At 39.1% G+C, this 192,210-nt stretch carries 173 protein-coding genes; 54 read left to right on the forward strand and 119 right to left on the reverse strand.

Annotated features, from left to right (window positions below; genetic code table 11):
* Window positions 1-330 precede the first annotated feature (330 nt).
* The 16 genes from MWU84_RS09875 to MWU84_RS09950 form a co-directional block, all read right to left on the reverse strand.
* Complete coding sequence (locus tag MWU84_RS09875) at window positions 331-1,044, reverse strand: AraC family transcriptional regulator (RefSeq protein WP_246901175.1); 714 nt, start codon at window positions 1,042-1,044, stop codon at window positions 331-333.
* Between the two features lie 5 nt (window positions 1,045-1,049).
* Complete coding sequence (locus tag MWU84_RS09880; protein WP_246901177.1) at window positions 1,050-1,865, reverse strand: oxidoreductase; 816 nt, start codon at window positions 1,863-1,865, stop codon at window positions 1,050-1,052.
* A 110-nt stretch (window positions 1,866-1,975) separates the two neighbouring features.
* On the reverse strand, window positions 1,976-2,518 hold the full coding sequence (locus MWU84_RS09885) for a DoxX family protein (RefSeq protein WP_246901178.1): 543 nt from the start codon (window positions 2,516-2,518) through the stop codon (window positions 1,976-1,978).
* A 22-nt stretch (window positions 2,519-2,540) separates the two neighbouring features.
* On the reverse strand, window positions 2,541-3,035 hold the full coding sequence (locus MWU84_RS09890) for a nuclear transport factor 2 family protein (RefSeq protein WP_246901179.1): 495 nt from the start codon (window positions 3,033-3,035) through the stop codon (window positions 2,541-2,543).
* 6 nt (window positions 3,036-3,041) lie between these two features.
* The gene (locus MWU84_RS09895; protein ID WP_246901180.1) at window positions 3,042-3,674 is read right to left on the reverse strand and encodes an NAD(P)H-dependent oxidoreductase; all 633 of its coding nucleotides are present in this window, start codon (window positions 3,672-3,674) and stop codon (window positions 3,042-3,044) included.
* 60 nt (window positions 3,675-3,734) lie between these two features.
* Window positions 3,735-4,592: an SDR family oxidoreductase gene (locus tag MWU84_RS09900; protein ID WP_246901182.1), complete on the reverse strand. Its 858-nt coding sequence runs from the start codon at window positions 4,590-4,592 to the stop codon at window positions 3,735-3,737.
* A gap of 102 nt (window positions 4,593-4,694) precedes the next feature.
* Complete coding sequence (locus tag MWU84_RS09905) at window positions 4,695-5,273, reverse strand: Crp/Fnr family transcriptional regulator (RefSeq protein ID WP_246901183.1); 579 nt, start codon at window positions 5,271-5,273, stop codon at window positions 4,695-4,697.
* Window positions 5,274-5,393: 120 nt separating this feature from the next.
* Entirely contained in the window at window positions 5,394-5,990 is a 597-nt protein-coding gene (locus MWU84_RS09910) for an NAD(P)-binding domain-containing protein (RefSeq protein ID WP_246901185.1), read from the reverse strand.
* A 79-nt stretch (window positions 5,991-6,069) separates the two neighbouring features.
* Window positions 6,070-6,564, reverse strand: coding sequence for a VOC family protein (locus tag MWU84_RS09915; RefSeq protein ID WP_348647864.1), 495 nt, complete (start codon window positions 6,562-6,564; stop codon window positions 6,070-6,072).
* A 16-nt stretch (window positions 6,565-6,580) separates the two neighbouring features.
* Entirely contained in the window at window positions 6,581-7,045 is a 465-nt protein-coding gene (locus MWU84_RS09920; protein ID WP_246901189.1) for a VOC family protein, read from the reverse strand.
* A gap of 89 nt (window positions 7,046-7,134) precedes the next feature.
* Entirely contained in the window at window positions 7,135-7,659 is a 525-nt protein-coding gene (locus MWU84_RS09925; protein ID WP_246901191.1) for a YceI family protein, read from the reverse strand.
* A 56-nt stretch (window positions 7,660-7,715) separates the two neighbouring features.
* Entirely contained in the window at window positions 7,716-8,735 is a 1,020-nt protein-coding gene (locus MWU84_RS09930) for an alpha/beta hydrolase (protein ID WP_246901194.1), read from the reverse strand.
* Window positions 8,736-8,840: 105 nt separating this feature from the next.
* Complete coding sequence (locus MWU84_RS09935; protein WP_246901196.1) at window positions 8,841-9,431, reverse strand: Crp/Fnr family transcriptional regulator; 591 nt, start codon at window positions 9,429-9,431, stop codon at window positions 8,841-8,843.
* Window positions 9,432-9,492: 61 nt separating this feature from the next.
* A complete protein-coding gene (locus MWU84_RS09940; protein ID WP_246901199.1) occupies window positions 9,493-10,269 on the reverse strand; it encodes an AraC family transcriptional regulator in 777 nt (258 codons plus the stop codon).
* 5 nt (window positions 10,270-10,274) lie between these two features.
* The gene (locus MWU84_RS09945; RefSeq protein WP_246901202.1) at window positions 10,275-11,324 is read right to left on the reverse strand and encodes an aldehyde reductase; all 1,050 of its coding nucleotides are present in this window, start codon (window positions 11,322-11,324) and stop codon (window positions 10,275-10,277) included.
* Window positions 11,302-12,540, reverse strand: coding sequence for an SDR family NAD(P)-dependent oxidoreductase (locus tag MWU84_RS09950; protein ID WP_246901204.1), 1,239 nt, complete (start codon window positions 12,538-12,540; stop codon window positions 11,302-11,304). Before MWU84_RS09950 ends, MWU84_RS09945 begins: the two co-directional genes overlap by 23 nt.
* Window positions 12,541-12,925: 385 nt before the next feature.
* Between MWU84_RS09950 and MWU84_RS09955 the strand changes: the two genes are divergently transcribed.
* Window positions 12,926-13,177, forward strand: a complete 252-nt coding sequence (locus tag MWU84_RS09955; RefSeq protein WP_348647863.1) for a histidine kinase dimerization/phospho-acceptor domain-containing protein — start codon at window positions 12,926-12,928, stop codon at window positions 13,175-13,177.
* Between the two features lie 216 nt (window positions 13,178-13,393).
* On the opposite strand, the gene rsgA is transcribed toward MWU84_RS09955, so the two are convergent.
* The 6 genes from rsgA to MWU84_RS09985 form a co-directional block, all read right to left on the reverse strand.
* The gene (gene rsgA, locus MWU84_RS09960; protein ID WP_246901209.1) at window positions 13,394-14,509 is read right to left on the reverse strand and encodes a ribosome small subunit-dependent GTPase A; all 1,116 of its coding nucleotides are present in this window, start codon (window positions 14,507-14,509) and stop codon (window positions 13,394-13,396) included.
* A 245-nt stretch (window positions 14,510-14,754) separates the two neighbouring features.
* The gene (locus MWU84_RS09965) at window positions 14,755-15,483 is read right to left on the reverse strand and encodes an SDR family NAD(P)-dependent oxidoreductase (protein ID WP_246901212.1); all 729 of its coding nucleotides are present in this window, start codon (window positions 15,481-15,483) and stop codon (window positions 14,755-14,757) included.
* 12 nt (window positions 15,484-15,495) lie between these two features.
* Window positions 15,496-15,783 (reverse strand): hypothetical protein, encoded by a 288-nt coding sequence (locus MWU84_RS09970; RefSeq protein WP_246901215.1) that lies wholly within the window; start codon window positions 15,781-15,783, stop codon window positions 15,496-15,498.
* A 78-nt stretch (window positions 15,784-15,861) separates the two neighbouring features.
* Window positions 15,862-16,443, reverse strand: a complete 582-nt coding sequence (locus tag MWU84_RS09975; protein ID WP_246901216.1) for a Crp/Fnr family transcriptional regulator — start codon at window positions 16,441-16,443, stop codon at window positions 15,862-15,864.
* Window positions 16,444-16,659: 216 nt separating this feature from the next.
* The gene (locus MWU84_RS09980) at window positions 16,660-18,084 is read right to left on the reverse strand and encodes a DUF1593 domain-containing protein (RefSeq protein ID WP_246901219.1); all 1,425 of its coding nucleotides are present in this window, start codon (window positions 18,082-18,084) and stop codon (window positions 16,660-16,662) included.
* Window positions 18,085-18,090: 6 nt separating this feature from the next.
* Window positions 18,091-19,887 (reverse strand): nucleoside hydrolase-like domain-containing protein, encoded by a 1,797-nt coding sequence (locus MWU84_RS09985; RefSeq protein ID WP_246901221.1) that lies wholly within the window; start codon window positions 19,885-19,887, stop codon window positions 18,091-18,093.
* Between the two features lie 548 nt (window positions 19,888-20,435).
* Between MWU84_RS09985 and MWU84_RS09990 the strand changes: the two genes are divergently transcribed.
* The gene (locus MWU84_RS09990; RefSeq protein ID WP_246901223.1) at window positions 20,436-20,792 is read left to right on the forward strand and encodes a hypothetical protein; all 357 of its coding nucleotides are present in this window, start codon (window positions 20,436-20,438) and stop codon (window positions 20,790-20,792) included.
* A 162-nt stretch (window positions 20,793-20,954) separates the two neighbouring features.
* Here the strand turns inward: MWU84_RS09990 and MWU84_RS09995 are convergent, their stop codons facing one another.
* The 4 genes from MWU84_RS09995 to MWU84_RS10010 form a co-directional block, all read right to left on the reverse strand.
* Window positions 20,955-22,112 (reverse strand): permease, encoded by a 1,158-nt coding sequence (locus tag MWU84_RS09995; protein WP_246901225.1) that lies wholly within the window; start codon window positions 22,110-22,112, stop codon window positions 20,955-20,957.
* Window positions 22,113-22,239: 127 nt separating this feature from the next.
* The gene (locus tag MWU84_RS10000; RefSeq protein WP_246901229.1) at window positions 22,240-23,433 is read right to left on the reverse strand and encodes a histidinol-phosphate transaminase; all 1,194 of its coding nucleotides are present in this window, start codon (window positions 23,431-23,433) and stop codon (window positions 22,240-22,242) included.
* A 34-nt stretch (window positions 23,434-23,467) separates the two neighbouring features.
* On the reverse strand, window positions 23,468-23,968 hold the full coding sequence (locus tag MWU84_RS10005; RefSeq protein WP_246901233.1) for a hypothetical protein: 501 nt from the start codon (window positions 23,966-23,968) through the stop codon (window positions 23,468-23,470).
* 26 nt (window positions 23,969-23,994) lie between these two features.
* On the reverse strand, window positions 23,995-26,931 hold the full coding sequence (locus MWU84_RS10010; RefSeq protein WP_246901236.1) for a TonB-dependent receptor: 2,937 nt from the start codon (window positions 26,929-26,931) through the stop codon (window positions 23,995-23,997).
* A 1,632-nt stretch (window positions 26,932-28,563) separates the two neighbouring features.
* Here MWU84_RS10010 and MWU84_RS10015 point away from each other — a divergent pair.
* Window positions 28,564-29,022 carry an Lrp/AsnC family transcriptional regulator gene (locus MWU84_RS10015; protein WP_246901239.1) on the forward strand — a complete coding sequence of 153 codons (459 nt, stop codon included), beginning with the start codon at window positions 28,564-28,566 and terminating at the stop codon, window positions 29,020-29,022.
* 258 nt (window positions 29,023-29,280) lie between these two features.
* Here MWU84_RS10015 and MWU84_RS10020 read toward each other — a convergent pair whose 3' ends face one another.
* The 9 genes from MWU84_RS10020 to MWU84_RS10060 all read right to left on the reverse strand — a co-directional run bounded on the left by MWU84_RS10020 (window position 29,281) and on the right by MWU84_RS10060 (window position 40,280).
* Window positions 29,281-30,660, reverse strand: a complete 1,380-nt coding sequence (locus MWU84_RS10020; RefSeq protein WP_246901241.1) for an NAD(P)(+) transhydrogenase (Re/Si-specific) subunit beta — start codon at window positions 30,658-30,660, stop codon at window positions 29,281-29,283.
* Entirely contained in the window at window positions 30,660-30,968 is a 309-nt protein-coding gene (locus MWU84_RS10025; RefSeq protein WP_246901243.1) for an NAD(P) transhydrogenase subunit alpha, read from the reverse strand. The genes MWU84_RS10020 and MWU84_RS10025 overlap by 1 nt, the downstream gene beginning before the upstream one ends.
* A gap of 10 nt (window positions 30,969-30,978) precedes the next feature.
* Complete coding sequence (locus MWU84_RS10030) at window positions 30,979-32,079, reverse strand: Re/Si-specific NAD(P)(+) transhydrogenase subunit alpha (RefSeq protein WP_246901245.1); 1,101 nt, start codon at window positions 32,077-32,079, stop codon at window positions 30,979-30,981.
* Between the two features lie 686 nt (window positions 32,080-32,765).
* Window positions 32,766-34,652, reverse strand: coding sequence for a monovalent cation:proton antiporter-2 (CPA2) family protein (locus tag MWU84_RS10035; protein WP_246901247.1), 1,887 nt, complete (start codon window positions 34,650-34,652; stop codon window positions 32,766-32,768).
* Window positions 34,649-35,254, reverse strand: coding sequence for an NAD(P)H-dependent oxidoreductase (locus MWU84_RS10040; RefSeq protein ID WP_246901248.1), 606 nt, complete (start codon window positions 35,252-35,254; stop codon window positions 34,649-34,651). The genes MWU84_RS10035 and MWU84_RS10040 overlap by 4 nt, the downstream gene beginning before the upstream one ends.
* 53 nt (window positions 35,255-35,307) lie before the next feature.
* Window positions 35,308-36,591 (reverse strand): mechanosensitive ion channel domain-containing protein, encoded by a 1,284-nt coding sequence (locus MWU84_RS10045; RefSeq protein ID WP_246901249.1) that lies wholly within the window; start codon window positions 36,589-36,591, stop codon window positions 35,308-35,310.
* Between the two features lie 293 nt (window positions 36,592-36,884).
* Window positions 36,885-37,778, reverse strand: coding sequence for a TIM barrel protein (locus MWU84_RS10050; RefSeq protein ID WP_246901250.1), 894 nt, complete (start codon window positions 37,776-37,778; stop codon window positions 36,885-36,887).
* A gap of 39 nt (window positions 37,779-37,817) precedes the next feature.
* A complete protein-coding gene (locus MWU84_RS10055) occupies window positions 37,818-39,230 on the reverse strand; it encodes an alkaline phosphatase D family protein (RefSeq protein ID WP_246901253.1) in 1,413 nt (470 codons plus the stop codon).
* Between the two features lie 138 nt (window positions 39,231-39,368).
* The gene (locus MWU84_RS10060; RefSeq protein ID WP_246901255.1) at window positions 39,369-40,280 is read right to left on the reverse strand and encodes a LysR family transcriptional regulator; all 912 of its coding nucleotides are present in this window, start codon (window positions 40,278-40,280) and stop codon (window positions 39,369-39,371) included.
* A gap of 93 nt (window positions 40,281-40,373) precedes the next feature.
* Between MWU84_RS10060 and MWU84_RS10065 the strand changes: the two genes are divergently transcribed.
* The 4 genes from MWU84_RS10065 (at window position 40,374) to cls (ending at window position 44,262) form a co-directional block, all read left to right on the forward strand.
* Complete coding sequence (locus tag MWU84_RS10065) at window positions 40,374-41,009, forward strand: NAD(P)H-dependent oxidoreductase (RefSeq protein WP_246901258.1); 636 nt, start codon at window positions 40,374-40,376, stop codon at window positions 41,007-41,009.
* 246 nt (window positions 41,010-41,255) lie between these two features.
* Window positions 41,256-41,801: a hypothetical protein gene (locus MWU84_RS10070; protein WP_246901262.1), complete on the forward strand. Its 546-nt coding sequence runs from the start codon at window positions 41,256-41,258 to the stop codon at window positions 41,799-41,801.
* A gap of 285 nt (window positions 41,802-42,086) precedes the next feature.
* Window positions 42,087-42,638: a hypothetical protein gene (locus MWU84_RS10075; protein WP_246901265.1), complete on the forward strand. Its 552-nt coding sequence runs from the start codon at window positions 42,087-42,089 to the stop codon at window positions 42,636-42,638.
* A gap of 211 nt (window positions 42,639-42,849) precedes the next feature.
* The gene (gene cls / locus MWU84_RS10080; RefSeq protein ID WP_246901267.1) at window positions 42,850-44,262 is read left to right on the forward strand and encodes a cardiolipin synthase; all 1,413 of its coding nucleotides are present in this window, start codon (window positions 42,850-42,852) and stop codon (window positions 44,260-44,262) included.
* Here cls and MWU84_RS10085 read toward each other — a convergent pair.
* The 10 genes from MWU84_RS10085 to MWU84_RS10130 form a co-directional block, all read right to left on the reverse strand.
* Window positions 44,257-45,264, reverse strand: coding sequence for a 2-hydroxyacid dehydrogenase (locus MWU84_RS10085; RefSeq protein WP_246901269.1), 1,008 nt, complete (start codon window positions 45,262-45,264; stop codon window positions 44,257-44,259). The two genes, cls and MWU84_RS10085, sit on opposite strands and share 6 nt — an antisense overlap.
* Window positions 45,245-45,901: a hypothetical protein gene (locus MWU84_RS10090; RefSeq protein WP_246901270.1), complete on the reverse strand. Its 657-nt coding sequence runs from the start codon at window positions 45,899-45,901 to the stop codon at window positions 45,245-45,247. The genes MWU84_RS10085 and MWU84_RS10090 overlap by 20 nt, the downstream gene beginning before the upstream one ends.
* Before the next feature lie 200 nt (window positions 45,902-46,101).
* Window positions 46,102-46,530 (reverse strand): hypothetical protein, encoded by a 429-nt coding sequence (locus MWU84_RS10095; RefSeq protein ID WP_246901272.1) that lies wholly within the window; start codon window positions 46,528-46,530, stop codon window positions 46,102-46,104.
* 63 nt (window positions 46,531-46,593) lie between these two features.
* Window positions 46,594-47,970, reverse strand: coding sequence for an MBL fold metallo-hydrolase (locus MWU84_RS10100; protein WP_246901273.1), 1,377 nt, complete (start codon window positions 47,968-47,970; stop codon window positions 46,594-46,596).
* A gap of 3 nt (window positions 47,971-47,973) precedes the next feature.
* Window positions 47,974-48,819: an ATP cone domain-containing protein gene (locus MWU84_RS10105; RefSeq protein ID WP_246901274.1), complete on the reverse strand. Its 846-nt coding sequence runs from the start codon at window positions 48,817-48,819 to the stop codon at window positions 47,974-47,976.
* Window position 48,820: 1 nt separating this feature from the next.
* On the reverse strand, window positions 48,821-49,720 hold the full coding sequence (locus MWU84_RS10110; protein ID WP_246901275.1) for a mechanosensitive ion channel family protein: 900 nt from the start codon (window positions 49,718-49,720) through the stop codon (window positions 48,821-48,823).
* A 70-nt stretch (window positions 49,721-49,790) separates the two neighbouring features.
* Window positions 49,791-50,204 carry a hypothetical protein gene (locus MWU84_RS10115; RefSeq protein ID WP_246901276.1) on the reverse strand — a complete coding sequence of 138 codons (414 nt, stop codon included), beginning with the start codon at window positions 50,202-50,204 and terminating at the stop codon, window positions 49,791-49,793.
* 12 nt (window positions 50,205-50,216) lie between these two features.
* A complete protein-coding gene (locus tag MWU84_RS10120; protein WP_246901277.1) occupies window positions 50,217-51,062 on the reverse strand; it encodes a universal stress protein in 846 nt (281 codons plus the stop codon).
* Window positions 51,063-51,127: 65 nt separating this feature from the next.
* Window positions 51,128-51,976 carry a universal stress protein gene (locus MWU84_RS10125; RefSeq protein WP_246901279.1) on the reverse strand — a complete coding sequence of 283 codons (849 nt, stop codon included), beginning with the start codon at window positions 51,974-51,976 and terminating at the stop codon, window positions 51,128-51,130.
* Window positions 51,977-51,986: 10 nt separating this feature from the next.
* Complete coding sequence (locus MWU84_RS10130) at window positions 51,987-52,823, reverse strand: universal stress protein (protein ID WP_246901281.1); 837 nt, start codon at window positions 52,821-52,823, stop codon at window positions 51,987-51,989.
* Between the two features lie 254 nt (window positions 52,824-53,077).
* On the opposite strand from MWU84_RS10130, the gene trxA reads away from it, so the two are divergent.
* Window positions 53,078-53,377, forward strand: coding sequence for a thioredoxin (gene trxA, locus MWU84_RS10135; protein WP_246901283.1), 300 nt, complete (start codon window positions 53,078-53,080; stop codon window positions 53,375-53,377).
* A 44-nt stretch (window positions 53,378-53,421) separates the two neighbouring features.
* Here trxA and MWU84_RS10140 read toward each other — a convergent pair whose 3' ends face one another.
* The 8 genes from MWU84_RS10140 to MWU84_RS10175 all read right to left on the reverse strand — a co-directional run bounded on the left by MWU84_RS10140 (window position 53,422) and on the right by MWU84_RS10175 (window position 61,603).
* Complete coding sequence (locus tag MWU84_RS10140; RefSeq protein WP_246901286.1) at window positions 53,422-54,261, reverse strand: universal stress protein; 840 nt, start codon at window positions 54,259-54,261, stop codon at window positions 53,422-53,424.
* A gap of 134 nt (window positions 54,262-54,395) precedes the next feature.
* A complete protein-coding gene (locus MWU84_RS10145; protein WP_246901289.1) occupies window positions 54,396-55,256 on the reverse strand; it encodes a universal stress protein in 861 nt (286 codons plus the stop codon).
* 160 nt (window positions 55,257-55,416) lie between these two features.
* Complete coding sequence (locus MWU84_RS10150) at window positions 55,417-56,265, reverse strand: universal stress protein (RefSeq protein ID WP_246901291.1); 849 nt, start codon at window positions 56,263-56,265, stop codon at window positions 55,417-55,419.
* Window positions 56,262-57,131, reverse strand: coding sequence for a universal stress protein (locus MWU84_RS10155; protein WP_246901294.1), 870 nt, complete (start codon window positions 57,129-57,131; stop codon window positions 56,262-56,264). Before MWU84_RS10155 ends, MWU84_RS10150 begins: the two co-directional genes overlap by 4 nt.
* Before the next feature lie 17 nt (window positions 57,132-57,148).
* Window positions 57,149-57,994 carry a universal stress protein gene (locus tag MWU84_RS10160; RefSeq protein WP_246901298.1) on the reverse strand — a complete coding sequence of 282 codons (846 nt, stop codon included), beginning with the start codon at window positions 57,992-57,994 and terminating at the stop codon, window positions 57,149-57,151.
* Window positions 57,995-58,089: 95 nt separating this feature from the next.
* A complete protein-coding gene (locus MWU84_RS10165) occupies window positions 58,090-58,926 on the reverse strand; it encodes a universal stress protein (protein ID WP_246901300.1) in 837 nt (278 codons plus the stop codon).
* A gap of 105 nt (window positions 58,927-59,031) precedes the next feature.
* The gene (locus MWU84_RS10170; RefSeq protein WP_246901302.1) at window positions 59,032-60,084 is read right to left on the reverse strand and encodes a response regulator; all 1,053 of its coding nucleotides are present in this window, start codon (window positions 60,082-60,084) and stop codon (window positions 59,032-59,034) included.
* A 7-nt stretch (window positions 60,085-60,091) separates the two neighbouring features.
* The gene (locus MWU84_RS10175; RefSeq protein ID WP_246901304.1) at window positions 60,092-61,603 is read right to left on the reverse strand and encodes a PAS domain S-box protein; all 1,512 of its coding nucleotides are present in this window, start codon (window positions 61,601-61,603) and stop codon (window positions 60,092-60,094) included.
* Between the two features lie 92 nt (window positions 61,604-61,695).
* On the opposite strand from MWU84_RS10175, the gene MWU84_RS10180 reads away from it, so the two are divergent.
* Window positions 61,696-62,100, forward strand: coding sequence for a hypothetical protein (locus MWU84_RS10180; protein WP_246901306.1), 405 nt, complete (start codon window positions 61,696-61,698; stop codon window positions 62,098-62,100).
* 34 nt (window positions 62,101-62,134) lie between these two features.
* Here MWU84_RS10180 and MWU84_RS10185 read toward each other — a convergent pair whose 3' ends face one another.
* Window positions 62,135-62,959, reverse strand: coding sequence for a universal stress protein (locus tag MWU84_RS10185; protein WP_246901308.1), 825 nt, complete (start codon window positions 62,957-62,959; stop codon window positions 62,135-62,137).
* A 391-nt stretch (window positions 62,960-63,350) separates the two neighbouring features.
* Here MWU84_RS10185 and MWU84_RS10190 point away from each other — a divergent pair, with 391 nt between their 5' ends.
* The 6 genes from MWU84_RS10190 (at window position 63,351) to upp (ending at window position 70,066) form a co-directional block, all read left to right on the forward strand.
* The gene (locus MWU84_RS10190) at window positions 63,351-63,989 is read left to right on the forward strand and encodes a WG repeat-containing protein (RefSeq protein WP_246901310.1); all 639 of its coding nucleotides are present in this window, start codon (window positions 63,351-63,353) and stop codon (window positions 63,987-63,989) included.
* A 1-nt stretch (window position 63,990) separates the two neighbouring features.
* Window positions 63,991-64,752, forward strand: a complete 762-nt coding sequence (locus tag MWU84_RS10195) for an SDR family NAD(P)-dependent oxidoreductase (protein WP_246901312.1) — start codon at window positions 63,991-63,993, stop codon at window positions 64,750-64,752.
* A gap of 11 nt (window positions 64,753-64,763) precedes the next feature.
* Window positions 64,764-65,303, forward strand: a complete 540-nt coding sequence (locus MWU84_RS10200; RefSeq protein ID WP_246901313.1) for a hypothetical protein — start codon at window positions 64,764-64,766, stop codon at window positions 65,301-65,303.
* A 163-nt stretch (window positions 65,304-65,466) separates the two neighbouring features.
* On the forward strand, window positions 65,467-66,549 hold the full coding sequence (locus tag MWU84_RS10205; RefSeq protein WP_246901314.1) for a site-2 protease family protein: 1,083 nt from the start codon (window positions 65,467-65,469) through the stop codon (window positions 66,547-66,549).
* A 200-nt stretch (window positions 66,550-66,749) separates the two neighbouring features.
* Window positions 66,750-69,314, forward strand: a complete 2,565-nt coding sequence (gene glgP, locus MWU84_RS10210) for an alpha-glucan family phosphorylase (protein ID WP_246901315.1) — start codon at window positions 66,750-66,752, stop codon at window positions 69,312-69,314.
* A gap of 98 nt (window positions 69,315-69,412) precedes the next feature.
* On the forward strand, window positions 69,413-70,066 hold the full coding sequence (gene upp / locus MWU84_RS10215) for a uracil phosphoribosyltransferase (protein ID WP_246901316.1): 654 nt from the start codon (window positions 69,413-69,415) through the stop codon (window positions 70,064-70,066).
* A 26-nt stretch (window positions 70,067-70,092) separates the two neighbouring features.
* On the opposite strand, the gene MWU84_RS10220 is transcribed toward upp, so the two are convergent.
* Window positions 70,093-72,603, reverse strand: a complete 2,511-nt coding sequence (locus MWU84_RS10220) for a cation-translocating P-type ATPase (protein WP_246901317.1) — start codon at window positions 72,601-72,603, stop codon at window positions 70,093-70,095.
* Between the two features lie 220 nt (window positions 72,604-72,823).
* Between MWU84_RS10220 and MWU84_RS10225 the strand changes: the two genes are divergently transcribed.
* Together MWU84_RS10225 and MWU84_RS10230 are read left to right on the forward strand one after the other, a co-directional pair.
* On the forward strand, window positions 72,824-73,288 hold the full coding sequence (locus MWU84_RS10225; RefSeq protein WP_246901318.1) for an Hsp20/alpha crystallin family protein: 465 nt from the start codon (window positions 72,824-72,826) through the stop codon (window positions 73,286-73,288).
* Window positions 73,289-73,395: 107 nt separating this feature from the next.
* On the forward strand, window positions 73,396-76,071 hold the full coding sequence (locus MWU84_RS10230; protein ID WP_246901319.1) for a cation-transporting P-type ATPase: 2,676 nt from the start codon (window positions 73,396-73,398) through the stop codon (window positions 76,069-76,071).
* Between the two features lie 313 nt (window positions 76,072-76,384).
* Here MWU84_RS10230 and MWU84_RS10235 read toward each other — a convergent pair whose 3' ends face one another.
* A complete protein-coding gene (locus MWU84_RS10235; protein WP_246901320.1) occupies window positions 76,385-77,224 on the reverse strand; it encodes a patatin-like phospholipase family protein in 840 nt (279 codons plus the stop codon).
* Window positions 77,225-77,486: 262 nt separating this feature from the next.
* Here MWU84_RS10235 and MWU84_RS10240 point away from each other — a divergent pair, with 262 nt between their 5' ends.
* Together MWU84_RS10240 and MWU84_RS10245 are read left to right on the forward strand one after the other, a co-directional pair.
* A complete protein-coding gene (locus MWU84_RS10240) occupies window positions 77,487-80,240 on the forward strand; it encodes a PAS domain S-box protein (RefSeq protein WP_246901322.1) in 2,754 nt (917 codons plus the stop codon).
* Window positions 80,218-81,285: a response regulator gene (locus tag MWU84_RS10245; protein WP_246901323.1), complete on the forward strand. Its 1,068-nt coding sequence runs from the start codon at window positions 80,218-80,220 to the stop codon at window positions 81,283-81,285. The genes MWU84_RS10240 and MWU84_RS10245 overlap by 23 nt, the downstream gene beginning before the upstream one ends.
* A 35-nt stretch (window positions 81,286-81,320) precedes the next feature.
* On the opposite strand, the gene MWU84_RS10250 is transcribed toward MWU84_RS10245, so the two are convergent.
* Genes MWU84_RS10250 through MWU84_RS10260 form a run of 3 tightly spaced genes read right to left on the reverse strand, consistent with a single transcriptional unit; the run spans window position 81,321 to window position 82,224 of the window.
* The gene (locus MWU84_RS10250) at window positions 81,321-81,539 is read right to left on the reverse strand and encodes a DUF6327 family protein (RefSeq protein WP_246901325.1); all 219 of its coding nucleotides are present in this window, start codon (window positions 81,537-81,539) and stop codon (window positions 81,321-81,323) included.
* A 4-nt stretch (window positions 81,540-81,543) separates the two neighbouring features.
* Window positions 81,544-81,888, reverse strand: coding sequence for a hypothetical protein (locus MWU84_RS10255; protein ID WP_246901326.1), 345 nt, complete (start codon window positions 81,886-81,888; stop codon window positions 81,544-81,546).
* Window positions 81,889-81,894: 6 nt separating this feature from the next.
* The gene (locus tag MWU84_RS10260; protein WP_246901327.1) at window positions 81,895-82,224 is read right to left on the reverse strand and encodes a YtxH domain-containing protein; all 330 of its coding nucleotides are present in this window, start codon (window positions 82,222-82,224) and stop codon (window positions 81,895-81,897) included.
* 164 nt (window positions 82,225-82,388) lie between these two features.
* On the opposite strand from MWU84_RS10260, the gene MWU84_RS10265 reads away from it, so the two are divergent.
* The 4 genes from MWU84_RS10265 (at window position 82,389) to MWU84_RS10280 (ending at window position 84,625) form a co-directional block, all read left to right on the forward strand.
* On the forward strand, window positions 82,389-82,880 hold the full coding sequence (locus tag MWU84_RS10265) for a hypothetical protein (protein WP_246901328.1): 492 nt from the start codon (window positions 82,389-82,391) through the stop codon (window positions 82,878-82,880).
* A 137-nt stretch (window positions 82,881-83,017) separates the two neighbouring features.
* Window positions 83,018-83,785, forward strand: a complete 768-nt coding sequence (locus MWU84_RS10270) for a sigma-70 family RNA polymerase sigma factor (RefSeq protein ID WP_246901329.1) — start codon at window positions 83,018-83,020, stop codon at window positions 83,783-83,785.
* 27 nt (window positions 83,786-83,812) lie between these two features.
* The gene (locus MWU84_RS10275) at window positions 83,813-84,208 is read left to right on the forward strand and encodes a hypothetical protein (RefSeq protein WP_246901330.1); all 396 of its coding nucleotides are present in this window, start codon (window positions 83,813-83,815) and stop codon (window positions 84,206-84,208) included.
* A 51-nt stretch (window positions 84,209-84,259) separates the two neighbouring features.
* Window positions 84,260-84,625 carry a hypothetical protein gene (locus MWU84_RS10280; protein ID WP_246901332.1) on the forward strand — a complete coding sequence of 122 codons (366 nt, stop codon included), beginning with the start codon at window positions 84,260-84,262 and terminating at the stop codon, window positions 84,623-84,625.
* On the opposite strand, the gene MWU84_RS10285 is transcribed toward MWU84_RS10280, so the two are convergent.
* The 3 genes from MWU84_RS10285 to MWU84_RS10295 form a co-directional block, all read right to left on the reverse strand.
* The gene (locus MWU84_RS10285; protein ID WP_246901334.1) at window positions 84,622-85,386 is read right to left on the reverse strand and encodes an exodeoxyribonuclease III; all 765 of its coding nucleotides are present in this window, start codon (window positions 85,384-85,386) and stop codon (window positions 84,622-84,624) included. The genes MWU84_RS10280 and MWU84_RS10285 overlap by 4 nt on opposite strands.
* A 138-nt stretch (window positions 85,387-85,524) precedes the next feature.
* Window positions 85,525-87,207 carry an AarF/ABC1/UbiB kinase family protein gene (locus tag MWU84_RS10290; protein WP_246901336.1) on the reverse strand — a complete coding sequence of 561 codons (1,683 nt, stop codon included), beginning with the start codon at window positions 87,205-87,207 and terminating at the stop codon, window positions 85,525-85,527.
* 5 nt (window positions 87,208-87,212) lie between these two features.
* Window positions 87,213-87,599, reverse strand: a complete 387-nt coding sequence (locus MWU84_RS10295; protein WP_246901338.1) for a hypothetical protein — start codon at window positions 87,597-87,599, stop codon at window positions 87,213-87,215.
* 284 nt (window positions 87,600-87,883) lie between these two features.
* Here MWU84_RS10295 and MWU84_RS10300 point away from each other — a divergent pair, with 284 nt between their 5' ends.
* A complete protein-coding gene (locus tag MWU84_RS10300; RefSeq protein WP_246901340.1) occupies window positions 87,884-88,093 on the forward strand; it encodes a DUF2892 domain-containing protein in 210 nt (69 codons plus the stop codon).
* A 101-nt stretch (window positions 88,094-88,194) separates the two neighbouring features.
* Here MWU84_RS10300 and MWU84_RS10305 read toward each other — a convergent pair whose 3' ends face one another.
* Window positions 88,195-89,385 carry an acetate kinase gene (locus MWU84_RS10305; RefSeq protein WP_246901341.1) on the reverse strand — a complete coding sequence of 397 codons (1,191 nt, stop codon included), beginning with the start codon at window positions 89,383-89,385 and terminating at the stop codon, window positions 88,195-88,197.
* Window positions 89,386-89,409: 24 nt separating this feature from the next.
* On the reverse strand, window positions 89,410-91,503 hold the full coding sequence (pta, locus tag MWU84_RS10310; protein WP_246901342.1) for a phosphate acetyltransferase: 2,094 nt from the start codon (window positions 91,501-91,503) through the stop codon (window positions 89,410-89,412).
* Between the two features lie 242 nt (window positions 91,504-91,745).
* On the opposite strand from pta, the gene MWU84_RS10315 reads away from it, so the two are divergent.
* The gene (locus tag MWU84_RS10315; protein WP_246901343.1) at window positions 91,746-92,606 is read left to right on the forward strand and encodes a universal stress protein; all 861 of its coding nucleotides are present in this window, start codon (window positions 91,746-91,748) and stop codon (window positions 92,604-92,606) included.
* 251 nt (window positions 92,607-92,857) lie between these two features.
* Here the strand turns inward: MWU84_RS10315 and glk are convergent, their stop codons facing one another.
* The 5 genes from glk to MWU84_RS10340 all read right to left on the reverse strand — a co-directional run bounded on the left by glk (window position 92,858) and on the right by MWU84_RS10340 (window position 99,080).
* Window positions 92,858-93,934, reverse strand: coding sequence for a glucokinase (gene glk, locus MWU84_RS10320; RefSeq protein WP_246901344.1), 1,077 nt, complete (start codon window positions 93,932-93,934; stop codon window positions 92,858-92,860).
* A gap of 197 nt (window positions 93,935-94,131) precedes the next feature.
* Complete coding sequence (locus MWU84_RS10325; RefSeq protein WP_246901345.1) at window positions 94,132-95,079, reverse strand: 1-phosphofructokinase family hexose kinase; 948 nt, start codon at window positions 95,077-95,079, stop codon at window positions 94,132-94,134.
* A gap of 245 nt (window positions 95,080-95,324) precedes the next feature.
* Entirely contained in the window at window positions 95,325-95,897 is a 573-nt protein-coding gene (locus MWU84_RS10330; protein ID WP_246901347.1) for a cupin domain-containing protein, read from the reverse strand.
* A 222-nt stretch (window positions 95,898-96,119) separates the two neighbouring features.
* Window positions 96,120-98,528 (reverse strand): phosphoenolpyruvate synthase, encoded by a 2,409-nt coding sequence (gene ppsA, locus MWU84_RS10335; RefSeq protein ID WP_246901349.1) that lies wholly within the window; start codon window positions 98,526-98,528, stop codon window positions 96,120-96,122.
* A gap of 99 nt (window positions 98,529-98,627) precedes the next feature.
* Window positions 98,628-99,080 carry a pyridoxamine 5'-phosphate oxidase family protein gene (locus MWU84_RS10340; protein ID WP_246901351.1) on the reverse strand — a complete coding sequence of 151 codons (453 nt, stop codon included), beginning with the start codon at window positions 99,078-99,080 and terminating at the stop codon, window positions 98,628-98,630.
* 276 nt (window positions 99,081-99,356) lie between these two features.
* Here MWU84_RS10340 and MWU84_RS10345 point away from each other — a divergent pair, with 276 nt between their 5' ends.
* The 4 genes from MWU84_RS10345 to MWU84_RS10360 all read left to right on the forward strand — a co-directional run bounded on the left by MWU84_RS10345 (window position 99,357) and on the right by MWU84_RS10360 (window position 103,238).
* A complete protein-coding gene (locus MWU84_RS10345) occupies window positions 99,357-99,866 on the forward strand; it encodes a nicotinate-nucleotide adenylyltransferase (protein WP_246901353.1) in 510 nt (169 codons plus the stop codon).
* Window positions 99,867-100,212: 346 nt separating this feature from the next.
* Complete coding sequence (locus tag MWU84_RS10350; protein WP_246901355.1) at window positions 100,213-101,295, forward strand: efflux RND transporter periplasmic adaptor subunit; 1,083 nt, start codon at window positions 100,213-100,215, stop codon at window positions 101,293-101,295.
* On the forward strand, window positions 101,292-102,554 hold the full coding sequence (locus MWU84_RS10355; protein ID WP_246901358.1) for an FtsX-like permease family protein: 1,263 nt from the start codon (window positions 101,292-101,294) through the stop codon (window positions 102,552-102,554). The genes MWU84_RS10350 and MWU84_RS10355 overlap by 4 nt, the downstream gene beginning before the upstream one ends.
* A 9-nt stretch (window positions 102,555-102,563) precedes the next feature.
* Window positions 102,564-103,238, forward strand: coding sequence for an ABC transporter ATP-binding protein (locus tag MWU84_RS10360; protein ID WP_246901361.1), 675 nt, complete (start codon window positions 102,564-102,566; stop codon window positions 103,236-103,238).
* Window positions 103,239-103,277: 39 nt separating this feature from the next.
* Here MWU84_RS10360 and MWU84_RS10365 read toward each other — a convergent pair whose 3' ends face one another.
* Window positions 103,278-104,654: a Gfo/Idh/MocA family oxidoreductase gene (locus MWU84_RS10365; RefSeq protein WP_246901363.1), complete on the reverse strand. Its 1,377-nt coding sequence runs from the start codon at window positions 104,652-104,654 to the stop codon at window positions 103,278-103,280.
* Between the two features lie 567 nt (window positions 104,655-105,221).
* On the opposite strand from MWU84_RS10365, the gene MWU84_RS10370 reads away from it, so the two are divergent.
* Window positions 105,222-105,479 (forward strand): heavy-metal-associated domain-containing protein, encoded by a 258-nt coding sequence (locus MWU84_RS10370; RefSeq protein ID WP_246901366.1) that lies wholly within the window; start codon window positions 105,222-105,224, stop codon window positions 105,477-105,479.
* 123 nt (window positions 105,480-105,602) lie between these two features.
* On the opposite strand, the gene MWU84_RS10375 is transcribed toward MWU84_RS10370, so the two are convergent.
* From MWU84_RS10375 to MWU84_RS10385, 3 genes are all read right to left on the reverse strand, one after another.
* On the reverse strand, window positions 105,603-106,604 hold the full coding sequence (locus tag MWU84_RS10375; protein WP_246901369.1) for an IS110 family transposase: 1,002 nt from the start codon (window positions 106,602-106,604) through the stop codon (window positions 105,603-105,605).
* A 296-nt stretch (window positions 106,605-106,900) separates the two neighbouring features.
* Window positions 106,901-108,877, reverse strand: a complete 1,977-nt coding sequence (locus tag MWU84_RS10380) for an amylo-alpha-1,6-glucosidase (protein ID WP_246901372.1) — start codon at window positions 108,875-108,877, stop codon at window positions 106,901-106,903.
* Window positions 108,878-108,885: 8 nt separating this feature from the next.
* Window positions 108,886-111,522 (reverse strand): glucosidase, encoded by a 2,637-nt coding sequence (locus MWU84_RS10385; protein ID WP_246901374.1) that lies wholly within the window; start codon window positions 111,520-111,522, stop codon window positions 108,886-108,888.
* A 193-nt stretch (window positions 111,523-111,715) separates the two neighbouring features.
* Between MWU84_RS10385 and MWU84_RS10390 the strand changes: the two genes are divergently transcribed.
* Both MWU84_RS10390 and MWU84_RS10395 read left to right on the forward strand, forming a co-directional pair.
* Window positions 111,716-112,225 (forward strand): hypothetical protein, encoded by a 510-nt coding sequence (locus MWU84_RS10390; RefSeq protein ID WP_246901376.1) that lies wholly within the window; start codon window positions 111,716-111,718, stop codon window positions 112,223-112,225.
* 247 nt (window positions 112,226-112,472) lie between these two features.
* Window positions 112,473-113,789 (forward strand): Gfo/Idh/MocA family oxidoreductase, encoded by a 1,317-nt coding sequence (locus MWU84_RS10395; protein ID WP_246901378.1) that lies wholly within the window; start codon window positions 112,473-112,475, stop codon window positions 113,787-113,789.
* A gap of 975 nt (window positions 113,790-114,764) precedes the next feature.
* On the opposite strand, the gene MWU84_RS10400 is transcribed toward MWU84_RS10395, so the two are convergent.
* From MWU84_RS10400 to MWU84_RS10420, 5 genes are all read right to left on the reverse strand, one after another.
* Complete coding sequence (locus tag MWU84_RS10400) at window positions 114,765-117,383, reverse strand: alkaline phosphatase D family protein (protein WP_246901380.1); 2,619 nt, start codon at window positions 117,381-117,383, stop codon at window positions 114,765-114,767.
* 15 nt (window positions 117,384-117,398) lie between these two features.
* Window positions 117,399-118,793 carry a sulfatase-like hydrolase/transferase gene (locus tag MWU84_RS10405; RefSeq protein WP_246901381.1) on the reverse strand — a complete coding sequence of 465 codons (1,395 nt, stop codon included), beginning with the start codon at window positions 118,791-118,793 and terminating at the stop codon, window positions 117,399-117,401.
* 197 nt (window positions 118,794-118,990) lie between these two features.
* The gene (locus tag MWU84_RS10410) at window positions 118,991-120,772 is read right to left on the reverse strand and encodes a RagB/SusD family nutrient uptake outer membrane protein (protein WP_246901382.1); all 1,782 of its coding nucleotides are present in this window, start codon (window positions 120,770-120,772) and stop codon (window positions 118,991-118,993) included.
* Between the two features lie 10 nt (window positions 120,773-120,782).
* Window positions 120,783-123,947, reverse strand: a complete 3,165-nt coding sequence (locus MWU84_RS10415; protein ID WP_246901383.1) for a TonB-dependent receptor — start codon at window positions 123,945-123,947, stop codon at window positions 120,783-120,785.
* 207 nt (window positions 123,948-124,154) lie between these two features.
* On the reverse strand, window positions 124,155-125,519 hold the full coding sequence (locus tag MWU84_RS10420) for a Gfo/Idh/MocA family oxidoreductase (RefSeq protein ID WP_246901384.1): 1,365 nt from the start codon (window positions 125,517-125,519) through the stop codon (window positions 124,155-124,157).
* Between the two features lie 218 nt (window positions 125,520-125,737).
* Here MWU84_RS10420 and MWU84_RS10425 point away from each other — a divergent pair, with 218 nt between their 5' ends.
* The 7 genes from MWU84_RS10425 to MWU84_RS10455 all read left to right on the forward strand — a co-directional run bounded on the left by MWU84_RS10425 (window position 125,738) and on the right by MWU84_RS10455 (window position 137,762).
* Window positions 125,738-129,838 carry an ATP-binding protein gene (locus MWU84_RS10425; RefSeq protein ID WP_246901385.1) on the forward strand — a complete coding sequence of 1,367 codons (4,101 nt, stop codon included), beginning with the start codon at window positions 125,738-125,740 and terminating at the stop codon, window positions 129,836-129,838.
* A 38-nt stretch (window positions 129,839-129,876) separates the two neighbouring features.
* Entirely contained in the window at window positions 129,877-131,283 is a 1,407-nt protein-coding gene (locus tag MWU84_RS10430; RefSeq protein ID WP_246901387.1) for a DUF3472 domain-containing protein, read from the forward strand.
* Between the two features lie 206 nt (window positions 131,284-131,489).
* Window positions 131,490-133,046 (forward strand): arylsulfatase, encoded by a 1,557-nt coding sequence (locus tag MWU84_RS10435; RefSeq protein ID WP_246901389.1) that lies wholly within the window; start codon window positions 131,490-131,492, stop codon window positions 133,044-133,046.
* Window positions 133,047-133,282: 236 nt separating this feature from the next.
* Window positions 133,283-134,242, forward strand: coding sequence for a M28 family peptidase (locus MWU84_RS10440; RefSeq protein ID WP_246901391.1), 960 nt, complete (start codon window positions 133,283-133,285; stop codon window positions 134,240-134,242).
* Between the two features lie 44 nt (window positions 134,243-134,286).
* Window positions 134,287-135,426, forward strand: coding sequence for a formylglycine-generating enzyme family protein (locus MWU84_RS10445; protein WP_246901393.1), 1,140 nt, complete (start codon window positions 134,287-134,289; stop codon window positions 135,424-135,426).
* Window positions 135,427-135,582: 156 nt separating this feature from the next.
* Window positions 135,583-136,719, forward strand: coding sequence for a galactokinase (gene galK, locus MWU84_RS10450; RefSeq protein WP_246901396.1), 1,137 nt, complete (start codon window positions 135,583-135,585; stop codon window positions 136,717-136,719).
* On the forward strand, window positions 136,719-137,762 hold the full coding sequence (locus MWU84_RS10455) for a UDP-glucose--hexose-1-phosphate uridylyltransferase (RefSeq protein ID WP_246901481.1): 1,044 nt from the start codon (window positions 136,719-136,721) through the stop codon (window positions 137,760-137,762). Before galK ends, MWU84_RS10455 begins: the two co-directional genes overlap by 1 nt.
* A 50-nt stretch (window positions 137,763-137,812) precedes the next feature.
* On the opposite strand, the gene MWU84_RS10460 is transcribed toward MWU84_RS10455, so the two are convergent.
* The 3 genes from MWU84_RS10460 to MWU84_RS10470 all read right to left on the reverse strand — a co-directional run bounded on the left by MWU84_RS10460 (window position 137,813) and on the right by MWU84_RS10470 (window position 139,506).
* On the reverse strand, window positions 137,813-138,040 hold the full coding sequence (locus tag MWU84_RS10460) for a hypothetical protein (protein ID WP_246901397.1): 228 nt from the start codon (window positions 138,038-138,040) through the stop codon (window positions 137,813-137,815).
* A gap of 217 nt (window positions 138,041-138,257) precedes the next feature.
* Window positions 138,258-138,545: a chaperone modulator CbpM gene (locus tag MWU84_RS10465; RefSeq protein WP_246901399.1), complete on the reverse strand. Its 288-nt coding sequence runs from the start codon at window positions 138,543-138,545 to the stop codon at window positions 138,258-138,260.
* A 67-nt stretch (window positions 138,546-138,612) separates the two neighbouring features.
* Window positions 138,613-139,506, reverse strand: coding sequence for a J domain-containing protein (locus MWU84_RS10470; protein WP_246901401.1), 894 nt, complete (start codon window positions 139,504-139,506; stop codon window positions 138,613-138,615).
* A 333-nt stretch (window positions 139,507-139,839) separates the two neighbouring features.
* On the opposite strand from MWU84_RS10470, the gene MWU84_RS10475 reads away from it, so the two are divergent.
* Window positions 139,840-140,688, forward strand: a complete 849-nt coding sequence (locus MWU84_RS10475; RefSeq protein WP_246901404.1) for a universal stress protein — start codon at window positions 139,840-139,842, stop codon at window positions 140,686-140,688.
* A 257-nt stretch (window positions 140,689-140,945) separates the two neighbouring features.
* Window positions 140,946-141,914, forward strand: a complete 969-nt coding sequence (gene trxB, locus MWU84_RS10480; RefSeq protein ID WP_246901407.1) for a thioredoxin-disulfide reductase — start codon at window positions 140,946-140,948, stop codon at window positions 141,912-141,914.
* A 163-nt stretch (window positions 141,915-142,077) separates the two neighbouring features.
* Here trxB and MWU84_RS10485 read toward each other — a convergent pair whose 3' ends face one another.
* On the reverse strand, window positions 142,078-142,524 hold the full coding sequence (locus tag MWU84_RS10485) for a hypothetical protein (protein ID WP_246901409.1): 447 nt from the start codon (window positions 142,522-142,524) through the stop codon (window positions 142,078-142,080).
* 249 nt (window positions 142,525-142,773) lie between these two features.
* Between MWU84_RS10485 and MWU84_RS10490 the strand changes: the two genes are divergently transcribed.
* Together MWU84_RS10490 and MWU84_RS10495 are read left to right on the forward strand one after the other, a co-directional pair.
* The gene (locus MWU84_RS10490) at window positions 142,774-145,896 is read left to right on the forward strand and encodes a SusC/RagA family TonB-linked outer membrane protein (protein ID WP_246901412.1); all 3,123 of its coding nucleotides are present in this window, start codon (window positions 142,774-142,776) and stop codon (window positions 145,894-145,896) included.
* An 11-nt stretch (window positions 145,897-145,907) separates the two neighbouring features.
* Window positions 145,908-147,389 (forward strand): SusD/RagB family nutrient-binding outer membrane lipoprotein, encoded by a 1,482-nt coding sequence (locus tag MWU84_RS10495; RefSeq protein ID WP_246901414.1) that lies wholly within the window; start codon window positions 145,908-145,910, stop codon window positions 147,387-147,389.
* 60 nt (window positions 147,390-147,449) lie between these two features.
* Here the strand turns inward: MWU84_RS10495 and MWU84_RS10500 are convergent, their stop codons facing one another.
* The 6 genes from MWU84_RS10500 to MWU84_RS10525 all read right to left on the reverse strand — a co-directional run bounded on the left by MWU84_RS10500 (window position 147,450) and on the right by MWU84_RS10525 (window position 153,217).
* Window positions 147,450-148,511 carry an aminotransferase class I/II-fold pyridoxal phosphate-dependent enzyme gene (locus MWU84_RS10500; RefSeq protein ID WP_246901416.1) on the reverse strand — a complete coding sequence of 354 codons (1,062 nt, stop codon included), beginning with the start codon at window positions 148,509-148,511 and terminating at the stop codon, window positions 147,450-147,452.
* Window positions 148,511-149,521 (reverse strand): dipeptide epimerase, encoded by a 1,011-nt coding sequence (locus MWU84_RS10505; protein WP_246901418.1) that lies wholly within the window; start codon window positions 149,519-149,521, stop codon window positions 148,511-148,513. The genes MWU84_RS10500 and MWU84_RS10505 overlap by 1 nt, the downstream gene beginning before the upstream one ends.
* 123 nt (window positions 149,522-149,644) lie before the next feature.
* Window positions 149,645-150,370, reverse strand: a complete 726-nt coding sequence (locus MWU84_RS10510; protein WP_246901420.1) for a head GIN domain-containing protein — start codon at window positions 150,368-150,370, stop codon at window positions 149,645-149,647.
* Window positions 150,371-150,515: 145 nt separating this feature from the next.
* The gene (locus tag MWU84_RS10515) at window positions 150,516-152,270 is read right to left on the reverse strand and encodes a PspC domain-containing protein (protein WP_246901422.1); all 1,755 of its coding nucleotides are present in this window, start codon (window positions 152,268-152,270) and stop codon (window positions 150,516-150,518) included.
* Window positions 152,271-152,273: 3 nt separating this feature from the next.
* The gene (locus MWU84_RS10520; protein WP_031443627.1) at window positions 152,274-152,609 is read right to left on the reverse strand and encodes a PadR family transcriptional regulator; all 336 of its coding nucleotides are present in this window, start codon (window positions 152,607-152,609) and stop codon (window positions 152,274-152,276) included.
* A gap of 125 nt (window positions 152,610-152,734) precedes the next feature.
* Window positions 152,735-153,217, reverse strand: a complete 483-nt coding sequence (locus MWU84_RS10525) for a DUF4870 domain-containing protein (RefSeq protein ID WP_246901424.1) — start codon at window positions 153,215-153,217, stop codon at window positions 152,735-152,737.
* Window positions 153,218-153,484: 267 nt separating this feature from the next.
* Between MWU84_RS10525 and MWU84_RS10530 the strand changes: the two genes are divergently transcribed.
* The 5 genes from MWU84_RS10530 to MWU84_RS10550 all read left to right on the forward strand — a co-directional run bounded on the left by MWU84_RS10530 (window position 153,485) and on the right by MWU84_RS10550 (window position 156,891).
* Window positions 153,485-153,940 carry a DUF4442 domain-containing protein gene (locus tag MWU84_RS10530; RefSeq protein ID WP_246901427.1) on the forward strand — a complete coding sequence of 152 codons (456 nt, stop codon included), beginning with the start codon at window positions 153,485-153,487 and terminating at the stop codon, window positions 153,938-153,940.
* A gap of 125 nt (window positions 153,941-154,065) precedes the next feature.
* On the forward strand, window positions 154,066-154,863 hold the full coding sequence (locus MWU84_RS10535; protein ID WP_246901430.1) for a TIGR00266 family protein: 798 nt from the start codon (window positions 154,066-154,068) through the stop codon (window positions 154,861-154,863).
* A 47-nt stretch (window positions 154,864-154,910) separates the two neighbouring features.
* Window positions 154,911-155,564: a DUF2461 domain-containing protein gene (locus MWU84_RS10540; protein WP_246901434.1), complete on the forward strand. Its 654-nt coding sequence runs from the start codon at window positions 154,911-154,913 to the stop codon at window positions 155,562-155,564.
* A gap of 211 nt (window positions 155,565-155,775) precedes the next feature.
* A complete protein-coding gene (gene nudK, locus MWU84_RS10545; RefSeq protein ID WP_246901436.1) occupies window positions 155,776-156,363 on the forward strand; it encodes a GDP-mannose pyrophosphatase NudK in 588 nt (195 codons plus the stop codon).
* An 18-nt stretch (window positions 156,364-156,381) separates the two neighbouring features.
* Window positions 156,382-156,891 carry a peptide-methionine (S)-S-oxide reductase gene (locus MWU84_RS10550; RefSeq protein WP_246901439.1) on the forward strand — a complete coding sequence of 170 codons (510 nt, stop codon included), beginning with the start codon at window positions 156,382-156,384 and terminating at the stop codon, window positions 156,889-156,891.
* Here MWU84_RS10550 and MWU84_RS10555 read toward each other — a convergent pair.
* A complete protein-coding gene (locus MWU84_RS10555; RefSeq protein WP_246901441.1) occupies window positions 156,885-158,198 on the reverse strand; it encodes a D-alanyl-D-alanine carboxypeptidase in 1,314 nt (437 codons plus the stop codon). The genes MWU84_RS10550 and MWU84_RS10555 overlap by 7 nt on opposite strands.
* Before the next feature lie 102 nt (window positions 158,199-158,300).
* Here MWU84_RS10555 and MWU84_RS10560 point away from each other — a divergent pair, with 102 nt between their 5' ends.
* Together MWU84_RS10560 and MWU84_RS10565 are read left to right on the forward strand one after the other, a co-directional pair.
* Window positions 158,301-158,498, forward strand: a complete 198-nt coding sequence (locus MWU84_RS10560; RefSeq protein WP_031443636.1) for a hypothetical protein — start codon at window positions 158,301-158,303, stop codon at window positions 158,496-158,498.
* A 140-nt stretch (window positions 158,499-158,638) separates the two neighbouring features.
* Complete coding sequence (locus MWU84_RS10565) at window positions 158,639-159,034, forward strand: hypothetical protein (protein WP_246901444.1); 396 nt, start codon at window positions 158,639-158,641, stop codon at window positions 159,032-159,034.
* Here MWU84_RS10565 and MWU84_RS10570 read toward each other — a convergent pair whose 3' ends face one another.
* The 4 genes from MWU84_RS10570 to MWU84_RS10585 form a co-directional block, all read right to left on the reverse strand.
* Window positions 159,035-159,973 (reverse strand): LysR substrate-binding domain-containing protein, encoded by a 939-nt coding sequence (locus tag MWU84_RS10570; RefSeq protein WP_246901446.1) that lies wholly within the window; start codon window positions 159,971-159,973, stop codon window positions 159,035-159,037.
* Between the two features lie 134 nt (window positions 159,974-160,107).
* The gene (locus MWU84_RS10575) at window positions 160,108-161,568 is read right to left on the reverse strand and encodes a TolC family protein (RefSeq protein WP_246901447.1); all 1,461 of its coding nucleotides are present in this window, start codon (window positions 161,566-161,568) and stop codon (window positions 160,108-160,110) included.
* Window positions 161,569-161,633: 65 nt separating this feature from the next.
* On the reverse strand, window positions 161,634-163,004 hold the full coding sequence (locus MWU84_RS10580) for an ABC transporter permease (RefSeq protein ID WP_246901448.1): 1,371 nt from the start codon (window positions 163,002-163,004) through the stop codon (window positions 161,634-161,636).
* Window positions 163,005-163,008: 4 nt separating this feature from the next.
* Window positions 163,009-164,253 carry an RND transporter gene (locus tag MWU84_RS10585; protein WP_246901449.1) on the reverse strand — a complete coding sequence of 415 codons (1,245 nt, stop codon included), beginning with the start codon at window positions 164,251-164,253 and terminating at the stop codon, window positions 163,009-163,011.
* Between the two features lie 301 nt (window positions 164,254-164,554).
* On the opposite strand from MWU84_RS10585, the gene MWU84_RS10590 reads away from it, so the two are divergent.
* Window positions 164,555-165,034, forward strand: coding sequence for a Dps family protein (locus tag MWU84_RS10590; RefSeq protein WP_246901450.1), 480 nt, complete (start codon window positions 164,555-164,557; stop codon window positions 165,032-165,034).
* Between the two features lie 147 nt (window positions 165,035-165,181).
* Here MWU84_RS10590 and MWU84_RS10595 read toward each other — a convergent pair whose 3' ends face one another.
* The 9 genes from MWU84_RS10595 to MWU84_RS10635 form a co-directional block, all read right to left on the reverse strand.
* Window positions 165,182-166,060, reverse strand: a complete 879-nt coding sequence (locus MWU84_RS10595) for a metallophosphoesterase (protein ID WP_246901451.1) — start codon at window positions 166,058-166,060, stop codon at window positions 165,182-165,184.
* 94 nt (window positions 166,061-166,154) lie between these two features.
* Window positions 166,155-166,577, reverse strand: a complete 423-nt coding sequence (locus MWU84_RS10600) for a DoxX family protein (protein WP_246901453.1) — start codon at window positions 166,575-166,577, stop codon at window positions 166,155-166,157.
* A 305-nt stretch (window positions 166,578-166,882) separates the two neighbouring features.
* Window positions 166,883-169,060 carry an amino acid permease gene (locus tag MWU84_RS10605; RefSeq protein ID WP_246901454.1) on the reverse strand — a complete coding sequence of 726 codons (2,178 nt, stop codon included), beginning with the start codon at window positions 169,058-169,060 and terminating at the stop codon, window positions 166,883-166,885.
* 212 nt (window positions 169,061-169,272) lie between these two features.
* Complete coding sequence (locus MWU84_RS10610) at window positions 169,273-170,082, reverse strand: amidohydrolase family protein (protein WP_246901455.1); 810 nt, start codon at window positions 170,080-170,082, stop codon at window positions 169,273-169,275.
* Window positions 170,083-170,162: 80 nt separating this feature from the next.
* Window positions 170,163-170,834, reverse strand: a complete 672-nt coding sequence (locus MWU84_RS10615) for a VOC family protein (RefSeq protein WP_246901456.1) — start codon at window positions 170,832-170,834, stop codon at window positions 170,163-170,165.
* Between the two features lie 267 nt (window positions 170,835-171,101).
* A complete protein-coding gene (locus MWU84_RS10620) occupies window positions 171,102-172,217 on the reverse strand; it encodes a DUF2914 domain-containing protein (protein ID WP_246901457.1) in 1,116 nt (371 codons plus the stop codon).
* Window positions 172,218-172,342: 125 nt separating this feature from the next.
* Complete coding sequence (locus MWU84_RS10625; protein ID WP_246901458.1) at window positions 172,343-173,455, reverse strand: glycoside hydrolase family 88 protein; 1,113 nt, start codon at window positions 173,453-173,455, stop codon at window positions 172,343-172,345.
* 260 nt (window positions 173,456-173,715) lie between these two features.
* Window positions 173,716-174,117 (reverse strand): ACT domain-containing protein, encoded by a 402-nt coding sequence (locus tag MWU84_RS10630; RefSeq protein ID WP_246901459.1) that lies wholly within the window; start codon window positions 174,115-174,117, stop codon window positions 173,716-173,718.
* Window positions 174,118-174,157: 40 nt separating this feature from the next.
* On the reverse strand, window positions 174,158-175,327 hold the full coding sequence (locus MWU84_RS10635) for a Gfo/Idh/MocA family oxidoreductase (RefSeq protein ID WP_246901460.1): 1,170 nt from the start codon (window positions 175,325-175,327) through the stop codon (window positions 174,158-174,160).
* A 207-nt stretch (window positions 175,328-175,534) separates the two neighbouring features.
* Between MWU84_RS10635 and MWU84_RS10640 the strand changes: the two genes are divergently transcribed.
* Window positions 175,535-175,858 (forward strand): hypothetical protein, encoded by a 324-nt coding sequence (locus MWU84_RS10640; RefSeq protein ID WP_246901461.1) that lies wholly within the window; start codon window positions 175,535-175,537, stop codon window positions 175,856-175,858.
* Between the two features lie 277 nt (window positions 175,859-176,135).
* Here MWU84_RS10640 and MWU84_RS10645 read toward each other — a convergent pair whose 3' ends face one another.
* From MWU84_RS10645 to MWU84_RS10685, 9 genes are all read right to left on the reverse strand, one after another.
* Window positions 176,136-177,149 (reverse strand): hypothetical protein, encoded by a 1,014-nt coding sequence (locus MWU84_RS10645; protein WP_246901462.1) that lies wholly within the window; start codon window positions 177,147-177,149, stop codon window positions 176,136-176,138.
* A 190-nt stretch (window positions 177,150-177,339) separates the two neighbouring features.
* Complete coding sequence (locus MWU84_RS10650; RefSeq protein WP_246901463.1) at window positions 177,340-177,798, reverse strand: GNAT family N-acetyltransferase; 459 nt, start codon at window positions 177,796-177,798, stop codon at window positions 177,340-177,342.
* A gap of 81 nt (window positions 177,799-177,879) precedes the next feature.
* Window positions 177,880-179,103, reverse strand: a complete 1,224-nt coding sequence (locus MWU84_RS10655; protein ID WP_246901464.1) for an MFS transporter — start codon at window positions 179,101-179,103, stop codon at window positions 177,880-177,882.
* Between the two features lie 218 nt (window positions 179,104-179,321).
* Window positions 179,322-179,672: a 5-carboxymethyl-2-hydroxymuconate Delta-isomerase gene (locus tag MWU84_RS10660; RefSeq protein WP_246901465.1), complete on the reverse strand. Its 351-nt coding sequence runs from the start codon at window positions 179,670-179,672 to the stop codon at window positions 179,322-179,324.
* A 144-nt stretch (window positions 179,673-179,816) separates the two neighbouring features.
* Window positions 179,817-180,446, reverse strand: coding sequence for an NAD(P)H-dependent oxidoreductase (locus tag MWU84_RS10665; protein WP_246901466.1), 630 nt, complete (start codon window positions 180,444-180,446; stop codon window positions 179,817-179,819).
* A gap of 10 nt (window positions 180,447-180,456) precedes the next feature.
* Window positions 180,457-181,173, reverse strand: coding sequence for a GNAT family N-acetyltransferase (locus tag MWU84_RS10670; protein WP_246901467.1), 717 nt, complete (start codon window positions 181,171-181,173; stop codon window positions 180,457-180,459).
* Between the two features lie 4 nt (window positions 181,174-181,177).
* The gene (locus MWU84_RS10675) at window positions 181,178-181,624 is read right to left on the reverse strand and encodes a DMT family transporter (protein WP_246901468.1); all 447 of its coding nucleotides are present in this window, start codon (window positions 181,622-181,624) and stop codon (window positions 181,178-181,180) included.
* 4 nt (window positions 181,625-181,628) lie between these two features.
* Window positions 181,629-182,609, reverse strand: coding sequence for a cyclase family protein (locus MWU84_RS10680; RefSeq protein ID WP_246901469.1), 981 nt, complete (start codon window positions 182,607-182,609; stop codon window positions 181,629-181,631).
* Window positions 182,610-182,679: 70 nt separating this feature from the next.
* On the reverse strand, window positions 182,680-183,258 hold the full coding sequence (locus tag MWU84_RS10685) for a Crp/Fnr family transcriptional regulator (RefSeq protein ID WP_246901470.1): 579 nt from the start codon (window positions 183,256-183,258) through the stop codon (window positions 182,680-182,682).
* A gap of 153 nt (window positions 183,259-183,411) precedes the next feature.
* Here MWU84_RS10685 and MWU84_RS10690 point away from each other — a divergent pair, with 153 nt between their 5' ends.
* Together MWU84_RS10690 and MWU84_RS10695 are read left to right on the forward strand one after the other, a co-directional pair.
* Window positions 183,412-184,104 (forward strand): DUF4386 domain-containing protein, encoded by a 693-nt coding sequence (locus MWU84_RS10690; protein ID WP_246901471.1) that lies wholly within the window; start codon window positions 183,412-183,414, stop codon window positions 184,102-184,104.
* A gap of 26 nt (window positions 184,105-184,130) precedes the next feature.
* Window positions 184,131-184,691 carry a hypothetical protein gene (locus MWU84_RS10695; RefSeq protein WP_246901472.1) on the forward strand — a complete coding sequence of 187 codons (561 nt, stop codon included), beginning with the start codon at window positions 184,131-184,133 and terminating at the stop codon, window positions 184,689-184,691.
* A gap of 84 nt (window positions 184,692-184,775) precedes the next feature.
* Here the strand turns inward: MWU84_RS10695 and MWU84_RS10700 are convergent, their stop codons facing one another.
* The 8 genes from MWU84_RS10700 to MWU84_RS10735 form a co-directional block, all read right to left on the reverse strand.
* Window positions 184,776-185,333 carry a DUF1572 family protein gene (locus MWU84_RS10700; RefSeq protein ID WP_246901473.1) on the reverse strand — a complete coding sequence of 186 codons (558 nt, stop codon included), beginning with the start codon at window positions 185,331-185,333 and terminating at the stop codon, window positions 184,776-184,778.
* 107 nt (window positions 185,334-185,440) lie between these two features.
* Window positions 185,441-185,944, reverse strand: coding sequence for a GNAT family N-acetyltransferase (locus MWU84_RS10705; RefSeq protein ID WP_246901474.1), 504 nt, complete (start codon window positions 185,942-185,944; stop codon window positions 185,441-185,443).
* Window positions 185,945-186,423: 479 nt separating this feature from the next.
* Window positions 186,424-187,446 carry an NAD(P)/FAD-dependent oxidoreductase gene (locus MWU84_RS10710; RefSeq protein WP_246901475.1) on the reverse strand — a complete coding sequence of 341 codons (1,023 nt, stop codon included), beginning with the start codon at window positions 187,444-187,446 and terminating at the stop codon, window positions 186,424-186,426.
* Entirely contained in the window at window positions 187,433-187,654 is a 222-nt protein-coding gene (locus MWU84_RS10715) for a hypothetical protein (RefSeq protein WP_246901476.1), read from the reverse strand. The genes MWU84_RS10710 and MWU84_RS10715 overlap by 14 nt, the downstream gene beginning before the upstream one ends.
* A 10-nt stretch (window positions 187,655-187,664) precedes the next feature.
* Window positions 187,665-188,273, reverse strand: coding sequence for a short chain dehydrogenase (locus MWU84_RS10720; protein WP_246901477.1), 609 nt, complete (start codon window positions 188,271-188,273; stop codon window positions 187,665-187,667).
* Window positions 188,274-188,383: 110 nt separating this feature from the next.
* On the reverse strand, window positions 188,384-189,049 hold the full coding sequence (locus MWU84_RS10725; RefSeq protein WP_246901478.1) for a hypothetical protein: 666 nt from the start codon (window positions 189,047-189,049) through the stop codon (window positions 188,384-188,386).
* 95 nt (window positions 189,050-189,144) lie between these two features.
* Window positions 189,145-189,996, reverse strand: coding sequence for a helix-turn-helix domain-containing protein (locus tag MWU84_RS10730; RefSeq protein WP_246901479.1), 852 nt, complete (start codon window positions 189,994-189,996; stop codon window positions 189,145-189,147).
* Window positions 189,997-190,134: 138 nt separating this feature from the next.
* Window positions 190,135-191,787: a hypothetical protein gene (locus tag MWU84_RS10735; protein WP_246901480.1), complete on the reverse strand. Its 1,653-nt coding sequence runs from the start codon at window positions 191,785-191,787 to the stop codon at window positions 190,135-190,137.
* Between the last annotated feature and the right edge of the window lie 423 nt (window positions 191,788-192,210).

Genomic DNA, 192,210 nt, shown 5'->3' on the forward strand with positions numbered 1-192,210 from the left:
AATAACGATAAATCGGTTCCTTTGTCCATCCCTTAAATTTAAAGTGCAAAGAAATAAATTATTCACTTCAGACCCAAGTTTTGTTCTTGATCCATGAAAAGGTTTGTGAACAAGGAGTTTTAGTCTTTGGGTTCTCGGGGAACACGGGTTTACATTTAAATTGAATAACTATTGTCTATTATGATGGTTAATTCTTTTAAATTGATAAGGAAAGATTATTTAGTCCATTTGTTACAATAATTCATTACTTCTTTGATAGCCTGGATGCTGTGGTACCAAAATGTTTTTTAAAGGCATATGAAAAATGGGAAAGATTTTCGAAACCTAAATCTAGATATATCTCTGAAGGCTTTTTGTTTTTTTGTCTAGAAGGAAGTGTGCTTCTTCCAAACGTTTTTTGGTCAACCAACGCCCTGGAGAATCACTAAAAGTTTTTTGAAAATCACGCTTAATTGTTGCCAGACTTCTTCCTGTAAGTTTAGCAAATTTATCGAGAGAAACATTGAAAGTGAAATTCTGGTTCATATAAGCTTCTAAATCGATTTTATGAGGGTCCTTAAAATCGAATAAAAAATTGGAAAGCTCCGGTTTTACTTTAAAAAGTAAATCTAAAGCTTCCATTGTTTTTATTTCAGAAATAGGTTCTGTTAGCTTTTGAAGATTATTAAAATATGGTAACAATGATTCAAAATAACCTTTCAAGAAAACGTCTCTGGTTAATTCAATCATGTAATCTCCTTTATAGGAATTCTGTTTTTCAATATTATTAATCTTTGCATATTTTTTTAATGCGTTCTGCTCAAGTAAAATATTAATTGCTTTAAAAGGCTTATTAGATTTAGGTAGTTTTAAGGATTTAGCCAATTGATTTCTTCGGATAAGCCCAATGCTATTTTTTTTTAAAGTGACTGTACCATTATTTGTATAAAGATGTAATCCTCCTGAAAGTATAATCCCTAAAGCGTGTTCGTTAACAAACTGTTCATTACCTCGTTCTTTTTCGTAGACACAGGAATAAAGTAAATTATGTTTCTGTACACTCATTAGTTTTAATTTTTAAACTGGCTCAAAATTATTTTGTCCATCATTTTATCGGATAACATCTTCCTCATTAAAAGTAATGGCTTTGCCATAAAGCCGCCACTATATCTTGTTTTAGGTTTATTCACGGTTATAGCCTTTAGGATAAGATTGGCAATTAGTTCAGGTTCGGCATTTTTAGCTTTAAATTTTTCACCTGTTTCTATCATTTTATCTACCATAGTCCCATAAACTCCCTTTTCAGAAACTTTACGAGCATTTTTCATAGCTATATCACTCCATTCAGATTTAACTCCACCTGGTTCTATAACAATGACATCTATACCAAATTGTTTAACCTCCATTCGCAAACTATCACTTAAGGCTTCTAAAGCAAATTTACTTGCATGGTACCAACCTCCATATGGATTTGCCAACTTACCTCCAATAGAAGATATATTAACAATTTTACCAAACTGATTCTTACGCATATAAGGTAAAGCCAATTGCATCAATCTAGCAGCTCCAAATACATTAACTTCTAATTGATAGCGTGCATCCTCTATGGCTACCTCCTCAATGGCACCATAATACCCTAAACCAGCATTGTTGATCAGCACATCAATTCGACCTTCATTTTTGATAATTTCATCAACGCCAGAAACTGTTGTACTATCCCGGGTTACATCCATTAGAAGAATTTTGGCTCCCAACAGTTTTAAATCGTTCATATTATCGACCCTACGAGCTGCACCGTAAACTATAAATCCTTCTTTTAGCAACAATTTGGCTGTTGTTTTGCCCATTCCTGAAGAGGCTCCGGTTATTAATACCACTTTGTTCATATATTACTTTTATAAAGTTATAAAGCAAAAGTAGCTCACCTTTAGTGTAGCTACTTTGTTTAAAAGCTCAAACATATCTTTGAGCAACAGGTAAAGAACTTGCGAACCAACTAAAGAGTTGTTTGCTTTAATATCTTATGTTTTAGATAGTGGTCTAACGAATATTTCCCTCCTCCAACGAAAAACAAACACAGTGCTATTATAAGATAAAGTAATGCAAGTTCTGCAGAGCCAGATCCTGCGGCACTATGTCCATCTGCTTTAGCTAACCATAATGGAAACCCAAAAAAAGGATCTCCATCACCTTCAAATGAATATTTTACAGTAATACGATAAATAGGATCTTTAAAAGGTATATGCATAAAGGCTATACCTACAAACATAGTTATAGTAGCACCCAAGGATGCCAATGGCACAAAAATGCCGAGTATCAATGCAATACCGCCCCCAAATTCACTTATAACCGCTAATAATTGAAGAATGCCCGGGAAGGCATCTCCCGCGAAACTCATTGGTGTGGCAAGCTTTGGTAACCCATGCATGATTAATCCAAAACCTGCAATTAGACGTACTATTAATAAACCTATTGAAGCAAAGCTATTGCTTTTGCGTTCTCCAAAAAGGAGATTTGAAATTGTTGAAATTGTTTTCATGATTTGATTTTTTTAAATGAGTTTAATTTTTTAGCCCATCAATGAAAATATAAAGCGATTTTATTTTTCCATTTTCTATGACAAAGATGTCTTGTCCTGTTATTTCATCAGGTTTGGAAGATGGCCCAAATTGCCAAAACAGTCTCGCTACATTATTATGACTTTCAATTGGTTGAGAAATACTGAAGGAAAAACTAGGATGTTTTGCTTGTAATTCTTCAATGAAATCATTCAGTTTTGAATGTCCGTTTATTACAAAAAATGGATCGACTATTTCTACATCTTCTGCATATACTTTTTTAATGGACTTGTTTCGCTTTCCAGCATCTTCTTCTGACCATATTTTCAAATGCTTTTTTGCTAAAGCTTCTATGTCTACTTTGCTCATATCTGTATGTTTTTTTTGTTTTATACTATTTTCTTCGGAATTTAGTTTTGGGTTAGATTCTTGTGCATTTAGATTGGAATTAAACCCCATAACTATCAAAATCGCCAGCATTATTATTTTTGTTTTCATATTTGACTATTTTATTTCAGTTAAAAATTCCGATAATGGTTTTCTCACCTTTTTAAGGTTTAAGTTCCAGTCGTTATTATCATCTCGATACCCTAAGGCCAATAGCATTGAACTTTTCAATCCCTTCTCTTTAAGCCCCAACAATTCATCTAAGGCTAATGGGTCAAAACCTTCCATTGGAGTAGCGTCAATCCCTTCAAGTGCAGCAACAAGTGTAGCAATACCTAATGCAATATGTGCTTGTTTGGCTGCATGATGAAAATTGTTTTCATCGCTCATCGCTCCAAAAAACTGTTTTGAAAAGTTCCTTTGTCCTAAAGTTTTTTCAATGGGTAGATCACGCTCTTTTGCCAAGTGATCGAAAACACCATCAATTCTTTCTTTTGAATAGGTATCCCAGGCTGCAAAGACTAGCAAATGTGAAGATTCAACAATTTGTTTCTGATTAAAAGCTATGGGCTCTATCTTGCTCTTCAGCTCGTTATTGGTAATAATGATAATTTCATAAGGCTGTAATCCTATACCGGAAGGAGCTAAATGCATAGCTTCGATAATTTTATTTATGGTGCTATCCGGTATTTTTTTGCCTGACATTCTCTTAGCAGCATAACGCCACTTCATTGCTTCTATAATTTCCATTTTATTTAAGGATTTTACGCTTACCCTAGGTATTAGGATAAGCGTGTTTGATTAAACTTATTACCCGCTATATGTGGCCAACCACTTTTCTTTTATCTCTGCTCTCGCATTGATAAATTCTACATCTGTACCTTGCGCAATAGCATCAAGTGGATAGCGCAATGGTCTAGTTCCGTCTTGCATGCTTACCAAGTTTAAGATTCCGTCCGCTATGGTTTGAGGATTCATATCGAACTCTTGCATTTTGCCAAATAATCCAGTTCCAATGGCATTAAACATTTCTGTTGCAACAGGATCGTATGCTGCTGCTATTTCAGGCTTGTCCGCACCAATTCCTGGTTTACTGCCGTTGTTCATTTCTGTAGGATAAACACCTGGTTGTATGGTTACGTTTTCAATATTGAATTGGGCCAATTCCGCCTGTAAACCTTCGACAATACTTTCTACACCAAACTTTGAAGCTAAATAGGGAATCATAAAAGGTAATGTGTGAGCACTTGCCCCCGAAGTTATATTGATTATCAAACCACTTTTTTCCTTACGCATACTTGGTAAAACAGCTTGATAAGTTCTAATAACACCATAAAAGTTTACTTCAAACATTTTACGGATTTGCTCTAATGAAGTAGCTTCCAAAAGCCCAAAACCTGTTACTCCGGCATTGTTGACCAATACGTCAATTTTTCCGTGTTTTGAAAGTGTTTGTTGAAATGCATTTGATACCGAACTGTCATCAGTTACATCAATTTCAACTACTTCAACATTAGGCAATGTTGAAAGTTCATTGGCCGCTTCTTTGTTTTTGCCCAATACTCCTCTCATACCAGCGATTACAGTATGACCGGCTTTTGATAAAGTGATGGTTGTTAATTTCCCAAAACCTGAACTTGTTCCTGTGATAAAAATTACTTTGCTCATTTTTATATAATTTTAAATTATTAATGAGACAAAGATGTCACTGAAATGGACTTTTTTCCATTGACATTTAAATGAAAAAACTATTGACAAATGTCAACGTTTTTACCTCTTGTTCGCTTGGGATCTAATGCGGCTTAGGGTTTCGGGTGAAATACCTATGTATGAAGCGATCATGTGTTGGGGAACACGATTGGCAATTGATGGGAATTTTAAAACGAAATTATTATATTTTTCTTCAGATGTAAGACTAATACTGGAATGGATTCTGTTTTGGGAAGTAAGGAAGCTTCTGTGCAATATATTGTTGACCATATTATTAAATAAAGGGAATTTCTTGCAGAGCATATCAAAGTCATCTTTTTTGAATAACAGTATTTCTGCATTCTCTAGGGCTTCTATATTAAACTTTGAAGGTGTTTCATTAACAAGACTTTCTCTATCTCCCGTCCAATAGTTTTCAGGCGAAAAGCTCATAATGTGCTCTGTTCCTTTGTCATCTACAGAATATTTTCTAAGAAAACCACTGGATACAAAGGCATTATAACGCCAAACATCACCTTCTTGCAATAGAAATTGCCTTCTACGCAATTTTTTTAATATGGCATAAGAAAGTATCTCGCTTAAGTCATCCTCAGGCATAGATACTTTGTCATTTATATATTTCTTGAAAACTTCTAACATAATACACAAAGTTAAAAATTTAACTTTGAAAATAGTGTGTAAAAAATAAGCCTAAAATGTACATTAAATAAGTACTTTAGGCTATTTATTTTCTCTTTATTAGAGAAACAAGAAAATTATTTAAGCTGGATAACTTACAATATTTAATGCAGCTAATGATCCACCAGCTTGCTGTAGTTTACTTCCTGTGGCTAGATTGCCTAAATCAATGGGCTTAAAACCGAATTCATGAAGCAGATTAGAAACTGTGTTTTTAGCTTCGGTATCATCACCTGATACAAAAGCAATACGATTGCCATTTTCAACTTTTGGATCTGCAGCTATCCATTTCAAAAAGTAATGATTCAATGTTTTTACTACTCGTGCTTTTGGAAAAAGTTCTTGTACAATTTCACTAGCAGCTTTTCCTTTTAAATCGTCAAAACTCATATCATCTAAAATTGGGTTGGTAACGTCAACTAAAATCTTACCTTCTATATTAGGGACATCTGCCGCTACTTGCTTCAAATGCGACCATCTAACTGTAAGAAAAAGCACCTCTGCTTGATTAACCTTACTTAAATCTGTAGGAATTGCTAGGTTTCCTATACTTGTTGCTTTGTTTTTTAAACTTTCAGCGCCCTTGTTATTTGTAAGCAAAACGCTATGTCCTGCTTTAACTAATTTTTTAGCTATTGCTTCTCCAATTTTTCCTGTTCCTATTATTGCCGTTTTCATAATCTAATGTTTTTATTTTTTATACTGTCTTAATAGATATGCTTTTATTATTTTATTGAAAAGTGTTATTAAAAAAATGTTATTGCTTCTTTTCATATGGCACCCCATCTGGATAGGTGATAAATTCAATTGTTGTACCCCAAGGTGTTAAGCCGTAACAAAAGAAGTTTTTATCCCCTTTCTCAGCTGGAAATAAAAATGGATTTGGACCTGACAACATTTTTCCTCCAGCTACTTCAAATTTTTGAATTGCTTCATCCATATAGTTTGTATAAGACGCAAATTGTATTAATCCTAAATCACTAGATTTTATTGGTTGTCTCTGACCATCAACATGAATTTCAAATAACTCTATTCTAACGCCACTTCCTATTTTAATCATCCTACACGAATAAAGAGCTGCTTTTTGTGCAAGCTTAAGTGCTGATGCAAGTTCATCAGATGCTTCTAAGGGAGTAAGCTCTCTGCTGTAAGATTCATAAATTATCTTAGCATCAAAAGCCTCTTGTAGAAAGACAGTAGCACTATCGATATCTGGCACATTTAAACCAATATGATCAATTTTTGCTATGATGCTTTTAGTTTTCTTATTATTGGATTACTGTGTTTGCTTGAAAAATATTTATTCGATTACCATCTGGGTCTAATGCCATAGTACAAAATAATGCGCCTTCAGCTAGATATCTGTCTTTCCATAAAAATTCTACCCCTTTTTCTTCAAGTTCTTTTGTTGCTTTCTTTAAATCCTCTACTTGAAAAACCAGCGCTTTACTGCCAACTACCGTTGGTGGTGCATCAATTTTTGAATCGTTAATCATCGCATCAATTATTTGACTATCTGAATTTTGAAGCATTTCAATCTTCATACGTGCACCTTCCATGAATGCCATTTGTAACTCACCTTTTTCTACAGGGATAGCTTGTTTCATTACTAATTTAAATCCTAGTATATTAGTATACCACTTTATTGATTCTTCAATATTAGAAACCACAAAAGCAACATTATATAATGCTAATGTGTTTAAACCTCCCTTTAATTTTGTTTGATTTTCCATTTTTTTTCTTAACGATGTTCTTATTTGCTTTGGCTAATATTGAGGCTGAAAATTTTTTTTCAGCCTCAATAAACATTATTGACTAAAAACTATTCTTTAACAAATTGTAGGTCAACAACAAGATTAATTGTGTCACTTACCACTATACTTCCTGCTTCTGTTACCGCACTCCACGTTAAATCGAAATCTTTTCTATTCACTTTTCCGGTAATTTCAAAACCTGCTTTGGTTTGACCATAAGGGTCTACAGCTAATCCATTAAAATCTACATTTAATACAATTTCTTTGGTTTTATCTCTAATTGTTAAATCTCCAACTAATTTATCTCCATCAAAAGATTTTGATTTAAAAGTCAATTCTGGATATTTTTCTACATTGAAAAAGTCATCTGATTTTAAGTGAGCATCTCTATCACTATTTTTAGTATTGATAGAATCAACATTTGCGACAAATTTAAAATCTGCATTTACGAAATTTTCGTTTTCAGTTTCAGCTGTTGCGCTGAAGTCTTCGAAGTGTCCGGTTACTGTAGAGATCATCATATGCTTAACTTTAAAGCTTATTTCTGAGTGTGCTACATCTAAATTCCATTTTGTTTTTACAACTGTTTTCATTTTAAAATTATTTATGTCATTTCTGACGGTTATACTTGTTTTGGATTATTAAAAATTTACTTCAGATATTTTTTTATTTCTGCTGCAGCATGATCAAGCATTGCTTGGGTTGATGGAATACTTGATAAAGCATTGAGCATTCCAAAATCATGGATTGTACCATTATATCTTACAGTCGCAACTTCAACACCCGCTTTATCAAGTTTACGACCATAAGCTTCTGCTTCATCTCTTAAAATGTCGTTTTCTGCGACCATTATTACGGTTGGCGGTAATCCTTTTAACTGTTCCAAGCCTGCTTGAAGTGGTGATGCGTAGATTGAATTACGTTCTTCGGTATTCGTGGTATATTGATTCCACATCCATTCCATGATGGCCGTGGTCAAAAATCGGTCTTTAGCAAAAGTCTTATAAGACTCTTGTGACATACTTGCATCTGTTACTGGCCATAATAATATTTGAGCTTTTAATAGCGGGCCTTTTTCTTCTTTTGCCCTAATAGCAGTAACTGCTGCCATATTACCACCAACACTATTACCCACTACCGCAAGTTTACGTCCATCTACATTGATTTCTTCTCCATGCTTGGACACCCATTTAGTAGCCGCATAAATTTCATTAATCGCTGTAGGGAATTGTGCCTCTGGTGAAGGTGTATAATTTACAAATACTGCCACTGCACCTGAACGAACTACCAAATCTCTCACCAGCCTTTTGTGTGTTGGGTAGTCTCCTAATATCCACCCTCCACCATGGATGAACATGAAAACTGGTAGCGTTCCTTTTGTACCACTCGGACGAACGATATTTAGTTTTACTTCATACCCATCATGATTAATGGTTTTCTCAGATTCTTCAATACCTGAAAGGTCTACATCAATTGATGCTTGTGCTCCAACTAGTACCTGACGAGCATCTTCTTTAGAAAAAGTTTCCAACCCAGGGCCGCCGGAAGAGTTAAGTACTTTTAAAAATTCTTTAGTGCCATTGTCTATGTGTTCATCATTCAAGTAATCTTTTACTTGAGCATTTATTTGTGCACTAATTAGTATTAGAATAAGTGTTACTATTTTCATTTTACTTTTGTTTAAATTATTATATGTCAATATTGACATTACAAAAGTGCAATGAATAGCTTCCTAGTTCCAATGAAGTAGATTAGGAAAAATGGTTGAAGTAGTTTAAGATTTCTTTTGAACCTTATTGTTTCTTATCTTGGATAAGAATTCTGGTGTCATTCCTAAAAAAGATGCTAAAGCGTATTGAGGTAAGCGTTGAGCAATATGAGAATACTTACTCATAAATTGGTCATAACGCCTCTCTGCAGATAATGTTATGTTATTTGTAATTCTACGTTGAAAAAAAGCCAACCCTCTTTCTGCAATAATTCTGAAAAAAGTTTCAAACTTATGATTTGCTTGTTTTAGCTCTTTCTGATTTTCGTAATGTACACGTAGTATTACACTATCTTCAAGAGCAATTACAAAAGATGTTGCCGGTTGTTGATATATAAAGCTATTGTAGTCAGTAATCCACCAATTTTCAATGGCAAAAGAAGTTGTATGGTCATTACCTTCATCTGTTACAACATAAGATCTAAAAGCTCCTTTCACGATAAAATGTACATGATGAGCAATAAAATTAGGTTGTACGATGAATTGTCTTTTTTTTACTTTTATCTCCTCAAAACAGCTTACGAATTGATTGCTTTCGTCTTCATTCAAATCAACATAATTTTGGAGATATTGGGCTAATATTTCTCTTGCATCCATTGAAATCATTTGCTTAGATAGCATCCAATAAAGTTAGCCAAATAAAATTAAATTGAAATAATTAACACAATAAGTTCTTTGGGCTAATTCCAAATTGTTTTTTAAAAGCAAATGAAAAATGGGACAAATTTTCAAAACCTAAGTCAATATATATTTCGGATGGCTTTTGGTTCTTTTTAAAAATGAGAAAATAAGCTTCTTGTAATCTTTTTTGAATTAACCATCGACTAGGTGTGTCATTAAATGTTTGCTTAAAATCCCTTTTGAACGCAGAAAGGCTTCTACCAGTTAAATATGCAAAACGCTCTATACCCACATTGAATTTGTAGTTTTGGTTCATGAACTTTTCCAAGTCTATTTTTTCTGGTTTTCCAAAATCAAAAAATACACCATACAATTCTGGCTGCATTTCTAACAAGATAAGTAAGAGTTCTTCTCGTTTGGAATCTTGTTTTTCTTTTTTAATTTTTCCTTTGCCATCATAATATGGCATCAATGAGCTAATAAACCTTGTGATTTGTTCATTGTTGTTTAAATGGATAAATACCTCCTTAGGTTTGTAACCCCTTCTTACTGGTTGATACTTTTCTTGAAATCGCTTTAAGAATATTTCATCAAAAACAACGGCTACCTTTTCAAATTCATCAATCTTTTTTTGTTTGTTATAACGTACCAAATGGTTTTTACGAACAATGCAACAATCGCCCGGATTCATTGTAACATAATTACTGCCATCATAACCACTTAAGATTCCTTTGGCCAAAAACAAAAACAAATGTTCCGGAATAAATTGTTCTGGTGAAATCTCTGGTCCTATATAACACGATTTTATATCCATTTATTTTACTCAATAATATTGAATTTAATTAGACTAACAGCAGTATCGTTTATAGTTTCTTCTTTATTTCGAGGTTTCCAATCTAAAATAGTTTTTGCTTTTTTATTAGAAATAATTTTTATAATTCCTACTTGAGAAGCAACGGATTTTAATTCAGGCTTTAAATATGATAATATTTTCACCAACCAATTAGGAAGCACTTTTTTAGTAACCTTTTTTGCAGATTCATTTTTTTGTTGACGAAGAATCATTGCAATTTCAGGTAAAGAAGTAGTCTCATCTGAACAGGCTAAAAAACGTTGATTTTTAGCTTCCTTACTTATCATGGCTTTGATATGTATAGCTGCTACATCCCTTACATCAACAATACCAAAATAAACTTTTGGCGCTGCTGACATTTTTCCATTCATGAGTTGTTCTATCAATCCTACCGAACTTGCAAAGTCATTACCTAAAATGGGGCCAAATATTCCAACAGGATTAATAACTGTTAATTCTAAAGTGCATGAATCAGTTTTAATGAAATCCCAGGCAGCTTGTTCAGCAAGTGTCTTTGATTTGATATATGCCCCAATAGTTGCATTGGGATCCGTCCAATCCTCTTCAGTAAAGATATGGTTTTCAGGGTTGATACTATAACCTATTGCTGCAAATGAAGATGTCATAACAATGCGTTTTACACCTGCATTTCGAGAAGCTTTTAATACTCGAAGTGTTCCTTCCTTGGCAGGAATTATTAATTCGTTTTCATCTTTTGGTTCACCCGAAGGAAAAGGCGAAGCAAGATGTAATACATATTTACAGTCTTTTGCTGCATTTTCCCAATTTTTATCTTTTGTTAAATCTGCTTCTATAAATTCCAGATTGTCAAACGAAGTTACACCACCATTTTTAAGCATTTCCAGAACATTTGTTTTTCTTTCTAAAGAGCGCACGGTAGTTATTACTTTATATCCCTTTTGCAGTAATTGAATAATAGTATGTGACCCTAAAAAACCCGTGCCTCCTGTTACTAAAACTCTTGTGTTTAAATTATTCGCGTCCATCATTTTCATTTTTAAGTATCACACCGGTCATATTTTCGCAAATTCTGAGTATTTGGTCAGCTGATTCCATATCTAGAGCATATTGCCTTACACCGAAGGGGGCATTGCTACCATTGGGGACTAGTTTTGCTATATTACAATCCTCTAAATACAAGCCTCCTTTTCCGTCTAATTCAGGACTGACAGCTGCCCAGGTTGTAGTAGCTCCGCCTTCTTTTACAGTTTTATAAATATCTCCTACATTTTCTGGATTCCTGAAAAAGTTCAATAACCAAGTGTAATTAATTGCCCTAGATAATTTTGCAGAAACTTTCATGAACAATACTTTGGTGTTTGAAGCAATACCTACTTGGGACGAGGCAAAAAGATCTGAAGAAGGAATTGGACCAGGATGTACTGCAAAACTTCTAATGTTTGAATCCTTTAAAAGTTTATCAAATTTTACAGATAAAAGAATCAATGCTGTTTTGCTTTGCGCATAAGATATCATTCCGTCATAATCTGTATGCTCAAAATTCACATCGTCATTTATAACATTACTTAAACGATGCCCACGAGATGATAAATTGACAATGCGAGCTCCATTAGCTTTCTTCAAAGCAGGAAGCAATTTCATTATTAATTCATAATGTCCAAGAACATTAGTTGCAAACTGTAACTCATAACCTCTTTCGTCTCTCGTTAATGGAATATTATATATTCCAGCACTATTGATAAGCGCATGAATTGGCCGGTTAGATTTTAAGAACTTTTGGGTAAATGCTTCAATAGATTTTGGCTTTAATAAATCCAAATATTCAATTTCAATGTTGGGCAACCCTTTTAGGTTTCTGTTGGCCCAATCCACATCTCTTGCCAGTGCAATTACAGTTGCCCCTCTACTCACAAATGCTTTTGTTGCTTCTCTTCCAGTTCCGCTATGACCTCCAGTCATTATAATTGTTTTACCTTTTAAATCAAGCCCTTCTACAACATCCATTGCTTCTGTATGGTGATCAAAATTATTTTTAATTGGTTTTTGGAATTCGTCAGGGATAATAGGTCCTGTGTAAAGTGGCGATTCTGCTGCTTTATCATTAATTGCTATATAGGCAGCAGAACCAATGATAAGCAAAATAAAGCTGACCGCTATTAAACCTAAAATCCATAATACTCGCTTAAATATAGATTTGTTGGATTTAGTTTTGTCTTTTCGTTTTTTTGAATTGTATTCCATTGTTTTCATTTTATGGAACAAAATTCTTTATAAACTTGATAATAAACTTTGTTGAAAAGTCCAAAATTACTTCGGCTGTAGTGGATAACGTAATAATCCTTCTAAACATTACTTTTTGAATATTGTCCTGTATCCAAACATTTGAACCACTTCCTGTTTTTCTCACCATAACAGAGTTGACTGACTGACTCCCTTTATATTGTTTAAAGTACTTCATGATATTCCCGTAAAATCACAAACACAATTGATGACATGTTACTATTACGACATTTTTCCTTGTCTTCCTGGATTGCTGTTGTATTCGTTTCTGACCCTATGGATTCTTTGTATACCTTGAATATTATCGAGGCATAGGAACCAATTTGAGCTTATATAATTTGCATCCATTGAGCAGATGCTTTTCGACATCAGTCATGTTATGCGCAGACCTGTTACTACAATAATGAGCTTAGCCAGTATTTTAAATGACAAGGAGCTAAGTGAGAAAGAGATAAAAGAGTTTTCCCAAAAGCTGTATGGGGCCTCAGAAGAATTGGAAAAGTTTACACGTGAGTTAATCGATGTTTATTATCGGAAAATGCAAAACTCGAAGGTTGACATTGACATAGATGCGCTAATAGATAAACGAAATAATTTGTTTGGATGATAAGGATTATCTTGAGTGCCGAACCCCTCCTGAAAGCTATAGAAATTGGTATGCCGGGCGGAGCTTGGTAATCCTGAACGGTTTGGTCATAGCTATAATTTTATTGTTATCAACAATAGGCCATAAATTGAAGGTTTTGGGATTTTGCATCCAAAATGGGCCCTTGCGATAATTATTGGGATGGATTAGCGGTTTATATAGGGCAACTAATTGTGCCTAGTATTTATTATTTCTTCTTTGTTTTTGTACCCTTTTGATCATTTTTCCAAAATCCTTATCCTTCCTTTTTCTCTCTATGGCATCAGACTCAAAATGTATTTTTTCTTTTTGCATTTTCAGGAAATTCGCGTAGGAGGCTGGATCTAAACTTTCATTTTCAATCGCGGCCAATACTGCGCATCCTTTTTCATGAGTATGGGTACAATCACTGAATCTGCAATTTTGGGCAAGACTCAAGATTTCATCAAAGGTCATTTCAAGACCGTCAGGAGTACTGGTAATTCCAACTTCTCTCATTCCGGGATTGTCAATGATAATTCCTTTATCTAAAACAATCAATTCCCTATGGCTAGTGACATGTTTGCCTCTATCAATGCTCTGGCTTATTTCTCCTGTTTCCATCAATTTTACTCCGGTTAAGGTATTAATAAGCGTTGATTTCCCTACTCCTGATGAGCCCAGTAAACAATAGGTTTTACCTCGAATTAATTTGGTCTTTATTTCGTCTATCCCAAATTGAGTTTGATTGCTAATAGCATATACAGGAACGTTTTTAAGTCTTTCCTTAACTTGATTCAACAGTTCTTGCAAACTCTTTTTTTCAATTAAATCCACTTTGCTTAAAACAATTATAGGTTCAACTTTAGAAGTATGGCAGATGGTCATGTAACGTTCTAACCGATTTATATTAAAATCTCTGTTTACAGATTGAACGATTAGTCCAAAATCAATATTCGTGGCAATAATTTGGGTTTGGCCCAATTTGCCAACAGCCTTTCTTTCTAAAATAGATTTTCTGGGAAGCACTGCGTGAATAATGGCCTTATTGCCGTCATACTCTGAGATGGATACCCAATCACCAACAGCAGGTAAATCGTTTCTGTTTGTTGCCGTGAACCTTAAATTTCCCAAGAGTTCAGCGTCGTATTCGTTGGCATTGGTTTGTACGGTATACCGGTCTTTATGCTCTGAAATGACTCTTCCAATTTCAAATGAACTAAGGCCGTGCTCCCTTCGGTATTCTTCTAACTCACCGTTGTATCCTAAATCTTCAAGTGACATTTGCATAATTGGGTATTGATCAAAACGATTGGTCTTAATAAGTAGTTGCATTTTTTGTATTGACCGATATCAATAGGCCATAGCGATCGTTATATATTATTTTCTTCAAAATTGTTATTATCCTTGCAATGATATTTATGCCCTAGTCAATGTATAAATAATATTGGTGGAAATCCATTTTTTATTATAATTTTTAACTTAGGTAGATTTAAGGACTTACTAAATTATAGTAAGAAGAATTGGTTTTCGGTATTTTTTCGTACTGATGATGGTTTATAAAAGTGGATTAACCAGCCTCATGATTTTGAAAGGATTTTATGGGCCAGTGCTGGGTATAAAAATGCAATCCATAGAAAAATCCGCATTTTTGGAACTGTTAATATTTTCTTTTCCCTTTGCAGTTGTGGCAGTATATGTTCAACGAGTTCTTTCGCAGGCATTTTTTTTTCATCCCTCCTTTTGGTCATTTCGGTATCAGTAACGGGAGGAATAAATTCCAATACTCGAATATTTGAATTTTTCAAGCTTGTTCGAAGTCCCGTTGTGAAGTTTCGCATGGCAGCTTTACTTGCACTATACACCAATCCATCAAGCTTTGGGAATGCTCCCAGACCGGAAGTGGTATTGACGATGATGGATTTCTCGGCATTGCTCAATAAGGGAATCAATATCTGGGTCAAAGTCATTTGCCCGATAAGGTTAATATTTATTTCTCGCGAAATCCTATTGAGGGGAATTACATTCTTGGTGAATTTGTAGTTGTATTGGACCCCGGCGTTGTTAAAGAGGATATTGATGTGCGGATATTTGTTCTGAATTTGTACTGCTGCGTTTTCTATTGCTCCCTGGCTTTCCAGGTCGCATACTATTGTTGCGAATCCTTCCTTTTCTACTACTGCAAGTTTTGTTTTATCCCTTCCCAATAAAATCACGGTATTATTGAGTTTTAACAATGCTCTGCCTAGGGCTAAACCTATACCGGAATTACCGCCAGTTATAAGGATGGTGTTGTTGTTAAGTTTCATGTTAAGTATTTTTTATGAATGAATAATCCGAATAAATATTTTGATAAGTTGAATGAGAATAAACCCGAAAATTGCATTTGATAGCAGCATTAGCAGGGTAGCCCCTACCAAACCCAGATGTTGAAATGCCAGACTTTCGCCAATTCCCGTATGCATGCCCAAAAGCTTGTTGACTATTACCCAGGCATTCAGGTGTTCGGCCTCAGCTCCAAGGATGTAGTCGACGATAATCATAATGCACAGAGAGGCAAAACCAGCGATACAATAAATTAATAGGGGATGGTGGAATAAAGTTTTCATGGCGCATACATTTTTATGTTCATTGCAAAGTTGCACTGAACACAAATCCAAGGCATTAACATGGGTTAAGGAATGGGATTATCCTTGTTTTGCCAATTGAGCCCGTATCCTACTCAATTGTATGGGGGTAATTCCTAAATAGGAAGCAATGTGGTACTGAGGAATTTGATTTTCCAATTCTGGATAATCTTGTCTAAAAATTAAGTAATTGGTTGTAGCGTCATTGGTTACCATATGAATATCATGCCTTTCTTTTTTAATCCATAGGCCTTCCAATATTTGAAGCATTAACGATTCCAAGCATCTGTGTTGGATAAACAAAGACCTAAATCCATTATATGAAAACTTGACTAGTTGACAAGGTAAAAGTGATTGGAACGACAATGAGGAAGGGGCGCCTGATAATAATGCAGTTAGGGGGGTAGGGAACATTCCAGGAACAAAAAAAGTCTTGTTGTATTCATTACCTTCCTTGTTATAATATACTCTCACCACTCCTTCCATAAGTAGATAACAATAGCTGGCTTTTGACCCCTCTCTTACCAAATAGTCATTTCTTTTAAGCTTTAGAGGTTCAAATAATGGTTTAAGATCGGACCAAGCTTCTTCAGTAATAGGGCTAATGCTATTAAGGGTTTTATAAATTTTTGGATCATCCATTTAAAATAAACTTACAGTAAATTTATTAAATTTTAATCCTTGTATATCTTACACTTATCTTAATTATTTAACAGATATGGTATAAATCCTTGGCTTATGGAAAGGTTACCTGAGTAATAGCTAGAATGAAGGAAACAAAAAATCAGCACAACCGTCAGCCTGTGTCGGATTATTTTGAGTACCGCCCACACTACAGGTTCATTTAGGGACCTGAGGTTATTCTTCAATACTGATTATTACACGTTGATAACGTGTTAAGCGGGGCGATCCATGGTCCGTCACCTTGAGGATAACGTGCATGGTTCCCGTACCCGAACCCCCAACACGTTTGGTGGGAACGGTGAACGATGCTTCGGGCTGATCAAAGTTTTCAATTTCCAACGGCTGTCCACTACGCGCACTGGCAACAGAGAAGGTGCCGGCCTCTTCGTAAAAAAACCAATGGTATGACAGGGCATCACCATCTGGGTCGCTGGAACCTACCGCGCTTAAAATTATTTTGTCGCCCTTTTTGGCCACTAGATTTTTTCCATGTGCTAGTTTGGCTATGGGTGGATGGTTTGCCTTATCGTACTCTTTTATGCTCCAATCCATTCTAGCTGCGAAATCGTTTTGAAATTCTTCTCTCCACCGCCAAATGGTTTCATGATTGCCCGAGTGCCAACGGCTATCAATGCCCATGACTTCATCCTCGGCATCTGAAAAGAAAGGCCTGCTCTCAGGATGTAAAAACCATTTTTGCATTCTGGGGGTATAAAATTCATATCTACCGCCCCAGCCACCCCATTCTGGGTGTTCTGGATAGTTTAGGCCATTATTGATCAAGGGAAGAAATGAGGGTGTATCACCTTCCATCAAATACTCCCACATCGGATACTCGGCCCCTAATGGCCCCTTACTTCTTATATTTTGGTCCAACCACTCGTTTGAGACAATATTAAAATTGGCACCATCGCAGCGGGCATGAAAAAAGTCGCCACTTATGCCACTCCATGTGGCATGATGGTAGCCCCCTCCGGCGTTAAATCCTGGACTGGCGATGTAGAACAATTCAGGAAATTCTTTGCGGAGCCATGGCCCACTATCGTCTTGATCTGAAATAGTATATACCCTTATTTTCTTAACAAATTGTTCCAGATCTTTTTTTGAACGAGTCTCCCTAACCTTCCAAAGTGCCTGTGCCAAGACATTTGGTCCGCCCCATACCGTTACCCATAGAGGCCTAGTGTCCTTTTTGTCTACTGCTTTGATCAATAATTCGGAGGCAGGCGAGTCTTTCCCGGCGCCTACAGCACCAACCCCGTATTCCGGTAGTCCTTCTGTTATCAATGATTTTAATTCATCCCCCGTAGGAAACCCTGATTCGTGCTTTTCAAGCTGATCCCTAACCTTATTGTAGGCCTCTACAATTTCTTGAATGCGATAGGTAGCTACTTTATTTTGTTGGTGCACAGAGGTCGTAGCTGCCAAGCCTTCAATATCATAATGATTGGCATATACCAGAAAACGGACCATGGACATGGCATCATCAGGTTCGTTTTCTATGTCGGTAAGCACAAATACTCTTGGTTTTTCTTGAGCATGTGAGGTAGTTGTAAACACTATTATGCCCATCACTGCTATTAAGTAGCTAATTTTCATATTTTTCTATTTATTTAACCATTGCCATCTCTTTGCCCAATCCCTTAAAAAGGCTTTACGATGTTTTGAAACTGTTTTTGCGCCTTGCTGATCTCCGAGGAAAAGTTCTGGTTCCAGTTTATCACTATACCAATGGGGGCCTACGGGATAGTCGGTCGAATTTGTTTTTCCTGGCCAAGGAGTAATACTAACATACTGCCCTTTTTGGGCATCCAATTCCGGAATTGCACTTTTGGTAACATAGCTCCCAGTTTCTGGTTTTTTGGAGGAGTAGCGTACCGCATATGTACCGTCGCCTAAATAATATCCTGGCCATATTTGACTGGAAATTTCCATTGTGAAACAAGTTGAATCCCGTGGAATGTCCAAATCGGGACCCGTAAACCTCCATTCCAATTCTCCATAGGCTGCTACCGTATCCATAGTGCTGCTATTTCCTGTAAAAATTGTTCGTGAGCTGCGATCTATGGGGATAAAACTTCCACCCCAGCTTTCGCCCAAAGGATTGTTTGGGTCCCCGTTCATAACATAGGCAAGGGAAGGTGTGTCCCCCATTTTTATTTCTCCCTTATAATGATTTTTAAAATTTTTACCCATTGCGCCCCGTCCCTGAATGAAATTATCATAATAGTTGTCCCCTTTGAGTTCTTTTGAGGATTCCGAATCCATAAACCAACCTCTATAGGTAGCATTGGCCTCGATTATCCATAGATTTGGGTGATTTTTTGCGATATAAGCATAGGCATTGATGCTCCATTTTTTGTTGGGGCCACCAATCCAATATATCTTAATGTTTTTTTCAATTTCGGGAGCATCATGAAGGGCCTGCGCCAAATCTTCCAAACCGCCCCATACCAAAACCCAAAGGGGTCCGTCAGCATCTTTTTTTGCGCATTTGATGATCCAGTCGGACCCTTCTGTAGCTTGGTCATATCCTTTATATGTTGCTGCAGCAAGAGCTCCTTGTTTGCATAGGTTCCTTAACGAATCTGGACGGGGTAGGGTTGGGGCGTGCCTCTTTAAATCTGGCAGATCCCTTTCATAAAGATCTATCATATCCAAAATATCTTTCTTACGACCTTCTCCGTAAGGTGAAGAAACCAGCCCTTCTATTTGAAATAGATCGGCATACATTAATAAATGTATAATAGACTGAAAATCATCCGGGTCGGTTCCTCCAATATCCGAGCTAATCAATATTCGGGGTTTGGGTATTTGGTTTTCAGAACTCTGGCACTGTGCCAAGGCCACGGTCCGGTCCAGATTGTCCCAGTGGTTTAGCATTCCTAAACTTATTTTTGGGGAATCGGATATTTTAATATCGTTTAAATTTTCCTGTGTTTGTAGTAGTCGCAGTAATCTAAATACCCCATAAAGAATTCCTACATCGGTATTGGCCGCAACTACTAGTACCTTTTTCCCCTTAAGGCGAATCGATTCAATTACAAATCCCTCGTTTCCTTGTTGACCTACTTTCTCACTAAGCAATGACAAAATATTAGGATCCAAAACATCTTTCTTGGATACTATCAATGAATTTGTTGGATCCAACGTTTTATTAAAATTTACAGGGATATTGAGCATGTCCTTAAAGCCCTTTTCGAGTTCCTGTTGGGCGGCTTTCAAAACTTCGCTATTCTGTGGAAAATATACTGATTTTGCCAACGCACTGTAATTACTTAATATTTCGGCATCAGTTTTTATGGTATATCCCATCCACAGATCATAACCATGGGTTGTATGGGAATATGCCATACCCAAACTGAATGTGAATAAAACTAGCAGCGTTCTAATTAGTATCATTTTTAGAGTGGATTTTGAGTTCATCGAATTCAGCTAAAAGAGTCTTTCCTTAAGGGAGGAACAATTAATAAATTCTTCCTAATATTTTTGATATTATAAGATAGCCTATTAAGTCATTAAAAATAAGAAATGAATTTTATTTGATTCATGATGTTTTTCTTTTTTGGTGGCCCCCCTACATTTTTAAGTAAGATCAATTAATTACTTTTATGGTCGTTTAATCAGAGTTTCGAATTCTATATATGGGAAATAGGGTTATATATTCTATTACCATTTATTGGAATTTTGGATTGAAAGCTGAATTAGGTCGATCATAGCCCTAACTCTTAAAAGTAATTACCTTTCTCAAAATTACTGTCAATTTGTTTTTTAGTTTGATCTGCGAAGCCCTAAAAAGCTGATGATTCGTTAGCTTTTTGGCTATAATTTGCATATTCGTATTTTGTAATGTTAAAATTTATTAAATCTACAATTTAAGCCATTCATATTACGATATATTTAATAAGTTTGATAAGAAATAAAAAATAATTCTAAAAAATCTTTGAATAATGAAAAAGTCAATATTTATCTTGATGGCTGCAATGTTACTGAACGTGGTTCAAGTATTTGCTACCGATTTCCAAAAAGGCGAGGCCAAAGCAGCGAAAGCGGTTACGACCCAAATTTTCCAAATGTTAAGTGATAATATGATTCCGGATGAGATTAGGGGAGCCACGGCGGAAGTGCGTGTTGCATTGGACAATGGGGATTATTTACGAGTTTTAAGCGTTAAAACTGAAAATAAAGCTTTGGAGACCTATATTCGCAATAGTATCGATTTCCAAAAAGTTTCAAAAGGAACCTTTACGCAGGGAGTAGTTTATCGCATTCCTTTAGAGGTGAGTAAGAAAGGAAGTATCCTGTAAATTGATACACCTTAAAATCTAAAGGCCACTGAATATACTTCAGTGGCCTTTTTTGTTACTGGGAACTACAATATTTATTAAAAGTTACTTTTTTTGGTGCCCTAGTCTTATGTTGTTATTTTATTGGGCTTTGCAATGCATATATTAATACTTAAACAGTCATTAATTATTATCCGTTGAATGTGCATTGGTATTTATTCCAAAAAAGGTGTTGTAATTAACGGATTCCTCGGTTTTGTTACTCTTGATCCCTTTCAATTTATTGATCAAAAAGGGAACATAGGTAATACCCGTCATGATAAGTCCAGCTATCAGTAACACCAGAGGATTCACAAAAAATTCGCTAAAGGAAAAAATACTAATAATCAAAATTGTGGAAAAAGGCAATGAACAGGCCAGGATATTAACTGCAAAATTAATATCGAAGGTAGGTTTTTTCTGCCCGTCCTTTTCTTCCAATGTGCTTACAGCACTCATATGGGCAAAGGGCCAAAAACTACAGGCACTCTGTGGGAATACCACAATAAATAGAATCATGGAGGCCCCAAGTGCCGGAAATAGGAATACAAATATGGCAGATAGTAAAAAGGTGATACCGGCGCGTCTCATCAAAAGTGAAAAGATAAAGCCGAATTCGCTAAATTTTATACGTACCGCCATCCCAATAAAAAGGAGTACCAAGGGTGTCATAATCAAGCTCATTTTAACAATGGTATTCTCCAGGAAATCTGGGAAGGAGCTTAGACTAAGGCCAAACCCTAGTAATACCAAAGCTATAATAATAACCAAATTAATAGGTTCGTTGAGCATTGAAATAAACAGGCCTTTTAACTTGCTGGAAGTAGAGGCAACCAAGTCTTTTATGGCCCTGGCGTGATACCAGTGCATCCCTAACATGTACAAAAGAATAAGGACAAAGATTTTGTTACCAACATCTGCCAAGGCTGCTAGTGCCAAATATTCATCGCCCAAGTAGACTATGATAAAAGGAAAGCAGGACAGGCCAGGTGCCAAAGAGGGGAGAAGCATTGTCAAAGTTCTTTTTTTTGCTCCTTCATTTTTTGGAAGGGACGAGGTCAAGACGTACTTAGTGGTTATGGCCATTATAAAATTGAATACCAAGGCCATAAGGGGGAAAATTAATAATGACCCCTTCAATTCTATTTTTAATAGGGCCACAAAAATCGTAGCTGGTAAGGCTACGCTCAGTATCAAGGTCTTTATCCCTTTCAGGTCGTTCTTAGCCACCTTTTTTTGCAGCAAGAGTCCCAGACCTATGATCAATAGGAGTTCTAACGTTTTTTGTAATGCATAATTCATGTCATAAATTCTTAATAATTTGATATTCCGTTTGGATATTTTGGCAAGAAATAAAGCCCATCCGAGATTGGATCATAGCAGGATCGTGACAATCCCGCTATTGATCCAACTCGTGGGCCAACTCAACTTAAACCAATACTTTCTCCAAAGCTTTCGTAAAAAGCTTCATCTCTTCCATGGTACCCATACTTACACGGCACCAATTCTTGCCCATGATCTCGAAAGCGCGTACGCCTACTTTTTGGGCAGTCATTTTTTCTAGGAAAGCCTTTCCCTCCATTTCTATCGGGAAGATTATAAAGCTTGTAGACGACGGGATGTACTCAAAGCCCATTTTATCCAAACTCTGGTATACATATTCGCGACACTCTGCGTTCAACTTTCTGGATTTATCCTGGAAGGCAACATCATCCATACTGGCAGTTGCCGCAAAAATGGAGGTGTAGGCAATGCCCATACCACCACGGGTTACTTTTTCAAGTTTTGCCAAGGTCGATTCCTGTGCCACAATATATCCTACCCTTAGGCCGGCCATACCGTGTATTTTTGAGAATGTACGGGCTATTATAACGTCCTTACCTTCATTTATAAGCGATACCATACTTTGTTTGGCACCATCCTCTAAAAAGCCCATATAGGCCTCATCCACAAAAACAGGGACTTTTTCGGAAACCCTTGAACAGAAATCCACCAATTCAGCAGCGTCGGTCATGGCTCCTGTAGGATTGTTTGGGTTACAGATATATACCAATTTTGTATCTGCGTCAATGGCAGCTTCCATGGCTTTAAGGTCATGGGACCAATCTGCCTTACAGGGAACGGCCTTCCAGGATGCCCCTGTGGCCTCTGCAACGCGAATCAAAGACATATAAGTGGGATCAGCAGAAACAACGTTACCACCGTTGGCAAAAAGGACCATGGCTGTTTTTTCCAATAGATCGGATGATCCGGGCCCCATCATAATGTTCTTGATGTCCACACCTTCTAGCGTAGCTATTTTTCCCATTAGGTCAAAAAGTTCATACCAGGCATAGCGATTGCCTTTAAAGGCTACCTTCTGTAAGGCCGAAATTGCCTTTGGCGATGGACCATAAGGATTTTCGTTCGCATTCAATTTTGCTTCCAAAACCGGCATTTCACGACTAAAGTCTGGTAAAAATTCCTTAAAAAACGGAGTGTAAATGGCATTCCCCTGGGCGTCCAGCGCTAAAGGGGCTTTGGGCATCTCTGAGATACCAAAGCTCAAGTGAGGCATTACCATTGCACCGGCGGCTGTCAAGGCACCTCTTTTTAACCATGCTCTTCTGTCTAATGTTTTCATAATGTTATCGATTTTAAGTTTAAGAGTTTAATGTTTAATTACTTTCTACTGGTTCGGCATTTGCACCGATATTTCCGGAGGCTACTACCGTATTGTCGGTATCGCTCAGGTAGATGTTGATGTGTGCATCCAGATCCGGGAGTCCGTCATAAAAGGAAGTGTCGCTGATGACGTAAAATTTATTGTCATCAAGCTCACCAGTATCTCCGGAAACGGTGTCCAGGGTTAGCAGTGTTGTTGTTCCTACACCTGCAGCACCATCTAGGATGAGAGCCGGGTGTTGTTGGCCTTCAATAGTATTGTAGAGTGAAACCTGAACAAGTGTTCTGTCTAGGGTACCTTTCCAAAAAACTATGCGTCCATAAACATTGGAACCACTGGGGTCGGCAGCATCGATGTTATATGCGGTGAAGAATCTTAATGTTCCTCCACCTTCGGCGACTTCCAATGCCGCTTCTGGCATTTCTTGCTCACAGGAAGCGGTGAAGAAAACAAGAAATATCAAACTAAGTATTTTTATAGATGTATGTGTCATATTTTTATTTTTATAGCATTAACAGATTAGAATCCAAAGCTCAGTCTTGCGAAATAATATGCTCCATTGGAACCTTGCTGATAGTTGGAGTAGAGGTAAAACCCTCTTTCTTCCGCTCTTAAAATATCTGGGTAATTATTAAATATGTTATTACCTCCAACGGTCAAGGCAAGCTTATCCGTAAAGTTGTAAGTGATCCCTATATCGGTAACAAATTGAGCAGAGAAGGTTTGATCGGAATATCCTTCGGTGCCATCATTTAAGGTACGGAAAGTGTTGTCCAAGGAGGTTACCTCACCGAAATAAGATCCTTTAAGCATACCTGACCATTTTCCGAAGGAATAGGTAGCAGAGCCAATAAAAGTTGTATTTGGTGTTCCGGTTTCAAATTGACCTATGGAAGAACGGTTTACATATTTGTCTTCCAATTCCTCTTGGGTCAATACGGTATTTAGGTCAGGAACACTTGCACCTTCAAAGGTGTTTTCGCGAAACACTCCAGAGAGTGTTAGGCCCAACATTCCTTCTCCAACTTTCTCTCTGTAGTTAGCAACAATTTCTACACCCTTGGTGCTAATGTCTCCGCCATTAATTCTAAAACTTGCCAATCCGGAACCAATAATGGGCGCCAAGGCAGGGGCTTCGCTAGCATTGAAATTATCGGTTTCGAAAATTCGATCCTTGATGTCGATTTTATAAGCATCTACTGTAAGGTCTATTTTGTTGAAAAGACGGGTAGTAAATCCTAAACTTAAATTGGTGGATTGTTCTTGTTTTAAAGCTTCAATACCAATGGCTCTTGCCGCACTACTTGTGTTGGGATAAAGTGTACCATCAAAAGGATCAAGACCTACAAAGAATGTAAATGTGTGGGAGTAGTTCAATTCCTGAAGGGAAGGAGCTCTAAAGCCCGTGCTATAAGATCCCCTTACTGCAAAGTTATCCAAGATGGAGTATCTTGTAGCCACTTTACCGGTAAATACATCACCAAAATCTGAGTAGTTCTCGGTACGTAGGGCACCAGTAAGCAACCATTTTTCGGTAATATCAAGCTCAGCGTCCAAATAGGCCGCCGTTACAGAACGAAATTCGTTGGCTTCATTCTCAGGTGCGAAACCTCTAAAACACTGGCAGTTGGGGCTGTAGAACTTATTTATATTAGTGCTGGCCTCACCATATGGAAGTATTACTGGACTTCCATCCGCATTTACTATAGGTTCGGAGTTAAGGTCTTCCATAGGAAAACCATCTGGGCCTAACAATGCTTCGTTATCCGTGGTTGCAGTATAGATTCCTGCGTCACCAATAGCGTAACTTTCTGGCTGTCCTGCCTCAATTTGGTAGTTTTCTACCCTTAATTCCACTCCAATCGCAACGTTAAGTCCATTTAGTACATCATCAAAATATTTTGACACATCAAAATTGGTGGTGTTTTGGTAAAAGCTATGTGTTCCCAATTCCATTGTTGTTGGGGATTCCGATTGCAAGCTTGCGTTGAAAGTATTGAACATGTCATACTTCATTTTGTTTCTTCCAAAGGTGTTGCTGAAATCAAAATTTAAATCGCCAAGGGTACCTTCTATTCCACCTGTAAATGCTATGTTGGTTTGGGTACTGGCAATTTGCGGTCTAAATCCATTGGGATAAAGATCAAAGTTGGCACGGTCGGCCTGTGCAGCTCTACGGTAAAAGCAGCTGTATCCGGAAACGTATTTGTAACCAAAATCACCAAAAGAATAAAAATCAAGTTCTTCATTTATGGGTAATTCCATATTGTAGGCCACTACACCAAGATTGGATGCTGCTGTACCTGCATAGCTAGAGAAATCCAAGGCTGTAAGGCCTCTTGCCGCTGAAAGTCCGGCGTCGGTTCTAAGCTCATCAGCAAGTGCTGTATTGCCAGCCGCCTGTGCCGCTAACAATTCTGGGTTGGTTATGATAATATTCCCTTGGGCATCGGTACGCTCGTTGTTTAAGTATGCATCTCCATATGGACTGGCATTACTTACGTTGGCGCGTAGCGTTGCTTCCGCCTGGCGGTACAATCCTGTAAGGTTCAAGTAGCCACCCTCTTCAAAGGAGATTCCATAATTTCCTGCCAATTGATAGTTGATGCCATCTGGTTCTGTGTCCTGTAATAATGCCTGATTTTCTTCACTGACATCCGTGCCGCTAAGATCTGGGGCGGAATTTGGGAAGCCGCCCACAGTAAAATTTCCGGTAAACTCTCCAGTACCTTTTTTTAATACTACGTTCATTACACCGGCAATGGCATCGGAACCGTATTGAGCCGAAGCACCATCCCTTAAAATTTCAACCCTATCAATGGCATCAGGGACAATGAAGCTCATATCGGTGGCGTTTGCCGCGGATCCAGTTTGTGAACCCGCCAATAGAGCAGAAGTATGTCTTCTCTTGCCATTTACGAGCACCAACATTTGGTTCGGAGCAAGGCCTCGGAGAGTAGGGGGGTCAACCGCTGATGAAAGGTCGCCACCCTGGGAGCGAAAGGCACTAAATGAGGGTGCTGAAGCAACCAGCATTTGCGCCAAGTCCATTTGAGGCATATTAATAGCCTGTTCCTTAATACTGATAACATCTACGGGGGCGGTAGTTTCTAATTTGGTCCTACCTTTACTTCTAGAGCCAATAACTATAGTTTCCGTTAACATCTCGGCAGCTTCGGGAAGGGTTACGGTAATGTTGGTTCTACCACCTATAAGAATTTCCTTATTGGCATAACCCAATGATGATAATAATAAGACTGCGTCGGATTCGGCATCAATGGAAAAATTTCCGTCAAAATCCGATATACTTCCTTTAGAGGTACCCTTGATTACTACATTCACGCCTGGTAGGGGGGTACCGACTTCATCTGTAACTTTTCCAGATACAGTTATTTGTTGGGCGTTCATCGCTAGCATACTAAATAGTGCGAGTGATAGTATTAGAGCTTTCTTCATATACAATAGTTTAAGGTAGTTAGTAAACAATGTTTTTTGGCATACCAATTTCAATCGTTTCCATGGCCATGGAAAAATCAATAGTACACTTGATAAAAGGAAAGTTCCGGATACTTAACCATCAAAAAACAACTATGATTGTTGTTAAATGACTTTACAAATTTAACGATACATTAGGATAAATAAAATTTTGATAGCTTTCTAAAACACTGAATTATAAGTAGTTATACGGGTAAAATTGACCATATCAGTATTTTATTGTTCATTTTCTATTGAAATGACAGCTTTTTAAATTTAAAAGAACAAAAGCTGTCAATATGATCAATTATGTAAATAAATCATTTTTATCAGTATGATAAAAAGCCTCTTATGAATAATGAGTTAAAATCAATAAAATACCATTTTACTTGTCATATTATTAGTGTTTTTTAACAAATGCTAATTTAAATTCACTCAAATTAACCATAAAAAGGATTTTATTGAATATTTTTCAATGTGTTTTTTGATAAAAACTGACTAATATGCTTTTTATAATCCAAAAAGTGCCAAAATGTTAAAAAGTGGATATTGGAAGGGTTGTCTTTACGGTTATAATGTTTAAGCGGGGTTAGGGCAGACTGGATGAATAGTGATTGATACCATATCCAAGTCGTAATATAGATTTATAGGATAAGACCTATCGATAGGTGAGTATATAGTTTCTCCTTATAAGTGGGTAACCGGCATAAGGCGACCTACTGTACCCGGTCAACAGCAGGGAAATCAGTTATACCTATAGCGTTTCATAATTCTGATATTTTTAAAGGGGTAATAACAATGGTTCCATTTCTGGAATGCGGCTATAGCCGTTCCAAAGAAGTCTAAAAGTATTTAAACTGACAAAATGATCGTGCTATTTGTTCAATATAGGATCACAAAGTTGCACATGGATAAGAATAAATCTCAATTATGCATAATTGGTAAATGTATACCTATTATATATAAGGTGTCAATTTTTGTGGAATGGGTGCATGGGATTCTGACATAACCACTAAAGGTAGAAGTGTATGGTTCTTTTTTGTTTTTGTCCATATTATGGATAAAGGAACATATAACGGAGAAGTCTTTATTAAAATTCTTGGACTTGGGTCGTAGGTTGTGGAATTCTTAATTTGAACAAAAGGCCCAGCCCTTGTATTAGGTATAGAAATGATTCCAAATGCTCCATGTTTACAACAATTTGGTGATTATAGGCAAGGATACCACGGACAAGGTAAAAGGATGTAAAGAAAAGGTCTATTGTTAATAATACCCATGTTTTTTGCAATTATCATGTACTTTATTTGTCATATAAGTAATAGTCTTCATTTATTATTAATAATGTGTCAGATTTTGTATTTAAATAAAATAAGGCCTTAGAGATGAACAAAAATTTGAAAGGGCAGTTTTTAGCAATATGAAAAATCCTACTTCTGAAAAATGACATAAAATTATTTTGACATCTTTTTATTATCATATTATTAGTGTTTTTCATTAAATGATGAATTAAATTTACTGAAATCATTATTTATCAGAATAAAACACAGTATTCTGCAGCTGATGTTCTATAAATGACAAATTTTTAATGGTCTTGACATTCTAAAATTGAGCAATATGAAAGACAGAATAGATGAAATGGATTTCAAAATTTTAAGTTTACTGGCAGACAATGCACAGATGCCTTATACGGAGGTAGCTAAAAAAGCGGGTATTTCCCCTGGTACCGTTCATGCGAGAACAAAAAAAATGATAAACCTAGGGCTAATAAAAGGGGCGACCCTAGATCTGGACTACAGTAAAATTGGATGGAAAATGACCATTTTTCTAGGTGTTTATCTCCGCGAGAGTTTTATGTACAAACAGGTCATAGATGCCTTGCGAAAAGTACCTGAGGTGGTCAAAATTCACCACAGTACGGGTAAGTACGACATTTTTTTAAAGATGCACGCCAAGGATAGCATGCACTACCGCGATATCTACCAGGACACTATATTGACCATTGACGGGATAAAGGGAGTAGAATCCTTTATGTCCGTAGAGGAAAATATGAGCAGACATATTTCTTTTGAGTGATTTTTATTATAGGACCCTTATTTTAAAAGCTAGGTAGATTAAAATTCAATATTGGAAGGAACCTCGCCTTTTTGGCGGGGTTTCCTGTTTAGTGCCCCGTCCCGGAGTAAGAGCTTCTTCAAAATGGTCAAGGTCATGCCACAGCGCATAATGCCATTTGTCTCCTTAATTCTAGAACCTCTGCCAAAGCATTTGATCCTTGCCGGGATACCACCAAATATCTCCCCATTCAATTATGCCTTATTCCTAACAGGAGGATCACATATTTTTCAATTCGGCTACCAAGTCTGTCAACGCGGCCTTTGCATCACCGAAAAGCATAGAGGTTTTTGAATTATAGAACAATTCGTTCTCTATTCCTGCATAACCAGCGTTCATACTGCGTTTGTTTACGATGATGTGTTTGGCATTTTCCACGTCCAAAATTGGCATACCGTAAATGGGACTGGCCGGATTATTGTGTGCAGCGGGGTTAACAACATCATTGGCCCCAACAACCAATACTATATCCGTGTTGCTAAACTGGGGATTAATATCTTCCATTTCAACCAACATATTGTATTCTACATTGGACTCGGCCAATAACACGTTCATATGGCCCGGCATACGGCCTGCCACGGGATGTATGGCATATTTTACATTTACTCCTTTTTTTGCCAACAGCCCTTCCAACTCATGAATTACATGCTGTGCCTGTGCAACTGCCAGACCATAGCCGGGAACAATAACCACATTGTTTGCGTAGTTCATCATAATGGCTGCATCGCTAGGGTTGGTACTCTTTATGGAACCTAAGGCCTTGTTCTCCCCTTCGGTTGATGCAGCTCCTCCAAAAGCTCCAAAAATAACTGACCCCAAAGTTCTGTTCATCGCCTTGCACATAGCTACCGTTAGAATAATACCTGCTGAACCTACCAATATGCCCCCTACTAGCATTACCATATTATTATATAAAATTCCAGTAATAGCGGCGGCAATACCGGTCAATGAGTTCAACAAAGAAATAACTACAGGCATATCCGCGCCTCCAATGGGGAGAACAAATAGAATTCCATAGATAAGGCCGGTAGCCAATAGTGTATATAACAATAGCTGACTATCTACGTTAGTGGCAACCATAAACATCGCAAAAAGCACGATTCCAATGATAAAGATGTTGTTAACGAGGTTGTAATAGGGGATCCTTACCACACTTTTTAGAGAACCGTTCAGTTTGCCCCAAGCAATTAAACTGCCTGAAAAAGTTATTGCCCCGATTATAATTCCAGAAACTATAGTAGTGGACTGGGTGGTGTCGTTTATATTTTTACTGTATTCCACCAATCCTATCAATGCTGCACTGGCACCTCCGAAGCCATTGAACAATGAAACCAATTCTGGCATCTTTGTCATTTCTACCTTTATAGCGATGAACCAGCCAATGACGGACCCTACAAGAATGGCAAGCCCAATTAGGGTATAAATAATTGGTGAAATCTCCAATTCATGAACAAAAACAGTTCCCACAATGGCCAGTCCCATTCCGGCAGCCGCAATTAGATTACCTTTTTTTGCGGTTTCTGGGTGGCCCAACATTTTTAGCCCGACTATAAATGTAATAGTCGCGATGAGATATATAATATTCAGTAAAATTCCCATTATTTTTTTCTTTTAAACATTTGTAGCATCCTGTCAGTAACCGCAAAGCCACCAACTACATTTAAAACCCCCAAGACCACGGCAATAAACCCCAATGTTAGGGCCAGATAGTCGGTAGGATCAGCGTGCAACATCACCAAAATAGCTCCGACAATTACCACACCGCTCAGGGCATTAGCTCCGGACATCAATGGAGTGTGCAATACTGCTGGTATGCTCTTTATAACCTCTACCCCAACAAATATGGCAAGGATAAGGATGTAGGTTATCTGTAGGTTATTCTCTATAAATTCCAAAAACTCATTCATGGCTTATTTTTTAGTTTTTTCTAATAGTTCCATTTTGGACGATCAAGGTTTCATTGGTAATTTCCTCCTCCAGATCCCATTTAAAACTGGTTCCTTCCGTTAGATGCTTAATATAATTGTAGATATTTTTAGCGTACAGATCACTGGCATTGGTGGAAACGCTCCTTGGATCTATACTGGTACCAATTACCTTGACACCATTTTTTACAATGGTTTTATTGATCTGGCTAACTTCGCAATTTCCACCTTGGGCGGCAGCCAAATCAATGATGACAGCGCCATTTTTCATCTGTAAAACTTGTTCTTCGGTAATTAATATTGGTGCTTTTCTACCGGGAATATTGGCCGTGGTGATTACTAGGTCTGCTTGAAACAAGGACTTATTAACGGCTTCCTTTTGTCTTTTTACATAATCTGCCGAGGCTTCTTTGGCATACCCACCTTCTGATTTCTCTCCCTCGTTGTCCACCGAAATAAATTTAGCCCCCAAGGATTCTGCTTGTTCCTTGGTTTCAGATCTTATATCCGTAGCCTCTACTATTGCCCCCAATCTTTTGGCAGTGGCTATGGCTTGTAGACCCGCAACGCCAATACCATATATCAATACCCTTGAAGGAGCAATGGTCCCTGCCGATGTCATCATCAAAGGAAATATTTTGGTCATTTCAAAAGCCCCTAAAATTACGGCTTTATAACCTGCAAGATTGTTTTGCGAACTCAACACATCCATATCCTGGGCTCTTGATATCCTGGGGATGGCATCCATGGAAAATGCGGTAACCCCTTTTTTGGCAATGGCCTGTATAAGTTCTGGGTTCGACTTATGATATAATTTACTGATCAAAACCTGGCCTTCATCTACCAGTTTTAAATCCTCTTCGTCAAAGGGATTAATTTTTAAGAGTATCTCGGCTTCATGAAAAACTACCCCTCTTTTTTCAACGGTTACCTCAACATTTGTATAATCTGAATCCTTAAAAGAAGAATACTCCCCGGCACCTTCCTCTACAAGAATTTCAAATCCTGAGGCAATTAATTGTTTTGCAATGTTAGGTGTAATGGCGACGCGCCTTTCACCATCCAAGGTTTCTTTTAATATGCCAATTTTCATTTTAGTTAATGGTTTGGTTATTTATGATGTAATTTAACTTGTCGGTTCAAATCATTGAAAAGTCGCAAAACTAGAGAATTAACAAAATAGATGGACTCTTTTATAAGAAAGATTACATTTTTTATGTTAATTGTTTAATATTTTACAATTAGTCTATGAAGCCAATAGATTACTGTGTTTAATGTGATTTTTAGTTTTGGTTTCCTTTATCGATATCTATTTTGGCCTATCCATAGTTCAATGTTAGGCATGATTTTTATTTAAAGTATCCTGCTGTGTCGGCACATGGGCTATAACACCATTAAAATATAGTGGTATGTTTCACTTTTAGTTCCTTTGGTAATCTGTCTAGGGGTGTCTTGTGGTCGTTAGGCTTAGGAGAATTATTTTGGGCATAGTGGTCTATGATTTATTTATAAGCTATTTTAATGAACATTAGCACATTGTCCGAATCTGATAATTAGCTTTCAATATTTCTAAGATCAACATTTTGGAAATGCAGCTCTCTATAGGAAATTATTAATTTAAGAGTCATAGTTCGAAAAGTACAATTTAATTCCGAGCTAACATTCAGAATTGGCAATGCAATGTGGAAAGAGAATTAGCCGTCCAATGACTGTTTTCAAATGTTCAAATTGGATATTTTAAAGCTGTTATAGATCTTTTAAGGATAAATAACTTCCTTATTACTGTTTAGGAACTTTGTGGGCCGCTCTCATCTGTTCACTATCCCAATGATTATCAAATTCAATAATTCCTCTTTTTAGATCTTTCTCCAACTGCTCTTCCTGCTGTCTGATCTCTTCCCTAGCCTTAAAAATATATTCGTCAGTGGTAGTTGGCTTATCGGCCATTCGTCTCAGGCCTTCCTCATCATATTGAATAAATTTTTGGGCCTGTCTGTAAATGGTGTATTTTCTAAATCCCAAATGGTTCAAAGCATCACCAGCCATTTTAACAGAGGTTTCCAAAGATTCTCTGTACACATCTTCAACACCCATGTTTAACAAATCATAGGCATCATATCTATTTTTTGCACGTAACATTAGTTTGACGTTTGGATATTTTTCTTTGACCATTTTTGTAAGATGAATTACGTTATCGCTATTGTCAATAGCGGATATTAAAATTTTTGCCTCTGCTATACCGGCCGATTCCAAAAGATCCAGGCGGGTGGCATCTCCATAATATACTTCAAAACCCATTTTCCTAAGAAGATCTACCCTGTTGGAATCGTTATCCAAAATGGTGGCTTCAATACCGTAAGATCTGAGAAACCTTCCTACTGCACTTCCAAAGTGGCCAAATCCTATCAAAATAACTTTGTGGGTCTTGGCTATATGATCTACCTGTCTTGCTTCTGCTTTTTTGGTTCCAACCCTCGGTAGGATCAATCGTTCATTTATTATTCCAAGTATGGGTGTAAGGGTCATGGTAAGTGCCGTTACAACCAACATCATATCCAACTCTACCCTATCCAGAATATTCAATTGATAGGCAAAAGAAAGTAGTACAAAAGCAAACTCCCCAATTTGGGCCAGTCCTATAGTTAGGAGCAGTCTTTGATCGGCCTTGAGCTTAAAAATGGCTGCGACCAAGAACAGTATTAGGGCCTTTACAACAATTACGGCGACTACCAACCCACTAATCATTAAGGGGTTGTCCCCAATTACAATAAAATTAATGGAAGCACCGACCGCCATGAAGAACAAGCCCAACAAAAGGCCTTTAAAAGGTTCCAAATTGCTTTCCAGTTCATGTTTAAATTCACTGGTAGCCAATACCACACCTCCTAAAAAAGCCCCTAGTGCCGGGCTAAGTCCAACCAATTCCATAAGATATGCAAGGGCGATTACAATAAGTAGGGCGGAGGCGGACAACAATTCCCTGAGCCTGGTTTTGGCTACCAGCTGCAACATGGGAACAAAAAAATACCGCCCGGCAACAACCACTGTCACTACCGATAGAAAAATGGCCAAGGCCTGAAACCCCAGGGGTAAATTTTCAAGTAAATAGATATGATCCGCATGGTTGTCATCAATAGCAGTCTTTTGCGTATCGGTTAACAAGGGGATGATCGCCAACATTACGATAACTATAATATCCTGAAAAAGAAGAATGGAAAATGAAGAGGCACCATAGGTGGTATTCATCAATCCATTTTCCTTAATGGTCTGTAAGGTAATGGCGGTGGAGGAGAGGGATACTGCCATGGAAATTATCAGGGAAACTTTCCAATCAAATCCAATATAGGTGAATAGCAGGTAGGAAACTATCATGGTTCCCAGCACTTGGGCCCCGCCCATGCCAATAATGGTTTTCCTCATTTGCCAAAAGCTCTTAGGTTCTATCTCCAGACCTATCAGAAAAAGCATCATGACCACCCCAAATTCGGCAAAGTGAAGTATGTCTTGACCTTCATCGCCAACAAAACCTAAAATATAGGGGCCAATTAATATCCCGGCCAAAAGATACCCCAGAACAGAACTTAGTCCGAACCTTTTGGCTATGGGGACACAAATAATGGCACCGGCCAAAAAAACTATTGCTGCAAAAAGGATGCTACCGCTCATTTTGAGACTACTTTATTTAGTTGGGGTGTATCGTTCAAAAATTCACAGTTTTTAATCTCACCAAAAGGAAGGTGTTCCTGTAATTCACATATTAATTTTTGGTATTGGAAGGTATACTTTTCCAGCTCTTGATCGGAGAGGTTATGCGTTCCCATTACCGTAAAAGGAGGAAGATATTCCATTCCACAGAGCTTGGCAGTTTGCTCAAAGGGACGCAAAAATTCGTTGACGGAGTATTGGTTGCTACCTTCGGAGCAATACACCGCCCTAGTTCCTCCGGTAGTGATGACATTTAAACATTTTTTGGAATGTAGCGCCTTTCCGTTTGGTCCGTAAGCCCATCCAAATTCCAGAACAACATCCATCCATTGTTTCAGTAAGGGGGGGCAACTGTACCAATAAAAGGGATGGTGCCAAACAATAACATCATGTTTGGCCAAAAGTTTTTTTTCACTAATGATGTCTATGTTAAAATCAGGATACCTTTCGTAAAGGTCGTGAAAGGTAACACCCTCTTTATTTTCGATCATTTTAACCAAGGCTTTGTTGGCTCTGGATTGTTCAAATTTAGGATGTGCAAACAAAATTAATATTCGTTTCATACTATTAATTTAATGGAAAACCTTGGGACCAAGGACCCTTTTCCAATCCATATCTAATTAATTTGGTCTTTCTCTCCAATGTTCATTTGGTCCAAACCGTCGTTTAAAGAGGTTGGCAATTCAAATACCTCCAATTCAAAATAGGGAATAGCCGCCAGAAGATGATCGAAAATATCGGCCATGATATACTCATAATTTTCCCAACGTTTATCACTACTAAAGGCATAGATTTCCAGAGGTATTCCTTGAGGTGTAGGGGGTAGGTGCCGGGTCATTAGGGTCATCGTCTGGTTAACAGCGGAATGGTTCTTTAAGTACGTTTCCACATATTTCCGAAAAACGCCAATATTGGTCAAGTTTCTTCCGTTTAGGGCCATTTGTTTGTCAATATCGTGTTCTTTGTTATAAGTATCGATACTGGTATTTCTAGTTTCCAGATATTTGGAGATTATCTGTATACCTTTTAATGTTTCAATATTTTCTGGGGTGAGAAATTTGATGCTTTTTTGTTTTATGAGTATTGCGCGTTTTATACGCCTACCTCCGGAGGCCTGCATGCCCCGCCAGTTTTTAAACGAATCCGAAATAAGCGAATAGGTAGGGATGGTAGTAATGGTCTTGTCAAAATTCTGGACCTTTACCGTAGCAAGGGAAATTTCGGTAACATTGCCGTCGGCCCCAAATTTTTCAAAGGTTACCCAATCCCCAATCCGGACCATATCGTTGATACTTACTTGAATGCTGGCTACAAGGCCCAATATGGTATCTTTAAATATCAAAAGGATTACCGCAGAAGCGGCACCCAGGGCGGTAAAGAATTTCCATATGGTGGTGTCCGTTAATACCGCAAAAAGGGTTAGGATACCCCCGATCCAAGCGAATATCATGAATACCTGAATATAGCTATCCAAGGGCTTGTCCTTCATATGGGGCAAGGTCTTTAAGTAATCTTTAATGCTTCGGAGAAGGCTTCTTATCAATACCAGCACCAAGATTACCGCAAGAATTTCAATGGCCTTTAATATAATGCCCTCTGTATTTTCAAAATCGAGGAAGGCCAAGGGAAGATACCTGTACAATAACATAAGGGGTATAATATGCGCCATATATCTAGGTACCTTATTGAACACTAAAAAATCGTCAAAATTGGTCTTTGACTTACGAGCAAACCGCACAGATAAAAAACGCAATACTTTCCAGATGGCGTAATCCAATAATACGGCTACTAAAACAATTGCTATGAAAAGTATTAGAGCATTTAGATAGGCAGCTGCATTAACTTCCACACCATTTTGGATGAGGTAATTGTAAAGTAATCGTCTTAAACCGTTGTTCATGACCAGGATTCAATTAATAGTACTAGGCAAAAATAAGGATTGAGGCTCAGTTGTGGCAGTAGATATGTAAAAAGTATGGTTTGTGCCCCACTGATTTAATTCTTGATGAATTCCACTAACAATAAGTGCTCAAAATATTCCGCAATTAGGACCGGGGTAAGATAGCTTCTTGGCGCGAATTATAAGTATAGTTCCCAACGGCCACTGTCGCAGGGCATAGGTGTTATTGTACAATTATAAGGATAGTTGTTTCAATTAAAATGATCAAAACAATATGATCTTATAAGTAAGAACTACAAATATTGCCGCAAGTGCTTTTTAAAATATGCGGCGCTATCCGCCGCACTTTGCATAGGACTGGTTTTGAAATTTCCCCCTTGTTCCAAATAATAGTACTCCAGTCCCGATTTTTTAGGGTCTGGAAGAATTGATTTATAATCAATGGACCCATTGCCCAATTCAGAATAGTCCCTACTAATTTTATCCATGTCCTTGATATGCCACATTACATAGCGCCCAGGTTGTTTCTTAATAAGTTCCTTTGGGGTTAATTCCGAGGAGTGCATCACCCAGTACATATCCATCTGAAGTTTCACCAAAGAAGCATCCGTTTCCTTTAAAATGATGTCGAATCCAGTTTTACCTCCATAATCTTCAAATTCGAAACCGTGATTGTGATAGGCAAAGCCCAATCCTGCAGAGTTTACCTGTTCCCCTATTAAGTTTAGTTTATGCGACATTATTTTGAAATTATCCAAGGTCCGCTGCTCTGGGGCTAAATAAGGCCAAGTGATATAATTACTGTCCAGGGCCTTAGCCGCTATAATGCATTTATCCACAAAAACGTTTAAGTCCTCCTCCGGTTTTTCCAAATAGGACGAAAAACCGTAATGTCCACTAGTTATTGATAATTCTAGGTCGTCCAAAATTTTCTTCAGTTCAGAAGGGGTATAGCCATAAATAAGGCCCTTGTCTGCATCAAAGCCATAGAATTCGAAGTCCTCATAGCCCATTTCCTTTAAGGCCTTAATGGTAGCAAGGGGATTTTTGGCCATATCGGTTCGCACCGAAAAAAGTTGATAACCCATTTTATATTTTGGTCGTTCCCATATGGAGAATGAGCTTAGCGGCAATAGCGCTGAGGCACCTAGGACTGCTGTACTACCCATAAAATCTCTTCGGTTCATGTAATTTTTTTTTAAAATAAGGTTGAAGTTAATTAAAAATTACCTTGTTATGGTTTCCTTGTTCATAATATTGCCATCAACATCATAATGTATAAACTCAATAATAGGAGTATTCCTTTCCCGATGTATTTTTACGGCCAAAAAACCTCCTTCTACCCTAAGGAACTTGTGCTCCGGACGTTTATCGTTCGGATCCCAGCCTTGGGCATGGGAATTGCTGGATGGCCCCTGACTAAACTCCATTAAGCCTGTTTCCGGATCAACGGAAACGTATTGCCAATGCCTATCCCCATTGATTACGAACATTTTTTGATCGGATAAATATTTGCGCAACCAATCACCCTCCGTCTTAAAGGAAACATTGGAGTGGTTGTCAATTTTGCCTTTGGCCCTATCCGGACCTACCACGGGGGTGGGCGAGCTTAGTATTTTAAAAGTGGCATCCGAGGCTTCCACCGTTTGTTTAAACCACTCTATCTGCTCCTTCCCCCAAATACTTTTGTCTGCTCCGTCAGGAGCTTTATTGTCACTTCTGTAATCCCTACCTTCTACCATCCAAATTTGAAGATCCTGGCCCCATCTAAAGGTCCTGTAGGATTTCTCCATGATCGGAGCTTGTTCGTTCCAGATTAACAGGCCATCCTCAAAACTCAGTTCACCAAAAGGGGAGGAGGTGGGCATGGCATCGTCCTTTAACAGATCGTGGTCGTCCTTTTGTAAGTAAAGGGGAGTATTGTTGTAGAAATTGTTCAAAGAGGGCCAGGAATTAATGGCGTGCCATTTATGTCTGGCCAATTCCAAATTGTAAGCCATGGGTCCGGGTTTGTCGTAATAAACGTAATCTCCCGTCTGACAATGAAACAAGGGGTTTAATTTTAGCATATTGTCGTATATCTTAAATCCCCGTTGAGGATCGTCATAGGACCAAAAGTATTGACAGGTGGAAGAGGTAAAAAGTACGGGTGCTACCTCATTAGCCATAGGTGCTGTAGTAAAACTTCCATTTACTTCGGAAATGGGAGTTTCACTTCCCTTTCTGCCCCTTATAGTTACATCGTAGACTGTATTGGATTTTAGCCCTGTAATCTTATGTTTAAAAGTGAAGTCTTTATACTCCGAAACATATTCCCATGGGGTAGTCAATACCGTGTCTTTAGAACGGACCTCAATGCTGATCTGCCCGAAGGTACCCTCCACGGCCCCGTCCATTTGATTTACCGGCATATCATTGTCAAAATCGATAGGGCTTCTAAAGGGAGCCCCTTTCTGTTGATGTTTTATAGGTATGGGTTTTTCGGATAGGCACAATCTGGTCCACAGTATGGCAGAGGAATCGGTTAATTCTCCTATCTTAAAGCCATTGGTGAAGTATACTTGGTCAATATTTTGGGCTTGTATAGCGTAGGTCAGAACAATAAAAGTCCCAAGAAATAGAATTAAACGGTTTTTCACGGTGATTGTTTCTTTTGATAGTTATCTGTAACTGTTTAAACCAAATATATGTTATTTATTCAAACCACCGTAGTGTACAAGAGCTTCCCTTGCTTATCCAATGTTTGTTGGAGGAATAGGTCCGGAAATTTTATATTCTTATTGGGCTGGTTTCATTTTGGATATAAATATGTCCTGTAGAATAGCCAATTCCTTTTTGTATTTTAAGTCGGTCCTAGAGGCAAAATAGAGGGTGTTTTCGGTAGGGGTGTTACCTTCCCAGACCAATTTAATCTCATTGTAAGCAATGGCCTCCTTACAAAGAAAATCGGGAACCAAAGCCAATCCATTTTCATTGCTTAAACACCTGATGATCGAATTTATACTTGGCAAGATGTAATTAGGCTTAAAATTGGGACGTTTGTTAAAGTTATTATACCAAAATTTCCTGAAGTGTTCCATTTCATTGGAAGCACTATACCATCTGTGTTGTAAAAGCTCTTGTTCCAGGGTCTGTAGGTCTCCTTTTTTTAGCCGATCTTCTATTTTGAAGGTGTCTGTTCGTTTTCCGGCAACCAATACAATACTTTCCTTGGAAAAAGGAGTGTAGTTGACCAAAGTAGTTTTGTTGGTTTGTTTTTTGGGAGTTATTACCAAATCCAATATACCATTGTTCAAGTCTATTATCAAGTCCATATGGTTTCCAAATTTTGCCACTAGATCGAATTCTAATTTTGGTACTTCTGGCTCTATGATCATTTGAAAGGTTTCAGAACACATGCCAATATGTAATGAAGGATTTTTCTCCTGGGTAGTTTTTTTAAAATGCTGTTCCGCTATCTCCAATACATTAATAGGGTCTATAATGTACTCGTAGAGAAATTTGCCTTCCTCGGTAGGGATCATTTTCCTGGAGGTACGTTCAAAAAGTTTTTTGCCCACATAGGCTTCCAGGGCATTTAAATGAACACTTACTCCGGGTTGCGAAGCATATAAGGCTACGGAAGCCTTTGTTAAGGTTCCGTTTTCATAGATCTCTTTAAAGGTCCTATACCATTCCAAATTCACCATAACTATTATAATTTTGATACAAAGGTATAATTTGTATTATTTTTAATATACATGTTTTCCTTTTAATTTTACACCATAATTAAAATAGTAAGCATGAAAAAGATATTTATTATTAATGGGGGACACCCATTTGCGCATTCAGGTGGCAGGTTTAATGAGACTTTGTTCAACACAACTATTGCGCACTTCCAATCCTTGGAAGGGTACGCTGTAAAATTTACACGGGTAGGGGACAATTACGATTCCAAAGTGGAAGTGGAAAAGTTTAAATGGGCAGATTTAATTATATACCATACCCCTATTTGGTGGTTTCAATTGCCTTTTGGCTTTAAAAAGTATATTGACGAGGTTTTTACGGAAGGACACCAAAATGGTATTTACCACAGTGATGGAAGAAGTAGTAAGAATCCGGCCATTAATTACGGTACCGGTGGACTTTTAAAAGGTAAAAAGTATATTTTAACCACAAGCTGGAATGCACCAAAGGAGGCATTTACCTTGGAAGGGGAGTTCTTTAATGAGACATCCGTCGATGATGGGGTAATGTTTGGATTTCATAGAATGAATGCCTTTGCCGGATTGGAAAGACTTGCGACCCATCACTTTCACGATATGGAGAAAAATGCAGATGTTGAAAAGGAGTTGAAAGATTATAGGGATTTCTTGAGCCAAACGGAGAACAGGTTTATTTTGGAAGATTGTTCTGCTGGGTTAATAAATGCCGGCTAATGTCAAGACAAAATCCTTAGGCTTACACAATAACTATAGCTTTGGTCCACTTCAACCGATAGGGAAATTCCATTAGGATTACATGCAATGACTTGGTCAAACCCATTAAATTTTAGGGAAATGTACTAAAAAGGAACCTCTTGCTTTAATTGCGGGCAAAATAAATATTGAATAATGTTAAAAAAAGCCATATCTTGAATAAGCAAAAAAAGCTTTAAAATATAGCCAACCATTAACATGCCTATTATGAAATTAAATAGATTCTTTTTAACCGTGGCTACGGTTATTGTAGTGTTCATATCCAGTGAAAATGTATTTTGCCAGACTACGGATATTGCGGTTGTGGATAGTACTTCCAAAACAGAAAATAGATTAAAATTCGGTTTAGGGTTTGGCTTGAGCTTTGTTGGGGGGACCAACATTAGTTTAGCACCCAATTTAATATATGAAGTAAGCGATAAGGTGAGTCTCGGTGGTGGAATCCAGGGCAGTTATACTTCAATCAAGGATTTGCAGAATACCACAACTTTCGGGGCCAACATCATAACCCAGTATAGACCGATCAGGCAACTGACTACCTTGTTAGAATTCGCACAGCTCAAGGTGAATACCAAAACAGAGACCTCCACAGGTCAAGTTACCGATGATTATTGGGACTCTGCACTCTTCGTTGGTCTAGGTTGGAATATTAACGAAAAAATATCCCTAGGGGCTAAGTACAATCTGCTGTACAAGAAAGATGAAAGTGTATATACCAGCCCTATACTTCCGTTTGTAAATATTACTTTTTAGAAGGGCGGTAACTTAGGTAGGCCATGAAGTTTAATAGCACAAGCCCAAAAGCTGACTTAATTATTAATACACCTTGTATGAAATTCTGTAATTACCCACTGCAACACCTTGGGTAATCATAGCACGGCTCCTAAACGGGATTAACTTACATATCCCATAAATTAACATTTTTTAAGGTTTATTTTCGATCTGAAGTTAAAATAGCATATAAATTGGAAAATCCTGCTGTTTCATTAAAGTACACCTACCAATAAATTTGTAAGTGTATTCTTTAATTACTTCGTTATGAAAAAAATGAATTTTTATCCCAAGACTTGGCAAGTGGTTCCTCTGCTATCCGATAGGTATCTATTGGATTCTGATGGTAAATGTATAAAGGATTTGGTATTGCGGAATATCTATGCCACCGATATGAAAGTGTCCGAAATGGATTTGAACATCATTAAGTTTTCTGCTATGGATGCCAATGGACAGGAGCACTTTATTGCAGACTTCCCAGGTCAGGCTTCCATACCCGTTAAAGGTATGCATACTGGTCTTTTTCTAAAATCTAAAAGTGTTCTTGACTTGGAACCTGGCACCTATAATGCATTCAGATTCTATCTTGCCAAAACTGGGAGTAGAATTATCTATAGTGATCGTTTTGTAGAACGTGCCGACGGAATTAAATTCCTGAATTTTGAGATTGTGGACGGACTGACCATAAAAGGGGAGGAGTCACCGGAGGCTATTCTCCGATTCGATTTTGAGCCCTTTAAAGCAAATGGAATTTTTAAGACCATTGGACAACTTTTTAAAGTTCCAGGTGTTGTGACGGGCAAGTTGGCGCACTCCTAAGCCTTATAGACCAAAGAGCTCTTTTTTTGTAGACAAGACCGGTTTCCCAAGAGATTGGGACTAAATACTAAAAACAGCAAAAAAACCCTCAAGACATAGATATTTTGTCTTAAGGGTTTTATCAATAGCTGATAATTATCATAGTTAAAACACAACAATTCCCGAACTTTGTTAATTGCACTTATCCTAGTCAAATAATTAACAAGGCAACATGTGGAATGCTATTTTTCTTAGTCTTTATATTCTTATTGCATTAGCCATTATAATAAGTATCCTTTTGCATGGCGCCAAGCCCTCAAAAAGTTTAGCTTGGCTTCTGGCCATTTTCACCCTTCCCGTGGGTGGTATGTTCCTTTATCTTCTTCTTGGAAGGAATCGTAGAAAAAATAAGTTGTTGAAATTAAAAAAGAAGGCTTTTTTAAACTTGCCGGAACCCTCAATGCAGCACATGGCGTCTATGAGCGGGAAGTACCAAAAACTTATGACCTTGGTATACCGAAATTCACATTTCCCGCCAACGGACAGAAATGAACTCCACCTGTTGAAAGATGGCAAAACGACCTTCGAATCTATTTTTGAAGCTTTGGAAAACGCTCAGTACCGCATACATCTGCAATACTACATTTTTGAAGATGGGGAACTAGCTCAAAAATTATTGGAACTTTTTGAACGTAAAGTTGCACAAGGGGTGGAGATAAGAATGATCTATGACGGTATAGGCAGCTTTTCATTGAGTAAGGCCTATTTGAAAAAATTAATGAGCATTGGTGTGGAGGTATTTCCATTTTTACCGTTCAAGTTCGGGCGTTTTTTTTCCTCCCTAAATTATAGAAACCATAGAAAGATCATTGTGGTAGATGGCAAAGTGGCATTTACCGGAGGAATAAACGTATCCGATAAATACTTGAAAGGCGATGTGGCACTGGGCAACTGGCACGATATGCACTTAAAGCTTGAAGGTACTGCAGCGAGTCATTTGGATTTTGTATTTGCAATGGATTGGTATCTAGTTTGTCAAAAGACAATTTCTGTGCAGCCCTTACATCCGGATGAGGGTGCCACAAAAAAAAGTGCATCTAAACTTGTGCAGATCGTTTCCGGTGGACCTGATGACGACTTTCCTTCCTTGGAGCAGACCTACTTTGCAATGATCAATAAGGCTAAAAATTACCTGTATATTACCAATCCCTATGTAATTCCAGGACAGGCCATTATGCAGGCGCTACAGACAGCAGCATTGGGAGGCGTGGATATACGCTTGATGGTGTCCGAGAATGCGGACAATAAAATAGTAAGTTGGAGTGTTCGTTCTTATTTTGAACCCCTTCTAAAATCCGGTATAAAAATCTATTTATTTCCTGACGGATTTTTGCATAGCAAAATCATTGTCAGTGATGATGCCATTGCGACCATAGGTACTGCCAATTTGGATGATAGAAGTTTTGAACAGAACTATGAAGTAAACGCAATTGTTTATGATGCCGATTTTGCAAACTTGTTGAAGGAAGATTTTCTTAAGGATGCCTATTCCAGTAGAAAGCTGGACTATGAAGATCATATAAAAAGACCTTGGGGAGAAAAACTAAAAGAAGGTTTTGGAAAAGTATTTAGTCCGTTGTTATGAATTGATCGTTTCAAGACTCAATTCGTTCTTGCACGGTTTTCCTTCTTCCCAACTATTTAGGTTCTCAAAAGTAATTTCAGCAATATTGGTCAAGGCTTCTTTGGTTATAAACCCTTGGTGGGGTGTAAGCAGCACATTGGGAAAGGATAATAATTTTTTTAATTGCCCATCCTTTATCCCATCCGCAGAATTATCCTTAAAGAACGACCCTTTTTCCTTTTCGTAAACATCTGTGCAGTAGCCTCCGATCGAATTCCTCTCCAAAGCGGCGATCAATTCTTTGGTCTCCACCAAGGCTCCTCTTGCCGTGTTTATCAAAATAACCCCAGGTTTCATCAAGGCAAGTTTTTGTTTGTTTATCAAATAAAAGTTCTCTTGGGTAAGCGGTATGTGAAGACTTATGATGTCCGATTCCTGACATATTTGATCCACGGACGTGTAAGTAAGATCATATAACGGAACTAGTCTGTAATCTGGTTTAAGGTCGTTGGCCAAAATCCTGCAACCAAAACCGTGCATGATCTTGGCCATAACACTTCCAATCCTACCAGTTCCAATAATACCTACGGTCTTACCGTTCAAATCGAAGCCCATAAGGTTATTTTGAAGAAAGTTGTAGGAGTGTACCTGTCTATCTGCCAATGTAATCTTTCGGTTAAGCGCCAGTAATTGTGCAACGGCATGTTCTGCAATCGAGTAGGGGGAATAGTCAGGGACATTAGCTACCTTTAGTCCATATTTTTGCGCCGTTCTTAAATGAACATTGTTATACCCTGCTGAACGTAGGCTTATATAACGCACCCCCAAATCCGATAACTTTTCCAAGACCACAGAGGAGGCATCATCGCCGGAAAATATGGAAACTGCCTTATAACCAACAGCCTGAATGGCCGTTTCGGCATTCAGGGCATCTTTTGTATAGCTTACCGTATGAATATTTTTATTGGCATTGATCAAAAAAGGGACTTCAAAATCTTTAGCGCTATAGACCAGTAACTTCATTTTTTTCTTCTTTGTTAAATATTAAATCTTGGTCTTCCATGGCCATTACAACAAGTTTTATATAATCCTTTATGGTTTTTTGGATGTTATCCGGATCGGTGATGTCAATGCTTCCTCTCCATATCATGGACCTTTCCTTGCCCTCACAAATACAGTAAAGTGTAGTCTCGGCGCTGTAGACCGTGAATTTGTCGTAGTAACCCTGATCATAATAAATGTCTTGGTGACTTAAATAATCATCATTAAATCTGCCTTGGTAATTGTTCCATCTGGAAATGGATTTAAGAAAACTTTCCCTATCCTCGGAACCGGTGACCTTGGTGAATAGAATTGCGTCAAAACCCTTGTCCAACAGACTTTGTTCCACGTCGTCCAGTTCTTTTTCGGTTTTTCGGGAATCGGTAAAGGAGACGTCAAAAACATCCAAGCTACGCATGGCTTCTACATTCCTTTTGCTAAACTCCTTTTGTAGGGTGGTCTCGAATTCTGTCCGAGCTTCGTCATTTTGTGTCATACCCACTATCAAAACCTTATTGGCATGGAACAGCACAATATCTGGGTTTTTCCAATTTTCTACCAAACTTGTCGAGGAACACCCTGTTAGTAATATTGCGAATAGAATTAATACTTTTTTCATGGTATAGGCTTTTGTAATAATGGTTTTTGGATTTCTCCCTATAGATTATAAACAGGGTTTATTCATTGGACAAATTTTGATGCTCATGACCCGACTTACTGGGTATGGCCGCCCATCCGGCAACATCCTGTTTGTTATTAAATGATTGCCAAGTTAGTGGATGTGCTTCTGAAATAATATGACCTTGGTCAGTTAGGCCATTATTTCCCTTCTTGCTTGTTCATTATAAGTATGCTGCCAGTATAATTAAAAATTTCGGATTTCAGGTTTTGATAATTGCCCATACATTCATCAACCTCCATTTGAAGACTATCATTTTTTTTAACATTGTCCTGATTAATGGAACTGACCTTGCCGCCCGACATGCTGCCTAAATTGTTTTCGTGCAATGAAATCTGAGTTCTTATGGCTTCACCTCTATTGTTGATCTCCTCCACCCGGGTTTTATAATCCTGAAGGCGTTCAAAGAGGTTGGGGATGTTGGGCTTAAAGGCGTTGGAATCCAATAGGCGTTTTATAAAAACAATTTCGTTATCCATTAATTGAAACTGTAATTTCCATTGCTGAATTCTCCAGTGTAACTGTGCAATTTTCTTCCCATTATCCGTGGTAATATTTTTGTTTTCCATTTTTTTAGGATCTTGAATAAAGATAAGAACTTTTAAAAACTGCCACAATGAGATTTGTCATCCCTAATTTCCGATAAACATTTCTTGTACTTCATTGAGTTTGGGGACCTGAACTTTCCATCCATGTACATCCCTGATTTTCACCCTAAAGGCATCCAAGGAAGTAGGTTCACCATGGATAAGGAATACCGTTTCGGGAATATTGTCGATTTCCTTCATCCAGTGTAACAACTCCCTTTGATCGGCGTGGGCCGATAGACTTTCCAAATGATGTATTTTTGCCTTAACGGGATAATATTTTCCGAATAGTTTAATTTCATAGGCCCCTTCGTATAGTTGTCGTCCACGGGTCCCTTCTGCTTGGAAGCCAACCAATAACACTGAAGTTGATGGTACATCGATCAGCTGTTTTAAATAGGTAAGCACTCTGCCTCCGGTTACCATGCCGCTTCCGGCAATAACAATCTTGGGCCTGGGATCGTCTATGGTCTTCCAAGTATCGGCGTAGGAAGTTATGATGTTGAAATGATTGCACATGGCACGATACTCGCTCATAGGCAGTTTATGCCAATGTGGAAATTGTTCAAAAACAGACAGGACATTGTTGCCCATAGGGCTATCTATAAAAACGGGAATATTAGGGATCTTATTTTTTTTGTACAATCTCCAAAGTAGGTACATTAAAGATTGTAGTCGTTCCACGGCAAAGGATGGGATGATAAGATTTCCCCTTTCAAGTATGGTTGTTTTAATGAGATCACTGAGTATACCTTCAACATCTTCTTCAGGATGTAATTTATTCCCGTAGGTGCTTTCCACAAAAAGATAATCGGCCCATTTTGGACGATCCGGGGCCTCTAAAAGATCATCCTGCAATCGGCCAATGTCTCCAGAAAAAACAAACATTTTCCCAAAGATTTCCAGCTCAATAAAGGTTGCCCCGATGATGTGCCCGTTATATCGGAACCTGATGCGAATATGCTCGGAAAGGCTGATCCATTGGTCTTTTTCCTTGGCCTGAAACAAATCGAGGGTACGCTCGGCTTCTCTTAACGTGTAAAATGGCAATGCGGGATAATGCTTGCTATACCCTTCCTTATTGGCCTGTTCGGCTTCCTCTTCATGTATCTTTGCACTATCCAAAAGAATGATCCGTGTAATGGCCAAAGTGGGCGCTGTTCCTAGAATTTTTCCCTTAAAACCTTCCTTTAATAATCTGGGCAAGTATCCCGTATGGTCCAGATGTCCATGGGTCAATAGCACCATATCTATTTTTGAGGCATCTATGGGCAAGGGATTCCAGTTTTGCTGTCTTAGTTCTTTTAACCCTTGGAACATACCACAATCTACCATTAGATTTAATTCAGGGGTTTCCAAATAGAATTTAGAACCCGTTACGGTGCCGGAGGCTCCCAAAAAATGTACTTTGATAGTATTCATAGATTATTGATTGCAGAGCTGCTTAATTTCATTCAATATTTTTCCCTTTCTGGTATTGGAAATTCCCAAATGGTCCAAAAAGAACTTATCCTTCCAAAGTTGCCTACATAACACGACATCCCTACTCAATAAAAACTGTTTTTCCCTATTGCTTAGTAGGGTGGATACCGTGATGGGGTAAAGTCCCAAACGATCAATCCGATCCTTTAGACCATCATTTAATGGTAGGTCCCAGCTCAAAAGATACAAACCTACACATTTGCCATAGGCTATGGCATCAGCGGTAAAACGGGTATTGGTTACCACCCAACCTTTATCCAGTTCCTTGTATTCTTTTTTTTTGGTGCCCCAATGCGCCTTAACGTCGTTGTATCTGGAGTGAATGTATAGGGGGATCTTAACATTGCAGTTACGCCCTTCCTCTGAGTGGAATTTACATTCGATAACAGTGACGGTTCCGTTTTTTTCTGCAATTACATCAATTTCATGGGTTACACAGAGACCGTTCATAATTTCATCTACACGGGTCTTGTAACCTGAATATTCCAATAATGCGGCCACAAATCGTTCGAAGGGAAACCCTGTAGGGCCCAATTCATAAATGGCTTTTTTTAATTTGTATTTTGAAGCAAAGACCGATTTGTTTTTTTTCAAAAGGGCGTAGGCCCTGTTGTAAATTTCCTTGGTACTTATACCCTCGTAAAGCTCGTCTTTTACCTGGTCTACAATTTTTTCCACTACATTATGGTCGGCTCCACTGTGCTTGAGGGAATTACGGAGTTTATCCAAAGAAAATTTGGCTCGTTTCCCAGAGGATTTTATAATGTCAATATCAAAATCCTTTTCCATATCATTTCTTTAGATTTATATCCAATTCCGGTATTTTTAAAAGTTGTAAGGTGGTAGAAGCCAAAGTTACCCTACCATCTGTAGCATTAAGAGCCAATACGATTTGCTCGAACAGTTCGTGTTTTGTAATCCGTCTTAATTTATAATCCGTGATATACCTTAAATTGATGGCTATCCAGTTGTCCGTTGGACTAATGGCCAGGGTAGGGGCTATTGTCGCATTTTCTATATAATAGTGCTCTACCATTTGCTTCCATTTTGCCATGGAATTATCCGTGTATTCATAAAGGAATTCAGTAGCCTTTTCCAAAACCAGTTTTTTTGCCAGGGCAACATCCGATTCATAGGTTATTAGTATATCAAGTTCATCCCAAACAAAGGGGAAGTCCATGGAATAGTTCTTTATGGGCCCCTTGAAAACAAAGGCATTACTGATTTTCACGATTCTCCCCGTATAATTGTCACTACTGACCCATTCCCCGATTTCCATTAAAGTAGTATATATGCTATCGATATCAATAACATCTCCTTTAATGCCGTTAATCTCGATGCGGTCTCCTGGCTTATAGACCCTAACAAAAAAAATGTAAAATGATCCTGCAATACTTAATATCAATTCTTGTAGTGTAAAGGTTATACCTGCAGTAAATAGGCCAATAATTATAGTATAATCCTTTATATTTTCTACCGTAAATGCCATAAGAATCAACAGCGCTATTAGAACGTAGCCAATAATCTCTACTCCTTTTTGCGCCTTATATCTAACGGAGACATTCTCAATTCTTTTTTTTAGGGTCCTACGTAGAAAACCAATTAACAACCCAATGGCCAAAATCCATAATAGTAGTTTCGCAATCCGCAATACTATGGGGTCGTTAATAAAATCCAAGAGACTGTCCATGGGCAATATATTTTAATAAGACCGCCAAAACAATATTTGTCTTAGCGGTCTCCCAATTAAAAATAACCAACTATTTTTTTTGTCCAAAAAAGTCACGAACCAAGGCTTTCGTCTGGTTCTCGGTCATACTGTCCGCTTTGGTGACCGCTTTTACTTTATCTGCTAGACCTTTGTGGTGTTCCAACAGTTCTTTTCTAAACTTCTCATTGGTATCTGCCGGGCCAAAAAGCGCTATGGCATCTGCATCACCAATGGCGTCCGCGAGTTTTTTAAAATATGATTTTAATTGTGCTTTCTCCCTTTCCAGATAGGTGCGCTCGTGTGTAACGTCTTGGGTTACACCGGATTTTACCCTAGGTCCCGAGGTGCCTTTGCGATTGAAAAATTCCATTTCGGAAAAGATCGTTTCCAAATTCTCTTCCTTATTATCCAAACGGATGATATGGGCTTTTTCCCTATCCATCCAAATTCCAATATTAGTCATAATACAATAATTTTAAGATTCGTTTAAAGCCAGAATAGGAACCTTGGCATCATAGCCGATTTCCTTAATTAATGGTCTTGAAAATATACTGTTGAACAGGAAATGTTTTTTGTTGATGAACGCAATCATGTCACTCTTCCTGCTCTCCACAAATGTGGTTATTCCCCCAGCGATGTCCTTATCGGTAAGTGTGTGGAAGCTGTGCTCAACACTTTCAAGAATATCGTCCAAAAGCTGTTTGTGGGCCTCTTGGTCTTCGTCCAGGGAAGTTTCCTTTGTAAAGTGTAAAACACGAATCGCTGTTTGGTGCATCTTAGCTATCTCCAACAAATAATTTAATTCCTTGCGCTTAAAGGTGGATTTATAATTTGTGGGGAAGACAATTTCTTTGGGAACGGAAAACGTCATATCCTCGGGAATTGCCATAACGGGGCATCCTCTGATTTTCTCCATGGCATTTACGGTGTTGCTACCAAAAATTATTCCTTTGGCACCTGTAGCACCTTGAGTACCCATGACAACAAGATCTATACCTTTGCTGTCAATGGCCTCTTTCATGGCTACTGATAGAAAATTGAAGGTGGAAATGGTGTGATAGCTATGTTTAGGGTTGTCGCGGTGTAACTCCAACATGTTTAATAGCTTGGCAAAACGTTCTTCCGATGCTCCCTTGGCAGCTTCATATTCCGCACTTCCCGGTTCTGGCATCATGAGGTTGCTGGTAGTGTAGCTCTCCATCCGGAAAACATGTAAAAAGTAGAATTCACAATTCAGTTTTGCATACAGATCCAAGGCATAGCGCGTGGCATTCAGTGCATTTTGGGAGAAATCGGTGGGAATTAAGATTCTTTTGTCCATGACAATTTTTTTTTGATTGATAGAATAAATATAACAGTCTGTAAGGACTGTGACTATGACAATTGTCATTCTTGGGAGGGGAGAATGAGAAATGGAATATCGGAATACATGCTGAGGTCTTTCACCACAGGTTCGCGGGTGAGTTTTTCAAAAAGATTCCTTTTTTGGTGTACCATGGCAAACATATCCACTTTCAGCTTTTCTAAAAAGATATCTATTACTTTGGCCTTGTCGTCGAAGTTCTTGATCCATTGAAAGGAATGCCCTACGGAACTTAGATTATCCTCTAAATTCTTTCTGTTGGCCTCCTGGGTCGTGTTCAGAATATGTTGTTCATGTACATGAACGACCCGAATGGACGCTTTGGACAAAGAGGCAATGTATAAAAGTTGGGCAATGGTCTTTTGGTCACAATCCTTTTTCAAATCAGTAACGAAAGCTATTTCCTTTATCGGGTGGAAATCCATTTGGCCAGGAATGGCCAGTAATGGGCATTTTTTTATATGATTGGCCACCTTGATGGTGTTGCTCCCGAAAAATATATCTGCAGTTTCCGTTAGTCCTTTGTTTCCCATGGTTACCAGGTGTATCTTAAGCTCTTCTATCTTTTCGATTATGATATCTACCAAGTCGCCTTTTTGCGAAATAGTCTTGAAAGTATGTAGGGGATTTTCATTGTCCAGGACTATTTTGTGTTTGGTATGTGTTAATTTTTCCTTGGAATCTAACTCCAGCTGTTTCAGATGTTTTTTGATATTTAAGATGGGAAGCGTTTTTCCCGGTAACATGGTAAGTTCCGAATAGGTATTCATAATATAGAACGTGCATGTTTCCGATCCTAAAAGTTTAGTGGCATAGAACAGGGCACAATAGGCATTATTGGAAAAATCGGTGGCTACAAGAATATTTTTCATGCTCGATGTATTAAAATTGTGGAATTACCAAGAAAGGAATGGTGACGTGAAACCCTATTTTTTTGATTACAGGTTCAATAAAGAGACGTTCCATAAATGTATGTTTGTTCTGCACCATGACCAGGAGGTTGATCTTTTGTTTGGTCTGAAAGTCATTGATGGCATCTATAACCTCATTGTTGGGCACCTCATGGAACAGTGCCTTGTTACCTAAAATCTTTCCAAGGCCTTTCTTTTGTTTTTCCTGTTCCGAAGTCAGTTCGTTACCCGTGGATACGTGCAATACATTTATTTGGGATCCGTGTTCATCGGCTATGTCCATAAGTTGGCTTAATCTTTCCTTTTTGTACTCTATTTCATAATCGGTTGGAAATAATATTTCCAATGGATTCTCATACTCAAAATTTGGGGGAATTACTAGAACAGGACAATTGGCTTTTTTTATGACATGTACCGTATTGGTCCCAAAGAGGATTTCCTCGGCCCCTGTAGCTCCCTTGGTACCCATTACCACCAAATGTATACCTTCGGATTCAACGGTTTCCATAACTTCGTTCACCAGGGTATTGAAAGCAGTATGTACAACAAAGCTGTGATTAGGGTTATTGTATTCCTTTTCCAAACGACTTTTAAGTTTTTCCAGTTGGGTCATGGAGGTTTCCTGCATTACATCGCCCAAGCCAATTAGACCCGGACTTCCAACCAAATATTCTGCGTTATATACCGGTGGCATATAGGTATGCATTACATAAAATTTACATTTTGCATTTTTAAAAATCTTCAAAGCGTAGCTAATGGCCTTAATGGAATTGTCTGAAAAATCAGTGGGAAGCAAAATTCGTTTCATGGTATTTCTTACTTTAGAGCTGTAAATCTAACGCAGAAGAATTTTGAAAACCATGATATCCGTCAGTTCTATTTCCTCTGTGTTTTGGTAATTTTACTCGATAATAGAGATTAAAACCTGCCTGCTGGCAAGCAGGTGCTCCGACGCTTAAGTCGAAATCTAAAATAAGGGTTCTTTCAATGCTTCGCGGGCCTGCCTTTGTAGGATGCAGACAGGCTTGCCCCGAGGTAGTTTACCTTTCAAAAAATAGAATTATGAAGGATAGTTTTAACAATATAATCAATTCGGAAATACCTGTTCTAATCGATTTTCACGCAGATTGGTGTGGTCCTTGTAAAATGTTGGCCCCCATTTTAAAACAGGTCAAGGATGAAATGGGCAATGCCCTTAAAATCGTAAAGATAGATGTGGACAAGAATCAATCCCTGGCCAGTACTTATCAAGTAAGGGGCGTACCAACCATGTTGCTGTTTAAAAACGGAAAACAGGTTTGGCGACAGTCGGGAGTGCTACAAAAGAATGACATCGTTCGGGTTATTCAACAACATATTTAAAGGGCTGTCCCTAGGACTCGCCCAATTATCAAAATCCAAAATTCTTATTCATGTACTATTAGAAATGGAATCTTGGTATGGTAGCTAATTTTTTCGACTGAGGGTTTAAATAGGATTCGTTCCAAGAAATTTAAGTTCTTGGCTATCATGACCAACATATCCAAATCCCTACTTTCTACAAAAGCTTGTACGGCATCATCCAGATTTTTTAAGGTAAGTGTATGAAAGGTATGCTCATTTTCCCTGAAATAATTCTTGATAAATTCCTTGTTCTTCAGTTGTATATCACTAAGGTCTTTATCTTTTTGGGACACGTATAGGAAGCGCAGTGCAGCGTTATGCATTATAGCAAGCTCCTTTACTTGGTTCAGGACCTTAATGTCATACGTTAATTGGAAATCTGTAGGAAATCCTATTTCCCGTGGGTTTTTATACTCGGCGTCTTCGGGCACTGCCAGAACTGCGCATCGTACTTTTGTTAGAACGTTGCCGGTATTGCTTCCCAGGGAAACAGCCTTAAGGCCGGTGGCTCCTTTGGTCCCCATGATGATCAGGTCAATATTTTTATCCTGTACTTCCTGCTTGATATGATCAGTGAAAAATCCGTACAACGCCGATGTATTAAAGGTATGTTTGGTGTTAAGGGGCAAGCGTTCAATTTCTTTAAGCAAATTTTCCAATTTTTCCTTACTTTCCTTTAGGATGGTTTCCTCCAATATTTCAGGAGAAACATACATGGCGGCTTCACCACCGGAATTGTAGGCAATGGGATTTATATGAATAATATGAAAAGTACATCGTGTTTTATGGTACAAAGCCGTACCATATTTAATGGCATTCCAGGCATTGTCAGAGAAGTCAGTAGGTATCAATATATTTTTCATAAATGTTTTTTTAACGGTTCAATAGGGTTTGGTTTTGTTGGTTCAATGCAATGAATTAAAATTAATTGCTCTTTAATTGTTCCCCAATGACATATATCATGTGGGCCGTAATAGTTGCAAAATGGTAGCGCTGTTTAGGGTTCTATTAAGGGAAATATTAAGAAGGGTACTTCGGTATTGAAGGCCACCCGCTTAATAACATTTTCTTTGGTTAACTTTTCAAAGAAACTGTGCCAATAATTTACCATAGCGATCATTCCTATATTTTCATTTTCATGGGTATAGCCATTTATGGCGCCAGAAATATTGGAATGCCCCTTAACCTCTTCAAAGCCGTATTTAAGGCCAACTAACCTTTTGGGCAATGTATCTTTGGCTGTTTGTTGATGGGGTTGCAATTCCTTGCCCATATCAATATGTACGATGGTAATTTTGGAGTTCCATAATTTTGCCAATCCTATGAGCGGTATCATTTCCACTTCGCTATAGACATGTTCAAAGTTGGTGGCAAAAGCAATTTCGTCAGGAAGGTCAAAATCATAATTTTCAGGAACGGCAACGATGGGACAGAAGTCAATTTTCTGTATAATCCTTACAGTGTTGCTGCCCATAAATACCTCTTTCAGCGCAGAGGAACCTTTGGTTCCCATAAAAATATATTGAATGCCCTTATCTATAGTAGTTCTCCCTATGGCATTTACCAAGGAATCGGCTATACTTAATCCCTTAAAGGAGTGCTTAGTATTTTTATTTGCGGATTCCAATTCGCTTATTAGGGAATTGATATCTCTCTGTGATTCATCCTTTATAGCCCCAAACAGACGAGTGTCCTTTGCTTTTCCCATTGTACTGCTCAAATTGGATGGACCAACTTCAAAGGCATGCAAAATATGGAAAACACACTCCACTCTTTCAAATAGGTAAATGGCATAATCAATGGCATTCCTGGCATTGGCAGAAAAGTCTGTGGGTAATAAGATATGTTTTGCTTTCATGTGTTTATTTTTTTTTGTTTCTAAGGTCAAGCCAGTCCTAAAGATTAAATCTGGCGTGTATAACCTTTAATGATCAGAAAACAATATCCTATCTGTTTAAAAATTCTATTAATCATTTAGGTGTCATCTTTTCTACTTTTTTCAACGTTCAGTTACCTTCCTAGGATTGTTCCGGAAGGAACAAGACCGGCACTATGGAATGGAAAGCAATTTTTTTAATAACAGGCTCTTCAATTATTCTTTCCCAAAAGCTGTGTTGGTACCTTACCATGGTAAGAAGGTCCGCCCTGGTTTCAGCCACATACTGCTCCACGCTATGCGCTATACTGGCCTCGAAGACAAGTTCATGGAGGGAATAGTTGGAACCAGCTAAACGTTCCTCCAAAATTTTTATATTCGTTTTCTGTGTATCGTTCAGTTTAAATTCAACGGCCACGTGTATTACTTTTATTGTTGCGTTCCAAAGTTTTGTAAGTTCTACCATGGGCAATAGCTCCATCTTTTCATATTTTCTCGTATAATCCGTAGGAAAAACCAGTGTCCGAAGCTTTTGGAAGTTATAGTCTTTGGGAACTGCTAAAATGGATATGTTTTTAAGTTGTTTTAGGACATTTACCGTATTGCTGCCCATAAAAATTTCCTTTGCTCCAGTAGCTCCTTGAGTACCCATAACCACGAGGTCTATATCGCTTGCGGATACCAACTCCTTGACAGCCCCTTCCAAAGTGTCGGACCTGGAAATGGTTTCAAAACTGTGGTTCTGGTTGTTGTGGTTTTTACTTAGATAAGTCGCTATTTTTTCCAATTCCTGAGCTGAATACTGCGCCAATGAGTCATAAATGACTCCTAATCGTTGTTGGCTTTTTTGCCCCAACATATTCATAGCCTTGGGTTCATAGGCGTGTAAAATGATAAACTTGCATTTCACATCGGTATAGAGTTTTAAGGCCGTAAATATGGCATTCCAGGCATTATCTGAAAAATCTGTCGGCAATAGGATCTTTTTCATGATTCGGTTTTTTTAAGGGGTTTTTCCCAATTGTCCGGTATTGCCAAAAAGGGTATCCTGGAATGGTATCCAATGGAATCTATCGTAGATTTATTGATCAGTCGATGTAAAAAAGTATGCTTACGGTTCATGATGGCCAGTAGACCAATTCTATGTTTTTCTACATATTCATGAATGGCGTTTGGCATTAATTCGCCCTTGACCTGCTCAAAGGAATGGTCCATGGTATCAAGGAAAACGCCAAGGGCTTTTTTATGGTCATTTTGTTTCTCGTTGAGAACAAAATCCTCCTTAACATTCAATACAATCAATCTAGCCTTGTGCATCTTGGACATTTCTGCAAGAAAACCTAATGCTTTGGGGTCATATGGAGTGGTGTAATCCGTAGGGAATACTATAGAGTTAATTTCCTTAAAGGCATAACCATTGGGAATGGCCAATACCGGAATCTTAGCTTTTTTGATAACATGGACGGTGTTGGTTCCCAAAAAGATTTCCTTGGCCCCTGTAGCTCCCTGGGTCCCCATGGCAATGATGTCTATTCCCTCCCGTGCGGTAACCTCTTCAATTTCATCGGTCAGAATATTAAAAGATGAAATGGTCTTGAATTGATGGTTTTTGTTGTGAAGGTTCTTTCTTATATCCCTTAGCGTTTTTTCCAAACCCGCTTGGGCCGTCTCGACCCCTTTGTCCGGAATGGCACTGTTGACCGGACCGCCCATCATATAATCTACCCTATAAAATGTAGGGGTATAGGTGTGAAGTATATAGAAAAGGCATTTTTCATTTTGGAAATAGTTCACCGTATATAAGATGGCGTTCCAAGCGTTGGCAGAAAAATCGGTGGGCAACAAAATTTTTTTCATCCTTGTATCTTTTTAAATTATCTAGGTAGATTTTGCATCACCAAAAAGGGCAACTTTAATCTCAGCCCTATTTCGTCTACGGTTGATCTGTAAAGCATATCCTCCAAGAATGAATGGCGCGAGTTTACCATGACCAAAAGGTTTATGTTATTCTTTTTGATGTAATCCATTATGGCCTCGGCCTTATTCTTAGCGGGGCATATCTCAAAAAACAGGAAGGCCTCTGCCAGGGATTCCCTAAGGAAGCGTTGGTTGTCTATCTGTCTGTTGCTTAAATCTTCAAAGTCTGAAATGTATAGGCAATGGATTTCCGATTTAAATTCGGAAGCCAAGGTGTTCAATAACTTCAATTCCCGACGCTTATACGGCAGCATATAATCTGTGGGAAACAATATCTTTTTAGGCTGTTGGTATTCATAGTCCAAAGGAACTGCGAGTACAGGACACTGAACGTATTTGAAAACCTGTACCGTATGGCTACCGAAAGTGATTTTTTTGTCGTCAGTTTGCCCTTTTGTACCCATTATGACGAGGTCAACATTTATTTGGTTGGCAAAATCGTTCACTGCATCGACCAAAGTGTCGAATGCCGATAGTGTTTCATAGGTGTGTTTTGGATTGTGCTCCCTAGCAGTTAGTTTTTGGATAAGATCTTTTAAATATTTATCCGTATTGTTCTTAACAGTTTCCTTTTGCTCTTCAATAGAGGTTTCCCCATTAGTCTTGAACGGGCCATAAACCTCATCGGCATAAGCATGTAAAAAGTAGAAGTTGGTGCGTTCACATTTGTATAGATTCAATGCATAATCTATGGCATTCATGGCACTGTTGGAAAAATCGGTAGGAATCAAAACTGCTTTCATAGGTTCTCTTTTGTATACCTATCAAAGTTATTGGTAGCGACATATAAAACCTATGACATTTATCAGTAGCCCAATATGAACCTATAGGCGCAGGTTTATTCGTGAAGGACCAACAATGGAACCTTGGTTTGAAAACTGATTTTTTTAATGGTGGTATCGAACAATAATTGTTGTAGAAAATTTAGGTTCTTGGCCACCATGATAACCATGTCAATGTTCTCGCTTACCACAAATTGCTCAATGGCACTTTTGGCCTTTTCATGTTTTAGGTTGTGGATACTGTGAGATTTTTCATAAAGCTCCAGCAGATAGTCCTGTAAATAGACCATATTCTGATTTTGGGCTTCATTTAATTGTACATTGGGCTTGGAGACATTAACAACACTTAGGTTGGCTTTGGTAAGTCGGAGCATCTTTGAAATAGCTTCCAAAATGGAATGGGAATAGAAAATGTTATAATCGGTAGGAAAGGCGACTTCTTTAGGGATGCATTGTACTGCTTTTTCAGGAATCACCAATAGATTACATGGTACTTTAGTCATGACATTACCGGTATTGCTGCCCAAAATGGTTTCTTTTATACCGGAAGCCCCTTTGGTTCCCATGACAATCAAATTTATTTTTTTGTCCAATACGGTCTTGCGAATAATATCTATAAGATTTCCATATTCGTGCAGGGCAATAAAATTATGTTCCTTGTTGGAGGTAATGGTCTTAATGCGGGCAAAGGTTTCCGTTAGATTATCCTTAAGTCTCTCATTGATATCTCTGGATGGTAGCACAAAGGAATTACTGTCTACACCGGACTGCCTTAATGGGTCAACATGTAAAACGTAAAAATTGCAGGAAGCGTCTTTGAATAACTTAATGGCATATTCAATGGCGTTCCAAGAATTATTGGAAAAATCGGTGGGGAACAGTATATTCTTCATTCAATTAGATAGCTACATTAGCACAAAATTACGGTAATGGCTATACCTGAATTATGACATTGGTCAGTTTCCAATAAAAATATTGTTTTATAAATGTACTTCAATTTAATTTATGTATTGTAAGGCCTTTAATTCCTTGATGCGAATATTTCTACCTTCAATGTCGATCAGCCCTTCTTTTTTAAACCCGGATAGGGTACGTATAAGGCTTTCGGTGGCAATACCGGCTACACTGGCCAAATCGTTTCGTGAAATTTTAATGGGATCTTCGGTTTTTTTATTCATGACTTCTGCAAACTGCAACAAAGTTTGGGCTGTTTTCTTACGTACGGAACTATAGGCCATTTGTAACAATTGCTGTTTTATGTCCTTAATATTTCCAGTGAGCAGTTCCATTAGCTCCAAGGAGATATTATGGTTCTTTTCCAATACCTGTTTTAAATTTTCCTTGGATATACCGGCTAGTTCCACATCTTCAATAGCGGTCGCCGATTCCTGATACGGAATATTGTCTATAAAGGAGGTAAATCCCAAAAAGTCGTCGGCCCTATAAAGCGAAGTGATCAGTTCTTTTCCGTCCTCATCCATAGTATGGCATTTTACTACCCCTTTTAAGATAAGGTATATTTTGTGAGAATAGGTACCTTCTTGATAGATGGCAGTACCTTGAGGAAAATTTGCAGGCTCGCCATTGTCGTCAAAAAAGTTCTTTAACTCGTTCAAGGTGCGTATCTGATCTTCCAAATCTGTTGGATTTATTGATCCTTCCTTTGCCATACGCCCCAATAGTTCCACTTTTGCCAAACGACTTTCAATGGCATTTATGAGGTCTTCCTCTTCAAAAGGCTTGGTGAGGTAATCGTCCGCGCCAAGATCCATTCCTCTACGTATCTCTTTATGTTCAGTCTTGGCAGATAGGAATATAAAGGGTATGTGCTTGGTTTTTTTATCTGAAGAAAGTTCCTTTAAAACGCCATAACCGTCTACCTCTGGCATCATTATGTCGCAGACGATAATATCCGGCAATTTTTCCTTTGCCATTTGAATGCCAATTTTTCCGTTTGGAGCGGTAATCATGGTATAACCTGAAAGCTCCAAAAGTTCTTCGGTATTCTCACGTAAGGCTCTATCGTCCTCGATCAATAAAATAGTCTTCATTGTTCTTTCAATTTATGTTTTCTAATGGGATAACTATTGTAAAAATAGATCCTTGGTTTTCTTCACTCGTAAATACAATGGTGGCACCAAGATTCTCCAAATGTTGTTTGGCAATGTTAAGTCCAATGCCCGTACCTTGGTTCAACAATGCATTTTCTGCCCGGAAATAACGATTAAAAATATGTTTCTGTTCTTCGGCAGGGATACCAATTCCACGATCGATCACTTCTATTAGTATGGTGTCCTTTCCTTTTCTCACCGCTAGACTTATAGTTGTATCTTCAGGGGAATATTTAATGGCATTGTGAATCAGGTTGGACAAGGCCAGTTCCAAGGTTTTTTCATCAAATCTGACGAAAATGTCATCGATATTCTCAGGATATTTGATGGTTTGGCCCGCCTTAAGGAGCATGTTGGCACCATAGACTACCTCGTTGACAATTTTGCTAAGTGGGAAAGTTTCCAACTTGTAATTTACCTTTCCTGAATCCAAACGCTCCACCGAAAGAAAATCGGTTAAAATGGTATCCAGATAGCGTACTTTGTTCTTTATGGTTTCAACGTGTTTGTCCCGCTTTTCCTGTTGGTGACTTTCGGTATACTTGGCCAATAAGGTAATAGAGGTAAGTATACTGCTCAAAGGGGTCTTGAATTCATGGGAAACCAAGGAAAGGAAGCGTGTTTTCAGTTCGTTCAATTCCTTCTCCTTGGCCAAGGCTTCCGTAAGTTGTTTGGTGCGCTCTTGGACCTTTTTTTCCAGCTTTTCAGTGTAATTTTTTCGTTCAGTTATATCTAGTATAATAGCAACAAAAACCTGCTTTTCCCCCAGTATGGATAGTTGAAGATGTACTTCTACCGGATATATGGAACCGTCCTGCCTTTGGTGGTCGGTCTCAAATTTCACCTTGAGCCTTTCTCCTTTCAATAAGGGGTCTATTAGGGTTTGGAATTGTGGGGCGTCCATATGGGGTTTAATATCCAAAGGCTTCAATGTCTTAAACTTTTCCAAAGAATAGCCCATATTGCGCTGTGCTTCTTTATTGACATTTAGAAAGTGGAGTGACGTGGCATCGAATACATATATTTCGTTCAGCGATTCATCAAATATTCTGGCCCAATGACTAAGTTCCTTTTCCTTTATTTTACGTTCCGTAATATCAATGATAAGGGCCATTACATAGGTTTCCTCATACAGTTTAAATGGGTTGAGCCCAGCTTCAACAGGAAACTCATTGCCATTTTTGTGTACTCCGTGTAGGTCCCTTCCTTGACCCATTTGCCTTCTTTCGCTTTTTTCAATGAAACGTTCCACATGCTGATCGTGGTGGCCGCGGTACCTTCGTGGCACAAGGGTGTCCAATGGTTTTCCCAAAAGTTCCCCCTTCGTGTACCCAAACATTCTCTCGGCGGAGGAATTGGTGGCAACAATTGTCTGCTCGGTATTGACTACTATAATTCCTTCAGATACCCCTTCCGAGAGGAGGTTGAAGATTTCACTGTTTTTTTGGAAAGCCCGCATAAGCCAAAGATAAAATTTTTAAGCTGATTAATGTCATATAAAATAACTTGGCTATTCTCTATTTTTAAACTGATCTATTCAAGAATACAAAAATGGAAAATACAAAGAAAGTTGGTAAGAAATTCTATGAAACCCTGGGAAAATTGTTTTATGCCGTGGCTGCTATAGACAAGCGTATCCACAAAAAGGAAGTAGACAAATTAAGGGGGTTTATTCGAAAGTATTGGTTGGATGTGGATGGACTGGAGGATGAATATGGTACAGATGCTGCTTTTCAGATCGAATCAGTATTCGATTGGGCTATGGATAAGGAGGAGGATAGTGAAGCATGTTACGATGAGTTTAAGGAGTTCTATAAAGATAATAGCAATATGTTTAGTAAGTTTGTCAAGGTACTCATTTTAGATACTGCGAATGCCATCTCCAATAGTTTTTCAGGAAAAAATAAGGCAGAATTGGTGATGCTGGGCAAACTGGAACTTTTGCTAAAGGAATAATAAGGTAGAGAATTGGTTTTTTCCTTATTATTGATCATATCTTGAATGTCATTACCGGCAATCTTGCGTGGTTGGCGATATCTTCACCTATACTTCCCAATAAGAAATGTGAAAGGCCTTTTCTTCCATGTGTTGGAAGCGCGAGGATGTCAAATTTCTCGGTCTTACTAAAATTAAGTATCCCGCTTTCCACACTACGGTCATTATAAACTTCAACTTTAGCTTGGGTATCTCCAGCCTTGGACATGAATTTGGCTATGCGGTCATCGGCCTCCTGAGTACTCAAAAAGTCCTGATATGGGGTATTGATGTATACCAATCTTAATTTGGCTGAAAATTTTTGGGCCATCGACTTAACATTTTTATAGGCCATAATCATGTCCTCCGAAAAACTACAGGCGAAAAGGATATTCTTTATGGTAAAGTTTGATTTTTGCTCCTTTATAACCAAAACCGGAACATCGGAAGTACGTACCACCTTTTCGGTATTGGAGCCTATAAAAATCTCATTGAATCCAGTACTACCGTGGGAACCCATAACGATCAAATCTATATTTTGTTCCTTGGCAACATTGTTGAGCTCACTGAAGACCTTATAGTTCTGCACTATTTTATGAATATTGATGCCCTTTAAATAAGGTTTGTCCAAGAAGCTTTTAAATCGTTTTTTTGCAAGTCCCATAAAGTATTTTGCTTCCTCGAACCCTAATATTTCCTCTTCGGCAATAACTGCCTCGGAAATTCCCATCATATGGATAACGGTAATATCCGCATGCTGCTGTTTCGCTATGCCAGCTGCGGCCTCCAGTGCATAGGCCGAATGTTCTGAAAAATCTACGGGTACCAAGATGTGCTTCATTTTCTACTATTTTATCTTCAGTATGATTCTGTTACCTTTTTTACAGCGCTTTAAATTGACCAGTGTAGGGAGGGTTGTCCCATTATAATTTCATATTAAGGTCAGCCGGATTTAAAGTCCCAATTGAATCTTTAATGTTCCTAAACAAAAATAAACAGTTGTTGAACCACTTAAAATGACATTGGTCACTATATCCTGCTTTAATTGCAGCTGCCTTTATGATAATTAGACCAATAAGGTGCCACCTTCCAATTTGATAATTTTAATACTCTGCAAAATCTGGAGAATAGATGAACGACTATGGTTGGTGTTTTTATTTGGGCACTACTGACATTGGTCATTTTCTACTGGTAATCTGTATACTACTTTAGTAGAAATAAAATTCAAAGTCATGAAAAAAATTATTGTCACAGTATTCGTAATGCTTATGCTTCCAAACGTATTCCATTCCCAAACCGTCAAAAACATTGATGAAATTGCTCCCTTTAGTGAGGGTTTGGCTGCTGTTCGTCAAGGCAATCAATGGGGATTTATTAATGAAGAAGGTACTATGGTTATCAATTTTCGTAACGATATTTATTGGAACAAGGATGCCGATACCTCAAAAAAGGATGTTTCCGGTGTTCAATACCCTATGTTCAATGAAGGACGGTGCCTGATTACCAAAATTGTGGAGGATGGTGTTCCTGTTTATGGGTTTATAGATACCAAGGGTAATGTAGTACTTGAACCCCAGCTATTAAATGTTTATCCTTTTAAGAATGGTTTCACCACGGCCGTCCTTTTTGAGAAATCCATGAAAGGGAAAAACGAATTCAATCTTGATATATACGAATTTAAGTTTCACGATGTTATGCTGGACACTTCCGGGGAAATTGTGGAGTTTTTTAATAGAAGGTATAATATCCAAATGACCAAAAAAAGGTACCAGAGGCCTCCAGTAAGAGTGAAACAACTATCAAAAGGCCTGGTTGGGGTATACACTCAGGATCAAGGTTGGGAAGTGCGAAAGATAACTTTAAATAATTAAAATGTTACGACTAAAGGGTAAAGTAGCCGTTATAACGGGGGGTGCTGGTGGCATAGGATTGGCCACGGCAAAATTGTTTTTAGAGGAAGGTGCCAAGGTGGTTATCGTGGATATTGATAAGGAAGTTTTGGAAAAGGCAATCTTGGCCATAGATCATGAGAATCTGTCCATTTGTGTTGCCGATGTTTCAAAAGCTATGGATACCGAAAAGTTTGTCGAGACGGCGCTAGAGGTTCATGGAAAGATAGATATTTTTTTCGCCAATGCTGGAATTGAAGGTGTTTCCAAACCAATTACGGAATATCCGGACGAGATTTTCGATAGGGTAATTGGGGTAAACCTAAAAGGGGTATGGCTGGGTTGCAAGCATGTAATTCCGAAAATGCAGCGAGGTGGAAGTGTAATAATCACATCTTCTGTAGCTGGCTTAAAGGGTTTTCCCGGGTTGGGAGCTTATGTGGCCAGCAAACATGCAGTGGTTGGTTTAATGAAGGTAGCGGCCCAAGAAAGTGCCAACCGTAAAATCCGAGTGAATACCATTCATCCAGGTCCCGTTAACAATGATATGATGCGACGTATTGAAGTGGATATGTCGCCCAGCAGTCCTGATGAGGTAATGAAGGGCTTTGAGGCTGCCGTACCTTTAGGTCGCTATGCAGAATCTAGCGAGATTGCAGCAATGGCCCTTTTCCTGGCTTCGGAGGAGAGTAGGTATATTACCGGGACTACCCATGTAGTGGACGGGGGTATGCTTAGTTCTTAATGACCTATGGCATGACCAAGGTAAGTAGTATAAGCAAATATTTGGAAGGGGGCGATTTAAGGTCAACCGGAAAAGTGAAGTTCTTGCTTCCTTTAATAAAAAGCCAAAAAGACTTCGACGACCTGTTTGCTTATCTGTACTCCAAGGACAGGTTAATGATTATGAGGGCAGCGGATGCCTTGGAAAAAATAACCATTGGGAATCCGGAGTATCTGTATCGTCATAAGAAGGAACTAATAGGGTTTCTCCAAAACGCTACTCACAAGGAATTTAAGTGGCATTTGTCGTTGTTGGTTTCCAGGCTAACCTTAAGCCCGAAAGAATTAAAAATAGTCTTGGGCAAATTAAAGATGTGGGCAAAGGATCCTTCCGAAAGTAAAATTGTAAGGGTCAATGCCTTGCAGGCCCTTTATGATTTGATATGCCAAGAACAGGGCATGGAAAAGGAGTTTAAAGCCTTAGTCAAAGAATTGCAGAAGGAGGGCGTACCTTCGATCAACGCAAGGATCAAAAAAATCAAAAATAAATACTTATCCAAAGATGTTGATTGACATCGTAGAACTATAGGACATCATAATATTTTTTTTGGCCAAGGGATATATTTTGATTTTTATCCTTGGTAAGTTCTCTTTCAAAGGAAATCTCCCTTTTCCTTTATGACATTTGTCATTGGCAAAGTCGCACTTCGGAAATATCTTCATCAAAATATTTGTCATGAAGGGTTTTTTAAAGTTGGGAAAGGTTGCCGGTATCCGATTAGAGGTGCATTGGACTTTTGCACTATTATTGATTTGGGCCGGATTTATCGAGTTTCAGAATAGTGGAAACTTCGAGAGGGTGGCCGTTAACCAAGGATTTATTTTGGTATTGATGGCCTGTGTGGTACTGCACGAATTGGGTCATGCCCTTACCGCTAGAAAATTTGGAATCAAGACTCAAAGAATTATACTTCTACCCATTGGGGGTGTCGCCACTTTGGATAAAATGCCGGAAAAACCAGGGCAGGAACTTTTGGTAGCTTTGGCCGGTCCAGCAGTTAATGTTGTTATAGCTATTTTATTATCTCTAATAATACCGCTGAACAGCTATTTTAATTTCGATAATATAGTAGTCGAAGAAATGCTTTATGCACCAAACCTACAGAATTTCCTTTTCTATCTTTTTGTAGCCAATGTAATGCTGGTAGTGTTCAACCTTATCCCCGCATTTCCCATGGATGGTGGCAGGGTACTTAGGGCTTTGTTGGCCTTTAGGTTGAGTCGCGTGGAGGCAACAAATATCGCGGCCAGTATTGGCCAAGCCTTGGCCGTTGTATTTTTTATCCTAGGATTTTTCGTAAACCCTTTTTTAATACTGATAGCATTTTTCATTTTCTTCGGGGCGTATGGCGAGAACCAAATGGTCCGAAGAAACTCCTTGTTAAAGGGGCATTTGGTAAAGGAAGCCACCTTGACCAATATTACGGTGCTACGTCCTGATAATAATGTTCAAGAGGTTATAGATATCCTTTTGGCAAGTACGGAAAAAGATTTTGTGGTAGCGGTGGACAGGGAAATAATGGGAATAGTGACCCAAAAGGATGTCATTAAGCATGCCAAGACCCCTTCTATTCTGGTAAGGGATATTATGGACAAGAGCTTCACCATAATTGATGAATCTACAGAAATCACTAAGGTGTTGGAATTAATAGGAAAGGAAAAGAAGAGCTTTTTTCCGGTGACAAGTAATTCAAAATTAATTGGTGCTATTGATATGGTCAACATTGGTGAGTTCATAATGTTTAAATCAGAATCCTAAAATAAGCTCAAAGGGGACAAAATATTTATTGTTGAATGAGGGTTTAGAGACTTCAATTTCAGATTAAAGCTTGGGAACTATTTGAAACCCCAATCCGTTTTGGCAACAAGAAACTTCCAAAGTGGATATACATGGTCAGGCCGTCACCGTCCAGTTATCTGCGACCAAATTTGGCATTAGGACTTTGAAAAAACAATTAGATGGCAAAAAAAGAAAGAATTAATTCGGGACAATCCTTGGACAATAATCAGGTTTATGGCTTTATCCCTACGGATATTGATGGAGTAGACGAGCTTGCGGAACTGGCCCTTGATTTAAGATGGTCGTGGAACCATGCCGTGGATGAAATATGGTACCAGTTAGATTCTGATTTATGGATGGAAACCCACAATCCTTGGGTGGTTTTGCAGAACGTCTCCCGTGATAAATTAATAAAAATGATGGCAGATAATGCCTTTAGGGAAAGGTTGGGTGATATGATAAAACTTAAGGAGAAATCCCTTACAGATCCCGCCTGGTTTCAAAGAAATTACCCTACAGCTCCCCTAAAATGTGTTGCCTATTTTAGTATGGAATTCATGCTGAGCGAAGCATTGCCAATTTATGTTGGCGGTCTTGGCAACGTTGCTGGGGATCAATTAAAATCGGCCAGTGATCTAGGGATTCCCGTTATAGCCGTGGGGTTACTTTACCAACAGGGATATTTTAGACAGTTGATAGATCAATTTGGTACCCAACAGGCGCTTTTTCCGTACAATGATCCCGGGCAATTGCCTATTTCACCGCTGAGGTTGCCCAATGGGGAATGGTTGCGGATCAATATATCCTTATCCGGGCATACAGTTTGGTTGCGTACATGGCAAGTACAGGTGGGCCGGGTGAAACTTTATCTGTTGGATAGTAATGATCCGGTTAATATGCCGCTTCACAGGGGAATTACCAGTGCTGCATATGGTGGTGGGTCGGAGCTTCGCATTCAGCAGGAAATTATCTTGGGTATAGGGGGGTGGAGATTGCTCCGAGCCATGAACATTGCACCGGAAGTGTGCCATATGAACGAAGGTCACTCTGCCTTTCTTGTACTGGAAAGGGCGGCCGATTTTATGCGGGAGAATGGTGTTACCTTTCCGGAGGCCTTGACAGTTACCCGTGCAGGAAATTTGTTTACCACCCATACTGCCGTGGCGGCCGGATTTGATAATTTTAGTCCGTCCTTAATGTGGCAGTTTTTTGCCAATTATGCCAATAAGGAATTACATTTGGATTTTAATGATCTGTTGGCATTGGGTAGGGAGGACCCACATAATTTATCCCAGTTTTTTAACATGGCCTATCTGGCCATTCATGGCAGTAGTGCGGTAAATGGGGTAAGCAAGCTTCACGGGGAAGTAAGTCGAAATCTCTTTCGTAATTTATTTAAAAGATGGCCTAACAGCGAAGTGCCGATAGGGAGTGTAACCAACGGAGTTCATATGCCCAGCTGGGATTCGGTATTCGCCGATAAGATCTGGACTCGTACCTGCGGAAAAGATCGCTGGAGAGGTCATTTGGAATCTGTTGAGCAAGACATTTACTGCTTGTCCGATGTTGCTTTATGGCAATTCCGGAACGATTCCAGACATCACATGATAAATTTTATCCGCGAAAGGTTCCAAGGACAGACGGAGGATGCCGGTCACTCCCCTGAAATTGTGGAAATGGCCAAGCATATTTTTAACAAGGAAACTTTGACCTTGGGTTTTGCACGGCGATTTGTTCCTTATAAAAGGCCAAACCTACTTTTACATGATCCGGAAAGATTTATTCGAATTCTAACAAATCCCCATCGGCCCGTGCAATTGGTGCTTGCAGGAAAGTCTCCCCCATATGATGAGTCTGGAAAGGCATTGATAAGACAATGGGTGCAATTTATCCAACAACATAACTTATATAAGCACGTAGTTTTTCTAAGCGATTATGATATGTTGTTAACAGAACATCTTGTACAAGGGGTAGATGTGTGGATAAATACTCCAAGGCGTCCTTGGGAGGCCTGCGGTACCAGTGGTATGAAGGTTTTGGTCAATGGCGGTATCAATCTATCGGAGTTGGACGGTTGGTGGGCGGAAGCCTATACTCCGGAAGTAGGTTGGGCAATGGGCGATGGTCATGAACATGGGGAGGATCCCTACTGGGATGCTATTGATGCCAACGAATTGTACGAATTGTTGGAACAAAAGGTGGTACCGGAATTTTATGATCGCAATAAAGAGGGGATACCCGAAAATTGGGTAGCAAAAATGCGTAATAGTATGTCTACCTTAACCCCGAAGTTTTCGGCAAACCGTGCCGTTCGGGAATACACCGAGAAATATTACCTTCCGGCAGCCAACAAATACAAAAAAAGATCCGCTAAAAAAGGAATGCTAGGAAAAAAAATAGTTGAGGCCAAGCTTGATCTACAAAATAAGTGGTGGCAAATGCGTTTTGTCCAGACCCAAATTGAAAATATTGCAGGAGGGTATCAATTTAAAATAATGGTCTGGTTGAACCACATAAGTCCAGACACCATTTCTGTAGAGCTCTTTGCCGAGGGCCTTCATGGCGGGGCAAGCGAAATTATGAAAATGGAAATTGTGGGGCTTGCAAAGAATGGGTTGGATCACGAGTGCCATGCGTGTATTAGGACCAGCAGGCCGGCCGGTCATTATACGGCCCGGATAGTTCCCTGCTACGAAAATATTTCCGTGCCCTTGGAGAATAACCTGATTCTATGGCAGCGATAATAGTTTAGAAAAAAAAAGGCAATAACCTGCTGCGGATACAGAAGATTTTATAGGGTTTGTAGCGGGAATTCTGTATCTTGATACTAAATGGATAAACAATGATAGTACATAGTCTAGGGGAAGGGAATTCACTGTTAAATAAATTTGTAGCCGAAATAAGGGATGCCAATATTCAACGCGATAGCATGCGCTTTAGGCGCAATATTGAACGTATTGGGGAAATTTTGGGCTACGAGCTTAGCAAGACCCTTGACTATGGGAACCAAATGGTTGAAACTCCTTTGGGAACCAAAGAAATGTCCATGCCCGTGGATGATTTGGTGCTGTGCTCTGTTTTACGTGCTGGACTCCCATTACATCAAGGCCTGTTAAACTATTTTGACAATGCGGAGAATGCTTTTATTTCAGCCTATAGGCATCACCGTGGAGATGAGGATGCGTTTGAAGTCATCGTCAAATACTTTGCCGCCCCATCCTTGGAAAATAAAACCTTGGTCCTAACAGATCCAATGCTGGCCACAGGAAAAACATTGGAAAATGTTTTAAATGCACTTAAGGACCATGGCAAACCCAAGCAGATCCATATTATATCGGTAATTGGTTCCCAATCCGGGATAGACCATATTAAGACAGTTTTTCCAAAGAATACCCAATTGTGGATAGCAGCCATTGATACCCAATTAAATAGCAAAGGCTATATTGTGCCTGGAATAGGGGATGCAGGGGATTTAGCTTTTGGAGTGAAACTTTAGCCTTCTTCCTGTTCGGATCTAGTGCACTATTTTAATTTTCCCTTGGCCCGTTTTATCCCTTTCACAATTTCATACCAGAGTACGGAAATCATACCAGCTATAACAGCAATACCAAGCTGATTTGTGTTCAAGGTTTCAAATTGAAAAAATCTTGTCAATGGGGGCACAAAGAGCAACAGTGCCGAGAGGATCAAAGTAATCCCTATAATCAAAGGCACCAAGTTGTTCTTGTATTTTAAAGTGGTCCAAATGGAATAGTAGAAAGAACGGTTTACCAGGGTCAGAAAAATATTGGAAGATATCAAGACCATAAACACCATAGTTCTTGTTACGGATTCGTTATATCCTTCAAAAACTGCGTATTGGTATACGGATAAAGATCCCAGGGTGATTACCAGCCCCTGAACGATACTGGTTACCAATTCCTTGAATTTAAAAAAAGTTGTAGTAAAAGGCCTTGGTTTTTGGATCATCGTATTTTTCTCCATCGGCTCGTTCTCATAAATAATGGAGCAGGTGGGGCCCATGATCAATTCCAATAATATAACATGGGAGGGTGAAAATATGGCGGGATAGGCCCACCCCAATGCCAAGGGGATAAATACCGTTAATATGATGGGGATATGGATGGATATGATATACTGGATGGCCTTTTTTAGATTGCCATAAATTTTTCTGCCCATCGCAATGGCATCTACCATTTTGGAAAGGTCATCGTCTACCAAGATCAAGGAGGCGGCCTGCTTGGCAATCTCAGTTCCTTTTTTGCCCATGGCAATACCGATATGCGATGCCTTGAGCGCTGGACCGTCGTTGACCCCATCACCTGTCATGGCAACTACTTCGTTATTGGCCTTTATGGCGTTTACAATTCTTAGCTTGGCTTCTGGGAACATGCGGGTAAAGACCTGTGTGCTTTTTACCTTTTGCTGCAATTCTGTATCCCCTAATTGCATTAGTTCCTCCCCGGTCATGCTCTTTTCATAGCCAGGAAAATCAATTTGTTTGGCAATGGCCATGGAAGTGGCGGGATTATCTCCTGTAACCAACTTTACCTGTATTCCGGCATTTTCAAAATCTTTAAGCACCTGGCGGATGTTCTCTTTTGGAGGGTCATAAAAAGCCACTAATCCCTTGAAATCAAATTGAAAATCCTGCTGTTTTTCCGGAAAGTCGGACCCTTTAAAAATGGCCTGTCCTACTCCCAACATTCGGTATCCCTCGCGCCCTAAATTGGTCAAGATAGCCGTAATCTGTTCTTTTTGGGTATCGTTAAGTTCGGAAGTAGCCAAAAGGGCTTCCGGCGCCCCTTTGGCCGCAATGATACGTTTACCTTCACTATTTTCGAACAAATGGGTCATCATAGGAGGTTTTCCGCTTAGCGGATACTCATGTATCATTTTATAATGGGGCCGCTGGTCTATAGGGGCAATTCTGCCATAGGCCTCATGTAAGGCCTTTTCCATAGGATCAAAGGGAATTGGTTCGCTGGCCCACATGGCTATGGTGACCAATTCATTTTGGGAATTAATCATTGGGGCATCTACAGAAACTACCTCTCCCGTATCCAAGGTGAAGAGTTTGGCAAGTTCCATCTTGTTCTGGGTTATGGTGCCCGTTTTGTCCGCACAAATTACGGTAGCGCTTCCTAGGGATTCTACGGTTTTCATTTGTTTTACAACAATGCCCATTTTCATCAACCTATAGGCACCTAAGGCCATAAAAGTGGTGAAGGCCACCGGTATTTCCTCTGGCAGGACACTCATAGCCAAGGTTAAGGCTTTTAGCAAACTCTCCAATACCTCCCGCGATTGAAGGTAATTGATTCCCCAGACCAATAGAAAAATGATCCCGCCCCAAATGGACATATGTTTTACGAAATTGGAAATCTGTTTTTCCAGGGGTGTCTTTTCTTCTTGGATACCTTCAAGGCTTTTTCCAATTTTACCCAATTGGGTGCTGTTGCCAATTTCGGTAATGGTGGCGATCGCCAAGCCACTGGCTACGGTAGTGCCACCAAATATCCTATTGTCCAATTTTGATGCATCCTTAAAAACGGAAAGGGATTCTCCCGTAAGTATGGATTCGTTTACGGAGAAATCGTTGGAATGAACAATAGTGCCATCGGCAGGAATGGTGTTGCCTTCCTCAACCATTAGACTGTCGCCAACTACCAACTCCTCACTGGGTATTTCTACGACTTCTCCGTTCCTAATGACCTGGCTATTGGGTTGGGTAAGACTTTTTAATTTTTCCAAGGCCATCCTACTTTTGGAATCCTGATAAAGGGATATTGAGGCTACAAGGATAATGGCAGCGACCATAAATATTCCATCACCATTATTTCCTGTTATAAAATAGATAGAAGAGGCCACCATTAACAGAATGACCATCGGTTCCTGGGCAATACTTTTTAAAGCGTCCAAAAAGCTATTGTCCCTTTTATAGCTTAGGCTATTTTCCCCGTACTTCTTTCTAGAGCTTTTTACCGCTTCATCCGTTAGCCCTTTAATGCCAAAATCGATTGGATTGATCATATGTCTAAATTAACAATAATGTAGATAACCAGGCATTGCAATCCAACTTTCGCATTCTTTCAAATTCGGATATGGTCAACGCAGTTTTGTTACAGTGATTTGATATGGTAAAAATAAATGTAAAGAAAATTTGTGTGACTGACCTAAATCATTTTGTACCAAGCTGGTTGAGTGTACTTTAGCAGTATAATAAATATATAACCCTTAAAAATAAAATATTATGACACTTGTAAAATTTAAAAGAAGACCATTTGGAAACCTTATGACACAAGATTTTTTTGATATGGACGATTTCTTCGATAATCGCGCTTGGGTAAGAGACATGCTACCTGACAGTTTCTGGAATGGGAAAAGGTCGGAGCCAGCCTTGAACATTAAGGAAACCGACGACCATTTTGAAATTGAGCTTGCTGCTCCAGGTTTTCAAAAAAAGGACTTTGAGGTAACCATTGATGATGGATGCTTAAATATTGCTGCCGAGAAGTCGCAATCCAAGGAGGAAAAGGAGGACAAATTTACGCGTAGGGAATTTAGCTATAATTCCTTTGAGCGATCTTTACAACTACCTGAGAATGTAAAAGAGGAAGAAATTAAGGCCGCCTACAAGGATGGTATCCTTAGCTTTAATCTGGCCAAAAAAGAGGAAGCTAAAAAAGCACCTCCAAAAAAAGTACAAATCGGATAATTATTGGTTGGTTATTTGTTAGTAGCAATGCCTTCCCGTCAAAACCCAAAATATATCCGTATGGGTGGTTAAGACGAGAAGGCATATTTTTTGTAAATTAATCCGATATGCTGCAAAATGCTTTTTTTTACTCGCTGCAGGAAATAATTGCCTGCACAGGCAGTGATTTGGAACGGGGTTTGGATAAAGAGTGCATTCCGGAACGTTTGCAGAAATATGGTCCAAATCGGATACCGGCACAAGACCCAAAGAAAAGATGGGCAATTTTTCTGGATCAACTCTTGGATCCCATAATTTATATCCTTTTTGCGGCAGGAAGTCTTGCCTACATTTTCAGTGATGTGCTAGAGAGTGCCGCCATTTTATTTGTCATATTTATCTCCGTGGCCATAGGATACTTTATGGAACTTAAAGCGGTTAGATCTTTGGAGGCCCTAATAAAAATGGGGCAGACAAGTACGGATGTAATAAGGTCTGGGCAAAGAATGGATATCAAAGCCGCGGATGTGGTACCTGGTGATGTCATTGTTTTGAGCCCGGGTGATGTCGTTCCTGCCGATGCCCGCCTTACACAAGTAGATAATCTTTCGGTAAAAGAATCGGTATTGACAGGAGAGAGTCTCTCGATTCACAAAGGAATAGAGCCATTACCGGAGAATACTCCGGTTACGGATCGTACCAATATGGTTTATAGGGGCACAGTGATCAGCTCGGGGTATGGGAGGGCCATTGTTACGGCAACAGGGAAGTATTCACAATTGGGGACTATTCAGCAAATGGGTTTGGATGCGGATAAGGACCGCACCCCTTTGGAGAAGAAATTAAACCAATTGAGCAAATGGCTCATTTGGTTAACGCTCGGTATTGCAGGATTAATTGTGGTCATTGGCTATTTTAGGGGCAATGATCTTTTGCTGATGATAGAAACTGGAGTAGCTTTGGCGGTTGCTGCTATTCCCGAGGGTTTGCCAATAGTAGCCACTATTGCCCTTGCAAGGGGAATGATGAGGTTGTCCCAAAAACAAGTCATCATTAAAAAAATGGAGGCCGTACAAACTCTTGGGGCTACGGATATCATCTTTACGGATAAGACTGGAACCTTGACCGAAGATCGGATGATGGTATCTACAATAATTTTTGGAGAAACATGCCTGGATAATCTCAATCAAAGGGAACAATCCTATTTTTCTGCCTTTAAGAACAAACTTGTTTTTGATAAAATGATCATGGTTGGGATACTATGTAATAATGTGGATCCTACAGCTATTGATGAACAGGCCGATTCCATTGAATTGGCCTTGATACACTTTGCTATTAATTTGGGTTATGATCCCGAGCTTGTAAAACGAAATAATCCGGAAAAGGTGGAATTGCCATTCGATTCTACACTAAAGTTAATGGCAACGGCCCATCAAAGACAAGGAGGCTTTACCATCTATGCGAAGGGGGCATATGAAAGTTTGGTAGACCATTGCAATTTTGATCTGGATGGGAAAGAATTGGACCTTAATGAACACAAACTTTTATGGAAGCAAAAAGTAGATACTCTTGCCTCTCAAGGTTTGCGCACCCTGGCTTTCGCATATAAGGAAGAAGAGAAGGCCCCTTCAAGAGCAAATATTCTAAACGGGCTTACTTTTTTAGGCGTTATAGGATTTCAGGATCCAGCCAGAGAAGATGTCAAGGCAGTCATTGATATTTACAAGAAGGCGGGTATTAAAGTGATCATGGTTACCGGTGATCATCCCGGCACATCAAAAAAAATAGCCCAGGAAGTTGGGATCTTGGAGATTAATGCGGGCCCAGACAGAATTTGGCATGGCAAGGACATTAAAAGGAGCTTGGATGGAACTGACGGTAATGGTAGTGTGTTGTTGAATGCCTCTATTTTTGCTCGGGTCGGTCCGGAACAAAAGTTGAATTTAATAAGCTATTATCAAGAACATGGCCATATTGTTGGAATGATAGGAGATGGAATCAATGATGTCCCGGCATTAAAAAAGGCCGACATAGGTATAGCAATGGGCCTTAGGGGTGCGGAGGCAGCCCGTGAAGTGGCAGACGTGATTTTGAAAAATGATAAGTTTACGGCCATGGAATTGGGAATAAGGCAGGGCAGGGTAATATTTCAGAATATTCGCCAATTTGTCGTATACTTATTATCCTGTAATTTGGCAGAAATACTTACGGTAGGCTTTGCCGCCTTATTAAATTTGCCATCACCTCTATTGCCGTTACAAATATTGTTCCTGAATTTGGTGACCGATGTTTTTCCTGCATTGGCCTTGGGTTTTGGAAAGGGGGAAAAGGATATCATGGAACAACCACCCAAAAAACCAAAGGACCCTATATTGTCCCAAATTGATTGGAATTTTATTGTACTCTACGGGCTGTCCATTACAATAGCTGTTCTTGGCATTGTTGCCTATGCGGACAAGATTCTGAAATTTTCCCCTGAAATTATTAATAATATGGCTTTTTATACCTTAGTATTTGCCCAATTGATCAACGTATTTAATATACCAAAACAAAGGGAATCCTTTTTCATAAATGAAATTACAACTAATTTATGGGTTTGGGGAGCAATTATTCTGTCTTTGGCCTTGACTTTAGGTGCCAACCTAAGCACTCCCTTGGCAGCGGCATTTTCGTTGCGGATGCTATCCTGGGAACAATTGGGATATTCTGCTCTATTTGCATTTGGGGCACTGGTCTTGGCACAATTGTTTAAACGGGCAAGGGTATTATATTTTGGTGCTTACCCCAACAGTGTTATCCCTTAAATCCTTTGGATTAAGGTTTTAATGGGCACAAGATTGGTCAGTACCGGCCCAGGGGAATTTATATAGGATGTGTGTTTAAAGGAAAATGATAATTTCTTTTGCCATTGGGATAGCACTTTGAAAATTAATGATAACTGGTTAAACACACTAATCGGCCGTTGTAACAAGTTAGGGTAAGAATATAAAATTCCTTAATTAGGTGTTGCGTATGGCTAAACTACCTCGGGGTAGGAAGGTTTAAATCTCGATTATCAAGTAAATTCCCTATTTTTAAAATTCAAAATTCAAGGTAATAAAAGATATTCCAACAAGTTTATTCCTGTGGATTGCCAATAATGGAAGGATCCATGGAAAAACCGTTCATAGCTTCCAATTCTGCTGCTGATAGCAATTCTGAGGCAAGGTCACTGTTATTCAGTGCGTTCATGGTTGCAGTATAACCCAAATCTAGAATAATATCTAAATTTTTTAAGGTAAACATGCCATAACGATCCATGTTGGCGGGACGTATCAATATATCGCAGTCTTTAAATTTCTTGGTGGTTTCATTGGCCAACATAACGTGGTAGGCCCTTTCCAAAACCTTGTTTACATGGTTAAGTTCCTTGATACTTACATGATTGAACGGATTTACATAGACCCCCACAATCTGATCACAATACTTTTTTATAAGGTCCACTGGAAAATTATTCAGGGTGCCGCCGTCTACGTAATATCCTTTATTGATCTCTACAGGGGCAAAAAGTCCAGGAACAGCAGCTGAAGCTAATACGGGTTTTATGAGTTCACCTTCACTAAAAACATTCAAAGTACCATCAAGTAGGTTGGTAGCCGTTACATAAAGTTGCTTCTCCAAAGATTCGAAGGTATCATGGGATATGTAGGCCTTTAATTGATCATGGAATTTTTCTGTATCCAAAAAACCAGGTTTTCCCATAGCATAATTAGTAAGACTGAAAATCTCTGTGGACTTAAAAAAATCCAACATTTCTTCCCAAGTACAGCCGGCAGCGTACAAGGCACCAACAATGGCCCCTGCGCTGGTGCCTGCAATATGGGCAGGATAAATGCCGTATTCCTCCAATGCCTTTATGGCCCCTATATGGGCAACGCCCCGTATTCCACCGCCAGAAAGGACCAACCCAGTTGTCATAAGCCTTTTATTTAGAATTTGAATCAAAGTTATTTCTTATAAAGAAATGCACATATGACCATTATCAGGTTTTTACGATCCAGGTACAGGTTATGACGGATATCATTTCTTTCGGCTACAGTGAACAATACATTTGTGTAACTGAGTACTAAATTATTGGAATACAGGCCTCAATGGATGGTGTATATTCAACAAAACTCCTTAACGGTCCGTCCTTTTTGGTGCGGCCAAGACCATTTAGTGAATTTCAGTAGAATGGGCAATGAATGAAAAAATAACAAATAGCGATCTTTTTCAATCTATTTTTAAATCCTCCTTAGCGGGATTGTTTGTGGTGGACCAACTTGGATCTATTCTCACTGCGAACCCGTCGGCAGAACGTATATTCGGTTATGAAGCAGGGGAGTTGGTGCAGAGCAATATTGATTTGATTCTTCCCGATTGGAATGCCAATGCTTTTTCAGCCCAAATGAATGAGGTTTTTGTCGGGGACGATCAGTTTTATGGCTGTAGAAAGAACGGTGTAAAATTTCCTATTGATATTAGGATCGTCCCAACTGTGATAAAAGATCAAGGGGTAAAAGTAATTTTCTGTAAACCGGCAGATATTACTGTATTTGAAAGTGATAGAAAGTTTAGAACATTGATCTCCAATGTATCGGGAATAGTCTATAGCTCAAATCTTGACAAACCTTGGAACTTTGAATTTATCAGTGAGGCCTGCCTGACAATTAGCGGGTATTCTCCTGAACATTTTTATAATGGCTCAGAACTTAACTGGGAATCCTTAGTTTATCCAGAGGATCTGCCCCGGGTTTTGAAAGAGGTAAACAAGGGTATCGCGGATAAAAAACAGTATCAGCTAAGCTATAGGATAGTTACTTCAAATAAGGAAATAAAATGGATATGGGAGCAGGTATCCTGTGTTACCAATGAGCAGGGTAATATTCTTAGTTTGGAAGGATTTATGCAGGATGTAACGGAGAGCAAGGAAATAGAAATGGCATTGGACAAGGAAAAAAATATGCTCCGTCAGTATTTGGATACCTCCGCCTCCTTGTTTTTGGTCATCAATAGGGATTATACCGTTCAACTTATCAATAAAAAGACCTGTGAGTTATTAGGGTTTGAAAGGAATGAAATTTTACACAGGAACTGGTTTACAGGGTTTATTCCCCAAAGGGAAAGAAAGGATCTAATGGGACTTTTCGATGATATTTTTGAGGATAGGGTTCAACCTCCAGACTTTTATGAAAACCATATTTTAACCAAAGATGGGAAAGAGCGACTTATTCGATGGCGGAATGCTACTTTACGTAATGACAAGAATCAAATTATCGGGGTTGTAAGTTCCGGGGTAGATGTTACGGATACCAAGTGGCTGCAGGATACCCTGAATATCAGGAATAGGGCTCTGGAACTTGCAGGTAATGGCATCATCATTGTAGACGCCCAAGATCCAAAACTCCCTATTGTTTATAGCAATAGGTCCTTCACCAAAATAACCGGTTATAGCAATGATGAGGCTCTAGGAAGAAATTGCAGATTTTTACAAAATGAAGATCGGGACCAACCTGAAATTGCAATCTTGGCCGAGGCAATTGAACGTGGTGAAACTTGTAAGGTTCTACTCCGAAATTATCGTAAGGACGGGACGCTTTTTTGGAACGATCTGGCCATTACGCCCTTATATGATAAAGATCAAAAATTGACACATTTTATTGGGGTTCTGAACGACGTGACCGAAATCCAGGATGCCAAGAAAAAAATGGAGGAATATGCCTTTGTATTGGAAGACAAAGTTGAAGAACGGACTAGGGAGGTACAAACTACGGTAGAGAAACTGGTATCGACCAATTTAAATCTGGAAGATCAAATGATCGAGACCCAAAGAGCTCAAAGGAAGGCAAATCTCAGTAGGGCATTGTTTACTGCCATAGCACATAATTTTCCCAATGGGGTCATCATGGTATTTAATTCCGATTATGAATTGGTTTATGTGGAAGGGGAGGAAATGGACCGAATCAATTTTAAAAAGTCAGATTATGAAGGAATTCCCATAGATGACATCCCTGTTTTTTCAAAAATACAGATCAAAAAAATAAAATCGGATATTCGAAAAACACTAAGGGGGAGCAATATTTCTTTTGAAGTAGATTTTCATGATCAATGCTATGCTGTTAATTCTACACCGCTCTATTCTGATGAAAAGAAAATAATGTGGGCCCTATTTGTTTACAATAATGTTACTGAACAGAAGAAGATACAGCATAAACTGGAAAAGACGGTTCTGGTGGAAAAGGAACTAAATGAGTTAAAATCCCGTTTTATTTCCATGGCCTCGCATGAATTCCGAACTCCGCTCAGTGCCATACTTTCTTCTGCAATCCTGATAGGAAAACAAAATGAGCCAGGTAAGGAGGATAGGAGAATGAAACATGTCTCCAGAATAAGGACCAATGTGAAAGATCTGGTTGTTATTCTTAACGATTTTCTATCCTTGAGCAAGTTGGAAGAGGGCAAAGTACAAGTAAAACCACAGTCTTTTGAATTGGTACAATTTGTAAAAATGTTGATGGATGAAATGGAGCCAAACAAAAAAGCTGGTCAGGACATTGTTTTAAAGTATTCCCAACCCTCTATAACGGTTTGTCTTGACCCCAAACTATTGAACCACATCCTAATAAATCTTCTCTCCAATGCTATCAAGTACTCTGAGGAGCAACAAGAGATTATTATTGAAATTAAGGTGAACGGAAAGGTCTTGACTATAAAAATCAAGGATAATGGCATCGGTATACCTAAAAAGGAACAAAATAAAATATTCAGCCGCTTTTTTCGTGCAGAAAACGCCACCAACTTTCAGGGTACGGGTCTTGGACTCCATATTGTTAAACAGTATACGGAGCTTTTGCGCGGTGGAGTAAGCTTCAAAAGTGAAGAGGGTTTAGGTAGCACCTTCAGTCTAAAACTGCCTATAAATATGAACGAATATGAAAAGAATTCTATTAATTGAAGATAACAAGGATGTAAGGGAAAATACAGCGGACATACTGGAATTGGCCAATTACGAGGTAGCTGCCGCCGAGAATGGAAAAGTAGGGGTAGAACTTGCGGAAAAATTTAGGCCAGACGTGATCATATGTGATATAATGATGCCTGAACTGGACGGATATGGGGTATTGGAAATATTGGGCAAAAACAGTACAACCGCTAGCATACCCTTTATATTTTTGACGGCAAAAACCGATAGGGCAGAGGTGAGACTGGGAATGAATTTGGGGGCGGACGATTATCTCACCAAGCCATTTGAGGAAAAAGAATTGCTTGAAGCTATTTCCTCCCGTTTACGAAAGAGCGATTTTCTTAAAAAAGAGATTGCCAAAAACATGGAAGGACTCAATAAATTTATGGACGAGGCCTCCCAATACGACGATATGAGGAGTCTTTCCAAGGATTACCCCCTTAAGAAATACAATAAAAAGGATATAATTTTCTGGGAAGGTGATAACGCAAATTCTTTGTATTTCATTGAACAAGGCAGTGTTAAGACCTATAAAAGCACGGAATCCGGAAAGGAATTTGTAACAGGAATATTTGGTCCTGGAGATTTTGTTGGGCAACTTTCCTTATTGAATTCCAATGAAGTTTATGTTGAAAATGCCACTGTGTTGGAAGATTCCGAAATGTGCACCATACCTAAGAAGGATTTTACCAAATTAATTTATGGCAACTCTGTCGTTTCACAGAAATTTATTGGAATGATATCGAATAATCTTATGCACCTACAGGAACAATTGGTGGATATGGCATTTGCCTCGGTAAGGCAAAGGGCAGCAAAGGCCCTGTTGGAACTTTATGATAAAAATGTTATACACGACAAACCCAATGGAGGAATAGGAATACCGAGGGAGGATTTCGCTGGTATGATAGGTACCGCAACGGAAACCGCAATCCGGGCATTATCGGATTTTAAGGACGAAGGGCTGATCGCCACCGATCATGGAAGAAGGATCATTATTTTAAATGAAAAGGGACTAAGGGAAGTAGCGGATTTCTAAGCTTGTCATGGGGGATAAGCTTAAAAAATACGTTGTTACCTTCTGCTAAATATGGACTTTAGCTTCCTAATTGCATAGATCAATAGCATTTGTTGAATGCTACCTTTTAGGTTTCCTGCCAGTTGTAGTGGTCTTAGATTGGCCTTTACTTGGTTGATATTAAGTTTAAGGCTTTCAATTTCAATTTTACGCTGTAATTTCAAAATCGTTAGCCTTTCATCAATTTCTTTAAAAGAGTTGTATTGCTTCCCCATAGTCTTAATCAAAATAATGTTTGGAAAATTTACGTAGTACTGGCCCATTGAGCCTGTTCCTAAGAAAATAACAAATAACAGCTATTAGTACATAGCTCATACCAATCAGTAAATACCCAAGGTAAGCGCTTTCCAAGGCTTCGTTCAGGGCATTGGATGCGGCCCATGATAACAAAACCAATGCAAGTAGGGCCAAGGCCCCAATTAAAAGGGTTTGCGCAAATATGGTAACAAGCTCCATAAGTACTTTAAATATTTTTAGCTTGGCATACTCCTCGCTATTTTCTAGATAAGACCTTACATCGGCTTCTGCCTCTGTAAGGTCTCTCTTAAGTTCTTCCAAGGCCATGCTACCTTATTTTTGAAGTTGGGCGTTTTTCTTTTTTAAGTCTTCCAATTTGCGCTCCAAGGTAGCAATAATGTCATCTGCCTTATAGCTCATAGTGGAGATGGCTTCGTCCAGTTTTCGGTCAAAGGCATCTTTTTTTTCATTGGCAGTTTTGGTAAGCTCTTCCTTGGCATGGGAGATTCTTTCTGTTAGGTCGTGGGTGGTTTCCCCCACCTTTTGCTTTATTTTATGTCTGGTCTCTATGCCCTTATCCGGCGCATATAGAATTCCAATTCCTGCACCTATGGCAGCACCTGTCAATAAAGCTAAAAGAATATTTCCGTCGTTGTTTGTCATGATTACTGAATTTTTTGATTATTACATATTTTAAAATGATACTCAAAAATAAGTCTATTAAAATGGTTTGGAAATGATATAAATCATATCATTTTCAGGCTTTAGTTCTTAAATTAGGGAAGGACAAATATACCAACCTAGCCATTTCATCATTTTTGTGTCAAATGAATACTAGGGTCAATAAAGCGGTGTATAATTTTATTTTGAGGGATTATGAGCATCTAAAGATGTTGCGTAAGGCCATTGAAATTATTCTTGATGAAGATATGGAAAGACCGCAAATATCTGTCCTGGGAAAACTTGGAAACAACCTTGTTGCCAAAGGCAAAAGGGATTTTGATCAAGAATCGGAGTTAAAAGCTTATTGGAATAAGGTTTTAAAAGAAAAGGTAAGTTTTGGCGTATTTCCCCATACAGAGTTTGGAACTCTCTTTATTGCAGGTGCCTTGGCCTCCCAATTCCTAATTGATATATCGGGAAGACCACTTGGATCTATGTCGGCCGGACCGTATGGAATTTTAAGGGGATTGGGCATAACGGAGGATAAGGTTAATTTTTATCTCAAAGCACTAAAAAAAGGACACCTACTTCTTTTGGTGCGCCACACTTTGCCGCAAACGCAGCTGATAGAAGAGAAGTTGGAGAAATTAAGTTAAGTGCCAGGGAACTTCTAGGATTACTATCAAGATTTCTTTATCCGGATCGATTAGGGATAGATGATTTAAATCATTTTTTTAGAAGAAGGAAGTTGGCATTTTTGAAGTACATCAATTTAAACAAAATAATATAAGGTATGAAAGAGTCAGTAAATATATTTCAAAGTCAAAGGGAGTTTCACGTGTTTGTAGCCAATTCCTTTTCTGATTTAACGCGGTTAAAAAATGAGGGAGACCTTAAGGCATTCAATGAGTTACTGTTAAAGGCCATGCCCGAAGTTAGGCGATATGTCCAAAAAAACCTCAACCGGGCCGTGGTAAAGGGCAAGATTGATAGGAACAGGTATAGGACAGACGATATTATTGATCAGCTATTTATAGAGGTATATGACCATTTGGATGAGATAAATAATAAAAATGAGCTGCATCCATGGATGTTCAAGAAAGTGGATGAATTGCTGGAGACAATCTTTGTGGAGGAAGAATTTGATGCCTTGTTCCTTGAAAATATAGATGCCTACTCCAAACCTGAATGGGAAAGCATGCAGGAAAAATTCACTACGGATGGAGACGGGGATTTAATTATGAACGAAGAATTGGATGATATTTCCTATGCCAAGGATGACTATGTACTAAACCATATTTTTGTTGGGGATGACGATCAAAAAGTATTACTCCAATTGGACAAGGAATTGGGAGCGGAGAACATTAGAAAACACTCAGAAATGGTCCTATATCATATGCCCAAGCAAATGCGAAGGGTATTTGAACTGTTTACGGAACATCAATTTGATATAGCGGAAATTGCCAAAATACACAATAGTACCGTTCAAGAAATAGAATCGATTTTGAAGACTGCCAGGAAAAGTCTAAGGACCAGCTTCATCAAGAGATATTTGGACTAATAACTGTGAATTTTAATTTATGGAACTATGAACACTGGACCAAAGTCAAAAAAAGAAATATTGATAGGTGAAGGGCTGGATGCCTTACACAAGGAAAGTAGGGAATGGTTGAACATCATTGCCTTTTGGAAGGACGAAGCTAGGTTCTTTACAGATTTGCTGGATAAGGAACAGGTAAAAGCTTCGGAATACGGACAGATGTTACAATATCTGGACAAGATTCACGAAACCTTATTTGATTATTTGGCAGAGGATATTGTAGCCCATGAAAGTCTATTGTCCCGTTTACTAAAGGGGGAGAAAGGACTATCCGATCAGGATTTCCGGGAAAAACATTCAAATATCAGGGACCAAATGGATTTGTTTACCAAAGACTTTATGGAATTTAAAAAAATGGTTTTTGGGTATGCCAAGAAATTATGATTATACCTTAGTACCATGAAAAGTTGAAAGAATAATAAAGAACTGAAAGTTATGGAAATTTCAATTTACACTTCGGAGAATAGGAAAATGGATAGTATTGCCAATTTTTTGGAATTCTACTATAGCTTTCGGTTGAAACATCTGGCCAGTGATTTGTTGGAACAAGGTTTATCGCCCAATCAAATTACGGAGGCTGTGGTCAAGGCCATGAGCGTAGGGAAATCTTCCGGTTTGGATATGGACCAACATTTTAGGCCGGTTTTCACCGGAATCCAAAAGCAAGTTGTGAGCGACTGCAAGTTGTCACATTTGGCCTATGGTTTGGTGCTTATGAACGCGGACTCTGAACTCCAGGTCGTAGGTGATTTTCAGATTAGCGTCCTACAGGAATATATAGGCCACTACGGATCTTTTTAGAATTCGATGTCCAAAGAGATGGGACAGTGGTCGGAACCAAAATAATCCGATAGGATATCTACAGACTTTATACGGTCTACCAAAGACTTGCTTACCAAGAAATAATCTATACGCCAGCCGGTATTTCTTTCCCGCGACTTAAAGCGGTAGCTCCAATAGGTATATGCCACGGTATCTGGATGAAAATGCCGAAACGAATCCACAAAACCAGATTTGACAAAATTGTCCATTCCGTCAATTTCAATTTGGGTGTATCCTGCAGTTTTATTATAGTTGCTTTTATCGTTCTTAAGGTCCATTGCCCTATGGGCCACGTTAAAGTCCCCGCAAGCAATTACAGGTTTTGTCTTTTCAAGGTTTTTGAGATAGTTCAGAAAATCGACATCCCATTGTTTACGGTAGTCCAGTCGGTCCAATTGCTGTCCGGAATTGGGTACGTATACGTTTACCAAATAAAAGTCATTATACTCGGCGCATAGTATTCTACCTTCGCTATCGTGCTCCGTTACCTGCATATCCCTGGTTACGGCAAGAGGTTCGGTTTTACTGATGAGTGCGGTTCCGGAATATCCCTTCTTATCTGCAGAATTGGAATGCATGGTATAATGTTCCATTGCCGAAAGTGTCTCCTCTACCTCGTGGTCCTGTGCCTTGGTCTCTTGAAGACATAGAATATCAGGGGCCATTTTATTTACGGATTCGAAAAAATCTTTTTTGGCAACGGCCCTAATGCCATTGACATTCCATGAAATTATTCTCATTGTTTGGATTTTATTTTGGACAATGCTATGAAAAAAACAATTATGAATAAAGATAATGATTCCGAACTGTTTTTATAAAATGATCACTTAAAGTTTTGCCCATTTTATCATCATCTATTGGAAGAAATGGAATAAGGTTTACTCTTCCTTATTCCTATAAATTGAGATTAGAATAACCAATCCAATAATGGCGGAAAGACTAAAACCTATAGCGCCCAATAAGGGTATTCCGCTAATCTTTGGTGGCATATCGGCCATTACCAAAAGGGCAGAGCCAATGGAGAGTGCTGCAATAATAACCGCATAGACCAAACGGTTAAAGGCAGTTTTCAGGGACTTTCTAAAATCGTCCAGGCCTTTGTGCTCATGTACAATGACTAATTTCCCGTCTTTGATCTTGTCTACTATTTCATTAATGTCCGTCGGTAATTTATCCAATAGTGCATTGTAATCTTGAAATCTATTCAGGTTTTTTTGAAAAAGTCGCTTTAGGCCAAATCTTTTACGGCTAATCTTGGTCATATAGGGTTCTAGATTATCCGTTATGTTGAATTCTGGATCCAATTTTAGGCCTACACCTTCAATTATAACCAAAGCGCGTATAAGAATGTACAAGTAATGCGGTATGGTAATCTTATTTTCATAAAGAACATTTTTAAATTGCTTCAAGGTGGTCCCCAACTTAATGTTAGCGATAGATGTATTGCTTATGCCTTGAATCAATTCGTACAAATCATACTCCAGTTTTTTTTCGTCGGGAATGTCAGTTTTTAAAGCTATTTTTTTTAGAACGGAAATTATTTTCCTTACATCTTTTTTTAAAAAACAAAGCAGCAGTTCTATAAGTGCCTCCTTGTCGTTGGGCATAATGGTACCCATCATACCAAAATCTATAAAGCAGATTTTTTGGATCTCAGGTAACACAAATAGATTTCCAGGGTGTGGATCCGCGTGAAAAAAGCCATGTTCCAAAACCTGTTCCAAATATAGATCTACCCCAACTTTGGCGACGGAGCTGGAATCAATGTTGCTTTCCTTTAATTTATGCAGCTCGGAAACCTTGATTCCGTCTATCCACTCCATACAAATGATATGGTCATTGCTAAGTTCGCGATATAGATGGGGGACATAGATAGCCTTGTTGTCCTTAAAATTAATGGCGAAATGTTCCATATTGTCCATTTCTCTATGAAAACTAAGTTCTTCGTTGATGCTTTTTTCAAAGGATTCCACCAACTTTACAGGCTGAAAGGCCTTGACCTGTGTGCTATATTTTTCCATAGCTTCCGCAACTTCCTTCATAATGGAAATGTCAGAGGCAATGACTTCGGCTATATTGGGACGCTGTATTTTTAATACTACCCAATCCCCATTGGAGAGCTGTGCCTTATGGACTTGGGCCAATGAGGCAGCCGCCAAGGGTTGGGGATCAATGGAAAGGAAATGTTGGGAACAATCAATATCCAGTTCTTGTGACAAAACTTTTTCTACGTCAAAATTCTGTAGGGTAGGAGCATGGTCCTGTAGTTTTTCTAGCTCTTTAACCAGGTCTAGTGGCAACATATCGTCCCGGTTGCTCATAATTTGCCCCATCTTTACATAGGAAGGACCCAATTCTTCCAGTACCATACGGATGCGTTCATATGTGGATCCGGATAACCGCTTTTCTGTATCAGGGTGTTTAAGGAGGTAATTTTTGGGAATGAATTTTTGGGCCGTACTACTGGCCATGACATCCTCAAAACCATATTTGGTAAGTACTACAAATAGGGCATTGTATCTTTTAAGATTTTGTTTTTGTGGAAATTTTATACCAAACATAAAATTTATAGGTACTTGGTCAAAAAACGAAAGAATTCCTTTTTAAGATCCGAATAGATTTCTTCCTGCATCTCCATTTTTTTTCGGAACTCCATATGTTTTTTTACCATAATGGTATCCATGGCATCATGTGACAACAAATCTTGTTCGGCCATGCGGGATTCATGGCTTTCCATTTCTTCCAATAAATCCTCAATTACTCCGCCGTGTAGGATAAATTCGTTCTGAAAGTGATCCAATTGTTTTAATACCTCTTTTTTGGTCCACCTAGTAACCAGTTCACTAAGCCTGTTATTGAAAATGATGAGTTCATCCTGCCAAAAGAAGAGTTCCTTCCTCCAAATTTCGTGTTCAAAATGGAGGTTTGAGTTATATATGATTTCTTTTTCCATGATAATTTGCTTTAAGTATTATAAACTTGGCGTACTGCTAAATTATTTAAATGTATTGGCCCCTGAAATGACATATATCATTTGAATAGGAATACATATCCATTTACTTTGATTTCTCAAGTTACAAATTGGAAAAAACGGAAAGTTGCCGGGATCCTTGGGAATAAAGCGCCAAAGGATGCTTTTTACAGTTTGATGTTTATATATAATAAAGTATGCCTTAACAACGGAATGAGAGGTTCGTTGTGGGGTTTTTAAAAGTTCTATAACTTAAATTTATAATCATGAAAAAAAATATGGGTAATTTGGACAGAACCTTGCGTTTTGTGATAGCGGCAGCATTGATCGCTCTTTATTATAACGGTACTATTTCAGGTGTGTTGGGTATTGTACTGGTGGTTTTGGCCATTGTCTTTTTCCTGACCAGCTTTATGGGCTTTTGTCCGCTGTACCGTCCTTTTGGAATAAAAACTTGCAAGGCAAAAAAGGAGTAAGCACTGGTGCTGCCATCTTGAATTTTTTTGTTTGTACCACTCTTTGTTTATGATAGAAAATTTGATTATCCAACCTGGACTCAAAATCTATGATATACTAACTACTGGTTCTGGGCTATTTCGAAAGCCTGTTTCGCAATCTCCAGTTCTTCATTGGTAGGTACTACCAAGATTTTGACTTTGGCCTTGGCACTGCCAATTTCCCTTATGTTGGAAGATTTTGATTCATTTTTGGCTGGGTCCAGTGTTATACCCAGATAATCCATTTCCGTGCATACAAGACTTCTGAGGGTACTGGAGTTTTCCCCGATACCGGCGGTAAAGACTATGGCATCCAAGCCGTTCATGGCTGCTGTATAGGCACCTATATATTTTTTTATGCGGTAGGCATTCATTTCCAAGGCCAGGATACATTCTTTATTTCCGGTTATGGCTTTGGCTTCAATGTCCCTTAAATCCCTATGGCCTGTAAGCCCTAGCATACCACTTTTTTTGGAGAGCAGAGAGTTTACTGCTTCCAAACTATAGCCTAAACTATTTACCAAATAAAAAATAAGGGCGTGGTCTATGTCACCACTCCTAGAGCCCATGATAAGTCCGTTGGAAGGGGTGAAACCCATGGAATGATCAATACTTTTTCCGTCCTTTACCGCAGTTATGCTGCAGCCATGTCCCAGATGAATGGTAATTATCTTGGAGGAATTTAGTTTTAGATGGGAAATGGCCTTTTCGGAAATGTATTTGTGACTAGTACCGTGAAACCCGTAAGCCTGGATACGGTGATCATTATAAAGTTCATTGGGCAAGGCATATTTCTTAGCCTTTACTGGCATGGTCTGGTGGAAGGCTGTATCAAATACCGCAATTTGTTCGGCATTGGGAAAAATTTCCTCCGCCAGCAAAATCCCTTCCAAATTATGTGGATTGTGCAAAGGTGCCAAGACGGAGAGTTCCCTTATTTTATCCTTGACCTCTTGTGTTATCATGGTAGTTTCTGAAAAGCTGTTGCCACCATGTACTACCCTGTGACCTACTAGGGCAATATCTTTGACATTGGTAATAACGCCTTTGTTGGGATCCATCAGGAGTTTGGACATTTTTTTGAACCCGGCACTGTGGTCGGGAATCTCTATGACTTCCTCAATTTTCACTGTATTGGTTTTATAGCTCACGGTCGACTTTTCTGAGCCTATGCGTTCTATCAATCCCTTACAGTTGAGCAGTTCCGAAGGCATTTGAATCAGTTGATATTTAATGGAAGAACTTCCTGCGTTGATGATCAGTATGTTCATAGTTTTGGATTTATTGTTTTAGAATTATAGGCCTTGTGCCTGTATGGCGGTGATGACTACCGTATTGTATATATCATCCACTGTACAGCCACGGCTTAGATCGTTAACAGGTTTGTTCAGGCCTTGTAGCATGGGGCCAATGGCCAGGGCACCTGTTTCCCTTTGGACGGCCTTATAGGTGTTGTTTCCAGTATTTAGATCCGGAAAAATAAATACACTGGCCTGTCCGGCCACTTCCGATTCCGGAAGTTTGCTTTTGCCTACATTTATATCCACTGCGGCATCGTATTGTATGGGGCCTTCCACTTTTAGATCCGGCCGCTTCTTTTTTATAATTTCAGTGGCCTTGCGTACCCTATCCACATCTTCTCCCGCACCGGAAGCTCCGGATGAGTAAGAGAGCATGGCAATCTTGGGTTCAATGCCAAAAGCAGTGCTGGTAGCAGCCGAAGAAATCGCAATTTCCGCCAAATGTTCGGCCGTGGGGTTAGGATTGATAGCGCAATCCCCGAATATGGTAACGCGGTTGGGTAGGCACATAAAGAAGACAGAGGAAACAATGGAAACCTCAGGCCTGGTCTTTATAAATTGCAGTGCCGGCCTAATGGTATGCTGGGTAGTATGTACCGCTCCGGAAACCATGCCATCGGCATGGCCTTTATGGACCATCATGGTTCCAAAATAGGAAACATCTTCCATCAGGTCTTTCGCCATGGCAAGATTGACATTTTTTTCCTTGCGAAGTTCGTACAGGGTGTTGGCATAATCTAAAAAATGGGGGGACGATTTGGGGTCTATGATATTAAAGCCATTGGAATCGAAATTTATGTCCAACTCTGCTATTTTTGTCAATATTTGCTCCTCATTTCCCAACAATGTAATGGTAACGGCATTGGTGTCCAGAAGTTTTTTGGTGGCCATTAGAATACGTTCGTCATTTCCTTCAGGGAGGACAATATGTTTTTTGGAGGATCTTGCCCTTTTAAGAAGATTGTACTGGAACATCCTAGGGGTTATGCCCTCCGCCTCAAAGGTAATTAGACGCTCGGCCAATTCATTTGTGGGTACATATTTTTCAAATTCCTGTATGGAGGTCGTTATTTTTTCCTTATTCTCCGGATATATTCTGGGTTTTATGGTTCCTATACGGTTGGTGACCGAAAATGTTCCATCTGCAACCGATATTATCGGTATAATATCCGAAAGGCCCTCTATTAGTTTAATAATAGAATCTTCTGGCAACAGACCGCCTGTAAGCACAATACCGGATAGATTGGGGTATTTCGATGAGATATTGGCCTGTAAGGCACCTAAAATAATATCGGCCCTATCCCCGGGAGTAATCACCAGACTATCCTTTTTTAAATGGGTAAGATAATTCCGGAGCTGCATGGCCCCTACACTAAACTCACCGGCCTGGTTGTTTAAGAAATCCTTGCCAAACAATACCTTCGCCGATAGTACCTGCGCAATTTCCTTAACGGTAGGATTTCCCAAAATGGGGTTCAAAGGAATGGCACCTATCATTATTTTGTTAGGTAGTTTAGTTTTTAGGCCGGATACCACTTGCTCCAAATTTTCGGGATGGACCTTGTTGGCAACGGTCAGCAGTACTTCAACCCCCTTTTCCTTAAAGGAATCATAGGCCATATATATATTTCCGACCAATTCTTGCAGGGATTTACCCATTCCGTTGGCTATGATAACTGCTGGAATACCCAAATTTTTAGCAATAAGTACATTAATGTCCCATTCAATGATGGCACCTTCCCCTGAAAAATCGGTTCCTTCCACCAAGACAATATCGAACCTATCTTCAATGGCTTTATATTTATTGATGATAGTACCTATAATTTCATCGTCCTTATTCAGGTTTTTAAGTTGTACCACTTGACTGCGGGTATAGGCATAGGAATCTTCGAATTTCTGGTTCACTTCAAAATGCGTTAGCACTGTGTCGATATGGACATCAATCCTGCCCTTTTCAAAGTCATCGATAATTGGCCTGAAATAGCCCACCTTGGCCGTTTTTCCCAATAATAACTGCATTAGACCCAAGGAGACTATAGATTTTCCACTGTTGGGTTCTGTTGTGGCAACATATATGGCTTTACTCATGAATTTATACGATTCTTACAATTTAGATGCAAACGGTTCTTTTATGAGTTGCGAAGTTCGGGCTTAGAAAGAACACCATATATGATAGAAGTCATTTAATGAATCAACAAATGGCTATAATTTTATGGCAGTAACATTTAACCAATATTAGAACTGCTGCACAAAAAATGAAGTTTAGGGTTATGTTCCCTAAATAGGTAACCTACCAGTGAGATTCGCCTATATAATAATATATCTATAATATGAAAACACTACTTTACGCTACAGACTATTCCGAGAATTCGGTCTTTGCCCTGAAATATGCCTATTACATAAGTCAAAAAATAGGACTTAGAATGGTTGTAACCCATGTATTCGAAAACCCAATGGTAGTTGGAACGGAAGTATTTGATGAGTTGCCCAATATGAGTAGTAATGCGTTTAAATTTCACCGATCTAGGCTGGAAAAATTATGCAGTAAATACCTAGGAAGTAATTGGGACAATCCCGATGTACGGTTGGAAGCCGTTCAGCACAATTCGGTAATCAAAGGTATTATTTCAAAGGCCGAAGAATGGCATGCCCAAATGATTGTTGTCGGTACTAAAGGGGAGAGCGGTTTGCAGGAAGTGATTCTGGGCAGTACCACCAAGAAGCTTATTGAAAAAGCGCCATGTCCTGTAATGGCAATTCCCCAAGGTGTGGAGCACACAAACATACAGACCATGGTCTATGCTACGGATTTTGAGGAGGAAGATATACACGCTATTTTAAAACTGACGGAAATAGCCAAGCCATTAGGGGCAAAAATCAAGGTGGTGCATGTATCCACAAATGAGGAATATGCGGGAGATCTATTAATGGAGTGGTTTAGGGATATGCTAAAATCCAAGGTAGATTATCCAGATATCGAGTTCGAACTTTTGTTTTCCGAGGATATATTTGATACCCTGAGGGTTTATCTAGGAGCAGTAGATGCGGATATTGTAGTTATGTTAGAAAGGGAAAAGAAAGGGTTTTTAAATAAATGGTTCCATAAGGACCTAGTAAAGAAAATGGAAGACTACGGCAAGATAACCTTAATGAGTTTTAATGAGCACAACCATCAAACACTATATTTTTAGAGGTTCCAAAACTAAGAATAGAGAAAAATATAAATAACTGCTTATGAGGTAATTAAAATTGATTTTTCCGTTTCTTTGAGAGCAGACGAGAGGTTTGGGAAATTATACATATAATGAGGTATTAACTGCACCTGACCGGACAAGATAACTCTGAACAACTCATTAAAAATCAATCGAAATTAGGTCAATACGGTTTTGTAAGGTATTAAGCCTACGGCCTTTTGCCCTTTTAAGTTCATCCTTCACATCACCTAATCCCATTGCAGTTCCATAGCTCCGTAATATGCCGCACCAAGGAGTGCCGTTTTTTCATTGAGGATTACTTTTACTGGTACCATATCCAAGAGGGCATTTAGACGTCCGGATTGGACAAAGTTGTTATAAAAGACTTCCCTGGTGATACCTGATAGTATTTTTGGCAAGATGCCCCCACCTATATAAATACCCCCGGTAGCCTTGAATTTTAGGGCAAGCTGCGCTGCTTCTATGGCCAAGAATCGTATAAAAAGATCTAGCGTTTCTATACATACGGTATCCTTTCCTTCTATGGCTGTGCTAGTAATTGTGGCCGAGGGATTTCCTTCTGCCATTTGATCAGTTAGCCATTGTGGTTCCATGGTGCCATTAATTTGCCTCAAGAACAAATATAAGTCCAAAATTCCTGGGCCGGATATTAATCTCTCCCAGCTAACATGTTCGTATTTTTCTTGGAAGTGCTGCAAAATTCTAATGTCCAATTCATTGCGTGGACTAAAATCGCAGTGTCCGCCTTCGCAGGCGAAGGGATGATAGTGGGATCCATCCCAGAACATTCCTGCTTCCCCAAGTCCCGTACCCGGAGATATAAGGGCGGCGTTGCCAGGTATTTTTGGTCCGTATTTTAGTGTTTCGAAATCTTTCTCTTGGAGTGCGGCCAGTCCGTAGGCATTGGCCTCCATGTCGTTGAGCAAGGAAACGGAACGTATATGAAGTTCCCTACTAATTTCTTCACTGTCTATGGCCCAAGGAAAATTAGTGCCATGTACCTTGCCCCGGATTACGGGTCCGGCAACACCCAGACATATTCCGTTTATCCTAGGCATATCATCTGTATGGAATGTAGATACCATCTCTAGAAAGGACTTATATTTTTTAGTGGGATATGATTTTTCCTTCAAAGGGACTAGATCCCCGGCCTGGATCTGAAAAAGGGCCAAATTTGTTTTAGTGCCTCCAACATCGGCTGCTAGAATTACCCCTTGGTCGTGGGCTGCCTTGGTATTCATAAAGGCTAAGGGAATCTCCCCTTCATGGATGGCAGGCAAGGAAAATTTTTGAATATTATCCATAAAGTCAATCTTTTATATAAGGGTTATATTTTTTTCCAGTTTAATTTTCTGAAACAAATTAAGTAATCCAATGTCTTCCTTTACTGGTTTTTAGGCAAAAGCCCAAATAAAGGTATATCATCCGAAAAAGTACTGGGTTGGCAGCATAATCCCTTACAAGGTATTCGACCTCCAATTGTTACTTCTCAAATTAAGATTTACAGCTTTGTTTTTTGTCCTAGGATCCATTTGTACAAATTATCGGCGTCCTCCTTGTTGCACAACTGGGTACCCTCATGCATGGTAGCCGCAGTGCCACAGGCTACTCCGTATTTTACCATTTCGCTATAGGTTTTGCCTTTAAGCAAACTAACTATCATACCGGCCACCATACTATCACCCGCCCCAATGGTGCTTTTTTGCAGCACTGTGGGCGCTGGAATATGTTCTATAAGATCCTTTGTAGCCAATAGGGCCCCTTTTGCCCCCAAGGATACAACAAGTATCCCGCAATCATGCTCAGCCAAAAACTTTTTGGCTAATGTCTCCAGTTCCACAACGGAAATGGATTTAACCCCACATAATGTACTCAATTCCCCTAAGTTGGGTTTTAGCATAAATATGCTGGATTTTGTAGCCTTGACCAGGGCCTCCCCGGAAGTGTCCAAAACAAAGCGCGTCTTTTTCCTTTTGGCTATTTCCGCTACCAGAACATAGAAATCATCAGGCATTCCCGGAGGTAATTTACCACTGGCTACCAAGTAATCTCCTTCTTGCAAATTCTCTTCCAATTTTGTCAGTAACGTTTCCCATTCTTCTTTTTTCACCAAAGGGCCAGGGACCCCAAAGCGGTATTGTAAATTGGTAGTGGTATCTGTAACAGCAAGATTATCCCTCGTCCACCCCTTAATGGGCACAGCCATTTGATCAATACCTGCCTTGTCCAATATTTGTCTTAAATGTTCCCCTGTGGGTCCTCCTGCGAGATACATGCAGAGTGATTCCTCTCCCAATTTTTTGAGGGCACGGGATACATTGATGCCCCCGCCTCCTGCGTCATAAGTTGGTGAGCTACAGCGCAGTTTGGTATTGGGGCTGATACCTGGTACCGACACGCTCTTATCTATTACGGGATTTAAGGTAAGTGTTACTACTCTTTTTTGCATCTTAATTATAATTTATGATTGTTCACAGCCCAACAACATGAGATCTGGGCAGAAATTAGACGTTCTAAGCTTAGGTTTCCCATTTCATTGGGGAATACCTAATATTATAGATTGGTTTATGTAAAATAGTTGGGTATCCCGGTTGTAACCACAAAGGAAGTATTTACGAAGGTGACGAAAAATGATATAAATCATCATTCAATCTACTTTCGCTTTTATTATTATGTGTTGGCCTAAGAGTTTGATCATTTAATTTTCAAAGGTGGACCAACTACCTGCATTTCACTGTCTGCAAAAATTTGATCAATTTCTTTTGGTCCGGGCTCATGATCTAAGGAGGACATGGCCACAAAAAAATTCTCTAATTTACCTGCTGGTTGAAGAATTACCATCATCTTACCTTTTTCAGAGACCTGGGTCCAGGCATGTGGGACTTTTCTAGGCAAAAATACGCTATCGCCAACAGTTAGGTCAAAGGTTTCCTCTCCCACCTTAAAATAGTATGCGCCCTCTAGGACATAAAATATTTCATCCTGTGCACTATGGACGTGCAGTGGAGTTCCTTTCCCTTGGGAAAGGGAGGTTTGCTCAAAAATAGCCAGATTATTATCGGTATCGCTTCCAGATATTTTTACATCCAAGATGTTGGCGTTAACCCCTTTCAACTTTATATGGCCATGAATTCTTCCTTCCCCGGCCTTTATCTTAAATCCTTTGTCCTTTCTCTTTAAAATGAAATCCATGGATGAGAACGATACTAATGGAAGTGTTGCTAGACCAGAGAGGGCTGCGATAAACCTATTTCGTTGCATATTCATCAGATAAAAGATTAGCAGGGGAAGTTGGAACCTACTTTATTGTTCCTATATCCAAGTTACGAAATAAGTCAATTGAATTATTTAAATTCACTTTATATTCTATAGAATAAATTCAGGTATTAGCTAGGAAGATATTATTTTAAAGTATGGCAATATAATGTGTAAACAATACGACCGTACGTGTTGAAATTATGTATACTTTGATATTGGCTTTTTATAATGTCAATTACTACTTTCCGCCATTCCAAAACTTACCTTATGATTTTCTGCCATATTTATATTCTTGATTCCTTCAATGAGGGCATCTGGATTAAAGGATATGGAATTGATTCCTTTTTCCACAAGAAATTGGGCAAACTCGGGGTAATCACTGGGAGCTTGTCCGCAAAGTCCAATTTTTGTGTTGGTTTTTCGGGCAGAGGCGATGACCATGTCTATCATTTTTTTTACTCCCGGATCATTGGCGTCAAAAATATCGCTTAAGAGTTCAGAGTCTCGATCCACACCCAAGGTCAATTGGGTAAGGTCGTTGGAGCCAATGGAGAAACCGTCAAAATAAGTAGAGAACTCCTCGGCCAGAAGAACATTGTTGGGTATTTCGGTCATCATATATAGCTGAAGTCCGTTTTCACCTCTTTTCAATCCATAATCGGCCATAAGGTCAACTACTTTTTTAGCTTCCTGAAGGGTACGGCAGAAGGGAATCATAATCTTTACGTTGTTTAGGCCCATATCTTCCCGAACCATTTTCATGGCCTTGCACTCCATTTCAAAAGCTTCTTGATATTTAGGATGATAGTATCTGGATGCACCCCTAAAGCCGATCATTGGGTTGGCTTCTATAGGTTCAAATTCCTTACCTCCAATTAAATTGGCGTATTCGTTGGATTTAAAATCGCTGGTGCGCACAATAACATCCTTGGGATAAAAGGCCGCTGCAATGGTAGCAATGCCCTCTGCTAGCTTATGCACAAAATAATCGGCTTTGTCCGGGTAGTGGTGGGTGAGTTTTTCAATACGTTCCTTTCCAGAGGGGTCCTTTAGGGTGTCAAAATGCTTTAAGGCCATCGGATGGATTTGGATGGAATTATTGATGACAAACTCCAATCGCATAAGACCAACACCGGCAGTGGGATAAAAGGACAGTTTGAACGCCTGTTCCGGATCGGCCAATATTAGCATGGGCTGGGTCAATGGTTTTTTCAGTGTCTTGGTATCCACTTCCTTTTCTTCCCATTTGAGTATTCCGTCATAGACAATTCCTGTATCCCCAGCGGCACAGGAAATGGTAATATCCTGACCATCTTTGATTGTTTTTGTAGCATTGAGGGTTCCCACAATAGCTGCAGCACCTACCTCACGTGCAACAATGGCGGCGTGGCTAGTGCGTCCTCCTTGGTCCGTTATGATTCCTCCTGCTTTTTTAAGGATGGGATCCCAATCGGGATCTGTCTTTTCCGTGATAAGAATTTCTCCTGGTAGAAGTTTGTCGGATTCAAGGGGGCTATGGATAATTCTTGCTTTCCCAGCGGATATTTTGTTGCCCAGACCCATTCCACTGGTAATTTCCCTGCCTTTCTCAAGTAGGGTGAAGGTGGTGATTTTAAGTTTGTCTTTTTTAGCACTTTGCACGGTCTCCGGTCTGGCCTGTACTATAAATAATTCATTGGTCAATCCGTCTTTTGCCCATTCAATATCCATTGGACGGCCATAATGATCTTCTATAATCATAGACCATTCGGCAAGTTTCAGGACCTCGGAATCATTAAGAACAAATTGCTTTTGTTTCTCAATCTTGGTATCAAGGTTAAGCGTGCCGCTTCCAGAGGTGTCGTAAATCATGGTTTTTTCCTTACTCCCCAGGTTTCTTGAAATTATGGGTCGGGGAATACCCTTTTTAATACTGGGCTTAAAAACGAAGTACTCGTCGGGATTTACACTGCCCTGTACAATATTTTCCCCTAACCCCCAAGTGCTGGAAACAAGGACTACCTGATCAAATCCGGTGTCCGGATCTATGGTAAAATTTACACCGGAACAGGCCAAATCTGATCTCACCATTAGTTGAACACCTATGGATAGTGCTACTTTAGTCTGATCAAAATGATTGTCTTCGCGATATTTGATGGCCCTATCCGTAAATAATGAGGCATAACATTTATGACAGGCTGCTATTAATTCATCAAAACCCCTTACGTTGAGGTAGGTTTCCTGTTGTCCTGCAAAACTGGCATTGGGAAGGTCTTCTGCCGTGGCACTACTGCGAACTGCCAGGGAAATTTCGGGGCCGTATTTTTTCACCAGTGCATTATAACCTTTTTCTAAGGAAATTTTGATCGCTTGTGGAAAATCGGCCTTGGCAATACTCGTTCTTATGGTGTTGCCTACTTCCCGTAAATTGGAAAAATCCTTCTTATCCAATTTTTCAATTTCCCTAAATATGGATTCCTTCAAATGAGCTTCTTTTAAGAAAAGCCAATAGGCGTCCGAAGTAGTAGCAAATCCGTCAGGAACCTGCACTCCCTTTGAGGTCAGTTTCTGGAACATTTCGCCCAAAGAGGCATTTTTGCCACCCACCTCGGGAACATCCAATATCTCAATTTCGTTAAAGTGCTTTACAAAGTTTTTCATCACCACGCATAAAATGTTTTTTTAAAGTACTTATACAGGGACGTACATCCCATTTATAATAGCTGGAAAAATAGGGGGAACTAACCTGGGGGGATTAAGCTAGGTTTCTTTTCTTTTTCCAGTAATCTCCAATATCTTGATACGATATACAGTTGGAATTCCGCGGGAGTACAATTTGCTTGAAAATTCACTAATAAATTCGGTTTCCCTATTTTCCTTGCGAAGGATTAGGGCTTTTAACCCTTCGGAAAACTGATGTAATTTATATTTGGCGTCGGTACCTTGGAGTTCTTCGTAGGTGCCATGGGCCATAACCGTTTGCCAATTTTTAAAAGACTTTATATCCTCTACCAATAGTGAAACGGCATTATTATCGCGCATAGCATCTATCTTATGGCCGTCTGCAGAATAACTTATTAACGAATGATCGTCCTTGTCATAGAAATAAGTAATAGGGAGTACATATGGCTTATCCTGGAAAATATATCCCAAGTAGCCAGTATAGTTATTTTTAAGTAAACGAATACTTTCGCTCGTGGTCAAATTTGTCATATTCCTTTTTATATAATCTTTATACTATCCTTAAGCGTTTTATGGAGTGTTCTAAAAAGCCTTTCGCATAAAACCTTGATAGGATCAAATCTAGTTCCTTCTTTTTTGGAAAAATATGATATCGGTCAGTTCTGACTTCTGTATGTGGGGATTTTCTTAATTAAGTGTACCATAATGACTTAGGTCATTGCAAAAGCCTTAAGGTTGGAATAATTTGCTGCCAATGGACCACGAATGTCCATATTAACACTAATTGATAATTTAAATTTAACGATCATGAAAAAAATTCTTTTTGGTTTATTAGCTTTTGGACTAACCACTCAAGCCTTTTCTCAAATTATACCAACGGTAGAGTTATCGGAGGTAACGGTGTATGCCACCAACTACAAGTATCTTAACGATATCAATACTGGAGAGTTGGCCTCTATACCAGTGAAGCTTTTACAGGAAAAGGTGGCTACCTATGATATTAAAAGCTCCGAATATTATCAGGATGATTATGACCTTTACAACATTACTTTTTTTATTCCTGAGGGTAAAATTCTTGCCGCCTATGACGGGGAAGGCAAGTTATTGCGCACAACTGAAAAGTTTAAGGATATTAACCTGCCTACTTCGGTAAAAGAATCAGTTTTGGAACGTTTCCCCGAATGGACTATTACGAAAGACATTTATTTGGTTTCCTTTACCGATGCCCATGGTGCTAAGAAAACTTATAAGCTAAAATTGCAGAACGGTGATAAAACCTTGAGGGTGAAGCTGGATGAAAAAGGTCAATTTCTTTAGGATTTTTAATAGGCCCATCTTTTGATAAAGAAGGTGTAGGACCTCGTACTCTATAAAAGTGAATGGACATCCTTAAGACGGCTATTAAAATACCTGTCTTAGGGATGTCCTTTTTCTATGGTGTTTTTTATAATTCCTGTAAGCAGTAGATATTTGGGGGCATCGGCGTTGGGTCGGCTCGGTAATCTAATATCAGGAGAGTTCCTAATGAAATAAAGACACAGTTTCTGCCAGAACCCTTTGGGTTTTATAGAGAAGAACTAAACGATAACCACTTTTATGACTTTTCTCATATTCTTTAAGATTTAATTCCCTTTATTTTGAGCTATCCTATTTTATATTATCTATGAGGAATTTTATATGGTCCGCTTGTCTATTTCTATTGATATCCTGTGGAGGCAGTCAAGAAAAGATATTTCCCACTAAAATCCATCTAACAGAATCGGTTTATGCTTCCGTAACCGTACAGCCGGATAGTCTTTATCAGGCTTACGCTCCGGTAGCAGGTATTTTGGACCGTAATTTATTGGACGAAGGGGATTTGGTACGGAAGGGAACACCAATGATACAGATAGTGAACAGTACCCCAAAACTTAATACCGAGAATGCCCGTTTGGCCCTGCAATTGGCCCAGGCAAATTATAATGGCAGTTCGGCGGTTTTGAGGTCATTGGAAGATGAGATCCAATCGGCAACCTTATCCTTTAAAAACGATTCCATGAATTATTTAAGACAAAAGCGGCTTTGGGATCAAAATATTGGCTCAAAAGTGGAGTTTGAGAACCGTAAGTTGGCTTATCAAATTTCTGGGAATAATTTAAAGCAACTTAAAAAGAAGTATGTCCAGACCAAGAACGAACTTTCTACCCAAGTTCAACAAGCGCTTAACAATTACAATACCTCGAAGCTTACGACCCAGGATTTTACCGTTAGTAGTAAAATCGAAGGTAAGCTTTACGCCTTGTACAAAAATCCTGGAGAAATCGTCAATACCATGGAGCCTTTGGCATCAGTGGGCAGTGATTCGGATTTTATTATTGAATTATTGATCGATGAGGTCGATATTGTAAAACTAAATTTGGGTCAAAAGGCGCTTATTACTTTGGATGCCTATGGGGATGAGGTATTTAGCGCCAAAGTCAGTAAGATTTACCCCAAAAAGGATGAGCGTTCACAGACCTTCAAGGCAGAGGCTATTTTTAATAATCCTCCTAAAGCGCTTTACCCCGGTTTGGCGGGGGAGGCCAATATTCTAATTTCAGAAAAGGATAGCGTCTTGACCATTCCCAAGGAATATCTGTTGGAGGGTAATAAAGTGAACACCCCTGAGGGTCTTGTTGAGGTTGTTCCCGGGCTGCAAAATTTAGACCGTGTCGAAATCCTGAACGGGATCAATGAGACCACGGAAATTTTAAAACCGGCGGAATGATCAATTGGAAGGTCATATTGAACATTGCCAAAACCCATCTGCTCACGAAGATGAAATCTACGGTCACGGCCTCACTAGGAGTTACCTTTGGTATAGGGGCCTATATTACCTTGGTGAGTTTTATGACAGGGCTTAATGAAATGTTGGATAGCCTTATTTTAAACCAAACGCCACATATCCATATGTATAATGAGATAGAGCCCTCTGAAAAACAGCCCATTGCCCTATACCAGGAATTTGAGGACGCTTTTAATGTAGTGAACTCTGTCAAGCCCAAGCAAAGTCAGAAGAAGATCCATAATGGTCTGCCCATCTTGAGTTATTTAAAAAAGGACAAGAAGGTTTATGGTGCAACACCCCAACTACGGGCGCAGATCTTTTATCTTTCGGGATCTATAGAATTGGGAGGGAACTTGGTTGGGGTAGATATTATGGAGGAGGCAAGACTCTCTAATATTGATGATTATATAGTGGAGGGAACAGCACAGGATCTAAAAAACAGTGAAAACGGAATACTTTTGGGAGCTGGCCTTGCCAAAAAAATGTCGCTTAAGAAGGGTGATCGTGTACAGATCAGCACCATAAAGGGAGATGTTTTTCCCTTAAAAATCGTAGGTATATACCAAAGTGGAATAGCGGATATAGATAATATTCAGAGTTATGCCAATTTAAAAACGGTGCAACGTATTTTAGGGGAGGCCCAGAATTACGTTACCGATATCAATGTAAAGTTGTACGATATAAGCGAAGCCTCGACCATGGCCGTAAGCTTGGGAAAACAGTTCCAAGTAAAGGCCACCAGCATAAACGAGGCCAATGCCCAATTTGAAACGGGATCCAATATCCGAAACCTTATTACATATGCCGTGTCCATTACTTTATTGATTGTAGCTGGCTTCGGAATCTATAATATTCTCAACATGCTTATTTATGAGAAAATGAAGGATATTGCCATTTTAAAAGCTACCGGATTCTCTGGCAATGATGTGCAGCTTATATTTATGAGCCAGGCGATGATCATTGGCGCAGTGGGAGGAATTCTTGGGCTTATTGTGGGGTTTGTTCTTTCTAAACTAATAGATAATGTGGCTTTCGAAACCGAGGCGTTACCAACTATAACCACCTATCCCATAAACTATAATATATGGTACTATATCATTGGTATTTCCTTTGCCCTGATTTCGACCTTCGTTGCTGGTTGGTTGCCTTCCAACAAAGCAAAGCGAATAGACCCTGTACGTATTATTAGGGGAACTTAACCTAGAAAAATGGAGTTCGTTTTAGAAACAAAGAATATCAACAAATACTTTGAAAAGCCAGTGAAATTTCATGTGCTCAAAGATATTTCTATCGGTATAAAAAAAGGGGAATTTGCCTCTATCATGGGCAAATCAGGATCTGGAAAGTCTACCCTCTTGTATATTCTGTCTACCATGGATACGGATTATACTGGAGAGTTATACCTTAACAATGAATTGGTTACGGGTCAAAAACATCAGCAACTGTCCCAAATACGCAATAAGAATATAGGTTTTGTATTCCAGTTCCATTATTTGTTGTCCGAGTTTAGCGTTTTGGAAAATGTAATGTTGCCCGCTAAAAAGTTGGCAGAGAAATCTTTGGCAGAAATAGAGCACGATGCCATGGAGAAGCTAAAAATGTTGAATATAGAAAAGTTGGCCCATCAACGTGCCTCGAGGATTTCGGGCGGGGAAAAACAACGGGTGGCCATCGCGAGGGCTTTAATAAATAATCCATCTATTCTTATGGGCGATGAACCTACCGGGAACTTGGATAGCCACAATTCGGAAAACGTCTTCGGAATTTTTAAACGGCTTAAGGAGGAGGAAGGCCTATCCCTTTTGATAGTAACCCATGATGAAGACTTTGCAAAACGTACCGATCGCATCATCCAAATGGAGGACGGGCGTATTTTGGATTAAACGTTTATTAGTTGAAAGCTGTAGTGAATTAGTTTAGCTTTATCTAAAATCCTTGGGACGGGGATGTTCCCAAGGGGTGCGATAATCCCTTTGCAAAAGTGCTGTTGCCTCTGCATCATTTACTACCACAATATTCTTAGGGTCATAGATCAAAGGTCTTCCCACGGCCATGGCCATATTGGCCAAAATGCAACTTGCTGTGGAAACATGGCCTTCCCGGATATCCGCAATGGGTAAAGTTCCCTTATCAATGGCAGCAAGGAAGTCCAACATATGCAAGCGTGTTGCGGGAGCGGCATTTAATTCAATATCCTTTTCCGTAAGGTCCTCTGGATATTTTTCTTTTTCATAAATAACGTCCATATGAATCTTTTTCCCATCCCCGTGAGGAACAAAGTCATATCTCATAGTGCTGCCGGACAATGTGCCTTTCTCTCCATAAAGTTTAAAGGACCAAGGGTAATCCGGATCCGCAGGGGTACCCCAACTTCTATGCTGCCATACACAGTTGAGTTCTTCATATTCAAAGATGGCGGTTTGGGTATCCGCAATATTGGATTTCCCGTCTTTTTGTACATATATTCCTCCAGTTGAACTTATTCTATTTGGCCAATCGAGCGCTAGCATCCACCTAACGGTATCCAACATATGTACACACATATCTCCCATAATGCCGTTGCCGTATTCCATAAAGGTACGCCACCAACGTCTGTGGGGAATCCCGTCATAAGGTCTTAGGGGCGCAGGCCCGGTCCATAGTTCATAATCCAAAAAATCAGGAACAGCTTCCACGGGAGGATTGCCATTGGCCCTCATATGGTAGTAACAACACATTTCCACATGGGAAACTTTGCCCAATAGGCCGGCATCTACTATGTTTTTTTTGGCGTCAATAAGATGAGGGGTACTCTTGCGCTGGGTGCCTACTTGAACTACCCTGTTATATTTTCTGGCTGCGGCCACCATAGCTTCACCCTCAATCACATCAACACTTATAGGCTTTTGTACATACACATGGGCACCAGCTTTTAAAGCCTCTATGGCTTGTAGGGCATGCCAATGATCCGGGGTTCCAATGAGTACAATATCTAAATCTCTTTCGGCGAGCATTTTTCTATAATCCTTGTACATCCTTGGTGTTTTTCCGGATGTTTGTCTTAACCGTATTAGGTTTGCTGCTTCCTTAAGTAGGTTGTCGTCCACATCACAAATGGATACTACATTCACTTTGGTCACCTGCATTAGCCTAAAAAGATCACTTTTTCCGTACCAACCCGTACCGATTAGTCCAACCCGTAGCGGTTTATCCCGATAAATGAGTTCCATACCATAGGATCCAAAAGAGGAAAGGGCCAGTGACGCTGCCGCGCCTTTTAAAAAGTGTCTTCTGTTGATGTTAAAAGTCTTGGTGTGCATGCTTTGAGGTTAATTTGATCGGTTTATATTTTGGCACCCAAAAAATACGAAATAACTTAACTTCTTTTGGTAATTTTTCTAAAATATCTAAAGTTTGCTGCAATATCTTGATCTAATCTTAAATTTTTTGTAGATTTTTTATCTGTTTCATTATATTTTCCATTACCTCAATTTGAATTTGCTGAATATTCAAAAGTTATTGTTGCCATGAATTATAGCATGGTCCAATTTCCCATTTAGAAAGGGAACTCCAATTCGGCTTATGAATTATCCATGAATTCCTGTTGGTCCTGAAAAAATAAAGGAGCTTTCCAAGGGCTTGGGAATTCCAGTTGATTTCGTGTTTATAGGTTCTCCAAAGAATAAATTTCCCTATAAAATTCAAGAATTGGGCGATGTAGGACTAATCATTGAGGGGATTGGATATTTGCTTCAAAAGTTATGGCAATTTTAGCGGTCGTTTTTTACTGTTTTTCGTAAATTTATATAAGACCTAGGAAATTTAAATGCTTACCAAATTATGGATGGTTTTGCCAATTAGTTATTATCAAAATATAAATTTTAATTATGAGTATAATTTCAGAAAATGTAATTCCAGGAAATCATGGAAAGGTTTTTGGGACAAACGCCAAGGAAGCTAATGATTTAAAGAGAATTGAGGAAAACTTATTGAAAATTGAGGGTGTAAAGAATATTATTTTCAAAGACGAATACCCTGTGGAATTTACGGTCCATACGACCAAAATGGTTGAAATAAAAGATATTGAAAAGATGGTTAAGGGTCTGGGGTTTAACGCTATTCCCAAGGGGCTGTTTGCCTTATGATTAAGGAATAAAATATATTTTACTCGATAATCGACATTTTAACCTGCCTACCGCAGGCAGGCGCTCCGACGCTTGCCTGCCCGTATCCTATGGTTAAAACAAATTTTTACTGATAAATTTTTTCTATAGTTCAGGATATATACCCCATTGTATTGACATATGGTGTACTCTGCCTACTACGGCGAATGCCCTGGCCAATAATTTGTTTCTTATGACATTCAGTGTACTCATTTTGTTCTTGCCCTGTTCCACCCTTCTTTCATAATACGTCTTCATTTCCGGGTTACACTGAATTGCAGAACTGGCGCATAAATTTAACAATGTCTTGCCCTCTTTATTGGCCAGATGGCTTACTTTGGTCCTTCCCTTAATACTTGTTCCCGAACGATAAGGGAAAGGCGCTATTCCACAATAGGAGGCAAATTTTCTCCAGGTCTTGAAAGCGGTGAACCCAACGGTGTAAACGATCAAAAAGCGCGCCGTGACCTCTGAGATACCTTTGATGCTTGTCAAGAGCCGTTGTAGGTTTTTCAGTTCGGGATCTTGCCCGATAATCCGGTCCAGTTCTTTTTCTATAGTGGATATCTGCACATCAAGGGTAGCGATAAGTTCTTGCTGTACCCGTAGCAAAACCTTTTGCATCCCTTGGCCCAATATTCTTTCTTGCTCCCCCAAAGTAGTGATGTGGCCTGCCCGTTGTGCGACCAATTTCCTGCGCATGGACATCAGGCGCTTCATGCTTTCCAGTGATTCCCCGGGCATCTTATAAATCTTTACCTCTTCCCGTACACGATACCCGTAGAGGGCGATCCTCTTGGCGTCCACCCTGTCTTCTTTTCCACGTGCTATTCCCAAGGAGCGTTTTATCTCCAGGCCGGGCACTACATGGAACAGGTAGCCGTTGCCGCCAAGATACTGGATCAGCTGATGGGTGTACAACCCTGTGTACTCAAAAACGAACAAAAGCTTTTCTTTCCTTACACCACTTGTGTCCAAAGCCCAGGCTACCATTATTCCAATATCCGCAAGGGTATTGTCGAAAACCTCTTCTTCCCCACGATTGTGAAGACAACAATCCAGTGTTAATTTACTGGCATCGATCCCTATAACTTCTTTTATTTCCATAATTTTATATTGTTTTAAAATGGTTGCTTAGACTAAGACCTTTAAAAGTCAAGACTAAAATCCTATATGGTCCTGGCAACCGGTTAGAAGAACGGGGACTGATACGGGCGATGGGCCATTAACCTATTCCGTCACGAAAGTTCACCCCGTTCTTTTTTGTTTTACATTAAAGTTATGAACATTTTTATAAGTTATGAGTCTCCCCCGACCCCCCTCTTTTCACCATCATCATAATAGATTATATTTATAATACAAATCTAAAGGTATCCGTTCAGGCGGGCTTGCCCCGAGGTATTTTACTCTTTATTAAGGGGCTGTTTCGATTTAACCGAAACTTCTGTCTCAACGCTGTGCAATTCATAATCTACATATAGTTTTATAACGGCTGCTACGGACCAAGCTTGGTGAATGCATCCTTTTCCCTCTTTTGGATCGGTCCCGTTAAAAATCTCAGAAATACAATGGATACCATTGTGGAAATAGAAATGCTTTTTTAATGGTTCCAATTCGGCGAGGACCTTCTTTTTATTCTTCAAGGAAGATCCATATATTTTGAAGTAGGACTGAAAGTATTCGTGCAGAAGAAAAGGCCATGCAGTACCTTGATGATAAGCATGGTCCCGAGACCATTGGTTGCCTTCATAATTCGGTTTATATTCAGGACTATCGGGATCCAAGGTACGAAGACCGAATGGGGTATAGAGCTTATCTTCTACGGCCTCAAAAATAGATTTTTGTTGTTCAGGATCCAATACGGTGAAAGGCAGGCTTAGACAATATATTTGATTGGGACGTAAGGTATTGTCCTGTGAGAGCCCTGGTAAGATAACGTCGAAGAGTGTTCCTTGCGGGTTGGTGAAAAATTTGGTGAAATTGGATTCGAACTTGGCAATTAAATTTAAATAATCGATTTCAATTTCAACTTTAAGAATCTGACAGAAGTGCTCGTAAATTTTAAGGGCATTGTACCAAAGTGCATTCACCTCCACCGGGCAGCCTATCCTAGGGGTTATTACCTTTCCGCCAACTATAGCGTCCATCCATGTTAGTTGAACAGCGCATTCGCCCCCAAAAATAAATCCTTCCTCAGTAATGTGAATATTGTAGCGGGCACCAGATATATGCTGATCCAAGATATTCCTTAATATTTCGATATGGTTTTTTAGAAATGGAGTATCCTTGAACTTTTGATGGTAATCATAGCTGGCCACAAAAAGCCAGAGGGTGGCGTCCATAGTGTTATAATGAACGGGATCTTTGGAGTTATCCGGAAATCGGTCCGGTATCATCCCCTGATCCACACTTTTATAAAAAGTGTCCAAAATGGATTTGGATAGTGCTTTTTTGCCAGTGGCAATGGTCAATCCACGCATAGCGATCATGGTATCGCGTCCCCAATCCGTAAACCAGTGATAGCCTGCAATTATGGACATGCTATCGGTAGATTTTCTTTTGACCAAAAATTGTTCGCCAGATGTTAATAGGTCTTTGAAAAAACCTTTTGGCCATTTTTCATTGTTCAATGTTGGTTTATTGCTACCAACAGATAGGATTTTTTTTATTCCTTTATGTACGATATCCTGATCAATGGTAAAGTACAGCATAAGATCTTCCCCAGGCTGCAGTTCATGTACAAGATAGCCTATTCTGTAGTAGTCGCATTCGGAACCTAGGCCACGGGCTTTACCCTTGGAAAGAATAATATTTTTGAACCAACAACGAGCTTCAAAATAATTTCCTGCTGTCCACCCTGTATAAACTGGAATGCTCCCGTATTCTGGAAATGTTTTTAAGTAATGGTCATTGAACTCTGTAAAGAAATTATAATCTGAAGTTTCATGGAAAGTGGTGTGAAAGTCGTTGTAAGCATACAATGGGTGTAATTCCAAAACCAAAGGCTTTTTGCCATTGTTGGTATAGGTTAACACCGTTGTATTGGATCCTGGCACCATTTGAACATTTTTGCGCAACTCCCAATTACTATCGGAAAATTGCCAGGTAGGAGTGGGGTCAATATCAAAATCCTTCAAGTAATGACCTCCATCGGGAAAAACGACTTTGGGATATTGGTTAGTGGAAATGTTATGATATTGGCCATCTATTAGCACGCGTTCCTCGATTTTTGCCACCACAACCGTGCGATCTGTTGGGGGTTCAAGTGCAGCGACCAAAAGACCATGATACTGTCTCGTATTGGCACCATTGACGGCACCTGAGGCATAACCGCCAAGTCCGTTGGTAACCAACCATTCCTTTTTAAATAAGTTTTCCAAAATTACAGCTATATTTCTTCCATTAAATTTACAACCAAAGCGGTCCATCCGGTTTGATGTGAGGCCCCAACACCTCTACCACTATCTCCATGAAAATATTCATAAAATAAGATCAGGTCCTTAAAATGGGGGTCTTGGTATTTTGCTTCATGTAACTGGTGAATGGGTCTATTACCGTTCGCATCTTTTTCAAAAAGTAGTATCAATCTCTTGCCTATTTCATTACTAATATCCTTTAAATTTATCATATTCCCATTACCTGTGGGATAAGAAAACTTTAATTTATTCCCAAAATAGCTATGATACTCCCTAAGGGAATTAATAAATAAATAGTTCATAGGCATCCAAATAGGCCCTCTCCAATTGGAGTTTCCTCCGAAAAGTCCTGTGGTAGATTCTGCTGGTTCGTAATTTATACTGTATGTTTTTCCATCTATGTGGATGGTATATGGATTTTCATGTATCTTGGATAGCGACCTAATACCAAACTGGGAAAGAAACTCCTTTTCGTTCAAGACAGTGCCTATTAATTTTTTTAAACGTTCTTTGGGTACCAATGACAATAGTACATCATGGTCTGGGGAGTATTCCTCCATCACCTGATATTTCGCGTTCTCTATACGATGTCTTCGAAACCATTCCATACTCCGTCTAAACCTGGGAAGTTTGTCCAAATGCTCTTTTTTGATATTCAACACAGCGGTTAGGGAAAGTAATCCGGAAATAGAGCGCACTTTAATAGGAACGGAATCCCCATGGGGGAGTATCAACTTATCATAGAAAAAGCCTTCGCTTTCATCCCATGTACCATTATAATCTTGACTTATATTGTTCAAGGCTTCGGCTATAAAGACAAAATGGCCAAAATATTTCATGGTCATATCTTCAAAAGATGGATCTTCCAAAGCTATTTCCAAAGCCATTTCCAACATGTTCAGACAATAGAGGGCCATCCAAGAGGTTCCATCTACCTGCTCCAAGACACCGCCTCCTGGAATATCGCGACTACGATCAAAAACTCCAATATTGTCCAGCCCTAAAAATCCCCCTTCAAAAACATTGTTCTCAAGACTGTCCTCCCTGTTTACCCACCACGTAAAATTAAGGGCCAATTTGTTGAACATCCGCTTTAAAAAGAGAAGGTCACCTTTGCCGCTCCTTTTTTTCTCCATTTGATAAACCTGGAGGGAGGCCCATGCTTGCACTGGTGGATTAACATCGCTGAAATTCCATTCGTAGGCAGGAATCTGTCCATTGGGCGCCATGTACCACTCTTTGGTAAATAACAATAGTTGATCCTTGGCGAAACTGGGATCCACCAAGGCCAAGCTAACACAATGGAATGCCGTATCCCAGGCTGCGAACCAGGGATATTCCCATTTGTCCGGCATAGAAAGTATATCGTGGTTCCTCAAGGTCTTCCATTCCTTGTTTCTACCGTAAAAGCGACTTTGTGGTGGGGGCATTTCCTTGTGGTCTCCATTCAACCACCTTTCCACTTCGTAATTGTAATATTGCTTCGACCATAGCAGTCCGGCAATAGCCTGCTTCTGTATTTCTTTGGCTTCTTTGGAGGCCGTATTAAATATACTATCAAGAAATTCTTGGGATTCTTGGACTCTTTTTGAAAAGGTAGTGTCGAAACTCTTATCAAACGGTGCTTCCAAAGAAGAGGCGGTTAACCTCAGTTTAATTGTTTTGGTTTCTCCAGCCTTCAGCTTCATCTGGTACAAGGGCGCAAATTTGGTGCCTTGTTCATTTTTGGAAATTATTGAATAATTGTTGTTCACAACGGAATTGTGAAAAAGATCTTTTTTATAGGGATGATCGTTGGGTTGGGCGTAGACCTTTTCCATATTGGTCTCGTTCTCGGTAAATAACAGTCGGGATGGCTCTTCAAAATACAGCTTGTAATTGCCTACATAAACATGATCAACAGAGACAAAGGTCTGATTTTTATGAATTTGTTTCTTTATAAGGGGCTTTTCGGGCATGCCTACAAAACTCCAAAGATTCCTGGTCCAAAGGGTGGGCAGTACATGTATGGGGGCGGGTTTTGAATTCCTGTTACTAACAGATATTTTTATGAGTAAATCTTCATTGTCCGCTTTAGCGTATTCCGTTAGGACATCAAAATATTCATTGTTGTCGAAGATGCCGGTATCCAAAAGCTGGTACTCCAATTCGTACTTTCCCCTCTTGCTGTTTTCCTCGACCAATTGGAGGTATGGAAATTCATTTTGAGGATATTTGTAAAGATGCTTCATATAGGAATGGGTAGGAGTATTTTCCAAATAGTAGTAAAGCTCCTTAACATCCTCACCATGGTTGCCTTGCGGTCCGGTTAAGCCAAAAAGTCGCTCCTTTAGAATACTATCTTTGCCATTCCATAAGGAGATACCAAAGCATATATTACAATACCGGTCGGATATTCCGGCAATTCCATCTTCGCCCCATCTATAGGCTCTACTCCGGGAATCGTCGTGCGAAAAATAATTCCAGGCGTCTCCATCCGGACTGTAATCTTCCCGGACAGTACCCCATTGACGTTCACTCAGATATGGACCCCATTTAAGCCAATCTTTGGATTTGGATCGAGAATCGTCCAATCTCTTTTGTTCTTTAGGTGCTGTTTTTTTTGTCATTTAATTATTATCACATGGAAAAGGTAATGCTGATCACCGATGTTATGTTCGTTTAAAGCCTTCAAATTTTACAATTAAAGATAGTATATGTTTAACACATTTTTAACCTGCCAATGGTTTAATTAATAACTCGGATGGCATTTTTTTTGTTGCTAAAAATGAATAAACAGAGGTTTAATTTAAATTTTTTAAGATGAAAAAATTTGTATTTACCCTTTTGTTGGGGATGTTGTTAACTGGATGCCAAGCACAGGTAGACAACAGTAATGCTAAGGATGATTTGGCAGGAAAACATTCCGACAGTCTTACTGCCGATAAACCTAAGATAAGCTGGAAAGTAGATAAGAAATACGACGAGGCTGGTAATGTTATAGGCTATGACTCTATTTATTCCTATTACTATGACAATTTAAAGAACTTGCCAAAGGACATGAATTTGGACAGTATTATGGGGTCGTTTAAGTTTTTTTCGCGTGATGATTTATCCTCTTTTATGGAAGACCATAATTTTGGACAGTTTATGGATGTGGATTCCCTTATGAACGGTCACCATTATTTTGATGACTTCTTTGAAAGACAACGCAGCAATGGTTTTTCCGATATGCGAGAGTTGTTCCGGCATATGGATTCCCTTCAAAATATGATGATGGAAAGACACCGAAATTTTAAGCCTGATGCTAGTGAAGAAAAGTCTAAATTATAGGAAGTTGTCAATTTTCAGACATTTGGTAAATGAGGCTTATTTTGTGATGCTGAGTAAATTTAATGCCCTAATTTTGGAATAACATAGAATATTTAACATAATTGATGCTATTCTGTAAAAATGTACATTGTACGTTTCCAAATAAATCTCTATCTTGAGCACCCTAAGGTGTCTTCAATATTTTGTAATGAGACATTACTTGTAATTTTTAACTTTAACGTGAAAAACTAAACAAACAAATATTACCATGACCAATATTAAGAATAGTAGAAGAGATTTTGTTAAGAGCAGTGCTCTAGTAACCGGAGCAATGATTTTACCTACCATGCAGATGAATGCTATGGTAAATGTAGCGAACGATAAAAAATTAAAGATAGCCTTGATTGGTTGCGGTGGTCGTGGTACAGGTGCGGCACAACAGGCTTTGAAAGCGGATTCTAATGTGGAATTGGTGGCTATGGCCGATGCTTTTGAGGATAGACTTCAGGGAAGCTTAATGAATCTGCAAAAGGAATTTAAGGACAGTAAAAAGGTAAATGTACCTAAGGCTAATCAGTTTGTTGGTTTTGATGGTGCAGAAAAGGCAATAGAATTGGCAGATGTAGTTATTTTGGCTACTCCTCCTGGTTTTAGACCACAGCATTTTGAATATGCCGTCAATTCTGGTAAGCATGTTTTTATGGAAAAACCGGTTGCTACGGATATTCCTGGAGTAAGGAAGGTATTGGCAGCGGCACAGGTTGCAAAGGATAAGAAGTTAAATGTGGTTGTAGGACTTCAGAGACATTACCAAGACAATTACTTAGCGGGTCTACAACATATAAAGGATAATAAAATTGGAAAAATTGTTTCCGGTCAGGTATACTGGAACAGTGGCGGAGTTTGGGTAAGGGAAAGACAGCCCGGGCAATCCGAATTGGAATACCAGATGCGTAATTGGTACTATTTTAATTGGTTGTGCGGAGACCATATTTTGGAACAGCACATTCATAATATTGATGTTGCCAACTGGTTTATTGGAGAGTATCCTATTTCTGCACAAGGGTTTGGCGGTAGACAGGTAAGAACAGGAAAGGATCATGGCGAAATTTTTGATCATCACTTTGTAGAATACACGTATCCAAGTGGAGCTGTAATCGCCAGTCAGTGTCGCCATATGCCAGAAACCATGAGTAGGGTAGCAGAAACTTTCCAAGGCACCAAAGGTACTATAGAAACTTATGGGGATAATACTTTTATAAAGGATTACAATGGAGGTGAAATATTTACACATCGTGGTAAAGATGATCCAAACCCGTATCAAGTAGAACATATAAAACTGTTTGAATCCATTAGAAATAAAGGAGTAATCTCTGATGCTGAGAACGGAGCTTTCAGCACTATGAGTGCCATTATAGGTAGAATGGCCACCTATTCAGGTCAAGTAATCAAATGGGAAGAGGCAATGGCTTCCAATATAGATCTTGCTCCTGATAATTTGACTTGGGATTCTCCGGCACCCGTACAACCTAATGCAGATGGAACTTATAACATTCCAACTCCGGGCAAGACTGTGGTCATCTAGGCTTTGATATGATATTTAAAAATCCCAAACTTTCTTAGTTTATAGAAAGTTTGGGATTTTTTTGTTGGTCCATTTGGCGTTAATAGAAATAGGTATTATGCCTAAATGTTGTGTTTAGGCTAAAATTGTGATTACGATCAATTGTCTTTTTTTTTATTATTGATTCCATTTATAGTGGAGAATCGATTAAAACTTATGTTGAAATTCTTCTTTCATTTTACTCAAGTGATTTCTATTGTTTTTAATAGGTTTTCGTGAATCTGCGATTTCTTTGCTGTCCAATGAAACCGACGCAGAAGGTTCATGAATACCTTATTCCAAAATAGACAGACAATGAATAAAACGAAACAAACCTGCCTCGCCGGCAGGCGGGAGAAAAGACCCTTCTTCACTATGTGGGCTCTAAAATCTCGGGATTTTAAGGACCGATGTCACGGCCTAAATTATTTCCAAGGCTTCAATAATGCTTTACGGCCCTGACATCTCCACTACGGAAGAAGACCGACCACACCATAGACTTTGCAGACAATGTTCACGGTATTCTATAAATGAAAATGACTTAAGGCGTCAAATGGTAACGAACAGAGAAACGGCCTATTTTCAATTTACTTAAGTGGTTATTGTTGTTTTTTATAGGTTTTCGTGAATCTTCGATTTCGTATTAAATCAAGTGGTTTCCACATTGGGCGGGGGTAGCCCTGTCTTCCGCCAGGCAGGCTTCCAAAGAGCATTTCACCCAAGACCCTGCCCCCGTTGCAGCTGGCTCCTTACAACCAAGGTACACTACACCTTAGTTTTTCGGCCCTGGTCGTTTTTTATTTATCGGCTGGTCTATTGATTTTTATTGGTATTCATGAATGTTACGCATTTGGGCGATTCAAAAAATGAACAGGACACAAATTCTGGGATAGTTCATTCTATCTTTTTCTGATTCATGCACAACTTTTGGGATAAATCCAGAACTACCGAGTTAATTTAATCAAGGTTAATTTCCAATATTCGCTTGTTAACGGTTTTGGCCCTAATATTCTTAAGTATCTTTTTTCTATTGTTTTTCACATCGTGGATTACAATGGTATATTTTTCTTTATCGAATACTTTGGGGGCAAAGGTGTTGGCTGCCATACGAATGGAATAAACTAGCTGATTATTATTATCGAAAATTGAAATAACTGGTTTGCTTGTATCAACAATCTTTATGGTAGGCAACCAGGCTACAGCCTTTTTACCATAATTGTCTTCTTGTTTTATAGTGATAGGCCATCCGGGAAATTGTTCAATTGTACCCTTGCTAGGGTCGGCATATCTGGGCCAACAGGCTGTGGTTATGGTTCTTTCTTTTTTGTTGAAGGTTACCAGGCCATAACCGGTTGCCCTATTGTGTATAATGGCCGGCTCAATCCCGGTATCGAAAGGATTGCCCACAGCATGTACCGATAGTTTATTGCCAAATCCGTCCACATGGTCGCCCACATAGGCCGGGTTTTCATAGGTATGTTGCGCATGGTCCACCTGTGGCCAGAATCTTCTGGGCCAAATATTGTTCAATGCCGGACCGGCAAAGGCGTAACCACTGTCTCCATGTTGAACGGTACCGTATTGGATAAAACTTCCCAGATGCTGGTCCCCGGCAATATGAAATGCAAAGCATTTTCTGATAGCCTCAACGGCCTTATCCCTTTCGTTTGCTGGCCAGCCGTTGGAATCCATATCCACGGTAGGGACATCCCCAAGTACGTATTCCCCTTTTTTAGGAATAGGTAAGGAGGGAACCACGTCATCATTTAGAGCTGTTTTGGGCAAGGTGGCCACAGTGGCAAAATTGGTCTGCGACAGCACTACTTTTATTTCGGCCCCATTGTTCCAATCCTGGGACCAGCGATCAATAAAATCGTGCTGCCGCTTTCCTAAAAGCACTGCATCCAAATCCCGGTATTTTTTTATGTCGAAATCTTGGTTTTGTATCCATCCGTTTCTTACCTGTGCCTCTGGTGGTAGAACATGCTTGGGGGCGGATTTGAATTTTCGATCCTCCAGGATGGCAAAACTAATGCCTCCATAATTCCAGTGCGTGTAGTAGACCCCTATGTTCTGTTGTACAGGGGTAGGGTCGAAGGGGTCTGGCAAATGACTGGTCTGCGTAAATTGTACCATGTTCACCCATTCGGCGGGCATTTTGTAGCCTCCGGAATCTTGGGCCAACATGCCATGGCCTTCACTGGTATCGGCCTTTTTTCCGCTCTCGCCCCAAACATTACCGTGATACACGTCATGGTCATCCGGGATTATGGCGCAGGGTTTATGTCTAAAGAGTTCGCGGTAAGACCAACCGAACATCATCCATTTGCGCAGATAGTCCAGACAAAGGTCATCCAAGTCTCCAGTACGTTGCGCCCCATAACCACCAGTGCCTTCGTAAAATTGGTCACCTAGGAAAAGAATGACGTCCGGGTTTAATTTGGCTACATTTTCATGAACGTCGTTGTCGGGAAACCCGTAATGAAAATTACAGCTAAATACGGCTGCGGAAACGGATTCCTTATCCATAGGTTCCTGGGCTATGGTTCCGTCATAGGTGTATTGGTGGGTTTCATTTTTTAAGGGAATTTCAACCAAAATACGGTAAGGTATATCCGATTGGGCATTCCAATTTTTAACTTTAAAGTTGATGGCCCTTCCCATATGTTCAATTTTGGTGCTTATATTGGTCTTCCAAAAACCTTTTTCTTTAAATTGTAAGATTACTGAATGATCCTTAATTTCTTCAATGGGGGCTAACTGTGCAGTTAATTTCAACTTTTTGTTATGAAGGGTGTATTGGGCAAAGCAAATGGGGCCGTATAATTGGTCTTTGTTTGAAATAAGATTATCTGCAGTTATATTCCAGTTGGAAAAGCCGGCCAAAGGTTGGGAGGCATGGCTCTTGTCCGTTTTTATATCGGCCAGTATGGCAAAATTCCCTATTAGGTTTTTACCATCGACATATATATCTTCTTGGGTATGGATCAAGGTGTTTGTTATCGGCTCCAGAACAACAACCTTCAATCGGTATTTATCATTGTAAGGCTTTAAATGCACTTCCAAACGAAAGGTTTCAGGTATTTTATTTAGGCCGGTGTCAAAGAGCTGACCGCTTACCTGTAGCTTACCGTTGGGGTTAAGACCAATATCAAAACCTTTGCCAAAGACGGCCGCCGATCGGTAATCATCAAAAGGACCACTACATCCCAATTGCATACCTAGGCATCCCTCATCGGTATTGGCAATACTCTTGTTCAATAGGGTTATATCCACACTAACTTCCAATGGGGTTAAGGAATCTGTTTTTTGAACCGTCAATAATTGAAGATTTCTATTTACTCCGCTTATTGTACAAACGGCCATCCCATCTTTTAGTCGCCAATCCTGGAGTCGGTTTCCCCAATATTCGGGACCTACCCATTTCATATCGGGCCAATTATGCCAATTGCTTTTAAACTGTATGTCTTCAAGTAATTTATCTTGGCCTATGGTCCCAAGGGGAAATGCCGAAGCGGAAAAACTGGGCAATAGGGTTCCCAGTGCTATGGTCTTTATATATTTTCTTCTGTTCATATATCGAGATTTATACTATGGTTGTATTAACGGATAATTATCGTTGTATTGGTAAAGCTGTCGTTTTTTCCATTCTGCTCCTTCCAAAAATAGGGGATGGGGGAGGGAAACATCCCAATTTCCTAATTTTTCCAAGAGGGCTCTCGTGATATCCAAGCTGTCAAGGGCTATATTGTGCTGCTCAGAAATATCAGAAGGAAGGTGAAACAAAAGTGGCAGTCGATCTGGAAGCCGAATCAATTTATAGTCTCCTTCCCTTATGGCCGCACTTATGGTAAAGCGCCACAAGAGATTGTCATGGGGTATTTGCTTGCTACCTTTCATAAGATAAGGCATTAGATCGGTACCGCTAAAAGGGTATTCTTTTACATTTCCAGCTGCCAAAGCCAAAAAGGTTGGGACGAAGTCGAGTGATGAAACCATATGGGAGTAGGTTTCTCCAGAGCGTAGGGTTTCGGGCCAATTTAATATAAATGGTACATGTACTCCACCTTCCAACAAGGTGCCTTTTTTACCGTTGTACGGGGAGTTGATGGAACCGTTATCAATAGGTCCTCCATTGTCACTTATAAAAACAACAAGAGTATTTTTGTCCAAACGATGTTCTTTAATAGCAGCTAATATCCTGCCCACATTAACGTCAAGCCGATGCACCATTGCCGCGTACGTCCGTCTTTTATTATCCTTTATATGGTCGTATAATGCCAAATCGGCCCTGGTGGCCTGCATAGGTGTGTGGGGGGCATTAAAGGAGGCAAAAAGAAGGAACGGCTCTTTTTTATGACGTTTTATAAAATCGACACATTCATCACCCTTGTCGTCTGTGATATAGGTGATAGGCTGTGGGGTCTTGTAATTGCATTCAATGGGGGCCATGTATCCCTTTGCTTCCGGATTGGAAGTGAAGTAATCGTGACCACCCCCACGATAGCCCCAAAATTCATCGAATCCTCTTTTTAGGGGATGAAATTGATCTTCATAGCCCAAATGCCATTTCCCGATAATGCCACTTATGTAGCCCAAAGGTTTTAGATGATCGGCTATGGTTTTTTGTGTTAGGGGCAAACCTAAAAACTGGGGATCAAAACCTGGTTGGTTGTTGGCCAGATTGTTGTCGTGACCAAATTCTACTTGATTGATACCGGTTAAAAAACCAGCTCGTGATGGACTGCAAACGGCAGAGGAAACGTAGCCTTGTGTACAAAAAATCCCCGTATTGGCCAGGTTATCAATGTTAGGAGTCTTTATTTGCGTACTTCCGGTAAAGCCTAAATCCCCATAGCCCAGGTCATCGGCAACTATAAATACAATATTGGGCCTATCTTGTGTTGTCCTGACCTGAGCATCGCTTTTTTGTAAAAATAGTGTAAATGGAATTAGAGCAATCAGAATACGGAAAGTGAATTTCATGGCTGACGTTTAGACGTGACAAGTGGACATTTTATTGGAACAAAGATTTGTCTTGTAAGGTTGAATTATTAAAAAGGCCTTATTGTTGTGGCGATATAACTTTCTACTATTTTCAAAAATACTTAAAAAGGGATGCTGGTTATTTTTAACCGGGCATCCCAAATTTAAACTAATTATAGTAACTCAAAAGATTATTCTTATTCCCATCCAGGGTTCTGTTCCAGTTGGGGGTTTAGCACTATTTGGTCTGAAGGTATAGGTTCCAAATAATAATGTTCGGGAACCCCTGGAGGAACTCCAAAAGGAGACACATAACCTTCTGCAGTTCCTCCTTGGACAGGTAAATTATTGCCGTAATCGGCATTAACAACCCATCTTCCAAGTTTTTCCTCTGCACCATATTCTATGAGCTTTTTCCAACGCTTAATATCGAATACCCTTCCCAAGGCCTCTCCTAGGAATTCTATACCTCGTTCGCGCCTTATTTCCCATAGCGCAGGCGCTATGTCTTCATCCCTTGTATGGTCATTTGGAATACTTGCCAAGTTTAAGGGTGCTACGGCTCCTCTGGTTCTTAATTTATTAATGGTAGCATCCGCTACTTCTTGGGTAAATTGCCCTAGTTCATACATGGCCTCAGCATGATTTAAAAACACCTCTCCCATTCTAAAAATTGGAGCATCGTGGGAATCCCTATTTTGCAGCCTACTTATTTTATTCGAAAATTTATAGAAGGCATACCCAGTATAGGTTACATTAAATCCATGTCCTTCATTAAATTTTCTAAAATGAGGGGAGGTTCTTACCACAAGACCCCTCCAGTTAATTGTAGGAAGTGTTTTATGGGTATCATCACTCAAAGTGGCCATTAAATCTATGTATTCCCTACTTTTGGGATCAGCATCATACTCCCAGGTAAGTTGGTTTTTTCCTCCTGTATCTACCCTAAAAGGAGGAGGGGTGTTAAAATACAACCGGTGGTCTCTGTTTCTGAACTCGTCATAGGCATCTTGTTCCCCATCAAATAAATCACTTGTATGGATCGTCTCACCGTCCAAGCAAAGATATTGGTCCACCGCTTTTTTAGTAAGGTCCCTGTGACCTATGGAACTTCTGTTGTAATGGGACCATCTACCGTTTTGTACTCCAAACTCATAAGCCTTGTACAACAAAATTCCTTCAACGCCATTTAGGGTCTCACTATTAAATACCTCGTCATAACTGGAGTGAAGATTGGGATGTTCGGCAATTAGCTGACCACTGGCATCAACGCTAGCCTGTAAGTATCGGGTTTCATCACCAAGACCGTGATATTTCCTCCAAGTACCTTCGTACAAACCAAATCTTGAAATTAGGGCACGAACAACATCCGTATTTATAGTATTGGGTCCACTACCTTCAGGATTAATGATGTTTTCAGCCTCCAAGAGATCATTCAATACAAATTGTGTCAATTCATTTCTACTGGTTTTAGGACCATATAGGATATCTTCGTCCACTTCGGTAAGGGATTTGTCTACCCATGGCACCTCTCCATAATTGGCGATCAACTGTACGTATTCATAAGCTCTGAAAAAAAGTCCGACACCTTTCCAGTGTTGTTTCTCTCCGTCTGTTAACTCGCTACCGTCAATATTGTCCAACATTAGGTTGGCGCGACGTATGTTCACAAATGCATTGTTCCAGAGACTTGAGGAAGAGGGCACGGTCTTTCTTTGCCATAAAAGGGCATCCCCTTGGGTTCCGGCGTTGTTCACCAATAGGTCACTTCCCATTTCCCTATTTATAGGAGTTAAATCCCAATACCCAGGAAAGGCATTGGCGTACATGGACCATGCATAGGTTTCAAAGTTGCTATTGGTGGTGAAGGTTGTAGTAACGGTCAACTGGTCTTTTGGAAGTTTTTCCAATATTTCATCTGAACACGAAGTCCCTAGCGTGACTAGAAGGACTATAATAATATTATATATTTTTTTCATCTCTCTACAATTAAAAAGTTAAATTAAGGCCTATGGAATAGCTCGTGATATAGGGATAGATTCCACCACTACCTTGAGTGGCCAATTCAGTATTGATACCGTCTGGGTAATCGTTAAAACTGAATAAATTCTCACCTGCTACATATAATCTTAGTTTATCTATACCGTTCTTTTTTAACATTTCGGTAGGAAGGGAATAGCCAAGGGTCAAGTTTTTTATTCTTAAATATGCCCCATTTAGGAGATACTTGGTCTGAGTGCTTCTACTGATGCCGTAGTTAACACCGCCCAAGGGGTAGTTTCTTGGAAAATAAGCATCCCTGTTATTAGGTGTCCAATAATCCAATTGGGATTTATAAACTACCGAAAATTCGTCCGTGTAAGGGAATCGTACCCTGTTGTTTAGGTAGATATCCCTTTTTCCTACCCCATTGGCCAAGAACGAGAAGTCGAAGTTTTTATAATTAAAGTTACCAAAAAATCCATATTGATATCTTCTGGTGGAATTACCAATAATGCTTCTATCCCCTGGGTCATCTAAAGTGTTGTTACCATCATTGATAATTCCATCCCCATTTTGATCTACATATTTAATATCTCCTGGGTTTTGGTTACGACCCTCCCAGAATGGGACGCCATCCTTTAATGTACCTCCGGTGAGGTAATTTGGACTATTGGGATCTTCGTTCAATGTTCCAGGTTCAAAATCGTCTACTGTGTAGTAACCATCTGTGGTATAACCCCAAATTTCACCCAACTCTCGGCCTGGATAGTATTGGCTTAAAAGGCCGGCGGGGTTGTCAAATTTGGTGATTTTGGATTGATAATCATATAATGTGGCGCCTATGTTATAGCTAAACTCCCCTATTTTATCGTTCCAGGAGATACCTAATTCCCATCCTTTGGACTCTAGATCGGCCACGTTTTCCAATGGGGCATCTGCACCCAATATGCCTGGTAGTTCTGCTCCAGGGGCCAACATATCCAAGGTCTTTCTTTTAAACCAATCAAAGGAAGTGGAAAGTCTATTCTTAAAAAATGCCGCATCAAAACCAAGGTTTAAGGTTTGAACTGTTTCCCATGTGAAAGAGCTACTGACTAGGTTGGGAAGCAATAAAGTTGAGTAGCGCGTACCGGTTTCTTCGTTTAACCAGTTGGTAGAGCCGGTAGTTCCGTAATCTGTTATACCAAGTCCAGGAACGGCAGGGTAGAGGGAAGTTGTGTTTTGGTTTCCTATCTCTCCCCATGACCCCCTAAGCTTTAGGCTGGATAAAAAGCCTATGGATTCCATAAAGGATTCCCTGCCTAGATGCCAACCTCCCGAGAAGGATGGAAAGAATCCGAATCTGTTGCCTTCCGGAAAACGCGAGGAGCCATCATATCTACCGCTCACTTCCAAGAAATACTTTTCTGCATAATTGTAGTTGAGCCTTCCGAAATAACCTAATACCGCCCATTCACCGTACGAGTCGTCTGTAGACTGTGCACCGGTTGCACCGGAAAGGGAGGGAAGATCAACATTGATAAGGTTGTTTCGTTGGGCATCAAATGATTCAAAACTACTTTCTTCACTGTTTACACCAGCAAGTACACTAAAGTTGTGCTTGCCTATACCCTTATCATATTTACCGTAAAAGTTTAGTGCATTGTAATTGGTCTGAGTATTTTCTTTTCGGAAAAAAGTGTTCACAGGATCTACAGCGTTTAAAACAAATCTTTCTGGGTTAACGGTCAGGATTTGATTGTCACTGGTTGTTCTTGTTAAATTTTTCTTTTCAAAAGTATATTCCCCGATCAAGTTAAGACCATCGGCAACATTATAATTCAGTTTTTGAAAGAACCTAATGTTGTCGTTCAGAATTTTCGGAGCAACTTTTAACAATTCCCTATTGGCTGGGGTATCATAGGGTACCTCAGTGCCATCTTCAAATACATGGTTGCCACTGGCGGGGGTATAGGGGTTGAAACTTATGGAATTACTATAGCTTCCAAGTGGTGTTCTTCTGGTACTGTTACGATAGATAATATTGGTAGTAGATGTTAACTTTGAAGTAAGCTTGCTGGTTACCGAAGCATTTACATTGTACTTTTTAAAGCTATCGTTCCTGGTTATAATAATACCGTCCTCATCACTGAAACCTGCGGAAATTCTATAACTAGTTTTCTCGCCACCTCCACTAAAATTAAAGTTGTGTATTTGCGTAAATCCGAGTTCGTTTATCCATTCCCCTATTAAATCTGTATCTGCCAATGGATATCTCAGTCCGTTGAATTCAGCATAGCCCAAGGGATAGGTTGCTGGATTGTCTTTGTATTCTTCCAAAAAGCCTACCCATGTTGGAATATCCTGCCCAGTCCAAAAAGGATTGGTACCCCAGTCATTAATGGCATTAATAAATTCGTAGGTGGAGGCTTTATCAGGAATGTCCTCAGGATACAAGAAGCTAAATGTGGACGAGTAATTGAATTTAATGGGCTGGTCTGTTGCCGGAGTTTTAGTAGTAATTAAAATTACACCAAATGCGGCCCTAGCGCCATAAATAGACGTTGCCGAGGCATCCTTTAAAACAGTTATGGATTCCACGTCTTGTGGGTTGATATCCTCAACGGAAACAGGCACGTTGTTCAAAAGGATTAATGGGCTTCCACCATTAATTGAAGTTGTCCCCCTTATGTTAATACCTAGTCCTGAGGCCCCGGGCTGTCCGGAATTAGTGGTGATCTGTAGCCCTGGAATGGTTCCTTGAACGGCTTCAATAGCGTTGGTTACGGGTCGGTTGGCCAGCACATCCTCCATATTTACCGAACCCGTTGCTCCCGTTACATTAGCCTTTTTTTGTGTCCCAAAACCTACTACAACGACTTCCTCCAATAAAGCCGCATCTTCTTCTAGTTTGGCATTAATGGTACTATTGTCATTTACCTGGATTTCTTGGGATAGGTACCCTAGATAAGAAAATATTAATACATCCCCTTTGGATGTATTAATACTGTAGTTGCCGTCAAAGTCCGCTACGACTCCCTTGGAAGTACCTTTTATCGTAATTGAAGCCCCTGACAAGGGAACGTCTGCCAAATCTGTCACCATTCCTTTAACTTCCATTTCCTGAGCTTGTATTGCACAACTGAGGAACAACATGAGTAGGAAGAATCCTTTTGTAATTATTTTTTTCATTGATTTAGTTTAAATTAATAATCGGTTGATGTTAAAGTTTGAAAAATTCTTTTCGAGCTTTTTTTGTTTATGCCTCTGTTCATATTCTTTTGTAGTTTACTATTGTTCTTGTATCGGCTACTTTTTTAAACCCATTCCATTTTCATGAAATGGGTTTTGAAAAACAACTAACTCAAACAACTCAATAGGTAATTCAATATTCACCACTTAATAGGTGTCCTTTATCCAGTTATAGGGCTTTCTTTTTATCCAAGTCCCCCTAGTGAAATCTGGGAAATCCTGTGGTTCCCCATTGTTTTCTATAGATAGTTCGGAAAGGGGTGTAACGGCACTCCATGCCGCTGCATCATAGGCGTCCATAGGTGGGGCAATATTTTCCTTGGCAGATTCTATAAAGGCGTTCATTACATAAAAATCGATACCCCCGTGACCAGCTTCCGTAGCACTGCTTCCGAATTTTTTCCATAACGGATGATCATATTTTTCGAACCAGGAATCCATATTTTCCCATCCATGTCCCTCAGTAGTGCCTTCAATATGGATTCGTTGTGTATGGTAATCGAAGTCCGTAAGCCCTTGGGCTCCCTGAACTTTAAATCCTAGGGAATAGGGGTGGGGATTGTTTACATTATGGGTTACTATGATGGACTCCCCGTTGGAGGTTTCTATAGTAGAGGTAATGATATCTCCCTGCTTAAATTTTAATTTGGTATTGGGATGATTTTCACCTGCAGTATCTACAATGTATTTATGCAGACCAACACCTTTGGTGGCATGTGAGGTTAGCGAAAGAAAACGATTGCCCCTGTTTATATCTGCCATAACAGCTATTGGCCCAAGACCATGGGTTGGATAGACATCTGCATTTCTCAATAAAGAGTGCTGTGTCCTCCAGGCAGATTCGGAGATACCCTTGGCGCCAAATTCGGCACCTTTTCCGTATGCCGTTTTTCCGTCATTGAATTTTACCCCGCGCAGATCGTGCTGATATCCACATCTGAAATGCAATAGTTCTCCAAAGACATTTTGTTTAACCATATTTAATACGGCAAGCACATCCCTTCTATAATTAACATTTTCCAAGATCATGAGGTGGGAACCAGTTTCTTCATGTGTATTCACCAAGTCCCAACATTCTTCAAGGGTATTGGCAGCCGATACTTCAAGGCCAGTATATTTTCCTGCCTTCATGGAATCTACCGCCATTTTGGTATGCCATAACCAAGGAGTGGCAATGACCACGGCATCTATTTCTGTCAACGCCAACAGGTTTTTGTAATCCTGTTCATTTTTTCCAAATGCCTTGGCCTTCTTTTGGCCAGCTTTTACAATATGATCCTGCGCAATAGCAATTCTGTTATGATCTATATCACAAATGGCCGTTACAACTACATCATTCCTCCTTAGGAGGTTGACCAAGTGATTTGTTCCCCTAAGTCCAACACCAATGACACCAACCCTTAATTTTTGTGCGTCTTTGGTCCGACTATTTCCCAAGCTAAGATTTGGTAATAGCGCAATACCTGCTCCGGTTATGGCTGTTTTCTTAATAAAATTTCTTCTTTGGTTCATGTTTCCTAAATAATGGTACTTGTTGTTAATGTTCAGCAAATATTAAGATTGTGATAATTATTTAGGTGTTCTTTTTTTGCGTTCTAGGGGTAAATTTTCGGATAATTCGGATATTTGAAGTTTTTTTCCACCTTTTTGAGGAATTTATCTACTTAAGGTTAGGCCTAATATTGGGTATATTTGTTGGGTAGTTAGGTGATGGTTTAATAATGAGTTAAATGCATTTGTTGAATAGGAGATTTATAAAGAATGGAAAAATTGATGTGCTAATTTTGGCGCTGGTTTTTTGTTCACTTTGTTATGGTCAAAATCCTTCCAATTTTGTGCATCTACCTTTTAAACTAGAAAACCAAGGAGTAAAAGTGACTCATACCGTTCAGGATAGTCTTGGTTTTATGTGGTTGGCCCATGTTAACGGTATTTCAAAATACGATGGGTACAATTTTAAGTTTATTCCCTCTGATCAAATTTTTGGGGATAAAATTGGTTCGGATCAGGTTAAAAGTATTTTTAAGGTTGGTCAGGGTACAATTTGGGCATTGTCCGTAAATGGTCAGTTATCTTTTTTAGAAAAAAACGGTAAATTTTCTTCCATAGACACTAGGATAGAGGGTTTTCAAAAACGACATAGGGTCTATACAGCAAAAAGTAATGGGAATAACCTTTTTTTAGCAACGCTACAGGGTTTAATACTTTCTTACAACCATACCAAAGGTGCAATGGACAGTATTACGACCATACCTAATATTGCCCCGGATGGATCAGTGATCAATTCCATGATTGTTAGAAAATCCGAGGAAATAATTTTAAGTACCTACCGTGGGCCAATTTATACATATTCAGTAAACAAGAGGAAGTTGGATACCATCGGTTTCCCCTATAATTATAGCTTACCTGCCAGTTTTTTTTTAACGATGGATAATATGGATAGGCTTTGGATAGCCTCGTCCTATCCAAGTTTTGGATTGCATGTTTATGATTTTCAGAAAAAATCCTTCGTGCAAAATCAAATTTTCGATAAAGAATCCAAGTCAAAATTATATGAAGTTTTTAAGATAATATATAAAGATTATCTGGGGAATATTTGGATGGGCACAGATGGTAATGGTCTTTACAAAATTGACCCGGATGATGGTAGTATAAGTATTTTGAAAAATAATATACTAAATCGTTTTTCCCTTAGTAGCAATACAGTATTGGATATAAATGAGGATCTAAATAATAATCTATGGGTGGTCACCAATTACGGAGATCTAAATATTTTAAGGAATAAGAATAAGCATGTTAATTACCATTCCGGTTCAATTAACGAAAAGCCAACTAGGGTTCTGTCTTCCTTTAGGGCAAAAGATGGAACATTATGGATTGGTACTGATGGCGAAGGTATAACCAAAATAAACCCGAACGGGGCAGAGGAGCAATTTTTCGAAAATTTAGACAGTAATAAGGGATATTACATTCATTCCATTAATCAGGATCAAGAAGGAAATATATGGATAGGAACCTATCAAAATGGATTAATTCTTTTTAATCCACGTTCAAATAGTTTTTCCAAAATTCGTCTAAGGAATTCAAAAAAGAACGAGGTTTCCGACGTTCGATTTATTTTCAAAGATTCTAAAGACCGATTGTGGGTAACTACCGACTTGGGAATTTATTTATTTTCAGGGAGAGATACAATGTTGGCCTATTTTGAAAATGGAACATCAGGTTTGGTCGGGCCAATTTCACAATCGGTCGTGGAAGATGCCCTCGGGACAATATGGCTAGCCTACAATCGTGGTGGGTTATTTAGGTTCGATGAGGATATGGAAAATATAACAGAATCTCAATTTACAAGGTTTACCGACCTTGAGAACGAACATATTACAAATAAGAAATATGATATTTGGTCCATGTCAGCCGATAGGGGTGACACTATTTGGATGGTCTTGGTAAATGGCGATCTTACCCAATTTAATATTGCCGATCAGGAGTTTCATAGGGTAAAAATGAATGGGACTTATGATAATACTATATTTAGGTCTGTTGTTCTTGATAATGAAGAAAATGTCTGGTTGGCATCAACCAATGGTATTTGGAAATACAATTTGAAAGATTCCACAACTACTGTATTTCAAAAAAGTGATGGTATTCAAGACAATACCTTTATGCAACGGAGTGTCCATAAGGATGGCAATGGGTATTTGTATTTTGGAGGTTTAAATGGGGTAAATTACTTTTTTCCAGAGCAACTACAAAAAGATAGTACGGGAGTTAAAATATTAATAGAGGATATAGATATTTTAAATCAGCCGGCTATTTCAGTTATTCCGGAACAAATTACCGAGGGGGTTGAGAAGTTGAAGCATTTGGAATTGAATTATGACCAATCCTCTTTTGCCTTTCGTTTTTTGGCCCTTGATAATGTACTTTTTCCTAATTTTAATTATGCCTATAGGCTTAAAGGTTTTAATGATAAATGGATAGGTACAGATCAGGAACGTTTGGCTACCTACACTAACATTCCTCCTGGACAATATATTTTTGAAGTCAAGGCCAGTTCAGGGAACGGCCAATGGGACATCGAACCCAAATCGGTTACGATCCAAATATTACAACCATTTTGGAAAACTCCTTTGGCCAAAATGTTCTATGTACTACTGGCGTTTGGATTGATATATGGAATTGTTATTTGGATAAGACTTAGAAATAAAGTTATTGCCGATCAGCTAAAACATCGACATGAAAGGGAGCTTTATGCCCTAAAAATGGATTTCTTTGCCAAGATGTCCCATGAAATCCAAACCCCTTTGACCTTGATTTTGATTCCCTTGGAAAACATGTTACAACGTGCTATGAAAAGTGGTAATGTACTGTTGCAACAAAGACTACGCTCAATATCCAACAATGCCAATCGTTTGTCAAGAATTGTTTTTGAGCTCACTTCGCTTAGAGATAAGGAACTGGAAAGATTAGTCCTTAGGCCTTCGCAAAATAATCTGACCGAAGACCTGAAGGCGATTACGGAATCGTTTATGGAACAGGCCAAATTTAAACGTATTCATTTTAAATGTAGTTACCCCAATGACGAGTTGAAAATGTGGTACGATAAGGATAAAATGGATCATATTTTCTTTAACCTACTGTCCAACGCCTTCAAGTTTACGCCCAAAGGGGGTACTATTGCTTTAGATATGATTGTGGAGGATTGGGAAGGAAATGTAAAAATATCGGTAACAGATTCAGGACAGGGAATCCCATCCGAAGAACTCGATAATATTTTTCAATTGTTTTATCAAGCAGATTCAGGAAAGCAAAAAGTGGGAACAGGAATCGGCTTGGCCCTTACAAAAGAGCTGGTGGATCTGCACCATGGTAAGATTGATGTAAAATCGGACCCGGTTAAGGGAACTTGTTTCAGTGTAAGTTTTCCGATTGATAAAAATAAGAATGAAAGTTTGCAAAAGGAGCTTACCTTGGAAGAGGCTATTGTTGGAGTTGAGGATGTTGATTATGGTCTGAAGGAGGAGATTATAGGTACAAGTTCAGCTAAACTGGGGAAGACCATATTGGTAGTAGAGGATAATTATGAACTACAAATATCCCTGAAGGATATTTTTCATGATTACTATAATGTTCTCTTGGCAGAAAATGGGGAAGAAGGTTATGCCTTGGCCTTGGAGCATAATCCTGACCTGATCATTAGCGATATCATGATGCCGAAAATGGATGGTATTGAATTGAGTAGAATCCTTCAAAAGAATGAGCTAACCACCCATATTCCAATTGTCCTACTGACGGCCAAAAAAACATCCAAGAATAAATTACTCGGACTGCGTACAGGGGCCATTGAGTATATAAATAAACCTTTTAATATCAACGAGTTGGTGTTAAAAGTGAACAACATCATCACTAGGAGCGATCGGTTAATTATGAAATATAAGAATGACTTGATCACTGCGCCCAAAGTTGGAGGAAATAGGTCCCAAGATGAAATTTTTCTGGAAAATCTGGTAAATCTTGTTGAAAATCAGATTAGCAATCCCGATTTTAAAACGGAAGACTTATCAAATGAATTAAATATGAGTTATTCTGCCATTTACAGAAAATTTCAGGGGTTAACGGGCAAAAAAATTGTCGACTTTGTAAGAACCATGCGCCTTAAAAAGGCGGCTGTTTTAATTGGAGATTGTAATTACTCCGTATCCGAGGCTGCGTTTTTAGTGGGCTTCAATGATCCTAAATATTTTTCAAAATGCTTTAAAAAAGAGTTTGGTACGAGCCCCAGAAAGTTAAAGGGAAATGTAGGCAATAATGAAGGCTTTAAATTAATTTGATTTGGACAGGACATTCAAAATTAACTGTAAAGATTTCAATGGTCAATATAATAACAACAACCAATGTTGCAGCCAAGTCTACAAAAATGGCTATTAAAAACACTATGTTAAGAGGTATGGGCTATAAAAATATAATGAGTCTAGGGTTACTATTCGTGCTGGGCTCATGTACTACCTTATCCAAGCAGGATAATGCAGAAGAGATACGCTTGGAAGAACTAAGTTTTACCGAAACTTTAAAACCAGGAGGCAATAGCTGGGTGGTAAATGAAGTTAGGGATAGTCGCCATCTTATTTCTGATGAGGGAATAAGGAACTGGAATGATACCAATACGGTTATAAGAACTTATTTTAAAACCGACCAAGTAGGGCAATTGAATGTGGGCCTAAATCTAAAAGTGATGGACAGTACTTCTAAAATCAAAGTTACCTTGGACGGAACCACAAAGGAGATCCAAGTTTCCAATAAAGATTTTGAAACTATTGATGTGGGCGTGTTTAAGCTTACCACACCTGGCTATCACTACGTGGAACTACAGGGATTGGAAAAAACAGCAAGCAATTTCGGGGATGTCAATGAGGTACTTATTGGCGGCCAGGCGGCCAATGGTGAGCTTACTTACGTAAAAGAAGACTTTTACTGGGGTAGAAGGGGGCCATCTGTACATTTAAGTTACACTACTCCCGAAAACACGGATATTCTTTGGTTTTATAATGAAATAACGGTCCCTGAAAAAGAGGATGTTATTGGATCCTATTACATGGCCAACGGCTTCGGAGAGGGGTATTTTGGAATGCAGGTAAATTCGGAGACAGAAAGGAGAATCCTGTTTTCGGTCTGGAGTCCGTTCGAGACCCAAGACCCAAAAAGTATTCCTGAAGAATATAGAATTATTATGTTGGGAAAAGGGGAAGGTGTTACTACGGGCGAATTTGGGAATGAAGGTTCTGGTGGACAAAGTTATAAGGTATTCAACTGGAAGGCGGGCAAGACCTACAAATTCTTATTGAAGGGTGAGCCTTCTGTAAATAATTCTACGGATTATACCGCCTATTTCTATGACCCGGAAATGGATAAATGGAATTTTATTGCCAGTTTTAGAAGGCCATATACCAGCACTTATTTAAAAAGGCCACATTCTTTTTTGGAGAATTTCAGAACCGAAGTTGGCCATATTTCCAGAATGGCAAAATATACCAACCAATGGATCATGGATACCAAAGGACAGTGGCATGAACTTACCAAGGCTAAATTCACGGCAGATGCCACCGCAAGGAAAGGTTCTAGGGAAGATTATGCCGGAGGGGCCGTTGGAAACAAATTCTTTATGAAGAATTGTGGATTTATTAATGAAATGACCACTATAGATACCTTCCATGAAAGAACAGCCAATGGAACTGCCCCAGTAATAGATTTTTCTTTGCTGGAGAAATTATTGCAATAGTAATGTATTAAGTTGGAAATATGATATTTAGTAATGTGTCTATGTATTAATTGATCAATGTATCATTTTGGCAATGTGTTAATTCGAAATAGTATCCAATCTCCTTTTCAATAATGATTATTGGAAGTTGGTCATTTAGGGTAGCACGCATTACTTAGAAACCAGAAACCAGAAACCAGAAACCAGAAACCAGAAATAATATAAGCATGAAAAAAATAAGCTATCTAATTTTAATTCCATTAGCCCTATTATCCTGTAAGGATGAAAGTAAAAAGGAGTCTAGTATGACGTCCTCACCCAAACCCAACATAATCTACATTTTGGCGGATGACCTTGGCTATGCCGAAGTGGGTGCCTATGGTCAGGAAAAAATTGAAACCCCCAATATTGATGCCCTGGCAAAGGAAGGTATGTTGTTTACCCAACACTACACCAGTGCCCCAGTTTGCGCCCCGGCGCGCTATATGTTGCTAACAGGTACCCATTCCGGGCGCGCCCATATTCGCGGTAATGAGGAATGGGGAGAACGTGGCGAGGTATGGAACTACAAGGCCATGGCCAAAGATTCTGTCCTAGAAGGGCAACGTCCTATGCCGGATAGCACCATTACAATCGCTAAAAAGTTAAAGGAAGCAGGCTACAGCACGGCCATGTTCGGGAAATGGGGACTTGGTGCCCCACATACCAATTCCATACCTACCACAATGGGCTTTGATTATTTCGTTGGATTTAACTGTCAACGCCAAGCCCACACTTATTATCCACTGCATTTATACAAGAATGAAAATAGGATTCATTTAAATAACGACACCATTGCGCCCAATACCAAATTACCCGAAGGGGCAGACATTGATGACCCCGCCAGTTACGCTCCCTTTACATTAAAGGAGTATGCTCCAGATATTATGTTTAAAGAGCTAGAGGGGTTTGTTGATAGGAATAAGGAGAACCCATTTTTTGTTTATTGGGCTACCCCTATACCGCATGCCGCCATCCAAGCTCCACAAAAATGGGTAGATTACTACATTGATAAGTTTGGGGATGAAGAACCTTATCTGGGAAATAGGGGGTATTTCCCCCATAAAAACCCACATGCCGGTTACGCTGCTATGGTTTCCTACCTCGATGAGAATATAGGAAAACTAGTGGCCAAGTTGAAGGAGGACGGACTCTATGACAATACCCTTATTATATTTACTTCAGACAATGGTCCCACTTTTAATGGTGGAACCGACTCGCCTTGGTTTGATAGTGCAAAACCATTTAGAAGTGAGTACGGAAGAGGAAAAGGCTTTGTTTATGAAGGGGGAATTAGGGTACCTATGATTGCAACTTGGCCCGGACAAATAAAAGCGGCCAGTATAACGGATCACATTTCTGCACATTATGATGTTATGGCCACTTTGGCCGATGTTGCGGGTTATGAGGCCCCCGGTTATACGGACGGACTTAGCTTTTTGCCCACCTTACTTTCACAGGATAATCAACAGCAGCACGACTTTCTTTACTGGGAATTTCCGGAATATGGAGGCCAATTGGCGATTAGAATGGGCGATTGGAAAGTGGTAAAATCCCATCTAAAGGACAAAAAGAATAAGCCCACCTTGGAATTGTATAACCTTAGGACAGATATAAAGGAAACAACAAATGTGGCGGATCAACATCCAGAAATACTGGAAAAGGCAGCCAAAATTCTGGAAACCCAGCATACTGAACCCAGCATTGAAAAATTTAGGATTCCTGCACTTAAGGACGGGTTGTAAGAACCTTTTTTATTAGTGAAGCTCAATTTTGAGAAGTCAGTAAGACGCACTGAAAATTGAACTAATCCCGCCTTTTTCGGCAAGATCTAGGTTCAATACCTCGACCCTTGGGTCGATTCCTATTATAGGGTTCAGGGTTTGCCGTGAGGTTTAATATCTTTGTATTAATTATTGAGGCTAAGTACTAACTTTGTTGATCGATAAAAAGGCCTGTTGGCCCATTAATATTTTGTTTGATGCGATTATATTTTACGTTATTCTCCTGTTGTTTTCATTTTGGACTGTTACAAGCACAGGATGACATTACTACTGATGAACTAAAAGGACATATTACCTATTTAACGGCTGATAAAAATTCGGGGAGATATCCCGGGGGAAAAATCAATAAAAGGGTTGTGAATTATATTAAAAAGGATTTTAAAAAGTCGGGGATATCTTCCTTTTTGAAATCCTATAAGCAGCCGTTTACTGCCCCGTTAAGGGTGAAGAAAGGAGACAAACCCAAAGAGGCTGTTAAAACTTGGAACGTTATTGGCTATATTGAGGGCAATGATCCCATACTAAAAAATGAATTTGTAGTACTAGGTGCCCATTATGATCATTTGGGTATGGGTGGTGGTCCATCCTCTAAATCGGATAAAATTGATATCCACCACGGAGCGGATGATAACGCAAGCGGGACTTCAGCTCTATTGGAAATAGGGGAGAAGCTAATGGCCCACAGGACCGAGTTAAAAAGAAGTGTTTTGTTGGTCGCTTTTGGAGCAGAAGAACAGGGACTTTTGGGCAGTAAGTATTTTGCAGATAACCCTGGGGTGCCTTTATCACAAATTAAATTAATGATCAATATGGATATGGTTGGCCGGTTAAACGATGCCAAGCAGGTCTATATGGGCGGAGCCGGAACCTTTCCAGGGGGAGTAGAGTTAATGAAGGATTTGGGGCCTCCATTGGGCTTGTCGCCTGTAGTACATGCTGGTTCTGTAGGAGGTTCGGATCATGTATCCTTTTATAAAAAAAATATTTCCGTACTAGGAATCCATACAGGTGGGCATCCACAATACCATACCCCTGAGGATACGGTTGACCTGATTAACTTTGAGGGTCAAAAACGGGTTTGCCAGTATATATTTAATGCCATTATGAAAGTGGGTTCAACACCTTATGACATGAAATTTATTCCGCAAGGGGATTAGAATCATTTTGGTTCTTTACATTTGTAAGGATTAAAAACTATAGAATGCAAAAAATTAATGTTTTAGGTGTCCTTTTTATATTGGCTTTGATGGTGCAATGTAAGGAGGATAAGAAGTCGGTCGATAAGGTTGAAAGTAGTGCCCCAATGACTGAGGTTGCGGAATCGGTAGTCGACACAACTCCTATTTTGATAGAAAAACCGGAAAATATAAAGGCACCGGATGGCATGGTATGGATTCCCGGGGGTGAGTTTATTCAAGGTGCCGTACCCCAGGACAAAATGGCCATGGCCCATGAGAAACCTGCGCACCAGATAAAAGTGGACGGATTTTTTATGGATGTTACGGAGGTAACCAACGCACAATTTGCTAAGTTCGTAAAGGAAACAGGCTATATTACTGTTGCAGAGCGGGCAATTGATTGGGAGGAAATGAAAACTCAGGTTCCAGAGGGTACTCCCAAACCCCATGATTCCATTTTACAACCCGGTTCTTTGACCTTTAAAAAAACCAAGACATCAGTGCCCAACCTTTATGACTTTTCACAGTGGTGGAACTGGACTATTGGGGCCAACTGGAAACATCCCAATGGGCCTGGAAGTTCTATCAAGGGGAAAGATAACGAACCAGTAGTGCAAGTGGCCTACGAAGATGCCCAGGCCTATTGCGAATGGGCGGGAAGAAGATTGCCTACCGAAGCTGAATGGGAAAGGGCTGCTAGAGGTAATAAAACCGAAAGTATCTATTTCTGGGGTGATGACGATTCCAATTTGTCCCAAATGGCAAATACTTGGGAAGGGGAGTTTCCAGTGGACAATAATAGGGCCGATGGATTTGAAAAGCGTTCTAAAGTAAAATCTTACCCTCCAAATGATTTTGGACTGTACGATATGGCCGGAAATGTCTGGGAATGGACCAGTGATTGGTACAATACCAATTATTACAATGAATTGGCTGCATTGGGTACTCCAGTGGTAAATCCTCAAGGAGCAGCCACTCCGTACAACCCCAATATGCCCTATGCCAAAGAAAAGGTAATGAGGGGCGGGTCTTTTCTATGTAATGCCTCCTATTGCGCCAGTTACAGGATATCCTCCAGAATGGCTTCCAGCTTGGATTCTTCCTTGGAGCATTTGGGATTTAGGACAGTAGCTACAGTAGATATGCTTACAAAGGAAGAATAACAATTACTATTATTTCGAAGATATTAAATCCCCTTTGGCGTTGCCTAGGGGATTTTTTTGTTGAGAGGTTTTGCTTTATACTCATTTATTATAAATGTAAATTATACGTTTATAAAAAATATTTTTTATATTTGCGGCCTAATACACTTAAAGTATATGCCGTTTCCTGAAAATTTCACCCCTGAACTAGTCGTTGAATCCCCTGGAAGAATCAATTTGATAGGAGAGCATACAGATTATAACCTTGGCTATGTATTGCCTACGGCCATTGAGAAGAAAATTACTTTTAAATTCATTAGGAACAATTCGGATAAGGAATGTAACCTTTTTAGTTTGGGTTACAATACCGGGTTCACCCTTCAATTGGATAAAATTGCAAGGAGCAATGTGGAATGGGAAAATTACATATTGGGCGTATTAAATGAAATTTTGTTGAGAACGGATAAGTTAAGAGGGTTCGACTGTACCATTGAAAGTAAATTACCAATGGGTTCAGGTCTTAGTTCTTCCGCCGCTTTAGAATGTGGACTGGCCTTTGGTCTTAATGAACTGTTTGATCTAGGACTTTCCAAAATGGATATTGTGCAACTTTCGCAAAAGGCGGAGCATACCTTTGTAGGAACCCAATGTGGAATCATGGATCAATTTGCTTCTGTAATGAGTGAAAAGGGACACGTTATTTTGTTGGATTGCAAGACACTGGAGCATCAGCAAATCCCCATAAATATAGACCCGTATAAGATGATAATGCTTAATACAAAAGTCTCCCACAACTTGGCTTCCAGTGAATACAACACTAGGAAGCGGGAGTGTGAAGAGGGTGTAGCCATCATAAGTGTGCAACATAATGAAGTAAGGTCTTTGAGGGATGTAACCCCTACTGTGCTTCAGGAATATAAGGAGGAGATGGATACCACACTGTTCAAAAGATGTTCTTTTATTGTTAGTGAGAATGACAGGGTATTGAAGACGGCCAAGGCTTTGAAGGATAATGATTTGAAGCTTTTTGGAGCATTGTTATACGAAGCACATGATGGAATTAGCAAATTGTACGAAGTAAGTTGCCCTGAGTCCGATTTTTTGGTTGATTTTTCCAAGCAGTATGATGCTGTGTTAGGGGCTAGACAAACTGGTGGTGGATTTGGAGGTTGCACGCTAAACATAGTTCATAAGGACAAGGTAAATGATTTTGTGGAAGCCGCAACCAAGGCGTACAAAGCGGCATTTAATATTGAATTGGAGGCATTTGAGGTAAAACCTAGTGCTGGAACTTACATAAAGAATGAATTATGATGCCAACTAATTTTAATGACAGCCCCCATAGGAGACTAAATATTCTTACAGGAGAATGGATTTTGGTATCCCCCCATAGAACCAAAAGACCTTGGCAGGGAAAGACCGAGAAAAGTACCGTAACAGACCTTCCGGCCTATGACCCTTCATGCTACCTATGTCCCACCAACGGAAGAATGGGCGGGGGCATTAATCCGGATTATCAAAAACCTTTTTCATTTATCAATGATTTTTCAGCGTTATTGCCTGATGTAAAGGAAGAAAGCTATGAGAATGGTTTACTTTATGCAGAATCTGAGTCAGGAATATGTAAAGTGGTCTGTTTTTCTCCTGACCATTCCAAAACTTTGCCATTAATGAACGTATCCGACATAGTAGATGTAATTTCGCTATGGCAAAAAGAGTATATGGAGTTGGGCAGTAAGGAAGGAATTAATCACGTTCAAATTTTTGAAAATAAAGGGAGTATAATGGGGTGTAGCAATCCCCATCCTCACGGGCAAATATGGGCCCAGAATAAAATACCGCAAGAAGTACATAAAAAAATAGGCAATTTAAAGGCCCATTGGGAAAAGCACGGTAGAAGTATTTTAGAGGATTATATAGAACAGGAATTAAAGTTGGACGAACGCATCCTTCTCGAAAATGAACATTTTGTAGCTCTTATCCCATATTGGGCGGTGTGGCCATACGAGACAATGATCCTACCCAAAAGAAAAATTGCCAACATTGCGCTACTTACCGAAGATGAAAAGCAGGCCTATGCCGAAATACTTAAACAACTTACGGTTAAGTACGATAATATATTTAATACTTCTTTCCCTTATTCAGCAGGTATACATCAGGCACCAACGGACGGCCAAGAACATCCGGAATGGCATTTTCATATGTCATTTTATCCTCCCTTGTTACGATCGGCTACTGTGAAAAAATTTATGGTGGGTTATGAAATGTTTGCCAATCCTCAACGGGATATTACGGCCGAACAGGCAGCTGAAACAATGAAATCATTATCAGATTTACATTATAGTCTCTTGGATTAAATGAGGTAAGTTTTAGCATAAAAATATAGAATGTCCACAGGGCCTACAGTCTAAATAGAGCTTAATGGATGGGCTGGGGTTTGAAGGGAATATCCCACGCGGCACAATTCCTTTTTTGCCTTGTCCAATACAAAGGGATTGTCGTAGACGAGTGCTATTGTCTTATTGAAGGTATCAATGTCCAAGATTCTTAAATCCAAAATACGACTTAGGTTTCGGGTAATAACATTTTTGTTTTCCTCGGAAATAAGCTGTTCAACTTTAATCAATGCTGTCATGGGATTAAGGTTTTAGATTAATAAAAGTCCAAAACTAGACAAGCATTACCTCTTCCAAAATGATATAAATCAGTATTGGTTGATTATATTGAGATTTTCTTCCCTTAAACAGCTAAGAATATGTATTTAGTTTGAATAGTTGTTGTTCAAACGTTGGAAAAATCTTGTTGTCTTTTTCATTCGAATTTGTCAATACAGTTCGTTTGGCCGTTTAACCTTATTCATATAGGTCTAGTTTATTTTTGAGCTGTGTAATTTCATCTTGCATTTTTTCCATTCTATTTAATAGCCTTGTAATAACGGCTATGCCTTCCAAGTTGATATCCAGATCGGAATGTAGCCTGAGAATTTTTTCTGCTTTTGGTAACTGCTGAATCGGGAGATATTGTACATTTTCTTTGACCACAACGTCTACTAGCCCAAACTCGTAAAGTTCCATTACGAAATGGGTTTCTATATTGTGACTCATACAGAAGTCGGTAATAAGTATATATTCCTGTTCCATAAGGATTAAATTTGGTAGTTGTGATTATTTGATGCCCTTGGGCAGCTTTCTCTTTTCATGGATAATACTATTTTCTCAGTTTCGCCAGTTCCTTAAAAAGCTCTTTTTCCTTGTCCGTTAAATTGGTAGGGGTAACAAGGTTGTAAGTAATATATAAATCCCCAAAAGCGTCGGGTTTTTTATATACAGGGAAGCCTTTGCCTTTTAATTTAATTTTGGTGCCGTTCTGCGTTTCAGGCTTAACATTTAGCTTAACCTGTCCGTCAAAGGTGTTCACCATTATTTCACCGCCCAAGAGTGCCTTATATAGGTCGAGATTGACCGTGGTGTACAGGTTGTTGCCATCCCGTTTAAAAGCCGTGTCGTTTATGATGCCAAAGGTAATGTAAAGGTCTCCTTTAGGCCCTCCTTGATGTCCCGGGCCGCCATGACCGCTGATCTTTATGGTCTGCCCATTTTCGATTCCTGCCGGGACGGTAATCCTGATATTTTTACCGTTTACATTTAGTGTCTGCTTATGTGTTTTATAAACATCCCTCAGGTGTATTTTTATTTCAGCGTTTAGATCCTGGCCTCTAAAACGGGCCCTGCCCCTTCCTGAAAAGCCACCGGAACCTCCAAACATAGATTCGAAAAAATCCGAGAAATCATGTTCCCCATAACTCTGCGAATAGCCTTCTGAACCTCTGCCATAGGCCGATTGTTGGGAAGCCCTTGCTTTTTCAAACTCTTCCGCATGTTCCCAGTCCTTTCCGTATTTATCGTATTTTTTACGTTTTTCAGGATCACTTAGTACTTCATTGGCTTCATTGATTTCCTTAAACTTTTTTTCGGCCTCCTTATCATTGGGGTTAACATCTGGATGATGTTTTCTGGCCAATTTTCTATACGCCTTTTTAATGTCGCTCTGGCTGGCGCTTTTGTCCAATCCCAATATTTTGTAATAGTCTATAAATTTCACCTAGCAGTTATTTAATTCTTTATTACTAACGTTGAACCAAATGTTAATGGATTATCGGAACGGGTATTTAAACCAACCCTTTTCCAAATATATTCGTAACTGTAATAAACACCGAGGTAAAATTATAAAAATCCATGTTGCTTCAAACTGATTAAAATCATGAATTAATCGCTTTCTTCTCTTTACATTTATTGTAAAATTATATACAAAGGGACTTGAATTTTATTTGGCTTTGTGTCCGTTAACTGTGTCCCTCAAATATTTTAAGACTACAAGAGCTAATTGTTGCAGCCAATCCTGTACCATGATTTAGGACAATTAAAAAACGAAGACATGAAAAATATTTTGATACCCACGGATTTTTCGGATAATGCCTATAAGGCCATTTCCTATGCAATGCGTTTACTTGAAAATGAGAATTGTACCTTTCATTTATTGCACACCTATACTCCAGCTATTTATCAATCCGAGTATTTATTGCACAGTCCAGGGCAATTGGGATTAGGGGATATTTATCGTACAGATTCCGAGACAAAATTGGAAGAATTAAAATTAAAGGTGATTTCAGAATTCAAAAATACGAAACATCATTTTAAGACCTACAGTGCCTTCAGTGTACTAATTGAGGCCATTGACGAACTCGTAGAAAATAAAAAAATAGATCTTTTAATCATGGGTACCCAAGGAGCTACAGGAGCAAAAGAAATATTCTTGGGCAGTAGTACGGTACATACCATTAAGAGGGCGAAATGCCCTGTATTGGCCATACCCTTTGACTATGACGTTAAAATGCCAAAAACGATCCTATTTCCAACGGACTATGAAATTGATTATAATGTAGGGTTAATCAAGGAGGTATTGTTTATTGTTGGCATGCATAAATCAACATTGGAAATTATGCATGTGCGTTCCGGTTATGAACTTAACCCAGAACAGAAAAAGAACAAGAACAAATTGGAACAGTTACTTTCGAAAACTGCACATAGGTTTCATGAATTACCGGATCAAGGAATTATTGAGGGTATAAATAGTATTCAATCAGAGTTGCATCCCCAGATGCTGGTCATGGTAAAGAATAAGCATAGTTTTCTGGAGAATCTATTTTTAAAGCCCGTAATAAATCAAATAGGTTTTCATTCAAGTATCCCATTTTTAGTATTGCCTTATCATTTGTTGGGATAGCTATATTAAGGTCCACCAACGGGTTTCAATATTTTCTACTGGATTCCCAATCCGTTTCATGCTTAAACAAACCTTTGTTTAAAAATTTATTAGAGAGGTATTTCCAATTTTACAACAAAATGACTTCTTTCCGTTACATGGGGGCATCCATAGTATATACCTCTAGTTTAATAATAACTTTTTATAACTTTTGATGTAAGGTTTTTATTGAAAATCCTACTTTTGTTTAATAACAAGTATAATAGAAGATTTTTATTATGACAGAAAAAGTGGAGCGTTTAAAAACGTTGATTATTGGTTCGGGACCTGCAGGCTATACGGCAGCTATATATGCGTCAAGGGCAGATCTTAAGCCGGTATTGTATACTGGAATGGAACCTGGAGGACAATTGACTACGACAACAGAGGTGGATAACTTTCCTGGATACCCAGAAGGAGTGGACGGACCTACAATGATGATGCAATTACAGCAACAGGCTGAAAGGTTTGGTACCGAGGTGCGTATTGGTATGGCTACCGCCGTGGATTTTAGTGATGAAGTAGGTGGTATACATAAGGTTACCATAGACGACAATAAGGTTATAGAAGCGGAAACAGTAATTATTTCAACCGGGGCTACAGCAAAGTATTTGGGTATCCCTAGTGAACAAAAACTTCGAGGAGGTGGAGTCTCGGCATGTGCCGTATGTGATGGTTTCTTTTACAAAGGACAGGAAGTAGCTATAGTTGGAGCTGGGGACACTGCTGCTGAAGAGGCTTCCTATTTGGCCAATATTTGTAAAAAAGTGACCATGTTGGTACGAAGGGACGAAATGCGTGCTTCAAAAGCTATGCAACATAGGGTGAACAGCTTGGACAATATTGAAATTCGTTATAATACGGAAGTAGATACCGTATTGGGCGATCAGGTTGTAGAAGGCTTAAGAATGGTCAACAATATTACCGGAGAAAAAGAGGATATAGCCATTACCGGGTTGTTTATTGCCATAGGTCATAAACCAAATACCGATATTTTTAAAGGACAATTGGAAATGGATGAAACTGGATATTTAATTACCCAAGGTAAGACGACCAAGACTAGCAAGCCCGGGGTTTTCGCCAGTGGCGATGTCCAGGATAAGGAATATAGACAGGCAGTTACAGCTGCAGGTACTGGTTGTATGGCGGCGCTTGATGCCGAGAGATATCTGGCCACCATTGAAACACATCAAGAAGTTTCTTCTTAGACAATATATTACTAAGGATGTCCTATATTCACTAAATTACTTGAATTTCGGGCAATGGAAAACAATCTGTACTTAGAACTTATGTTCCGAGTACAGATCGTTTTTTTAGTCATGGGGCGTAAATTTGTGATCCTTAACCAGAAAGGTATTTTAGGACTTAAATTTAGTTAAGGCGTTTGTAGTTTTCAGAATTAATTCGGTTCCCATCGGCATCAATAAAGATTTGGCTGTATTTGTCGCCCTCTAATTGGAGTTCCATATGCCATTCCATGTTTTCATTGGCAATCTTCTTTAAGGATGCCGACATATATTCCAATTTTTCTGTCAAGGTGCTATCAGTGGCTGAATAAGAACCATAGCCGAACCATTCAATGGAATCTGTAGGAACGTATCTTGTCCACATAACTTTTCCATTGTAATACATTTTAATTTGACGGTAACCATCCGTTGGAGGTATGGTTTTTACGACATCGTTGCCATCGTAATTGTTAAAACTGACTAATTCCCAAGTACCTTCAAGGGTTTTTGGGTTTTGATTTTTTGTAGATGTAATTTCAGTAGCGGATACCAAAAATAACATCAAGAAAACTATTCCAAGTATTTTTTTCATGTTCATTTTATTTACGAGATTAGATACTAATAAGTTACGACTTTTTTAGAATATTAACATATGAAACTAAAAATATGTTAAAAAAAACTTCTTAAAATGAATTAAATAATAGTCGTTTCCAGTCATAATTTTGTGAAAAATACTTTGTATATAGGCCTTATTATTGTTTAAATCACATTTCGCTTCCTCAATGTTTGTTTTTTATGTTTTTTTTATGACTTTTAGCTCGATTAATAAAAACAAACTAATATGATACAAAAATTTTTACTGTTGTGTACCTTCATGCTCACATGGCATGGCTTTGCACAAAATGTTACCGGTAACGTAAATGATGATAGTGGCATGCCACTTCCTGGAGTTACCGTTTTGATTGTTGGGACCAATACGGGAACTACGACCGACTTTGATGGTAACTTTGTTATTGCCGCCAATCAAGGTGACATTTTGCGCTTTTCTTACTTGGGAATGAAATCGCAGGATGTAACCGTTACATCCAATACCGAATTGAGCATAGTATTATTGGAAGACGCTAGTGCTTTGGATGAAGTTGTAGTTACAGCCTTCGGTGTGGAGAAGAAACAAAAATCTCTGGGTTACTCGGTAACCCAAGTTAACACCGAGGACCTAAACCTAGCTGGGCAGTCCAACCCCATGGAAAGTTTACAGGGTAGGGTTGCCGGGGTCCAGATCAACAGAACATCTGGATCTTCAGGTGGTGGTGTGGATATCCTGATCAGGGGTATTACCTCCGTTAATCCAAGTAGGAGCAATCAACCTTTAATTGTTGTTGATGGGATAGCCTTGAACAACGATACATTTTCTGGGGAGGTAAGGCCTAGTGCAGGTTCAAATTCTCCCAATAGCTCTGAACAATTTGCTTTTTCCAATAGAGCGGGTGACATTAACCCAGAAGATATTGAAAGCTTTAACGTCTTAAAGGGTGCGGCTGCCACAGCCTTATACGGGGTACGGGCATCCAACGGGGCAATTATTATAACAACCAAAAAAGGTAAACAGGGCAAGGCCAAAATAAATTTAACGGCTTCAACCACCTTCAGGGATGTACAAACAACCCCTTCGTTACAAACTACCTATAGGGAGGGGTTCAGTGGTGCTCCCAGGACACTGTACGATCCCGATTCTGAAACAGGTTTTAATAGGGTTCAGAATGCTACCTCCTTCTATAGTTGGGGACCTAAGTATTCAGATGACTCCTATACCTTGTCGGATGGTACTGTGGTTGATTTGACAGGCGATCAATTTTACAGTCCTTACGATATTTTCAGGACAGGTTTTAATTCCCAGGTCAATCTAAGTTTAAGTGGGGCTAATGAGAAATTGGACTATTTCTTTTCTATGGGAAGGGATAATGAAGAAGGGATTCTCCCCAATACGGATTACACCAAAAATAATTTTAGGTTAAAGGCAGGCTATAAGATTACCGATCAATTAACATTAAATTCTTCGGTAGCCTTCACCAAATCTGGTGGACGTAGGGCCAATGGAGGGGATAAATCGGTAATGAGTGCCCTTTCATATTATTCTGGGACTTTCCCAATTAATGATTATATGAATACCGATGGTACAGAAAGGGATTATTCTTTTGGAATAATAGATAATCCTCGCTATTTAATGGAGACCAGTAGTCTTATCGATAATGTCAACAGATGGATCGCCAATGCCACCTTGAATTGGAAACCCAAAGATTGGGTAAATGTCACCTATGCTGCCCAAATAGATAATTATTCGGATCAACGTAATAGATATGTGGGTCCAGATCTGGATGGAGGTTCACAGGTGGGTGGTTTTGTCTTAAATCAAAACATCAATTTTACGGGCTTGGAGTCCAACCTTTTGGTTGCATTTACCAAAGAATGGTCAGATGATTTTACCACGGATCTTACCTTGGGACATCAGATTTCTGATTCCAAAAGAGACTATGCCCAGGCTAGGGGGGAAGGTCTAAACGTACCTGGAATCAATGAAATTGGAAATACCATTAATTATTTTGTAGATAATAGTATTACCCAATTGAGAAACGTTGGTGCCTTTGGAGAATTGAAATTGGGCTATAAGGATAAATTGTTCTTGACCGTGACCGGTAGAAATGACTGGTTGTCCACATTGCCAAAAGAAAATCGTTCTTTCTTTTATCCTTCTGTAAGTTTGGCCTATGATGTTTCCGATGTATTTGGCGATAATGATGTCTTTACTTTTGGTAAACTAAGGGCGTCCTGGGCCGAAGTAGGTAAAGGTCCCGGTTTTGGGGATGTTGGCCAGTATTTCGTAGTTGACGGGGATTTTCCTTTTGGAGGTGCCGGGGGATATAGAAGAAGTACCTTGTTGGGAGATTTGGATATAGTTCCGGAACGTAACCAGTCTACAGAATTTGGTGCGGACCTTAGATTTATGAAAGATAGGATCCGATTGGACTATGCTTATTACAAAACTCGCGTAAAGGACCAAATATTCACAGTGGGAACGGCTTATTCCTCTGGTCTTTCCGGAATTACAAGGAATGCGGGTGATTATGAAGTTTTTGGACATGAATTATTGGTTAGTGCAGACATTATTAGAAGCAATGACTTTAGATGGGAGTTGGTTCTAAATTGGTCTACCAGCGAAGGGAAAGTTTTGGAAATTCCCGAGGATATTGAAGCCATTATATTTGCAGATTCGGGCTTTGCCGGGATAACGTCAGAAATTAGGGCTGGTGATAAAATGGGCAACCTTTACGGATATAAGTGGAGATATGAAGACGGCCAAAGGTATTTGGATGAAAATGGCTATCCCGAAATTGTTCTTGATGAGCGGGTAAAAGTGGGTAATGCCTTTCCAGATTTCATATCCTCATTGGGCAGTAATTTTAAATGGAAGGGCTTAGGGTTCAATTTCTTGTTAGAATATAAGGAAGGTGGCGATCTTTATGATTCCGGGCTTAGAAACTCCATTAGAAACGGTAATCCTTTAAGTACTTTGGTAAGGGATGAAGAAGTGGTTTTGTCAGGAGTAATGGATGACGGTAGTGGAGGTTATACCGCTAATACAACCGCAGCCTTAATTGATCAGAATTACTATAGAAATTCCAGTGTCTACAACAGGGCTTCCGAAATATTGATTCAGGATGCCTCTTGGGTGAAATTGCGTAATGTTAGCGTAACCTATGATTTGGACAGTAAATTTATTAGGGATTTGAATATGGAGAAAGTAAGCCTTTCGGTCAGTGCTGGAAATATACTTTTATGGACTCCGTTCGACGGTTATGACCCTGAAGGGAACCAGTATAGTGCTGGTAGTAATGTTTATGGTTTCACAGGACTTAGTGTTCCTTTGAGCCAAAGCTACTCTTTCGGTCTAAATATTTCATTCTAAATATGATAAACATGAAAAACAATATTATAAAAACAGGAATTTTATCACTTTTATTAGTTGCGCAGATTTCGTGTAGTGATGATTATTTTGATGTTAATACCCCTTCCAATACGGCAACTTTGGAAGAGTTGAGAATGCAGGATTTAATGGCGCCGGTCATCCATAGTACCATGGAAGGCCAGCGTTCGGCCGAATTGGCTTTTGGAAACTACGTGCAGAATTTTGTGTCTACCGGCGGAGGAGCTGCAGGTCAGACCGAGGCAAGTGGCTTGTGGAGTCAGGTTTATCTTTATATTTTGCCAAATATCAAGGCAATCAAGACAAAGGCTGTTGAAACCAATGCCACCCATATAGGAGCTATATCCGATATTCTTATCGCTGTAAATCTAGGAATAGCTACAGATACTTGGGATAACATACCCTATTCCGATGCTACAGATGGTCCGGACAATAATTTTCCAACCTTTGATACCCAAGAATCGATTTACACGGAAATATTCACACTCCTGGATTCTGCTATCGATGCCTTGGAAGGTCCTGATAACTCTGGCTTTAATTTGGGGAGCTCGGACCTTATTTACGGAGGTGATTCCGATCAATGGTTAAGGGCTGCCTACACTATTAAGGCAAGATATCAGTTGCACTTAGTGAATAAAGGTACCGTTTCTGCAAGTGAAGTCTTATCTTCAATTGCCAACGGTTTTACCTCAAATGACGATAATTTTGAGATGTTTTACAATGAGAAAAATATCAACCCTTGGTATTCGGCTGAAATATTGGCCAGGTCTACAGGTAACCTGAGCAACGATATTGCCAGCCAGTTGGTGAGTTCTATGAACGGGGATTACTATCCGTTTGAAAGTGGAGCACTTTCAATAGATCCAAGACTGCCTCTTTTTGCAGAAAATGATGACGAGGTAGAGTGGAAAGGTTTTGTCAGTGGTGGAGCTGGAATAGCCCCAGATGGCAGTGATGCCAACACCGGTTTTAAAACCGATGGATATTATACCAGTATTGATTCTCCTTTGATGTTGATCAGTTATGCCGAAGCCAAATTTATTGAGGCCGAAGCCGCTTTTCTGGCCAATGGAGGTAATACAACCAGTACAGGTTCTACTACCGCTGCGTATGACGCATATATGGAAGGTGTTCAGGCCAGTATGGATATGTACGGTGTAGATGGCACCGATTATCTGGCCGATGGCGCTATTGCCGTGGGTGAAGCTGGACTTATGTTGAACCATATTATGAAAGAGAAGTACATTCATAACTTTTTGAATCCCGAGACTTTTGTGGACTATAGAAGATATGATTTCTCTGCAGATGTTTTCACGGGTCTACAAATTAGACTTGAAGAGGCAACTGATGATAACGAGTTCTCTGGGCAGTGGTTCCGTAGAGCTATCTATCCTTCAACCGAATTGAGCCGAAATGAGGCTAATGTAACGGCCAACCAACAATCCCCTGTTACGCCAGTTTGGTGGGATAATTAAAATTGAAATAATAAATAATTAGGTATATCGGCCATCCTTTTATGGGATGGCCGTTTTATTTTAAGAATAGGAGTTGACAATATTGCATAATAAAAGGATATCCTCCTTTTTATGAAGGGCGCTAATTACAATTCTGCTCATAAGCGAGGAATCTTCATCAGGATAGCGAAAACTAGTGACCAAAACATTTTGCCGTTCTAGGTAATTTGTAAGCTTTTCATCCGTAAAACTGAAGGCCGGATGATCCTCCATGAACTTGAATTTGTCCAAAACTTTAAGATGGGATTTAAATACTGCTATATTATTCATTAGGATCTCCCTTTTTTTAGGGAAAAGCTCCTTTCCATCCACAAGACAGGCCACAGCTGCAGGTGCTGCGGGACTTGCCCCACCAAAAAAAGGAGTGTCCGTGAATTGTTCCATACGCTTTTGGGTTCCAAAAATGGCCCCTGCCTGAACTCCAAATCCTTTTCCCAAGGAACAACAAACAATCAATTCCTTAGGGGCAAGTTCCATTACTGTCCGAAAAATACCACCTCCATTTGCACCAACAACTCCAATTCCATGTGAATCGTCCACTACCAGAATGATCTTTTCCAAAGGCAGCATTTTTAATCCTTCAAAATCCGGATAATTGGCCCCGGAAAAATCAATGGCATCCAAAAAAACAACTGGAGTAATTCCTTTATTGGTTTCCAAATGATCCCGGACCGCTATGTTCAAGGCGGTAAAAGTAATGTATGGCTTTAGTTTTGTTAAGGATGCGGTAGGGGAATAAAGGGCCGAATGGGTGTTGGGCGCATAGAACATTCTATGTTCTTTGGTAGCCATAGTTTGCCTCACGAGTTGTCCTGCCAAATAACCGGAAGATAAAGTGGTGCATGATTCACTTCCCACTAGCTGGGATAAATGTTTTTCCGCTACCTCATAAATCGAAATTCGTAAATTGGATTTTCTCGAAGCTCCATAATTGGTGCCATATTTTCTAATATTGGAAATATACATATCCTGAAAAGCTCCATCGGTCTGCAGTCCCAAATAAGAGGTGCCTCCAAAATACAGATATTTGCTATGGTCCAAATCCAATTCCCTTCCAGGGAATCCATCAATATAAATTGCCATCAACGCAAACTTATTCCGCTACCACCCGAGGTAGGAAAGATTACTTTGCCGTCTTCTTGGATAATTACTCCGTCGGCAATATCTTCTTTTAATAACATGGCGCCATCCATATCTACGTAGTCCAATTGCGGTATAAGTTGGGCTATGGCCGAAATACCAACGGTAGATTCGGTCATACAGCCTACCATTACCTGGAGATTCAATTCCTTGGCTCTTTTGATCATCCGCCTCGCTGGGGTAAGTCCACCGCACTTTGTTAGTTTAATGTTTATACCATTAAAATGAAGTGCACATTTCTCCACATCGGATTCCACTATACAGCTTTCATCGGCTATTACGGGTAGAACGCTTTGGTGCATTACTGCTTCCATTCCCGTCCAGTCATCCGCTTTTAGGGGTTGTTCCAAAAACTCAACACCCAAATCCTTTAATATAGGGGCATTGGCAATGGTTTCCTCAGCAGTCCATGCACAATTGGCATCTATCCTAAAAATGGCATCGGTGTGTTTGCGCAACTCCCTTACTATCTCCACATCCTTATCGGTACCTAGTTTAATCTTATATATGGGCCAGGGCATTTCCTTCATCTTTTCCACCATTTTTTCAATGGTATCCAGGCCAATGGTGTAATTGGTTATGGGATAACTACTGTTATCCGTATTCCATATTTCATATAATGGTTTGCCCAGTATTTTTCCGTACAGATCGTTGGCGGCAAGATCCAATGCGCAAATGGCAAAATTGCTCAGTTTTTTGGACACTAAGAAAGTGTGGAAGGCCTCTGGCTCCTTAAAATCGAAATTCTCAATTTCCGGCCTAATACTTTCAATCTCCGCCTGCATGGTTTCAAAGGTTATTTTATAGTAAGGATTGGATGTAGCCTCTCCATAACCCGATTTACCATTCAGTTCCAAGGCAACGACCATGGAATCTTGAAAATCATGGGATTCCCTGGAAATACTGAAAGTGTGTTTTAGCGGAAGTACATATTTTTTAATCTTAATCTTCATATCATAATTTATTGAACGAATATAAAGAAAGATGGTGTATTGGAAAATGAAAACCCATTGAAATCTCAATGGGTTTTGTAAATTTTAGGATGGTTGGATTGCTACTAAAAGACGATCAGGTATTTATAATGCACTTACGCTTCCCGAGCTCGACTTTTTATGTTCTACTTTCGCGTTTCCGGTATAGCGTATATCTCCACCACTACTGGCCTTTGCTATTAGGGATTCGGATACGTTTACAGTGATTCCTGCCCCGCTGCTAGCACTGGCATTGCATTTTGCGGTGCTTAAATTTTCAGCTTTTATTCCAGAGCCGCTACTGGCATTGCTGTTCAGAATTTCTGCTTCTCCGGCCACTTGAATGTGGGCACCACTGCTGGAGTCCGTCGACACATTTCCTGCCTTTAATTCCTCAATTTCCAGATTGGAGCCACTACTGGCACTCAATTCAATATTTTGGGCCTCTATGGCATTTTGGGTAGATAGATTAGCACCACTGGAAGTTTCCAATACGGTAATTACCGGTAGGGTAACATATATTTTTTTGGTGGCCCTGCCAATATTTTCAATGGCATGAATGCGCAAAGTTCCGTTTTTTATGTCTGTCGCGATAAGGTCTATGATATTCTCATCGGCTTCTACTACGATTTCGAAATCATTGCCTTGTGTTACAAAAACATCCAAGCCTTCCGATGCTGTAACTGCAGTAAAATTGGATGTAATAGTACGTTTTTCCTCGTCTACAATGCCATTTCCTTTTTTGCCGTTTCCAATATTGATATCAAAACCGCAGGAAGAAAATAAGATTGCCAGGATAAGTGTGATGGTAATTCTTGCAAGTGTTGTCATGATTGTTGTTTTTGAGTCTTGTAATAAACTCTTGGGGGGGCTGAGTATTTCAAGGATTGATTAATGTTACTATTTATTGATTTGTTTAAAATTATTAAATGGGTTTCTTCGCTCACATTATTAATGACCGAGTTGTTGCTATAACCTACTGAACTGTATCTTTTTTTAATATGGTTTTACCACTATCATTGGTTTTTAATTGTACGCCTTTTTCGTCGATCTTCAATTTAAAGTTATCGCCGTCACCTTTAATATCGATGTCTACACCGTCTTCATTGATGATAATACTTCCGTTATTATCATTGTCTTCTTCTTCTTCCGTGTCAGGACAATTTTCGCATTTAAATTCTCCGTCTTCATTCATCATCCAGGTGTATTTTGTGATTTCGCAACCGTTCATATTTTGGTCATTATTGGCCCTAATTATCCAGCAGTTTTCTGGAGTTTTGTTAAACTCCAATTTGGTACCGATAGGCAGGTATAAATAAACCCGTACATCCTGATCTCTAAATTTGTTCTCCCTACCCGTTGATAAAAAGTCATCCAACGTAATGGTGTTGCCTTGGACCATATAATTGTAATTAATTTTAGAAGCGGTCTCGGTAGCATTTTTAAAGGAACTCCCGTTGGCGTTTTTCCTCACTTCGATACGGGCTATGGAATCGTGCGACATTTTTAGGTAAATACGGAAATCCCGGGAAATGAGTATTTCCTCCCCATTTTCAGTATAGTCCAGTACAATCCCATTAATATGCATATTGTTCTCTTGCTTGTCCCTATCCGCAGATTTCAGGTTAATCTTAATAGATTCCGTTGGTTCGGCGAAAACCAATTCTTTTTCAATGGAGACATTACCTGAGTAGGCATGGGCAGCGGCTTGGCGTATACCAAGAACAGTCAATAGGATTATAGAGATCAACCACAGCCCCAGCAGTGTGAATTTTACAATATTACCTATTGATTTTAGGTTGTTCACCAAAATCTTAAGCCCTAGGTACATGAGAAAGAAAAAAGGAATTCCAATAGCAAAAAAACCGAGTAAAGACACTAACCAAACTGGGGTATTGGTGGAGTTGACGAGATTGTAAATGTCGATTCCCGGAAGGTGGATTATGTCCAATATTCCCACAGTAAATAGGCCTATAAATAATGCAACTATACCAGCGGCTCCAATAATTATTAATATGATACCTATAAATTTCCCTATGATTTTGAAAAAGAACATAATAACATCGGAAATGGCATTGAAAAAACTTCGGCTACTATCCTTGACCTTATGGCCCATTTTTTCGTAGTCCACATTTTTTACTTTTTCCGCTACATCATCAAAACCTTCTTTTACTTTTTTTTCGATATTGCTAATATTAACGGCTTCACCCCGCATGTCCAATTTTTGTGCTGTGGTAACGGCCTCGGGTATCAATATCCATAATAGGCCATAGATGAAGACAAATCCACCCCAGCTAAAAATGGTCAGTAAAATCCATAATAGTCGGACCCATAAAGCATCTATACCAAAATAATGGCCCAGACCGGCAGATACGCCTCCGATATACTTATTGTCCACGTCTCTGTAAAACTTCCTTACCCGTTCAGTTCTTTTGGAGGATTTTGGTTGATCCTCAAAAATATCCTCATCAACCATATAATCTTCGGGCTGCCCCATAATGCCTATTACCTCGTCCACTTCTTTTTCGGTAATTACCTGTCTTTCGTTTTCCATTTTTTCATGGAAAAGTTCAGCAATTCTGGCCTCTATATCCGCTATGATCTCGTCACTACCACTAGTATTGGCAAAGGAACGTTTTATGGCTTCTAAATAGCGTTGCAATTTAGTGTAGGCTACTTCATCTATGTGAAAGAATAAATTGGCCAGATTTATATTTATTGTCTTGTTCATTTTTTAACTGTTTTTTGTTTTGGTAACAAGGTTTGTCGCATTTCTTAGTTCATCCCAAGTGGTGTCCAGTTCCTTCAGAAACAGTTTGCCCGTTTCTGTTAATGTATAGTATTTTCGTGGGGGTCCTGAGGTGGATTCTTCCCAACGATAGTTGAGCAACCCTGCATTTTTTAGTCTTGTGAGTAAGGGATAAATAGTACCCTCTACCACTAGCATTTTGGCGTCTTTTAAGGTGTCCAGAATTTCGGAGGTATACTTGTCCTCTCCATTGAGAATGGAAAGTATACAGTACTCCAAGACTCCCTTGCGCATTTGTGCTTTTGTGTTTTCAATATTCATAATTACATGATTATAATAATTTTACTGTTCGTTTTTTTGATGGTCGCATTGCAGCATTTTACTCTTGATCTTTTTGATGAATAAACTCTGGAATTAGTGTGATGAGTACTAATTTTATTTTACATTCATTTTATGAATGGTATGCTTATCGGATATTTGAAATCCATACCCTCACTGGTACGTATGGCAGCCAGAATGGTGTAAACTATATTGATCAGGAATAGTCCTACCTGGGCAACACCTGCTATACCTATGGGCCAAAGTAATTTACCCAATTTTAACCGGTGGAAATCAAAATTAAAATTGATGCCATTAAATTCATTGAAATTGGCAAAACCTAAATCTCCGTTATGAAAGATCTCCGGTATTATTCCAAGGAAAAAGGGCACTGTGAAAATTCCCAGGATTACGGAATACAAAAGAAGGCTAATTTGAAAATTTAAGGCCTGTTTCCCATTTTGATCTACAAAGGGGTGATCTTTCTTGTTTGCTGTCCAAAGTATTAAAGGCAGTAGAAAATTCCCAAAGGGAATAAAGTATTTGGAAAAAGTAGAGGCATGTATTAGCGCCGATAGATTTTTTTCGTGTTTGCTTAGTGTTTCGGTCATGGCCTTATAGTTAATTGAATTAAATGCTATTTCTTTTATTAATAACCAACTTGTCTTAGGGCTATTTTCAGCTGGACAGGAAGCTTATTCTTTGTACCGTTGCAATCACTTTTTGCCAGTTCCAATGGCTACGCATAATAACTTCCTATGCAAATATATATCTAAAAGAAGGTACTATGCAAAACAAAGTACTATAATTTAACATATAATTAACATTTATGTTGTACGTATATTTTCTATACTTTTGAGGTATAATAATATTTGGTTATGGCCCTAAGTCCCAGTAAGATTAATATGTTCAGCTTTTTTAAACTCCCTGCCGTATGGTGGACAGGGGTGCGTTTAAGGTACATTGATGATAAAAAAGCAATTGTCACGGTAAAACATAGATGGATCAATCAAAATCCATTTAAATCCTTGTTTTGGGCTGTTCAGGCAATGGCGGCCGAATTGACTACCGGAGCTATGGTCATGAATCAGATTAAGGAAAGCGGAAGGAATATATCGATGCTGGTGGCCAATAACAATGCCAATTTCTCAAAAAAAGCCACGGGTAGAATTACATTTACCTGCGAGGACGGCCATCTTATTGCGGATGCTATTAAAAGAACCATTGATACGGGTGAGGGACAGACTATCTGGATGAAATCTGTTGGAAAAAATGAAGAGGGAATTGTTGTTTCCTCCTTTAATTTTGAATGGACGATTAAGGTTAAGGGTTAATGCACTAATGGTACTATTCGGTAATTGAATTAATGAATCAATATGGCAATGTGCTATTGTAACAAAACGGTATTTTTTGATACTTATAGTCAGGAAATAAAAATTCAAAATATTAAACTTATAGAATGAACGCACACGAAATAGATTTTGAAATTTACGGAGAGGAAATGCAATATGTGGAAATAGAATTGGATCCACAAGAAGCCGTTGTAGCGGAAGCAGGTAGTTTTATGATGATGGATTCCGACATTAAAATGGATACCATCTTCGGTGATGGTTCCAATCAGGATACAGGGGTCTTGGGAAAATTATTCTCCGCCGGAAAACGTTTGCTTACAGGGGAAAGCCTTTTTATGACCGCCTTCCTAAACATAGGGCAGGGTAAAAAACAAGTAAGTTTTGCTTCGCCTTATCCGGGTAAGATCATCCCCATAGACCTCAGCGAATTTCAAGGTAAGTTCATTTGTCAGAAAGATGCCTTTCTATGCGCTGCTAAAGGGGTTTCCGTGGGAATTGAATTTTCAAAAAGATTGGGCCGAGGACTTTTTGGTGGTGAAGGGTTCATCATGCAGAAATTGGAAGGAGACGGAATGGCTTTTGTACATGCAGGAGGAACCACGGCCAAAAAAGTACTTGGCCCAGGTGAAACCTTAAAGGTAGATACAGGTTGTATTATTGGTTTTACCAAGGATGTAGATTATAACATAGAATTCATAGGGGGAATTAAAAATACCATCTTTGGAGGTGAGGGACTTTTTTATGCCACTTTACGCGGCCCTGGTACCGTATACATTCAATCCTTGCCCTTTAGCAGATTGGCTGGTAGGGTCTTGGCTTCCATTCCCAGGGGAGGAAAGGATAAAGGGGAAGGTAGTATTTTAGGCGGTTTGGGCAATCTTTTGGACGGGGATAACCGATTCTAGACAATAAATAATCTTCTGTATTATTCCATTATGTGATATCATAGATAATGAACTTCAATTCCCTATTTCAATTTCTTACCAAACTCAACCAAAACAACTCCAAGGAGTGGATGGATAACAATCGTAAATGGTACAAAGAAGTAAGGGGTAATTATATAGAATGGTTAAATGAATTGGATCTGTCATTAGCGGGAGTTGATGATGAATACTATGGTACCCCGGGCAAGAAAGGTATAAATAGAATCAACAATAACCTTATGTTTCATCCCAATAAGCCCATTTACAAGGATCATTTTGGCGCTGGACTGGATAAGGCACCCAATACGGGGGATTTTTATATTGAGATCGGGCTCGGTCAATCCATGTTGGCGGGCGGATTTTGGAGGCCTGATCCCAAAACCTTGAGAAGTATAAGGGAAGCTATTGATTACGATGGGGAGGAATTAATAAAAATCTTGAATAAAAAGTCTTCTAAGGATACATTCGGGGATTTGGTGGTAGATGATTCCTTAAAAAAAGCACCCAAAGGTTTTTCCAATGACCATCCACACATTCACCTTTTGCGAAACAAAACCTTTGCCGTAATGCATCCTTTAACTCAAAAGGAAATCCTTCAACCCAATTTTAAAGAGAAGGTAATCTCAGTTTATTTGGAAATGCTACCTTTTAGGAGGTATTTAAATAAGGCGGTTACGGTGTAGACTAAACTTTTGGAAGCTGAATAGGGAAGACAAAGAAAAGTTCAAGGTTCCAAGTTCAAGTAAACCTAACCGGGCCTTTTTATTGGTAGAGTGGTATTTTACGGACATTGGTATTAAGTATTTAGAAGTTCAAGGTTTATCGCAGAATTTTTGCTTGGCCGTTAATGGACTCTAGAATTAATAGCTTTGTATATAATAAAATTAAATAGCGATGAAAAATGGAAAAGTAAGAAATATTGAACAGCAACTGCTGTCTGATAATTGGTATAAATTGCACAAGATAACTTTTGAATATGAACGGGAGGATGGTAGTTGGGAAACCCAATCCCGGGAGGCTTATGATCGAGGTAATGGGGCCGCTATTTTATTATATAACAAAAAGAATAAAACGGTTATACTTACCCGACAGTTTCGGATGCCCACTTATATAAATGGCAATGATTCTGGAATGATGGTAGAGGTTTGTGCTGGATTATTGGATGGTGACAACCCGGAAGATTGTATAAAAAAAGAAACCGAGGAAGAGACCGGTTATAAATTGGACAAGGTGGAAAAAGTATTTGAATCCTACATGTCACCTGGTTCGGTAACGGAGATCCTTTATTTTTTTATTGGATCATATGAAGAAAAAATGAAGATTGGCGAGGGAGGAGGTGCCGAGAGCGAAACAGAAAATATTGAAGTAATGGAACTGGGCTTTGAAAAAGCTTTGGATATGATACGTACGGGTGAAATAAAAGATGCCAAGACTATTATGCTCCTACAGTATGCCAAGATTAATGGGTTATTTTCCAATTAGTAATACGACAAACCCAGTATGAAAACGTATCCCAGAATAGCCTTTGGCGGAGGCTGCCATTGGTGTACCGAAGCGGTCTTTACATCCCTAAAGGGAATAACAAGTGTAGATCAGGGCTTTGTGGCTTCTGAAGGTGAGGAGTCCTCCTTTTCTGAAGCTGTAATTGTGTATTATAATCCTAAGGCCATAGGTCTGGAAGATTTAATATTGGTACACCTCCATACCCATAAATCTACTTCGGACCATAGTATGCGCAAAAAATACCGCTCTGCCATTTATACCTTTGATTCTGGGGATGCCGAAAGAGCTACCTTGGCATTACAGATATTCCAAGAGAATTTCAAAAAACCACTGGTAACCAAAGTCCTACCGTTCAGGGAATTTAAAATTTCCGATAAGGCCTTTCAAAACTATTATTATAAGAATCCATATAAGCCATTTTGCCAGACCCACATTGCCCCAAAGCTCAAATTGCTTATGCAGAAATTTACGGACAAAGTAGATAATAGTAAGGTCTTGGATCAATAATTGTCCCTGATCATTTCAAAAATAGTTTGCATCTGTTCTTTTACCTCAGCATTGGTCTTGGTAAAATGGTTGTTCATAAAACTAAATATTAAGGTTTTGCCAGATCGGGTTATTAGATATCCACTGAGGCAGAAGTTATTACCCAAAGAGCCTGTTTTGGCGTACATAAAGGGACGTCCATCCTCATTGAACCGGTTTTTTAAAGTTTCGATATTTCCGCCAACGGGGAAAAAATTGAAAAGCCGTTCCCTTGGTATTTCTTGATACATTTTATTCAGTACATAGACCATTGTTCCAGGAGTAAACAAATTGTAGCGGGAAAGCCCTGAACCATCTACCCATCGCGGTGGCTGTTCAAGTTCCTGTAAATAATTCTCCAAAATATGTTTTCTGGCCTTGGCGCTGTTTAAGGTATCCGAAAGGGTAGAGGAGCTTAAAATTAGCAGTTGCTCCGCAAGAAAATTATCGCTTACCGCCATCATTCTCTTGTACAGGGAATCTGAAGAAACGCTGTACAATACCTGTTTTTCTTCATTCGGCATTTTCTGCACAATATTGACCTTTTTTATTAGGACTTCCTCCAATAGTGTTTTGGTAAGTGTGCTATCTATCATAAAAGGACTCTCCAAGGTATCCTTTTTTTGAGGGTCAAAATAAAAGGTATTGCTATATAGTTCCCTGTTTACAGTATAATTAATAGGTACTACTTGGTTTTTAAAATGCTCGGGGGTAACTGCTATATTCCCGTCATTGGAAATGGTAACAATATTGCCGTACAAGGGAATACCACTTCTTTCGGGACTAAAATAGAGGTCATAATCTTCCCATGCCCAACCGGGGCCATACCTGCTTTCCTTAAAATTATTTAGATACAGGGAAACGTTATTGTAGTTCTGAGCAAATTTTACGGCGGTACTGTCACCAAAATAGGGATGCAACAAAGTTGGGTCGCCCGTGCCTTCCATATACAGGGTGTCATTTCTAACAATATATTTTAGTGCTGGAATCTTTTCTGGAAGGGTTTTTAAGGAGGAATACAAGGTAATTATCTTGGTATTGCTTGCCGGAGTAAAATATTTTTGGCTATTATGGTTATATAGCGTGTCCTTTTTTACGGGGTCATAGACTAGTAGGCCTTGAAAGTAATTATTGGTAGTTTGTGAGCTTATCTGTTGGTCGATACTTTTATTTAATTTGCTGTTATTTAGTGTTTTGCATCCTAATAAGCTCATTGTGGCGTAAACCATAAACAATCGCCCAAGTATCCTTTTTTTATCGGTTAAATGTATTTGAAATTGTACGTTCATCGACTTTAACATCCTTTTATCTATATTTTAACTGAAATAGAGCAATAATATATACCTTTTATTGGTTATCTTAGTCCAAGCAACCTAAAATTATTTTGAAATATGGCAAGAGCTATGTTAGAGTACACCAAAACCGTACTGCAAAAGGTTAGTTTTGATACAAAGTTATTTTGCAAAGAACTAGAAAAAGCAGTGACAAGACTATTACCATTTGAAATAGAAGAATTAAAACTCTGGTTGAAGCAATTTATTAACGACAAACCAGAATTACAACAAAGTTTACTTTATTTAAAAGCATAGATATTGGCCACCTTTATAAGGTGGCTTTTTTTATGACTTCTCCGTTTGGAAAATTTTGTTTTTTTGATTTCTTACACCTTAAAGACAACTATTTAGGTTAATTCATTCGTATATAATGGCGGACCCCCAAATTATATATAATGAAACAACTTACCTACCTATTTATCCTTTTACTTATTGGTTGTGGTAAGGATGAGGATACCCTACCCTTAATTACAAATGAACTTCTAGGAATATGGCAATTGGAAGCCACCAAAATTAGCCCGGGCGACATAGTTGAAAATTGGACAGCTGTAACGAATGGCCCAATGTTTGAATTTAAGGCCAATGGCTCTTACACCCACAATGAGAAGGCCTGTGGAGGAATTGTCAATGGAATATACAGCACAAGTGACAGTTTATTGACTATGCGATATCACTGTAAAAATGATGCCATAGAGACCAATTTTAACATGAGTTTCTCTGAAGGAAAACTCATTCTATCCAATGTAGGTTGCATTGAGGAATGTTCGTACAAATATCGAAAAATGGAATAATTATTTGTTTAACGGACTGATAATTTTTACGTCCTGGAAAGCAATAGCACCCCGGACCACACTGGCAATTACATCATATAAAGCTTCCGTAATCTGTATTTTAAGCTCGCTTTTATGATAAATAAGACTTACTTCCCTAGCGGGGGAGGGGTTTTTAAAGAATTTAAGGTTCTGCTTCTTTTTATCATCCAGTTCAATGGTGTTGAGGAAGGGTAGGAGGGTCATGCCCAAGCCTTCATTGGAAAGATTGATAAGCGTTTCAAAACTACCACTTTGCAATTGAAAGTGATCTTCCTGATAATTTTTTGAGGCATTGCACAAATTGATCACTCCGTCCCTAAAACAGTGTCCGTCCCTTAAAAGTAGTACATCGGATATTTCCAAATCTTCGGGTACCAATTCGGATGTTTTTCCCAGTCTATGGTTAGGGGGTACATATCCCACAAAAGGTTCGTAATAGAGGGGTCTTTCCTTAATAAATTCGATCTCCAAAGGGGTTGCAGCAATAGCCGCATCAATATGGCCATCCTGTAAATTCTGGATCAGGTTTTCCGTGTTTTGCTCTTTAATGATCAGGTTTACTTTAGGATATTTTTTTATAAACGTCCTTAGGAACATAGGCAATAGGGTAGGCATAATGGTGGGGATGATCCCCAAGGTAAACTCACCACCAATGAAACCCTTTTCCTGATCCACTATATCCTTGATGCGGTTGGCCTCATTTACAATATTCTTGGCCTGGGCAACTATTTTGGCACCTACCTCTGTAATGGTAATGGGTTTTTTACTTCTATCAAAGATCAATATATCCAACTCGTCCTCCAATTTCTGGACTTGCATACTCAATGTAGGTTGTGTAACAAAGCTCTTTTCGGCTGCAAGGGTAAAATTCTGGTACTCTGCAACAGCTAGTACATATTGCAATTGTGTAATGGTCATTTAGTATTATTTAAAGTGATAAAATTATGAAAACTAAAAACAAAACCTAACCAGTTTGAACCTTACTTAACAAATCTTCCCAATATTTTTATTTTAAGAAGACGGTTTAGGGCAGTTGCCGTTTAATTATGGAGCTAATCAAATAGTATATTTTCCGCTTCAATTTTTTTCTCATTGATAAAATCGTATAAGGTTAGTCTTCGTAAGGTATAGTAATCTGTCCAAAAATTCTCCAAGGAATTTAGGTAATCAATTTCAGCCTTATCTTTCTCCTGTTGGGCCAGATTTAGATCTGTAATGGTAATCTTTCCTAGAATATACCTTTCTTTGGTAATTTGGTAACGCTTAATGGCAATTTCTTTGGCTTTTTCTGAGGTCGCCAGAAAATCCCGTTTACTGGACCAGTTTAAAATATGGAGGTAAATTTCCTGTTCAAAGGCCTGTTGTTCTTGCTCAATATTTGTTTCGACCAAACTTAAATCGGCCTCTCCCATTTTTCTTTCGGATTTGGATACTCCCCAATCAAAAATAGGAATTCCCAAAGTTACCAATACTCTTTGTTGTCTATCATAGTCCTGAAATAGTACATCATAATCATCCGCTCGCTTGTTAAGCCCAAAATTAGCTCTAACATTAATTTCCAACCTGTTATTGCCTTTTATTTGGGCAAGATTTTTTTCTGCCTCAAGGCGTCTCCTTCTAAATTCGATGACCGACTTTCTATTGGTGGTAGCTTCATCAAGGGCGGTCTCCACGCTCACCTCAAAATCTACCAATTTCTCAGGTATGAACAATTCTATATCTTCGGTTTCCAGTTCCAGATAACGGGCCAAATTTTGGGAAGTCCTTTTAAGTAATATGGTATTGGTGGTGACTTCATTTTGCGAATTTAAATGTCCTAGTTCCATCTGCAATAATTCGTTTTCTGCAATTTTGCCAATTTCGAACCTTCCTTTGGCAATTTGCAATAAGGTATCTTGGGTCGCTAAATTTTTTTGCGAATTTTTTAATCTCATTTGCGCGGTCAATAGTCCGAAATAGCGCTGGCAACTACTTAGCGAAATATCCTCCATCCTTTCTATAAATTCCCGTTTGGATTCCTCGTATTTTAATGGCTCAATAAGCTTGTCCCATTTATAGGGATTAAAGAACAAGGAGTTTTGATAGTATTGTACGGAAAATGGGGTTAGGGAGTAATTGCTATTTTCGTCTGCGCCATAGCGATCAATTCTTTGGATTTGGGAATTAAGGGAAAGGTCGCCTCCAGTGAAAGGCACCCGCTGGTTTATTGATAGTGTTCCATCTACTCTGGACTGATTTTGATTTACAAAAATATCCTGTCCCTCATCATTGGTAATCCTTGTAATTGAATTTGAGTATTCTGGCAAGGTGGCCAATAATCTAAATTGTGGCAGGAATTCTGCAAGATAAGTTCTATATTTCCAATAACTGGCTTGGGATTGATTTAGTACAGCTTGGTATTCGGGGGAGTTCTTTTTTGCCATTTCAATGGCCTCTGTCAGTGTTATTTTTTTGGACTGTCCCAGGACAATAAAGTTGGAGCAAAGGAATAACAACAAAATACATTTTTTCATTTTGGACTATTTTGGTTTAAAAGGCGGGGGAGGGTAACTGTTATAAGTGTTATCTGAAAATATTATTATTCACGTCTTATGGCTTCTATGGGATTTTTGTTGGCAGCTGATTTGGCTGGTAGTACCCCAAATGCAAGCCCTATAAAAGTGGCCACGAAAAAGGACAAAACAATGGAATTCAAGGAAAGTATTGTTTCTATCCCTGTTGCCAGTTCCAATCCATACGAGGCTACTATTCCCAGAAGTATTCCTATTATTCCACCCCCCAAGCTTATTAGGACGGACTCAGACAAGAACTGTAGAATTACATCTTGCTTGGTGGCACCAATTGCCCTCATGATACCTATTTCCTTTGTCCGTTCCAACACTGAGGCCAACATAATGTTCATTATCCCAATACCACCGATAAGTAAAGATATTCCTGCAATTACGCTGAGCACAATGTTGAATATCTGTTTGGTTTTCTGCTGCTGTTTTAGCAACTGTATAGGGATGGTAATTTCAAAATCCAACACCTCGTTGTGTTTTCTTTTGAGAAGTTTGCTCAGAACTTCAGCGGTCGATTTTAGTTCATTGGAATTATTTACTTGGACCGTTAATTTATCCAACTGATGGTAATTGCCCCGTGGTATCCTCTTTTTGGGACCATTGTTGGCTCCTCCAATGATGATCATGCCCCCTCCACTAAAATCTAAAGGTTCATCGGATATAATCTTTCTGTCTTTATACCTAACCAGAAAGGTTTTTACGGGAATATATATATCCTGGTTCAGATCTCTGATGCCTAGGTTCTCCTGGGCCTTTTCCGATATAAGTTTTTCCTCGATTATTCCAATTACTTGAAGCCAAACATCTTTTACCTTGATCTGTTTGCCGATGGCACTCTCACCAGGGAACAGTTTTTTTTCTACTTTTTCACCTATGATACATACCGAAGCTGCATTTACAGCATGTTCTTCGGAGAAGTTGCTGCCTTGGCCAATATGTATGTTTGAAGTCTGGAAAAAAGAATTGGTTACCCCTATGAGTTTTACCGAGTTTTGCCTTCCCTTATTGATCACATAGGTTTCCAAAATAATTTCGGGACTAATGGCTTTTATGGTCGGAATGTTGTTGGCAATACTTGCAACATCCAGTAGATCCAAGCCTTTGGAGAATCTTCTGATTTCTTTGGTTCCTTCTTCCTCTTCGGTGGAATTTTCATCCTCCTCATCGGGAATAGGGGTTACCACAATATTGTTTACACCAACCAGTTCCAATTGCGTTAAAATTTCCTTTTCGGCCCCGTTCCCTATAGATAACATGGTAATGACCGCTGCTACCCCAAAAATGATTCCCAGAGCCGTTAAAAAAGTTCTTACCTTATTGATTGTTACCACGCGAATGGCCTCTCTAAAATTAGAGACAATCTGTTCTAGAAGTATCTTGTCTATCATGAACCTAGTTTAAAGACAGAATACTTTTTTCTTCCATTCCTTCGGGTTTGCTCAGATATACAACTTCATTCTCGTTTAAACCTTTTTTTATAACCACGACATCCAAATTGGACTCGCCCATTTCGATTTCCTTTTTATCAATGGATAAGCCGGACTTGGTGTACACAAAACTTATAGAATCTTGGGAAAATATAGCTTCCAATGGAACCATAAGGACTTCTTCTTCCTTATGGATCAGTATTCTATTGGAGGTGGTCATTCCTGGTCTAACGTTATCATTGTTCTCGTCAAAGTTTACAAGTACCTGAAATAGTTTGATATCGGAACCTCTTTTTTCTTCGCCCACATTGGCGACATTGGTGATAGTTCCTTTTAAGGTTATATCGGGGAACGCATCAAAACCGATGATAACAGGAAGGTCCTTTTTTATTTTTCTAATATCCACCTCATTGGCGTAGGTCTTGGATTCCATTTTGGTGAGGTCGGGCAGTGTGGCAATGGCCGGATCCCACATGCTTATGGACGATCCTACCTTTCTTTTGGAGCCATCCCAGTTTTTAGCATAAGTTACCATTCCATTGGCATCGGAATGTATGGTGAAGGATTTTTGTAGATTTCTGAGTTCTTCCAGCATTTTACTTATTTTGGAAACTTCAGTTCCCACCTCGACCATCTTGGCCACGGCCTTCTGTTCTTTAATTTTATAATCCTCGGTTTTTTCCTTTAGATCCCGTTCCAGACGCTCAATATTAATTTCCAACTTTTTTATAGTGGCAGGAGGTTCATAAATGGACTGTTTAAGTTCCAGCTTATTTTCTTGGATATCAAATAGTAAATCTTTTATGGCTGTCCGTTCCTGCTTCAAGGTCAGGGTAGTGTCCAATTGCTCCTGGGTGTATTTGGACTGTGCAGTTTCCAAGTTTAATTGGGCATCCAATATCTGTTCATTCACCTCTGAGGGATCCAAGCGGCCCACATAGTCGCCTTCCTTTACCAAAGAACCTTCAGGAATTAGATCTTGAATTTTCACATCCCGGAGTTTAAATTTGCGTATGTCATCTGGGCCATTTATTTTTTTTAAACTGGTGGATTGGGCCTCCCCAGAAATAATAACCTCATTTACAAATTCGCCTTTTACAACTTTGGTGGTAATGGCTACATCTTCATCCGAATTGTTCCCGAACAAGGTATAACCTACAAGAATAAGAACAATGGGTATACCAAATAGGAGTAGTTTTTTTTTAGTCATTTTTAGATGGTTTAGTTATGGGGGAGTAAATCAAATTTAAGCTAGTACCTCAATATTCAACAGAATATTTTGTTATTATTTTCTTAATTAATTGCAAAACCAATGTGTTCCGGTCGATTATTTAATTTATCATAAATTTTAATGTTAAATTATTGATAATATTATCAATAATCATACCGCTTATTAAACTTGGCTTTATTCTATTGTATAATACTATCCAATGATAAAATCTATCAATTGACCCGTATCTTAAGTGGAAGATGAATTCTGTAATTTAGTGGTACATTAAAAAGAAGATGTTATGCAATTAAACAGTATAGGTTTGGATATCTCCAAATCAAAGTCGTTAAGTAAGGATTTAAATCAATTATTGGCAAATTTCCAACGTTACTATCAGAATCTAAGGGGAATTCACTGGAACATTAAAGGGAAGAGGTTTTTTGATCTTCATGTTAAATTTGAGGAATTATATACCGATGCCAATTTAAAAGTAGATGAAATTGCGGAGCGTATCCTTACCTTGGGGGGTGTACCCTTACACACTTTTGAGGATTATATTGAAAATGCGAAGGTCCCGGTAGGAAAAAATATTACCAAGGATGAGGATGCAATTCGTTTGATCGTGGAATCTCTTACAGAATTGTTGGTTATAGAAAGGGCTATTTTGGATGCTTCTGATGAGGCCTCGGATGAGGGTACCAATTCTATGATGAGCGAGTTTATCACCGAACAGGAAAAAACCGTCTGGATGATGAAGGCTTGGTTGGCAGAAGAAATCTAATAAAAATTCCTTGGAGCTATTCGTATACTCATACCATTAGACTCAAGAGAAATTGTTAAAGTTATTACTCATCCCTAATTGTGAAAATGCTTTAGGTAATTAGTTTGCCAAGCACTCATAATTAGGGATGATTCTATTTGAAGTGTATCAATTCAAAAACTCCCTATCGAACAAAAAGGGGAAGTCAAGATTAGTGTTCACCGTTATCTTTACCGCAGTATCCCCGCCATCAATCTGCAAACGGGTAATATTTTGTTCTGGCCAAGGTTTATTTTTGAGCCAAAAATGCCCATCACCCTGTACCATTAGCACTGGTTTTCCAAAAGTTTTGGCAGCTCCACGCAAAAGATCCGTAAATGGCTTAAACTTATCAGGGCCTGCTTCCACTACGTTGGCATGGCCAAAAACTACCATGGCCTCTACCTTGTTCACTTGCTCTTCCAAGAGTTTTTTAATCCATTGGCCATTTTGAACCAATCTGTTCTGCCATTCCAAGGAGTCATGAACTTGGCTTCCTACGAGATTAACTCCTATGAACAAAACTTTGTTTTCTATCCAACTAAAATTTTCTGTCCGCTCGGGCTGATAAGTGACAGTGGGTTCGAAAACCCAATTTTCATTAAAATGAAGGAAGTACTTGTTCCAGTATTCCAATCCTTGTTGTGGGTCCGTGCAGTCGTTATATTCATTGTCTCCCAAAACGATAAAGGTGGGTGCCTCAAACGTCTTTAAGATGCCAGAAACATCTTCGTAGACCGTTTCGTCACATTCTGCGGCACCTGGTTTTATGTCGCCGACATGGATGACAAATTCAGAAGGATCAATGTCATTATGCCTGGATATGATATTGATCAGGCCATCCCGCTGTTCGTTGTTGTAAGGAACATCCCCAATAGCTGTAAAAGAGATTGACGGGATTTCTTCCGAAGGTTCATAATCCCCTTTGGAGTCCGAGCCGTTGTTCTCACGACAGGAAGTAAATAATACTAACGATATTATTAAAACCCAATTTTTTACCTTGGACATTAATGGTGTTAAGGATGTATGGGTATAAGGCATAATGAGGTTTAACCGTAATTATTTAAATATTAAATATACTTCAAATACGGTGTCAATTGCCCTATTTCTGCATTTTTAAATAGTAATCTGCCGAATGTTTTCCAGATCCATAGAACATAAAGAATATGCATACCAACAAGGTTATGAAGGCCAACATTAGGTTGGAGGTATTCATTTCACCTAGGAAATTTACCAAGACGGCTCCAATAAGAATTGGCAATTGTGCTACTACGGCCCAACGTGTAAGTAAACCGATGACCAGTAAAAATCCGCCTACAAAATGTGCAGGTGCTACATAATGCATAATCAACATACCTCCTGGAAGGTTTTGGAAGGGTTTAATAATTTCCACCATTTGTTGATGGTTGGACATAAAATCGACCCCTTTCATAAAAAGAAAAACACCCAATGCTACCCTTAATAGATCCAAGGGATAATAAGTGTGTGCATTGGCCCATTTGTTCAATGATTTAATAGTTGCCATAGCCGAAAATTTATATGTTATATACTCTAAGGTACTCATTTTTAATGAGATGTAAAAGTATAAACCAATTCTATTTGGACACTTTTAGGGTCAAAATCGCACTTTTAAATAGTTGCGGGGTTGCCAATAGCTTTAAAGAGCTTGCTTATACCTCGGGGGTATGGCAACAACTTGGGGCTGCAATATCCAATTTTGGTCTTTCCCAACTCTGTGTTTTGACTGCTATTAAGGATTGTTTCTTGGTTGTTATTTTGACGCACATAGGTATGTACTGCAGACAGTTCGAGAATATTTCATCCCATTCTTTAGACTAATACATTTTCAAAATCCGAATCGGAACAAAAAACGGCCGATATTCGGGATTCGTTTACAATTCTGACCATATCATCAATAGATACCCCTGGCTCAATATTAAAAATATTGACGTCCGCATTTTTCTCCCTTACAACATTTTCCAATAGTTTGCCCTGATGCGTTTTTATGGTAGTGTGCTTTGGAAATCGGACCATGGTCTTTAAATCTTCTATATCCTTTTCACCAAATACCAATTTGGGGTCATTGTTAAGAATATGCACGTCTATATTGCCTTTCCAATTTCGGCAAATTAAAAGTGATGTCAGGGAGGACAGGTTATTGTTTCTAACGCTAAAAGTCTCTTTCCAATCTGCAGGGATATCGGTCATCCATAAATTGATGCTTTTTTCAATGGCCAGACTTGCCGTGGCAAAGGGGATATAAATAACCATTCCAAAATTATTCTTCTTGGTGTCTGCTATTAGTTTGTTGTAATATGATAAATTGGACGTTGCGGGGTCTATACTCACAAAAATGATATTGGGTTTAAAGAATGCAGCATTTAGGGATTGCATACTTACATTTACGGTGGTGTTGAAATCTGTGTTATCTATTACCGAATAGGAAACGGACAGATCACTCTCCTTAAATTTCTTAACAGCATTTCTAAGGAAAATTTCCATGTTTCTTTGCTCGGTCTCATTTTCATTTCTGAGGGCCAAGATCTTTACGGAACCCTTGGGGTAAATAATGGAATGTATAAGTTTAAAAGAACTTCTAAGTTCCTTGGGCATAGTTACCGGAATCAACAAATCCGGGCGCCATGATCTTACTTCCCTTTCTTGCCGAAGGCTGTTTGTCTTCTTGGTAGCCCACTCTGCCAAGGCCGTAAACAGTCCACTTCTAGAGTCGCCCGCAGCCGATTTAATGTTCATTTTAACCAGATATAGATAGAATATCACTATGAAGATCAAGGAAAATAGGGCTACGATCACATTCAGTACAAACATAATGGCTATGGAACCAAAGGCGCCAATTGCGGGTATAATTATAGGAATTTTTAAGGTTGGCCTATAACTGGGCAATCCCAAGGTTTGTTCTACTAGGGCCACTATATTTACCATGGCATAGGTAATCATAAAGAACATGGTGAGCAAAGGGGCAATGGTATTTAAATTTCGAAGCGAAATACCAAATAGCACTAATCCTGCTGTGATTAACATGGCATTGACCGGCTCTCCCTTTTTGGATTTTTTGGCGAGTTCCTTGCTCTTGGGCAGTATGTTTTTTTCTCCCAAAGCCAATAGTATCCGTGGGGCACCAACAAATGACCCAAGGGCAGAGGAAAGTGTAGCGCCTAATAGGCCCGCAAGGACAATAGGCCCGAAAAGGGATTTGTCTATGAATATATTGTAATTTTTAGCCAATTCATCTGGGGTGGCAATCACCGCCGCCAGGAATATCAAGCTGATATAAATTATTGTGGTTAGGATTACAGATGAAATGGTTCCTAGTGGGATGCTCTTTCTAGGGTTGGTGAGGTCCCCGGACATGTTTGCCCCTGCCATAACCCCGGTAACCGCTGGGAAAAAAACTGCAAAAACAGTCCAAAAGGAGGAACCGCTAAAATTATTTTCGATAGATCCCGGGTATTCCCCTATCCATTGAATATTAAAATCCAACTCATTTACAAACAGGGCGCCGTAGATGGAGACCAGGGACAAAACGATGATTCCCAAAATGACAAATTGAATTTTAAAGGCAAAACTCGTGCTGATAAAAGCAATGGCCATGACCACGGCAAAAATTACCAAGTCCAAAAACAAGGGATTAATGTCAGGGGTCAATGTTTGTAAACCTTCCCTAAATCCGAAAATGTACATGGCAACGGCTATGGATTGGGCAAAATAAAAGGGAATACCTATGGCCCCTCCAATTTCCAGGCCCAAGGATTGTGAAATTAAACTAAAGGCCCCTCCACTGCCAATCCTGATATTGGTGGTAATGGAAGATAGGCTAAGTGCTGTGGTCAAGGTAATGGCGACCGACAATAAAACTATGCCCAAGGCACCCATGACGCCAGCATTGCCCACCACCCAAGGCTGCCTTATGTACATAATGACGCCCAAGATGGTTAAGGTGGTTGGTGTAAAGACCCCAGCAAAGGTCCCAAAGGTTTTCTTGGTCATACCTATATTCTATTAAAAGGGCTGAAATGAATTAGATTAAAGCATTTACCTACCTATAAGTTACTTATTTATTTTTGATTTGGCACAAATTCCGCGGTTTGAATTTAACATTTTGATGGGAGGTAGTTTTTGATGGGATTTTTCTCCATTGGCTTAAATGTACGGATTGCAAAGTCTAGACATTGATTTATCTTAAGGCGATAGGGTGTTCCTTAAAGTTTGGATACATCTATCTTAAAAAGTTCGGCAGCGTTCTTCCACAGGATGAGCTCTTTTTTTTCTTCAGGCAGATCCAATTGTTTCATAAAGTTGAGATAGGAATGCATATTGGAAATGGGCCAGTCCGTACCGTATAGAAGATATTGCGGATTGCCGGCATAGGTGATCATTTCTTCCAATTCATTTTTCATATACTTTTCAAATTTATAAGAAAAATCTCCCAATACTAGGCCGGAAATATCGCTATAAACATTATTGTTTTTATAAACTACCTCCATGCAGTCTTTGATCCAAGGGTTGCCCACATGGCAGATCACTATTTTCATATTCGGATTGTCCACAGCCACATCGTCTATGTGAATAGGATGGGAATATTTGATCCTCCCGGTAGGGGAATAGGTATCCCCCGAATGAAACATTACCGGGACGTCATATTCCACTGCCATGTCATAGACCACCTTTAATCTATTGTCATTGGGGTAGAAGGGTTCATAGCCTGGGTACAGTTTTAACCCCTTTATTAGGCCTTCATCCAGATATTCGCTAATTTCCCTAAGGTCCCTATGATTGTAGTTCAAAAAGCTGATACCTGCTACTACGCCCAAGTTATCCCTGCCACTAATAGCCTCCACCGCCTGTTGGGTGCTTGGTCTATGCTCATTTACTTTGTAGGAAGTTAGGACCAAGGAATAGTCCACTTTATTTTCCTGCATCTTATCTGTAAGTAGATTAAGGCAATCTTCCAAAGAGACAACTCGATCTTCGTGGTAGTTGTTAATATGGGTATGGACGTCTATTATCATAGCTGATGTATTGGTTTATTATTAAAAATATTTAAGCATTCTTACAAATCGTATTAAAGTTTATATGTTGAGTAAATTAATCAAGGGGCTATAACTTTTATTTCTCCATTTTTGAATTCAATGTAAAAGTGATTTCCTTTCTCCAATAAATTCAATTTAAAATCGGAAGAGTAGGCTTTGTCATTTGTAGGGTACCAATCTTTCCGGTCCATATTAATACATATAAACAGTCCGTTCTCATCGCCAACGGCACAGAAGTTTCCAAATGCACCGTCGTAAATTTCAATGCCCATTACTTGCTTTAAGCTGTCATAAACAGTTTTGACATCTTTTGTTGGGACTCCAATTTCAGATATTTCCAGGAATTGATCGGGTCCAAAATTTTGATCCGTTCGATTATTGAGATTTCTCCTTGAAATAAGTTCTACGATGTTTTTGTCCTTGTCATAGAAATATATGGCTTTGGCATTCCAAGCGGTAAAATTTATTATTTGGTCCTCACCGTCCTTTAGGATTTCAAGTTTGGACTTTAACCATGTTAATGCTTCATGCTCCTTATTGGCAGGGATGTTTATGGCAAAATGATAGGGTGTTGCATCAATCTTTTCTTCAAAGCGAAGTGTTGAATTTCCGATTTGGAAGGAAACACTTTTTTCGGATTGTGCCAGAGTCTTCAATTCCAATACCTCGGCATAAAACGCAGCTTGCTCCCTAAGTTTTGAAGTGTATAATGTTAATTCCTGGATCTTCATGACAAATTATGGAAGTAGCTGGTTATGGAATATTATAATTCACTGTTCTTGTATTCCTCGAAGATAATAAATCTTTAATATACCGGAGGCAGATCATGGGCGTTTGGGAGTAGGAGATGGCGGGCATCAATGGCAGCGTCTATAGCTGTATTCGCTTGCCAGTTTACTTCGTTCTTAATAGCTTGTCTAAGGACCCCTTAAAATTATGGTCAAAAATCAATTTCAATTGCCTCGCCTATTCTGTCACTTTGGGTCATGCCAATAGGATTAGAATATTTTGTGGATAACTCTTTGTGGTTTTATGTGATTACTGGTTATTATTTCAAAATCGATAACACCCAATACCAACTTTTCATCAGTTAAAACCTCCACTTTCCACAATCCGTCCACTACATTGTTTTTATAGGTATAACCGCGATAACCGCCATCCCTGCCACCTTTTATGTCGTAGCCAATATCTTCTATTATTTCCCACTCAAACGTCTTGTCGTTGTACCATTTCCAGCGATGAAATACCGATTTTTTAAAATCGGTCGGAGCAAATATGGAGGAGAAAACATAAACGTCATCATTAGTTTGTTGAATGAATTTTAACCTGTGCTTTCGCCAAAAGATATACCATTCATCCGTTTCGTAGGCAACCATATAATTGTTGTTCTCCACCCTAACACTGTGAGCTACTATCCCGTTGTTCAAGGCAAGGGGGACAGGTGGAATTAGCCTAAAAAAGTAGAATATATTGATCAATAGGTAGATGGACATTACGAGTCCTATTAGCTTCCCTAAATGTATCTCGGTCCTGCTTGTGGGACTTGACCTATATATAAGTGTAATGAGCGTTAATGTACAGCATAGACTAACTGCACCCGATATCACAAAAATATTGGGACTCATTTCCTTGATGAATACAGGAACCATAAAAGTGAAGAAGGTGAAACTGATAAAAAAATATACACTAAACTGTAAGTATTTATTGGATATTCTTTTTTTTAAAATTTCATTGGCAAACAGCAGACCGAGAAGGATGATCAGGAAGAATACTGTTTTGGACATGGACACACTGCGCGAGAAATACACGACATAGGCACTGGAAAGTCCACCAAAAAAAAATTGGATGGCCAATGGGTAATATTCTTCAAATCTTTCAAGTATGGTATTTTTCCATTTACCGTCATCAGCTAAATTATAGAGGTAAAGCACAATGGTTAAGGAAGTCATATGCAGACACAGTACCGTAAGATCATATAGTCTATCTATACGTCCCAGTGTTAGGGTGTCAAAAATAAATCCGCCGATGAAAAATAGGATGGGGGCATATTTTTCATGTTTTCTTATAAATCGCCGTAATCGGCTATTTCTAAACTGTACTAGGCGTCTTTTCATCTCATTGGTAAGGACCTAAAACTAGAGCAAAGGAAGCTATTGGGATGACCCTTATCAATACTTTTTTGCTCCAAGTACGTTATGGTGATCCAAAGATTAAATTCTATGGGATAATAGGGATGGCCTTATTGCCCCCCGTACAGTTTGTAAACTTCGGAACCGGCGCTTAAAAAAGCTCCTGTACCATAGACTTCGGTCTTATCGGCCCAAGCCTTTCCAGGGGCAGCACCAATAGGCTGAACATAACCTAGCATACCTTCAGGGGTAACATGGCCAACCAGGGCGTTCCATCCCTTTTGTACGGCTGGACCAAAAGTTGCTTTATCCAAGATGCCTTGGTTTATACCCCATGCCAAACCGTAAACATTAAATGAGGTGCCACTGGTCTCTGGGGTAGGGTAGAATTTTTGGCCCAATAGGCTCATGGCCCAATGGCCTTCCGGACTTTGAATTTTCAGCAGTTTGTCTGCCATTTTCTTATAGATATTAAGAAAGTATTTATACTCTTTACTCTGAGGATCCAATTCGTTCATAACATTAACGAGGCCTGCAAAAACCCATCCGTTGCCCCTTGCCCAGAATATTTTAGTGCCGTTGTCCAATTTGCCCATATAGCTTTCGTCCCTATAATAAAGATTTTCCTTCTTGTCGAATAAGAAATCGGTGGTAGCCTTAAATTCGGTCATCATAAAGTCAAGATACTTTTTTTCTCCCGTCAAGTTATAAAGTTTTGCCCAAACCGGGGGAGACATGAATAGGGCATCGCACCAGTTCCAACGGCTCTGGTGATAAGGCGATTTCCATTTCAGGGAAGTTTGAGCAGGATGATACATAATAAAATTGAACTGCTCTTTGGTGGGCTCTATCATTTTATCGTCCTGATACTTTCTATATAGATCAATATATAACTGACCTACGGTATGATCATCGGCATGGTATTTTCTGCGGTGTAATTGCCAATCATGTTTTTCACCAATATCTTTGAGCCACTCATAATATTTGTCATTTTCTGCCATGGCTGCCCATTTCACCATGCCTACATACAAGGCGCCGTTGGTCCAGTCCAATGGGTGGTGAGGCTTTTCATGTCCGCTGTACAGACCCTCGTAATTATCTATCTGCCAGTCGGCCACTTTTTCCATGACATTTATAACTTCGCTAGGTTTTATTTCCTGGGCTTGGGAAAGGGAGCTAATGGCAAATAGTAGAAACGCTTTAAAAATGGTTGATCTGATCATTGATTGGATAATTTTTTATAGTTGATTATTGGCGAGTTATAGCACTAAAGGATTTTGAAAACAAAACTTCCATTCACTTTGGATATTTTTTGGAAAACCATTTATACTGATAACATTCTTCAATAATAATAAATATTCGGTTAAAATCTTTTTAATTAAGTGAATATTATGGTGTTATTGTAATAAAGATGTAATTAGGGATTGGAATGTTTGGTCTTACCAATTTTGCTAAAAAATAGGGATGGATGCTGTTGTTCCTGTTACTTGGACCTATTTGATAGGGCCAATAAAACCGAGATGGCTTTTTCCGAGTCCTTGGTGTCCACAAAAATATGGTCGTGATAATAACCGGCTATAACATTACAGCTTATATTATTTTTGGCCAGTTCTGATGAAAACATAGCGGTGAGGCCTACTGACTCCAGTGAGGAATGGATCCTTAAGGTAATCCAAGAAGCTACATATTGGTAAGAGAGCTTTAATTCGTCCGCTTTGTTTTTTTCTACTATTACAGTGGTTCCTTCTTTTTCCTTGAATTCACAAATGGTATCTTTTCGGTCTATATCATCCAAGTTTTCCACAGTAGAAAAGACGTATTTCCCTTGGTTCAATTTAGGGGACATTTCATTTATTAGTTTGGATAGTTCTGTTTCACCCCTCATTTAATTCTGTTTTTTTATTGGCTCTGCAAAATTATTTAGCTTATACATTAAGTTTGTGGGCCATTTTTTGAGCGGTCAAAGCCAATTCAGTAGCTAGGAAACAATGGTCTTGTGACATTGCCGTTTCGGTACGGTGCACCACATCGTGGACAAGCTGTTGGCCATAGGGCATATAGATATTGGAACAATCAAAATATTTTGTTTCTTTTTGGTTTACCAAGAATAGGTGATTGCCCCCTTCACGACCGGCAATATCGATATACTTTCGCATTTCTATATACCCTTCCGTCCCCAGTATGAAGGTACGCCCATCTCCCCAAGTATCCAGTCCGTCTGGTGTAAACCAATCGATTCTAATGTAGCCGGTAGCATGGGAACTTCTTACGCTCATATCTCCAAAATCCTGATATTTGGGAACTTCTGAATTATTAAAATTTCCAATTTGGGAAAAATTGACATCTGCCTGTTTGGAGTTGGTGTAAAATAAAAATTGGTCACATTGGTGGGAGCCAATGTCACATAAAATGCCCCCGGCCTTATTGGGATCAAAAAACCAGTCGGGACGTGATTCTGGTCGCATTCGGTGCGGTCCAAGTCCGATGGTCTGGACCACTTTTCCAATGGCTCCTGCACTTACCAATTCCCCGGCTTTTACAGAGGCCGGATTGCCTAAACGTTCACTATAGACTATGGAATAAATTCGCTTCGTCTCCTTTTGTACATTTTTTACTTCTGTAAACTGTTCCAAGGTAAGAATGCCGGGCTTGTCCGTCATATAATCCTTTCCTGACTTCATAACCCGAACTCCTATCGGAGCCCTTTCTATTGGAATGGCTGCGCTGGCCACTAGTTGAATAGAATTGTCCTCAATAATTTCTTTCTCGCTTTTTGCGATTTTAACGTTTGGGTAGCGCTTGGTGAATTGCTGCAACAATTCCGGCTCTTTGGCAAAAACGGCTACCATAATGCCTCCACCGTTGATTAGAGAATCTACCATACCATAAATATGGCCATGGTTTAACCCTATTACAGAAAACCTAATGGATTCTTTGTTGCCCAAAGGTTTGTTGGGCGGTAAAATAATTTCTTCAGGTCTTGAAGTATTATGTAAGCTTTGGCCAAAAAGTTGGGATGGAATCATGGCAGTGGTGGCTATTCCGGCTATCGAAGCGAAGGATTGACTAATAAATTTGCGTCTATTGGATTCCATATGATTGATTTTTAACTTAAATTAATAGTAATATAATAAGAAAATTTTGCAAATTTTAAAGAAAGGTCAATCCGTTCCCATTTAGGGGTAGTTTGTAGTTCTATCAATAAGAAATTCAGCCCTGTTATTGGCGCTATGATATTTATCATTTAAAAGAACCCGAGTATTGGATACTTTTAGATTGCAGTAATTCAAAAATTGAATATTATGTCTAAAATTAACAAGAGTACAACTAAAAAAATTTACTGGATTTTAATAATCCTATCGATCGTAATAGGATTTGTTTTTTATGGTACTTTGAAGGACCAATTTGGTCTGCCCTTCCTTATTTTTTTCTCCGGTGTCCCTTTTTTATTATTCGTTACAGGAAGTTTTGGTTTGATGTGGCCAAAAATTAAACCGACAGGGGACGAAGTGTATATTAGTCATGCCTTGTTAATAGGGCTTCTTTTTATTGTTCTATTTTTTATTCATGTTTGGATTATTTTACCTCGTATCTGTCCAGATTTCGGAGCATGTTTAGGTGTTTAATTTCAAAATGAGACAACGATAGAAAACGATAAATAGATATATGAGGCTGATTATCCTTTTTAATTTGCTGTTAAGTTTGTTTTATGCCAAGAATGGAAAGTAGGGAAAACGAGTGCACGTTGCCTTTTAAGCTCTTACATAGTAGGATATGAGGTGCCACATTAGCAGTATGTAAAATTAAGTGATACAACTCAAATTGGAAGGATATATGATGGATTTGGGAAAAGTCATTATAATGGATTAAATTTTCCAGGGTATGAATATTAGTTTTTAAGGACTATCTACCATAATCGCCCTTTGCATAAGAGGTTACAATACTACTGTTGGGAGTTTTACAGTTATTTGGGAAGTCGAAGAAATAAATACAGTGGGGCAGGCCATTGTTAAAGTCGATTTTCACCCAGCCTTGACTACTACTGCCAAATCCGGTATAACTATAGTTGGCTTTTAAAGATTTAGGTCTTCCTTCGCTATCATTGGACAGTATGGAAACCGCTGAAATACTCCCGTGAGAATAACGATTAAACGACCAGGTTTGGGATTGGTTGGCCACGAGGTCATCTATCAACTTGTTGTAATCCTGTGCACCCGTAGGCCCTCCGAATTTTTTCATGGTGGCATATTTACTGCTGCCCTCCATACGGATAGAGGGTTTGTTCAAAGCAAATAATTTTAGATTCTCTTCAAATCGTTGAACACCGGGACTATTACAGGAATTTAGCTTAAAAATTTGGAGCATATCATTTTTTAGACCTTTGGACTTATGCATCAAATCAACAGAATTGCCCATAGCATTTGGGTCCAATATCATTTCCATTGTGGTCTGAAGGGCATCCGCCCTATGCATATTCTCAACTTCTATTTTGGCGTTATATAAGTCAGGACGAGCAAATAGGCCAGTGCCAACCCACTTATATTCCACACAGGTCCTACTAAGCACATCGCCATATATATTTTTGGAAACCTCTTCCACTGCGCATACCTGTTCCATAATCTCAACCTTGTTAGCCGGAAGGTAGCTAGGGCACTGCCTGCCAAAAGCTCTCAAATATTGTTCAAAAATCATGAGGAATTCCACATCCTCGCGCGTGGTATCAATATTTTCAAAATGTCCCCTGAAAATATAATCGTAGAACTCCGCGTTGTACAAACCATCGGTATTAAATACCAAAGTTTGTGTGGACTTGCCCCGCTTTTCCGAATGTTCTGGTATTAATTGGTTAAAGGAAGTTGTAAAAATAAAGATAGCGCCTAGGAACAAAATCCTAATACAGTAATTGCTTTTCCACATTTTAAATTTAGGTTGCTTAGATTTAAAATCTCGGTTAATAGATTGGTTACCTGATAAATATACAAATAATAATAAGTTTGGAAAACGCTTCATGCTATTGGTATCATGCGTACTATCCTATAGCATTCAATTAGTATTCCCCGAATTAAACCTTAGGTTTCCAGGATCCATTATTATTAAAAACTACCGCCTAGGGGTATTCTCCTGAATTTGGGATGAGGTACTTAAATAAAATGTACTCCCCCTCATTGGAAAGGCCTTCGGATACTGGTTTCCATCCTTGTTTTAAATAGAAATTTAGGGCCGATCTGTTTTTTATGAGACACTTTAGCGTAAGATCGGAATTAGCTCTGTTAATTACGCTGTTCAATAACCGTGATCCAATGCCTTTATTTTGAAAATGATTGGAGATGTACAAATGATGAATAAAGTTATCCTTGGACCAAACCGAAACAAATCCCACAATTTTATAGTCCACTTTAGCAACCAAAATGAATTCGCCTTCAGTGTCCTGATCAAAGGATGAGGGTATAAGGGATTCCGGATCCAACCAACTAAAGTTGGTCTGACGAACCTCTAAATAAATTTGAGCAAGCCTCTCCCGATGATTTTCATTAAAACCTGTTATTTCGATTTCCAAATACGTCACTTGTTTTTGATATACTTCTGACGGCTGTTGGGCATTGGATCTTGATCCTAATAAATATTACTAATAAGATCCTTCAAAAGCTTAATGAGATTCTGTAACCAAAGGTTTTTCATTTTTTAATATGCCCATTACCAAAAGCATACATACAGCGCTCAATAGCGCTATTAATGTAATGATATACCAGGTAGCATTAAACCCCAATTTGTCCACTAAATTCATTCCAATACTGTGGCCAAAAATATGTGCTACAGAAAAGGATATGGAATAATATGCCATATACTGCCCTTGGTTTCCCTTTATAGACCTGTTCAAGGCCAAGGAATTTGAAAAAGGAAATACGATCATTTCCCCTACGGTCATTAAAATCATTCCAATCACCAACATACCTATCCATCCCATCAGATTAATCGCAATAAAGCTCATTGCGGTTAGAAGCACGCCTATCAAAACAAGTTTGGACATACTATTTTTACTGCTTTCAAGCCATTTTATCAAAGGCATTTCAAAAATAAAAATGAGGAATCCGTTTAAACCTAGTAGCAGGCCGATTTCTGCTTCCGTTAATTGATGAATATCTCTATAGAATAGGGGAAGGGTAGATAATAATTGAAAAAAAGCCAACCCAAAAAGTGCCATCCCAACCAGGAGAATCAAATATGCCCTGTCTGCATAGGCGGGAGTCGGATTTGCAACTTTTTGTTGATCAATTGTTTTTGCTTTTCTAGGGTTTAGAATATTCAACAATAATATACCGGCAATACAACAAGTAATACCGTCTGCCCAAAATAGCCCACCATAACTTAAGGCTAATATAATTAGGCCTCCCAATGCCGGTCCTGCGGAAAAACCTAAATTAATGGCCAATCTGATCAAGGTGATGGAGCGGGTCCTATTTTCCGGTTTGCTATAGGCGCTTATTGCTACAAACATGGCCGGACGAAACATATCGGCCAGCACCATTAATACAAATACGCCCATGCAAAACCCAACGAAGGTGGTAATATACTGTAGGATGATAAAAAACATTCCTGAGGCCAATAGGCTTAATACCATTACCTTATAATAACCTATCTTATCGGTAAGTTTTCCTCCTACCCAAGAACCGACTACAGATCCCAATCCGAAAAATGCCATTATCCATCCGACATCGGAAAGTGTAAAGCCCAAACTTTTGGTGAGATACAGTGACAAAAAGGGGACTACCATGGTACCGGCCCTATTGATAAGCGTAATCAATGCCAACCACCAAACTTCTTTGGATAAGCCACCAAAAGTGTTAATATAATTGAAGAGTAGTTTTCTCATTTTAATCATTTATTATCTATTCCTTACAGATATACCCTTTTAGACCGCAATGATTGATGGCAAAGTTGAAAAAGAAATCTGTCTAAAACTTGGCTGCAATAAGGGTCTATTTTGAATTGGTAATAAATTGGGTTTTTTTGTTACAAATTATTTTCCAAAAAAGGGGATAGGCTACAAATCATCCGCTTTGGCGTTTTTTACGATCATCTTGTTCCAATTTATACCTTCAAGATAGATTTATTGCAATAGGTTGCTTTTTCAAAATCCCGAATGTTTATAGAAATAATGGGAACTTCGGGAAACATTGGTTTCAATGCTTCAATTATATTTTTTGATAAGTTACTTTTTTGGGCTGTGCTCCGTCCCTCCATTATATTGGCAAAAATGTGAATGAAGTCGTCCGAGGTATTTCCTATGGTATAGAATTTATAGGGGTTTATTCTAACCTTAATATCCCCTTTGTCAAAAAGTTCTGTAGACTCGGCGGTATCATATACCTTTTGAATAATTTCTTTCGGAGTTTTGAAATTAATAATGTTTTCTGAGCAATCTATTACAAAGTGTGGCATATGTCTATTTTATTTTGTTTCTGTAGCAAAGATGCTCGCAAAAAGTAAAAATGTATTGTTTTATAAGGAGTACTATTTGTTCCAAAAGAATTATCATTTCTTCTAAGCGGTTCAAGTGAGTACTCCTATTTTTTTAACCAATACCTAGGCAGTCTTAAACAATTCCTCCTTGGTCTTTCTTATTTTTTTTCTCTGCTGTGTTTTATCGGCGGCAGATCTATAGCCCACTGGTGCAATAACCGCTGCATTGAGTCCCAGTTCATCCAATCCCAATATTTGATTGTAGGCCTGGTTGTCAAATCCTTCCATGGGGCAGGCATCAATCTTCAATTCCGCACAGGCCAACAGTAGATTGTTCATGGCCAGATAAGTTTGCTTTTCGGACCAGCTTTTTCGTTCCGCCGCCGGCATTTTGTCAATGCTTGTTTTTATAAATTCCCCGTACTGTTTTACATCATCGGAAGCTGTGCCCTGTGTGCTAATAATCCGTTGTATGTAATCGTCTACATGCCGATCGTAATCGAGGGTATAATTACAAAAAACGAATAGTTGTGATGCGTCCGTGATTTGCTTTTGGTCCCAAGAGGCTTTTCGGAGTGCTGCCCTAATTTCATCATTTTCAATGATCAATACTTTATAGAGCTGTAGGCCGTAGGAAGAAACGGATAGCCTTATGGCTTCTTTAAGAAATTCTAGGTCTTGATTACTAACCTTTTTATTCGGGTCAAAAACTTTTGTGGCATATCGCCAATTGAGATTGTCTATTAGGTTCATTTTATCTGTTTTAATGTTTTACAAAATTTTTAAGTAGGAAATCTTCTTGAAATCCTGTTTTTAGGTAAAGGTCCTTTGCCATTGATGAGGCCTGAAGGGTGGCGTGGCTAGCCCCGTGTTGCTTGGCCAAATACAAGGTATGATTTAGTAGGTCTGCAGCATATCCCTTTCGCCTGTGGTCTGGTACCACACCTATGGAATGAATACCGGCAATTTTGGGGGTATCCCTATATAAAACGGCAGTTCCAATAGCCTGGGACCCATGGGTCCCTATGAGATAGTTTACCCGGTCCATAGTAAGTACAACTGTACTCGGTTTTATCCAATATCCAAAAGCTTGCAGAAAGAGGCTGGACCAAAGTGCAGCAGAGCTGGCGTCGGTTACCTTATGGAAATCAAGCCTTGGCGATTGATCATGGATGTCATTGAGACGTATTGACATACCGGTCAATTCATTTTTTAATGTAAAGCCATTGAGCTCTAAAATTTCTTCCGGGACATCGGGCTGCCAGAGTGGAATTGTAATGCCATCACAATTATATTCCGTAAGGGCTACCTTTAGTAGCTTTTCTGTCGGAGACCTATGAAACCATAGTTTGTTTGGCCATTGTGATTCCGCCACTGAACTGATGGCGTAGTCTTCATTGTTGTAATATTGGCCGTCGGCCTGTCCTGCAAGGCGCCAAAGGCTAGTTAGGTTGCTGATGTTTTCTCTGTTCAAATCCATATCATTAATATTTTATCAGTATTATTCCTAAGGTCATCACCATCATCCCTAAAACTTTCTTGAGGGTAATAGGTTCAACTGGCATTCCGAACCAACCAAAATGCCCTGCTATTGCCGCAAATATTATTTGACCGCTCAGTCCAAAAATCACGGCAGTAGAGATACCAATGCGGGGTATTATGTAATAGAAGAGTGTTACTGCCAAGAAACTAATGGCACCTCCAGTAAACCACATATAGGTGGGGATCAACTGTAATTGGTCCAAGCTGGGAAGTTCACGGACAGTCATGAAAACGGCGAGCAGGGTAAAACTGGCGCTCATGACCAAGGCCGCTGAGGTAGCCAATAAGGTGTTGTTTAAAAGTACCCCAAGTCGAGCGTTTATTCCGCCCTGGATTACGACCATAATTCCTACCGAAAATGAGAGAAGTAATAGTGATGAATTGTTCATAGCCTTATTTTTTAGTATTGATCGGGATAGCTATGGGTCTAAGGGGGGATCCGCTTGCACCCTTTAATTTAAGGGAAGCCGCAATGAAAGCAAATTCGTATTGTTTATCTTTTGACAAGTCTTCCAAGAATAGCTGCTCTATGAACATTACTCCTTTTTCGGCAAGTAAGTAGGTATGTACAGGTACCCAGTTGTCTTCCCGCTCTGGTGGGAATGCTTCAAAACTAAGATTATCGGCCCCTAAGAGCATAATTCTTTGGTCTTCGACCAGCCACTTAACCGCATCCAAGCTTATACCCGGATAGTTATCTAGGTACTGTGAGGCATTTTCATAAAATTTGGCTTGGCCGGTCCTAATTAGGACAACGTCCCCGCTTTTCAGCTTTATGCCTTGTTTTTCCAAGGTGAGCTGTAGATCTTGTGATGTGATGCGATAGTTTTTGGGAAGTGGTCCTTTAGCATGTGCAACGTCCAAGAGTACCCCTCTGGCAATAATGGGAGGAATGGATTCTGCCCCGGTTTTCTTCCAGCCCTTGTCCCCAAGGTACTCTTCGTGGCTAAAGCCGTTCCAGATTTTTCCATGTAGACCAAAATGGTTCAGGGCGTCTATATGGGTTCCCATATGGGTATACATGGAGATGGCATCTCCGGTATAACTAACTTTTTTGTTCATCCCTTTTCCCAGACCATTGGGGTTGTCCACTACGGTACCCTGCGGGGTATGTGTAAGCCAATACTGATATCCCGGGTCTCCCAGGGAATGAAAGCTGGGCATCCCTACAAAGTAATTTACACTGAGGTCATAGGACTTACCTGAGGTTATTTTGGACAATACCTGAAGCTTTGAAGCCTCGGTCATCATGTTAAGGGCGCCAATTTCATCTTGTGGTCCCCAAGGACTTGTTCCAACTGTTTCTTGTTGTTGCCCTCTCGCCTGGAGCTGTAGGAAGAGGAGAACTGCAATTAAAATGTTTGTTCTTTTCATGGTTTAAATATTTTGTTTGTACAAATATTGAAACCATGGAGCCCAATTCCATTAAGGTATCTTAAGAACGCTATTGATCCCTAATATTTTTTCGGATGGTGCTCAGATGTTCGGGACTTACACCCAAATAGGAAGCTAGCATGTATTGTGGAATCTGTTGTTCTATGTCGCGGTAGCGACTAATAAATTCCAGATATCGCTGTTCGGCAGACTGACTCATATTATTGATCGTTCTTTCCATTAACGCCACATAGCCATTTTGTGTTTTGATACGGAAAAACCGATCCATCATATGGATTTTATCAAAGAGTTCATTTAATTTATCCCTATGGATTTGTATCACGATGCTATCTGTTATGGCCTGAATGAAGAAAGTTGCGGGTTTTTGGGTGAGATAGGCATACAGGTCGTTTAGCCACCAGCCACTTATTCCAAACTGTAGAATATGTTCTGCACCCAATTCATCTATGCTGTACAATTTTAGACACCCCTGGGAAATAAAGCGCATATGATTGGAGTACTCCCCACTTTGAAGTAAAAATTGTTTCTTTTTGAGATGGACAGTTTCAAAAGATTTGTGGATCAGTTTGGATTCATCTTCTGTAATAGGGACCAATTCCTTAATATTTCCAATGAGGAGGTCATACATTGTTTACAGCTTGGATTATACAAATATTTTTTATGTTTAAAATTCGATAAAATTCTTAATTGACACAAGGTGTAGTCATTTTTTCTTAATGTAGATTAATGAATTTTAATTTTGAAGCCAATAGTTTAGCAAAGAAATATAAAACCTTTTACGATGAAACGAATCGCAAAAATTTCTGGAATAGCCTATGTAATGATTTTTATTTCTGGTTTTTATGCCAATTTTTCTATCCTTGAAAGTCTAGTGGATATGAATGCCCCTGCACTGACCCTTACAAATTTGGTCAATGGGCACTCTCAGTTCGGGTATGGCCTGTTAGGATTCCTAGTGATGTTGTTATTTGATATTGTATTGGTCTGGTCACTTTTTTATTTGACAAAATCCGTTAGTAGGTATTTATCTTATGTAGCTTCTTTGTTCCGACTACTGCATGCTATTTTTTTCGGTATAGCCTTATCCAAATTGTGGAAGGCCTACCAATTAACCCATAATGCAGATATGGGCACAGGCATGGAACAGGAAATTATGCAATTATTGTCGGGTTTTGACGTCATATGGACCATAGGACTTTTAATCTTTGGGTTACATTTATTTGTCCTTGGATTTTTGGGCCTGAAGTCGACCATTATTCCAAAAATTATTGGGTTGTTGTTAATACTTGCTGCAGTGGGTTATCTCATTGATGGCATCGCAAAATTAACGTTTGAAAATTATGACCAATACCAATCTTATTTTGAAGCGGGTGTGGTAATGACGGGCGTAATAGGGGAGCTATCATTTACTATTTGGCTCTTGGTGAAGGGGTTGAAAAAGGAGGGAAGTATGAAATTTGAAAAGACGGAATAAACCTAAAATTAATTAATTTTGGGGGAATGAAAACATTGGAACAACAACGACTTGAATTTTCAAAAGGACCGTTTTTAGCAACACCTTTATCGGGTTTAATAGCCTGGTTATTGGTAGCCATATCAGGCATTTTCCTCTCCGATAGGGTTACCGTATGGGTACTTTTTATAGCAACTGGTAGTATTGTATACCTGGCATTGTTTATATCGAAATTCACTGGTGAGAATTTTTTGGACAAGAACAAAGCTAAAAATGTGTTCGATGATCTATTCCTCTTTTCTGTTGCCCAGGCGGTTATGGCCTACGCCATTGCAATTCCGTTTTTCTTGATTGATTATACCTCCTTGCCTTTATCCGTGGGGATATTGACCGGAACCATGTGGCTGCCTTTTTCTTGGATTATAAAGCATTGGATCGGCATTGCCCATGCTGTAGTTAGAACAATCTGTATAGTTGTTTTGTGGTATGTATTTCCGGATTTAAGGTTCGTTACAATACCCTTGGCCATTGTTATTATATACGTGGCAACTCTTATTATTTTATATTACAGGAATAAAAACACCAGTATGAGAGGTGTGTTGGACTAAGTTTCTAAAAATTCAAGGGTCAACCAAGATGGGTTAGTTTTACGGATGTAATCTCAAATTGGTCCTTGGGGTTCAAGTTGAAATTTATTTAATATCATCTTTAAAATGTCCCCCATGTTTTCCTTTTGAGAATTTGGTTTTATTAAAATTATTTGATTCTCCTTTGGCAATCGTAAGGCTTTTCCATTCACGTCCTTTGATCATGCGGCCTATATAAACAATTTGCCCTATATGGTAGGAATAATGGCCCAATTGTCTATTAAAGGCCTCAAGAATAGAGTGAGACTGATTTCTAATATAAATCACGGCATCAAAATTACTCTCGTTGACCGAATTAAGTGCCTCATAGAGGCAGGCCCAACCGTCATTCCACTTTGTTAGTAGATCCTCCTTGGTTTTGATAAAAGGTTCAAATTCCTGATCTCTATTTCTCCATTCCTTTTCTCCGTCAGCGGTTAGAAAATCAGTCCATCTAGATTTCATATTTCCCGATAGGTGATTTACGATTACAGCAATTGAATTGGATTCATCATTGTACTGCCAAAAAAAATCTCTTTCATCCAACTGGTCAAAAGTTCTTTCACCAAGGGATTTATAGTATTGGAACTGTTTTTTAATACTATTTAGATATTCTGCTTCCATATAGGATCTATTCTGGTTATGGCTTAAATTAAGAATTCTTTTTAATTAGTGACGCTTTGAAGGAATTACTTTAAGCCGTCGGGGCTCTCTTCCCTTCGCATTGTTGATCACCTTATTAATTCAAATTCCACATCATTATCATCCAAATCTCTAATTCTGGTAAATTCAAGTCGTTCCAGCAGTTGTATTGCCTTTTTGTTTTCTTGGCTTGTTATGGCCCAAATTCGTTTTAAACCAATGTTATTTATTCCAAAATCTATGGCCAATAACATGGCTGAGGTCATAAAACCTTGTCCACGGTAATGGGGCAATAGCACGCAACCTAGTTCTCCTTCCCCTTTGTCAAGGCCACGATAGTAACCGCAAGTCCCCACAATTTTGTTGGTTCTGTTGTCAAAAATCCCCCAATGAATGGAGTTGCCATCCTCATAATCTTTATTGATCTTTGAATTCATTACAATCGCCTGTTGTAAAGATGTGGCCTGGGTAGCGTCATAAAATGAAATGTCTATAATGTCATTAATGTCTGAATCCCGAATCTGTCGTAACGATATATTGAAATTAGAAACACGGGGAAAATTTAAATAAGGAGGCGTATTGATTTTGCTCATTGATACCTGGGTTTAATTGAGGTTACTTGGTGCCATGGATTCTATTAACTTGGCGCTAAGCGATATGTTAATGTTGTCTATCAACCGTATAATTCAGTTCTGTTGATCCGTAAGTAAATAGTAGGGTACTCACTAGTTCCAGTTTTATTTTGTCCTTGATGTCTACAAACAGAGGAATTCCTTCCCCAATTATAATTGGATTTGATTACAAGTTACACTATACCTCATAAGTTGAATATGGTAATTGCGATTTATTTAGCGTCTTTAACTATCCAAATGTAGTTGTAGTATCTTTGCCCACCTTCATCTGTTGGTCCATTTTCATGTTCTGTATCAAAGGGGACAGCCACTACACCGTGAAAATCCAATCCATCCGGATTTACAGCCCGTACAAAAAGCTGACTTGTAAGGTAGTGCCATCTAATTATTTTCTAATTATACGAAGTCATTGTGGTTTGAAAGTTTTGAATTCAAATTATTTATTTATTATAAATGAATTTTTCCTCAATCAGTTCTTTGTTTACCATCATTGCTGTCGTTGTTCCCATTGCTACTGCGTTTGCGACTGTTCGCAGGCGGGTTACGTTATCGCCACATGCAAAAACGCCTTTGATTCTCGTTTGGTGGGAAGTATCAATATTAATGTAGCCGTCTTTGGTAAGTTCACAGCCTAATTGTTCAGGTATCTGGCAATTTTGCTCGAATGGCAGCCGAGTGTAAATGGCCCTAACCATTTTCTTCGAGCCGTCTGTAAATATGATATTTTGAAGATGTCCATTGCTGTGTTCTAATTCTTCAATTTCTTTTTCTACTATTTTAATGTGATGACTTTCAAGGTTTGCTGTTTGTTCGGCAGTCAATGTTGATTTTCCATTTGTAAATAATGTCAAATCCTTTGTCCAATTTGAAATAAGCTTAGAAAATTCAAATCCATATTCTCCATTGCCCAAAATTCCTGTTGTTTCGGTTTTTACTTCGTATCCATGGCAATAAGGACAGTGTAAAACCGAAATTCCCCAACACTCGGAAAAACCTTTGATATTGGACATTTCATCTTTAATTCCCGTTGCGAAAATCAACTTGTTTGCAGTGAGTTTTTTTCCAGTTGATGTTTGCATTTCAAAACCATTTTCAGTTTTACTTGCATTTGTTGCCAAATCATTTAAAAATTCAACTGTGTTATACTTTGACAGCTGTTGCTTTGCAAGGATTGTAATTTCTTGAGGTGTTTTTCCGTCTTGCGTCAAAAAGTTATGTGAATGTGGGGTTTGCCTATTACAAGGTTCCCCGCTATCGATAATCAGTACTTTTCTTAAAGCCCTGCCTAGTGTCATTGCAGCTGCAAGTCCTGAATAACTCCCTCCTATAATGATTACATCAAAGTGCTTTTTATTTGTCATTTCATTTTTATTTAATACTAAGTTGATAGTAATAGGAAGGGCAAATGCTGTTAGCATAAGCCCACTTTGTTTAATGAAGTTTTTCCTGTTAAGGTTTTTCATTTTTGGATATTCTTTGCAGTATTTTATTTACCAATGGTAGGCCTACAAATACCATCCATGGAACCAGCACTATTGTTAATGAAAGTGTTTTTATATACAAGGGAAGGTTGGTTAAATAGCTTCCAAGCAAAACATTAAATATTGTAATGGAGGGATAAATCACTATCCATACCTTAATTGCCTGTATGATTTTTGCTTTTGTAGTCATTTCTATTATTTTATGGTTTTATTATTTGTCCTGTTACGGATCCAAACAAACTTTTCTTGAAGCCATATTCCAACTGTTTCATTGTTGTAGGAGTTTCACCAGGGAAATATGGAAAATATTGCGGAGAATTTTCAATGACAGTTGGGCTTACTGCATTGATTCGAATACCGCTCTCCAGTTCAATGGCCGCTGCCCGTACAAATGCTTCAACAGCTCCGTTTGCGGCCGAGGCATTGGCAAAATGTAATTGTGGCTCGTAGGTCAGTGCCCCTGAGATTAAAGTAAAGGAACCTTTGGGTTTAATGTAATGCTGACCGATGAGTACCAAATTGATTTGTCCCATCATTTTCCCTTCAATTCCAGTTCTGAAAGTTTGGTCATTTAGATTTTTCCAAGGACCTACGTATGTGGGGCCGGCAGTTGAAATCAGGGCATCAAAAGAACCAACTTTTTCAAACATATCTTTTATTGATTTGGTAGAAGCTGTGTCTACCTTTATATCGGCTGAAGTTCTACTCGCTCTAATTATTTCATGGTTTTCTTTTTCTAGCGAATTGGCAATAAAATGACCCATTGTACCTGATGCGCCTACTATGATAATTCTTTTTTGTGTATTCATTTTATTGATGTTTTAATTATTGTGGTATAAAATTACATTGACGTAACAGCTATCTGATAGGACATTTGGTTAGTTCAATAGGACTGTTTTAAAATTTTTGTTCAAGCTGATTATAAAGTCAATTTTAGAAATACGCCATAATTGTTTTTGGTAAATTTCATTTCACTATAGAGGTCATAATTGTGAGCAAATCCAAAACTGAAGTACTTATACGTTAAGCCCAAACGGCTATAGGCATAGCTTCGGAAATGACTTCCATTTTCTAGATTATGGCTGTAATAAAATTGTAGGCGTGAATAAACGGACCAATTCTCATTTATGATAGGCTTATATTCTATGAGTGCAAAATTGGAAATCTTGTGACTGTTGATAAAATAATAACTGGGCATGTACATTAGTGAAAGCGTTTTGCTCTGATGGACGTATTGTAAGCCAGCAAAGTTTTGGAGACCTTCTATGGAAGTAAAACTTGTACCGGAATTTATACTGATTCCTTTGAATAAGTGATGATAAATAAGTGTTGTGTTTTGAAATTCATTGTTGCCGAGATTGTCTTCGTAATCGGCAGTGTATGACGAAACGGACAGCAAGCCAATTTTTTTCTTATCTACAAAAACCTTGTTTACCAAAAGCTGCAAAAATTGACGTTTGTCGCCAATCATTTCTTCAACAGAAATTGATTTGGGTTTGTAATTGTATGTGGAGTCTTGGGCTTGTAAATTTTGTGTGCTGAATGCAGCACTGATTAAAATTGATATGAAATGAATCTTTTTCATGTAGATACTTTTTTGTGGTGATAAAAAAAATAACACCGCAAAAGTATCTAGGAGAAAAGCCTGTCTTATAGGACAGATTTCAAGTTGAATAGGACTTACTTAAAATTTTGTCGAAATGCCTCGGGAGTTAGCCCCGTTTGCTTTTTGAAAAAGCGTATAAAATAGGAAGTATCATCGTAGCCCAGCATATCGGCTACTTGATTTACTTGATTACCTGTGCCAATTAGCATCCGCTTGGCCTCTAAAATAATATGTTCATTGATAAGCTCCGAACCGGTTTTTTCAAGCGTTGCCTTTGTAATGGCGTTCAGTTGATAAGGGGTTATACTCAACATTTTAGCGTATTCGCTTACTTGCTTTTTGGTGCGAATGTTTTTTTCCAGTAGGTATTGTAATTCTTCCAAACGTTCTTGGGCATATAGTTTGGCTTTGTTGACAATGTTATTTGGGTTGTTACTTTCACGCACTAATTCTATGAAAATAATGTCTAAACTAGCTTTAACAACTTCTTTGTATCGGTCTTGTTTTTGGGTGAATTCTAGGAAAATGGCCTGTAATTGCAAATAAATCCTTTCAAATCGTTCTGTACTTAAATGGCAATGATTTTTATGGCTAACCTTACGTAATACCATATTGGAAACGTTGTCACGGGGGGCATAAAAGTCAGAAGCAAATTGAAGCATAAACCCGGTAGTACCTTGTTCTAGCTTTAATTGATGAACTTGCCCGGGACGGATAAAAAAAACAGAGTAGTTGTCCACCTTATACTTAATAAAATCTATTTCGTGGTCACCCATACCAGTTCTGATAAACAAGATAAAATAGAAGTCGTGCCGATGAAGTTCATGAATCATAGCCCCATTTATTACTAAAGGTTCAATGGCTTTTATGCTAAATCGGTCTTCAAAAAAAGAATCTTTTAAATGTCTGACGGGGATTTTTTCCATACGGTGTTTATCATTTTTTCCTTGTTAGGGTTCTGGGCTAAGTTGCATTAGCTGCCCAATATTGGGTATATATAAAGTTACGCTATATCCCTTATATGTCGATTAGGGTAATTCTGATTTATGCCAATAGCAAATAGCTTAATCGGTGCTTACTTTTACGTCTTTAAACATGAACATATTATTGCTAATTCTCAATTCCTTACCGCTTGTAGTGGTCACGTTCTTTAGTAAGACCTGACTAGTTGTGATATAGGGAAACTTCTCTTGATAGGTATTGTTGGTCATTTCTTTATTGAAATCTTTGAACAAGGCAGGCCCTTGGTAACCTTCAGGATGATCGTAATCTTCAATAATTAGGTTTTCAATGGTAATCTTTTCCGGTAAATAACAGGTGTAGCCAAAATCATGCTGCCCAGAATTGGAACCGCCAATTAGGCTAAGGTCGGTCGGACTTACTTCGGCAGGCGAAAAAACACAGTTACGAATAACGATTTCACCCTGCCATGTACTTCCGTAATCGGAGCGAAGATTTACGAGGTTTCTTCCACGGATGGTGCTGTTTTCAACGGTTAATAGTCCGCAACCAATGGCATTGATGCCCATATGTCCCAAATTGGAGTTACGAATGGTGGCATTGGCAACCCCTTTGTGGGCATCAAATCGGGAAAGGCTGCAATTGTCATAAACTAGATTCTTGGAGTAGTTGGAACTCATTATTCCCCAATATGTTCTGTCTTCCATATCATTGGTCTGACTACAGTTCACAAAGGATACATTTAGGGCACGGTTTACCTGAAGATCGTAGGAGCCCATGGATACGGACTTCCCGGCCGAACCTATTGTACTGTAGGTTTTGTGTCCGGTTAGGATTGAGTTCTTCACGGTTACGTAGGCACAGTTACTTATAGTGATAAAGCCACCGTAGGGAGCTCCATGTTCTCCTTCACCGGTAATGCGGTGAACCAGTCCGTCCACGACGACATTGGAGCGCCTTATGGCTATATTTCGACTGTAATAAGTGTATTTGGATTCAGCGCTATTGGCTATGCTGGTAAATTGTCCTCCGGTGATGTTGAGTTTGGTCTCGTCCAGGGGTAGGGCGGTTACCTCGGTAATTTGATCAAAGTCCCAGATTATTGGAGCATCCATATCCACATTGCCGTTTTTGTCAACTACGAAGATATCTGTTTGCTTAGATCCATTGTCTTGGTTGAGCCCGAAACGGATGTAGTGTTTTTGGTGGGAATTACTTACAGTAATAAGACAGGATGATGGGAGGGAAATGTCGATTTTTTTCTGATTATTCCTAAGAGAAGTTATTCCTTCCAGTTTAAACGCTTCGTGGCTGGAAGCAACAATGAAAATGGAAGCACTTCTGTTTTGGACTTTGGTGTCGTCTATAATAAAGGCCGCCGAGCCAAAATCGGTATCGGTTCCAATAATTGCAGTGCGCTCTTTTCCTCCAATATAGTAGGTGTACCCCTCGTCTGCCCTTACCAAAAGGTGGTGCTTATTGGCAAACGCATGGGCTGCGGCTATGGCATCCATATCATCTGTTTTGCCATCTCCCTTAGCACCAAAGTCACTATAACGTACTAATCCAAGAGCTTTAAAATTGAGAACATCCTTTGGAGGGACATTCACATGTAGCACCCCGTTTTTATCCGTGAATATTGGTTTTTTTTTCTTCTTGGAAGTGATAACTATATTTTCTGGCGTAAATGCCGTCTGGCCATGTATAGGATGTAAAAAGGACAGGAGGAAGATTAATAGGAAGTAAAATTTCATCATTTAGGCTTGTGGTTGGACGGTGGATTTTTGGTTTATTCGTAAATTTCATCAAAAATGGTCAAGTTTCTGCTATTAGGGCAAAAAACATTTCAAAAGACAATGGATAAATGGTAGGGGAAGGTAAAAAACTTGATTTACCCGTCTTGGTTTTGTATAGGATTTAGCCGGTGCCAATCCGCCAATTCCTGATTGTCCTTGAGTGTTTCTGCCCAAAATCCATTAAATTTCTAATTAGGATTTTTGGTTAACTACAGATGAAATTTGTAATAGGCGTTATTGCAATGAATTTGTACGCTCGTTTTATGATTACCTTTAATTTTGCTTATATTGGCTATTTCGGAGTTATGACGCCACCATTTTCGGTCAAATTGCGCCACTTTGAAAGATCTTACAATTATAAAAAAAATTTAGGTTTATATACTC

It is taken from the genome of Arenibacter sp. F20364, assembly GCF_023015905.1.
Classification (GTDB): Bacteria; Bacteroidota; Bacteroidia; order Flavobacteriales; family Flavobacteriaceae; genus Arenibacter.

Bases quoted from the DNA above. Each gene is read 5' to 3' on its own strand.
- MWU84_RS10220 (WP_246901317.1), bottom strand. From the start codon at position 72,603: ATGATCAATCCAATCGATTTTGGCATTAAAGGGCTAACGGATGAAGCG.
- MWU84_RS10090 (WP_246901270.1), bottom strand. From the start codon at position 45,901: ATGAAAAAAGTATTAATTCTATTCGCAATATTACTAACAGGGTGTTCC.
- MWU84_RS10540 (WP_246901434.1), top strand. From the start codon at position 154,911: ATGAACTTCAATTCCCTATTTCAATTTCTTACCAAACTCAACCAAAAC.
- galK (WP_246901396.1), top strand. From the start codon at position 135,583: ATGCCGTTTCCTGAAAATTTCACCCCTGAACTAGTCGTTGAATCCCCT.
- MWU84_RS10690 (WP_246901471.1), top strand. From the start codon at position 183,412: ATGAAACGAATCGCAAAAATTTCTGGAATAGCCTATGTAATGATTTTT.
- glk (WP_246901344.1), bottom strand. From the start codon at position 93,934: ATGGATAATATTCAAAAATTTTCCTTGCCTGCCATCCATGAAGGGGAG.
- MWU84_RS10275 (WP_246901330.1), top strand. From the start codon at position 83,813: ATGAACACTGGACCAAAGTCAAAAAAAGAAATATTGATAGGTGAAGGG.
- MWU84_RS10420 (WP_246901384.1), bottom strand. From the start codon at position 125,519: ATGAACCAAAGAAGAAATTTTATTAAGAAAACAGCCATAACCGGAGCA.
- MWU84_RS10075 (WP_246901265.1), top strand. From the start codon at position 42,087: ATGAAAAAAATGAATTTTTATCCCAAGACTTGGCAAGTGGTTCCTCTG.
- MWU84_RS10295 (WP_246901338.1), bottom strand. From the start codon at position 87,599: ATGGAAAAAGAAATCATATATAACTCAAACCTCCATTTTGAACACGAA.
- MWU84_RS10355 (WP_246901358.1), top strand. From the start codon at position 101,292: ATGATCAATTGGAAGGTCATATTGAACATTGCCAAAACCCATCTGCTC.
- MWU84_RS10615 (WP_246901456.1), bottom strand. From the start codon at position 170,834: ATGAAGATCCAGGAATTAACATTATACACTTCAAAACTTAGGGAGCAA.
- MWU84_RS10665 (WP_246901466.1), bottom strand. From the start codon at position 180,446: ATGAACCTAATAGACAATCTCAATTGGCGATATGCCACAAAAGTTTTT.
- MWU84_RS09935 (WP_246901196.1), bottom strand. From the start codon at position 9,431: ATGGATGCAAGAGAAATATTAGCCCAATATCTCCAAAATTATGTTGAT.
- MWU84_RS10105 (WP_246901274.1), bottom strand. From the start codon at position 48,819: ATGGAAAAGGATTTTGATATTGACATTATAAAATCCTCTGGGAAACGA.
- MWU84_RS10505 (WP_246901418.1), bottom strand. From the start codon at position 149,521: ATGAAGATTAAGATTAAAAAATATGTACTTCCGCTAAAACACACTTTC.
- MWU84_RS10390 (WP_246901376.1), top strand. From the start codon at position 111,716: ATGAAAAAATTTGTATTTACCCTTTTGTTGGGGATGTTGTTAACTGGA.
- MWU84_RS10635 (WP_246901460.1), bottom strand. From the start codon at position 175,327: ATGGAATCCAATAGACGCAAATTTATTAGTCAATCCTTCGCTTCGATA.
- MWU84_RS10060 (WP_246901255.1), bottom strand. From the start codon at position 40,280: ATGGTGAATTTGGAATGGTATAGGACCTTTAAAGAGATCTATGAAAAC.
- MWU84_RS10305 (WP_246901341.1), bottom strand. From the start codon at position 89,385: ATGAACATACTGATCATCAACGCAGGAAGTTCTTCCATTAAATATCAA.
- MWU84_RS10730 (WP_246901479.1), bottom strand. From the start codon at position 189,996: ATGGAAAAAATCCCCGTCAGACATTTAAAAGATTCTTTTTTTGAAGAC.
- MWU84_RS10240 (WP_246901322.1), top strand. From the start codon at position 77,487: ATGAATGAAAAAATAACAAATAGCGATCTTTTTCAATCTATTTTTAAA.
- MWU84_RS10035 (WP_246901247.1), bottom strand. From the start codon at position 34,652: ATGAGCGGTAGCATCCTTTTTGCAGCAATAGTTTTTTTGGCCGGTGCC.
- MWU84_RS09910 (WP_246901185.1), bottom strand. From the start codon at position 5,990: ATGAAAACGGCAATAATAGGAACAGGAAAAATTGGAGAAGCAATAGCT.
- MWU84_RS10675 (WP_246901468.1), bottom strand. From the start codon at position 181,624: ATGAACAATTCATCACTATTACTTCTCTCATTTTCGGTAGGAATTATG.
- MWU84_RS10550 (WP_246901439.1), top strand. From the start codon at position 156,382: ATGAAAACGTATCCCAGAATAGCCTTTGGCGGAGGCTGCCATTGGTGT.
- MWU84_RS09990 (WP_246901223.1), top strand. From the start codon at position 20,436: ATGAAAAAGTCAATATTTATCTTGATGGCTGCAATGTTACTGAACGTG.
- MWU84_RS10250 (WP_246901325.1), bottom strand. From the start codon at position 81,539: ATGGGGAAGCAATACAACTCTTTTAAAGAAATTGATGAAAGGCTAACG.
- MWU84_RS10715 (WP_246901476.1), bottom strand. From the start codon at position 187,654: ATGACTACAAAAGCAAAAATCATACAGGCAATTAAGGTATGGATAGTG.
- pta (WP_246901342.1), bottom strand. From the start codon at position 91,503: ATGAGTAAAGCCATATATGTTGCCACAACAGAACCCAACAGTGGAAAA.
- MWU84_RS09930 (WP_246901194.1), bottom strand. From the start codon at position 8,735: ATGAAAATAGTAACACTTATTCTAATACTAATTAGTGCACAAATAAAT.
- MWU84_RS10145 (WP_246901289.1), bottom strand. From the start codon at position 55,256: ATGAAAGCAAAACATATCTTATTACCCACAGACTTTTCTGCCAATGCC.
- MWU84_RS10110 (WP_246901275.1), bottom strand. From the start codon at position 49,720: ATGGACAGTCTCTTGGATTTTATTAACGACCCCATAGTATTGCGGATT.
- MWU84_RS10445 (WP_246901393.1), top strand. From the start codon at position 134,287: ATGCAAAAAATTAATGTTTTAGGTGTCCTTTTTATATTGGCTTTGATG.
- MWU84_RS10490 (WP_246901412.1), top strand. From the start codon at position 142,774: ATGATACAAAAATTTTTACTGTTGTGTACCTTCATGCTCACATGGCAT.
- MWU84_RS10290 (WP_246901336.1), bottom strand. From the start codon at position 87,207: ATGTTTGGTATAAAATTTCCACAAAAACAAAATCTTAAAAGATACAAT.
- MWU84_RS10535 (WP_246901430.1), top strand. From the start codon at position 154,066: ATGAACGCACACGAAATAGATTTTGAAATTTACGGAGAGGAAATGCAA.
- MWU84_RS10605 (WP_246901454.1), bottom strand. From the start codon at position 169,060: ATGACCAAGAAAACCTTTGGGACCTTTGCTGGGGTCTTTACACCAACC.
- MWU84_RS10610 (WP_246901455.1), bottom strand. From the start codon at position 170,082: ATGATAATAGACGTCCATACCCATATTAACAACTACCACGAAGATCGA.
- MWU84_RS10270 (WP_246901329.1), top strand. From the start codon at position 83,018: ATGAAAGAGTCAGTAAATATATTTCAAAGTCAAAGGGAGTTTCACGTG.
- MWU84_RS10245 (WP_246901323.1), top strand. From the start codon at position 80,218: ATGAAAAGAATTCTATTAATTGAAGATAACAAGGATGTAAGGGAAAAT.
- glgP (WP_246901315.1), top strand. From the start codon at position 66,750: ATGGCAAAAAAAGAAAGAATTAATTCGGGACAATCCTTGGACAATAAT.
- MWU84_RS10120 (WP_246901277.1), bottom strand. From the start codon at position 51,062: ATGGACAAAAGAATCTTAATTCCCACCGATTTCTCCCAAAATGCACTG.
- MWU84_RS09980 (WP_246901219.1), bottom strand. From the start codon at position 18,084: ATGAAAATTAGCTACTTAATAGCAGTGATGGGCATAATAGTGTTTACA.
- MWU84_RS10115 (WP_246901276.1), bottom strand. From the start codon at position 50,204: ATGACTAATATTGGAATTTGGATGGATAGGGAAAAAGCCCATATCATC.
- upp (WP_246901316.1), top strand. From the start codon at position 69,413: ATGATAGTACATAGTCTAGGGGAAGGGAATTCACTGTTAAATAAATTT.
- MWU84_RS10565 (WP_246901444.1), top strand. From the start codon at position 158,639: ATGAAACAACTTACCTACCTATTTATCCTTTTACTTATTGGTTGTGGT.
- MWU84_RS10425 (WP_246901385.1), top strand. From the start codon at position 125,738: ATGCATTTGTTGAATAGGAGATTTATAAAGAATGGAAAAATTGATGTG.
- MWU84_RS10050 (WP_246901250.1), bottom strand. From the start codon at position 37,778: ATGAACCGAAGAGATTTTATGGGTAGTACAGCAGTCCTAGGTGCCTCA.
- MWU84_RS10395 (WP_246901378.1), top strand. From the start codon at position 112,473: ATGACCAATATTAAGAATAGTAGAAGAGATTTTGTTAAGAGCAGTGCT.
- MWU84_RS10155 (WP_246901294.1), bottom strand. From the start codon at position 57,131: ATGAAAAAAATTTTGTTGCCCACCGATTTTTCTGCCAACGCTTGGAAC.
- MWU84_RS10705 (WP_246901474.1), bottom strand. From the start codon at position 185,944: ATGAGCAAAATCAATACGCCTCCTTATTTAAATTTTCCCCGTGTTTCT.
- MWU84_RS10645 (WP_246901462.1), bottom strand. From the start codon at position 177,149: ATGTGGAAAAGCAATTACTGTATTAGGATTTTGTTCCTAGGCGCTATC.
- MWU84_RS10375 (WP_246901369.1), bottom strand. From the start codon at position 106,604: ATGGAAATAAAAGAAGTTATAGGGATCGATGCCAGTAAATTAACACTG.
- MWU84_RS10725 (WP_246901478.1), bottom strand. From the start codon at position 189,049: ATGAAAAAGATTCATTTCATATCAATTTTAATCAGTGCTGCATTCAGC.
- MWU84_RS10185 (WP_246901308.1), bottom strand. From the start codon at position 62,959: ATGAAGCACATCTTGGTACCCGTAGATTTTTCAGAACATTCGGCCTAT.
- MWU84_RS10190 (WP_246901310.1), top strand. From the start codon at position 63,351: ATGAAAAAAATTATTGTCACAGTATTCGTAATGCTTATGCTTCCAAAC.
- MWU84_RS10630 (WP_246901459.1), bottom strand. From the start codon at position 174,117: ATGAGGGGTGAAACAGAACTATCCAAACTAATAAATGAAATGTCCCCT.
- MWU84_RS10235 (WP_246901320.1), bottom strand. From the start codon at position 77,224: ATGACAACTGGGTTGGTCCTTTCTGGCGGTGGAATACGGGGCGTTGCC.
- MWU84_RS10300 (WP_246901340.1), top strand. From the start codon at position 87,884: ATGAAAAAAAATATGGGTAATTTGGACAGAACCTTGCGTTTTGTGATA.
- MWU84_RS10555 (WP_246901441.1), bottom strand. From the start codon at position 158,198: ATGAACGTACAATTTCAAATACATTTAACCGATAAAAAAAGGATACTT.
- MWU84_RS10175 (WP_246901304.1), bottom strand. From the start codon at position 61,603: ATGCGGGCTTTCCAAAAAAACAGTGAAATCTTCAACCTCCTCTCGGAA.
- MWU84_RS09875 (WP_246901175.1), bottom strand. From the start codon at position 1,044: ATGAGTGTACAGAAACATAATTTACTTTATTCCTGTGTCTACGAAAAA.
- MWU84_RS10200 (WP_246901313.1), top strand. From the start codon at position 64,764: ATGACCAAGGTAAGTAGTATAAGCAAATATTTGGAAGGGGGCGATTTA.
- MWU84_RS10440 (WP_246901391.1), top strand. From the start codon at position 133,283: ATGCGATTATATTTTACGTTATTCTCCTGTTGTTTTCATTTTGGACTG.
- MWU84_RS10590 (WP_246901450.1), top strand. From the start codon at position 164,555: ATGCAATTAAACAGTATAGGTTTGGATATCTCCAAATCAAAGTCGTTA.
- MWU84_RS10670 (WP_246901467.1), bottom strand. From the start codon at position 181,173: ATGGATTTGAACAGAGAAAACATCAGCAACCTAACTAGCCTTTGGCGC.
- nudK (WP_246901436.1), top strand. From the start codon at position 155,776: ATGAAAAATGGAAAAGTAAGAAATATTGAACAGCAACTGCTGTCTGAT.
- MWU84_RS09885 (WP_246901178.1), bottom strand. From the start codon at position 2,518: ATGAAAACAATTTCAACAATTTCAAATCTCCTTTTTGGAGAACGCAAA.
- MWU84_RS10195 (WP_246901312.1), top strand. From the start codon at position 63,991: ATGTTACGACTAAAGGGTAAAGTAGCCGTTATAACGGGGGGTGCTGGT.
- ppsA (WP_246901349.1), bottom strand. From the start codon at position 98,528: ATGAAAAACTTTGTAAAGCACTTTAACGAAATTGAGATATTGGATGTT.
- MWU84_RS09950 (WP_246901204.1), bottom strand. From the start codon at position 12,540: ATGAAAACAATGGAATACAATTCAAAAAAACGAAAAGACAAAACTAAA.
- trxA (WP_246901283.1), top strand. From the start codon at position 53,078: ATGAAGGATAGTTTTAACAATATAATCAATTCGGAAATACCTGTTCTA.
- MWU84_RS10025 (WP_246901243.1), bottom strand. From the start codon at position 30,968: ATGAATGAGTTTTTGGAATTTATAGAGAATAACCTACAGATAACCTAC.
- MWU84_RS09905 (WP_246901183.1), bottom strand. From the start codon at position 5,273: ATGTTAGAAGTTTTCAAGAAATATATAAATGACAAAGTATCTATGCCT.
- MWU84_RS09925 (WP_246901191.1), bottom strand. From the start codon at position 7,659: ATGAAAACAGTTGTAAAAACAAAATGGAATTTAGATGTAGCACACTCA.
- MWU84_RS09920 (WP_246901189.1), bottom strand. From the start codon at position 7,045: ATGGAAAATCAAACAAAATTAAAGGGAGGTTTAAACACATTAGCATTA.
- MWU84_RS10680 (WP_246901469.1), bottom strand. From the start codon at position 182,609: ATGAAAAGAACAAACATTTTAATTGCAGTTCTCCTCTTCCTACAGCTC.
- MWU84_RS09995 (WP_246901225.1), bottom strand. From the start codon at position 22,112: ATGAATTATGCATTACAAAAAACGTTAGAACTCCTATTGATCATAGGT.
- MWU84_RS10525 (WP_246901424.1), bottom strand. From the start codon at position 153,217: ATGACCGAAACACTAAGCAAACACGAAAAAAATCTATCGGCGCTAATA.
- MWU84_RS10255 (WP_246901326.1), bottom strand. From the start codon at position 81,888: ATGGCCTTGGAAGAACTTAAGAGAGACCTTACAGAGGCAGAAGCCGAT.
- MWU84_RS10530 (WP_246901427.1), top strand. From the start codon at position 153,485: ATGGCCCTAAGTCCCAGTAAGATTAATATGTTCAGCTTTTTTAAACTC.
- MWU84_RS10435 (WP_246901389.1), top strand. From the start codon at position 131,490: ATGAAAAAAATAAGCTATCTAATTTTAATTCCATTAGCCCTATTATCC.
- MWU84_RS10580 (WP_246901448.1), bottom strand. From the start codon at position 163,004: ATGATAGACAAGATACTTCTAGAACAGATTGTCTCTAATTTTAGAGAG.
- MWU84_RS10285 (WP_246901334.1), bottom strand. From the start codon at position 85,386: ATGAGAATAATTTCATGGAATGTCAATGGCATTAGGGCCGTTGCCAAA.
- MWU84_RS10360 (WP_246901361.1), top strand. From the start codon at position 102,564: ATGGAGTTCGTTTTAGAAACAAAGAATATCAACAAATACTTTGAAAAG.
- MWU84_RS10260 (WP_246901327.1), bottom strand. From the start codon at position 82,224: ATGACAAACAACGACGGAAATATTCTTTTAGCTTTATTGACAGGTGCT.
- MWU84_RS10140 (WP_246901286.1), bottom strand. From the start codon at position 54,261: ATGAAAAATATATTGATACCTACTGACTTCTCTGACAATGCCTGGAAT.
- MWU84_RS10170 (WP_246901302.1), bottom strand. From the start codon at position 60,084: ATGAAGACTATTTTATTGATCGAGGACGATAGAGCCTTACGTGAGAAT.
- MWU84_RS10455 (WP_246901481.1), top strand. From the start codon at position 136,719: ATGCCAACTAATTTTAATGACAGCCCCCATAGGAGACTAAATATTCTT.
- MWU84_RS10560 (WP_031443636.1), top strand. From the start codon at position 158,301: ATGGCAAGAGCTATGTTAGAGTACACCAAAACCGTACTGCAAAAGGTT.
- MWU84_RS10065 (WP_246901258.1), top strand. From the start codon at position 40,374: ATGAAAAAGATATTTATTATTAATGGGGGACACCCATTTGCGCATTCA.
- MWU84_RS10510 (WP_246901420.1), bottom strand. From the start codon at position 150,370: ATGACAACACTTGCAAGAATTACCATCACACTTATCCTGGCAATCTTA.
- MWU84_RS10655 (WP_246901464.1), bottom strand. From the start codon at position 179,103: ATGAGAAAACTACTCTTCAATTATATTAACACTTTTGGTGGCTTATCC.
- MWU84_RS10720 (WP_246901477.1), bottom strand. From the start codon at position 188,273: ATGAATACACAAAAAAGAATTATCATAGTAGGCGCATCAGGTACAATG.
- MWU84_RS10585 (WP_246901449.1), bottom strand. From the start codon at position 164,253: ATGACTAAAAAAAAACTACTCCTATTTGGTATACCCATTGTTCTTATT.
- MWU84_RS10015 (WP_246901239.1), top strand. From the start codon at position 28,564: ATGAAAGACAGAATAGATGAAATGGATTTCAAAATTTTAAGTTTACTG.
- MWU84_RS10045 (WP_246901249.1), bottom strand. From the start codon at position 36,591: ATGAACAACGGTTTAAGACGATTACTTTACAATTACCTCATCCAAAAT.
- MWU84_RS09890 (WP_246901179.1), bottom strand. From the start codon at position 3,035: ATGAAAACAAAAATAATAATGCTGGCGATTTTGATAGTTATGGGGTTT.
- MWU84_RS10085 (WP_246901269.1), bottom strand. From the start codon at position 45,264: ATGAAGTTACTGGTCTATAGCGCTAAAGATTTTGAAGTCCCTTTTTTG.
- MWU84_RS10465 (WP_246901399.1), bottom strand. From the start codon at position 138,545: ATGGAACAGGAATATATACTTATTACCGACTTCTGTATGAGTCACAAT.
- MWU84_RS10365 (WP_246901363.1), bottom strand. From the start codon at position 104,654: ATGCACACCAAGACTTTTAACATCAACAGAAGACACTTTTTAAAAGGC.
- MWU84_RS10280 (WP_246901332.1), top strand. From the start codon at position 84,260: ATGGAAATTTCAATTTACACTTCGGAGAATAGGAAAATGGATAGTATT.
- MWU84_RS09940 (WP_246901199.1), bottom strand. From the start codon at position 10,269: ATGGATATAAAATCGTGTTATATAGGACCAGAGATTTCACCAGAACAA.
- MWU84_RS10625 (WP_246901458.1), bottom strand. From the start codon at position 173,455: ATGATCAGATCAACCATTTTTAAAGCGTTTCTACTATTTGCCATTAGC.
- MWU84_RS10340 (WP_246901351.1), bottom strand. From the start codon at position 99,080: ATGACAAATTTGACCACGAGCGAAAGTATTCGTTTACTTAAAAATAAC.
- MWU84_RS10160 (WP_246901298.1), bottom strand. From the start codon at position 57,994: ATGAAAGCAGTTTTGATTCCTACCGATTTTTCCAACAGTGCCATGAAT.
- MWU84_RS10070 (WP_246901262.1), top strand. From the start codon at position 41,256: ATGAAATTAAATAGATTCTTTTTAACCGTGGCTACGGTTATTGTAGTG.
- MWU84_RS10005 (WP_246901233.1), bottom strand. From the start codon at position 23,968: ATGACACATACATCTATAAAAATACTTAGTTTGATATTTCTTGTTTTC.
- MWU84_RS10150 (WP_246901291.1), bottom strand. From the start codon at position 56,265: ATGAAAAAGATCCTATTGCCGACAGATTTTTCAGATAATGCCTGGAAT.
- MWU84_RS10695 (WP_246901472.1), top strand. From the start codon at position 184,131: ATGAAAACATTGGAACAACAACGACTTGAATTTTCAAAAGGACCGTTT.
- MWU84_RS09955 (WP_348647863.1), top strand. From the start codon at position 12,926: ATGCTTTTCGACATCAGTCATGTTATGCGCAGACCTGTTACTACAATA.
- MWU84_RS10415 (WP_246901383.1), bottom strand. From the start codon at position 123,947: ATGAAAAAAATAATTACAAAAGGATTCTTCCTACTCATGTTGTTCCTC.
- MWU84_RS10400 (WP_246901380.1), bottom strand. From the start codon at position 117,383: ATGAACAGAAGAAAATATATAAAGACCATAGCACTGGGAACCCTATTG.
- MWU84_RS10095 (WP_246901272.1), bottom strand. From the start codon at position 46,530: ATGGAAAACAAAAATATTACCACGGATAATGGGAAGAAAATTGCACAG.
- MWU84_RS10370 (WP_246901366.1), top strand. From the start codon at position 105,222: ATGAGTATAATTTCAGAAAATGTAATTCCAGGAAATCATGGAAAGGTT.
- MWU84_RS10735 (WP_246901480.1), bottom strand. From the start codon at position 191,787: ATGATGAAATTTTACTTCCTATTAATCTTCCTCCTGTCCTTTTTACAT.
- MWU84_RS10205 (WP_246901314.1), top strand. From the start codon at position 65,467: ATGAAGGGTTTTTTAAAGTTGGGAAAGGTTGCCGGTATCCGATTAGAG.
- MWU84_RS10330 (WP_246901347.1), bottom strand. From the start codon at position 95,897: ATGAATATGCAACGAAATAGGTTTATCGCAGCCCTCTCTGGTCTAGCA.
- MWU84_RS09985 (WP_246901221.1), bottom strand. From the start codon at position 19,887: ATGATACTAATTAGAACGCTGCTAGTTTTATTCACATTCAGTTTGGGT.
- MWU84_RS09895 (WP_246901180.1), bottom strand. From the start codon at position 3,674: ATGGAAATTATAGAAGCAATGAAGTGGCGTTATGCTGCTAAGAGAATG.
- MWU84_RS10495 (WP_246901414.1), top strand. From the start codon at position 145,908: ATGAAAAACAATATTATAAAAACAGGAATTTTATCACTTTTATTAGTT.
- MWU84_RS10165 (WP_246901300.1), bottom strand. From the start codon at position 58,926: ATGAAGAATATACTGTTCCCCACCGATTTTTCCAATAATTCTTGGAAC.
- MWU84_RS10685 (WP_246901470.1), bottom strand. From the start codon at position 183,258: ATGTATGACCTCCTCATTGGAAATATTAAGGAATTGGTCCCTATTACA.
- MWU84_RS10640 (WP_246901461.1), top strand. From the start codon at position 175,535: ATGTCTAAAATTAACAAGAGTACAACTAAAAAAATTTACTGGATTTTA.
- MWU84_RS10575 (WP_246901447.1), bottom strand. From the start codon at position 161,568: ATGAAAAAATGTATTTTGTTGTTATTCCTTTGCTCCAACTTTATTGTC.
- MWU84_RS10620 (WP_246901457.1), bottom strand. From the start codon at position 172,217: ATGAAAAGACGCCTAGTACAGTTTAGAAATAGCCGATTACGGCGATTT.
- MWU84_RS09945 (WP_246901202.1), bottom strand. From the start codon at position 11,324: ATGAAAATGATGGACGCGAATAATTTAAACACAAGAGTTTTAGTAACA.
- MWU84_RS10100 (WP_246901273.1), bottom strand. From the start codon at position 47,970: ATGAATACTATCAAAGTACATTTTTTGGGAGCCTCCGGCACCGTAACG.
- MWU84_RS10315 (WP_246901343.1), top strand. From the start codon at position 91,746: ATGAAAACACTACTTTACGCTACAGACTATTCCGAGAATTCGGTCTTT.
- MWU84_RS10130 (WP_246901281.1), bottom strand. From the start codon at position 52,823: ATGAAACGAATTTTGCTTCCCACTGATTTTTCAGACAATTCCATTAAG.
- MWU84_RS10520 (WP_031443627.1), bottom strand. From the start codon at position 152,609: ATGAATATTGAAAACACAAAAGCACAAATGCGCAAGGGAGTCTTGGAG.
- MWU84_RS10410 (WP_246901382.1), bottom strand. From the start codon at position 120,772: ATGAAAAAAATATATAATATTATTATAGTCCTTCTAGTCACGCTAGGG.
- MWU84_RS10570 (WP_246901446.1), bottom strand. From the start codon at position 159,973: ATGACCATTACACAATTGCAATATGTACTAGCTGTTGCAGAGTACCAG.
- MWU84_RS10265 (WP_246901328.1), top strand. From the start codon at position 82,389: ATGAATACTAGGGTCAATAAAGCGGTGTATAATTTTATTTTGAGGGAT.
- MWU84_RS10700 (WP_246901473.1), bottom strand. From the start codon at position 185,333: ATGGAAGCAGAATATCTAAATAGTATTAAAAAACAGTTCCAATACTAT.
- MWU84_RS10460 (WP_246901397.1), bottom strand. From the start codon at position 138,040: ATGACAGCATTGATTAAAGTTGAACAGCTTATTTCCGAGGAAAACAAA.
- MWU84_RS10405 (WP_246901381.1), bottom strand. From the start codon at position 118,793: ATGAAATTCACTTTCCGTATTCTGATTGCTCTAATTCCATTTACACTA.
- MWU84_RS10385 (WP_246901374.1), bottom strand. From the start codon at position 111,522: ATGACAAAAAAAACAGCACCTAAAGAACAAAAGAGATTGGACGATTCT.
- MWU84_RS10125 (WP_246901279.1), bottom strand. From the start codon at position 51,976: ATGAAAAATATTCTTGTAGCCACCGATTTTTCCAATAATGCCTATTGT.
- MWU84_RS10345 (WP_246901353.1), top strand. From the start codon at position 99,357: ATGAAAAAAATTCTTTTTGGTTTATTAGCTTTTGGACTAACCACTCAA.
- MWU84_RS10030 (WP_246901245.1), bottom strand. From the start codon at position 32,079: ATGAAAATTGGCATATTAAAAGAAACCTTGGATGGTGAAAGGCGCGTC.
- MWU84_RS10515 (WP_246901422.1), bottom strand. From the start codon at position 152,270: ATGAACAAGACAATAAATATAAATCTGGCCAATTTATTCTTTCACATA.
- MWU84_RS10710 (WP_246901475.1), bottom strand. From the start codon at position 187,446: ATGAAAAACCTTAACAGGAAAAACTTCATTAAACAAAGTGGGCTTATG.
- MWU84_RS09880 (WP_246901177.1), bottom strand. From the start codon at position 1,865: ATGAACAAAGTGGTATTAATAACCGGAGCCTCTTCAGGAATGGGCAAA.
- MWU84_RS10500 (WP_246901416.1), bottom strand. From the start codon at position 148,511: ATGGCAATTTATATTGATGGATTCCCTGGAAGGGAATTGGATTTGGAC.
- MWU84_RS10600 (WP_246901453.1), bottom strand. From the start codon at position 166,577: ATGGCAACTATTAAATCATTGAACAAATGGGCCAATGCACACACTTAT.
- MWU84_RS10325 (WP_246901345.1), bottom strand. From the start codon at position 95,079: ATGCAAAAAAGAGTAGTAACACTTACCTTAAATCCCGTAATAGATAAG.
- MWU84_RS10475 (WP_246901404.1), top strand. From the start codon at position 139,840: ATGAAAAATATTTTGATACCCACGGATTTTTCGGATAATGCCTATAAG.
- MWU84_RS10595 (WP_246901451.1), bottom strand. From the start codon at position 166,060: ATGTCCAAGGTAAAAAATTGGGTTTTAATAATATCGTTAGTATTATTT.
- rsgA (WP_246901209.1), bottom strand. From the start codon at position 14,509: ATGCAACTACTTATTAAGACCAATCGTTTTGATCAATACCCAATTATG.
- MWU84_RS10040 (WP_246901248.1), bottom strand. From the start codon at position 35,254: ATGAAACGAATATTAATTTTGTTTGCACATCCTAAATTTGAACAATCC.
- cls (WP_246901267.1), top strand. From the start codon at position 42,850: ATGTGGAATGCTATTTTTCTTAGTCTTTATATTCTTATTGCATTAGCC.
- MWU84_RS10020 (WP_246901241.1), bottom strand. From the start codon at position 30,660: ATGGGAATTTTACTGAATATTATATATCTCATCGCGACTATTACATTT.
- MWU84_RS10180 (WP_246901306.1), top strand. From the start codon at position 61,696: ATGGAAAATACAAAGAAAGTTGGTAAGAAATTCTATGAAACCCTGGGA.
- MWU84_RS10660 (WP_246901465.1), bottom strand. From the start codon at position 179,672: ATGCCACACTTTGTAATAGATTGCTCAGAAAACATTATTAATTTCAAA.
- MWU84_RS09970 (WP_246901215.1), bottom strand. From the start codon at position 15,783: ATGAAAACTTTATTCCACCATCCCCTATTAATTTATTGTATCGCTGGT.
- MWU84_RS10225 (WP_246901318.1), top strand. From the start codon at position 72,824: ATGACACTTGTAAAATTTAAAAGAAGACCATTTGGAAACCTTATGACA.
- MWU84_RS10010 (WP_246901236.1), bottom strand. From the start codon at position 26,931: ATGAAGAAAGCTCTAATACTATCACTCGCACTATTTAGTATGCTAGCG.
- MWU84_RS10350 (WP_246901355.1), top strand. From the start codon at position 100,213: ATGAGGAATTTTATATGGTCCGCTTGTCTATTTCTATTGATATCCTGT.
- MWU84_RS10485 (WP_246901409.1), bottom strand. From the start codon at position 142,524: ATGAAAAAAATACTTGGAATAGTTTTCTTGATGTTATTTTTGGTATCC.
- MWU84_RS09965 (WP_246901212.1), bottom strand. From the start codon at position 15,483: ATGAAACTTAACAACAACACCATCCTTATAACTGGCGGTAATTCCGGT.
- MWU84_RS09900 (WP_246901182.1), bottom strand. From the start codon at position 4,592: ATGAGCAAAGTAATTTTTATCACAGGAACAAGTTCAGGTTTTGGGAAA.
- trxB (WP_246901407.1), top strand. From the start codon at position 140,946: ATGACAGAAAAAGTGGAGCGTTTAAAAACGTTGATTATTGGTTCGGGA.
- MWU84_RS10430 (WP_246901387.1), top strand. From the start codon at position 129,877: ATGGTCAATATAATAACAACAACCAATGTTGCAGCCAAGTCTACAAAA.
- MWU84_RS09975 (WP_246901216.1), bottom strand. From the start codon at position 16,443: ATGGATGATCCAAAAATTTATAAAACCCTTAATAGCATTAGCCCTATT.
- MWU84_RS10230 (WP_246901319.1), top strand. From the start codon at position 73,396: ATGCTGCAAAATGCTTTTTTTTACTCGCTGCAGGAAATAATTGCCTGC.
- MWU84_RS10000 (WP_246901229.1), bottom strand. From the start codon at position 23,433: ATGAAAACATTAGACAGAAGAGCATGGTTAAAAAGAGGTGCCTTGACA.